This window comes from Azospirillum brasilense, assembly GCF_001315015.1.
GTDB classification, from domain to species: Bacteria; Pseudomonadota; Alphaproteobacteria; order Azospirillales; family Azospirillaceae; genus Azospirillum; species Azospirillum brasilense.
In genome coordinates, this window is the sequence record NZ_CP012918.1 from 1 (window position 1) to 206,714 (window position 206,714).

Annotated in this window: 175 protein-coding genes, 21 pseudogenes and 1 riboswitch; of the genes and pseudogenes, 93 read left to right on the plus strand and 103 right to left on the minus strand. The window is 65.8% G+C overall.

Translation table 11 applies throughout. From position 1 onward, the window contains the following. Window positions 1-22: 22 nt before the first annotated feature. The 4 genes from AMK58_RS31165 to AMK58_RS27835 form a co-directional block, all read right to left on the minus strand. Entirely contained in the window at window positions 23-745 is a 723-nt protein-coding gene (locus tag AMK58_RS31165; RefSeq protein ID WP_208869460.1) for a hypothetical protein, read from the minus strand. 504 nt (window positions 746-1,249) lie between these two features. Then, window positions 1,250-2,065: a CbbQ/NirQ/NorQ/GpvN family protein gene (locus tag AMK58_RS27825; RefSeq protein WP_059399742.1), complete on the minus strand. Its 816-nt coding sequence runs from the start codon at window positions 2,063-2,065 to the stop codon at window positions 1,250-1,252. Beyond that, window positions 2,065-3,414, minus strand: coding sequence for a cbb3-type cytochrome c oxidase subunit I (locus tag AMK58_RS27830; RefSeq protein WP_059399743.1), 1,350 nt, complete (start codon window positions 3,412-3,414; stop codon window positions 2,065-2,067). The genes AMK58_RS27825 and AMK58_RS27830 overlap by 1 nt, the downstream gene beginning before the upstream one ends. A gap of 14 nt (window positions 3,415-3,428) precedes the next feature. Next, a complete protein-coding gene (locus AMK58_RS27835; RefSeq protein WP_035680906.1) occupies window positions 3,429-3,881 on the minus strand; it encodes a c-type cytochrome in 453 nt (150 codons plus the stop codon). Window positions 3,882-4,377: 496 nt separating this feature from the next. Here AMK58_RS27835 and nirK point away from each other — a divergent pair, with 496 nt between their 5' ends. The 3 genes from nirK to AMK58_RS27850 all read left to right on the plus strand — a co-directional run bounded on the left by nirK (window position 4,378) and on the right by AMK58_RS27850 (window position 6,783). Beyond that, window positions 4,378-5,442 (plus strand): copper-containing nitrite reductase, encoded by a 1,065-nt coding sequence (nirK, locus tag AMK58_RS27840; protein WP_059399744.1) that lies wholly within the window; start codon window positions 4,378-4,380, stop codon window positions 5,440-5,442. A 145-nt stretch (window positions 5,443-5,587) separates the two neighbouring features. Beyond that, on the plus strand, window positions 5,588-6,214 hold the full coding sequence (locus tag AMK58_RS27845) for an FmdE family protein (RefSeq protein WP_035680911.1): 627 nt from the start codon (window positions 5,588-5,590) through the stop codon (window positions 6,212-6,214). Between the two features lie 23 nt (window positions 6,215-6,237). Then, the gene (locus AMK58_RS27850) at window positions 6,238-6,783 is read left to right on the plus strand and encodes a hemerythrin domain-containing protein (RefSeq protein WP_035680913.1); all 546 of its coding nucleotides are present in this window, start codon (window positions 6,238-6,240) and stop codon (window positions 6,781-6,783) included. Between the two features lie 70 nt (window positions 6,784-6,853). On the opposite strand, the gene AMK58_RS31020 is transcribed toward AMK58_RS27850, so the two are convergent. Together AMK58_RS31020 and AMK58_RS27855 are read right to left on the minus strand one after the other, a co-directional pair. Beyond that, complete coding sequence (locus tag AMK58_RS31020; RefSeq protein ID WP_167555948.1) at window positions 6,854-7,021, minus strand: hypothetical protein; 168 nt, start codon at window positions 7,019-7,021, stop codon at window positions 6,854-6,856. A 131-nt stretch (window positions 7,022-7,152) separates the two neighbouring features. Beyond that, a complete protein-coding gene (locus AMK58_RS27855; protein ID WP_035680916.1) occupies window positions 7,153-8,034 on the minus strand; it encodes a LysR family transcriptional regulator in 882 nt (293 codons plus the stop codon). A 364-nt stretch (window positions 8,035-8,398) separates the two neighbouring features. Here AMK58_RS27855 and ccoN point away from each other — a divergent pair, with 364 nt between their 5' ends. Beyond that, on the plus strand, window positions 8,399-9,808 hold the full coding sequence (gene ccoN / locus AMK58_RS27860) for a cytochrome-c oxidase, cbb3-type subunit I (RefSeq protein ID WP_236778391.1): 1,410 nt from the start codon (window positions 8,399-8,401) through the stop codon (window positions 9,806-9,808). A 70-nt stretch (window positions 9,809-9,878) separates the two neighbouring features. Then, on the plus strand, window positions 9,879-11,063 hold the full coding sequence (gene metB / locus AMK58_RS27865) for a cystathionine gamma-synthase (protein ID WP_035683404.1): 1,185 nt from the start codon (window positions 9,879-9,881) through the stop codon (window positions 11,061-11,063). Here the strand turns inward: metB and AMK58_RS27870 are convergent. Beyond that, window positions 11,039-11,386 carry a hypothetical protein gene (locus tag AMK58_RS27870; RefSeq protein WP_035683402.1) on the minus strand — a complete coding sequence of 116 codons (348 nt, stop codon included), beginning with the start codon at window positions 11,384-11,386 and terminating at the stop codon, window positions 11,039-11,041. The genes metB and AMK58_RS27870 overlap by 25 nt on opposite strands. A 227-nt stretch (window positions 11,387-11,613) precedes the next feature. Between AMK58_RS27870 and cobN the strand changes: the two genes are divergently transcribed. From cobN to AMK58_RS27910, 8 genes and pseudogenes are all read left to right on the plus strand, one after another. Further along, the gene (gene cobN / locus AMK58_RS27875) at window positions 11,614-15,534 is read left to right on the plus strand and encodes a cobaltochelatase subunit CobN (RefSeq protein WP_059399746.1); all 3,921 of its coding nucleotides are present in this window, start codon (window positions 11,614-11,616) and stop codon (window positions 15,532-15,534) included. Next, complete coding sequence (locus AMK58_RS27880) at window positions 15,531-16,019, plus strand: MotA/TolQ/ExbB proton channel family protein (RefSeq protein WP_059399747.1); 489 nt, start codon at window positions 15,531-15,533, stop codon at window positions 16,017-16,019. The genes cobN and AMK58_RS27880 overlap by 4 nt, the downstream gene beginning before the upstream one ends. Continuing rightward, window positions 16,019-16,345 (plus strand): DUF2149 domain-containing protein, encoded by a 327-nt coding sequence (locus tag AMK58_RS27885; protein ID WP_035683400.1) that lies wholly within the window; start codon window positions 16,019-16,021, stop codon window positions 16,343-16,345. Before AMK58_RS27880 ends, AMK58_RS27885 begins: the two co-directional genes overlap by 1 nt. Window positions 16,346-16,452: 107 nt before the next feature. Then, window positions 16,453-16,670: riboswitch (cobalamin riboswitch) on the plus strand. Between the two features lie 123 nt (window positions 16,671-16,793). Next, a pseudogene (locus AMK58_RS31605) lies at window positions 16,794-17,321 on the plus strand (ABC transporter ATP-binding protein); the annotation flags it as partial. A gap of 343 nt (window positions 17,322-17,664) precedes the next feature. After that, window positions 17,665-18,639, plus strand: coding sequence for an ABC transporter substrate-binding protein (locus tag AMK58_RS27895; protein WP_059399748.1), 975 nt, complete (start codon window positions 17,665-17,667; stop codon window positions 18,637-18,639). Beyond that, window positions 18,636-19,664: a FecCD family ABC transporter permease gene (locus tag AMK58_RS27900; protein WP_059399749.1), complete on the plus strand. Its 1,029-nt coding sequence runs from the start codon at window positions 18,636-18,638 to the stop codon at window positions 19,662-19,664. Before AMK58_RS27895 ends, AMK58_RS27900 begins: the two co-directional genes overlap by 4 nt. Before the next feature lie 14 nt (window positions 19,665-19,678). Then, on the plus strand, window positions 19,679-20,464 hold the full coding sequence (locus AMK58_RS27905; protein WP_059399750.1) for a (2Fe-2S) ferredoxin domain-containing protein: 786 nt from the start codon (window positions 19,679-19,681) through the stop codon (window positions 20,462-20,464). Between the two features lie 151 nt (window positions 20,465-20,615). Next, window positions 20,616-22,769, plus strand: a complete 2,154-nt coding sequence (locus tag AMK58_RS27910; protein WP_035683753.1) for a TonB-dependent receptor — start codon at window positions 20,616-20,618, stop codon at window positions 22,767-22,769. Between the two features lie 320 nt (window positions 22,770-23,089). On the opposite strand, the gene nikR is transcribed toward AMK58_RS27910, so the two are convergent. Continuing rightward, complete coding sequence (nikR, locus tag AMK58_RS27915) at window positions 23,090-23,572, minus strand: nickel-responsive transcriptional regulator NikR (protein ID WP_059399809.1); 483 nt, start codon at window positions 23,570-23,572, stop codon at window positions 23,090-23,092. Window positions 23,573-23,782: 210 nt separating this feature from the next. Here nikR and AMK58_RS27920 point away from each other — a divergent pair, with 210 nt between their 5' ends. Further along, window positions 23,783-24,268 (plus strand): ABC transporter substrate-binding protein, encoded by a 486-nt coding sequence (locus AMK58_RS27920; protein ID WP_059399751.1) that lies wholly within the window; start codon window positions 23,783-23,785, stop codon window positions 24,266-24,268. Here the strand turns inward: AMK58_RS27920 and AMK58_RS27925 are convergent. The 6 genes from AMK58_RS27925 to AMK58_RS31025 all read right to left on the minus strand — a co-directional run bounded on the left by AMK58_RS27925 (window position 24,239) and on the right by AMK58_RS31025 (window position 29,387). After that, window positions 24,239-25,639, minus strand: a complete 1,401-nt coding sequence (locus AMK58_RS27925; RefSeq protein ID WP_059399752.1) for an ISKra4 family transposase — start codon at window positions 25,637-25,639, stop codon at window positions 24,239-24,241. The two genes, AMK58_RS27920 and AMK58_RS27925, sit on opposite strands and share 30 nt — an antisense overlap. 334 nt (window positions 25,640-25,973) lie before the next feature. After that, complete coding sequence (locus AMK58_RS27930) at window positions 25,974-26,669, minus strand: plasmid pRiA4b ORF-3 family protein (RefSeq protein ID WP_059399753.1); 696 nt, start codon at window positions 26,667-26,669, stop codon at window positions 25,974-25,976. A gap of 53 nt (window positions 26,670-26,722) precedes the next feature. Next, window positions 26,723-27,157 (minus strand): helix-turn-helix domain-containing protein, encoded by a 435-nt coding sequence (locus AMK58_RS27935; protein WP_059399754.1) that lies wholly within the window; start codon window positions 27,155-27,157, stop codon window positions 26,723-26,725. A 60-nt stretch (window positions 27,158-27,217) separates the two neighbouring features. Continuing rightward, entirely contained in the window at window positions 27,218-27,649 is a 432-nt protein-coding gene (locus AMK58_RS27940; protein ID WP_051140123.1) for a hypothetical protein, read from the minus strand. A gap of 140 nt (window positions 27,650-27,789) precedes the next feature. Continuing rightward, a protein-coding gene (locus tag AMK58_RS27945; RefSeq protein WP_109111641.1) for an IS3 family transposase occupies window positions 27,790-28,928 on the minus strand; the annotation gives its coding sequence in 2 pieces (ribosomal slippage) (window positions 27,790-28,673 and window positions 28,673-28,928; 1,140 coding nt in all). Window positions 28,929-28,991: 63 nt separating this feature from the next. Further along, a complete protein-coding gene (locus AMK58_RS31025; RefSeq protein ID WP_035671909.1) occupies window positions 28,992-29,387 on the minus strand; it encodes a hypothetical protein in 396 nt (131 codons plus the stop codon). A 231-nt stretch (window positions 29,388-29,618) separates the two neighbouring features. Here AMK58_RS31025 and AMK58_RS30745 point away from each other — a divergent pair, with 231 nt between their 5' ends. The 3 genes from AMK58_RS30745 to AMK58_RS27975 all read left to right on the plus strand — a co-directional run bounded on the left by AMK58_RS30745 (window position 29,619) and on the right by AMK58_RS27975 (window position 32,399). After that, window positions 29,619-30,917: an SH3 domain-containing protein gene (locus tag AMK58_RS30745; protein WP_158283101.1), complete on the plus strand. Its 1,299-nt coding sequence runs from the start codon at window positions 29,619-29,621 to the stop codon at window positions 30,915-30,917. Further along, window positions 30,914-31,798, plus strand: coding sequence for a hypothetical protein (locus AMK58_RS27970; protein ID WP_146206565.1), 885 nt, complete (start codon window positions 30,914-30,916; stop codon window positions 31,796-31,798). The genes AMK58_RS30745 and AMK58_RS27970 overlap by 4 nt, the downstream gene beginning before the upstream one ends. A gap of 94 nt (window positions 31,799-31,892) precedes the next feature. Further along, window positions 31,893-32,399, plus strand: a complete 507-nt coding sequence (locus AMK58_RS27975; protein ID WP_146206564.1) for a hypothetical protein — start codon at window positions 31,893-31,895, stop codon at window positions 32,397-32,399. 444 nt (window positions 32,400-32,843) lie between these two features. On the opposite strand, the gene AMK58_RS27980 is transcribed toward AMK58_RS27975, so the two are convergent. The 3 genes from AMK58_RS27980 to AMK58_RS27990 are packed head-to-tail and all read right to left on the minus strand — an operon-like array spanning window position 32,844 to window position 36,308. After that, window positions 32,844-33,101 carry a tyrosine-type recombinase/integrase gene (locus AMK58_RS27980; protein ID WP_059399757.1) on the minus strand — a complete coding sequence of 86 codons (258 nt, stop codon included), beginning with the start codon at window positions 33,099-33,101 and terminating at the stop codon, window positions 32,844-32,846. Next, entirely contained in the window at window positions 33,055-34,161 is a 1,107-nt protein-coding gene (locus AMK58_RS31610) for a tyrosine-type recombinase/integrase (RefSeq protein ID WP_059399758.1), read from the minus strand. The genes AMK58_RS27980 and AMK58_RS31610 overlap by 47 nt, the downstream gene beginning before the upstream one ends. Window positions 34,162-34,220: 59 nt before the next feature. After that, window positions 34,221-36,308: a KAP family P-loop NTPase fold protein gene (locus AMK58_RS27990; protein WP_158283147.1), complete on the minus strand. Its 2,088-nt coding sequence runs from the start codon at window positions 36,306-36,308 to the stop codon at window positions 34,221-34,223. A gap of 158 nt (window positions 36,309-36,466) precedes the next feature. On the opposite strand from AMK58_RS27990, the gene AMK58_RS27995 reads away from it, so the two are divergent. From AMK58_RS27995 to AMK58_RS28005, 3 genes are read left to right on the plus strand one after another with little or no spacing between them, the layout of a single operon-like run. Then, a complete protein-coding gene (locus AMK58_RS27995) occupies window positions 36,467-38,167 on the plus strand; it encodes a Mu transposase C-terminal domain-containing protein (RefSeq protein ID WP_199228249.1) in 1,701 nt (566 codons plus the stop codon). After that, complete coding sequence (locus AMK58_RS28000) at window positions 38,164-39,090, plus strand: TniB family NTP-binding protein (RefSeq protein ID WP_174436159.1); 927 nt, start codon at window positions 38,164-38,166, stop codon at window positions 39,088-39,090. Before AMK58_RS27995 ends, AMK58_RS28000 begins: the two co-directional genes overlap by 4 nt. Before the next feature lie 3 nt (window positions 39,091-39,093). Then, window positions 39,094-40,542: a TniQ family protein gene (locus AMK58_RS28005; RefSeq protein WP_035684109.1), complete on the plus strand. Its 1,449-nt coding sequence runs from the start codon at window positions 39,094-39,096 to the stop codon at window positions 40,540-40,542. Between the two features lie 92 nt (window positions 40,543-40,634). On the opposite strand, the gene AMK58_RS28010 is transcribed toward AMK58_RS28005, so the two are convergent. The 6 genes from AMK58_RS28010 to AMK58_RS28035 form a co-directional block, all read right to left on the minus strand. Beyond that, the gene (locus AMK58_RS28010; RefSeq protein ID WP_156355545.1) at window positions 40,635-41,243 is read right to left on the minus strand and encodes a hypothetical protein; all 609 of its coding nucleotides are present in this window, start codon (window positions 41,241-41,243) and stop codon (window positions 40,635-40,637) included. A 201-nt stretch (window positions 41,244-41,444) separates the two neighbouring features. Then, a complete protein-coding gene (locus tag AMK58_RS28015) occupies window positions 41,445-42,248 on the minus strand; it encodes an enoyl-CoA hydratase/isomerase family protein (protein WP_035684117.1) in 804 nt (267 codons plus the stop codon). A 14-nt stretch (window positions 42,249-42,262) separates the two neighbouring features. Next, window positions 42,263-43,015, minus strand: coding sequence for an SDR family oxidoreductase (locus tag AMK58_RS28020; RefSeq protein ID WP_035684120.1), 753 nt, complete (start codon window positions 43,013-43,015; stop codon window positions 42,263-42,265). Between the two features lie 3 nt (window positions 43,016-43,018). Continuing rightward, window positions 43,019-44,170, minus strand: a complete 1,152-nt coding sequence (locus AMK58_RS28025) for a thiolase family protein (RefSeq protein ID WP_035684123.1) — start codon at window positions 44,168-44,170, stop codon at window positions 43,019-43,021. Beyond that, complete coding sequence (locus AMK58_RS28030; protein WP_035684127.1) at window positions 44,167-44,571, minus strand: Zn-ribbon domain-containing OB-fold protein; 405 nt, start codon at window positions 44,569-44,571, stop codon at window positions 44,167-44,169. Before AMK58_RS28030 ends, AMK58_RS28025 begins: the two co-directional genes overlap by 4 nt. Window positions 44,572-44,804: 233 nt before the next feature. Continuing rightward, window positions 44,805-45,641, minus strand: coding sequence for an oxidoreductase (locus tag AMK58_RS28035; RefSeq protein WP_059399760.1), 837 nt, complete (start codon window positions 45,639-45,641; stop codon window positions 44,805-44,807). A gap of 261 nt (window positions 45,642-45,902) precedes the next feature. Here AMK58_RS28035 and gcvA point away from each other — a divergent pair, with 261 nt between their 5' ends. Further along, window positions 45,903-46,787: a transcriptional regulator GcvA gene (gene gcvA / locus AMK58_RS28040; RefSeq protein ID WP_035684131.1), complete on the plus strand. Its 885-nt coding sequence runs from the start codon at window positions 45,903-45,905 to the stop codon at window positions 46,785-46,787. Between the two features lie 69 nt (window positions 46,788-46,856). On the opposite strand, the gene AMK58_RS28045 is transcribed toward gcvA, so the two are convergent. After that, a complete protein-coding gene (locus tag AMK58_RS28045; protein WP_081650398.1) occupies window positions 46,857-48,215 on the minus strand; it encodes an MFS transporter in 1,359 nt (452 codons plus the stop codon). Between the two features lie 292 nt (window positions 48,216-48,507). Here AMK58_RS28045 and AMK58_RS28050 point away from each other — a divergent pair, with 292 nt between their 5' ends. The 7 genes from AMK58_RS28050 (at window position 48,508) to AMK58_RS28080 (ending at window position 54,833) form a co-directional block, all read left to right on the plus strand. After that, a complete protein-coding gene (locus AMK58_RS28050) occupies window positions 48,508-49,398 on the plus strand; it encodes an NAD(P)-dependent oxidoreductase (protein ID WP_059399761.1) in 891 nt (296 codons plus the stop codon). 46 nt (window positions 49,399-49,444) lie between these two features. After that, complete coding sequence (locus AMK58_RS28055) at window positions 49,445-50,659, plus strand: CaiB/BaiF CoA transferase family protein (protein ID WP_035684134.1); 1,215 nt, start codon at window positions 49,445-49,447, stop codon at window positions 50,657-50,659. Between the two features lie 29 nt (window positions 50,660-50,688). Further along, window positions 50,689-52,125: an aldehyde dehydrogenase family protein gene (locus AMK58_RS28060; RefSeq protein WP_059399762.1), complete on the plus strand. Its 1,437-nt coding sequence runs from the start codon at window positions 50,689-50,691 to the stop codon at window positions 52,123-52,125. A 22-nt stretch (window positions 52,126-52,147) separates the two neighbouring features. Next, on the plus strand, window positions 52,148-52,567 hold the full coding sequence (locus AMK58_RS28065; protein WP_035684137.1) for a PaaI family thioesterase: 420 nt from the start codon (window positions 52,148-52,150) through the stop codon (window positions 52,565-52,567). Between the two features lie 75 nt (window positions 52,568-52,642). Then, the gene (locus AMK58_RS28070) at window positions 52,643-53,527 is read left to right on the plus strand and encodes a LysR family transcriptional regulator (protein WP_035684140.1); all 885 of its coding nucleotides are present in this window, start codon (window positions 52,643-52,645) and stop codon (window positions 53,525-53,527) included. Window positions 53,528-53,750: 223 nt separating this feature from the next. Then, window positions 53,751-54,170: a response regulator transcription factor gene (locus AMK58_RS28075; protein WP_146206586.1), complete on the plus strand. Its 420-nt coding sequence runs from the start codon at window positions 53,751-53,753 to the stop codon at window positions 54,168-54,170. A 183-nt stretch (window positions 54,171-54,353) separates the two neighbouring features. Next, entirely contained in the window at window positions 54,354-54,833 is a 480-nt protein-coding gene (locus AMK58_RS28080; protein WP_035684147.1) for a nuclear transport factor 2 family protein, read from the plus strand. 36 nt (window positions 54,834-54,869) lie between these two features. Here AMK58_RS28080 and AMK58_RS28085 read toward each other — a convergent pair whose 3' ends face one another. Next, window positions 54,870-55,808 (minus strand): LysR family transcriptional regulator, encoded by a 939-nt coding sequence (locus tag AMK58_RS28085; protein ID WP_081650400.1) that lies wholly within the window; start codon window positions 55,806-55,808, stop codon window positions 54,870-54,872. A 116-nt stretch (window positions 55,809-55,924) separates the two neighbouring features. Here AMK58_RS28085 and AMK58_RS28090 point away from each other — a divergent pair, with 116 nt between their 5' ends. After that, window positions 55,925-56,530, plus strand: a complete 606-nt coding sequence (locus tag AMK58_RS28090) for an FMN-dependent NADH-azoreductase (RefSeq protein WP_035684149.1) — start codon at window positions 55,925-55,927, stop codon at window positions 56,528-56,530. A gap of 147 nt (window positions 56,531-56,677) precedes the next feature. Here AMK58_RS28090 and AMK58_RS28095 read toward each other — a convergent pair whose 3' ends face one another. The 3 genes from AMK58_RS28095 to AMK58_RS28105 are packed head-to-tail and all read right to left on the minus strand — an operon-like array spanning window position 56,678 to window position 60,001. Beyond that, window positions 56,678-57,316 carry an Isoquinoline 1-oxidoreductase subunit gene (locus tag AMK58_RS28095; RefSeq protein WP_105217750.1) on the minus strand — a complete coding sequence of 213 codons (639 nt, stop codon included), beginning with the start codon at window positions 57,314-57,316 and terminating at the stop codon, window positions 56,678-56,680. 2 nt (window positions 57,317-57,318) lie between these two features. Beyond that, window positions 57,319-59,523 (minus strand): xanthine dehydrogenase family protein molybdopterin-binding subunit, encoded by a 2,205-nt coding sequence (locus AMK58_RS28100; RefSeq protein ID WP_059399764.1) that lies wholly within the window; start codon window positions 59,521-59,523, stop codon window positions 57,319-57,321. A gap of 1 nt (window position 59,524) precedes the next feature. Continuing rightward, window positions 59,525-60,001 carry a (2Fe-2S)-binding protein gene (locus tag AMK58_RS28105; RefSeq protein WP_059399765.1) on the minus strand — a complete coding sequence of 159 codons (477 nt, stop codon included), beginning with the start codon at window positions 59,999-60,001 and terminating at the stop codon, window positions 59,525-59,527. 367 nt (window positions 60,002-60,368) lie between these two features. Between AMK58_RS28105 and AMK58_RS28110 the strand changes: the two genes are divergently transcribed. Further along, on the plus strand, window positions 60,369-63,311 hold the full coding sequence (locus tag AMK58_RS28110; protein WP_035684158.1) for an ATP-binding protein: 2,943 nt from the start codon (window positions 60,369-60,371) through the stop codon (window positions 63,309-63,311). A gap of 88 nt (window positions 63,312-63,399) precedes the next feature. Here the strand turns inward: AMK58_RS28110 and AMK58_RS28115 are convergent, their stop codons facing one another. Continuing rightward, on the minus strand, window positions 63,400-64,203 hold the full coding sequence (locus tag AMK58_RS28115; RefSeq protein ID WP_059399766.1) for a site-specific integrase: 804 nt from the start codon (window positions 64,201-64,203) through the stop codon (window positions 63,400-63,402). A 437-nt stretch (window positions 64,204-64,640) separates the two neighbouring features. Between AMK58_RS28115 and AMK58_RS28120 the strand changes: the two genes are divergently transcribed. The 3 genes from AMK58_RS28120 to AMK58_RS28130 are packed head-to-tail and all read left to right on the plus strand — an operon-like array spanning window position 64,641 to window position 69,036. After that, the gene (locus AMK58_RS28120; RefSeq protein ID WP_081650200.1) at window positions 64,641-66,440 is read left to right on the plus strand and encodes a Mu transposase C-terminal domain-containing protein; all 1,800 of its coding nucleotides are present in this window, start codon (window positions 64,641-64,643) and stop codon (window positions 66,438-66,440) included. A 5-nt stretch (window positions 66,441-66,445) separates the two neighbouring features. Beyond that, on the plus strand, window positions 66,446-67,360 hold the full coding sequence (locus AMK58_RS28125; RefSeq protein ID WP_035673657.1) for a TniB family NTP-binding protein: 915 nt from the start codon (window positions 66,446-66,448) through the stop codon (window positions 67,358-67,360). A gap of 8 nt (window positions 67,361-67,368) precedes the next feature. After that, on the plus strand, window positions 67,369-69,036 hold the full coding sequence (locus tag AMK58_RS28130; protein ID WP_035673624.1) for a TniQ family protein: 1,668 nt from the start codon (window positions 67,369-67,371) through the stop codon (window positions 69,034-69,036). Between the two features lie 49 nt (window positions 69,037-69,085). Here AMK58_RS28130 and AMK58_RS28135 read toward each other — a convergent pair whose 3' ends face one another. From AMK58_RS28135 to AMK58_RS28145, 3 genes are all read right to left on the minus strand, one after another. Continuing rightward, a complete protein-coding gene (locus AMK58_RS28135; RefSeq protein ID WP_059399767.1) occupies window positions 69,086-69,463 on the minus strand; it encodes a hypothetical protein in 378 nt (125 codons plus the stop codon). After that, window positions 69,460-72,975 carry a CHAT domain-containing protein gene (locus AMK58_RS30750; RefSeq protein ID WP_059399768.1) on the minus strand — a complete coding sequence of 1,172 codons (3,516 nt, stop codon included), beginning with the start codon at window positions 72,973-72,975 and terminating at the stop codon, window positions 69,460-69,462. The genes AMK58_RS28135 and AMK58_RS30750 overlap by 4 nt, the downstream gene beginning before the upstream one ends. A 265-nt stretch (window positions 72,976-73,240) precedes the next feature. Further along, window positions 73,241-74,185, minus strand: a complete 945-nt coding sequence (locus AMK58_RS28145) for a recombinase family protein (protein ID WP_035683731.1) — start codon at window positions 74,183-74,185, stop codon at window positions 73,241-73,243. A 607-nt stretch (window positions 74,186-74,792) separates the two neighbouring features. Here AMK58_RS28145 and AMK58_RS28150 point away from each other — a divergent pair. Beyond that, window positions 74,793-75,023, plus strand: coding sequence for a hypothetical protein (locus tag AMK58_RS28150; protein ID WP_059399769.1), 231 nt, complete (start codon window positions 74,793-74,795; stop codon window positions 75,021-75,023). Window positions 75,024-75,136: 113 nt separating this feature from the next. On the opposite strand, the pseudogene AMK58_RS28155 reads toward AMK58_RS28150, so the two are convergent. From AMK58_RS28155 to arcD, 9 genes and pseudogenes are all read right to left on the minus strand, one after another. Further along, window positions 75,137-75,328, minus strand: a pseudogene (locus tag AMK58_RS28155) (IS6 family transposase); the annotation flags it as partial. 539 nt (window positions 75,329-75,867) lie between these two features. Then, window positions 75,868-76,410, minus strand: a complete 543-nt coding sequence (locus AMK58_RS28160; RefSeq protein ID WP_059399771.1) for a hypothetical protein — start codon at window positions 76,408-76,410, stop codon at window positions 75,868-75,870. 100 nt (window positions 76,411-76,510) lie between these two features. Then, window positions 76,511-77,533, minus strand: coding sequence for an alcohol dehydrogenase AdhP (gene adhP / locus AMK58_RS28165; RefSeq protein ID WP_035681146.1), 1,023 nt, complete (start codon window positions 77,531-77,533; stop codon window positions 76,511-76,513). Window positions 77,534-77,666: 133 nt separating this feature from the next. Beyond that, a complete protein-coding gene (locus tag AMK58_RS28170) occupies window positions 77,667-78,890 on the minus strand; it encodes a porin (RefSeq protein WP_059399772.1) in 1,224 nt (407 codons plus the stop codon). 129 nt (window positions 78,891-79,019) lie between these two features. Then, on the minus strand, window positions 79,020-80,525 hold the full coding sequence (locus tag AMK58_RS28175) for a Na+/H+ antiporter NhaC family protein (protein ID WP_051140355.1): 1,506 nt from the start codon (window positions 80,523-80,525) through the stop codon (window positions 79,020-79,022). A gap of 43 nt (window positions 80,526-80,568) precedes the next feature. Next, window positions 80,569-81,522: a carbamate kinase gene (gene arcC / locus AMK58_RS28180; protein WP_059399773.1), complete on the minus strand. Its 954-nt coding sequence runs from the start codon at window positions 81,520-81,522 to the stop codon at window positions 80,569-80,571. Between the two features lie 4 nt (window positions 81,523-81,526). Beyond that, window positions 81,527-82,531, minus strand: coding sequence for an ornithine carbamoyltransferase (locus AMK58_RS28185; protein ID WP_035675653.1), 1,005 nt, complete (start codon window positions 82,529-82,531; stop codon window positions 81,527-81,529). A 47-nt stretch (window positions 82,532-82,578) separates the two neighbouring features. Next, window positions 82,579-83,808 (minus strand): arginine deiminase, encoded by a 1,230-nt coding sequence (locus AMK58_RS28190; protein ID WP_035675654.1) that lies wholly within the window; start codon window positions 83,806-83,808, stop codon window positions 82,579-82,581. 72 nt (window positions 83,809-83,880) lie between these two features. Beyond that, complete coding sequence (gene arcD, locus AMK58_RS28195; protein ID WP_196813142.1) at window positions 83,881-85,371, minus strand: arginine-ornithine antiporter; 1,491 nt, start codon at window positions 85,369-85,371, stop codon at window positions 83,881-83,883. A 93-nt stretch (window positions 85,372-85,464) separates the two neighbouring features. Between arcD and AMK58_RS30755 the strand changes: the two genes are divergently transcribed. Next, window positions 85,465-85,737 carry a hypothetical protein gene (locus tag AMK58_RS30755; RefSeq protein WP_146206583.1) on the plus strand — a complete coding sequence of 91 codons (273 nt, stop codon included), beginning with the start codon at window positions 85,465-85,467 and terminating at the stop codon, window positions 85,735-85,737. A gap of 255 nt (window positions 85,738-85,992) precedes the next feature. Here the strand turns inward: AMK58_RS30755 and AMK58_RS32000 are convergent, their stop codons facing one another. Then, complete coding sequence (locus tag AMK58_RS32000; protein WP_051140356.1) at window positions 85,993-86,280, minus strand: hypothetical protein; 288 nt, start codon at window positions 86,278-86,280, stop codon at window positions 85,993-85,995. 908 nt (window positions 86,281-87,188) lie between these two features. Between AMK58_RS32000 and AMK58_RS28205 the strand changes: the two genes are divergently transcribed. Further along, the gene (locus AMK58_RS28205; RefSeq protein ID WP_059399774.1) at window positions 87,189-89,066 is read left to right on the plus strand and encodes a tetratricopeptide repeat protein; all 1,878 of its coding nucleotides are present in this window, start codon (window positions 87,189-87,191) and stop codon (window positions 89,064-89,066) included. Window positions 89,067-89,195: 129 nt separating this feature from the next. Next, window positions 89,196-89,498: a hypothetical protein gene (locus tag AMK58_RS28210; protein ID WP_059399775.1), complete on the plus strand. Its 303-nt coding sequence runs from the start codon at window positions 89,196-89,198 to the stop codon at window positions 89,496-89,498. Window positions 89,499-89,691: 193 nt separating this feature from the next. On the opposite strand, the gene AMK58_RS28215 is transcribed toward AMK58_RS28210, so the two are convergent. Both AMK58_RS28215 and ptsG read right to left on the minus strand, forming a co-directional pair. Next, window positions 89,692-90,954: an aminotransferase class V-fold PLP-dependent enzyme gene (locus tag AMK58_RS28215; protein ID WP_035674349.1), complete on the minus strand. Its 1,263-nt coding sequence runs from the start codon at window positions 90,952-90,954 to the stop codon at window positions 89,692-89,694. Window positions 90,955-91,435: 481 nt separating this feature from the next. Then, window positions 91,436-93,223 (minus strand): PTS glucose transporter subunit IIBC, encoded by a 1,788-nt coding sequence (gene ptsG, locus AMK58_RS28220; protein ID WP_035674346.1) that lies wholly within the window; start codon window positions 93,221-93,223, stop codon window positions 91,436-91,438. A gap of 236 nt (window positions 93,224-93,459) precedes the next feature. Between ptsG and ptsP the strand changes: the two genes are divergently transcribed. Beyond that, window positions 93,460-96,012 (plus strand): phosphoenolpyruvate--protein phosphotransferase, encoded by a 2,553-nt coding sequence (gene ptsP / locus AMK58_RS28225; RefSeq protein ID WP_109111668.1) that lies wholly within the window; start codon window positions 93,460-93,462, stop codon window positions 96,010-96,012. Between the two features lie 3 nt (window positions 96,013-96,015). Here the strand turns inward: ptsP and AMK58_RS28230 are convergent, their stop codons facing one another. The 5 genes and pseudogenes from AMK58_RS28230 to AMK58_RS30105 form a co-directional block, all read right to left on the minus strand. Continuing rightward, a complete protein-coding gene (locus AMK58_RS28230) occupies window positions 96,016-97,047 on the minus strand; it encodes an oxidoreductase (RefSeq protein ID WP_035674344.1) in 1,032 nt (343 codons plus the stop codon). Window positions 97,048-97,132: 85 nt separating this feature from the next. Beyond that, window positions 97,133-97,240: pseudogene (locus AMK58_RS32005) on the minus strand (glycogen/starch/alpha-glucan phosphorylase); the annotation flags it as partial. Between the two features lie 24 nt (window positions 97,241-97,264). Then, window positions 97,265-98,194 carry a 1-phosphofructokinase family hexose kinase gene (locus tag AMK58_RS28235; RefSeq protein WP_035674448.1) on the minus strand — a complete coding sequence of 310 codons (930 nt, stop codon included), beginning with the start codon at window positions 98,192-98,194 and terminating at the stop codon, window positions 97,265-97,267. A 249-nt stretch (window positions 98,195-98,443) separates the two neighbouring features. Further along, window positions 98,444-98,686: a hypothetical protein gene (locus AMK58_RS28240; RefSeq protein WP_035674342.1), complete on the minus strand. Its 243-nt coding sequence runs from the start codon at window positions 98,684-98,686 to the stop codon at window positions 98,444-98,446. 260 nt (window positions 98,687-98,946) lie between these two features. Then, on the minus strand, window positions 98,947-99,279 hold the full coding sequence (locus AMK58_RS30105) for a response regulator (RefSeq protein WP_081650214.1): 333 nt from the start codon (window positions 99,277-99,279) through the stop codon (window positions 98,947-98,949). A 227-nt stretch (window positions 99,280-99,506) separates the two neighbouring features. On the opposite strand from AMK58_RS30105, the pseudogene AMK58_RS28245 reads away from it, so the two are divergent. Beyond that, window positions 99,507-100,466 (plus strand): annotated as a pseudogene (locus tag AMK58_RS28245) (IS5 family transposase). A 138-nt stretch (window positions 100,467-100,604) separates the two neighbouring features. Here AMK58_RS28245 and AMK58_RS28250 read toward each other — a convergent pair. The 5 genes and pseudogenes from AMK58_RS28250 to AMK58_RS28265 form a co-directional block, all read right to left on the minus strand. Continuing rightward, window positions 100,605-102,038, minus strand: coding sequence for a S41 family peptidase (locus AMK58_RS28250; RefSeq protein ID WP_236778390.1), 1,434 nt, complete (start codon window positions 102,036-102,038; stop codon window positions 100,605-100,607). Window positions 102,039-102,800: 762 nt separating this feature from the next. Then, window positions 102,801-103,640 carry a hypothetical protein gene (locus tag AMK58_RS30765; protein WP_146206582.1) on the minus strand — a complete coding sequence of 280 codons (840 nt, stop codon included), beginning with the start codon at window positions 103,638-103,640 and terminating at the stop codon, window positions 102,801-102,803. Continuing rightward, window positions 103,637-104,539, minus strand: a complete 903-nt coding sequence (locus tag AMK58_RS28255) for a DUF2092 domain-containing protein (RefSeq protein WP_082413769.1) — start codon at window positions 104,537-104,539, stop codon at window positions 103,637-103,639. Before AMK58_RS28255 ends, AMK58_RS30765 begins: the two co-directional genes overlap by 4 nt. 13 nt (window positions 104,540-104,552) lie before the next feature. Then, window positions 104,553-105,265 (minus strand): annotated as a pseudogene (locus tag AMK58_RS30110) (SDR family oxidoreductase). A 140-nt stretch (window positions 105,266-105,405) separates the two neighbouring features. Continuing rightward, the gene (locus tag AMK58_RS28265) at window positions 105,406-105,888 is read right to left on the minus strand and encodes a hypothetical protein (protein WP_051140266.1); all 483 of its coding nucleotides are present in this window, start codon (window positions 105,886-105,888) and stop codon (window positions 105,406-105,408) included. 1,106 nt (window positions 105,889-106,994) lie between these two features. On the opposite strand from AMK58_RS28265, the gene AMK58_RS28270 reads away from it, so the two are divergent. The 6 genes from AMK58_RS28270 (at window position 106,995) to AMK58_RS28295 (ending at window position 111,199) form a co-directional block, all read left to right on the plus strand. Beyond that, entirely contained in the window at window positions 106,995-107,471 is a 477-nt protein-coding gene (locus AMK58_RS28270) for a hypothetical protein (RefSeq protein ID WP_059399777.1), read from the plus strand. 186 nt (window positions 107,472-107,657) lie between these two features. Further along, window positions 107,658-108,266 (plus strand): hypothetical protein, encoded by a 609-nt coding sequence (locus tag AMK58_RS28275; protein ID WP_051140265.1) that lies wholly within the window; start codon window positions 107,658-107,660, stop codon window positions 108,264-108,266. 75 nt (window positions 108,267-108,341) lie between these two features. Beyond that, window positions 108,342-109,004 carry a CoA transferase subunit A gene (locus tag AMK58_RS28280; RefSeq protein ID WP_035674337.1) on the plus strand — a complete coding sequence of 221 codons (663 nt, stop codon included), beginning with the start codon at window positions 108,342-108,344 and terminating at the stop codon, window positions 109,002-109,004. Then, a complete protein-coding gene (locus AMK58_RS28285; RefSeq protein WP_035674334.1) occupies window positions 108,997-109,662 on the plus strand; it encodes a 3-oxoacid CoA-transferase subunit B in 666 nt (221 codons plus the stop codon). The genes AMK58_RS28280 and AMK58_RS28285 overlap by 8 nt, the downstream gene beginning before the upstream one ends. Before the next feature lie 59 nt (window positions 109,663-109,721). Continuing rightward, on the plus strand, window positions 109,722-110,279 hold the full coding sequence (locus AMK58_RS28290; protein ID WP_059399778.1) for an OmpA family protein: 558 nt from the start codon (window positions 109,722-109,724) through the stop codon (window positions 110,277-110,279). A 500-nt stretch (window positions 110,280-110,779) separates the two neighbouring features. Then, window positions 110,780-111,199: a CBS domain-containing protein gene (locus AMK58_RS28295; protein ID WP_035674329.1), complete on the plus strand. Its 420-nt coding sequence runs from the start codon at window positions 110,780-110,782 to the stop codon at window positions 111,197-111,199. 318 nt (window positions 111,200-111,517) lie between these two features. Here the strand turns inward: AMK58_RS28295 and AMK58_RS28300 are convergent, their stop codons facing one another. From AMK58_RS28300 to AMK58_RS28315, 4 genes are all read right to left on the minus strand, one after another. Further along, window positions 111,518-112,429 carry a recombinase family protein gene (locus tag AMK58_RS28300; protein ID WP_035674327.1) on the minus strand — a complete coding sequence of 304 codons (912 nt, stop codon included), beginning with the start codon at window positions 112,427-112,429 and terminating at the stop codon, window positions 111,518-111,520. Between the two features lie 591 nt (window positions 112,430-113,020). Then, complete coding sequence (locus AMK58_RS30115; protein WP_081650211.1) at window positions 113,021-114,424, minus strand: TniQ family protein; 1,404 nt, start codon at window positions 114,422-114,424, stop codon at window positions 113,021-113,023. Continuing rightward, the gene (locus tag AMK58_RS28310) at window positions 114,424-115,296 is read right to left on the minus strand and encodes a TniB family NTP-binding protein (protein WP_035674321.1); all 873 of its coding nucleotides are present in this window, start codon (window positions 115,294-115,296) and stop codon (window positions 114,424-114,426) included. Before AMK58_RS28310 ends, AMK58_RS30115 begins: the two co-directional genes overlap by 1 nt. Continuing rightward, on the minus strand, window positions 115,293-116,975 hold the full coding sequence (locus AMK58_RS28315) for an integrase catalytic domain-containing protein (RefSeq protein WP_059399779.1): 1,683 nt from the start codon (window positions 116,973-116,975) through the stop codon (window positions 115,293-115,295). Before AMK58_RS28315 ends, AMK58_RS28310 begins: the two co-directional genes overlap by 4 nt. A gap of 178 nt (window positions 116,976-117,153) precedes the next feature. On the opposite strand from AMK58_RS28315, the gene AMK58_RS28320 reads away from it, so the two are divergent. Continuing rightward, complete coding sequence (locus AMK58_RS28320) at window positions 117,154-118,023, plus strand: helix-turn-helix domain-containing protein (protein WP_059399780.1); 870 nt, start codon at window positions 117,154-117,156, stop codon at window positions 118,021-118,023. A 51-nt stretch (window positions 118,024-118,074) separates the two neighbouring features. Here AMK58_RS28320 and AMK58_RS28325 read toward each other — a convergent pair whose 3' ends face one another. Next, the gene (locus tag AMK58_RS28325; protein ID WP_035683687.1) at window positions 118,075-118,965 is read right to left on the minus strand and encodes a formylglycine-generating enzyme family protein; all 891 of its coding nucleotides are present in this window, start codon (window positions 118,963-118,965) and stop codon (window positions 118,075-118,077) included. Between the two features lie 106 nt (window positions 118,966-119,071). Continuing rightward, window positions 119,072-121,516, minus strand: coding sequence for a formylglycine-generating enzyme family protein (locus AMK58_RS31620; protein WP_199228244.1), 2,445 nt, complete (start codon window positions 121,514-121,516; stop codon window positions 119,072-119,074). Between the two features lie 415 nt (window positions 121,517-121,931). On the opposite strand from AMK58_RS31620, the gene AMK58_RS28340 reads away from it, so the two are divergent. From AMK58_RS28340 to AMK58_RS30125, 3 genes are all read left to right on the plus strand, one after another. Next, window positions 121,932-122,231, plus strand: a complete 300-nt coding sequence (locus tag AMK58_RS28340) for a hypothetical protein (RefSeq protein WP_059399782.1) — start codon at window positions 121,932-121,934, stop codon at window positions 122,229-122,231. Continuing rightward, window positions 122,228-123,061: an IS21-like element helper ATPase IstB gene (gene istB / locus AMK58_RS28345; protein ID WP_059399783.1), complete on the plus strand. Its 834-nt coding sequence runs from the start codon at window positions 122,228-122,230 to the stop codon at window positions 123,059-123,061. Before AMK58_RS28340 ends, istB (AMK58_RS28345) begins: the two co-directional genes overlap by 4 nt. A 229-nt stretch (window positions 123,062-123,290) precedes the next feature. Continuing rightward, window positions 123,291-123,875, plus strand: a complete 585-nt coding sequence (locus tag AMK58_RS30125; protein ID WP_081650376.1) for a transposase family protein — start codon at window positions 123,291-123,293, stop codon at window positions 123,873-123,875. A 9-nt stretch (window positions 123,876-123,884) separates the two neighbouring features. Here AMK58_RS30125 and AMK58_RS28350 read toward each other — a convergent pair. Continuing rightward, window positions 123,885-124,354 (minus strand): annotated as a pseudogene (locus tag AMK58_RS28350) (IS6 family transposase); the annotation flags it as partial. A gap of 192 nt (window positions 124,355-124,546) precedes the next feature. On the opposite strand from AMK58_RS28350, the gene istA reads away from it, so the two are divergent. Further along, the gene (gene istA / locus AMK58_RS28355; RefSeq protein ID WP_059399784.1) at window positions 124,547-125,830 is read left to right on the plus strand and encodes an IS21 family transposase; all 1,284 of its coding nucleotides are present in this window, start codon (window positions 124,547-124,549) and stop codon (window positions 125,828-125,830) included. After that, a complete protein-coding gene (gene istB, locus AMK58_RS28360) occupies window positions 125,827-126,699 on the plus strand; it encodes an IS21-like element helper ATPase IstB (RefSeq protein WP_059399785.1) in 873 nt (290 codons plus the stop codon). Before istA ends, istB (AMK58_RS28360) begins: the two co-directional genes overlap by 4 nt. A 106-nt stretch (window positions 126,700-126,805) precedes the next feature. Here istB (AMK58_RS28360) and AMK58_RS32060 read toward each other — a convergent pair. Continuing rightward, window positions 126,806-127,027: pseudogene (locus AMK58_RS32060) on the minus strand (IS110 family transposase); the annotation flags it as partial. Between the two features lie 2,277 nt (window positions 127,028-129,304). Here AMK58_RS32060 and AMK58_RS31625 point away from each other — a divergent pair. The 3 genes and pseudogenes from AMK58_RS31625 to AMK58_RS28375 all read left to right on the plus strand — a co-directional run. After that, window positions 129,305-129,445: pseudogene (locus AMK58_RS31625) on the plus strand (IS6 family transposase); the annotation flags it as partial. A 140-nt stretch (window positions 129,446-129,585) separates the two neighbouring features. After that, entirely contained in the window at window positions 129,586-129,990 is a 405-nt protein-coding gene (locus tag AMK58_RS28370) for a BrnT family toxin (RefSeq protein ID WP_236778385.1), read from the plus strand. After that, window positions 129,983-130,360: a helix-turn-helix domain-containing protein gene (locus AMK58_RS28375; protein ID WP_051141032.1), complete on the plus strand. Its 378-nt coding sequence runs from the start codon at window positions 129,983-129,985 to the stop codon at window positions 130,358-130,360. Before AMK58_RS28370 ends, AMK58_RS28375 begins: the two co-directional genes overlap by 8 nt. Before the next feature lie 119 nt (window positions 130,361-130,479). Here the strand turns inward: AMK58_RS28375 and AMK58_RS28380 are convergent, their stop codons facing one another. Then, window positions 130,480-130,758, minus strand: coding sequence for a transposase (locus AMK58_RS28380; protein WP_081650366.1), 279 nt, complete (start codon window positions 130,756-130,758; stop codon window positions 130,480-130,482). Between the two features lie 30 nt (window positions 130,759-130,788). Beyond that, a complete protein-coding gene (locus AMK58_RS32010; protein ID WP_158283143.1) occupies window positions 130,789-130,893 on the minus strand; it encodes a hypothetical protein in 105 nt (34 codons plus the stop codon). Between the two features lie 115 nt (window positions 130,894-131,008). Here AMK58_RS32010 and AMK58_RS28385 point away from each other — a divergent pair. The 7 genes and pseudogenes from AMK58_RS28385 to tnpB all read left to right on the plus strand — a co-directional run. Then, window positions 131,009-131,701 (plus strand): annotated as a pseudogene (locus tag AMK58_RS28385) (IS6 family transposase); the annotation flags it as partial. Between the two features lie 449 nt (window positions 131,702-132,150). Further along, complete coding sequence (locus AMK58_RS28390; protein ID WP_059399787.1) at window positions 132,151-133,170, plus strand: replication initiation protein; 1,020 nt, start codon at window positions 132,151-132,153, stop codon at window positions 133,168-133,170. A gap of 43 nt (window positions 133,171-133,213) precedes the next feature. After that, entirely contained in the window at window positions 133,214-133,861 is a 648-nt protein-coding gene (locus AMK58_RS28395; protein WP_051141031.1) for a ParA family protein, read from the plus strand. Then, window positions 133,848-134,609, plus strand: a complete 762-nt coding sequence (locus tag AMK58_RS28400) for a hypothetical protein (protein ID WP_059399788.1) — start codon at window positions 133,848-133,850, stop codon at window positions 134,607-134,609. The genes AMK58_RS28395 and AMK58_RS28400 overlap by 14 nt, the downstream gene beginning before the upstream one ends. 49 nt (window positions 134,610-134,658) lie before the next feature. Then, a complete protein-coding gene (locus AMK58_RS28405) occupies window positions 134,659-135,537 on the plus strand; it encodes a hypothetical protein (protein WP_155903770.1) in 879 nt (292 codons plus the stop codon). Between the two features lie 285 nt (window positions 135,538-135,822). Then, entirely contained in the window at window positions 135,823-136,227 is a 405-nt protein-coding gene (gene tnpA, locus AMK58_RS28410) for an IS66-like element accessory protein TnpA (RefSeq protein WP_081650364.1), read from the plus strand. Window positions 136,228-136,244: 17 nt separating this feature from the next. Beyond that, window positions 136,245-136,379, plus strand: a pseudogene (gene tnpB, locus AMK58_RS32015) (IS66 family insertion sequence element accessory protein TnpB); the annotation flags it as partial. Between the two features lie 54 nt (window positions 136,380-136,433). Here the strand turns inward: tnpB and AMK58_RS31630 are convergent. Beyond that, window positions 136,434-136,763, minus strand: a pseudogene (locus tag AMK58_RS31630) (DDE-type integrase/transposase/recombinase); the annotation flags it as partial. A gap of 171 nt (window positions 136,764-136,934) precedes the next feature. Here AMK58_RS31630 and AMK58_RS31635 point away from each other — a divergent pair. The 9 genes and pseudogenes from AMK58_RS31635 to AMK58_RS28460 all read left to right on the plus strand — a co-directional run. Beyond that, window positions 136,935-137,321, plus strand: a pseudogene (locus AMK58_RS31635) (transposase); the annotation flags it as partial. A gap of 238 nt (window positions 137,322-137,559) precedes the next feature. After that, window positions 137,560-137,856: a hypothetical protein gene (locus AMK58_RS28425; RefSeq protein WP_051141027.1), complete on the plus strand. Its 297-nt coding sequence runs from the start codon at window positions 137,560-137,562 to the stop codon at window positions 137,854-137,856. Between the two features lie 253 nt (window positions 137,857-138,109). Beyond that, window positions 138,110-138,799: a response regulator gene (locus AMK58_RS28430; RefSeq protein WP_035683456.1), complete on the plus strand. Its 690-nt coding sequence runs from the start codon at window positions 138,110-138,112 to the stop codon at window positions 138,797-138,799. Window positions 138,800-138,837: 38 nt separating this feature from the next. Next, window positions 138,838-139,881, plus strand: coding sequence for an ATP-binding protein (locus AMK58_RS28435; RefSeq protein ID WP_236778386.1), 1,044 nt, complete (start codon window positions 138,838-138,840; stop codon window positions 139,879-139,881). A gap of 185 nt (window positions 139,882-140,066) precedes the next feature. Beyond that, on the plus strand, window positions 140,067-141,860 hold the full coding sequence (locus tag AMK58_RS28440) for an ABC transporter ATP-binding protein (protein ID WP_035683452.1): 1,794 nt from the start codon (window positions 140,067-140,069) through the stop codon (window positions 141,858-141,860). A gap of 198 nt (window positions 141,861-142,058) precedes the next feature. Beyond that, a complete protein-coding gene (locus AMK58_RS28445; protein ID WP_035683451.1) occupies window positions 142,059-143,213 on the plus strand; it encodes an efflux RND transporter periplasmic adaptor subunit in 1,155 nt (384 codons plus the stop codon). Between the two features lie 20 nt (window positions 143,214-143,233). Next, window positions 143,234-144,526, plus strand: a pseudogene (locus tag AMK58_RS28450) (efflux RND transporter permease subunit); the annotation flags it as partial. Between the two features lie 311 nt (window positions 144,527-144,837). Beyond that, window positions 144,838-145,383 carry a TetR/AcrR family transcriptional regulator gene (locus AMK58_RS28455; protein WP_059399813.1) on the plus strand — a complete coding sequence of 182 codons (546 nt, stop codon included), beginning with the start codon at window positions 144,838-144,840 and terminating at the stop codon, window positions 145,381-145,383. Window positions 145,384-145,443: 60 nt separating this feature from the next. Next, window positions 145,444-146,973, plus strand: a complete 1,530-nt coding sequence (locus tag AMK58_RS28460; RefSeq protein ID WP_082413771.1) for an MFS transporter — start codon at window positions 145,444-145,446, stop codon at window positions 146,971-146,973. Window positions 146,974-147,096: 123 nt separating this feature from the next. On the opposite strand, the gene AMK58_RS31745 is transcribed toward AMK58_RS28460, so the two are convergent. Beyond that, the gene (locus AMK58_RS31745) at window positions 147,097-147,228 is read right to left on the minus strand and encodes a hypothetical protein (protein ID WP_257722164.1); all 132 of its coding nucleotides are present in this window, start codon (window positions 147,226-147,228) and stop codon (window positions 147,097-147,099) included. 78 nt (window positions 147,229-147,306) lie between these two features. Between AMK58_RS31745 and AMK58_RS28465 the strand changes: the two are divergent. Next, window positions 147,307-148,275: pseudogene (locus tag AMK58_RS28465) on the plus strand (IS5 family transposase). A gap of 449 nt (window positions 148,276-148,724) precedes the next feature. Beyond that, the gene (locus tag AMK58_RS30780) at window positions 148,725-148,868 is read left to right on the plus strand and encodes a hypothetical protein (protein WP_155903768.1); all 144 of its coding nucleotides are present in this window, start codon (window positions 148,725-148,727) and stop codon (window positions 148,866-148,868) included. Between the two features lie 29 nt (window positions 148,869-148,897). Here the strand turns inward: AMK58_RS30780 and AMK58_RS28470 are convergent. Continuing rightward, window positions 148,898-149,701, minus strand: a pseudogene (locus tag AMK58_RS28470) (IS256 family transposase); the annotation flags it as partial. Between the two features lie 11 nt (window positions 149,702-149,712). Here AMK58_RS28470 and AMK58_RS28475 point away from each other — a divergent pair. The 8 genes and pseudogenes from AMK58_RS28475 to tcuB all read left to right on the plus strand — a co-directional run. Then, a pseudogene (locus tag AMK58_RS28475) lies at window positions 149,713-150,509 on the plus strand (IS110 family RNA-guided transposase); the annotation flags it as partial. Window positions 150,510-150,720: 211 nt separating this feature from the next. Continuing rightward, a complete protein-coding gene (locus AMK58_RS28480; protein ID WP_059399790.1) occupies window positions 150,721-152,361 on the plus strand; it encodes a cytochrome D1 domain-containing protein in 1,641 nt (546 codons plus the stop codon). Between the two features lie 83 nt (window positions 152,362-152,444). Continuing rightward, window positions 152,445-154,067, plus strand: coding sequence for a NapC/NirT family cytochrome c (locus AMK58_RS28485; RefSeq protein WP_059399791.1), 1,623 nt, complete (start codon window positions 152,445-152,447; stop codon window positions 154,065-154,067). Between the two features lie 89 nt (window positions 154,068-154,156). Continuing rightward, a complete protein-coding gene (locus AMK58_RS28490) occupies window positions 154,157-154,483 on the plus strand; it encodes a cupredoxin domain-containing protein (protein WP_059399792.1) in 327 nt (108 codons plus the stop codon). 102 nt (window positions 154,484-154,585) lie between these two features. Next, complete coding sequence (locus AMK58_RS28495; protein ID WP_059399793.1) at window positions 154,586-156,163, plus strand: cytochrome D1 domain-containing protein; 1,578 nt, start codon at window positions 154,586-154,588, stop codon at window positions 156,161-156,163. Window positions 156,164-156,556: 393 nt separating this feature from the next. Beyond that, window positions 156,557-156,757, plus strand: coding sequence for a hypothetical protein (locus AMK58_RS28500; protein WP_035675749.1), 201 nt, complete (start codon window positions 156,557-156,559; stop codon window positions 156,755-156,757). Between the two features lie 2 nt (window positions 156,758-156,759). Further along, window positions 156,760-158,106, plus strand: coding sequence for an FAD-dependent tricarballylate dehydrogenase TcuA (tcuA, locus tag AMK58_RS28505; protein WP_051140365.1), 1,347 nt, complete (start codon window positions 156,760-156,762; stop codon window positions 158,104-158,106). Continuing rightward, a complete protein-coding gene (gene tcuB, locus AMK58_RS28510) occupies window positions 158,093-159,187 on the plus strand; it encodes a tricarballylate utilization 4Fe-4S protein TcuB (RefSeq protein ID WP_059399795.1) in 1,095 nt (364 codons plus the stop codon). Before tcuA ends, tcuB begins: the two co-directional genes overlap by 14 nt. A gap of 148 nt (window positions 159,188-159,335) precedes the next feature. Here tcuB and AMK58_RS30140 read toward each other — a convergent pair. The 6 genes and pseudogenes from AMK58_RS30140 to AMK58_RS28535 form a co-directional block, all read right to left on the minus strand. Beyond that, window positions 159,336-159,554 (minus strand): annotated as a pseudogene (locus tag AMK58_RS30140) (NAD(P)-dependent alcohol dehydrogenase); the annotation flags it as partial. Between the two features lie 10 nt (window positions 159,555-159,564). Continuing rightward, entirely contained in the window at window positions 159,565-160,926 is a 1,362-nt protein-coding gene (locus AMK58_RS28515; protein ID WP_051140364.1) for a 4Fe-4S binding protein, read from the minus strand. Continuing rightward, entirely contained in the window at window positions 160,923-162,008 is a 1,086-nt protein-coding gene (locus AMK58_RS28520; protein ID WP_051140363.1) for an FTR1 family iron permease, read from the minus strand. The genes AMK58_RS28515 and AMK58_RS28520 overlap by 4 nt, the downstream gene beginning before the upstream one ends. Before the next feature lie 12 nt (window positions 162,009-162,020). Continuing rightward, window positions 162,021-163,091 carry an IS630 family transposase gene (locus AMK58_RS28525; protein WP_059399796.1) on the minus strand — a complete coding sequence of 357 codons (1,071 nt, stop codon included), beginning with the start codon at window positions 163,089-163,091 and terminating at the stop codon, window positions 162,021-162,023. 158 nt (window positions 163,092-163,249) lie between these two features. Beyond that, window positions 163,250-163,654, minus strand: coding sequence for a hypothetical protein (locus tag AMK58_RS28530; protein WP_059399797.1), 405 nt, complete (start codon window positions 163,652-163,654; stop codon window positions 163,250-163,252). A gap of 61 nt (window positions 163,655-163,715) precedes the next feature. Further along, on the minus strand, window positions 163,716-164,237 hold the full coding sequence (locus AMK58_RS28535; RefSeq protein ID WP_051141086.1) for an iron transporter: 522 nt from the start codon (window positions 164,235-164,237) through the stop codon (window positions 163,716-163,718). A gap of 493 nt (window positions 164,238-164,730) precedes the next feature. Here AMK58_RS28535 and AMK58_RS32065 point away from each other — a divergent pair. Continuing rightward, window positions 164,731-164,958, plus strand: a pseudogene (locus AMK58_RS32065) (hypothetical protein); the annotation flags it as partial. Window positions 164,959-165,021: 63 nt separating this feature from the next. Then, window positions 165,022-165,249, plus strand: a complete 228-nt coding sequence (locus AMK58_RS32070) for a DDE-type integrase/transposase/recombinase (protein WP_470215517.1) — start codon at window positions 165,022-165,024, stop codon at window positions 165,247-165,249. A 45-nt stretch (window positions 165,250-165,294) separates the two neighbouring features. Here AMK58_RS32070 and AMK58_RS28545 read toward each other — a convergent pair whose 3' ends face one another. From AMK58_RS28545 to AMK58_RS28605, 13 genes are all read right to left on the minus strand, one after another. Beyond that, entirely contained in the window at window positions 165,295-166,041 is a 747-nt protein-coding gene (locus AMK58_RS28545; protein ID WP_035683978.1) for a uroporphyrinogen-III synthase, read from the minus strand. Beyond that, window positions 166,038-166,961: a hydroxymethylbilane synthase gene (gene hemC, locus AMK58_RS28550; protein WP_035683980.1), complete on the minus strand. Its 924-nt coding sequence runs from the start codon at window positions 166,959-166,961 to the stop codon at window positions 166,038-166,040. Before hemC ends, AMK58_RS28545 begins: the two co-directional genes overlap by 4 nt. Before the next feature lie 90 nt (window positions 166,962-167,051). Further along, window positions 167,052-167,810: a CbiX/SirB N-terminal domain-containing protein gene (locus tag AMK58_RS28555; protein WP_059399798.1), complete on the minus strand. Its 759-nt coding sequence runs from the start codon at window positions 167,808-167,810 to the stop codon at window positions 167,052-167,054. Continuing rightward, window positions 167,807-168,985 carry a heme d1 biosynthesis radical SAM protein NirJ gene (gene nirJ, locus AMK58_RS28560; RefSeq protein WP_035683983.1) on the minus strand — a complete coding sequence of 393 codons (1,179 nt, stop codon included), beginning with the start codon at window positions 168,983-168,985 and terminating at the stop codon, window positions 167,807-167,809. Before nirJ ends, AMK58_RS28555 begins: the two co-directional genes overlap by 4 nt. 31 nt (window positions 168,986-169,016) lie before the next feature. Continuing rightward, window positions 169,017-169,514, minus strand: coding sequence for a siroheme decarboxylase subunit beta (gene ahbB, locus AMK58_RS28565; protein WP_035683985.1), 498 nt, complete (start codon window positions 169,512-169,514; stop codon window positions 169,017-169,019). Continuing rightward, window positions 169,511-169,975 carry an Lrp/AsnC family transcriptional regulator gene (locus AMK58_RS28570; protein ID WP_236778387.1) on the minus strand — a complete coding sequence of 155 codons (465 nt, stop codon included), beginning with the start codon at window positions 169,973-169,975 and terminating at the stop codon, window positions 169,511-169,513. Before AMK58_RS28570 ends, ahbB (AMK58_RS28565) begins: the two co-directional genes overlap by 4 nt. Then, window positions 169,975-170,493: a siroheme decarboxylase subunit beta gene (gene ahbB, locus AMK58_RS28575; protein WP_156355546.1), complete on the minus strand. Its 519-nt coding sequence runs from the start codon at window positions 170,491-170,493 to the stop codon at window positions 169,975-169,977. Before ahbB (AMK58_RS28575) ends, AMK58_RS28570 begins: the two co-directional genes overlap by 1 nt. Further along, window positions 170,484-170,939, minus strand: coding sequence for an AsnC family transcriptional regulator (locus AMK58_RS28580; protein WP_035683991.1), 456 nt, complete (start codon window positions 170,937-170,939; stop codon window positions 170,484-170,486). The genes ahbB (AMK58_RS28575) and AMK58_RS28580 overlap by 10 nt, the downstream gene beginning before the upstream one ends. 23 nt (window positions 170,940-170,962) lie before the next feature. After that, window positions 170,963-172,180 (minus strand): cytochrome D1 domain-containing protein, encoded by a 1,218-nt coding sequence (locus tag AMK58_RS28585; RefSeq protein WP_059399799.1) that lies wholly within the window; start codon window positions 172,178-172,180, stop codon window positions 170,963-170,965. Continuing rightward, window positions 172,173-172,502 (minus strand): c-type cytochrome, encoded by a 330-nt coding sequence (locus tag AMK58_RS28590; protein WP_247871765.1) that lies wholly within the window; start codon window positions 172,500-172,502, stop codon window positions 172,173-172,175. The genes AMK58_RS28585 and AMK58_RS28590 overlap by 8 nt, the downstream gene beginning before the upstream one ends. Beyond that, the gene (gene cobA / locus AMK58_RS28595; RefSeq protein ID WP_082413773.1) at window positions 172,495-173,292 is read right to left on the minus strand and encodes a uroporphyrinogen-III C-methyltransferase; all 798 of its coding nucleotides are present in this window, start codon (window positions 173,290-173,292) and stop codon (window positions 172,495-172,497) included. The genes AMK58_RS28590 and cobA overlap by 8 nt, the downstream gene beginning before the upstream one ends. A 59-nt stretch (window positions 173,293-173,351) precedes the next feature. After that, window positions 173,352-174,185, minus strand: coding sequence for a Crp/Fnr family transcriptional regulator (locus AMK58_RS28600; protein WP_081650391.1), 834 nt, complete (start codon window positions 174,183-174,185; stop codon window positions 173,352-173,354). Between the two features lie 48 nt (window positions 174,186-174,233). Continuing rightward, entirely contained in the window at window positions 174,234-174,941 is a 708-nt protein-coding gene (locus tag AMK58_RS28605; protein WP_051141089.1) for a Crp/Fnr family transcriptional regulator, read from the minus strand. Window positions 174,942-175,319: 378 nt separating this feature from the next. Here AMK58_RS28605 and AMK58_RS31645 point away from each other — a divergent pair, with 378 nt between their 5' ends. After that, window positions 175,320-177,695: a methyl-accepting chemotaxis protein gene (locus AMK58_RS31645; RefSeq protein WP_059399800.1), complete on the plus strand. Its 2,376-nt coding sequence runs from the start codon at window positions 175,320-175,322 to the stop codon at window positions 177,693-177,695. Between the two features lie 77 nt (window positions 177,696-177,772). Continuing rightward, window positions 177,773-178,258: pseudogene (locus AMK58_RS28615) on the plus strand (IS6 family transposase); the annotation flags it as partial. Between the two features lie 195 nt (window positions 178,259-178,453). Here AMK58_RS28615 and hemA read toward each other — a convergent pair. The 7 genes from hemA to AMK58_RS28650 form a co-directional block, all read right to left on the minus strand. Further along, the gene (hemA, locus tag AMK58_RS28620; protein ID WP_059399801.1) at window positions 178,454-179,668 is read right to left on the minus strand and encodes a 5-aminolevulinate synthase; all 1,215 of its coding nucleotides are present in this window, start codon (window positions 179,666-179,668) and stop codon (window positions 178,454-178,456) included. Between the two features lie 184 nt (window positions 179,669-179,852). Next, a complete protein-coding gene (locus tag AMK58_RS28625) occupies window positions 179,853-180,374 on the minus strand; it encodes a hemerythrin domain-containing protein (RefSeq protein WP_035684001.1) in 522 nt (173 codons plus the stop codon). 44 nt (window positions 180,375-180,418) lie between these two features. Then, window positions 180,419-181,696 (minus strand): hypothetical protein, encoded by a 1,278-nt coding sequence (locus AMK58_RS28630; RefSeq protein ID WP_146206614.1) that lies wholly within the window; start codon window positions 181,694-181,696, stop codon window positions 180,419-180,421. 116 nt (window positions 181,697-181,812) lie between these two features. Beyond that, complete coding sequence (locus AMK58_RS28635) at window positions 181,813-182,046, minus strand: DUF2249 domain-containing protein (RefSeq protein WP_035684003.1); 234 nt, start codon at window positions 182,044-182,046, stop codon at window positions 181,813-181,815. 416 nt (window positions 182,047-182,462) lie between these two features. Then, entirely contained in the window at window positions 182,463-183,815 is a 1,353-nt protein-coding gene (locus AMK58_RS28640; protein ID WP_059399802.1) for a cbb3-type cytochrome c oxidase subunit I, read from the minus strand. 16 nt (window positions 183,816-183,831) lie between these two features. Next, window positions 183,832-184,284 (minus strand): c-type cytochrome, encoded by a 453-nt coding sequence (locus AMK58_RS28645; protein WP_059399803.1) that lies wholly within the window; start codon window positions 184,282-184,284, stop codon window positions 183,832-183,834. A 319-nt stretch (window positions 184,285-184,603) separates the two neighbouring features. Continuing rightward, window positions 184,604-185,317 carry an IS6 family transposase gene (locus tag AMK58_RS28650; RefSeq protein ID WP_059399804.1) on the minus strand — a complete coding sequence of 238 codons (714 nt, stop codon included), beginning with the start codon at window positions 185,315-185,317 and terminating at the stop codon, window positions 184,604-184,606. A gap of 59 nt (window positions 185,318-185,376) precedes the next feature. Here AMK58_RS28650 and AMK58_RS30785 point away from each other — a divergent pair. Next, a pseudogene (locus AMK58_RS30785) lies at window positions 185,377-185,463 on the plus strand (IS5-like element ISMex42 family transposase); the annotation flags it as partial. A 6-nt stretch (window positions 185,464-185,469) separates the two neighbouring features. Here AMK58_RS30785 and AMK58_RS28655 read toward each other — a convergent pair. Further along, on the minus strand, window positions 185,470-187,626 hold the full coding sequence (locus AMK58_RS28655; RefSeq protein ID WP_035679914.1) for an acetate--CoA ligase family protein: 2,157 nt from the start codon (window positions 187,624-187,626) through the stop codon (window positions 185,470-185,472). Window positions 187,627-187,775: 149 nt separating this feature from the next. After that, complete coding sequence (gene frc, locus AMK58_RS28660) at window positions 187,776-189,053, minus strand: formyl-CoA transferase (protein WP_059399805.1); 1,278 nt, start codon at window positions 189,051-189,053, stop codon at window positions 187,776-187,778. 750 nt (window positions 189,054-189,803) lie between these two features. Here frc and AMK58_RS28665 point away from each other — a divergent pair. Beyond that, on the plus strand, window positions 189,804-190,457 hold the full coding sequence (locus tag AMK58_RS28665; RefSeq protein ID WP_196813291.1) for an SGNH/GDSL hydrolase family protein: 654 nt from the start codon (window positions 189,804-189,806) through the stop codon (window positions 190,455-190,457). Between the two features lie 52 nt (window positions 190,458-190,509). On the opposite strand, the gene AMK58_RS31060 is transcribed toward AMK58_RS28665, so the two are convergent. Next, window positions 190,510-190,665, minus strand: a complete 156-nt coding sequence (locus AMK58_RS31060; protein WP_167555949.1) for a hypothetical protein — start codon at window positions 190,663-190,665, stop codon at window positions 190,510-190,512. 1,017 nt (window positions 190,666-191,682) lie between these two features. Here AMK58_RS31060 and AMK58_RS30150 point away from each other — a divergent pair. Next, on the plus strand, window positions 191,683-194,877 hold the full coding sequence (locus tag AMK58_RS30150) for a PAS domain-containing protein (protein ID WP_082413775.1): 3,195 nt from the start codon (window positions 191,683-191,685) through the stop codon (window positions 194,875-194,877). 167 nt (window positions 194,878-195,044) lie between these two features. Next, window positions 195,045-195,285 (plus strand): annotated as a pseudogene (locus tag AMK58_RS31650) (HD-GYP domain-containing protein); the annotation flags it as partial. Between the two features lie 45 nt (window positions 195,286-195,330). On the opposite strand, the gene AMK58_RS28675 reads toward AMK58_RS31650, so the two are convergent. Continuing rightward, the gene (locus AMK58_RS28675) at window positions 195,331-196,593 is read right to left on the minus strand and encodes a sensor histidine kinase (RefSeq protein WP_059399806.1); all 1,263 of its coding nucleotides are present in this window, start codon (window positions 196,591-196,593) and stop codon (window positions 195,331-195,333) included. 240 nt (window positions 196,594-196,833) lie between these two features. On the opposite strand from AMK58_RS28675, the gene hmpA reads away from it, so the two are divergent. Both hmpA and AMK58_RS28685 read left to right on the plus strand, forming a co-directional pair. After that, entirely contained in the window at window positions 196,834-198,060 is a 1,227-nt protein-coding gene (gene hmpA, locus AMK58_RS28680; RefSeq protein WP_035683791.1) for an NO-inducible flavohemoprotein, read from the plus strand. A gap of 136 nt (window positions 198,061-198,196) precedes the next feature. Further along, the gene (locus tag AMK58_RS28685; RefSeq protein WP_035683801.1) at window positions 198,197-198,451 is read left to right on the plus strand and encodes a hypothetical protein; all 255 of its coding nucleotides are present in this window, start codon (window positions 198,197-198,199) and stop codon (window positions 198,449-198,451) included. Between the two features lie 157 nt (window positions 198,452-198,608). Here the strand turns inward: AMK58_RS28685 and AMK58_RS28690 are convergent, their stop codons facing one another. The 6 genes from AMK58_RS28690 to AMK58_RS28715 form a co-directional block, all read right to left on the minus strand. Beyond that, entirely contained in the window at window positions 198,609-198,887 is a 279-nt protein-coding gene (locus AMK58_RS28690) for a DUF6522 family protein (protein ID WP_035683793.1), read from the minus strand. A 138-nt stretch (window positions 198,888-199,025) separates the two neighbouring features. Beyond that, window positions 199,026-199,700 (minus strand): DUF4142 domain-containing protein, encoded by a 675-nt coding sequence (locus AMK58_RS28695; RefSeq protein ID WP_059399807.1) that lies wholly within the window; start codon window positions 199,698-199,700, stop codon window positions 199,026-199,028. A 23-nt stretch (window positions 199,701-199,723) separates the two neighbouring features. Continuing rightward, a complete protein-coding gene (locus tag AMK58_RS28700; protein ID WP_059399808.1) occupies window positions 199,724-201,637 on the minus strand; it encodes a nitric oxide reductase activation protein NorD in 1,914 nt (637 codons plus the stop codon). A 4-nt stretch (window positions 201,638-201,641) separates the two neighbouring features. Continuing rightward, window positions 201,642-202,457, minus strand: coding sequence for a CbbQ/NirQ/NorQ/GpvN family protein (locus AMK58_RS28705; RefSeq protein ID WP_059399742.1), 816 nt, complete (start codon window positions 202,455-202,457; stop codon window positions 201,642-201,644). Beyond that, complete coding sequence (locus tag AMK58_RS28710) at window positions 202,457-203,806, minus strand: cbb3-type cytochrome c oxidase subunit I (RefSeq protein ID WP_059399743.1); 1,350 nt, start codon at window positions 203,804-203,806, stop codon at window positions 202,457-202,459. Before AMK58_RS28710 ends, AMK58_RS28705 begins: the two co-directional genes overlap by 1 nt. 14 nt (window positions 203,807-203,820) lie before the next feature. Beyond that, on the minus strand, window positions 203,821-204,273 hold the full coding sequence (locus AMK58_RS28715; RefSeq protein WP_035680906.1) for a c-type cytochrome: 453 nt from the start codon (window positions 204,271-204,273) through the stop codon (window positions 203,821-203,823). Between the two features lie 682 nt (window positions 204,274-204,955). On the opposite strand from AMK58_RS28715, the gene AMK58_RS31655 reads away from it, so the two are divergent. From AMK58_RS31655 to AMK58_RS28725, 3 genes are all read left to right on the plus strand, one after another. Beyond that, window positions 204,956-205,411: a multicopper oxidase domain-containing protein gene (locus AMK58_RS31655; protein WP_236778388.1), complete on the plus strand. Its 456-nt coding sequence runs from the start codon at window positions 204,956-204,958 to the stop codon at window positions 205,409-205,411. 202 nt (window positions 205,412-205,613) lie between these two features. Then, on the plus strand, window positions 205,614-205,823 hold the full coding sequence (locus AMK58_RS31660) for a cupredoxin domain-containing protein (RefSeq protein ID WP_236778389.1): 210 nt from the start codon (window positions 205,614-205,616) through the stop codon (window positions 205,821-205,823). Window positions 205,824-205,969: 146 nt separating this feature from the next. Continuing rightward, the gene (locus tag AMK58_RS28725; protein ID WP_035680911.1) at window positions 205,970-206,596 is read left to right on the plus strand and encodes an FmdE family protein; all 627 of its coding nucleotides are present in this window, start codon (window positions 205,970-205,972) and stop codon (window positions 206,594-206,596) included. Window positions 206,597-206,714: the final 118 nt, after the last annotated feature.

Genomic DNA, 206,714 nt, shown 5'->3' on the forward strand with positions numbered 1-206,714 from the left:
TCACCGTCGGGCTGCCCGGTCATCATTTGGCGGCGCGGCCGCATCGCCTCGAACTGGCGGCGGACCAGGCGGATGCGGCGCAGCGCGTTGGTCGTCGGGCCGCCACTCCTCCCCCTCCAGCGCGGCCGGCTCGGCGATCACGCGGCAATGGTCGGGATGATAGAGACCGGGCGTTTCCAGTCCCACTCGTGATAGGTGATTTCCGGCCCGCAATGGCGCGACGTCGGCGTCCTCGGAGGCCAGATCGAGGTCGAGCTTGAGCTTGGTCGACGCCTTGCGCTCGTGCTGACCCACCGGAGATCTCGTCCAAGTCCTCCGCGGCCTTGCGCGCGCTTTCCTCGTCGTCGTCCTCAACCTTGCGATTGAGATTGACCATCTCCGCCAGCCCGAGAATCTTCTCGAAGCGGTTCAGCATCAGCGGGTCGTCGCGCCGGGTCTGGTCGTTCTCGCGGCGCTTGGCCCTGCGACGCTTGCCGTCGCCTTCGGCCCCGGCGCCGCCCTCCTCATCCGTCTCGGGGGAAGCGGCGCCCTCCGGTGGTGCGGACACCTCGCCCCACAGCGGCACCGGCAGGAAGGGCCGATAGCCGGAGGCGGCGCGGAAGCGGTCGAGCGGGACCGTCGCGTCGGTGACCGCGGCCAGCAGGTCCGGATCGGCTGGGCCGCCGCTACCGATGAGCGTTCCGACGAGTGCCTCTACGGCGGCCTCCTGTCCGGGCAGCCGCCGTTTGGGCCGGGCCGCGCGCATGGCTTGGCAGAGCCGGACGTGCAGCGGGCGCAGACCCGGCCATTCATCGAGCGCCCGTTGCGTGGCCCGACGGGCCGAACGCAGGCGGACGAGGTCGGCCTGCAGCGGGGTCGTCGGGCATCGCCGGAGGCGGTTCGGCCTGGACGAAAAAAATGGCGAGCCATTCGTAGAGCGCCGCGTTGTCCTCGCGGGAGGGGAAGACATCGACGCGGTCGGGAAGCTGGAGGGGTGACGCCGTCGTAGCGGGCGCGTTCCAGCTTTTCCGTCCCGAGACCGAGACGCTGCTTCAGGCCGAGACGATGCCCGGACGTTTCGGCGGAGGTGCCGGCGATGCGCACGGCGCCGGGGCCGCCGAGCGCCCGGAACAGCACGCCGAGGCGCGCGCGAACCTCGTCGAGGCGGACCGCGGCGTTGGGATGACGCGGGTAGGACGCGGCGTCACCGACCAGACGGTGCCACAGGGCTCCGACGAACTCCTCGGGTTCCCAAATCGAGGCCATGCGATCATCCCAGCGTGAGTTCGGCGACCCGAAGCAGCGCCTTTTTGACCTCCGGATCGTCGGTGAGCGGTTCGATCATCGACGCCAGGATCGCCTCGTCGCGAGGCATGCCGTCGCGGATCAAGGAGGCGCAATACACCAACAGCCGGGTCGACACTCCTTCCTCAAGATCCTGTCCCTTGAGCGCGCGCAGGGCGTTTCCCAGCCGCACCAGCGGAGCGACCCGGTCGGCGGACAGCCCGCTTTCCTGGACGACGATCCCGGTTTCGGCATCGGCCTTCGGGAAGCCGAACTCGATGGCGACGAAGCGCTGGCGCGTGCTGGGCTTCAGCGACTTCAGGATGTTCTGGTAGCCGGGGTTGTAGGAGACGACCAGCATGAACGCCGGCGGGGCCTCCAGCAATTCGCCGGTGCGCTCCAGGGGCAGCAGGCGGCGGTCGTCAGTCAGCGGGTGCAGCACCACGGTGACGTCCTTGCGCGCCTCGACCACCTCGTCGAGGTAGCAGATCGCGCCTTCGCGCACCGAGCGGGTCAACGGGCCGTCGGTCCAGACCGTGTCGCCGCCTTTGAGCAGGTAGCGGCCGGTCAGGTCGGCGGCGGTCAGGTCGTCGTGGCAGGACACCGTGTGGAGCGGACGCCCCAGCCTTGCGGCCATGTGCGCGACGAAGCGGGTCTTCCCGCAGCCGGTAGGCCCCTTGAGCAACAGCGGCAGACGGTTGCGGTGGGCATGCTCGAACAACGCCACCTCGTTGCCGGTGGGAGCGTAGAAGGGGACGGCGCCGCCCGCCGTCCCATGCTGGGAGGACGTCTCCTCCGCCATCACTCGGCCGGCGCGATGGAGGGCTGGGTGCGCGCGGGCACCCGCCCGCGCGCCGGTCCGAACACCGCATAGACGAACATGAGCACCGAGATGACCACGAAGATGCCGGAACCCAGGCGCATCCAGTAGAACAAGGCCAGCTGCTCCTGGACCTCCATGTAGGTCATGCCCAGCACGCGCTGCAGATGGACCTGCACGACGCCCGCGAAGGTCAGCGTGAAGGTCATGAAGGCCATGGCCGAGGTCATGATCCAGAAGCTCCACATGTTGAGCACCTGGTTGTAAGGCGCGCGGCCGCGCAGGCTCGGCAGGGCGTAGCTGATGATCGCGAGGTTCAGCATCACGTAGGCTCCGAAGAAGGCAAGGTGCCCGTGCGCCGCGGTGACCTGGGTGCCGTGGCTGTAGTAGTTGACCCAGGACAGCGTGTGCATGAAGCCCCACACGCCAGCACCGAAGAAGGCCATCACCGGGGTGCCGAGCGTCCACAGGAAAGCGGCCTTGTTCGGGTGGTCGCGCCGCCCCTTCCAGGCCATGGTGAAGGCGAACACGACCATGGCGAAGAAGGGCGCGACCTCCAGCGTGGAGAACAGCGAGCCGATCCACTGCCAATAACCCGGAGCACCAATCCAGTAGTAATGGTGGCCGGTGCCCAGCAGGCCGGAGAAGAGGGCGAGGCCGACGATGGCGTAGAGCCACTTCTCCACGACCTCGCGGTCGACGCCGGTCATCTTGATGACCAGGAAGGCGAGGACAGAGGCCATCACCAGTTCCCACACGCCCTCGACCCACAGATGGACGACGTACCACCAGTACAGCTTGTCCAGCGCGAGGTTGGTCGGGTTGTAGAAGGCGAACAGGAAGAAGACCGCGATTCCCCACAGCCCGAGCAGGAGGACGTTGGTGATCGCCGTCCTGCGGCCTTTGATCACGGTCAGCGAGACGTTGTAGAGGAAGATCAACGCCGCGACGACGATGCCGATCTTCACCCACAGCGGCTGTTCGAGGAACTCGCGCCCCTCGTGGATGCCCAGCGTGTAGCCGACCACCGCGCCCAGCGCGCCGACCATCAGGATGGCCAATTGGGCGTAGGCGAGCATCGGGCTCTCGATGTCGCGCTCCGCCTCCTCCGGGATCAGGTAATAGGCCGAGCCGAAAAAGCCGAGCAGGAGCCACACGATCAGCGCGTTGGTGTGGATCATGCGCAGGATGTTGAAGGGCAGGATCTCGGACAGGAAGTTCGGCAGGACGTAGACGGTCCCGGCGAGCGAGCCGACCAGCACCTGGACGACGAACAGGGCCATCGCGCAGGCGAAGTACCAATAGGCGATGCGTTGGGTCGCGTATTTCATGCCATGCCTCCCCTTCAGCCCGCTTGGTTCGGTGGCCAGCCTTGCGTGTCGATGCGGCTGGTCCATTCGAGGAAGTCGACGAGGTCGTTGAGTTCCGCGTCGGTCAGGTTGAACTGCGGCATCTGGCGGCGCCCCTCGACCCCGCTGGGCTGCGACTGCATCCAGGCGATCAGCGCCGTGCGCGCGCCTTCGGCGTCCTCCCGCCCGCCGTAGCGGACCCAGACGTTGCCGAGCTCCGGGGCGAAGTAGGCACCCTCACCAAGCAGCGAGTGGCAGTTGATGCAGGCGTTCCTCTCCCACACGTGCTTGCCGCGTGCGACGCTGTCGGACAGCGTGGCCTCGTCCGTGCTGGTCACTCGAATGTAGTAGTGGCTGTGAATCGTCAGGGCGACGAAGGTGACGAAGAAGAAGAGCGACCCGCCGTAGAAGATGTTGCGCGCCGCTGATTTCGTGAACCGCTCGGCCATCACCTCCCCCTGCTATCGTTACACGGTTAGGTTACGCGTCCAACACCAGTGGAAGCGCAAACAGGACCGTTGGGCCAGTGCGGAAAAGGATAGGATGGAACGACCGAGTGTCCTCGAACGCGGTTCTCGAAGCCGAAGGATGCTGCATGGCGCGGCAATCCTGTGCGGCGGCATTGTTCACGCCGTGAGCCGCGGCGGGATGTCGCAGGGGCGCCGGACCGATTCCATGCTCCCAGCGGGACGGACGATGAGCTGCTCAGTGACCTCATCAGCATCCGCCTTGTGATTTGTGGTTTTTCTCAGTCCTTTGCAGGCGATACACCCCTTCAACCCCCTCGCTCCAGAAAGCAACTTCTCGCAATTGCGAAAAAATCAGAATAAAAACGGAAGTGATCGGAGTGTTGCCCTTACCTAAAATTCTTGACGACCGTTAAGTAACAGGGCCGGGAAATCTGGGACGTTGGCTTCACAAGCAACACTCGCCCTGGATTGCATCATGAAAACCAAGACCTTCCTGGCCACCGTCAGCGCCGCCGCCCTCATCGCCCTGTCGGGGATCGGGGCCGCATCGGCCACCACGCTGTACGCCGAGCCGAAGGTCAAGGAGCCGGCGGTCGACATTGTCCAGGACCCCGCGGCGGTCTCGGCGCCGGAAGCGGCGGGCAAACGCGCGCCAAAGACCCACAACGTCGTGTTGACCACGACCGAGGTCGAAGCCAGGCTGGATGACGGCACGACCTACACTTACTGGACGTTCAACAACAAGGTCCCCGGCCCGATGGTCCGCGTCCGTGTCGGCGACACGGTGAACGTGTCCATGACGAACGCGCCCGGGTCGGTCATGAACCATTCCATTGATTTCCACGCGGCCACCGGTTTCCTCGGCGGCGGACAGATCACCCAGGCGGAGCCGGGCCAGACCAAGGAATTCTCGTTCAAGGCGATGGCCCCGGGTGTGTACGTCTATCATTGCGCCACGCCGATGGTCGCCCAGCACATCGCCAAGGGCATGTTCGGTCTGATCGTGGTCGAACCCGAAGACGGTCTGCCGAAGGTCGACAAGGAATTCTATGTGATGCAGCAGGAGATCTACGCCACCAAGGCGAAAAACCTGCCGGCGGCGGAAGACGACTACGACGGCTTGGTGAACGAGAAGCCTGGCTATCTGGTGTTCAACGGCGCCGTGGGTGGTCTGGTGAAGGACAAGCCATTGAAGGCCAGTGTGGGCGAAACCGTGCGCATCTGGTTCGGTGTCGGTGGACCGAACTTCACCTCGTCGTTCCATGTCATCGGTGAGATCTTTGATCGCGTCCACAACCTCGGTGCCCTCGACACGCCGCCGCTGAAAAACGTGCAGACGGTCTCGGTGGCGCCGGGCGGGGCGACGATGGTGGAGTTCAAGGTCGACTATCCGGGCAAGTACGCCTTGGTCGACCACGCTCTGAGCCGCGCCACCAAGGGGCTCATCGGCATTCTGGAAGTCGATGGCAAGGCGGACGACAGCATCATCCTCGACAAGAGCGGCGACTCCCGCAAGCAGCTCGGCGAGATGAAGCATTGATCCCACCCCGGTGGGATGCGCACAGGGAAGGTGGGGGTGAGACTCTGCCTTCCTCCGTTGGGCATTCCCGCTTGCCACCGGTGCTTGGCCGTTCCGTTTGCGCGAGGACAAAGAGGCCCTTTCATCATCGTGGGATGATCCGGTCATGACCTTACCATCCTTCTATGATGCGGCGCCGCGGCTCGTCGTGTTCGATCCGCTCAGCGCGTTCCTCGGCGCGGCCGAGGACGGCCTGATTCATTACGGCTATGCCGATGCCGTACGGCTGGCCGGCCATTCCTGCCCGACCGTCGCGGGCGCTTACCTGATGACCGTACGGTCCCTGGAGCGTCTGTATCCCGATGAGGTGCCCGAGCGCGGGACCGTCGCAGTGTCTGTTCGCGAGGCAGCCGACGACGGTGTGGCCGGCGTGATGGCAAGCGTCGCCACGCTGCTGACCGGAGCGACGGAAAACACCGGCTTCAAAGGCATCGCTGGACGCTTCGACCGCCGGAACCTCCTGACCTTCGGGGTCGGCATTCAAGGGACGATGGCCTTCGTCCGCACGGGCACGGGAGCGGGCGTGCAAGCGACGCTCGACAGCGGCGTCGTGCCGGTCGATCCGGCGATGTCCGGCCTTCTTCAGCGCCTGTTGTCCCACGCGGCATCCCCGGACGAAGCGGCACAGTTCCGCACCCTATGGCAGGAACGGGTCCGACGCATGCTGGTGGACCACGCCGACGATCCTCGGCTGGTCAGGCTTACCGCCTGGAATGGTCGACCCGACGCGTGACCTCCTTTCAAACGGCTTCGAACATGCACACCGACAGCCAGACCGGCCAACTCCTGCACGACGATCATCACCGGACCATCGACCTTCTGAACGCGTTCGAAGCCTATCTCGAACGCACCACGGAGGACGACATTCCACATCTGGACGCGGACGGTCGCGTTCTGCTCGCCACCATCGGCAAGGAACTGGGCCAGGACCTCGAACGGCATTTTATCCTGGAAGAGCAGTGGCTCTTCCCGCCCATCGCCGCCGCCGGCGCTTACGAGATGACGGCCGACCTCTCGACCGACCACGAAGCCCTGCGCCCGCTCGTCCGCCGCATCACCCGGCTGTGCGCCCTGGCTCTGCGTGAGGGGTTCGATGAGGAAAGCTGGCCGGTCTGCCGCCATTTCGGGCAGCAGCTGATCGAGGGCCTCGTCCTGCACATTCAAAAGGAAGAGACCGCACTGCTCAGTGCCGTTGACGCCGTGCTTACGCCGGCACAGGACGTCTCCCTTGCACGGGCTTACCGTTGTGGGGAAGAGGCGCTTGGCGGCGCGGATGAACGCGCATCATCGCCGCAGGTTTAGGGCGGGCATTCAGCGGCAGGTTCAGCGGCAGATCGGTCGCGGCCAACGTGCGCCGGTGTTCCGAACCGCATCAAGCCGGATTCATCGGCTCGGTGGGCGGGCCGGGGTTGTCCTTGGGTTCCGCCGGCGCGGCGGGCACGGGCTCGTCCTCCTGCTCGTCCGGAAGACGACCGAGGCAGGACCCGTCGGGGCGTGCGAAGGGCGACGAGGGCCGGGGTGCGGACCGCTGGGGCTTCATGGTGATTCCTCCCTTCCTGTCAGAACACCGTTCACGCCGCATCATCGCGACGGCGTGAAAGCCAGCCGGTGAGGCGGCATCCATTTGCGAGCATCAGCCCCGCGCGCGCCGACGCCGGCCGGAACGGGATTTTATTGGGCGTCGGCGCCTTGTTGAGAATTCCCTGTCGCTCCGTCAGAGCCAAGGATGGCCCGCAGGCCTTCGAACGCGGTTTTGAGAACGCTGACGTCAGGCTCCGCCGGGTGAACGGCGTAAATGGGCAAACTGAACGGGTGCGCCTCGGGAACCACTTCCCCCACCCCCTGGTCGAGCATGGGCTGGACCAAGCTCCGTGGGAAATGCCCGGTTCCCCCGCATTGCCTGACATAGTCCAGCCCGAGCGTGCCGACGCCGATCGACAAGGGTGTGGACAGAAGCTCCGGATTTCGCAAACGGATGCTGCGCTGGAACTCGTCGCTCCAGTCGATGAGGACGTAGTGGTCGCCACCGGCGCTCAGAGCGGGGGGAACCCTGACAAGGACCAAATCCTCCTCCAGCAGCAGGCGCACCGCGAGGCCCGGCACGGCGCGCGGCGAATAGAGGACCGCGAGATCGAGCGTCCCGTCGCGAAGGCGCTGGAGCAGATCGTCCGCCAACCCGACCTCGCACCGCAGGGCGATGTCTTCGGCATTCCGCCGCATCCAGGGAATCCAACGGTTCAGCATCCGATTCCACAGACCGGCCTCGCTGCCGATGCGCAGCAGGGCGCGATGCCCGATGGGAAGCGCGGCCTCCTGCCGGGCCTGCTCCCAAAGGCGGAGCATGGCGATGGCGTGACGCTGGAACCGGACCCCGGCCGCGGTGAGCATTGCGCCGTTCTTGTTGCGCACGAACAATTGGCAACCGAGCTGATCCTCCAAGTGCCGGATGCGCGTGCTGACCGTCGATTGCGTGACGTGCAGCCGCTCGGCCGCCGCGACGAAGCTTCCAGCCGTGGCCGCCTCAAGGAAAGTGCGGGCCGTTTCCATGTCCATGCGACGCCCCCACCGGAACTTGCATCGGCTATTCCGATGCAATCCATCGAATAAATTCGCTTTTGCTATGTGTAGGCGCGACCTAGGCTCTGCGCAACCGTGTTACGAGCCGTCGGGCAAGGCGCCTGTGATCCTCCCATTCCAAAACGGGACGGGAGTCCGCGCGCCCTGCGCTGGGCGGCCCTGACCGGCCATCGCCGACCGGGCCGCCATGACGTCGGCTGTCCGGCCGTTCCCGCCTTGCGACGTCGACAGGGTCTTGCGCATGACCGATCTCGCGATCAGCACCACGCTATCCATACCCGGGGCCGGACGGACGGACGGCGACGCGGCCTCGTACGACGCCGGAGACGCCGCGGTGCGGATGTTCATTCGGGCATCCCTGTTCTGGTGTGTGGCCGGGCTGGCAATGGGCTTGTGGGTTGCCCTTCTGCTGGTCGCTCCGACGCTCAATCTTGGACTGGAATGGACCAGCTTCGGCCGCGTCCGGCCGATCCACACCACTCTGATCGTTTATGCCTTCACCGGGAACGCGCTGATCGGCTCGTCGTTCTTTGTGGCGCAGCGGACCTGCCGAACCGCCCTGTGGGGAAGCCGGGAACTGCACCAGCTGCTGTTCGGGTGCTATCAGATCTTCGTCCTCCTGGCGGTGTCCGGCTACGTGATGGGCGCCACCCAGAGCAAGGAATACGCGGAGTTCGAGTGGTACACCGACCTGTTCCTGCTCGGTGTGTGGCTGCTCTACGCGACGATCCTGGTCCGGACGATCCTGCAGCGGCGGGAGAGGCACATCTACGTGGCTCTGTGGTTCTACCTGTCCTTCGTCATCGTCGTCGGCATGGTGCACACGCTGAACAATCTGGCCGTGCCCGTCTCCTTCACCGGAGCGAAGAGCTACCCGTTACTGTCCGGCGTGCAGGATGCCATGGTGCAGTGGTGGTTCGGGCACAATATCGTCGGCTTTTTCCTGACCGCCGGCGTCGTCGGCATGATGTATTATTTCGTGCCGAAACAGGCGGATCGGCCGGTCTATTCATACCGCCTGTCGATCGTGCACTTCTGGTCGCTGGTGTTCATCTACATCTGGGCCGGTCCGCACCACCTGCACTACACGGCTCTGCCGGACTGGGCGCAAACGCTGGGCATGACCTTTTCGATCATGCTGTGGATGCCGTCCTGGGGCGGCATGATCAACGGCATCATGACCCTGTCGGGTGCCTGGGACAAGCTGCGCACCGACCCGGTCCTGCGCTTTCTCGTGACGTCGGTGGCCTTCTACGGCATGTCGACCTTCGAGGGTCCGCTGATGGCCATCAAGCCGGTGAACGCCCTGTCGCACTACACCGACTGGACCGTCGGCCATGTGCATTCCGGGGCGCTCGGCTGGGTGGCTTTCATGGTGTTCGGCTCCCTCTACCACCTCGTCCCGCGGCTCTGGGGGCGGGAGCGCCTGTACTCCGTGGCGCTGGTCAGCCTGCATTTCTGGACGGCGAGCGTGGGCATTCTGCTCTACATCGCCGCTATGTGGGTGTCGGGCATTATGCAGGGTCTGATGTGGCGCGCCTACGACACCCTTGGCTTTCTTCAATATTCGTTCGTCGAGACGGTCACGGCCACTCACCCCTTCCATGTCATCCGCGCAGCCGGCGGCGCCCTGTTTCTCGCGGGGGCGCTCATGATGGTCTACAATCTGGTGCGCACCATGCGGGGCGATGTGGCGAGCAAGTCCGGACGGACAAGCCGCGCCGCGGACCTTCGGGCGGCGGCGCGCTGACGCGGCGCCATCGGGCAGGCCAGGAGCGGTCGAACAGCCGGACCACGGCACGCAGCAGAGGATGCCGAGCATGGACAATGAAAAATCCCCGCAGACGATCGCCGCCGCCAACGGCATCGGGAGCGACGCGCAGTACGGCGCGGTGACGCCGCCGATCCACCTGTCGACCACCTACCGGTTTCCCGGCTTTGAGAAGCCCGGACCATACGACTATTCGCGAACGGCCAACCCGACGCGCGATCTGCTCGCCGATACCCTCGCCCAATTGGAGGGCGGGGCCGGTGCGGTGGTCACGGCCACCGGCATGGCCGCCGTCAGCCTGCTGCTGGCGACGCTTGACCCTGGCGACCTGATAGTCGCTCCTCACGATTGCTACGGCGGAACCCATCGCCTGCTTTCGATGCGAGCGGCGAAGGGGCATTTCGACGTGGCGTTCGTCGATCTGAACGAGGCGGCAGGTTTCGCCGAGGCTCTTCGACGCGGCCCGGCCCTTATTCTGATCGAAACACCGAGCAATCCGCTGATGCGCATCACTGACATCGCCAAACTGGCCGAACAGGGCAAGGCGGCGGGAGCCAGGATCGCCGTCGACAACACCTTCCTTTCGCCCGCGCTCCAGCAACCCCTGGCGCTCGGGGCCGACTTCGTCATCCATTCAACGACCAAGTACCTCAACGGCCATTCCGACGTCGTGGGGGGAGCTGTCATCGCCGCGCACACGCAGGATCTGAACCACCTCAAGGAATGGGCGAACGCGATGGGCCTCACAGGGTCGCCCTTCGACGCGTACCTGACGTTGCGTGGCTTGAGAACGCTGTTCCCACGGCTGGAGTACCAGCAGCGCACCGCCTTTGCGGTGGCCGATTTTCTCGATCGTCATCCGTGCGTGGAGACCGTGCATTATCCAGGCCTGCCGTCTCACCCTGGCCACGCCATCGCGGAGCGCCAGCAGCGTGGTTTCGGCGCCATGCTGAGCTTCAACATCAAAGGCGGAGCGGACGGCGCACGCCGTTTCGTGGAGGCGGTGAAGGTGTTCACGCTCGCCGAGTCACTTGGCGGCATCGAAAGCCTCGTTGCCCACCCGGCGACGATGACGCACGCGAGCATGGAGATCGAGGCGCGGCGAGCGGCGGGCATTGACGACAGCCTGTTGCGCTTGTCCATCGGATTGGAAGGGGAACGAGACTTGCTCATGGATTTGGACCAAGCCCTGAGCTCGACTTTGCTCAATCACGCCGGAAAGCAAACGGCCTGAATGAGGCGGTTGAGCCCGGCGCCGAGGAGTTTCGCGCTCTCCCCGCCCAGCGTTGACAGCGAGAAAGTCGTCTCGCTCCAGAGCCGGAAGCGGACCGCGGCCAGGGCGTCACTGAAGGTCGGTTCGGCCTTGGCATACCATCCCGCGGCGCGTGGTCGGATGGCCATCTCCGCCGAAATTTCGTTGGCCCACAGCGTGACCAGAGAGAACAGCCCGAGCAGCGCCGGGGTGGTGCGGGCGATCGCCGGGTCCGACCATTGCCGTTGGGTCTCGACGCCGAGGTGACGGCGGACCTCGGCGAAGGTCACCGCGCGGCTGCGCACGGAATATGTCGGCAAACAGGCGCTTTATCCGTCCTCGGGGGCGGCGACGCGCCTGCCGGCCTACACGCTGCTGTCGCTCGACCTCAGCCACGACCTGACCGACAGCGTGATCTTGCGCGGCGGCGTGCAGAACCTGACCAACGAGCGCCTCGCCGAGGAATCGTCGCTCTTCACCTACGCGGAAGAGGGACGGCTCTACTGGGTCGGCCTGAACTACAGCTTCTGACATGACACGCCTCATCCATCTGCTGCTGGCGCTCTGCCTGCTCGGCGCCGGAACAGCGTCGGCGGGCGCAGCCGAAGACGGGCAGCCGCGTCCGCTGGTGCGGATCGTCACCAACGGCTTCGTCCTGCCCGGCAAGCTCGACCGCATCGCCCGTTTCGCCGACGAGGCCGGGGTGGCGCTGGACAGCGTCCGCGCCGACACCGCGCCCGGCGAACCGGCGGCGTGGCTCGCCGGGGCCGATCTGGTCATCCTCGACACGCCGCGTCCGGGCGATCTCGCCATGGTGCGGCAGCGGCTGGGCACCGCGCTGTCCGACACGGGCGTGCCCTGGGTTCAGGTCGGCGGCGGCCCGCCTGCCTTAGATCGCGTGGCGCCGGAACACGCGCGGCGGCTGATCGCCTACTACGCCAACGGCGGGGAGGCGAACCTGCGCCGGATGGCCGCCTACATCCGGGCGTGGCGCACGGGCGGGGAGGTCGGCGCCGTGGCTCCGGCGGAGACGCTGCCGAAGAGCGGCGTCTACCATCCGGCCGCTCCCGCCCCATTCGCGCGGACCGGGGATTATCTGGCCTGGGGCGCCGCCCGCTGGCCCGCCGATGCGCCGCGCGTCGCCTTCGCCATCCACGCGAGCAGCCTGTCGTCCATGCAGACGCAGGTGATCGACGCGCTGGTGGCGGGAACCGAGGCGCGCGGGCTGGTGCCGATGGTCATTTGGTTCGACGCCGCCGACCCGCAGGCTCTGCGCAGCCTGCTGGAGCCCGCCTCATCGGAGCAAGCCGGGGCGGCGGTGCTGGTCAACCTGCACCACATGCAGAACGGCCCCGCCCGCCGTGCCGAGTTCGAAGCGCTCGGCATTCCGGTCCTGCAAACGCTCGGGCACCGCGACGGCGGACCGGAGGCGTGGCGGAGCAATCCCGGAGGCATCGCCGCCCATCTGGTGGCGCCCTTCCTGGCGGCGCCGGAAGGCTGGGGGATGAGCGATCCGCTGGTGATCGAGGCGGTGGAGAACGGCGAGCCGGTGCCCATTCCGGAACAGGTGGCGGCCCTGCTCGACAAGGCGGCGGCGCTGGCCGCGTTGCGCCACACCGCCAACGCCGACAAACGGCTGGCGGTCATGGTGTGGAACTACCCGCCCGGTGAAAAGAACCTGTCGGCCTCCAACCTCAACGTTCCGCGCAGCCTGGAGCGGCTGACCGGCGCGCTCGCCACCGCCGGCTACGACGTGCCGCCGACCGCCGAGGTCCGGCTGATCGAGGCGGGGCAGGCGATGCTTGGCGGCCTCTACCGGCCGGAGACGCTCGACCGGCTGCTGGCCGACGGGTTGGCGGAGGGCTTTCCGGTCTCCCGCTACGCCGCGTGGTTCGCGGGCTTGCCCGAAGCGGTTCGCCACAGCGTCACGGAGCGATGGGGGCAGCCGGAGGATCATTGGGCGGTGCGCACCATCGACGGCGAGGCGCGCTTCGTCATCCCGCGCCTGCCTCTGGGCAAACTGACGCTGCTGCCTCAGCCGCCGCGCGCCGGGAAACCCGGCCACGCCCATCACGACGTCAAGGTGCCGCCGGACCATTACTATCTCGCCACCTATCTCTTCCTGCGGGACGCGGTGGAAGCCCACGCGCTGATCCATTTCGGCACCCACGGCACCCAGGAATGGACTCCGGGCAAGGATCGCGGCCTGTGGGCGCAGGATTTCCCACTGCTGGCGGTGGGGCTCCTGCCGGTCTTCTACCCCTACATCCAGGACAACATCGGCGAAGCAATCCAGGCCAGGCGGCGGGGCCGCGCCGTCACCGTCAGCCACCAGACCCCGGCCTTCGCGCCCGCGGGGCTGTACGACGAACTGCGCGATCTTCACGCGCTGGTCCACGAATACGGTCAGCTCGACGATGGCGCCACCCGCGACCGCACCGTCGAACGCATCCGTGCCGCCGCCATCGCCGCGGGAATCGCCGGTGATCTGGAATGGGACGAGGGGCGCATGGACGCCGATTTCCCCGGCCTCCTCGCCGTGCTCCACGACCATCTGCACGAGCTGGCCCGCCACGCCATGCCGCTCGGGCTGCACGGGTTCGGCGATCCGGCGGCCCCCGAGCATCGCCTCGCCACGGTGATGCAGCAGCTTGGCGAGCCTTTCTACCGCAGTCTCGGCCTCGACCCGCAGGAGGTTTTCGCCGGGGACTTCACCGCCCTCAAGGAAACGGAACCCTACCGCCTGCTGCACCGCCATCTGCGGGACGGCGTTCCGCTGGACGGCATCGCCGACCCGGAGCTGCGCGGCCTGCTGGAGAGGGCCGCTGCGCTCGACCGCCATCTGGCCGATCCGCAGGAGTTGGAGGCGCTGCTGACCGGGCTGTCCGGCGGCTTCGTGCGTGCCGGACCGGGCGGCGATCCGGTGCGCAACCCCGATGTGCCGAGCGGGCGCAACATCGCCGCCTTCGAGCCGGACAAGATCCCGACCCGCGCGGCCTACGAGGCCGGCGCCGACGCCTTGGCCAAGCTGATCGACAGCTACCGGGCCGAGCACGACGGAGCGGCGCCGGAAAAGATTGCCGTTTCGCTGTGGTCGTCGGAGGCGATGCGCCATCTCGGCGTTCTGGAAAGCCAGGTGCTCCACGCGCTGGGCCTGCGCCCGGTGTGGGACGGCGGGGGCCGGGTCACGGCGCTGGAGATCGTTCCCGCTGCCGAACTGGGGCGCCCACGCATCGACGTCGTGCTCCAGGTGACCAGCGTCTACCGCGACCAGTTCGACGGCTTCATGCGCCTGCTGGCCGGGGCCATCGACCGTCTGGCCCGTCTGGACGAGCCGGACAACGCCGTGGCGCGCCACAGCGCAGAGACAGCGCGGAGCCTGATCGGGCTGGGCGTGGCGCCCGAACGGGCGCAGAACCTGGCCGGGCTACGGCTGTTCGGCAACGAGCCGGGCGATTACGGCAGCGGCCTGCCGGATGCGGTGCTCGATTCCACCCATTGGAATCACGACACCGCGCTGGCCGACGCCTTCCTCGACCGGCTGCAATACGCCTACGGTGCGCGGGAGTGGGGCTTGCGGCTGCCCCCGGACGCCGGGAACCTCCTCGCCGAGAATCTGCGCGGCGTCCAGGCGGCGGTGCTCGCCCGCTCCTCGCGGCTGCACGGGGTGCTGTCCACCGACCATCCCTTCGAGTATCTCGGCGGGCTGGCGCTGGCGGTGCGGCGCCTCGACGGCGAAAGCCCGTCGCTCTACATCGCCGACCTGCGGGAGTCGCAGGCGCGCGTCACCGGAGCTGCCCGCTTTCTGGCCGACGAACTGCGCGTGCGGTACCTCAACCCGCACTGGATCGGCGCCATGCAGGCCGAGGGCTACGCCGGCACCACCGAGATCGTGAAGACGGTCAACAACCTGTGGGGCTGGCAGGTGACCGCGCCGGAGACGGTGCGGGCCGACCAGTGGCAGGCGGTCCACGACACCTACATCCGCGACCGCCGCAATCTCGGCCTCGACGGCTGGTTCGAGAAGCACAACCCCACGGCACAGGCGCAGGTGATCGAACGGATGGCCGAGGCGATCCGCAAGGGCTATTGGGACGCCGACGAGCAGACCCGCCGCGACCTGGCCGAACGCTGGCAGGCCCTGGTGCGCGACCACGGGGTGAGCACCGGGGCATCGGCAACGACGGCGTTCATGGAGGCCATGGCCGCCGGCTATGCCCCGGCACCTGAGCCGTCCGTTCCCACCCCTCCCGCCGAAGCCGCGGCGTCCGAAGCGGTTTCCGAAACCGTCCAGGGGCAGGTGATGACGCCGGTCCGGGCGGACGGCGGAAACGATCCGGCGGCGTGGCGCGTGTGGGCCGGGATGGCCTTTCTCTTCCTTTTCGTGCTGGGCGGAGCCGCCCGTCAGGCCGGCGTCAACCGCCGCCTCCCTTCTTCGAGGACTTTGACATGACCATCCTGGAAAGCGGGCTCTACGACATCGCCCGCCTGTTCCTGCTGCCCGTCCTGCTGCTGATCCTGGCGTCGCTGGCCTACAGCTTGTGGGCGCTGGGGGCCTTCGCGGTGGAGGCGTGGCAACGCCGCCGCGGCGTGCACCGCTCGCCGCTGATCGCGCACCGCCACCGCACGGGATGCGGCAGCGACGATCTGGAGCTGTGGATCATGAAGCGGCTGGAGTGGCTGCGGGTGGTGGCCCGCAGCGCGCCGATGCTGGGGCTGGTGGCGACGATGATCCCCATGGGGCCGGCCCTGCTGGCCCTGATCCGCAACGACGCCCAGGGCATCGGCGAGAACCTGACGGTGGCCTTCTCCGCGGTGATCCTGGCGCTGGTCGCGGCCAGCATCGCCTTCTTCATCCTGACCTTCCGCCGCCGCTGGCTGCTGGAGGATCTGCGGGCGGTCGAGCGGTCCCTGGCCGAAGCCGGAGGAGCCGGCTGATGCGCTTTCTCGACCATGACGACGCCGACGATCCGATCCTGTCGGTGGTCAACCTGATCGACCTGTTCCTGGTGGTCATCGGCATCCTGATGATCGTCATCGTGCGCAACCCGCTCAACCCGTTCTCATCCACCAAGGCCGTCATGGTGGAGAATCCCGGCGAAGTCGACATGCGCATCACGGTGAAGGATGGACAGGAACTGACCCGTTATGAATCGACCGGGGCCATCGGGGAGGGCAAGGGAATCCGGGCGGGAACGACCTACCGTCTGCCGGACGGCCGCTTGATCTACGTGCCCGAAACGGCCGCTCCGGGCACGCCGTGACCGGACCCCGTCATCGGGCCGGTGCACGCAGGCTTCCGTCATCGGCGAACCGGCTTTCTCCCAAAGTCTTTCGTTCACGAAGCTTGACCGACGTGCTGCGGTCGCCCATGAATGGTCCCGGTTCTGGTTCTTCCGGCGATCTTCGCCGGAAGCTAAGAGGGAACCCGGTGAGCCGCGTCCCGCGGCGAGGCCGGGGCTGCCCCCGCAACTGTGAGCGGTGAGCCGTTCCGTCGTTATCCGCCACTGGCGCCTCCGGCGCTGGGAAGGCCGGACGGAGCGGCGGCGACCCGCAAGCCAGGAGACCTGCCAGCACCACAACGAAACGTCCTCGGGCGGGGTGTCCCGGTGGAGCGCTTGCCGTGCGCGTGGCCGAAGTCCGTTCCGGATGCGGCGTGTGTTCCGCAAGACGTCCGCCTGCTCTCCCTGCCCGCAATCGCAGGAAGCAAGGATGGCGCAGCCGCCTGTTCAGACGACGCCTCTTCCGACCGCGCCCGCCTTGTCGGGATCACGGCTCGTCCGCGCGCAGTCCAGTCCGGCCATCGAGGTCGAGGGGCTGCACTGCCGTCTGGGCAATCGCACCGTGCTGTCGGACATCGGCTTTGCCGTTCCGGATGGTGCCTTCCTCGGCATCCTAGGGCCGAACGGGTCCGGCAAGACCACGCTGCTGCGCTGCCTCGCCGGGTTGCAGGCCCCTTCGGCGGGACGCATCCGCGTCGAGGGCGACGATCCGCAAACCTTGCGTCCGGCAAAGCTTGCCCGCCGGCTGGCGCTTCAGGCGCAGGATGCCGCCGCTGCGCTGGGCTTCACCGTGCGCGACGTGGTCGCCATGGGGCGGCTGGTCCATCGCCGCTCCGCGTTCGCCGGGGCCGGTGCCGACGACCGGGACATCGTCGAGGATGCGTTGTCCCGGCTGGATCTGCACGCCTTGGCAGAGCGGCCGGTCGAGCACCTGTCGGGTGGGGAGCGCCAGCGGGTCATGATCGCCCGCGCCCTGGCGCAGCGTCCGCGCATCCTTCTGCTCGACGAACCGACCAATCATCTGGACGTCCACCACCGCTTCGCCGTGCTCGACCTCGTGCGCGCGCTCGGCATCACGGTGGTGGCGACTCTGCACGACATTGAACTGGCGGCGCGCTGGTGCGACCGGGTCCTGCTGATGAAGGACGGGTGCATCCACGCCGACGCCGTGCCGGAGAAGGCCCTGACTCCAGAGCGATTGACCGCCGTCTACCGCGTCGCCGCCAAGGTGGACCGCCGCCCCGGCGACGGCCGTCTGCGCATCGACCTGTCCCCCTTAGCGACCGCGGATCGGTCCGCCCATGATCCCGTTTTGCCTCCGCGGCCTCGCCCCGATTCTCGCCCTGGCGACCGGGATCGGCGGCGCCCATGCCCAGGACCATCCGGTCGAGGTCGCCAACTGCTTCGAGACGGCCCGCTTCGCCGCACCTCCCAAGCGCCCGATGGTGCACGACACCAACATGACTCAGACCATGCTGGACCTCGGGCTGGCGGACCGGCTGGTCGCCGTCTCCGGAATCGAGGGGGCCGAGCACCGGCTGATCGCGCCGCCCGGCGTGGTGGAAGCTCTGCCCCGGCTGCCCGACCGGTCCCCGAGCCTGGAGGCGGTGCTGTCCGCCGATCCCGACTTCCTGTTCGCGGGCTGGAGCTACGGCTTCAGCGAGGCGCGCGGTCTTACCCCGGCCCGGCTGGCGGAGATGGGGGTCGCCACCTACACGCTGCGGGAAAGCTGCATCCGCATCGGTCCCCGCGAGCCGATCGGCATGGACACGCTCTACGCCGACCTGCTGGCGCTCGGAAACATCTTCGGCATCGCGGAGCGCGCCGAGGCCATGGTGGCCGATTTCCGCCGCCGCGTCGCCGCGGTGACCGACCGCACCGGCACGATCGCGGACCGGCCCCGCGTGATGTATTGCGACCACTGCCACACCGACGGCGCGCCGGTGTCGGTGGGGCGCGAGGGGATGACCAGCCTGCTGATGGAGCTGGCCGGCGGACGCAACATCTTCGACGACATTCCCAACAGCTACGTCCGGGTCAGTTGGGAGGAGATGGTGCGGCGCGACCCGCAATGGATCATCGTCAGCGACCACCGCGTCCCCGCCGAGGCCGCCATCCGCCACCTGACCGCCGCCCCGCAACTGGCCGACGTCGAGGCGGTGCGCAAGCGCCAATTCATCGTGCTGACCTACGCCGAGCAGACGCCCTCCACCCGCAACGTCGAAGCGCTGGAACGGATGGCGCGGACGCTCCACCCGGAGCGCTTCGCTCCATGAGCCGGTCACGCCTGCTGCACCTGTCCCTGGCGCTGGCCGCCGCTGTGGTCCTGTCCACGGTCGCCGCCGTCGGCTTCGGCGCCGCCGCCATTCCCATCCCCAAGGTCTGGGCGGTGATCGCGCACGAGCTGTGGCCGTCGCTGGCCCCGCCTGCCGACGCCAGCCGGGCCGAGCGCAACATCGTCTGGGAATTGCGTCTGCCGCGCGTGCTGCTGGGCGCCTTGGCGGGGGCCGGATTGGCGGCGGTGGGCGCCGTGCTCCAGGTCGTGACGCGCAACCCGCTGGCCGACCCCTACCTGTTCGGCGTATCGGCGGGCGCCTCGGTGGGGGCGGTGCTGGTGATCCTGTATGCCGGGACGGTCGCGGGGACCATCGGCCTGCCGGCTGCCGCCTTCCTGGGCGCGCTCGCCGCCATGCTGGCCGTCTTCGCGGCGGCGCGCGAGCGTGACGGGGTGGTGACCAGCGAGCGGCTGGTCCTGACCGGAGTCGCGGTCGCCTTCATCCTGAGCGCCGTCACCAACGCCCTGATCGTCACGGGGACGGATCGCGGCGCCGATTCCGCGCTGTTCTGGATGATGGGCGGCTTCGGCACCGCGCGCTGGAGCGTCCTGCCCATTCCCGCCGGGCTGACCGTCGCCGGGCTGGTGTGGCTGTGGCTGCGCGCCGAGACCATCAACACCCTGGCGCTGGGCGACGACGCGGCCCGCTCGCTCGGCACCGACCCGGACCGCCTGCGGCTGGAGCTGTTCGTGGTCACCGCGCTGATGACCGGCGCGCTGGTGTCGGCCTGCGGCGGCATCGGCTTCGTCGGGCTGGTCCTGCCCCACATCGCCCGGATGCTGGTGGGCGGCCATCTGCGGGCGCTGCTGCCGGTGGCGGCGCTGGGTGGCGCGCTGCTTCTCCTGTGGGTGGACGTCGCCGCCCGCAGCCTGTTCGCCCCGCGCGAGATTCCCGTCGGCGTCGTCACGGCGCTCGTCGGCGGCGCCTTCTTCCTGTGGCTCATGCGCCGCCGTCCGGCGGCGTGACGGAGGACTGTGCCGTGACCTCGCCCCAACCCGCGCCCGCGCGTGCCATCGTGCTCTACGGACGCGCGTCCTTCGACCATGGGCAGAATTTGAAGGCGCTCGCGGCGTCCCTTGCCGACCTCCACACTGCGCGCGACGCGACGGTGACGGTGAGGACCGCCTACGCCGACCTGTCCGGCCCCGCCCTGCCGGCGGTGCTTGCGGACCTGGAACGGGCGGGCGCGACCGAAGCGCTGGTGATCCCCAGCATGGTGCCCGCCGACCCCAGCCTGTCGGCGTGGTTGCCGGGCGCGCTCAGCCACTGGGCCGGCACGCAGGGCTCCCGAATGACGGTCCGTCTGGCGCCGCCGGTGGAAAGCGCGCTGGACCTGCCCGCCGCCCTCGACCGCATCGCCGCTGGTCCGGCGGAAGCGCTGGCCGACGTCCGCGAGACGGACCCCAGCCTGGGCAAGCCCGGCTGGTCGACCATCCCCGAGCATGGCCGGCAGCTCTTCGTCTGCGTCGGCGCACGCTGCCTGCACCGCGGAGCCGACGCGCTGTATCAGCGTCTGCGCGAGACGATGAAAGGTCACCGCGCCCTGAACGCCGGCCCGCACCGGGTGATGTGTGCGCGGACGAGTTGCCTCTACCCCTGCAACCGCGGCCCGTTGCTGGTCGTCCAGCCCGATGCGGTCTGGTACGGCGACCTGACGCCGGAGCGGATCGACCGCATCGTCCATGGCCATCTGCTGACCGGTCACCCGTCCACGGAGGATGTCCTGCATCGCAACCCGCCGCCGGAGGAGCCGGCCATGGGCTGACGCCGCCTGACCGTCCGCCCGCCTCCCGGTCGCTGACACCGCGCCGGTCCGGCCCGATCACCTGAATCCCCTTTCATCCGGCCACCGCGGAACGCGCCCGTTCCGCGGAACGCCGCCGCTCGTCCTGAAGCAACCCTGTCGGAGAGTATCCATGTCCGCGTTTCCCGCCCGCCTCGAACGCCTCCGCTCAAGGTCCCTGGCGCCATTGCTCCTGCTGTCGGCCTCCTTCGGTCCGGGCGCGGCCCTCGCGGAGGACGCCGAAGCGCCGGTGACGCTGCCTCCCGTCACCGTCACCGGTGAGCGTCCGGCCTCCGCCGGGCTTGCGCTCGACGTTCCAAACAGCGGGGGCAGCCGCTTAGGCCTTACCCCCCTGGAAACGCCGGCCAGCGTCGAGGTGATCTCCGGCCAGACCATCCGCGACCGTGGGCAGACCAGCGTGACCGAGGCCGTCACGCAGAACGCCACCGGCTTCACCTCGCTGGCGGCACCCGGCAACGGCGGCTCGTCGCTGGCGACGCGCGGCTTCTCCGGCCACGGCTCTGTGATGCAGCTCCACGACGGCACGCGGCTCTATGTCGGATCGGGCACCGTCACCTTCCCCTTCGACACCTGGTCGACGGAGCGCATCGAGGTGCTGCGCGGCCCGGCCTCCGTCCTCTACGGCGAGGGGGCGATCGGCGGCGTCGTCAACGTGGTGCCCAAGCGTCCGACCACCGATGTCCGCAACGAAGCCATGGTCGCCATCGGCACCGATGCCCAGCGCCGGGCCGCCTTCGGCAGCGGCGGGCCGCTGAGCGAGACGCTGTCCTACCGCCTCGACGTGAGCGGCAACCGGTCCAACGGCTGGGTCGACCGGGGTGACACGAAGAACCTCGCACTGTCCGGGGCGGTGACGTTCCGAGCCACGCCGGACGTCTCCGTCACCCTCTCCAACGATTACGGCGACCAGCAGCCGCAGGAGTATTTCGGGACGCCGCTCATCAATGGCGACCTCGACCGGGCGCTGCGGCACCGCAATTTCAACGTGGGCGACAGCGCGATCCGCTACCGTGACAACTGGACCCAGCTCAAGGCCGAATGGACGGTGTCCGACGCGCTCACCCTGCGCAACACCGCCTATCACCTGACCAGCCACCGGCATTGGAAGAACGTGGAGAGCTACGCCTGGAACGCCACAACACGGCGGGTCAACCGCAGCAGCTACATCGAGATCTATCATGACCAGCGGCAGGTCGGCGACCGCTTCGACGCGACGTGGCGCAGCCGCCTGTTCGGCATGAAGAACGAGCTGGTCGGCGGCTTCGACGTCAACCGCATCAACTTCCAGAACAGCAGCAACTCGCCCTATGGCGGGACCAGCAGCGTCGATCCCTTCGACCCGTCGCCCGGCCTGTTCGTCAACCTCGCCGGCACGAGGCCGCGGCTGCGGTCGAAGACCGACCAGTACGCGCTGTTCCTTGAGGATCGCCTGTCGGTGACCGACCAGCTGGCATTGGTCGGCGGGTTGCGTTACGACGCGCCGTCGATCCACCGCGAGGACCCCGTCGCCGGCACCAGCTTCGACAAGGATTTTCACGCCACCATTTGGCGGGCCGGCACGGTCTACGAGGTGGTTCCCGGCCTCGCCCTTTACGGACAGTACGCCACGGCGGTCGATCCGGTCGGCAACCTGATCTCGCTGTCACCGGCCCAGAAGGACTTCGATCTGTCCACCGGCCGTCAGATCGAGGTCGGCGTCAAGCAGTCCTTCCTGGAGGGACGCGGCGAATGGACACTCGCCGCCTACCACATCGTCAAGGATAAGCTGCTCACCACCGACCCCAATCAGCCGGGGGTCACCATCCAGGTCGGCCAGCAGTCGTCGCGGGGATTGGAGGCGTCGCTGTCGCTCGGCCTGTGGGAGGGGGTGCGGGTGGACGTGAACGGCGCGCTGCTGCGGGCGAAGTACGACGACTTCTCCCAGACGGTGTCGGGCCGTGCGGTGTCCTACGCCGGCAACGTGCCGACCGGCGTGCCGGAGCGCACTGCCAACGCCTGGGCGAGTTGGGCCTTCATGCCGGGCTGGGAAGCGCGGGCGGGCGTGCAATATGTCGGCAAGACCTACGCCGATGCCGCCAACACCACCGTCCGGCCCGCCTACACGGTGGTCAACGCCGGTCTGGACTACCGCCCGACCGCCAACACCAAGCTCAGCCTGCGCGCCTTCAACCTGTTCGACGAGGTCTACGCGGTGAGCGGCGGAACGACGAGCTGGGTGCTGGGCCGTCCGCGCTCCGCCGAATTGGCCTTCTCCATGACGTTCTGACGGTTTGACCGATCAATGGCGCTTTCTGCCACCTGCACGGTCCGGGGCGGCGAACCGTGCAGGGGGCGTCCTTTTCAACAACGCTTGGCGGTCATGTGGTCGCCCTGGGAGCCATGCTTGCCTATCGGTCATGACAATGTCCTTGAGGTGATGCAGTGGAAGGGCCCTCCGCCGTCACTTCAGATTGGACTACCGACTGTATCCTCGAATCCATCAACACCATCCTGTCCGCCCAGATCGCAGCCCGCCATGTTCCTCGCACCAAGGCCGCCATGGCGGTGTGCTTCAAATCGAAGGGACACCGACGATCCCGGCGCGGTTCACTCCGGCTCGTCGTCGTGCGGATGATGGTGATGGCCGGATGGGCCGGGCCGTCCGCTGGCGGTGGACTCCCCATCCTCATCCCGCACCGGAATGACGACCGCCCGACCGTGGCGCACGCCGCGTTCGGCGATCACCCGCTCCGCCATGCCGCGCACCGCCGCGCCGTCGCCCTTGAGAACCGAAACCTCCATGCAACTGCCATGGTCCAGATGGACATGCAGCGTGGTCAGCGACAGTTCGTGATGCTCATGGAAGGTGGTGACCAGCCGCTTCGACAAATCCCGTGCCGCGTGGTCGTAGACATAGACCAGCGCCGCCACACAGGGGCCAGTCTCACCCTCCGCCGATGCGGCCTCGGCCAGCCCACTGCGGGCAAGATCGCGGATCGCTTCCGACCGTCCCTGGTAGCCGCGCCGCTCCACCAGCCGGTCGATCTCGGCCAGCAGATCGTCGTCCAGCGTGATCGTCACCCGTTGCATGCCGCCTCCCACCATGCCGCCTGCGACGCAAAGTCCGCTCTTCGAAAGTATGACGAATCCCAATAGACATCATACAGAACCGGTCCTATCGTCGCCCGATCGACCATAGGGCCAGTCACGCCGGCCGTCCACCGGACAACCGGCGGGCGGGCACGCCCGCAGCGGCCATGCTGCGGGTCCCGGGTGGAGTCGGACGGAACGGGGAATGCGATGGCGAGGCTGCGGACGGGGCTTGTCAGGACGGCGGCGGCTATTTTCCTGACGGCGGTGGCGATGGCCGGAGGGCACGCGTCGGCCAGCCCCAAGGGCACGCTGACCTATTCCTGGACCGGAAACGTCGGGCCGCTCGACCCCCACCGCTACTCCCCCAACCAGATGTTCGCCCAGGCCATGGTCTATGAGCCGCTGGTGCGCTACCGCGAGGGCGGCGCCATCGAGCCCTGGCTCGCCACCGCCTGGACGGTGTCGCCGGACGGCCGGACCTATGATTTCACCCTGCGCGAGGGTGTCGTTTTCTCCGACGGTTCGCCCTTCGACGCGGCAGCGGTCAAGGCGAACTTCGACGCCGTCCTCGCCGACCGCGCCAGGCACGACTGGCTGGAGCTGATCGCGCAGATCCGCGAGGTCTCGGTGCTCGACGGGAGAGCATGCAGAAGTGTGGTACGGTCAGGCGGCGTTCATGGTGATCGGGGCTGAGGAGGCGTTGGCGGCCATGGCCGGGTACCACGCCGTGAAGGTCTCGCGCAGGGTGCCGTCGAGGGTCCGGGTGCGGATCTGCACCAGCCGATGGGCGCCGACCTTCGTCCATTGCATCTGCTGCTTTTTGGCGAAGCGCTTGTCGACCACGACGTTGACGGTGGATTCCACGAAGGCGGTGGAGATCGCCTCGTCATTGCGCCGACGCTCGCCGTAGTGCGGGATGATGGAGCGGTTGTTCCGGATGTAAGTGGCGAACTCGGTCGTTGCCTTGGCGAAACGGGCCAGGTTGGGGTAGCCGCTCTCCAACTCGGCGAGATCCTCGGCCAGATCCTCGATCCGGATCAACGCCTCGCGGGCGTCGCCGTGCCACAGCCGCCACTTGATGCGCTCCAGGCGGGTCTGGATCGCCTCCGCCTCCTCGGCGTTGTGATGCGCCAAGCCTTTGGCGTACTGCCCGAGCACCGTCAGTGGCATCGTAACGTGAAACCAGTCAAGGTAATGCTCGGTGCACGGGGCATAGCCGTCCACCAGGGTATGGAGATTGTCACCGCCGTCGGTCAGGAAGACCAGATCCTGGTTCATCTGCAGGCCCTGGCTGCGCAACACCTCGAAAATCCGCCGCCGGGGCCGGTCGTCGACCGTGTGGACGCCGCCGAAATAGCGCTCGCCCCGATCGGCGGGCACCGACTTGCCGACGATCACCTCAAAGCTGTTCTTCTTGTCGTCCCAGTTGCGGACATGGCCGCCATCGAGGCCGACGATGATCGGCCCCTCCGGGATCGGCAACTCCTTCCAGTCGGCCGGGCACCCGTCGATGAAACCGACCTGTTCGGCCCCGAGATCGGCGTCGCAGCGCTCGGCGACCTTGTGCAGGTGATTGCGGATGGTCGAGGCATTGGCCGTCGTGCCGATCGGCAGCACGTCCTTCAGCAGGTCGGCGGTCAGCCCATAGGATACCAGAGACGCCCACTTGCTCTCCAGGTAGAGCAATTCCGGGGCGGTGTGCTCGGTGATCAGCCCGGTCAGCGGGCTGAAGGTCTTGTTGGCGGCGCCATGGCAGCGGCACTGGACAAAGCGCGGGCTGGACACCCGGAGGACACCGAAGGCGGTGCGGTAAACAAGGGTGCCGTTTCCCTTGCTGCGCCGCCGTCGTCCGCAAACCGGACAGGCCCGATGGCGGACCACGTAGTCGGCGGCCTGTGCCGTGACCAGGCGGGTCTGGACGCCGGTCAGCAGGGTCTTGGCCTCGGCGAGCGACAGGCCGACCGCGGCCAGTTCCTCGGCCGTTCGGTCGAGATGGAGGACGGCCTCGTCGGTGAGGACGGTGCCGTCGTCACCGACGAGGCGAAGGTGGAGTTCGACGCGCATGACCGTCTTCCCTGGGGGTTTTCCAGAATGTCCAGAGAGGAAAACCAGCGGAGCCGAACGCCTCTCGGAAAGCTTCAGACTCGCGCGGCGTCGGCCTATTCTGCAAGCCGGTTTGTTCTTCCTTTTTATCGGAGCAAACTCATGGCGGGGTACATCGTTTCTCGGCCATGACGACATCGCCACCACCCGGATCTACGCCGACACCAGTGCGGCGACGCTGCGGTACAAGTTCGACCAGATCACCGCTCCCGGCGGCCGGGCGCTGGTGCAGGCCATCGCTGCCAGCCAGGGAGCGCCGGCCGCGGCCTTCGGCCGATTTGCGGAATGCTCCTCCTCAGAAGTGCTGGTGCATGAGAACATGATGCTCGTCCTGCCGGAATCGCTGGTTCACCGCGCGCCGGGAGAAATCGTCGGCGAGAAACGGTTGGCGGGCTTTGGCGCGATCCAGCGCTTCTTCCAATTCCCAGCGCGTGTCCGGGTCATCCCGAAGACCGGTCTGCGTGTCGAGCACCACCGCCTCGACCAGACGCGCGATCGTGGCGATGTCATCCAGAGCGTCGAAGCCGATGGCTTCCCGGCGCCGGTCCGCATAGCCTTCTGGTCCACCGCAGTCCTCCGGTGGACAGGCGTGGCCACCGGCGATGCAGACCGGGTAGAAGCGCCCCGGCTCGGGCTCCCGACGATCCTCGACCCGAACCTCATGCCGCCAGAGCGCGGTCATGTCGTAATCGTAGGTGAATTTGGCCCCCTTGCGGAACCGGAAGGCATCCAAGGGGACCCGTGGCGACGAGACGCCCAGTTCGAACGAGCCGTAATGGACGGCATGGATCCGGAACCGGTAGAGGTGAATCCCCTCCCAGCCCATGGCCACTTGAAGGACGCCGTGCAGTTCTTCAAGGGTGAACGCGGCCGGCACCAGAAGCCGTCGCCAGACCATCGGGCTGACGTCCAGGAGGCGGACCTTGACCTGAAGGATCGAACCGCTCGACGGCTCGGACGATGGGTTTTTGGCAGGAGGCCGACGGGGCATCAGGAGGTCCGTTTTCCAGAAGCTCCGACCCTACACCCCCCGAATCCGCCGATCTACCCGACCGCCCCACACTTCTGCATGCTCTCCTTGATCTTGAACAGCCCAGGACCGGCGCCGACGATGGTGTGATCGCGGCTCATCAAGTGGCGGCGCGCCTGATCGACGATTCCATCAGACACCGGTGCCTTGACGGACGCGGCGCGACGCATCCGCCCGCCACTCCATGCGGTCCAGCAAGCGTCGATGCGCAAGCGGCGCCTCCCGCCTGTTCGGCGCTCGACCTTAATGGTGCCGTCGTCTTCGAGGCTTTGCAGGAAACGCACGACCGGGGTTTCGCCGCAACCGACGACGTCCGCAAGCGTCGCCACACCGGGACAAGGTCGCTCGTCCCGGGCGACGGACCGTAGATAGTCCAGCAGCAGCGCCTTGTCGGCGGCGGACAGCACCCTGATCCTCGGTGTCGAGTGCCGTGCCGGTTGATCGTCCATGGTACGCCTCGCTTCTCATTCGTGGCTTGTCTTCGGTGGCGCGCCCCTGCGGCAGGGAAATCAGGCATCCGGCCGCGGCGTGGGCTCGCCATGACGTGCGGCAAGCCGGGCCAGGGCGCCAAGACAGATGGTCACCGCCGCGGCATGCGCCGCCTGCGCGACGGCATGCTCCGCGTCCGTGAACCCCTCTTCCGGTGCTGATCCGAAGTGGACGCGCGCCGCCTCGATGTCTGGACGCGGAGCTGCGCGCAATGCGGCGAACAGCGAGCGGACGGACTGGAGCATCTGCGCGCGGGTCATCCAGACGCCGGCCGAAGGCGTCGCGCGCAACGTCGCGGAGAAGGCCTGGGCTGATTCCATGATCGCTTGAAGAAGCGCACCGTCGCCGACGTCCGGCGCCCGCCCCACGCCGAGTTCATCAACCGCCGCCTGGATCTCGGCAGGCATGGCCCGGCCCATTTGAAGAAGGAAGCTGAGGATTTCGGCCACCACGGGATTGGCGTCCGGTGGATGACTCGCACCAGGGCCCGGAGCGTGCTCGTAAGGGACCTGGAAGGCGTTCGGGGATGCGTGAGATGGTCCCCGTTTCCCGGACAGATTTGCGGCTTTGCTAAGCTTGGTTCAGGTCCGTGTCATGCCGCCAATCTGATGGGGTCCGGTGTGCCCTGGTAGGCCTCCTCCGGGGTTCTGCCGCCGAGCGCGGAGTGCGGACGGTCCATGTTGTAGTAATGGATCCACCGGCCGATCCCGGCCCTCGCCTCGCTGCCGGTCTCGAAGGCGTGGAGGTAGACGCACTCGTATTTCATCGATCGCCACAGCCGCTCGATGAAGACGTTGTCCATCCACCGGCCGCGCCCGTCCATCGATACCCGGATGCCGGCCGCGGTCAAGAGGCCAGTGAAACGCGGACTGGTGAACTGGCTGCCCTGATCGGTGTTGAAGATGTCCGGTCGGCCGTGCCGCGCCATCGCCTCCTCCACCGCCTCGATGCAGAACTCGACGTCCATGGTGTTCGACAGCCGCCAGCTCAGGACCTTGCGCGTCGCCCAATCCATCACCGCCACCAGGTACAGGAAGCCCCGGCGCATCGGAAGGTAGGTGATGTCAGCGCACCAGACCTGGTTGGGTCGGTCGATGGTCAGGTCGCGCAGCAAGTACGGCCAAATCTTGTGCTCGGGGTGCCGCACCGTCGTCTTCGGACGCTGGTAGACCGCTCGCAGCCCCATCCGCGCCATCAGGCGGCGAACCCGCTTGCGGTTGACCTCATGGCCGTGCCGGCGCAGATGCCGGGTCATCTGCCGGCTGCCGTACCAGGGCGTTTCCAGGAACTGCTCGTCGATCCGCCGCATCACCTCCAGGTTTGCGGCCGGTTCGCCCTTGGCCGGCCCGTAGTAGCTGGACCGGCTGATGGAAACCAACGTGCACTGCCGGGTGATCGACAGGCTCAGATGCTCCGGTTTGATCAGCTCCCGCCTCCGGCCGACGCTCATCGTCCGGAGGCCTTGCGCAAAAAATCCCGCTCCACCACCAACTGCCCGATCATCGCGTGGAGCTTTTCCACCTCCCCCTGATGGCTGGTTTCGGCGGCTTCCGCCTTGCCGGAGAACACACCAGCCATCCCCTCCACCGCCTGCTTCTTCCACGCGTTGATCAGCGTCTGATGCACTCCGTGCTTGGACACCAACTGCGACACCGTCAACTCGCCTCGGATCGCCTCCAGTGCCACCTTCGCCTTGAACTCCGCCGAATACCGCTTCCGCTTCCCCGTCATCGGGTCCGTCCTTCTTCCTGGGCGAACCAAGCTTAGCGAACTGTCCGGGAAACGGGGACCATCTCAGTGGTCAGGGTTGAGGTTGACCAGCCGCGCCGTCTCACCGTCGAAATGAACATGTTTGAGATAGAACTGCTCCGTGTCATCCTCGCCCTCACACGCGGCGATGACGATCCTCCCCTCCAGGTCGAGCATCGCCATCCCGTCGGCCCAGGCGCCGGCAATGACCGAATGTCCGTCCAAGGCCTGTGGTTCGGCGCTGATGCCAACCTCGAACACGCAAGCATCGACCGGCAGACCGATGGCATCGTCGCTGTCCAATTCCGCGATATCGTCGGCTACACCGGGCGCCCCAAGGACAATCCGGGAACGCCAGATCACCCTCGTCAGGGCTTTCAATTCCGCACTTCCACGGGGAATGCGGATCGGCGCGACCGGCCGGTCCACCGTCTGCGACATGGCCGCGAGACTGACGACCGGAGCCTGAGGGTACCCTCGCTGCCATCAGGATCATGCTGCACCGCCTCGTCCACCCAAACCGCAGGCGCCTGCCTTCACCGGACTTCTGAAACGGTCTCTCACCGATCGCCTGCCCTCGCCAACTGGACAAAGTCCAGCTCAAAAACGGGTTGCCCATTGCGGCTTCGTCTGAGAAAATGCCCTGAAATTTCAGGCGATGGGATAGAGAAGATGTTGAAATCTTTCAATGCTCATCCGGTTTTCGCGGGCGCGATACTGTTGCTGGCGTCGGGGCCATTATGCGCCGGCGATCTTGTAACGATTATGGCTGGCGAAGTTCGTGACGGGCCGAGCGCAGCAGCGCGCAAAATTGAAACTTTGCCGGTCGGTACGCGCCTTATCGAAGTCTCTCGCTCAAACAATCAGGCGTGGGTCCAGGTCGCTCGCAATGGCAAGACCATCGGCTTCGTTGCCGTCGGACAAGTGCGAGCCGAGAATTCGGCCCGACAGTCCTCTGCTGCGGGCCTTGATGGCCTGTTGATCGGGGCGCAGGCTGAAGCCAATCAAGCCAAGGAGGCGCGGCTCCAGCAGGCCGAGCGAGATCGCTTGGCGGCCGAAGAGCGGCGGCGTCAGGAGGTGGAGGCGGAAGCTGCGAAAGAGGCGGCCTTCCGCGCGCGTCGTGCGCGATACAATGCGGAATTGGCTGAGATGCTGGCCGACAATGATGACGGCACCAACGATGGCAACCGCATCATGATGAATTCGCTCAATCGAATTCAGAGCAACACCCAGCGCTCCCTTCAACAGATCGAACAAAGCAACCGTTTGGCGCAACAGGCTGAGCGGCGGCAACAGCAATTGGAACAGGAGCGACGCCGGGACGACCAGGACAGAGCACGCCGTCAAGCCGACGCGAACATCGCAGCCCAACGTGCGCACTGCACAAGTTCCGGCGGTGCCTGGACATCGGAACGCTGCACCTTGACGCCTTCGGGTAGCCTGCGTTCTGGAATCGGGCGAGGCATCGGCACTGCGTCGCCGGTGCCTGATACGGCATCGACGGCAATCGCTGGCTATGTTCCTCCGCCGGCGCGCTATCAGTTGCCGAGCGCCCCGGCCCCCGTCGTTGCAAAACCGCCTGCAACGGCTCGCGAGCCTGAAAAAATCCAGATGATCGAGGCATTGGCCTATTGTTACGACCTCTCCAAATCTTCTGGAGGGGGCAAGACGGGCTGGATTTGCGACGGCCCAACCCAGAGGTTGTCTGTTTCCGAGCCCAGTCTTGCAAGGGCCTTGGAACTGTCGGGATGCCAGAGGCCCGACCCTTATAGCCGGGCAAACGGATACAAGGACGGCAACATCCATTTCTGCGAAATCGGGCTGCAGAGCTATCACGTCGACATCTCGAAGAAGTACCCGCTGACAAGCGGCATCCTGACAAGTCGGGAACGCTACACCTGCCTGAAAAACAACACGACCGGATGCGGACGGGGCAACGCCTTGGGTATCGTCCAGGGGGCCGGGTGGTGAGCGTGATGCATCTTGCCGTTCCTGGCTTTTTGGCCGCCGCATTGCTGGTCAATGCGCCGTCCTTCGCCCAGGCTCTCTCGTTCGACCAGCTTGCCGATCGGTTGCGCTCCGCCATCATCGCGGACAACCAACGCCAAGTGCTGAGCGTGATCGAACAGATCAAGGCAACGGGCCAGCCGGCGGGCAATGAGATTCTGTTCTTCGAGGGGCAGGCGCGTTATCGCACCGGCGACACGAGCAACGCCTTTCCGGTGCTGGTGCGATATGTGAACGCGGTCGGGCAGAACGGCGTGAATTATCCCGCCGCCATCCAGATGCTGGATGCGATGGAAGCGAAGAACGCTCCCTATCGCAACCAGATGGTTCAGATCATCGAAGGCCTGATCGCCGCCGAGAACGCCACGGGCGCGCGCCAGCGTTTGAGCGAGGCGCAGCAGCGTCTGCCGGGCGATCAAACGCTGGCGACGTTCGAGCCGCGCATCGCCAAACTGGAAGCCGATGCGCAGCGCCTTCGCCCGCGGCGGGAGCGTGATCTGGCGGTGCAGCAGGCGGCGCTGGAAACCTGCAAGGCGGACTTCCAGAGGACCAGCTCCATCGGCACCATCGTCGATGTGAAACTGGACTGGGCCTTTGCGGTCGTCCAGTTCTCCGGGGCCGTCGAACCTGGTCCAATGGAGGTTGTGACCGCGGATGGCCCGGTGATCACAGCGAAACCGGGTAAGGTGACCGGCCCCAATCAGCTATCGATTTCGGTCGGTAAGGAGATTGCACAGGTCCAGGTCGGTCAGACGGTGCGCCGCACCTATGTCGCGGGGGAAACTCCCGCCTGCGCCGATGCGGAACGGATGGTCAAGCAATTGCGGCAGCAACTTGGTCTCTGAGAGCCCGCTGTTGTGGCCCGGATGGAGCGCCTCATCACTGCCTTCAGGGCGCAGGAAACGTAAAAATCGGATAGTAACCGAGGCGGTGTGGACTTTGGAAGAAGTGGACGGTCTGGCAATGATTACAACCCATAAGCGGGCTAGCGGTTTAACCATCATCTGTGCCGTTCTTGGTTTGTCTGGGTGCGTTACCTCGCAGTCATCAATATCTGGAGAAATAACCAACATTCCCCCTGACAACCAGATGGTCGCGGCCCTTCCGGTTGACTCGGCAATCGAACTGGTGAACGCCGAAGCCACGAATTACCCGGTGGACGCCACTCGGTGCGAGGCAACAACCGAAGGATTGCACTTGCTTAAAGAATTATGGCGATCACGAACCTTGGTGGATTACAGCAGACTTGGTGTGGTCGCCTACGAGGATATGAAGGATGGGAAGCGCGAGTATTCCGTCTTTGTTGCGATGATTGACGATGTGGATACGAACTGCTTCGTCCTGAGAGTGCACCAGAACGGCGGTCATCGTGACCCGGCCATAGCCAAGCGCATGGAGCGAAGCGTTACAGCGCTCAAGTCCCTTGGAGTTCAATCAAAATATTAATTCCGAATTATTGGGGTGATTGGCACGGTCATGTCAAGGCACAATCTGGAGAAATTCTGTAAATGATACCGGATTTTGTTATGGCGGCCGCTGCCTGGATGCGGCACATCCTTGGCGCGTTCGGCCAACATCATCGCTATGAGTAGGCGATGGGGATCTTCGGGTGGTCGGGAGTCCGGGGTGACCAGCCACGCGCGCGGCGAGGCTGGTGTGATCGAACTGCCACTGGATTTCAGCCGGGGCTAACCTCGATCTACACCCACCGGGGTGGCCGATCGGCCATCACGGCACATCGTGACGGACGGGGATCGTCACGGCCGGCTGGAAGAAAGGAATGCTGGAGCGCGGCGGAGCTCACGTTTCTGCTGCGTTCTCACATCCCGGAGACTTTGCGCACTTTCGTGTCGTGGCCTCTACCCTGCAGGTCCCATCTTGAATGGGCAATCAGGTGTCAGCCGCTCCTCGCGCCCGACGCACCTGGGCCACGGCTCCCCGCGTCGCGCGCAGACGCTCCGTGTAGCGCGCCGGCATCTGTGGCGATTTCCAGCGTCCGGCCTGCATCAGCCCGGCAAGGTCGACGCCGGCGGCCAGCAGGTCCTGGGCGGCACCGACGCGCAGACTGTGCCCGGTGAAGCCGGCGGCGAGCGGGTCGGCGTTAGCGGCCCGTTCCGCCACCACCCGCCGCACCGCCGCCGGGCTCATCCGTTCGCCGTAGCCGCGCCGGGCGAGGCTGCGGAAGAGGAACGTTCCGGCCCCGGTGGGGGTGCCGGTGGCCGGATCGACCGCCGCCTCGATGGCGCCACGCCACGCGGCGAGCGCCGCCATCGCGTCGGCCGACAGCCAAGCCGGCGCCCTCGCCGGCCTGGTCGGTCTTGGAACGGCGGATCAGGATCGTCCCCTCGCCGGGCCCGGCCATGGGGTCGTCGGAATCGACGGGCTCCAGGTCTTCCCAGCGCAGCGCCACCAGCTCGTCGGCCCGGGCGAGGGTATCGCGCCCGACCAGCAGCAGCGCGCGGTCCCGAAGGTCGCGCAGCGGGAGCGCGGCGCTGTCGGCGGTGGATAGCCGGTCGAGGATGGCGGCCAGCTCGGCGTCGCCGAGCGGCCGGGCCTGCCGCTGGCGGGCGCCCTGCTCCTGGCGGTGCGCCTTGCGGGCGAGCTGGACCCGCCAGTGGTCACAGGGGTTGGCGGCGCCGGCGGCGCGGTGCAGGGTGGCGATCGAGCCGAGGTAGCGGGCGACCGTTGCCGGCCGGCGGCTGGCCCCCAGGTCGTCGACGAACGCCTGCACGGTTTCCGGCGCCGCCGGCAGCCAGGGCAGGGAGCGCGCCGCGCACCAAGCGGCGAACACCCGGGCGTCGGCGCGCAGCGCGCGCAGCGTCGCCGGGGCCATCGCGCGTTGCGCCAGGGCGAGATAGTCGTCCAGGCGCCCGAGGATGGCCTCGTCCGGTGGGACCGGCGCCGCCGCGACGGCCGTCCCGGTACCGGGCGCCGCGCAGGGATTGGCGAAGCCGGCGGCGGCGTGCCACCACACCAGGGAGCTGCGGTAACGGCGCAGCGTGCTAGCCTTGCGGCCAGCGGCGCGGGCGGCAGCAAGGAAGGCCTGCACGGTCGCCGGTGACGCCGGCAGCGCGACTTGGTTGGCCTGGGCGCACCAGCGCACGAAGGTCCGCCCGTCACCGAGCAGCGCCCGGCGCGTCGCCGGGGCCATGCGTCCGGCGATGGCGGCGCGCAGACGCTCGACATCGGCGGCGCTCAGCGTGGGCACATGTGCGAATGGGACCGCAATCGTCGGAGCGGTTGGAAGGATAGCGGCTTCGATTGCCATCAACGCGCGACCCAGTGGAGAGCCCGGGTCCGGGCCGTCCAGGCTTGCTTACACCAACCAGTATCGTTGTCTGCAATCGCCGTCAGACGATCCAGGAACAAGGCCGCATCCAGATAATGGTTCAAGCGGGCAAAAAGAAGATGGCCATATCCATAGAACAAGAGGGTGACGGCGCGGAGCGCATCATTGTCAGCCAAGATCTGTTCCGTCAAGCTCTTGCGACAGTCCTCGTTCCAGCGATTAAGGTTATTAGCAAGGAATAACGGCTCCGGTGTGCCGATCACCGATAGCAGGGTTCCGACCTGCTGATATGCTACCAAGGCGTCGACCAATCTACTGGACAGGCCCTCGACAGTCTCGGAAGGAAGCCACGCCCCGGCAACATCTTCTTTCTGTTCCCCATAAAGGCCATGCGAGGAGACATGACAGCGAAGCACCATTGCCACCGCATCCAGGTGGCCAGCTTCTATCAAAGAATTCAGAGTGCGCAGTCCGAGATCAAAAGGAACACGCCAACGCAAGACCGCGCAGCGCAGAAAACCGTCAAACCATTGGCATCGGGTATAGTTATCCCCAGTGCGGCAATAGTCGATCAAATCGATATCCCGTGGGACACGGCCGAGTACCCACAGGAGGCTTTCGACATTGGGGGTTGCAATGTCCCCATAAATGTCCCGCAACCGCTCAAGGAACGAGTCGAGGGTCTGTTCAGCGTGGCGAATCCGAAGCTGTGTCAGCATGGCCTCATCGCTGAGTGAAAGAAAAGCGATGATTTCTGAACGAGCTACCGCGCCAGGTAGCAGGCCGAGGCGCAGCACCGTCATCAGCGGCTGGCGCCGATGAAAGCCATCGACGGTTTCCGCCAACTCTGTATCCGATCCAAGCATCCGAGGAAATAGCAGGGTCAGCAGATTGGCCAGTGGCGTCGTGGGGGTAGCCCCTAAACGGGCCAACCGCTCGGCAACTGCTCTACTGCCTGCTTCCCGAAACGCCGTGAAACCTTGGTTGGACTCTTGGTGCTCCATGATACGACTCAGCACCAAGCTTGGTTGTTGCCGGATCGCATCAACCGTGGCTGGAGCCTTGGTCAACAGGATGCAATAGCCGAGCAGATCCAGCCAATCGACCTCGCCGGCGACCATTGGCGCCAGCACCGCGTACATGCCGCAGACCCGCCGACTGTCGCGCGGCGTGGTCAGAAGGCCGTCGATGGCGATGGCCAGGAGGCGCCTCCAGCGTGGATCGGAGTGCCAGCCATCCGGCAGGACACCGGCCGGCACCGCGCCTTCGAACTCCGCGGTGAAGAGGCCCCGCGTTTCGGAATCCACAGCGATGGGCAGGGGAATCTCCAGTTGCACGATCTTTTCCAGGTAGGCGCCACCCCGCTCTGCATTGCCGCCGCCGAGGGCCTCGACCACCCGGTCGCGGTCGTAGGCGAGGAGGTAGGAAATGCCAGGGAAGTCGGCGATGGCACGCACGAGCTGGGCGACGGCACGAACCTCGGGGTCCTCGACGCGATCGAGCTCGTCGATCAGCACGACGATCGGCACCTCTACGCCGGCAAGACTGGTGATGAGATCGGTACGCTGTGCGGCCAGGCTCTCGGGGTGATCGAGCGCGTCACCGACGGCCTTCAGCGCCTCGCGCAAGCCGGGAATGGGCAAACCGAGCCACGCCGTGGCGGGGGCGAGGTTGGCGGCGTACTTGGTCAGCCGACCGGTGAGCCGGGTCGCGACCTTACCAACTTGCGGGTTGTTGGTGCCGACCTCTTGGATCTGCCGGATCAGTTCGGCGAAGAACTGGGTGATGACGTCGTCGCGGCCGGACACCAGCCAGGGGTCGAAGCGCACCACCACCGCGGTTGGATGCCGCCGCGTGATCTCGGCAGCAAGCAGGTTGAGCAGGGAGGACTTGCCGCTGCCCCAAGGGCCGGTGAGGCCGACCACGACGCCGCTGGCCCGGGCGACCGTCCCGCCGTCGACGGCCTCCTCGCGGACCAGGGCGCGGGCGAGGCGCGACACGAAGCCGTCGCGCCCGAGGCGGTCGTCGGCGGGATCGGCGATCGGGCGGTCGGGGCGGTGGCTCACGGGGCGGCCTCGGGCGGGGAAAACGGCGCCGCCCACGCTAGCTGTCGGTTCTCCGGGATTGGTGGACTCAGGTTCAAGCAATTTCAAGCCGTCCGCGTTTCCAGGATCGGTGGAAAATAAACCAGGATCACCGGATTGATGTCCAGGATCACCGGACGATGTCGATACAGAACGTCGTCACGGTGGCGGTCATGCCGCAGAGCAAAGCCGATCATCAATCGGCCACTGACGAGGAATGGCACGAGGCGGAGCGCCGGGAGCGCGTCGTCCGGCCCCTGGCAGAGCGCCAGCGTTTGACGCGGGCGGAGGTTGCCGATGCCGCTGCCATATTGGGGCTTAAGCGGAGCCGCATCTACGCGCTTGTGGCGCTCTATCGCGAGAAACCGGTGACGAGCTCCCTGATTCCGCCCAAGCCGGGCCCGGCGCGCGGATTTCGCTTCCTGGCGCCGGAGATCGAGACTGTCATCGAGGCGGCAATCCGCGACTACTACATGACCCGCCAGCATCCGACGATGGCCGCGTTGCGGCGGCACATCGAGCACGAGTGCCAGGCACGGGGCCTTTCGACGCCATCAATCAAGGCCTTGCGAGTCCGCGTTGATCGGCAGGGCCGAAAGGCCCTGGTGAAAGCGCGGGAGGGGCCAAAAGCGGCTCGCGACGAGTTCCGCCCCGTCTTCGGAGAATACGTTTCGGATCACGCGCTTCACGTCGTCCAGATCGACCACACGCGGGTCGATGTGATCGTCGTCGATGAGATGTACCGCCTTCCCCTCGGGCGGCCTTGGCTGACGTTGATCATCGACATCGCGAGCCGAATGGTCGTCGGCTTCTATCTGACCTTGGAGGCGCCGTCGGCGATCTCCGTCGCCATGGCCATGCGGCAGGCCGTGCTGCCGAAGACAGACTGGCTGGCGGAACGCGGCGTGACGGCTCCCTGGCCAGTTGCGGGGCTCCCGGAGATCCTGCACATGGACAACGGCAAGGAGTTTCATTCGAAGGCCCTGGAGCGGGGCTGCCGGGAGTATGGCATCGAGCAACAGTACCGTCCGCCGGCGACGCCGCGCTTCGGAGGCCACATTGAGCGGCTGATCGGGACGATGATGGGCGCCGTCCATCTCCTGCCGGGAACCACCTTCTCGAACATTGACGAGAAGGGCGAGTACGACCCGGAGAAGACGGCGGTGATGACGCTGCCGGAGTTGGAAACGTGGCTGGCCATTCAAATCGTGGGGGTCTACCACGCCAGCATTCACAGCGGCCTTCAGCTTCCGCCGATGACGGCGTGGGAGGACGCCGTTGCCCGGCGGCCCACCCCGGTGCGTCATCCGGCCGACCCGGAGCGATTCCTGTTCGATTTCCTGCCGTTCGAGAAACGGAAGGTGACGCGGGAGGGCATCCGGATGTTCAACATCCACTACTGGGACAGCATTCTGAGCGTATGGGCCGGACAATCGGAATGCCGGATGCCGGTCAAGTACGACCCACGCGACTTGTCGCGGGTGTTTCTCCAAGCTCCGGATGGGAAGCACTGGCCGATCCGCTACCGCGATCTGCGCCGACCGCGCATCACACGGTGGGAGCACCTCGAGGCGACGCGGGTGCTGCGGGAACGGGGGCGCCGGTCAGTGGACGAGGCGATGATCTTCGATGCGGTCGAGGCCCAGCGGATACTGGTTGCCGAGGCCGCGGCACGAACCAAAGCCGCCCGACAAACGATGCAACGCACCGCATATGCACTCGCCGGATCTGAGACGGCGAGCATGGCGCCGGAGCACACGGAGCCGTCAGCCGCGCCCGCCGACGACGGCCCGCCGACGGATCGGCCCCTGTTGCCCTACGATGTGGAGGAGTGGTCATGAGCGAGGGGTTCGAACACCTTCATCCGGCCTATCGCGAATACGCGTGCCTGGCTGACCATGAACGCATCGAATGGATCCGGGCCGACCGCTGGATCAACCATCGGAAGGCGGAAGCGGCGCTCGGCAAGCTCGACGACCTGCTCACCTACCCGAAGCGGGACCGCATGCCGTGCCTGCTGCTGTTCGGCGACATCGGCATGGGGAAGACCAAGATCATCCGCAAGTTCGTGCGGGATCACCCAGCGGTCTTCAACGAGGGAACGGGGGTGACGACCATGCCGGTGGTCGCGTTCCAGATGCCGACGCAGCCGGATGAGGGGGATTTCTACGACGAGTTGCTGACCGCGCTCGGCGTGCCGCAGCGGCGATCGGGAACGGTGCGTGGCGCCCGCAACCTGTGCCGGCGTCTATTGGGTGAGATGAACGCCCGGATGCTGGTCATCGACGAGGTGCATGCCATGCTGGCCGGCACGTACCGTCAACAACGGATTTTCCTGAACACGCTGCGGTTCCTGACCAATGATCTGCGCATCCCCCTGGTCTGCGTCGGCACCGACGAGGCCCGGATGGCGTTGCTGACCGATCAGCAACTCGCCGACCGGTTCGATGCGTTGGAGCTGACGCACTGGCGGGACGATCAGGCATTCCGCGACCTGCTCGCCAGCCTTGCGGCAATTCTGCCGTTGCGGCAACGTTCGCCCCTCAGTAGCGCGTCTGTCAGCCGGCGCGTGCTGTCGATGACGGATGGGATCACGGTGCGCGTCTTCCGGCTGATCGAGACCGTGGCGATCGCGGCGATCCGGAGCGGTCGGGAGATGATCGATGAAGAGAGTTTCACCGCCGACGATCTGGTGCTTCCGCTGGTTTCCATGACCGTCAAGGCGCAACGCGGCTTGGGACGGAAGGCTTCGGCGGCGGTGTAGGCGATGACGGTCGGCTCCGTCATGGCGCCGACGGTGCTGCCGCTCGCCCCCCGGCCGATGGAGGACGAGCTGCTGTCGTCGTGGCTGTCGCGGGTCGCTTGCAGGTACGACCTGGACGGCGGCGCCTTGCGGGGTCTCCTGACCACGCCGGGCGGCGATGCGGAAGGCATGGCGAGTTTGCATGGTCTGGATTACCGGCCGGCCCGCGAGGAAATCACCGCGCTTGCCGTGGCCGCCCGGCTTCCAGTCGAACGTCTTTCGGCCCTTGCCCTGGCGAGGGCTCACCCGACTTGGCCGCGGCATTGGTTCGCCTGGGACTGGGGCGCCCTGGATCCGACCAACGGAACCGAGCGTTATGCCGACGCTCTGGCTCCGGGGTGGTGCGAGCTCTGCCTGAGCGAAGACCGGGCCACCGGCCGGCATGCGTACCTGCGTCGTCATTGGGCTCATGCGGCCGTCGGCTTTTGTCACCGACACCGCCTCCCGTTGCGGCATCTCTGCCCATTCTGTGGAACAGCCAGCCTCCTCCAGTTTGTGCCGTCCGATGGCGGAACCCGGCTGTACTGTGGGGATTGCGGCCGCCCGCTCGACGAGTATGCCACGGCGAGCCCCAAGGATGCTGCCACCGCCCGCCCGCTCGACGACGACCATCCGATCCACCACGCATGGGATGTGGTCATGGCCTTCGAGACGGATCTTTGCCGGGCGCTGGACTGCCGGATACCCACGTCTCGATGGATGGGGCCATCGCATCCGACGGCGTTCATCGCAGCAACCGAGGACCTGATAGTAGCACTGACGGTGGGTCAAGGCGGCTATCCTCGCCACCATGCGATCAACGCATTCGACAGCGCCGCCTTTCCTTCACCTGGACGGTTCAGATCAAATTTCGACTTGCAGTACTGGGCATGCTGCGTACCGCCTGCGCGACGCCGAAGTCTGCTGGCCGCGGTCGTGGCCCTTCTGTTGGAGGGGGAAACCGGCGCCTTGTTGTCGGAGACCTGCATCGGGTCGTACCGGTGGGTCGCCTCCCTGGATTGGCTGTGCCGCTGGGTTCGAGATGACCAGAGAGCTTGGCTGGTTGTACGAAGCGCGAGATGGCCGGAGCTTTTGCGGCAGCGGCTGGAAAAGATCGTTGGTGAGGCGTTTGTAATGCAGTCGGCTCACCGTGTCCGGGAAGCCTCCGTTCAGCGCCATAAGGGGAAAGCCCCACGTACGGGCAAGCCGTTTCCCGAAACGACACCGGAAAGCCCACCATCGAAGTCGCCTGCTCTCGGGCTGCCGGATGCCGCGCATTACCGGCGTTTGGCAGAAGAGATTCTCGCGAGCCCGGAGTGGTTGGCCGTGTGCCATGCTCCGCTGGCGGTGCGGAGAAGCACGTTGCATCGGTTGTCGGAAGCCGCCTTGGCGGCTTCTCGGACGCCCCGTGCCGTCAAGATAACTGGCGGCTGACTGTTCCCTGGCACGTGACGCGGTGTTCAACGCCAAGTCGCTTGTGAATGTGCGTCATACGGCGCCCGGCCAAGAGCAGGATCGCCGGCAGCTCAACTGGTTGGCCGCCGGACCTCGGCGGTGGTGCGGGCCACATCTGCCTCTAGTTGTGCGGAAGAGCGCCGGAGCGCGGCGCCGTAGCCGATCAGCAGCATGGCGCGGTTGCGCAGACCGAGCGGCCCGTCGGGCTGCGCCGCGAGCAGGCGCGGCAGGGCGTCGAGGAGGATCGGCGCGGCTTGGCGGATCGGGCGGTCGGCCTGGCCGCGGGCGAGGCCGTCGAGCACCAGGGCGATGCGCGGGTGCTTGAGGTCAACCGGAACCCCGGCGAGGCGGTGGGCGGTGGCGATGGCGGCGAGGTGAACGCGCAGCGTCGGCACGGTCAGCCGTTCGGCCGCCTTGACCAGATACATCCCGATGACATCGGCGTCGCCGGCCAGCGGGGCGAAGCCGAGGCGGTCGCACCACGCGCTGTAGGCCGTCCAGGCGGAGCGGTAGGCGCGCAGCGTGCCTTCCCCGCGCGTCCGCGTCGCCCAGACGGCGGCCTGCCGGGCGAGGTCCTGGATCTCGGTGGCCCGCGCCGGGTCCGCCGGGACCACAAGACGGCCGAACAGGCCGGTCTCCACAGCGACACCAGCGTCGACTTCGAACGGCTTGTCGACCACGGAGGCCTTCGTCTCGGAATTGGAGAGCCGGGCGCCGCAGTCAGAATGCGAACCGTCCGCCCAGGCGGGCATGGTCAGCGGCAGGTTAGCGTTTCGTCGCAGAAGCACATCCACCTGCCAGTCCATGACCGCGGCGGTCTGCTCATCACGACTGCACCGGAAACCGGAGAGATTACAAGTTTCCGGCACCATCCCAAACCATCAGCGGCCAATGTAAACCGGCTTACGTTTTTCGGCAAACGCCTGCCGCCCCTCGCGGCGGTCAGCCGTGTCGCGCAGCAGGCTCCAGGCCAGTTCCGTCAGTTGGAACGCCTGAAGACTTGGCAACGTCGTGGTTTGGCTGGCCAGCATCTTGATCATTTGAACCGCCAGCGGGCCATTGTCGGCGATACGGCGTGCGAGCGCATTGGTCTCGTTGGCAAAACGTTCCGCGGGCCAGACATCGCTGACAAGGCCGATGGCGAGCGCCCGTGACGCGTCGATGCGCTCGCCGGTCAGCAGCATCCGCATCGCGACGGCGCGAGGGATGGCCCGCATCAGGTTGGTCGCTCCGCCTCCTCCGGGCACGCTCGCCACCGCCACCTCGGGCAGACCGAAAGATGCCTTGCCCGATGCGACGACGAGGTCGCATTGCAGAGCCAGTTCCAATCCTCCGCCAAGGCAGTATCCGTCGACGGCTGCAATCAACGGCTTACGGATCTGCAGGCCGGAGAGGTCGAACAGGCGGATGTAGAGCCCGTTCTCGCCTGACTGTTCCAGATCCATGGGAAAGGCCTCGGCGACGCCCGCATCGCTGGTCGGAGCGGAAGTGAGATCGGCGCCGACACAAAAGGCCCGACCGCCCGCACCGGTGATCACTATGACGTTCACGGACGGATCGGACGAAAGGCCGGCCAGATGCCGCCGCAGCGCCCGCAGATGCTCCGGGTCGAGGGCGTTGAGCTTTTCGGCGCGGTCGATCGTGATTGTGCCAATCCGATCCTCGACGTTGCTGGTGATGGTCATGGCGCACCTCTCGTTCAGACGCTGGGGCTTGAGAGCGACCGGCCACCGCACACATAGAGAAGCTGGCCAGTGATGTAGGAATTCGTGCGCGCCGCGAAGAACAGAACCGCCTGGGCGATGTCCTCCGGTGTGCCGATCCGCTGCACGGGAACGCTCGTCTTCAAGCGTTCCTGCACATCATCCCTGAACGTGCGGAACAAGGGCGTGTCGACGATGCCCGGAGCGACGGCGTTTATGGTGACACCCTTTGCAGCGAACTCGATCGCCAGGCTGCGTGTGAGGCTGACCACACCGCCTTTGGCCGCCGAATAGTTCGCCTGACCGAAGCCGCCGAGCCAAGCGCGCGAGGAGATGTTGACGATCCGGCCATAGCCGCGTTCGACCATGCCGGGCAGGACCGCCTTGCAGGTGAGGAACTGCGATTTGAGATTGGTCGCCACCACGGCGTCCCAATCCTCTTCCTCCATGGCAAAAAGCCGCTTGTCACGGACGATGCCGGCATTGTTGACCAGCACGTCGATGCGGCCGAACTCCGCCGCGACCGCGGCGACGGCCTCTTCGACCTCGATGCGGCTGGTGACGTCCACGGCGACCGGGACTGCCCGCGCACCGCTGCTGTCGCGCAGTATGGCGGCCGCCTCGTCCAGTGCCGCCCGGTCACGGTCGAACAGAGCGACGTCGTAACCCCTGCTCGCCATGAGGCGGGCGATGCCGAAGCCGATGCCACGGGCTCCGCCCGTGACGACGACGATATCCCGCGCTTCCATGGCTCACACCCCCAGAATATGGACAGAGGACGCCGCATGGTCGACGCCGGCGATTCCGCCACCGGTGCATTGCGTCAGACCGATGCGGGCCCCTTCGACCTGACGCCCGTCGGCACAGCCCTGAAGCTGCCAGGCGATCTCCACCATCTGCGCGACGCCGGTGGCGCCCAGCGGATGACCCTTGGCGAGCAGGCCGCCGCTCGGATTGACGGGAACGCGGCCACCGAGCGCGGTGTCCCCACGCCGCAGCATATCGGCGCTCCCGCCCTTCTCGCAGAGGCCGAGCGCTTCGTAATAGAGAAGTTCGGCAATGGTGAAGGCGTCGTGCAGCTCGACGACACCGACGTCCCGCGGGCCGACGCCAGCCTCCTCGTAGGCGAGCCGCGCCGTGCGGGCGGTGATTTCCGCGTCAAGGATGTCGTCGCAGCCCTCTTCGAGATGGCCGGACTGGACGGCGGAGCCGAGAACACGCACCGGACGCCGGGAGGATGCCGGCTTCACCGTCGTCAGCACGAGGGCGGCGGCCCCATCGACCTGCGACGGGCAGCATTGCAGCAGCGTCAGCGGCTCCGCGACGGGGCGGGAATTCAGCACCTCCTCCACCGTGACCTCCTTGCGCTGCTGGGCGTAGGGGTTGCGAGCGCCGTGGGCGCGGTTCTTCACGGCGATGCGGGCGAGGATTTCCGGCGTCTCCCGGCGTTCATGAAGATAGCGGCTGCCGCGCATGGCATAGACCGTGGGCAGCGTCATGCCCTGTGCCGCGTAAAGCTCCGTCTTGTAGTCGTTGCGCTGGAGGGGGATGGTGCCGCCACCCAGCCGGGTCAGTTGCTCCACACCCCAGACGAGGACGGTGTCGTACAGGCCGAGGCGCAGCGCCTGACAGGCGAGATGGACGGCGGTGGCTCCGCTGGCGCAGGCGTTCTCCACGTTGTAGAGCGCCGGCCCCGTGATGCCGAGATCGCGCATCAGCACCTGCCCCAGCACCATGCCGCCATAGACGTTGGCGTTGTAGAAGGCCTGGATTCGATTCTGGTCCGCACCAGCGTCGGCAAGCGCCCCCAGCACGGCGGCCTGCGCCAGATCCTGCATGGATCGGGCGTCATGGCGCCCGAACGGTGTCATCGCCACCCCGGCAATGTAGACGTCGCGGCTCATGGAACGGCCTCCTCTGCGGGAACGAACACATAGCGGGCGTTGCCGTCCGCGGACTCGTCGATGACGGCTTCCAGCCGCGCTCCGATGGACGGGCGCACACCCTCCGGCAGGTCGAGCCGGCCGAAAACCCGGACCTCTTCCGGAAAATCCGCATAGACGAGAGCGAACGGAGCCTGGCCGGTCTTCGGGTTGGGGTGGATGACGGTGTGGCTGTAGAGCCGGGCATAGGACGACAAGGTGACCGGCTCGTAGCGCGGCGCGGCCGGCGACGCGGCCGGCACGCGCGGAAACACGCAGCGGCCCGTTTCCCGGTGGCGTGAGGCGGCCAGCCGGGGCGCGCCGTTGCTCCGGTCGAGCCAGGACGGCTCCGGATGCGGGTTCTCTCCGTTCGGCCCTTCCATGGGTCCTGCCCTTCCTTTGGATGCGCAGCGCAGCGCTGCGATGGTGAGAGGATAGGTGAGGAAAGCCCGGCATTCAGAACGACAATGCGGCAAGCATGGTTGAGCAAAACTCAACAGGAAGGCCGGTTGCCGACAGGCGGGCGGAACGACGAAAAGGACCGTGGTTGCCGGGAAAACCCGGCAGCCACGGTCCTTCGTTCAGAAGACGATATGCGCTTGCGATGCGGGAGGCGTTACCCGGCGGTCGCCGGCAAGTCGGTCGATAGCGAAAGCTCCCGCCACGCGTCAAGTTCCCTTGCGACCGTTGCGTTCTTGCGCTCGATGTGGGCCACCGTGTCGCTGCCTACCGCCAGCCGCACCGGCGGATTTTCGGCACCGGCGAGCGTGAGCATCGCCTTGGCGAACTTGGTGGGATCGCCGGGCTGGGCGTGGTTGGCGTCCGCCGCGAAACGGCGCATGGCTCCCACCGTCTCGGCGTAGTCGGCGATCTCAGCGCTCACCGCCAGCGATTGCCCGTCCAGGAAATCGGTGCGGAAGAAGCCCGGCTCCACGACGGTCGCCTTGACGCCGAGGGGGGCGAGTTCGGCGGCGAGCGCCTCGGTGATGCCTTCCACCGCAAACTTGGTGGAACCGTAGACGCCCCAGCCGACGAAGGCCCCGTAGCCGCCGATGGACGAGATGTTGATGACATGGCCCGAACGCTGGCGCCGCATGTGCGGCAGCACGGCCCGGGTTACGGCGAGAAGGCCGAAGACGTTGGTCGCGAAGATCTTCTCGACTTCGGGACCGCTCGACTCCTCGACCGCGCCGAGCAGGCCGTAACCGGCGTTGTTGACCAGCACGTCGATCCGACCGAAGCGTTCCACAGCCGCCGCGGCTGCGGCCTGGGCTTGAGCCTCGTCCGTCACGTCGAGCGCCACGGGGAGCAGGTTGGGATGATCGCCGATCCGCTCGGTGACCGCCTTCGGGTTGCGGGCGGTCGCGACGACCGCATCGCCGGCGGCGAGGGCTTCGGCAGCGATGAGCGAACCGAAACCGCGGGAAGCACCCGTGATGAACCACACGCGCATGGAGCGTCTCCTCTTTTCAGGAACAATGGAACGAAGGGTGGTCTTTTTGACGGAGCGGCCGGGGATGAATGCCCGTCCGTTTCTCCTGGCCCCGCCGGTCTAGCGTGGTGAGGAAAAGCTACGCCCCGGCGCCGACCCGAACAATCCGCCGCCTTTTTCACAGGCTGTTGCACGACGTTCAGCAATGGAGGGGGTGGAGCGCCGCGAACGGGTCCGAATTCACCGTTGACCAAAGCTCAACAGCGGATCAATCCTAATGCCATGGATCGGCTTCCCCCTCTCAACCCGTTGCGCGCCTTCGAAGCCGCCGGCCGGCTCAGGAGCATCCGCAAGGCTGCGGATGAACTGTCCGTCACGCCGGGTGCGGTGAGCCGTCAGGTGCAGAGCCTGGAAAGCCATCTCGGCACGCCGCTCTTCCGCCGGGAGCCGCGGGAAATCGTCCTGACGCCCGAAGGGGAGCAGTATCTGGCGGCGATCACGCTGCATTTCGACGGCATCCGCGAGGCCACCCGGAAGCTCACCGGCCAGACGACCATCGAGGTCGTCCGAATCCGCGCCTACACGACCTTCGCGGTCAAATGGCTGATTCCACGCCTATCGTCGTTCCATGCGGACAACAGGACCACAGAGGTGCGCCTCACGACTTCCGTGGAGGCGGTGGATTTCGACCGGGAAAACGTCGACGGCGCCATCCGGCTGGGGGACGGCAACTGGCCCGGCGTCGAGGTGGACCGGCTCATCGCGAACGAACTGGTGCCGTTGTGCAGCCCCGCCCTGCGGCGGCACGCGGGTTTGAAAAGGGTCGGCGACCTTGCGGGTCAGACGCTGCTTCACTCGCTGGTGCGGCTCGACGACTGGCGCTACTGGTTGGAAGCGGCGGGCGCCGAAGGCATCGATCCCTATGCCGGGCCGAAATACGCAAGTTCCACGCTCGCCTATCAGGCGGCCTTGGAAGGCCAAGGCGTCATGATCGCGCAGAAGGCGCTGTTCGCCGAGGATCTGCGTGCCCGCCGTCTGGTGCAGCCCTTCGGGCCGCCGCTCGACCGCGGGGAGTTCACCTATTACTTCATCTATCCCCGCAACCGGATGCGCAACCCGGCTTTCCGCCGGTTCCGGGAGTGGCTTTTGGCGCAAACCCGGACGTAAGCGTCGGCCAGGACGTGCCAAAGGGCGGCTGACGGGCATCCGCCAGCCGCCCCTCGGGGAGAGAACCGGTCAGGGCAGCGGCTTTCCCTTGGTTTCCGGCATGAGCGTGTAGACGATCCCGCCGATCACACTGATGGCCGCGAGGTAAATCCACACGAGGTGGCCGTATCCCCAGCCGCCCATGGCCGTGATCAGGTAGGGCGCGGTTCCGCCGAACAGCGTGACGGACAGGGCATAGGGCAGCGCGATGCCGGTGACCCGCACTTCGGTTGGAAATTGCTCGGCCATCGTGACGGCCCCGGCCCCGGCGAAGCCGGTCATGAGCACCATGGCGACCGTCTGGATCGCCACGAGTTCGGGAAAGCTGGTGGCCGGGGAGAGCAGAGCGAGGCTCGGCCAAGCGTAGAGGGCGGAGCTGAAGGCGAAGGCAATCAGCACCGGGCGCCGCCCGATCCGGTCGGCAAGCATGCCGACGAAGGGGATCAGGACGAGCGACACGGTGACCGAAACGATGCCCGCCAGGAGCGTCTGGCTCATCGGCAGGCCGGTGACGAGGTGCGCGTGGCTCGGGTAATTCACCATCCACACATAGTTGAGCAGATTGCCGGCCATGGCGATGCCGATGACGCGGAGGGCGTCGCGCGGATGCTTGCGGAACACGTCAACCATCGGGTGCCGTTGGACGCCCTCCGTGGCCGCTCGCTTCTTGAAGACCTCGGTCTCACCGACGGAGAGGCGAATCCACAGCGTGACCAGGCCCAGCAGGCCGGCAATGATGAAGGCGGCGCGCCATCCCCAGGACGACAGCCCCCCGTCGCTCCCGATGACCGTGAAGGAGAAGGCGAGCACGAAGGAGATCAGCGTGCCCGCGTTGATGGCGAACCATTGCCAGGACCCAGCGAAGGCCCGCCGGTCCGCGGGCGCGGATTCGATCAGGAAGGTGGAGGCGGAGCCGAATTCCCCACCGGCCGAGAATCCCTGCGTCAGGCGCGCCAGCACTAGGATGATCGGGGCGGCCAGACCGATCTGGTCGTAGGTTGGGCAGACGCCGATCACGAAGGACGCGCCCGACATGAGCAGGATGGACAGGGTCAGGCCCTTCTTGCGGCCGTGGCGGTCAGCAAAGGCGCCGAGGACCGCGCCGCCGACCGGCCTCATGATGAAGCCGACCGCGAAGATGGCGAAAACCGAAAGAAGGGCGGTGAAGGAGTTGCCCGCCGGAAAGAACTTGTTCGCGAGGATCGACGCGAAAATCGCATAGATCACCCAGTCCGTGTATTCGACGATCGTGCCCGCCGTTGCGGCGATGATCGCCTTCTTCTGAGCGGCGGTCAGCCGCCGGACGACGGCGTCGTCCGATGACGGATTGTCCGATGACGCGAAGATCGCTGCGGAATTCGGCGCACGCGCCGCCTCCAACCGTTCCATTTCCTTTTCCTCCCCAAGCGTTGCTGACGATGCGGCGACCAGCCGCGCCGATGGGGAGAGGGTGAATGTTCGGTTATCCAACAATAAGCGAGCTTTTCGCAGGGCGCTGTTGACCTCAGGTCAACAGAGGCTGTCGGTCTGGGCGCTTTCTCTTATCCGTTGCGCCCCATGTCGTTGAGTTCAGGTCAACGGACCGCGGCCGGAAACTCATTTGCTCGGCGAACCGTCGTGCCGCAGCGTGGTCGGCAATTCAAGGCGACCCGGCGGTCGCTTCAACAGACGGGAGGAAGGCATGGCGATCGGTTTCATCGGGCTTGGCGCAATGGGCGCCCCAATGGTGCGCCATCTCGCGAAGGCCGGCCAGGACCTGCACGTCTTCGACACCAACCCCGCCGCCCTTGAAGCCGCGGCGGCGCTCGGCGCGACGGTCTGCCCGTCGGCGGCGGCGGTCGGCCATGCGGCGGAGGCGGTGCTGGTCTGCCTTCCGACACCGGACATCGTCCGGCAGGTCGTGCTCGGCCCCGGCGGCGTGATCGAGGGGAGCAAGGTCCGGATCTGCGTGGACCACTCGACGACGGGGCCGAGCGCCGCCCGCGAGATCGCGGACCGGCTCGCGGGCCGTGGGATCACGGCCCTGGACGCACCGCTGGCCGGTGGGGTGTCCGGCGCGCAGGCCGGCACGCTGTCCGTCATGGTGTCCGGCGAGACCTGGGCCTACGAGGCGCTCGCCCCCGTCTTCCGCAGCTTCGGCCGCCACGTCGTCCATGTCGGCACGGGCGTCGGCCAGGGGCAGGCGCTGAAGCTGATCAACAACATGATCGTGGGCGCCAACCTCGTCGCGGCCAGCGAGGCGATCCTGTTCGGGGTCCGCTTCGGCCTGTCCGCCGACGCCATCCTCGACATGCTCAACGCCAGCACGGCGCGCAGCTTCGTCACGGAGAGCATCCTCGCGGACCGCATCCTCGACCGGCGTTTCGACTTCGGCTTCCGGCTCGAACTCATGCGCAAGGATCTGCGGCTGTGCGTGGCCGAGGCGGAGGCCGCCGGCGCGCCGATGCTGATCTGCGCGCTCGCCAAGCAACTCTACGAATTGGCCCACGCCCATGGCGGCGGACAGGACGACATGACGGTCGTCGTGAAGGAGCTGGAGCGCGCCGCTGGAGCGGAGATCGCCCGTTCCTGACGCCAGAGGCGGCCGCCGCCGTTCCCCGAATGAATGGAGTCACGCCATGATGCGTCATGCTCTCGACGGCCTGACCGTCCTCGATTTCACGCACATCGGTGCGGGTCCGACCTGCACGATGCTCCTGGCCGACATGGGCGCCCGCGTCATCAAGGTCGAGCCGCCGCAAGGCGAACTCGGCCGCCAACTCGGCCCGGCCTGGATCGGGGACGACAGCGCGCTGTACCACGCCTTCAACCGCAACAAACTGGGGCTGTCGCTCGACCTCAAGACCCCGCAGGGAGTCGAGGTCGCCCGGACCCTTGCCCGGACGGCGGACGTGCTGGTCGAGAGCATGCGGCCCGGCGTGATGCAGCGCATCGGCCTCGGCTACGACGTGCTTTCGGCGCACAACCCCGGTCTCGTCTACGCGTCGATCTCGGCCTACGGACAGGACGGTCCCTACGCCGAGCGCCCCGGTGTCGATGGGATCATCCAGGCCGACAGCGGCCTGATGAGCATCATCGGAACGCCCGCGAGCGAACCGTGCAAGGTCCAGGCGCCGGTGGTCGACGTGTTCACCGGCTACGTCGCGGCGCTCGGCATCCTGGCCAAGATGATGGAGCGCCGGCGCGACGGCAAGGGCGGCCAGCTCGACATCAACCTGCTGAACGCCGCCCTGGCACTCCAGCAGCCCTCCATTGCCGGCTACTTGGCGGACGGTGTGCTGCCGAAGCGCCAGGGCAGCGCCGCGCCCTATTCGGCCCCCAACGAGGCGTTTGAGACCGCTGACGGCTGGATCATGGTCGCGGCCTACAATGGCGGTCGCTGGGACCGGCTGTGCGAGGTGCTGGGGCGCGTCGACCTGATCCACGACCAGAGGTTCGAAACCTCCGCAACGCGGGTCGCCAATCGGGAGGCGATGCGCGACACGCTCGGGCCACTCTTCAAAGCGCAGCCGAGCGAACACTGGCTGGCCGTCTTGCGCAAGGTGGACGTCCTGTGCACACGGGTGGCCGACTACACAGACCTTGTCGGGCATCCACAGGTGGCGGCCAACGCCATGATCGCCGGGATGAGCCATCCTGCCTTGGGAACGATCCAGGTTCCCGGCTTCCCGATCAACAGTCGCGAGTCCAACGCGGTGCCGCACGCCCCCGCCCCCGCGCTCGGCGAGCATTCCGCCGACATCCTCGCGTCGTTCGGATTTTCCCGCGGCGCCATCGCGGAACTGCTCGACCGCAAGGTGATCGGCTCCCGGCACCCGCGGACGGCCCCATGACAAGAACAGATTATGGGAGGACAGAAGCCATGCTTGCGACCGTCGACAGCCACATTGCGGGACGCTCCGCGCCACCGCTGAAGGGCGCCTATCTCGACAAGTTCGATCCGCGCACCGGCGCCCGGATGCAGCGGGTCGCCGACAGCACGCCCGAGGATCTCGACCGGGCCGTCGCTGCGGCGTCGGACGCACTGGCCGCGTGGCGCGACATGCGGCCGTCCGAACGCGGCCGCATCCTGGTCGAGACCGCGCGCGCAATCCGCCGCAACGAAGAGCGGCTCGGCGCCATCGAATCCCGCGAGACCGGCAAGCCGGGCATCGAGATGGCCCAGCTCATCGACCTGACCGCCCAGTATTTCGAGTTCTACGGCGGCATCGTCAACGTGATGGACGGCGAGGTGATCAATGTCGGGCCCGGACATCACGTCTACACCCGCCGCGATCCGTTCGGCGTGATCGGCGTGATCCTGCCCTGGAACGCCCCGCTTCATCAGGCGGCACGGGCGATCGCGCCGGCGCTGGCGACGGGCAACACGGTCGCCGCCAAGCCGTCCGAGCACACGTCGGGTTCGCTGGTCGAGTTGGCCCGCATCGCGGTCGAGGAAGGCGGGTTGCCGCCCGGCGTGCTCAACGTGATCGTGGGTAAGGGCAGCGTGATCGGCCCGGCGATGGCCAACCATCCGGAGGTGCGCAAGATCTCCTTCACGGGCAGCGTGCGTGTCGGCCAGGAACTCGGCCGCATCGCGGCGGACCGCGTTCTTCCGCTCACGCTCGAACTCGGCGGCAAGTCGGCGAACATCGTCTTCGACGACGCCGACCTCGACGCCGCAGCCATCGGCTCGACGCGCGCCTTCACCTGGAACAGCGGGCAGTGGTGCGCGGCGGGCACGCGCCTTCTGGTGCAGGAGAGCATCCATGGCCGCTTCGTGGACAAGCTGCTGACGGCCGTGGCCGAACTGCGCGTTGGTCCCGAGCATGGCGCGACGTCCGGTCCCATCACCACCCACGCGCAGTTCCTGAAGATCCAGAGCTACTTCGAGGCCGCGGCGCGCGACGGGCTGACGCCCGCCATCGGTGGCCGCGTGGCCAACGATCCCCGCCTGGGCGGCGGGTGGTACATCGAACCCACGGTCTACACCGGCGTCACCAATGACATGACCGTCGCGCGCGAGGAGATCTTCGGCCCGGTGGTGTGCGTCATTCCGTTCAAGGACGAGGGCGACGCGGTGCGCATTGCGAACGAGTCCGACTTCGGGCTGGCGGCAGGAATTTGGAGCCGGGATGTCGGGCGCGTCCACCGCGTTGCCGCACGGCTCGAAGCCGGGCGCATCGTCGTCAACGACTATAGCGGCGGCTTCGTCCAGACGCCCTGCGGCGGCTTCAAGCACAGCGGCTATGGGCGTGAGCAGGGCATCGACGCCCTGTCGCACTACACCCAGCTGAAGTCGGTCATCATCAAGCTGTAGGTGGCGGATTTTGGAAGGCGTCATGAATCTCGATCATCACAACAATGCATTCCTCACCATGATCGGCCTCACGCTCTCGCGATGGGAGCCGGGCATGGCGGAGTTCGACCTTGTGGTCGATCATCGCCACACCAACCGACAGGGCATCCTGCAAGGAGGAGTTCTTGCGACCATGCTTGATGCCGCCTGCGGCTATGCCGGCCTCCATGACGGGACCGGCGTGGCCGAGGGTGTGGCCGAGGGTGTGGGCGAGGGTCAAGCTGTGACGCTGTCCTTGATGGTGAACTATCTGGCGCGTGTGGAGGGTGGTCGCTTGCGCGCCGTCGGGACGGTCACGGGGGGCGGAAGGCGCATCTATTTCGCAAACGGAGTGGTCCATGCCGGCGACGGTTCGGTCGTTGCGACGGCGCAGGGAAGCTTCAAGCGGATGGCGCCGCGTTGATCTCTGATCCGTGGTGTCGGCCACCTGCCTCGGCTAGAGTCGGGTTGGTCATGACGCTGATGAACGGATTTGGGAATGCGCGCGTCCGAACTGTCTGAGCTGGCAGCCTTCGTCTCCGTGGCCAAGACACGGAATTTCCGGCTTGCCGGCCTGGAACGCGGAGTCACCGCATCGGCGATCAGCCATGCGGTGACGAGCTTGGAGGAACGCGTCGGGGTCCGCTTGCTGAACCGCACGACGCGCAGCGTGTCGTTGACCGACGCAGGCGATCTCCTGAACGCGCGGCTGGCTCCGGCGTTTCTGGAGATCCGTGATGCCGTAGACAGCCTCAACCAGTTTCGCGATGCTCCCTTCGGAACGGTGCGCATCAACGTGCCGCACTCCATCGGACGATTCGTCCTCGGCAAGGTCATCGGCCCCCTGATCCGGAACAATCCCGCGCTCCGTCTCGAAGTCATTGCGACGGACCGGATGGTGGACATCGTCAACGACGGGTTCGACGCGGGCATCCGGCTGGGCGGAACGATTTCGCAGGACATGGTCGGTGTAAAGCTGCGACCGCGCCTGCGCCTCGTCGTCGTGGGATCACCCGAGTATTTTGAAACTCGTCCCCTCCCGCAGTTGCCGCAGGATCTGCGGCAGCACACCTGCATCCAGAATGTGTACCCGAGCGGCATCTCCTATCCCTGGGAATTTGAAAAGGATGGTGAGCGCGTTGTCTTCGAACCGAGCGGGCCGCTGGCGCTCGACGACAACGAACTGATGATCGAGGCTGTGTTGGGCGGTGTATGCCTGGGCTATGTCTGGGAAGGCTACGCGCGCCCTCATATTGAGGCGGGTCGATTGATCCAATGTCTGGATGATTGGTGCGCATCGGAGGATTGGCTTTACCTGTACTATCCCAACCGGCGCCATGTATCGGCGGCGATGCGCGCTCTGATCGAGGCGATCAAAGCTTGATCCCCCGGTCCGACGGGGGTATCGCAACAATCACCACTGCTGAATCCAGCTCATCAAGGAAAAAAGAAATCTCCGGATTATGACTCCGGCGTGAACGGCGTACAACCGCTTTCAGGCACAGCGTGCCGTATCAATCGCGGAACAGACGCCGGCTCGACTGCGTGGGTTCTTGCAGCAAGAGATTTGGCGTAATTCCGACTCAGCAGGCGGAATGACAATGCCCATGCTAAGCGAAGTCAGAGTCTTGATTGCCGAGGCTAATCCTGCCATTGCGTCGGGCCTCCGCCTGATGCTTGAGCAGTGGGGTGTGGGAGGGTGCGAAGCGGTTTCCACGCGCACCGAGTTGGCCGCGGCGCTGAGCGAGGCCACACCCGACGTTGTTCTGTTCAACATCGACTTGATGAGCGATTTGAACGAGATCGAAAGCCTGTTGCGTCGGCACCCGATCGGCGCCATCGGCTTGGCGGCACATTTTCTTACGTCAGATTGGCTGATGCAGGACAAGGTGCCGATTCTCGAAATGCCGTTCGGCCTCGACAAGCTGCGGTCGGCAATTTTGTCGGCAGCACGAGGAACCGGTAAGGGCATCGTTCAGACGGGGAGCGGGGAGGTACGACGGCCGGCAACAGCATCGCAACGATGAAACGCCTGTTCCCACCTCGGCACACTGAACACCTCTTAACATTACGCAACAACGCTTCACGGCCCAAAGCGCTCAGCATGTTGCACGCTGCTCTGCCAACGCTCGGATCGATCATTTTTTGAAGGAGGCGTGACCGTGCAAACACGGCAACGGAAAAGGAAATGGACCCTTGCTCCCTTAGCGTTGTGTGTGCCGCTGGCGTTCGGAAGCACCCTTTCGGTTCCGGCGGTTGCGGCGGAGCAGACGCCCGACAGCGTGGAGGTGCGCAATCGGGCGACGGTTACCAAAGGCTTCGAGGCGTGGCGGGACGGTACGGGAAGCCCCTACGACCTGCTTGACGAGAACGCCGACTGGACCATCGTCGGTGCATCCTTGGTTGCGCGCACCTACACGGGCCGAGAGGACTTCCTCAGCAACGTGATCCGGCCCTTCGGTGCCCGCATGGCCAGCCGTTTCGTTCCTGAAATCCGGAATCTCTATGCTGACGGCGACACGGTGATCGTGCATTTCGATGCGGAAGGAACGGCCCGCGATGGCCAGCCGTATCGCAACAGTTACGCGTGGTTCCTTACGCTGCGGAACGACCGGATCATCAAAGCGACCGCGTTCTTCGACAGCATCGCGTTCAACGATTTCTGGCAGCGCGTGACGCCGACGCAGTAGCAGAGCGGCTGTCCTGCCCACCGCGTGGCAGGCGCATCAATTCCCGCGTGGCGGACCTTCCTCCTGCGGAGACGGCGAACCGACGCATGAAGCGTGTTCGCCGCCGAAGCGCGCGACAAGCGTATCGATCAATATCCGGACCTTTCCCAAAACATGGGGGCCGGGAGGTCGCAAAACGTAGAGACCATGTTCTGGCATGTCGTAATCGAGAAGGAGCGCTTCGAGCCTTCCGCTCGCGATGAACTCCGACACGAGGAACAACGGAACGGCGGCGATCCCAAGCCCCGCAAGCGCCCACTGCACGATGGCATCCCCGCTGTCGGTCCGTAGGCGCCCTTCCGGGCGAACCGACAGCCAATTTTTACCGGAGCGGAACCGCCACTCCGTCTGTACCGCGCCGCTGTAGATCAGACATTCATGGGCGGCAAGGTCAGGCGGCGCGTCCGGTCGGCCGTGTCGCCCGATATACTCCGGGCTGGCGACCAGCACGGCTCGGACCGGCGCGATTCGGCGCGCCACGAGGCTGGAATCGCGCAGCGTGCCAATGCGGACCGCGGCATCGAAACGCTCGCCAATCAGGTCGGCAATCCGGTCGCTGTAGGACACATCCATGGCGAGCCTGGGGTGGAGCCGGGCCAAGTCCGCCAGGACTGGAGCCATGTGATGGACGAAAGCCACGGGCACGGAAAGGCGCAACCGCCCGATCATCCCACCCCCTCGTTGGGCGACGGAGTCACGCGCGTCCTCCAAGTCCGCCAGAATCCGCTCGCACCGCGCTTTGAATTCGAGACCGGCATCGGTCGGGCTGATGCCGCGCGTGGTGCGGCTGAGAAGGCGGGTGCCGAGTTCGGCTTCGAGCCGCGCCATCCGCCGGCTGAGGATCGACTTTGAAATGCCCAGACGATGCGCTGCCCGGTTGAAGCCGCCGCTGTCGACGATCTCGACGAAGCTCTTCAGGTCCGCGAACTCTGGCATGCCGGTGTTCCCAATCAGGCAACAGTCTGGGCGCATTTAAGGCCATTCTGGCCCGCCAGGTGAACCGCTAACTTGGACCGGTCGCCATCGTCGGATGGCTCAAGAGGTCCAAATCCATGTCCACAGTTCTCGTCCTTACCAGCAGCGTCCTTGGCGAAGCGTCCGTCTCGAACCGCCTCGTCGAAGAGGTCGTTGCACGTCTACGCTCGCAAGAACCCGATCTTCACGTCATCGCCCGGGATCTTGGCCGCAATCCGCTTCCCCACCTGACCATTGATGCCGCCGTCGCGCTGCGGGGCGGTGATCCGGCCAACGCCGATCAGGCGGAAGCCCGCGCACTTTCGGACAATCTCGTTGCCGAACTCAAAGCGGCCGAGACGGTGATCATCGGTGCGCCGATGTACAACTTCGGCATTCCGTCGACACTGAAATCATGGTTCGACCATGTGCTGCGCGCCGGCGTCACGTTCCAGTATTCCGCCAGCGGCGCGGCGGGGCTGCTCACGGAAAAGCGGGCAATCGTCATCGAGAGCCGGGGTGGTCTGTACAGCGAAGGCCCGGCGCAGGCGATGGACGCACAGGAGCCGCATCTTCGAGCCTTGCTTGGGTTCATGGGCATCACCGACGTCACATTCATCCGCGCGGAACGGCTGGCTTTGGGGGCGGAAGCTCACGAACAGGCCATCGGTGCCGCGCGGGCGCGGATCGTGCAGGCCGTATAGCAAACGCCAACGCGGCGCCAGAAGGGTTGGACCGGCGGGCGGCTGTGGCGGGCTTCGACGGTACACTGCTGACCACCGCGACAGTGGTCGCCCTCCGCCTGCATCTGTTTGAGCGGCACTGAGCTGGCATCCCTGCAGCGAACCGGATCAGGGCGGGCACTCTGCGCCGGTCTCGATCCAGGCGGCGATCAACGCGCCGAAGGCGGCCTGCGTGCCTGGTGCCGGACGGCGGCCTTCGCCGGGATGCCAAGCCCAGGCGACGAGATGATCCTCGGCCAAGTGCGTGTGGATCTGGGCAAGGCTGCGGCCGCCGTTGCGGGCCGGGTCCTTCAACTGCTGGCAGATCCCGCCGAGGGTCAGCCCCTGCCACGCCATGCTGGCCGGCGCCAAAAGCCATGGCGTGGCGCCAGGAACGGAGCCGATGCGGCTGCCGACCAGGGTGGTGTTCTCCGTCCGGTGGCAGGAGTTGCAGTTCAATCCGGGCTGACCGAACCCGGACTCCCCGGCCTGCATGAACGGAGCGTGCGGGCGCATCGCATCGCCCTGGGTCGGCTGGCGGTCGGCCGGGTGGCAGTTCATGCAGCGGGGATCGGTGAGAACCTTGGCCGCTTCCGTGAAGAGCGCGCGCGAGCGGGACGCGGGATCTCCGGTCGGGACGATCTCGGCGGGGCTTTTCAAGCCGCGCCCGAGGTCAGCGGTATCCGCTCGGGTGGAGCCGATGGCAGAGGCCAGGGCCAGGGCGCTCACGGTCACGGCGGGAAGGATGAGACGGGCGATACGTCGCATGGTCATGCCCTCCTCAGCCGGCTGCCGTCGATCGGCAAATTGCGGAGCCTTTGTCCGGTCGCGGCGAAGATCGCGTTCATCACCGCCGGGGCTACGGGCGGCGTGCCCAGTTCGCCGACGCCGCCCGGTGTCTCAGTGCTCTGCACGACATGGACGTCGATCCGGGGGCACTCGTTGATGCGCAGAACCGGCGAGTCATCGAAATTGCCCTCGACGATGGCGCCGTCGGCCACGGTTAGACGGCCATAGAGCACCGCGCTCAGGCCGTAGACGATGCCGCTCTCCACCTGCTGCTTGAGGATCACCGGATTGATGACCTGCCCACAATCGACGGCGCAGACCATGCGGTCGATCCGGACGGTACCGCCCGGTGTCACCTGAACGTCGGCGACCAAGGCGGCGAAGCTTCCGAAGTCAGCGATTACCGCCACGCCGCGTCCGCGCCCCGGTTCGAGTGGCGTTCCCCAGCCGGCCCGCTCCGCGGCGAGGTCGAGCACCGCGCGCAACCGCGGTAGGCCGGTGAGCAGGCGCCGCCGATAGATCACAGGGTCCTGGCCGGCAAGATGGGCCGCCTCGTCGATGCCGCATTCGATGGCTGGGGCGTTGCGGGTCGGGCCGACGCCGCGCCAGTTGCCGGTCAACATGCCCTCCGGCGCTTCGTGACGGACGTACTCGACGCGCTTGTTGGGGATATCATAGGGTCCCTCGGCGCCGCCAACGATGTCGAGATCGATGCCGTCCTTGAAGAAGGCCGGCAAGAAGCGCGCCATGATCGCCGGTCCGACGACGCGGTGGCGCCACGACACCGGCAGCCCGTCGGGGCCGAGCGTGAGGTGCAGCCGACTGAGGTTCAGATAGCGGAAGGAGTCGTGACGGATGTCCTCCTCACGGCTCCATACCACCTGCACGGGCCCGTCGACCTGCTGGGCCACGCGGGTTGCCAGGGTGATGCCATCATAATCGAGGCGCCGGCCGAAGCCGCCGCCGAGCAGGTGATTGTGGACCACCACCTTCTCCACAGGTAGGCCAGTGACCGCCGCCGCCGCTTGGCGGGCCCGCCCGGCCACCTGGGTCCCAACCCAGACGTCGCAGGAGTCTTTGCGCACATGCACGGTGCAGTTCATCGGCTCCATCGCCGAATGGGCGAGGATGGGCAACCGGTACAGGGTGTCAAGGCCGCGGGCCTGTGCCGCCTCCGCCGCGGCCACGTCGCCGGCCTCATGGGCGACCAGAGCCTCTCCCGCCATGGCGGCGTCGGCGCGCCGCTCCAATTCCTCGGTGGTCAGGCCGCCGTTCGGCCCGGCATTCCAGGTGATGCGCAGCGCCGCCAGCCCCTTGCGGGCCGATCCGGTGTGGTCGGCGACCACGGCGACGGCATCGCTCAACCGGACCACCTGCCGGACCCCCTTGATGGCGAGCGCCGCACTGTCGTCCACCGCCTTCAGCGTGCCCCCAAAGGTCGGGCAGATGGCCAAAGCCGCGAACTTGACCCCCGGTGGGTGGGCGTCGAGCCCGAAACGGGCGGTTCCGTCCACCTTCTCCGGCGAGTCGATGCGGGGCAGCGCTTTGCCGATCAGGGTGAAGGCCGAGGCCGGCTTGAGCATCATGGTTTCCGGAAGCGGTTCCCGCGCGGCGGCGGCGGCCAGTGTGCCGTAGGGAGCGCTGCGTCCGCTCTCGGGGTGGCGCACGACCCCGGCTTCGGCCTTGCAGGAGTCGGCGGACACGCCCCATTGCCGCGCCGCCGCAGCGACCAGCATCGTCCGTGCCGCCGCCCCGGCCTGGCGCATGGGTGTCCAGAAACCGCGGATGGTGACCGAACCACCGGTGATCTGGTCGCCAAGCAAAGGGTGGGCGTAGCGCGCCGGGTCGGCCGGCGCCGGCACGGCCCGGACCTGGTCCAGCGGTACCTCCAACTCCTCGGCGATCAGCGTTGCGATCGCAGCGTAGACGCCTTGCCCCATCTCGGCCGATGGCACGATCACCTCGATCGCCCCGACTGGCGGAATGCGGATGAAGGGAGTGAGGGTGGCATCGCCAACCGTCGCCGCTTCGGCCGCTGTTCCACCTTCATTCTGTGCGGCGACCCCGGCGGGGCGCAGCCCGATCACCAGGGCGCCCCCCACAGCGGCGGCGGAGATGAGGAAGCCCCGGCGGGAAAGCGGGCTGGCGGGAGGCGAGGACAGTGTGTTCCGGTTAGCCATGGCCATGTCACAGATTCTCCTCGCTGACGATGACGCCGGAGGCGCGCTTGATGGCAGCACGGATGCGCGGGTAGGTCCCGCAACGGCAGATGTTCCCGGACATCACCGCATTGATGTCCTCGTCGTTGGGCTGTGGGTTGACGGCCAGCAAGGCCGCCGCCGCCATGATCTGCCCGGACTGGCAATAGCCGCATTGAACCACCTCTTCGGCCAGCCAAGCGCGCTGGACGCGCGCGCCTTCGTCGGTCCTGCCGACCGCCTCGATGGTGGTGATGGTGGAGGAGGAGGCATCCGCAACGGTGGTGACGCAGGACCGCACCGCCTGCCCGTCGAGATGGACGGTGCAGGCGCCGCACATGGCGATGCCGCAGCCGAACTTTGTGCCGGTCAGACCGAGAACGTCGCGCAGCACCCATAACAGGGGAATGTCTCCATCCACATCGACCGTGTGCGTCATACCATTGACGTTAAGGGTGTGGGGCATGGTCGGAGGCTCCCTTGCGATGCGCTGTTGTTGCGATGTTCGGCCGTGCTTGCGATGTCCTGGTGCGGTGGCTGCCCGGCGGTCGGTCAGGCAGAGACAGGTCGGTTTGCGGTCTCAACCTTAGGCAGCCGGAACTGAGCAGACCGACTTAAATGGTGTGAAAATGTGTGAGGCGCGCCGATGGGGGGCGCGCTATCACAAAGGTGAGGCTGACTTTACAAAGGTGAAGTTGCCGTTTTGGTCCCGTACGATATGATTTTGCACCACCGCCGGAGGGCGAGGGCGGCCGGAGAGCGCCGGGGGTACCATGGGGGATTTCGGCGGGAGCCGGTGTGACGTGGAACCATGTCCGGCTGCTGGATCACAGTTGGCACGCAACGCGCACGTTCCGGGGGCACCCGCGATTTCCCTGGGCCGCGCCATCCAGGCTCCCAGTCACGCCGTTGACCTGGGCGAGATCGTCTTCGGCCCTTATCGGCTGTTGCCGCAGGCCCGCAAGCTCTACCGTGGCGATACGATGGTGCGCATCGGCAGCCGGGCCATGGATCTGCTGATCCTGCTGGCCACACGGGCGGGAAGGACCCTGACCAGCGAAGAACTGATGACCGCCGTCTGGCCCGGCATCCACGTCGAGCGCAACACACTGCGGGTCCAGATTGCCGCACTGCGCAAATTGCTCGGCGTCGAGCCGTCTTGTCTGGACTGCATCGTCACCGTAACGGGGCGCGGTTACGCGTTTGCCGTGCCATCGGTGTCCACCACTCCGCTCCGCCCGCTCTCCACCGCGCCGGAGGAGCAGGATCTGTCGCCGCCCCAACCGGCGCTTCCGCTGACGCGGCTGATCGGCCGTGACGCGCTGGTCACCGAGGTCGGACGACAAATCGGCGCTCATCGGCTGGTCACGCTGGTCGGGCCGGGCGGCGCCGGCAAGACGGCAGTGGCAATGCGGGTCGCCACCTTGGTGGCGGGCAGAGGGGAGGAAGTGGTTCCCGTCGATCTGTCGCCGCTGCCGGACGGTGAGCTGCTGGCCGCCGCCGTGGCCGGTCGGCTCGGTTTGCCGGGCAATAGCCTGAACCCCACGGCGACGATCCTGCGCTACCTGTCGGACCGGCGCACCTTTCTGCTGCTCGACACCTGCGAACATCTCGTCGCTACGGCGGCGCGCTTCGTCGAGGCGGTTCTGGCGGTGGCACCGGGGGTCCGCATTCTTGCCACCAGCCGTGAGGCGCTGCGTGTTGCGGAGGAACAGATTCATCCGGTGCATGGCCTACCGTCGCCGATCGCCGGCCAAGTGGCACCGGCCGACGCGCTAACCTTCCCGGCGGTGCGGCTGTTCATCGAACGCGCCGGCGCGGCCTCCGCCGGTTTGCGCTTCGGTGCGGCGGAGGCGCCCATCCTGGCGGACATCTGCCGGCGCTTGGACGGGCTGCCGCTGGCCATCGAACTGGCTGCGGCTCTGGTTCCCCATTTCGGTGTCGCTGGTCTTCTGCAGGCACTTTCCGATCGCTTCGCGCTGCTCACCAGCGGTTACCGCACGGCGCTCCCCCGCCACCAGACCTTGTTGGCGACGGTGGAGTGGAGCTATCGCCTGCTTGACGAGGCGGAGCGGAGGGTCTTTCGTTGCTTCAGCGTGCTCCGCGGCGCCGTCGCCTGGGATGACGCGATTGCCGTCCTTTCCTTCGACGCCGCCGACGCCGCCCTCGTGAAAGGTCTGCTCCAGCGGCTGGCTTCGAAATCGCTGATCGAGGTGACGCCCGACGGGCTTGGCGTCCGCTGTCGTATGCTCGACACCAACCGGGACTTCGCCTGGGCGGAGTTGGTCGCCAACGGCGAACAGGATGCCGCGATGGCACGGCATGCCGAGCATTGGACGATGCGGTTGGAGAACTGGACGCCGGAGCCGGCGGACAGCGCTTCACAACGGACAAGCTGGGAGGCGATGCTCGCCAACGTCCGTTCGGCGTTGCGCTGGTGCTGGTCGACGGAGGAGGGGCTACCGCTTGGCGTGCGCCTTACCCTCGCCGCCGTGCCGCTGTGGACCAACCTGTCGCTGATCGCCGAAACCATCGAGGCCGTCGGGCACGCACTCGACGCCATCCCGTCGGGTGATCCCACGCGGCGGCGCGACGTGATGCGGCTTCACGCCGCGCTGGGCGGCGCTCTGATGAACATCGACGGAGCCGGCGAGCGCGTGCAAGCAGCCTGGAGTACGGTGCTGGTCATCGCCGAGGAGCTGGGCGACCGCGAGGCACGGCTGAAGGCGCTGTGGGGGCTGTGGATCGACCGGCGCAATCAGGGTGACGCCCGTGGAGCGCTGACGATCGCCCAAACCTATGCGCGCCTGTCCAGCGGTGTCGACGATCCGTTGTTCGCCATCCTCGGCGATCGGATGCTTGGCGTCTCACACTTCTTTGTCGGACGGTTCGCGACGGCGCGCGGCAGCATCGAACGCATGCTCGCGCGCAGCGGAACCATTCCCCGTTCGGCGCAGATCGCCGCCTTCCAGTTCGACCAGTCGGTCGCCGCCCGCTGCTTCGAGGCGCAAATCCTGTGGCTGCAGGGCTTCCCCGAACAGGCGCGTGCCGTCAGCCGGCGCAACGTCGAGGATGCGGTGTCCAGTGACCATGCCGGCAGCATCAGCTATGCCCTTTCGGAGGCGGCCTGCCCGATCGCTCTGCGCAACGGCAACCTCGAAGAGTTGGATGGCTTCGCTGGCCTTTTGATGGCCCGCACCAAGGGCGCCGGCTTGGCCATCTGGCACACTCTCGGCCGCTGCTACGAGAGCTTCCTCCTGATCGGTCACGGCCGGCGTGACATCGGCCTGCGTCAACTGGCTGAGGTCTTGGCCGAGTTGCGCCACATCCGACATGGACCGCTTCTGACGCATATGCTTGGGGAGTATGCGGCGATCCTGATCGACGCCGGCCGCCCTGTTGAGGCCGAGCGGGCCCTGCGCGAGGCCTTCGGCCGCCTGCGCCGGAATGGCGAAGGGTGGTGCGCGGCCGATTTGAAACGGGTGCGTGGTGAACTGGCAGCCCGGAATGGCAACCCGGTGGAGGCGCGGCGCTGGTTTGAACGCGCATTGGCAGAGAGCCGACGGCAGGGCGCCCTTGCCTGGGAATTGCGTGCCGCGACGAGCTTCGCCCGGTTCCTCCGCGATCAAGGTGACATGGCCGAAGCGACCACGACGTTGTCCAACGTGCTCGGGCGGTATGGCGAAGGCTGGGGGACGCAGGATCTACGCCGGGCTCGCTCCCTGTACGACGAGGTAACGGTTTGTTCTTCGATCGCGGCGATTAGATCCGTGTAGACGGCACATGGTCCTTGTTCCCGACGACAATGATGCAACGCACGGTGAGAGCACATCTAATCCGGGAAATGGGGACCAAATTTCCCGCTCAGGAGCCGCCCTCGCCCCATGAGCGGAAGAGTTTTTCGGTGACGTTGTTGCGCCAGCGGTCGCGCGAGCGCAGGTAGCGCCGCGCCACCTCGGTGGACTTGTGACGGGTCTGGCGCATGATGTCGTGCAGCTGGGCCTCCTCCTCGGCGGCGGCGGTGGCGAGGCCGGCGCGCAGGGAATGGCCGGAGAAGCGCTCCGGCTCGGGCAGCCCGGCCCGGACGGCGCTCTCCTTGACCAGCCGGGCCACCGCCTTGTCGGACAGCGGCTTGCCGGTGACCGCGCCGTTCTTCAGCACGCCGCAGAACAGCGGGTCCTCGGGGCGCAGGGCGCAGCGCACAGCGAGCCAGGCGTCGAGGGCGCGCAGGGCGCAGAGGTCCGGGTCGGCGGCCGCCCAGATGGCCACCGCGTCGCCGCGCCCGCGCTGGTCCGTCTTGGAGCGGCGCACCGTTACCTCGACGCCGCGGTCGGGATGGCGGGTGACGTCGGCGACGCGCAGCGCCACCAGTTCGGAGCGCCGGAGCGCGGCGCCGTAGCCGATCAGCAGCATGGCGCGGTTGCGCAGGCCGAGCGGCCCGTCGGGCTGCGCCGCGAGCAGGCGCGGCAAGGCGTCGAGGAGGATCGGCGCGGCTTGGCGGATCGGGCGGTCGGCCTGGCTGCGGGCGAGACCGTCGAGCACCAGGGCGATGCGCGGATGCTTGAGATCGACCGGAACTCCGGCGAGGCGGTGGGCGGTGGCGATGGCGGCGAGGTGAACCCGCAGCGTCGGCACGGTCAGCCGTTCGGCTGCCTTGACCAGGTACATCCCGATGATCTCGGCGTCGCCGGTCAGCGGGGCGAAGCCGAGACGGTCGCACCACGCGCTGTAGGCCGTCCAGGCGGAGCGGTAGGCACGCAGCGTGCCCTCCCCGCGCGCCCGCGTCGCCCAGACGGCGGCCTGCCGGGCGAGGTCCTGGATCTCCGCGGCGCGCGCCGGGTCGGCCGGGACGACGAGGCGGCCGAAGATCCCGGTCTCGACGGCGACGCCGGCGTCCGGTTCCGGCCAGGCGGCGCCCGGCCTGTCCAGGAAGAGGCGGGGGATCGGATCGTCCGGCGTGTCGTGCGGCTGTCAATTTCCGGTTACCCAGAGATCGGCGGCCGAGAATTTCAGCGCCTCACGGTCTCACCGTAAGGCGAGTTTTTCTGGTAGCCGTGAGAATCTACTTATTGACCGTGAGATCAATTGGCAGCACGGTTTCAGGCATGGCGCCCCGGAACACTCCGGACATCCAGACAATCCCTCAGGAAATCTGGGAGGCCGCACGGACCGTTGAGCAGGTCGTCCGGCCCCTCGCCGACCTTGTTCGGCCCCCTCGGTCGGTCATGGAAGAAGCGGCGGCCACCCTGGGGGTTAGCCGTGCCACCATTTACCGGATGGTGGCACGCTACCGTGCCGATCCACGCACATCCTCACTCATCGTCAGCCGCGGTGGTCGTCCCGCAGGCCTCCGCCTGATTCCTTCCGAGGTCGAATCCATCATCGACCACCGCATCAATACTTCGTACCTCACGAAGCAGAAGCCGCGGCTGGCGGCCCTTCACAAGGAGATCCAAGCCGCCTGCCATGAGAAGAGATTGCCGGCGCCCTCCTACAACACGGTCGCATCTCGTGTTAGAGAACTCAACGCCCGTCAGGTTCTAGCGAAACGTGAAGGCGGCAAGGTCGCGCGCGACAAGTTTGGCTTGGTCACCACCGCGTTCGTGGCGGAAGGACCGAACAGCGTCTGGCAAATCGACCATACCCTGGTCGACCTGATTGTTCTGGACGAATATTTCCGGGAGCCGGTAGGTCGACCCTGGGTGACGTTCATCATCGATGTGGCCACCCGGATGGTGGCGGGCTTCTATCTGACGCTCGACCCGCCGTCGACGACATCCGTCGCCCTGGCCCTGACTCATGCCGTGCTGCCCAAGGATGAGTGGCTCCGGACCCGGAGCATCGACGGCGCATGGCCAATCTGCGGGCTTCCGCAGGCCTTGCATATGGACAACGCCAAGGAGTTCCACTCCAAGGACATCAAGCGCGGCTGCGAGGAGTACGGTATCGCCACGCAGTACCGGCCGGTGCGGACCCCGCATTTCGGCGGCCACATCGAGCGGCTGATCGGCACCATGATGGGGGCCGTCCACCTGCTGCCCGGCACGACCCATTCGAACGCGCAGGAGCGGGGCGAGTACCGTTCCGCAGAGCACTCGGCCATGACGATGCGGGAATTGGAGGCCTATCTGGCACGGGAGATCGTCGGGACGTACCACAACACGGTTCATTCCTCGCTGTCGATGCCACCGAACAAGAAGTGGCGAGACACCGTGGCGTCGATGCCCGGCCAAGCACCACGCCTGCCGAAGGACCATCGCCAGTTCGTTCTGGACTTCCTACCGTCCAAGCCACGTCGTGTCCTGCGCGACGGCATCCATCTCTTCAACATCGTCTACTTCGACCGGGTCCTCGCCACCTGGCTGACCAGCGACAACCGCGACATCGAGGTGAAGTACGATCCGCGCAACATCTCGCGCGTCTACATCCGGGATGACGAAGGCCGGTACTTTGACATTCCCTATCGCAACACCTCCTACCCGCCGATCACCCTCGCCGAACACCGCAGAGCCGTCAGACGGCTGCGGGACGAGGGGCGCCGCGCCATCGACGAGGACCTCCTGTTCCAGACCATCGCGCAGCAACGCAGCCTGATCGCGGACGCCGTCACCAAGACCAAGGCCCGGCGGGAAGAACTTGGCAAGGCGCCCGCCAACGCGGGCAAAGCGACCAAGGCCGCCCGTCGCTCCATTGAGCACACCGTCACTTCCATCGCCGGCACGCGCGCTCCAGCACGCGGCAAGGAACCGGTCACACCGCCCACACAAAGCCTTTCAGCGCCGGAGCCGCCGGGCTGCCGCGGTGATGTTGGCGGGACGCGGAAAGCTCCTTCGCCCTCGCTTCCCGAGCCGACCGCTCCGGTTCAGGCGACCGACGACCATTTCGATATCGAGGTGTGGCCGTGAGCAGCATGTTCGAGCACATCCATCCGGCCTTCCGGGACAAGGCGATGGCCAGCGACGAGGAGCGCATTGCGCTGATCCGGTCCGACCGCTGGATCGGCCATCCCGTCGCCAACGCGGCGCTCCAGAAACTGGAGGAAATGCTCTCGGACCCGGTGCGCACGCGTATGGACAGCCTGCTGATCACGGGCGAATCCGGTATGGGCAAGACCATGATCATCGAGAAGTTCCTGCGCAAGCATCCCCAACGCGAGGATCGGGTCAGCGGCACCCTCAAGATGCCGATCGTTTCCATTCAGATGGCCCCGACCCCCGGGGAAAAGCGGCTCTACGTCCAAATCCTCGATGCGTTGAACGCCTACACGCCCAGCCGCATGGACAAGGACCACGCCGCGATGCTGTGCATCCGCCTGATGAGGGAGATGGGCGTGCGGATGCTGTTCATGGACGAAGCCCACAACCTCCTGTGCGGGACGGTCCAGCAGGGCGCCGAGGCGCGCAACACGATCAAGTTCCTCAGCAACGGCTTGCGGATTCCGATCGTCTGCGCCGGCACACCGGAAGCCGCGCGCGCCATCCGTCAGGACGTGCAATTGGCCAACCGCATGCACGAGATCACGCTGAACCGCTGGCGCGACGACGAGAACCTCCAGCGCCTGCTGAACAGCATCATGCTTTCCATGCCGCTGCGCCGGCCGTCCCCGGTCAACGAGCCCAGGATCCGCAAGCTGATCCTGGCCATGAGCGAAGGCATCACCGTGCGCCTGTTCCGCCTTCTGGAAGCCGCAGCGGTCCAGGCGATCCGCTCGCAGCAGGAACACATCGACTTCGACCTTCTCGACACCGGGTTGAACACCCTTCCCCTGGTCAGCATGTCTTCCGGGGAGGCAGCGGGCGATCCCTTCGCCGAGTTCTACAGGTGACAGGCGGCATGACCAACCGTGCAACCGTCTTCTGGCGGCTTCCCGTGCCGTTGTGGCCCAGCCAGGACGAGGGGATTTGGTCGTGGATTTTTCGCCTCGCGTGCTTCTACGCCATGCCCGTCGACGATTTCCTCGACTGGATCGGCATGGCCGGGAAAAGCAAGAGGGCGGCCATTCTCTACGGCGAGCCATCCGACGCCCTCGTGGCGTGCCTGTCGACCGTAAGCGGCCTGCCGGCCGAAAGCATCAGGGCAATGGGCTTTCGCGATCCCTGCGAATGGAAAGGGGATGCCGCCCGGAATGGCCACCGCTACTGCCTGCACTGTCTCAAACGCGACCGGGACCTTGGCCGGCACGACGCCCTCCGTCGGTCCTGGAGTCTGAACCGGGTGACGTTCTGCCACATCCACCGGTCGCCGCTCGTCGACCGTTGCCTGGACTGCGGCATGCCGTCAGGCGCCTTCGTCTACGACGACGGCATGATGCGACTGGCGTGCGGCGTCTGCCGCAAGGTGGTCGACACGACCCGCATCCCGGACGATGACATCCTGTTTGTGCAAAGTCTGGAAATTCCGCAGGACGAGGAGCCCAGGCCGATTGCCCGTCGGATCATGCAAGCCGTCTGGATGTTCGAGGAGGCGATGCTGGGGGTCTTGACCGACGGCATCGCGCCCGGCGGTCCATTCCCGCAGACGGCGGGCCAGTTCAAGAGCGCGCTCTCCTACACCGCACAGGCGTTCGATTCGATCGGCTGCTTGGAGCCGCCCCTTACGACGGTGCCATATTTTGCCGCCACAACGACGGATGGCGGCTTGGCGGCGCGGCGCGCTTGCCATGTCCTTGAGATGAGTGTGCTGACCAACGGCACCGCCTTGCCCGCACTGTATCCGGGCTGCCGGTCATGGACCGGGCGCAGGGCCCGTTTCCGGGCTTTTTGCAACCTCGGCGGCCTGTACCACATGGCCAGCGGCTTCGTCCGCGGGGATTTAAGGGCGTATGCGGACGATCTCGATCCGACCCTCAAGCAGGAACTCATGCTGGCGATCACCAGCCGGCAGGCGGGCCTCGGGTGGTGCGGTCCGTTTGAAGCCGATCGGCCGTACTTTCTGGAAGACTGCGCGAGGCGGCGGCCATCCGATCAGGAACCCGGAGCCGGGAGGACGATGCACGAAGCGACGCCGCACGATGGCTTGGCATCCGCTTCCGCGTGCGACGGGCCGAAGGTCCGTGATGAGGGGGAGTCCGCCCGGAGCGCCGATGATACGCCGCCGTCCGCGGCCCGAGCGCGTCCTCCTGGGGCCGTGCCCCGTCCGACCGTACGGTTGGCCGGAAACGACACCGTCAAGAGGACGCCGGCGCTGCCGGAGCCCGTCACAAGCGACGACGGCGACCAGACCGCCTCCCATCGGGTCGAAGCGGCGCGCGTGTCCGCGGTCCCACCTCCGGCAAGTCCGCCGGGCCGGGCTTCGGCGGGCGGCGCCGGCCTTGCGATTCCACGCTACGACCGGCAGGCGCTCCAGACGATCATCAAAGCCGAGGTTCGCAAGCGGCCCGCAGCGTTCCGCACGGTGGCGGACCGGCGCCGGGAGGTGCAGCGCATCGCCAGAGCCATCGTCGATGGCACGCTCCCGGCAGGCCCGGACCTGAAGGCTGCGGGGGGCGGCGATCAGGCATGACGTGGACCTTGTGAGGCCGGTTCCTCGACCATACACGCGGCCTGGGGGCTCAGTCGGTGTCGGACGGCCGCTCCAGCCGGTCGAGCACGGCGTCACGCCCGGCGGTGGTGAGATCGAGCGGAGGCGTGGTGCCGGACGCGAGGCTGACGCGGTCGTCGGGCGCCGCCGTCCCGCGCAGCCGGGTGAGCAGTTGGTCGATCCGCTCGCCCAGCCGGGCGCGGGCGGCGAGGTCGAGCGTGGCGACGATGGCGCCGGGCACCGCCAGCACCAGAGCGGCGATGGCGACCGGGTCGCCGCGCGTGGCCTCCCGGTCCTCCGGCGGCGTCCGCCGTTCCGGCACGGCGCCGAGCGCCTCGGCGAAGAAGGACTCCAGCTCGGCGGCGAGCGCCTCGGCGTTGGGGCCGGCGATGTGGATGGTCGTGGTCATGACTTGGCCTTTCGAATTGCCGCCTGGATGGCGCGGACGTGCTCGACGCCCTGGTCGTGCTGGATTTTGGCGAAGGCGGCGGCGGCCTCGTCGAGCACACGGAGCGCCTCGTCGGTCCGGCCGGCCATTGCCAGAACTTGGCCGAACAGCGCCCCGACCGCCCCGATGGCGTCAACACGCTCAAGCTGATCGAAAAGGGCAAAGCTCTCGGTCAATTCCTCTATGATCGTCTCGACTTCCCTCTTTTCCAGCCTGCCGCGTAAACGGATCTCGGCGCAGGAGAAGCGAATATGGGCTAGGCTATCAATATCCTGCATGCGCTGTGCGACCGGCAGGCGCTCCTCCAGATGAATGCGCAACGCCTCATCAAATTCGCCGCGCCGCGCCAGGATGTTGGCGATTTTGCCCAGCGTCACGGCGCGCCCTTTCACATCGTCCATACGATCAGTAATGGGGACAACTTCCTCACGCAAGATGCGCAGGGCCTCCTCGGTCTCGCCGCGATTCGCGAGTATTTCGGCGATTTGACCAAGGGTCACTGCCCGTGAATGCACGTCACTCAACTGCTCATAGACTGGTAGTTCCTTCTCACGCCGGATGCGCAGGGCTTCGTCGGTTTCGCCGCGCGTGGTCAAGATGTCGGCGATCCGGCCCAGGGTCACCGCCTGCGCATGAACTTCGCCCAGTCGCTCGTAGACCGGCAGCTGTTCCTCGCGGCGGATGCGCAGGGCTTCATCGGTTTCGCCGCGCGTGGTCAAGATGTCGGCGATCCGGCCCAGGGTCACCGCGCGCGCGCGCATGTCGCCCAGCCGCTCAAAGACCGGCAATTCCTCCTCGCGGCGGATGCGCAGTGCCTCCTTGGTCTCGCCGCGCCCTTCGAGGATGTCGGCGATCTGGCTCAGGGTCACCGCCCGCGAGTACACGTCATCCAACGCCTCGAACCGTTGCACGGCGTCGCGAAGCAACACTTCGGCCTCACCGATGCGCCCGACTTGGATCAGGCGCGAGGCTTGGTCGCTCAACACCATGGCGTCAGCCCGTGGATCGGTGCCGGACAGCGACACCGCCCGCGCCAGCAGGGCGTCCTGGTCGCCGCCTTGGCCGAGCCGCTCGGCGCATTGCACGCCGAGCCGCAGGAGGTGAAGGTCGGGGGCGGCCCCTGCGCGGTCCAGGAGGTCCAGCGCTTGCGAGACCAGCTGCCACGCCGCCTCGGTCATGTGGGCCCGATGAAACAGAAACAGGCCGCCCATGAGTGCCGCCGCGTTCAGGATTTCCGGCGGACCGCCGGCGAGCAGGGCCAGCCGGGCGAGTTCGACGGCGCGCGGATGGACGGGCAGGTCGCCGTCCTCGTCGGTCCAGGCGGCGTGCAGCGGCCCGACCACCGCCGCCGCGAGATGGGCCCGATCCGCCTCCGACAGCGCCGCCGCCAGTGGGCGGGCCAGCGGGTTGACCGCGCTGTCCATGCCGGCCCCGCCGTAGCGGTCGAGCAGCCCCAGGCCCTGGAGCCGGTCCACCGCCGGTTCCGGCGCGGCGATCCCGGCGGCGCGCCCCGCCGCCTCCAGCACGGCGCGCGGCACCGGCAGCTCGAACAGCGTCGCCGCGGCGAGTTGCCGGGCCTCGGTCGGGGTCAGCATGGCGCGGAACGCCTCGAGCGACAGGCGCCGGAAGAACTCATGGGCGGTGCTCTCCTCCGCCGGCACCGCGCCGCTGTCCAGATAGCCTTGCACCGCCGCCACCGCCCGCTCCGCCGCGGCGACGCCGGCCGCGCGGTCAGCGAGTTCCAGCAGCGGGCGGGTCAGGATCTCCTGCAAACCCGGATTGCCGCCCGCCACCGCCTTGATCCGGCCCTCCAGCCGGTCCAGGTCGGGATCGTCGCCGGCGGCGCGCTCCTTCCCGCGCAGCCGGGCGGCGGCCCGCATCTGCTTGGCGCGCTCCGCCGCCTGCATCGGCGGCAGGCCGACGACCGCCAGAGAGGCCGCCAAATCCGTTCCGCGCGCGTCGGTCAGCGCGAAGGTGTAGCGGCTGGTGATCAGCAGCCGCGACTTGGTGGCCCGACCGGCGTCGCGGAAGGCGCCGACGACGGACGCCATGACGGCGGCATCCTCCGGCGTGCGGAATGGGGTAGCCGGCTCGTCCGGCTTCGGCTCGGCGAGGCGGCGTTCCAGGTCGTCCACGATCAGCAGGAGCGGCCGCGTTCCCGCATGGCCGCTGAACGGCCCCTTCAGCAGCCCCTGAAGCACCAGCTTCAGGGCAGCAGGGTCACGCAGAACATCCTGCTCGTGGGCAGCCAGTGTGGGCTTCTGCTCCCCCTCGGGCAGGGCATCGACCAGTGCCAGCAACACCGCGTGGGCGTCGTAGCGTTCGAACACCACGGCCACCCTGTGGGTGTCCAGCCGGCTGGCGATGCGCTCGGCCAGGCTCGACTTGCCGAGGTTGCCCATGCCCTGGACCAGCACGCCGGCCTTCCCCTCCGCCCAGGCCCGCAACGCCGCCTGGATGGGGCGGCGCCGGCCAACGAACTGTTCGGGGGTGGCCACCGGCACCCGTTCCCTGGCCTTGTCGAGATAGGCCTTGTCGCGCCGCTCGCGGAAAGGACGGGTCGGCAGCGCCGGGTCGCACAGCGCCCCGCCGCCGCGCGGTCCGAGCCAGACCCGCGCCAGATGCCAGTGGGCGCCGCGCTGCGGGTCGGCCCGGTGATCCTGCAAGACGCCGAGCCGAGCCGCGGCGGCGGCGTGGGCGACGCTCCGCCCGCCGGCCAGTTCGCCGTAGAACAGCGCGGCGAAGCGGGTGGCCTCGAGGTCGTGGACCGACCCGTCCCATCCCAGCGCGTTGGGCACCCCGGCCTGGATCAGCGCCTGGACGAAGGAGCCCGCGCCGCCATCCGCCTGCTCGGCGGTCCGGCAGGCTGACAGGAAGACCAAGTGCGGCCGGCGCGCGTCGTCGCCCAGGGCGGCGCACAGCTTACCGGGGTCCACCCGGTCGAGTCGGCCCTCCGGCGTCTCCAGGGCCAGGTAGGGCCCCTGGCGGTCCACCTCGCCGTGCCCGGTGAGGTGAAGCACGTCCCAGCGGGCGGTCTGCCTCAGGCGCAGGCGCAGTCCATCCAGGCTGCCGCTTTCCTCGACCGCGAGATGGGCGCCCAGGCCGCGCGTGGCGTCGAGGAAGGCGATCTCCTCCTGTTCGTAATCGAGGGCGTCCTGCCCCTCGACCTCGGCCGCCATGAACAGCGCGGCGATGTCGCCGTGGACGGGGGGCTCGGCCGCACCCGCCTCGCCCAGTCGCCGGGCGACCAGGAAGAGGCGCACCGCATCCTCCGCCAGCAGGAAGCCGCCGGGGGCCAGCACCTCCCACGGAACGTCGAGGAGGGCAGCTTCGCGCTCATCCGGCCGGTCGGGGGCGAGGATGTCCAGCACGACCGGTCCATTGCCGTTCCTCAGGCACCCGTCCAGCCAGCCATTCCCCTGGTTCAGGAAATCGGCGATGGCCCGGCCGATGGCCGGCAGGCGCTCCGTCATCCGCGCCCGAACCGCCTCGTCGTAAGACTTGGCCCACCCCTTCAGGAGACCGATGCCTGCCGGTCCAAGAGGTTTAAGGACCGTGCCACCTCCGGCGGAAGCGTTTGTGCAAAGAAGATCGTCGCCGCGAAGCGCAATGCGCAAGTGTGTCACGACCCTCTGTCCTCATTACGGGAATTTCCATCAAGGAATGTAACTTAATAGATTTTTCTCAGGCAGAGAACATCTTTTGAGGGAAGCCTGCCGGCAGCCCAGTCCGCCACCGTTAGCGTTCCGAATCCGGTGCGCCGTCGAGCAGCCCGGCGTCCCGCGCTTGGTCGAGGAGGGCCTTGACGCTCGACGGCGCCCAGGTTTTGGCCCCGGTCGCGGTGAGCACGCCCTGACGCTCCAGTTGCCGGCCGATCCGGGCCAGCGTGGGCTTTTGTCCGGCCTCGGCGGCGTTGTGGATGGTTGCGACCAGCTCCACCAGACGCCTGGCCCGCGCCGCCGCCTTCGGGGAGCGCCGGGGTGCGGCCTTCAGCAACTCGGGTTCGGCCAAGCCGTCGGCGACCAGCCGGCGGACGGCGCGGATCAGCGCGTCCCGCGTCCAGGGCGCCGGGTTGTCGCCCGGGCGTTTCTTCAGGGCGCCGTTGAGGACGTCGACCACACGGTCCCAGGGCTGGTGCGGCCGAAGGCGGCGGACGATGGGCAGGAACTCGCCGGCGCCCCCGGCGACCCGCTCGCTCCGGCGGTCGTCACGGGCGCGGGCAACGCGACGACGGGCCAGAGGGTCCCCGGAAACCAAACCGGGGTTGCCGGGACGCTTGCCGACGGCCTTTGCGGCGCGCACCCCGGCCTTGGTCCGCTCCCGGATCAGCGAGCGCTCGAACTCCGCCACGGCGCCAAGGATCTGAAGGGTGAACTTGCCCTGTGGGCTTCCGGTGTCGATGGGATCGCCCAACGATTTGAAGGCCGCGCCCTTGCGGTCCAGAGCGTCGATGACGTCGAGCAGGTGGGCGAGCGAGCGGGCCAGGCGGTCAATGCGCACGACGACCAGGGTGTCACCCTTCCTCACCCGGGTCAGCACGGCCTTGAGCTGGGGGCGCTCCCGGTCGGCACCGGACGCATTCTCGCGGAAGATCTCGCCGCAGCCGTATTTCTTGAGGTCGAGGATTTGCGCCTCGGTTGACTGGTCGTCCGTGGAAACTCGCGCGTATCCAATGAGCGCCATGCTGGGTTCCTTCCGCTTGCCGACCGGAGTATCGCAAGGCCGGGAGGAATTTCAAGCGTTGCGCAGGTCAGCAATCATCCGGTTGAAAGCCAACGGAAAGAATTTGGCGCGAGTTTACGATGGGCAAGCGTCATCCCACCGTCTCCTGCGAGACCGTGCCCGGGAAGAGCTTTCTCAAGGTTTCCTGAAAAACTGAACCCCGTGGGAAATGGGGAATATCGACCGTTCTCAGCGTCTAGTGAGAGAACGGGAGTGTTTCCGACGCATTCTCAAGCTTTACTGAAATTGACAGCCGAGTCCAGTGATCCCGGAAGCCCGACACTAGCCGAAGCGGCGGCCACCGGCAAGGCTCCCTGATAAACACCCGATAGCTCTTTTTATCGGTGGTTTATCAGGACCGGCCAGCCCGCGAACTCCGACGGAGAGAAACCAAAGGCCTCTCAGCTTCGCTCTTGCTCTCCAACCTTCTGGTTTCTATCGTCTCTCAGCGCCCCTGATAAAGACACACTGTCCCCCATCCGCCCGGATCACCGATGCCGCGCCTCCTCCCCCGCCCCGCCACCGCCGCCCGCCGGGACCCGCCGCGCCGTCCCTCCGGAGGAGGGCGGTGAGCCGGTGGCGCCCCGACGACGACGCCCTGCCGCCCCGCCGCGCCTGGGACGATGACGACGCCGAGGAGGACATGGACTGGCGGCCGCCGGTCGACGAGGAGTCGACGCCCGCGCCGCTGAGCGGAGCAACGCCGCCGCTGGTCGCCCCGGTCGCCGCCGCCACGGCGGCGCTGGTCCGCCTCGACGAGCGCCTCGCCCGCTCGCCGCCCGCTGTTGCTTTCTTCTGAAAATTTTCTTTGAAAAATCTGAGCGCCAAAGACATTGTTTTCTCAACACCAAAGCGACCCTCTCCCTCCGGAATCAATGGTTTAATCAGAGTTTTTTAAGGAAAGTTTCTAATAGCAAACTCACGACCGACCTTCAGCCCCCACTGGCGCACCGTCTCGTGGCTGACGGTGATGCCGCGCGCCGCCAGCAGCTCCTCGACCATCCGCAGACTGAGCGGAAAGCGGAAGTACAGCCAATCCGCCGTCGCAATGATCTCGGCTGGATAGCGAAAGCTGGCGTAGCGGGGATCGGGACGTGTCGTCATGCCATCCCATACCCCGCCTCCGTCGACCCGGGCAACTGAGTGATCAACAAGTTGACAGTGCCTGCGCCAGTACCTGTGGTTCGAACAGGCCGCTATGTCGCCCCATGAGGGTGACATGCTCAAAGTGCAGCCGATCCTCCGACGGCTCGTCGACGCCGCCTGCTACGCGCCGTAATCCCAATCACCCCGTACCGCTGCTGGATTTATGAACCGGCTCCTAGCCGAGACGGCAATTTTGTAATGCGCAAAGTCGAACTATCGCAGAAGAGGAACAACCATCGGTTTGTTCTCGAGAGAACGAACATCACTATTATAGCCAAAAATTAGATATCCAGCAATGGCTATCAATCCCACGGCAGCAGTGATCTTTATTGCCAGGATGACGAGGCATTTGTATTGGGCTCTTTCCATTGGCTTCCTGCGGCTGTGCATCATGTTCATTATCCTGAGAGAGCTGGATATTTTTTGCGACGCGAGGAGCCCGAACGTTCTCAACTTTTCTTGATCTGCGAACGCCGAAGTCCGTTCGGTCCATGCCGTTAACGCCGACCACCCAACCTACCGCCACCCAACCTACCGCCACCCACCCTGCCTCCACCAAAGCTGCCGCGATCAAACGAGCCGGTCCGGGCTCCTGCACCACTGCGATCCAGGCCACCGCCGGATCCTGCCGGGAAACGCGATGGCCCGGCCGCGGCAGGCGTCACGGAACGGAGCGTCCCATCGCGGACGCGGGTCTGCATGCTTGAAACCACCTGTTGTCGCTTCTCCGCATCCAAGCCGCTCCATGCTTGTTGCACGCGCGCACGCTCGTCGGTGCTGAGAGCGTTCCACCGGTCACGAATCTGCTGCTTCTCCTCGGGTGAGAGCGTATCCCATTTCTGCTTGAGCGCGGCCTTCTGCTCGTCGGTCAACCCGGCGAGGAAGTCCACGTCACCCTCATCATAGTAGTAGACCCAATCGTCATCATAGAACGGGTAGCCCCAAGGGTCGTTCACATAAGCAACGCTCCCCGATCCGGCACAGCCGGCCAGGACGACGACCCCCAGTGCTCCCGCCAGAAACCCGCGTCGCGACCACATGCCGATCGCTCCCTTGTTTGCAGGTTGAAACAACGTAAGTCTTGGTCGAAATCACGGGCGTGCTGCCGATCGCATGGATTGGCTGTCATTTGGTGATTTTTTACATCCGCATGACCACCCGCCCGTCAATCTCGTTGTTGCGCATCCGGCTGAACACGTCGTTGATGTTGTCCAAGTGCTCGACCGAATAGTGAACCTTCACCTTGCCGTCGCCGGCGAACTGGAGGCATTCGGCGAGGTCCAACCGTGTACCGACGATCGATCCGCGGATCGTCTTCCGCATCAGAACCGTGCTGAAGATGTCCAGTTCGAACGATCCGGGCGGCAGGCCGACGAGGGCCATGGTGCCGCGCTTGGCGAGCATGCCGAGAGCCTGGTTGAAGGCATGTCGGGACACGGCGGTGACGAGCACGCCCTGGGCGCCACCGCACAAAGCCTTGACCTCGGCGACCGGATCGGTCGTCTTCGCGTTGATCGCGGCGTCCGCGCCCATGGCACGGGCGAGCGCCAGCTTTTCGTCGGAAATGTCGACGGCGATCACGTCGAGCCCCATGGCCTTCGCGTACTGCACGGCGATGTGGCCGAGCCCGCCGATGCCGGAGATCACAACCGTGTCGCCGGGCTTGGTGTCGGTTTCCTTCAGGCCCTTGTAAACGGTTACGCCGGCGCACAGGATCGGGGCGGCCATTTCCCAGTCAAGCCTGTCCGGCAGGTGCCCGACATAGTTGGGGTCCGCGAGCGTGTACTCCGCGAAGCCGCCGTTGACGGAATAGCCGGTGTTCTGCTGCAGGTCGCACAAGGTTTCCCAACCGGCGAGACACTGCCGGCAGTGCCCGCAGGCCGTGTGCAGCCAGGGAACGCCGACCCGGTCGCCCTCCTTCACCGCGGTTACGCCGGCGCCCACCGCGGCAACGGTGCCGACGCCCTCATGGCCTGGAATGAAGGGCGGGTTCGGCTTCACCGGCCAGTCGCCGTCGGCCGCGTGCAGGTCGGTGTGGCAGACACCCGAGGCTTCGATCTTGACCAGGATCTGGCCCGGACCGACCTCCGGCACCGGAACCTCTTCGATCGACAGCGGCATTTTGAATTGGCGGACCACAGCCGCTTTCATCATTTTTGCCATGATTCCCTCTCTTGCCGTGGCTTTCATATGGATGTTGAGCGTATCCCGTATGGTGGCGACGCCGTTGCCGGACATTTCGGCGCTTTTCGGTTCAACGCTCCACGCTGGATCAGATTTTCCGCTCCTTCGAAGGTCAGAACGCCAGAACCGTGCGAAGCACAATGACGTGAGCCTTGTCATCCGGCGAGCCCGTGGCCGCGGTCTCGGGGCGATCGCTGTTGGCGAGCACATAGTCGTATTGGGCGTTCACGGTCAGGCCCGAAGCAACGGTGTAACCGGCACCAACCTCGTAGACCTTCACCCGCCGGCTGCCCGGGTCGACCATGGAGCCGGGGTCGACGCCGTACTTGTAATTCGCACCCACGACGATGGCTCCGGCGGTGTACTGAACACCCGCGGTCCAGTTGTACATATCATCCGCGAAGAAACCCGGACGCTTGTTCTGGCCCGATTTGCCGAAGCTGGTGTAACTGCCGCCGACGGCGAAGCCGGCATAACCGACTTGGGCACCAAGCTGCCAAGCGTTCAGGTCGCGGAAGGAGTCCGCGGCCACCGTGCTGTCCGAGGACGTGCCCCAGAAATAGCCGGCACTGGCCTTGACGTCGAAGCCGAAGACGTTGCCGTCATAGTTCGCGCCAACCTCGACCAGATCGGTGAAGGAGTTGGTGACGCCCTGGTTGGCGATGGCGGAAGACGCTTTCGACCGGTTGACGTCCTGATTGAAGGAGTCGTTGCGCGGGGTGTAGCTGGCACCGAACTGCACGCCGGCAAAGCGCGGGGAGAAGTAGACGATCTTCGTTGCGTTGGCGTCCGGTGTCAGCGACGGCCACAGGATGCTGGCGGCGTTCACGGCTTCGGCAACCCCACCGAGCACGTCGGCTCCCTGATACCGTCCATTCGCCGGGTTGATGGACTGTCCGGCCGTCGTCGGGCCGACCCAGTTCGTCACCTGATCGAGATCGATGATGCTGGTCGGCAGATAGTCGCCCGGCGTCGAGATGAAGGTCTCATCGTTGAAGGAGTTGGACACGCCGAGGCGCACCTCGCCAAGCCTGCCCTGTGCGAAGATGAAGGCACGGTCGGCGTTGACGCCGGTGTCGGAACCGGCGGCGCGGATGCGGATGCGCCCGCCATACTCCAGGCCGTTGTCCGCTTTGGCGACCGGCGTGATGTGCACGCGGAAGCGGTTGCGAAACTCGGTGGAACGCAGACCGGAGTCAAGGTCCTGATTGACGAAGCCGGCTTCGAAGAAGGCATCGCCACCGATTTTTATCTCGTACTTGGCCTGGGCATTGGTTTCCCCGGCGCCCATTGCCAGTACAGCGGCAGCGCAGCCTGCCAGAAAACAGCGGTTCATGATTGTCCCCTCCATCCTGGCAGTGATCACTTCACGCGTTGAGCCAAAAGACGGAACCACTGCCAACCCGCGCCAAGCAGACGTGGCGACCACGACCGGGATCGGACGACACCATCATGCGAAGGCTCGTCAGCCTTGCAGCGGCGGTGCGTCGCCCGGAGGCGTTTCGATAGTCGTTCTCCACACCCGCAGACCGGAGACAGCGAAGAGAATCGTCACCAAGGGATTGAGAATGTTGAAGAAGCAATACATGGCGAAGCCGGTCGCCGACACGCCGAGCGCTGCCGCCATGTAGGCTCCGCAACTGTTCCAGGGGATCAGCGGTGAGGTCACCGTCGCCGAATCGCCGACGACGCGCGAGAGCAGCACGGGAGCAAGACCCCTCTTCGCAAATTCCGCCTTGAACAACCGGCCCGGCAGGGCGATCGAAATATACTGGTCCGAGGTGACGATGTTGGCGCCGATGCAGGTCGCGACCACGGTTGCCACGAGCCCGCCGACGGACCTCATCCGATGGATCACCGGGTCGATCAAGCGATTGAGGAGCCCGGCATGCTCCACCGTCGCGCCGAACGACAGCGCGGTGATAATCAGCCATACCGTGTTCATCATGCTGGACATGCCGCCCCGCGTCAGGATGACGTCGAGGGACTCGTTGCCGCTGTGCGCGACGTAGCCGTTGGCGAGCGCCATCCACACCCCCTTCAGCATGGCGACGGCGGCCGGCAGCTCCGGTGCGGCGGCGAAGGCGACGACGCGCGTCGGCTCCAGGACGACCGCCAGAAACCCGCCCGCCAGAGCGCCGAAGAAGATCGTGATGAAGGGCGGAAACCGGGCGATCGACAGGCCGAGGACCAGGAGCAGGGGCGTGAAGGCCCAGAGCGACACCGTGAAGTGGCTTTCGATGCCGGACATCATGGCGGTCGCGTCGAAATCGCCGGGCGCCCCCAGCATGCCGAAGAGAAGGATGGCGACGAGCAGCGCCGGAACCGAGGTGAACAGCGATTCCCGGATGTGCTCGTAAATCCCGGACCCCGTCACCGCGGTCGCCAGATTGGCGGTGTCGGACAGCGGGGAGGCCTTGTCGCCGAAATAGGCGCCGGAGATCACCGCGCCGGCCGTGATTTCCGGCGACAGGTTCATGCTGGCCGCCACCCCCATCAGGCCGATGCCGATGGTGCCCGCCACAGTCCAGGAGCTTCCGATGCTGAAGCCGACCAGAGCGCAGATGATTGCAGTCGTCGCGTAGAAATAGTGGGGACTGAGGATCTGGAGGCCGTAATAGACCATCGCCACGATGGTGCCGCTGAGCGCCCAGGTCCCGATCAGCGCGCCCACCGCCAGCAGGATCATGATGGCCGCGAGCCCGGTCGCGATGCCGTCGACCACGGCTTGGCGCACCCCGTCCCAGGGCATCCCGTTCTTGTAGGCGATCCCCGCCGCGATGATCCCGGAGAACAGCAGCGCCACCTGGTTCGGCCCGGCGGAGGCATCCTTGCCGAACAGGAGGTAGGACAACGCGAGCAGGGCGATGAGGGCGATCATCGGAAGCAAGGCGTCAAGCAGGGTGGGCCGGCGCGCCTCCCGCTTTTCTCCAGCCGCTGTTGGGATATGGTTCGAGACGTGGTTCGCCATGGTCGCAGCCCCCTTTTCCGGATCGCCGCCCCAATCAGGCCGCCTACCCGTGCCAACTTGTCGTCGTGAAGGCGTTGTCAATCAGCGTGCCCTTCTCGCCGCGCACGATCGCCGGAATGTCGGCGAGCGCCCCGATCGCCGCGGTTCGCCCCGTCGCCGTCGCGAACCGGCAGGCGGCGTCCACCTTCGGCCCCATGGACCCGGCCGGGAACGTGTGCCGGCCCATCGCCTCGGGGCTCGCGCGGTGGATGGCCCGCGCGTCCGGCGTTCCCCAGCCGAGGAACACGGCCTCGGCGTCGGTCGCCATGATGAGGAGGTCGGCACCCAACTCGCGCGCCAGCAGCTCCGAGCAAAGGTCCTTGTCGATCACCGCCTCGACGCCGACCAGCGTGCGTTCCTTGCCCGGCTGGTGCAAGGCCGGCTGGTACATGGTGGGTATCCCGCCGCCGCCGGCGCAGATCACGATGGTTCCCTGATCCAGCAGCCAGCGGATCGGCCGGATCTCGAAGATGCGCTTGGGGGCCGGCGACGGCACGACCCGCCGCCAGGACGCGCCGTCCGGCTTGAACACCCACCCCTTCTCGGCCGCGATGCGCTCGGCCTCGGCAGCCCCATAGACCGGCCCGACGAACTTGGTCGGGTCGTTGAAGGCCGGGTCGTCGCCGTCGACCTCCACCATGGTCAGCAGCGTGGCGAAAGGCACTTCAAACGGCAGCAGGTTGCCCAGCTCCTGCTCGATCATATAGCCGATCATGCCCTCGGTCTCGGCCCCCAGGACGTCCAGCGGATAAGCCTCGTCCGGCCGGTAGGCGGCGCCCTGAAGCGCCAGAAGCCCGACCTGTGGCCCGTTTCCGTGGCTGATCACGAGCTGATGCTCCCGGGCGACGGGGGCCATGGCCTCAGCGGCGATGCGGATGTTGCGGCGCTGAACGTCGGCGGTCATCGGCTCGCCGCGTTTCAACAGAGCGTTGCCCCCCAAAGCGACGACGACGCGCATGACCTCATTCCCCCAGCGTGGCGACGAGAAGCGCCTTGATCGTGTGCATGCGGTTCTCCGCCTGTTCGAAGGCGATGTTCGCCTCCGATTCAAAGACCTCGTTGGTCACCTCGAGCCCATTGGGCATCCCGTAGTCCTCGGCGATCTGCCGGCCGAGCGTCGTCTCGCTGTCGTGGAAGGCCGGCAGGCAGTGCATGAACTTGACCTGAGGGTTGCCGCTTGCCGCCATCAGTTCCGGGTTGACCTGATAGGGCTTCAGCAGCGCGATCCGCTCCCGCCAGACGTCCTTGGGCTCGCCCATCGAAACCCAGACGTCGGTGTGGATGAAATCGACCCCGGCCACCGCTTCGGCGGTGTCGCTGGTGATGGTCAGCCGTGCGCCGGACGCCGCCGCGAGCCGGTGGGCGATGGCGGTGTACTCCTCCGACGGCCACAGGCTCTGCGGTCCGCAGATGCGTACGTTCATGCCCATCAGGCAGCCGACGATCATCAGCGAATGGCCCATGTTGGACCGGGTGTCGCCGACATAGGCGTACGTGATGTCGGTGATCGGCTTGTCGCTGTGCTCGCGCATCGTCATGACGTCGGCGAGCATCTGGGTCGGGTGGTATTCGTCGGTGAGGCCGTTGTAGACCGGTACACCCGCGTACTTCGCCAGCTGCTCCACGCCGCCCTGCGCGGCGCCGCGGTACTCGATGGCGTCGTACATCCGGCCGAGGACGCGCGCGGTGTCCTTGAAGGACTCCTTGTGGCCGATCTGCGAGCCGGCGGGATCGAGGTAGGTGACGTTGGCGCCCTGGTCGTGGCAGGCGACCTCGAAGGCGCAGCGGGTCCGCGTCGACGTCTTTTCGAAGATCAGGCAGATCTCCTTGCCGCGCAGGTGCTGCTGCTCGGTCCTGGCGTACTTCGCACGCTTGAGGTCGCGCGCGAGGTCGAGCACATAGCGGAACTCCCGCGGCGTGTAATCCTGGACGGTGAGCAGCGACCGGTTGCGCAGATTGAAGCTCATCTTTTCCTCCTGGGGTTCCCTCCGGGTTCGTTGTCCGCGGCGGGTCGTCAGTAGGCGGGTTCCCGCCAGATCGGGCAGGTCATGCAGTGGCCGCCGCCCCGTCCCCGGCCGAGTTCCGCCCCGCGGACGGTGATGACCTCGACGCCGGCCTTGCGCAGCAGCGTGTTAGTGTAGGTGTTGCGGTCGTAGGCCACGACCACGCCGGGTTCGAGGGCGACGACGTTGTTGCCGTCGTCCCACTGCTCGCGCTCCGCCTCGTAGGCGTTTCCGCCGGTTCCGACGACGCGGAGCCTGGAGTAGCCCAGCGCGTCGGCCACGACCTCCAGCAGCGGCCTCGCCTCGGGCCGCACCTCGAAGCGCCCTTCGTCGTCCAGGGGATAGGCGCTGTAGCAACGGATCTGGTCGACGACCTCCCGGAAGACCGTCACCAGATCGCGGTCACAGAACGAGAACACCGTGTCCAAATGCATGGCCGCGCGGCTTTTCGGCATCAGGCAGGCGATGACCCGGGATGCCGCGTTGTTGCGGAACAGCGCGCGGGTCACTTGGCCGACCGCCTGGCGGTTGGTGCGCTCCCCCATGCCGATGAGGACGATGCCCTTGCCGATCGGCATCACGTCGCCGCCCTCCAAGGAGGCGCCGGTGAAGTCCTCATCGGAGTCGCCCCACCAGATCGTGAAGCCGCCGTCCCGGAAGCGGGGGTGGAACTTGTAGACCGCACGCTGCAGCAGCGTCTCCGGCTTGCGGGCGGGCCAGAACATCGGGTTGCAGGTCACGCCGCTGTAAATCCAGCAGGACGGGTCCCGCTGGAACAGCGTGTTGGGGATCGGCGGCAGCACGAAATCGGTGCCGCCGAACGCCTCGTTCAGCAGCACGCTCACGGTGTTGTCCGGCAGGTCCGATATGGCGATACCACCGATGAGATGGACGGCGAGTTCCCTGGACGGCATCTCGTCCAGCCAGGGGCGCATGACCTCCACGGCGGCGACCCCGACGGTGTTGGCGGTGACGCGGCGGTCGAGCACGAACCTGCGCGCCTGCGGATCGTCGAGCGTTTGCGCCAGCAGATCGTGCAGGTCCAGCACCTCGACCCCGCGCTCCTCCATCTTCAGCACGAGGTCGTGGTGGTCCTTCTGCGCCTCGTGCACCCAGATGACGTCGTCGAACAGAAGGTCGTGGCAGTTGCCGGGGGTGAGACGCTGGTGCGCCAGCGACGGCCGGCAAACCAGGACGGTCCGCAGCTTGCCGACTTCCGAATGCACGCCGACTTCAGACATGACGCATCTCCCTGCTTCGATGGCCCGGAATTCCGCACACGGGCCTTGTTGTCGTGTGCCATCACGCGGCCATCACAGTGGGCTGATCCTGCCGGTCCACATGAGCCAGGCGGCGAGCACGGCGAGGATGACGATGACCGCCGCGATGGCCACCTCAACGCCCGTGAAGGCGCGCTCCCCGTGCTCGCTTCGGGCCCGGACATAGATCAGGATTCCGGGTGCGAAGAGGACCGCGCACATCAGCAGGTACTGAAGGCCGGCCGCGTAAACGAGCCACAGGCCGTAGGCCGTCGCCAAGGCACCGACCAGGATGCCCTTCGTCCGTGATTCGGCACCGTAGCCCTCGCCGGTCAAGGCCAGTTTCAACGCGTAGGCACCGGACAGGACGTAGGGGGGGAGAATCGCGACCGAGGCGATGAAGTAGAAGAACTGGTACGCGCTGCGCGAAAAGAAGCTGAGCGCGAGGAAGAGCTGGATCAGGAGATTGGTCGCCCAGAGCGCGTTCACGGGCGACCCGTTGGCGTTCTCCGCGGCGAACCATTTCGGGAAAGTCCCGTCGCGGCCGCAGGTGTAGGGAATCTCCGCACACAGCAGCGTCCAGGAGAGGAAGGCGCCGCCGACCGAGATCACCAAGCCGATGTTGATCAGGGCGGCGCCCCACGGGCCGACGAGGGACTCGAACACGCCCGCCATGGACGGCACCTTGAGGTCGGCGAGTTCGGGTTGCCGCAGGACGCCCGTCGCCAGCAGCGAGACCAGCACGTAGATTCCCAGCGCGCCGACGAAGCCGATCACGGTCGCCCGTCCGACGTCGGAGCGGCGGGCCGCGCGGGCGGAATAGACGCTGGCGCCCTCGATGCCGATGAACACCCACAGAGTCACCAGCATGGTGCTCTTCACCTGCTCCATGACCGAACCGAGGCCGCCCGTACCGGACCCGGCGCCGGTTCCCCAGAAATCCACCGTGAAGCGATCCCAATGGAAGCCGACGATGGCCACCAGGACGAACAGGAACAGCGGCACCAGCTTGGCGATCGAGGTGACGACGTTCACGAAGGCCGCCTGTTTGATGCCACTGAGCACGAGCGCGTGGATCAGCCACAGGCACAGCGACGCGCCGACGATGGAAGGCAGGTTGTTGCCGTCGCCGAAGATGGGGAAGAAGTGGGACAGGGCCGAGAAGATGGCCACCGCATAGGCCACGTTTCCAAGAAAGGCGCTCAGCCAATAGCCCCAGGCGCTGTTGAAGCCGACGAACGGTCCGAAGCCGGCCTTGGCATAGGCGTAGGGGCCTGCGTTCAGGTTCGGTTTGCGCACGGCCAGGTTTTGGTACACGAAGGCGAGCATCATCATGCCGATGCCGGTGATCATCCAGCCGATCAGGATGGCGCCGGGCGACGCACCTTTGGACATGTCCGATGGAAGATTGAAAACGCCGCCGCCGATCATCGAGCCGACAACGAGCGCAACGAGTGGGAGCAAGGTCAGCTTGTCCGACTTCTGGGTCTGCGCCACGCCAGCGTTTTTCACCGACACGAGATCGTTCACGTCAGCCGTCGTCATCGCCGTCTCTCCGCTGTCCTCGTCTCCCTACCGTCAGGATTGGCTCCAATGAGGCGGGGCTCTTCTGCTCCAGTGTCTACGGGTCACAATCCGTTGGATGGCCTTGAACCGTTGGATGGCCTTGAAGGGATGGTGGCCAGGAACGGTAAGTCCCAAATTCAATCATTCGGCGAGCCGTTACATAAGTTCGATACGGTTTCCACGTCACCTCAACATCGCTTGGCCGCTACCGAGGACGCTGATGGAACAGAAGAAATTGTTATCGCTCTTTTGATAGAGCGCGTTACGGTATCCCAACCAACAATTTCAATGGCTTTAGAGAGAAAGCTCGCGCATGAAGCTGTTTGTTTTGCAGATGCGAAATAAACTTGACCGCTCGTTCCCCGCTTAGGATTGGGCGATTTTACTTTTCGCTGATCACCAAGCTACGATGAAACAGTCACATCGGCAGAACGCACATAGGATGAATCCAGGCTGGCTTTGTCACGCGCGGAAAGTCCAGAGCCTTCAACGGAGGTACGTCGCTACTGCCGCAACCTGCCAGACGACCATCGCCTGCGCCCGAGCGATGCGCAAGGTACGGCGGGAGATCAGATGAGGCTGGACATTGAAGCACGGTTTTCAGAACCCAACGAGGCGAACCGCGACAACAAAGATGCAGGCTGCGGAGAGCAGTGCATCGACGATGGCCCCCGACCCGTCATGGCGGCGATCCAGGCGTCTGTTGGCGAGCAACCAAACATTGGCGTGCTCAACGACACAGCGGACTTGGCCGAGGCCGGAGCCGTGCGGCTGGCCGATCTTGCGGATGATCGGTTGGATGCCGTCACGCAGGCAGAGCCAGCGGTTGTCGGCGCTGTCGCATCCGACGTCGGCGTAGAGGCGGGCGATGCTGGCGCAGACCACCATGGCAACCGGAGCAGGTCGGGGAAGAGTCTGGCATCGTGAACGTTCGCCGCGGAGGGCAACGCCGCCAGCGGAAGCCCATCCGTAGAGACGACCACGTGATACTTGGTATGAACCGCGCCGGGATTCCCGGAGGCCGGCGCGGTTTACAGCCAATTGCTAGTTTGGGCTGGGTTTCGGTTGCGGCAGGCGTAAGTTGCCGACGATGGCCGGCCCGAACTTTCTCACCCACTGATGCACCGTCTCGAAGGACGCATTGACTCAGGGTTCCGCTCGAAGTTCTTCGACACTCCGGTAACTCAAGATGAATCAAAAACACATCCAGATCGCATGCAGAATGATCAAAAGTAGGAATTGGTGGTGGGCATACAAGAGTGGAGGCATCCTGCGCGGTTATCGGCATGACCGACAGGCCGTTACGAGGGATGTAGCGATGCCCATAATAGCTAAATGGATCGGCATCGCGTGCCATACAAATAGGTGGCATCTGTCACTCTATTCGAAGTAATGTGACTAGTTCGTGGTAGGAATTCATTATGCCGTTAGCGATCATTCCATTCACCATTCTCTCTGGCTAAACTGACTACAGTCATTGTTCAGGTAAAATTTAGAAAATTATTGCGTTCTATTAGCGATCTAATTTCTCTATATGTCAAAATAATTTAACGCTGCTTTGTGTCGTGCGTCTCGAGATCATGACGTCTACTGCTTCCAGCGCTTGGCCCCAGCGCCTGGCTAATGTAGAGCGTCCCGGCATGGACAGCATGGTGTAGCAACCCCTTGCCCTGTGGGCACAGCTGCCGGATGGACTTAGAGTGCCGATCAAAACCTCCCATGGGCCAAGCTAAATCAATGGCTTAGGGCTTGGAAACCGAGGTTTTGATCCGCACTTTTGACGGAAGGAGAGAGCCGTGCTTCCCACCTCCGACGAACCACAGAGCACCGATTTACCCGCGTCCACCATCACGGCACCGCTCATCGATGCGGCGCTGGCGCGCGTGCTGGCCAGCCGCAGCCTGCGCGGTTCCGCCCGTGGCCGCCGCTTTCTGCAGTTCATCGTGCAGGAGGCCCTGGCCGGGCGCGCCAATCGCATCAAGGCCTACACCATCGCCATGGACGTGTTCGACCGCGACGCCAGCTTCGACCCGCTGCTCGATCCGGTGGTCCGCATCCAGGCGGGCCGTCTTCGCCGCGCCTTGGAACACTATTATCTGACCGAAGGCGCCGCCGACCCTCTGCGCATCGCCATTCCCAAAGGCGGCTACGTTCCCCGGTTCTCCCTGGTGCCGGTCACTGCCGGAGCCGACCTTCCAGACGAAGCCTCCGGCCCGGCGCCGGTGCCAACCCGTGACGGGCTGGACCCACCCCGCGCGCCGCTGTTCCTCGGACGCCCTATCAACCATCCGCTCCGCTGGCTGGCCGTCGCGGCCACAGTCGTGCTTCTGGCCGTGGTCGGCCTGGGGCTCTTCGCCGGGTGGCGCGGCATCGCCCCCGACCCGTCGAAGAACGCCCTGGAGCGCGCCGCGGAGCCGGCCACGACACAACGAGCGGTGCGCGGCCCGGCCCTGTTGGTTCTGCCGTTCACCAACGGCTCCGGCAATCCGACGCTCGACCTCGTCGCCGACGGCATCACCGAGGATCTCGTCACGGCGCTTATCCGCTTCGATGATTTTCTGGTCTTCGGTGCCGACACCAGCTTCCGCTACCCTTCGGCGCCGGCCCTGCGCGAGGCCGTGCCGACCACCCGCGTCGACTATTTGCTGAAGGGCAGCGTCGCTCAAACCGGTGATTACATCCAGGTCACGGCCACGCTGATCGCGGCCAAGGATCACCGCTACCTGTGGTCGGACAGTTTCCGTCGCGCCGTCACGCCGACCAGGCTGTTGGATCTGCGCCACGACATCGCCGTCCAGGTCGCCCGCACCCTGGCGCAATCGGACGGCGTGATCGAACGCGAGGAGGCGCGGTTGAACGAACAGCACGCGCCACAGGACCTGTCGTCCTACGCCTGCCTTCTGCGCACCCGTCAATATTGGCGCCAGCTCAGCGCCGCCCTCCATGCCGAGGTGCGGGATTGTCTTGAACGGACGACCAGGAACGACCCCGGCTACCCGGAAGCCTGGGCGGCGCTCGCCATGGTCACCATCGACGAAGCCCGGCTCGGCTTCAACACCGGTCCGGCGCCCAGCAATCCGGTCGATGACGGGCTGCAACTGGCCGAGCGCGCGGTGTCGCTGGCTCCGGACAGCGCGTTTTCCCATCAGGCACTCGGGCTTGCCTGGTGGATGCGCCGCGAGCCGCAGCGCAGCATCGCCGCGTACGAACGGGCGCTCGCGCTCAACCCGAACGACAGCGCGATCCTCGCCGACCTGGGGCGTTGCTACAGCCTGACCGGTGACTGGGAGCGCGGAATTCCGCTGATCCGCGAGGCCTTCACGCGCAACCCGGCGCAGCCGAGCTGGTACCGCATCGTGATCGCCACCTATCATTACGTGAACGGCCGCTACGACGAGGCGCTCGAGGAGATGCGGCGGGCCAATCTGGGGCGCGAGGTCATTCTCGGCCATGTCGCGCTGGCGATGATACACGGCCAGACCGGAAACCGGGCCGAGGCGGCGAAGGCGGTCTCCGAGATCCTGCGGCTCGACCCGAATTTCCCGGTCAAGGCGATCCCTGAATTCGAACGCCGCAACATCCACCCGAACATCATCGTCCGGATCGTTGACGGCTTGCGCAAGGCCGGTCTTGCCATTCCACCGCCGCAGATGGCCGACGGCGAAAGGCTCTGAGAGCCGTGATGCAACGGGGCGTTACTGTAGCATTCCCGAAAGCGGCCCCATGCTACTTCTGAAACGACGCCGGCTTGCGGCCCGATACCGGAGAAGCGGAACATCCCAATTCGAAAGGGGAGATCGGCCATGGCCGCGACGGCGCGAATGGCGTTCATGTTGATGGTGACTCTGGCGGCGCTCGCGCACATCGTGACGACCGCGGCGGCGGCTTCCGCGGAAAATGCACGCGACGCCAGGATCTTCGAACTGCTCGACGACAATCAGGACGGCAGTGTCTCCATGACGGAATTCAAAAACAACCAAATGCTGGTGTTCTATATTCTGGATCGCAACAAGGATCTCGCCTTGACAGTCGGTGAAACCCATCTGCCTGCCGACGTCTTCGCGAGCATCGCTGGAAATGACGGCAAGCAAGATCGACACTCTTGAGTTTCTCGATGTCGTCGATTCGGCCTTCAAATAGGCCGACACCAATCAAGACGGACTTCTTGATCGGCAGGAATTCGTCGCGCTGCTGGGTCGTGTCCGGAACCTCTTCAATAGACAGTGGTTCCAGAACTGGTGCACCACGGCCGCCTTCATCGTTCTCGCCATTGCCCCCTCCCTTGCCCCTGGTTCGGCATCAGACCTTGACCAAATCCCGCATGGAAGCGACGCCCTTGACGGCCCGAAGGATATGCGCCCGGGTGTTGTAGATGTGCGGGCAGAGCCGCAATCCCCCAGAGGTTGACGCGGCGATGCCGAACTGCGTGTACATGGCGTCGGCGACGGCCTTCTGGTTTGCCTTCGGAACCTCGATGACCACCACCCCACCGCTCATTGCCGGGCTCTCCGGCGTCACCAGGGTCGCGCCGGCGTCCTTCAACCCCTCCTTCAGGAGACTGGCGAGTTCCGTGACGCGGGCCTGGATCCGCTCGGGCCGGATCTGTTCGTGCAGATCGGCGGTCTCGCCGAGGGCCGCGACCGCGGCATCGTCGCGCTGCCCGAGGGTTTCGAACTTGAGCGCGTTCTCAAGCTCGAGTTCGACCTTGATATCGCCGGTGTAGCCGATGGTGTTGGGCCAGATTTCCGGGGCGCGTCCGTTGCGGACATAGAGGATGCCAATCTCCTTCGGGCCCATGAACCACTTGTGGGCACTGGCGGCGAGCGAGTCGCAGCCGATGTCGTGGACGTCGAGCGCCGCCACCCCCCAGCTCTGCGCGCCGTCAACATGGCAGTAAATGCCCCTGTCACGAGCCATCGTGGCGAGTTTCTTTGCCGGCAGCTTGAGCCCGCTGACGTTGGAAACCTCGGTAAAGCTGAGCACTTTGGTGCGGTCGGAACACGCCTTGGCAAACAGTTCCACCACCTGCTCATCACTTTCCGGCACCCGTGGCACCGACACTCGGATGACCTTCAAACCGAAACGCTTGGCCCGGATATCCCACGCCTCGTTGTTGGTGACGTGGTTCTGTTCCCAGATGACGATCTCGTCTCCTGCCCGGAAATCGAGACCGTTGGTAATGACGCTGTTGCCTTCAGAGGTGTTGCGCACGAGCGCCACCTCTTCCGGGGCGGCACCGATCTGTGCCGCCACTTTGGCCCGCGATGCCTTCAGCGTGTCGTTGAACTGCGCCCGATTGTTGAAGGATACATCGTAATCGACGACCCTCGACAACGTCGCGACCTTGTCCGCGACGGATTGAAAGGTTGGGCACAAGTTGGCGCAGTTCATCGGAACCGCACTCTCCGGAAAGATGAACTGGCGGCGCACGAGCTCCCAGTAATCCTCGCCACTCGGTGTCTGCGCCCGTGCAGTGTTCTGGATGGCGCCATAGGTGCCGGCGAAGGCCGCTACGGCGCCGGCCTGTTGGAGAACAGACCTGCGGGTGACTGAAAGCGGCATGACCTCCTCCCGTTGGTTCTTTGGGCCGCCAACCACTTTGATTTGATGCTGCCGAAGTTGTTGAACTGGCGGTGCCGCGGATGCGGAGCGTGGACGACCCTCTCAAGGCTTCGCTGCTCTGGTTTATCCGTGCCGCGCACGCGCACGCCCGACATCAGCATTGCGCAAACGCACTAAGCACGAGGGCGGCAAGACGGCGATAGACCTTCCGCCATGTTCACCCTGACACCTCAGCAACAGTTTTGAATATTCATATAACAAACATATTGTATAATGAATTAGGGCGAGGGGTGTATGTACTTCAAGTGTTGCGAAAGAATGCACCCACCTCTTTTGGCTGGTGCTGCCCACATCTTTGCGCATGGGCTTTCATCAACGTTGGTGGAGTCATGCCCGTGTGATATCCACTGCGCGGTTCAGCATGGGTGCTTGCTGCGCATGAGTGCCTGCGTGACGCTTCGCTCCCGACAAACCTTGGATGTCATTCGGCGGCTTTCTGCGGGACGGTGCCCGCAGGCAGCGCGGCGGCGAGCCTCGTCGCGTCGTTGCCGACAATGAGGTCCAGCCCCATCGCCCAAGGGACGACGGCACGCACACCGGCCTGCTTCAGCGCGGCCATGTCGGCCTTGCCCGCGTCGGCAAGTTCCACGCGCAGCCGGGTGACCGCAAAAGGTGCAAGGGCTTGGATGTTGGCGGCCCCACCGAGGGCGTCGCGCAGCAGATCCTCCCGAATCTTAGGCATGTCTGCCCTCGACGACCGGGAGGGTGGGGGCGCTCCGGCCATGGCGGCGGACACGGGTGCGGCCGGTTCGGCAGCCACGTCGGCGCCGGAGGATTCCAGATACTCCTGCATTTCCGTTTTCAGGTTCTCGGAGAGCGGGCCGAACACCGCTTGGACACTGTCGCCGACCCGCAGCACGCCCGAAGCCCCCATGTTTTTCAGCTTTGCTTCGTCGACCCGCGCCGGTTCCCGGACCACCACCCGCAGCCGGGTGATGCAGGCATCGAGCGTGCCGATGTTTCCTCGCCCGCCGAACGCGAGCACCAAGTCCCGTGCTCGTTCAGTGCCGGAACCGGTGGTGGCGTCGGCCGCAGCCGCGGCCTCGCGGCCGGGGGTTTTCAAATCCAGCCAGCGGATCGCGCCCCGGAAGACGGTGTAGTAGATGGCCGCGTAGATCGGCCCGAAGATCAGCACCAGCCACCATTTCTGTGAATTGGGGTTGAACACATTGAAAATGACAAAGTCAATTCCGCCCTGGGAAAAGGTGAAACCCATGTGCGCGCCCAGCGAGTTCATCAGAAACTGCGAGGTGGCGGCGAGCACCGCGTGGATCAGGTAGAGCACCGGCGCGAGGAAGAGGAAGGAGAACTCGATCGGTTCGGTGATGCCGGTGAGAAAGGAGGTCAGCGCGGCGGAGATCATGATGCCGCCGACGCGAGCCCGGTTTTCCGGCAGCGCCGCGTGCCAGATGGCGATGGCCGCGGCCGGCAGGCCGAACATCTTGAACAGAAAGGCGCCGGACAGGATGCCGGCGGTCGGATCGCCGGCGAAGTAACGGTTGATGTCACCGTGCACGATCTCCCCCGTCGCCGTCTGGAATGAACCGATCTCGAAGAAGAAGGGGACGTTCCAGATGTGGTGCAGGCCGAAGGGGATCAGCAGCCGCTCGACGAAGCCGTAGATGGTGGCGGCGGTGCGCGGGTCGCTGACCGCGGCCCAATGGGAGAAAGCGTTGATGCCGTTCTGGATCGGCGGCCAGACCACCGACAGCGCCACGCCCAGCAGGATGGCGGCGAGCGCCGTGATGATCGGCACGAAGCGCTTGCCGGCGAAGAAGCCGAGATAGGTGGGCAGCGTGATCTTGTAGTAGCGGTTGAACATGGCCGCCGCCAGCCCGCCGGCCAGGATGCCACCGAACACGCCGGTCTCCATGGCTTTGATGCCCATGATGGTCTTCGGCTCCATGCCCCACAGGCCGGTCATCACCCCCAGCGTGGCGAGCATCACCAGATAGCCGATGGTGGCGGCAATGGCCGAGACCCCGTCGTTCTGGGTGAAGCCCAGTGCCACGCCGATGGCGAAGATCAGCGGCAGGTTGCTGAAGATGACATCGCCGGAGCTTTTCATCAGAAGCGACAGCAGCGGCGGCATCCAGTCGAAATCAGCGGCGCCGATCCCCAACAGCAGGCCCGCCACCGGCAGGACCGCGACCGGCAACATGAGGGACTTGCCGATGGCTTGGAGAAAGGCGAAGGGATTCAGAGTCATCGCTGCCTCCAGAGGACGTTTGACGCCCGTTCGGGGTTGGCGCGGACGGTGTAGCCTTATCCATAAAGCACGGCACGACCTGTCTCTTTTTGGAAAGCCACCTGTCGTGGTGACGACGTACTCTCACGGCACCGTCCTTGACTTCCCCGCCGAGCCATTCCACTTCGCCACAACAAGAGCGGGATAAGATAATCCAGCCTGAAGGGAACAGGCTCCGCAAAAAGGGGGGACGCATCGTGACCAGTGTCCGTCTTGTCGCACCGCTGGCCGGCTGGGCCATGCCTCTGGAGGACGTGCCCGATCCGGCCTTCGCACAGCATCTGGTCGGCGACGGGATGGCCATCGATCCCACCGCGGACGAACTGCGCGCGCCGTGCGACGGGGTCGTGCTGGCGGTCCACCGCGCCCGCCACGCCTGCACCCTGCGCACGGCGAGCGGTGCGGAGATCCTGCTGCATGTCGGTGTGGACACGGTGGGGCTGGGTGGCGAGGGTTTCACCGTGCATGTACGGGACGGTCAGAGCGTGCGGGCCGGCGACCGGCTGCTCTCCTTCGACATGGACCTGCTCGGCCGGCGGGCGCGCAGCCTCGTCAGCATGATGGTGGTGGTCAACGGTGAGGGATACAGCGTGGACGGTCGCCGCACCGACCGGGAGGTGGCGGTCGGCGAACCGGTGATGGAAGTCCACGGCGGGGACATGGCCACAGGCGCGCCGGAGGATGCCGGGGATGGCGCCGGGACGGAGCGGCGTGCCGTGCGCCTGCGCATCGCGCATGGGCTGCACGCCCGGCCGGCGGCGGCTCTCGCCAACGCCGCGAAGGCACATGCCGGCCCGGTGTCCATCCTGTCCGGCGGGCGAACCGCCAACGCCAAGAGCGTGGTGGCGCTGATGGGGCTGGGCACCGCTCTCGGCGACGAGCTGACCATCACCGCGTCCGGTCCAGGGGCGGCGTCCATTGTGGCCTCCCTGGCGGCATTGATCGACCAGGGACTTGGCGATCCGGTGGTCACGCTCGCCGCGGCTCCCGTTGCGCCCGTATCCGCCACAGCCCCGCCACCCGCCGAGGCGGGAGACATCGCCCCACCCTTCGTCGCCGGAGCGGAGATTCTCCTGAAAGGCACCATTGCGGTCCCCGGCATCGCCGTCGGTTCGGCGGTGCGGTTGTTCCGCACGGCGGTTCCCATCGTCGAAGAGGGCCGCGGCCCGGCGGTGGAGGAACGGCGTCTGCGCGATGCCTTGGCCGGCGTGGCTGCGCGCCTCGCAACCGCCGCGGCCCGGAGACCGGAACACGCCGCCATCTTCGAGGCGCACCGCACGCTCATCGACGACCCGGAACTGCTGGAAGAGGCGTTGACCCAGATGAGCGCGGGCAAGAGCGCAGAGTCGGGCTGGAGCGCCACCATGCGCCGCCATGCTGAGGCGCTCTCCCGCATGGCCGACCCGCGCATGGCCGAGCGCGCCGCCGACATGCGTGATCTGGAACAGCAGGTGCTGGAGGTGCTGGCCGGGCGGGCTCCGCGCCTGCGGCTGGCCGACATGGTGGAAGGCGCCATCGTGCTGGCCGACGAATTCCTGCCGTCCGATCTCGCCGATGTGCCTCCCGGCCGGCTGGGAGCGTTGTGCATGGCGCAGGGCGGCCCGACCTCGCACGCCGTGATCCTGGCGGCCTCGCTTGGGCTTCCGACGGTGGTCGCGCTTGGGGTCCAGGCCCGCCGGGTGCCGGACGGGGCGCCGGTCATCCTGGATGGGAACCGGGGCGAATTGCGGGTCTTCCCACCGCCCGAGGTCATGACGGCGACACGCGATGCCGTCACACTCCGCGCGGCCCACCGCGCCGAGAATCGGAAGTCGGCGGCGCTGGAGTGCGTGACGGCGGATGGCGCGCGCATCGAGGTCTTCGCCAACCTGGGCCGCGCTGCCGACGCCGCTGGTGCTGTGGCTGAGGGGGCCGAGGGATGCGGTCTGCTGCGCACGGAATTCCTGTTCCTCGAACGGCAGTCGGCGCCGACCGAGGATGAGCAGGCCGCCCAATACCAGGAGGTGGCCGATGCACTCGGCGGCCGACCGCTGGTGATCCGCACGCTGGACGTGGGCGGCGACAAGCCGTTGCCCTATCTGCCGCTTCCCAAGGAAGAGAACCCCGTGCTCGGGCTGCGCGGGGTGCGCGTCGGCCTGCGCCAGCCAGAGCTGCTGCGCAGCCAGATCCGCGCCATTCTGCGCGTCACCCCGGCCGGGGCGTGCCGCATCATGGTGCCGATGATCGCCTCGCCGGAGGAGTTGCGGACGGTCCGGACGATGATCGACGAGGAGCGCGCAGCCCTGCACCGGGCGGAACCCATCGCGGTCGGCGCCATGATCGAGGTGCCGGCGGCGGCGCTGACCGCCGACCGCATCAGCGCGGTGGCCGATTTCCTGTCGGTCGGGACGAACGACCTGACGCAGTACGCGCTGGCGATGGATCGCGGCAACCCGCATGTGGCCGCGCAGCTCGATGCGCTGCACCCCGGCGTGCTGCGCCTGATCCGGCTGGCAGTGACCGGAGCGGGCCGGTTCGGCCGGCCGGTGGCGGTGTGCGGTGGCTCCGCCTCCGACCCGATGGCCGCGCCACTGCTGCTGGGGCTCGGCGTGACGGAGCTGTCGGCGACCCCGGCGGTGATCGCCGACCTGAAGGCGTTCATCCGCACGCTGCGGCTCGACGATTGCCGCGCGGTCGCCGAGGCGGCACTGGAGAAGGACTCGGCGGACGAGGTGCGGCGGCTGGTGACGGAGCGCTGGCCGGAGCTGTGACCCTCATATCACCGCAACGGTCCGCCGCTCGGCAGCGCTGCGGATGGCGGCGTCCAGAACCAGCATGACGTTGCGGGCTTCGTGCGCCGTCACCGGCGGTGGCGCGCTGTCACGCAGGCTGGCGGCGATGCCCGCGTAATAGGCTTCGTAACGTCCCGGCACGGTTTCGACCACCCGCTCCGAACCATCCGCGAGCCAAAGAATACCGGGCTCCGCCGCGGCCACCCCCCAACCCGGCTGCCCCGGCCTCCGCCCTTCCTTCAGCGCCGCCTCCTGCGGGTCGAGCCCGTGCTTGACGAAGCTCCCGCCGTCGCCGTGCAGGGTGAAGGCGGGCCCCGGCCGGTACACGAGGTTCGCGGCGTGCAACACCGCCCGCAGGTTGCCGTAATCGAGGACCAGATGGAAGCAGTCGTCCACCCGCGCATCGGGTCGCTGGCGGGCGATGTCGGCGGTCACCGCACGCGGCAGCCCGAACAGGACCAGTGACTGATCAACCAGATGCGGCCCGAGATCGTAGAGCAGGCCGGAACCCCTCCGCTCCTCCTCCCGCCAGCCCTGCTTGATGGCGGGACGGAAGCGGTCGAAATGAGCCTCGTAATGGGCAAGGCGCCCAAGCGCATTTCGTTCAAGAAGCTGCTGTACGGTGAGGAAGCCGTCGTCCCAGCGGCGATTGTGAAAAACGCTGAGCAGACGGCCCCGCTCTTCAGCCAGCATAACCAGCGCGTCGGCCTCGGTCAGGGTCGGGGTGAAGGGCTTGTCGACCACCACATGTTTGCCGGCCAGCAGCGCCGCACGCGCGAAAGGCACATGGCTGGTGTTGGGGGAGGCGACGACGACCAGCTCAATGGCTGGATCGCCCAGCATCTCCTCGACACTGGCTACAGCGCGCACGTTCGGAAAGGCCGCCGCCAATTGCTCTGTGCGGCTTGTCACCACGGCCGCCAAGCGCAGCCTCGGTTCCGCCGCGATCAATGGGGCGTGGAAGATCGCTCCCGCATGCCCGTACCCAATGAGCCCAACGCGGATCCCGTTCATGGCACCCTCTCTGTGTGCCGCCCACCTTTGGACGTGGTTTGGACGGCATCGTCGCATCCGTTCGCACCCTAGGGAAGAACCGCATCAGCTCGAAGACCGCCCGGCTCGGATGGGTGTCGTTGAACTGGATGGCGCCCTTACCGGGCAGCTCCCGCCAGTCGGTGTGGCTCCGGCAAAAGCGCCGCACGAGATCCGGCGTCGCCGCATGGGCCGGCTGTCAGCCTTCGGTGCGCAGGCGCTGATACAGTGCTTCCACATCCGAGCGCCGGCACAGTTGCGTCCCCGGCGTCATCGCCGTTGCCGTTCCGGCCGCCACCGCCAAAGCGAGGGCATCGCGCGCGTCCCGACCCTGGGTGAAAGCGAACGTCATGGCGCCCACGAAACTATCACCCGCTCCAACCGCGCTCTTCACCGCCACTTCCGGTGCGCGGAGGCGGACGGTGCCCGCTGCGGTGGCCAGCAAGGCCCCTTCGTGCCCGAGCGTGACAGCCAGAACCTCCACACGACCGGAGCCGACGAGTTCTCTGGCCGTCTCATCGAGGGCCTGCGGCTCCCGCAAGGGACGGCCAACGAACTGCTCCAGTTCACCGATGCTGGGCTTGGCGAGGAAAACGCCGTGGCGCAGCGCCTCCCGCAGAGCATCCCCTGAACTGTCGATGACGAGTCGGGCGCCCCTGTCGGCAACGATGCGCGCAACCCTCACGTAGAGGTCGGCCGGCACCCCGCGCGGCAGGCTGCCGCTGGCGACGAGGTAGTCGAACTGAAGGACCTCCAGATCGTCCAGGCAGGAACGCCATTCTGCCTCGCTCACCGGTGGCCCTTCCGTCGTGAATCGGAACTCCTCCCGGCTCGACCGCTCGAAGACCACTTGGTTGACGCGGATCGCTCCGCCGATGGGAATGCGCCAATGACGCACACCGGCGGTGCGCACCAAGCCGTCGAAGACGCTGCCCGTCACCCCACCGGACAGATAGACCGCGATGGAGCGGCCCCCCAGTTCGTTGATCACGCGCGCCGCGTTGATGCCGCCGCCACCGGGATCGATGCGTTGGTCCGTGGTCCGGATCTTGCGGACCGAACGGACTGTATCGGCTTGGCAAGACACATCGATGCTGGGGTTAAGCGTCAAGGTGACAATGGGCTTCATGGCACGCGCCTCCCCGAGCTGCTTTGGCACTTTACGGTGCACTTCCTTGGGAGGAAACCGCATGCGCCCTCTTGCGTACAGAGGTGCACGCGTCGTCGTACGGAATTTCCGGTGCCGTCAAAGTTCGTGCCACACCTGGACGGCTGTGTTCGGTGCGGTGCGAATGAAAACATGGTTGGTCGGCCAGACGGTGGGCCTGCCGGACATCCCGGCGGGCGAACTGAATTGAGGCGTGGCCGAGGCTCGGCCTCAGCCCTGAAGTGCAGCCCAAGCATCCCACCCGTCCTGGCTGAGCCGCCATTTCCCCGGCCCGTCGCCAGGATTGATCAGTCCCAGATCGTAGCACTCAGCGATCAGCCACTCCAGAGAGCCACCCGGCTCCGCCACACAAACGTCACCGCTGCCGGGATCAGCGGTCAGTAGGAGCAGGATCTGGTCCTGGGACAGGTAACCGCGGACGGCAGACAGGCTGCTGTACTGGAGCTTAGGCATAAGCCAACCTCCGGTGAAAACGTGAGGATGGTGTGCTCTTCGCTTTCGTTCTGTAACTGACCATGAACCTCCTCAGCTGCCCGGTCTGTCGGGCTATAACACTCGGGATTTCTGCAAAGGTCTCCATTTCAGTGCTTTCCTCAAACGTGACAGAGAAAACACGAGTAGGGGTGAGCGTCACTTCAGTGCACACGCCAGCCTGCAATAGCCATCAGCACAGAAAACATCGTACTTGCAGAAAGCAGCTTTAATAAATAGGTTCATCCCATTTGTTTAGCAACAGTACGGCAACGATCGTCAGAATTTCCGGTTATCGCGATCACTGGTATAGTAAGATCGCGTTGCGCCAAGAACTTTGATATGTGCAAAATATTACTGATATCGCCCTCCACATACGACAGTGAAAGGTCGACAATTGCGGCGTTTGGAATAAAATTATGGGAAATTATCTTATATTCTGCCTCTTTGACTGTGCTGACGGCAAGCACTCGGAATCCCCAGTATTCTAGAATAATACGAAGAGATTCACATACCTGCGTATGCGGCTCAATGACAAGAATGAAATAATCTTGAGGTGTCGAGATGGACTCCATATCGCCAACATCTCTCAAGTGTAAGGAGGCATGGCCTAACTTTCTTTTATTTACCCCTCGTTGAATAGTCCATACCCAAAGAAAATTGTGGTCTTTTGGGCATGCTCATTTAGAAAACCGATATAGGGTCTTTTTATACTGTAGCGTGGTGCATGGATGCCGGTCTGACAAGGGCAGAGGGATCTGCGGTCGCTCTCGGGTTCCTTCTTTGCTCCCCCAGCCGACCAATGCCTTTCAAACACCACGTTGCGCATCGCCGTCGGTTTCCCCGCGCCACATACCGTGTGACGAACGGGGCAGCGTATGAGGCCGGTCTGCGGCAGCGTGGCAGCCTGACCATTTGGTTCAGTGAGGACGCCGTTTAGGCCTGGCGCGCCGCCCCACGCACCACCCGCGGCGGGCAGCCGCGCTATTCGGCCGTGGCGATCGAGACGACGCTGAGGCTGCGAGCGCTCTTCCACTTGGCTTTCCGCCAGACCGAAGGGCTGATCGGCTCGCTGATGCGGCTGCTCCAGCTCGACCTGCCGGTCCCGGACCACACCACCCTGAGCCGGCGCGCCCACACCCTGGCGGTGGTGCCTCGGCCGCTGAACAGCGGTCCACTGTACCTGCTGGTCAACAGCAACGGGCTGAAGCTCAGCGGTCCGGGCGAGTGGCTGGTGGAGAAGCATGGCTTCAAGAAGCGGCGCTCCTGGCGCAAATTCCACATCGGGGTCGATGCCCGAACCGGCCAGATCGCGGCTGTGGAGGTAACCGCCTCCGACAGCGACGGCTCCTCGCAAGTTGGCCCCTTGCTCGATCAGGTAACCGCCTCAGTCGAGGGGCTGATCGGAGACGGGGCCTACGATCGAACCGAGGTCTATGCGGCCGTGGCGGCCCGCTACCCGGAGGCGGCGGTGATCGCCCCACCTCGCGCCGATGCCGTGCTCAGCGCCACGGCCGCGACCGCCCCGCGTGACCGGCACATTCAGACGATTGCGGAAACCGGGCGCATGAGTTGGCAGCGGACCTCAGGCTACAACGAGCGGGCCAAGGCAGAAGCCGCGATCGCCCGCTAAAAGCAGGTCATTGGCGATCGCCTCCGCGCGCACAGCGACGAGGGCCGCCGCACCGAGACCGTGGTGGCCTGCAACTTGCTCAACCGCATGTTCGGCTTGGCACGCCCGACCTATGCCCGCGTCGCATGACGATCCCGGGGAAAAAAGCCCACTCCATCTTCGCTCTCGTCTGTGCACCACACTGTCGTGGCGTGATAAAGCAACGTTTTACAGCGCAACGACGGTTCCACTCACCGCTGGGAGGCGGTGAGGCCGGACGCAACGCGTTCATTTCGTCGTGGCTCTTTCGAATCGGTTCGTGCGGATGGCGGCAACGGCACAGTGCAGCGGGCGATCCACTCCGGACTGGACTGGGCGTCTGGCCACCTCGGGACATAGTTCAGCCATGGTCCAGGTTCGTGGCGGTGGTGGTGCAACGGCATCGGGATCGCAGGTTGCCGGGTCGGGATGCGTCTCCACCGAGGCTGCGGCCCTGATCCAGGTGCCGGACGGTGGTGGACGTCCAGCCGGGCTGACCGTGACGTTCGGCACAATGCCGAAGCATTCCACGGGGCCACCGGATGGCCGGAAATAGCGCGCCGTGGTCAGCAGAAGGCCATCACCACCGGCCAGCTGAAAGATCGTCTGGACCGAGCCTTTGCCGTAGCTGCGCTCACCGAACAGCAGCGCCCGGTGGCGGTCCTGCAACGCCCCGGCGACGACCTCCGCCGCGGACGTCGTGCCGCTGTCGATCAGCACTGCCAATGGCAGGTCCCGCGCCACGTCGTCGTCCGTGCCCCCAGAATAATGCTGCACGTCCGACACACGGCCCCGGGTGGACACGATATCCACCGCTCCGAGGAAGGCATCGGCGACCCTCACGCCTTGTTCGAACAGGCCACCGGGGTTATCCCGCAGATCCAGCACGAGGCCGGCCAGTTCGCTGTCAGTCTGGCCCTTCATCGCGTCGAACGCTTCGTGGACGAGGCGGCTGGTTTGCTCGTTGAAGTGGGTGATCCGGATGTAAGCGACGCCATCCTCTAGTCGGTGAAGGACTGGCTCAGAACGGACGATGGTCCGTGTTACGGACACGAGCAAGGGAACATCGTTGCCTGGGCGCCGCAGCAGCAACGTCACGCTGCCGCCGGACGGGCCACGCACGGTCATCACCGCCTCGTGCAGGCTCAACCCATTCACCTCGCGGTCATCGATCCGAGCGATCAGGTCGCCAGCCCGCACCCCGGCGCGGGCCGCGGGTGTGTTTACGTCGGCGCTGACGACGCGGAGCAGGCCACTCCTATCATCCGGTGTGACCACCATTCCCAAGCCCGGAAACTCGCCGTGCATCTGATCGCGAATGTCGCGGACGTGCTCGGTATCGAGAAGGCCCGAATATGGGTCGAGAGAGGCCAGCATGGCCTCGATGGCGCTCTCGGTCAGAGCCCGTTCGCCGGCGGTCCGATCGTCCTGCTGCTTCTTCCGCAGTCCTGCCACCGCCGTGTCGACCAACCGCTCTGGATCGGCAGGCTTCAGATGCGACGATAGCACGTGCTGCAGCACATCGGCGAAGAGGACGTAGTTGGGGTCGGACGTCGTGGGAGGCAGGGCACTTGGTCGCATCGTGGCAAAGGCGACCCTATACCTCTCGAGCGCAGCGTCAGTGCGATCACGCTCGGTGGGAAGCATCGCGCACGCGGCTTCGAAGCCCATCGCCAGCAGCAAAAAGGGCGTCACCAGCCTCAGAGCCCGACATCTTGATTGCCGTGGCGATGCCCGGCGTGCGGCGTGGAGGGCCGGGGAGTCTCGACGGTGTTCGATCATGGTTCGATCATGGAAAGCGGACCATTTTGCTCGGTGTCGCCAATGCGCGGCCGCCAGTGTTCCGGAGGCCGTGGCCCGGAGTTTTGGGGAGATCCTGAGGGGGGATCCTGAGTGCCGCGCGTGTTGGCGACGGTGAGACCGGGTCCGGCAGTGAACCGTACGGGGGCATTGAACCGCACGGGCCGTCCGTTTCAGAAGTAGCAAGAGGGTTGGCGGCCGGCGCTACGGTAACGCTGTGATACGGTAACACGGCGTCCATTCCTGCACACTATGCGCTGGGCCAAGCGCTTCGTGTCACGTCCGGAGACGGAGGACAAGCCATAGGCCGATGATGACGGCTCTATAGCCGTCGTGTTGAAAATCGCCACCGCGGACCGGCCGCCATCGGCCGGAGGGCTGCTGATCCACGCTGCGCGGCCTGCCTCCAGATCCTGCCGCAAAACAGGAAATGGGAGCGTGGAAGGACATCTCCGCCAGGGCAAAGGCCTCATTGGCGCCACCCCGGCCATCGGCGACGGCCATATGAAGATCGGCGGTGGCATTCTCGGGTTGGGCTAGAAAGCGGTTGGCCAGAAGCACGCCGGCCAGAAGCACCGCGGCTTCGGACCGTCCGTCTGGTCATTCCGATGCCTCCGAAAACGGCAGCGTTACGAGCCTTTGGCCCTAGTAGCCGGGCGGTGGTGCCACGGTGACATAGGACACAGTTCCATTGATGTAGGTGCGGTTGTACCAGGTGCCGCCGCAGCCGTAATAGCTCACGCTCCCCGCGGTCACGACCGTCGGCGCGCACGGGAGCACGGTCACATTGGTCGGTGCCGCCGTCGCTGCCCCGGCGATGTAGCCGGCCGTCGCTCCAATCGCCGCACCGGCGAAAGCCCAACCCCAATCGTCGTCCCAATCATCGTAATAGTGGTGATGGTCCCAATTGTTCGCTATGTTCTGCGCTGCATAGGATCGGGCTTCGGTGCGTTCAGTCTGCCCCTGTTGGCGGGCTTCGGTGCGCTCCGTCTGTCCTTCCTGACGCTGCGCCTGCCGCTCCGTCCGTTCCTGCTGGTTGGTTGCGCGCGTGTCCGCTCGCGTCTGGGCGCGTGCCTGCTGCGTCTCGTTGCGCTGCGCGGACCGCTCGGTAACGCCCCCTTGGCGGGAGGCGGTCTGCGCCGTGGCGCTCCGCTGCGAGGACCGCTCGGTCGCCCCGGCCTGACGAGCCCCCGCCGCTGCGCCGCCGACACCACCCGCCGATCTCTGGGCGGAAAAACCGCCGCCCGATGCGACCCCGGGGCGGGCATAGCCTCCGCCCGCGGAAGGTCGTTGCGCAGAAAAGCTGCCGCTCGCCGCTGGGCCGGATCGGGAAAAGCCGCCGCCTCCTGCTCCACGAGAAAAGCCGCCGCCTCCGCCTCGGCCGCCACCGCGGGCCCCACGCGCCACGGCGTCCGCGACGGAGGCGACGACCAGAAGAAAGGCTGTGCCAATGGCGAGAACAGATCGTGTGTAGCCCACCGTCATTTTGCCGCCTCCCCTGCGCTGCTGGAACGTTCCGGCTTATCGTTGAACGGGGTGTCCGTCGCCGGTGCGTGGTCGCCCGCGGCCTTGCGGACGCGCACCAGGAAGGGAATGCGCTGCGTCCCTTCCGGTGGTTGGAAGGCAAGCTGCGCCGGCGACAAGTCGGGGTTCAAGACCCAGTCCGTGAGGTCGGCGCGGTACTGCGGCTCGCCCTCGTCGTTCTTGTAGGTGATGGTGATCCGCTGCGGCAGCGGCGGGCCTTCGGCGGCGACCCAGACCTGGAAGTCCACCTCCTCGGTCTGCCCGGCCACATGGTCCGTCGGCACTGGCGTCAGCGTGTCCCGCTCCACATAGTCCAGCGCCTGGATGCGCTGATCCAGCTCCGCCGGCAGCGTCGTGACCAACAGCAGCGCCAGCGGCAGCCTGACCTGGAGGTTCTGGACGAGGTAACGCACCGCGTCGTCCACGCTGCCGGGCCGGTCCAACTGGCCGTAGACGTTCTGTCCGGGATCGAACACGGTCAGCGCCTTGCCGTCGAAGGTCACCTGACGCCGTATCCCGTCGCTCTGCTGGGACTCCACCCGCAGGGCGTCGGGACGGTTCAGCGTCACGGTGCGGCGTTCGCCGAACTCGATCTTCTCCCCCGTGTCCTGCACCACGTCGTAGTTGGACCGGATCGTCACGCTGAAGCCCTTGGCCTGGGCCAGCGTATCGGCCATCCGTTTCAGGATGTCCATGGTGTGCTGGTCGATGACCGGTTCATCATCCGCGTCCGGCTCCTCGGCCTGGACGGCCTCGTCCAGGGGGGGAGCGCCAGCGGGCGGCTCTCCGGCCGCCAGCACGGGGCCGGCCAGAAGGAGCAGGCAAAGAAGCGGACCAGACAAGCGCAGGAGCGTTCTCATGGGACACCACCGATCAGTCGATGACGTTGTAGCCGCCGTCGATGTAGACGACTTGGCCAGTGATCGGATGCGCCGCGTCGCTGGCCAGGAATGCGGCGCTGGGCTCGATCTCGTCCACGGTGACGAGCCGGTGGGTGGGCGCGCACCCCGCGGTGCGCCGCAGCAACTCGTCGAAACGGTCGAATCATGTTGTAGTGCTCAACCACCTGCTCCGCCCCGTAGAAACTGACTGTCAGCAGGCAGCCGCCATTCGGCATGAGCGGCTCGGCTAGCTTCGCCATGCGGATGAAGGAATGGCAGGACACCTCCATTGCCAGCGAAAAATCCCACCTTGGTGCAGTCGACCACACGCACATGCAAATCTTCCTGCGGCGCGAAGGCGATGGAGTGCAGAAGGAAATCCAGCCGGCCCCAGCGGTCCCGAATAGCCTCGAACACGCGCTCCAGATCGCCATCCCGACACACGTCACAGAGCAGGATGAGGCCGGCGCCGAGCCGCTCAGCAAGTGGGTGCACGTGCGGCTCGGCCTTTTCGTTCAGGTAGGTAATCTCGAGGTCCGCACCGAGCTCTCGAAACGCCATGGCACAGCCGGAGGCGATGCTCTGGTCGTTGGCGATTCCGGCCACGAGACCGCGTTTGCCGTCGAGCGTGAGTTTTGTGTGAAGGGTTTCGTCTACACCGGTTGACAGGCGTAAGCTTCGCGTCGATGGGTCAACGTGCGACATCCGCGAATCCCCTGCGTGCCGCGATGCTACGTACCGCGTACGCCTCTGTTCGGCCCGTGCTGCTGCGAAGTTTGCTGATCGGCGTCCGCGCGAGCGGTCCTTTGAGACACCGCCCGTGCGGTCACGGTCGTGAATCACCGCTACTGCGAGCTTGATCCCGACATGGCGGCCGGAGGCCCCTCTAGCGCGATCGCGATGCCCGACGGCGCGAGCGTAAGTTGGAGCCCCTGGTTTTTCGATGTCGCCCGGATGACGACACCGTGCTGGTTTTCCATCGCGGCCCCCGCGGCACCACCAGCGACCGTTGCGCCCACGGCGGCGGCCATGTAATTGCCCGGGAAATCCTCAACCTTCTTGAGATTGTAGACGTTGCCGGTGGCCTCCACCGACGAGGCACCAACATTGACGACGCTGAAGCCATTCGCCGTGAACGGATAGTCTTTTCCCTGGAAGTGGAGAACGCCGTGTCCCCAGCTGTAGCCGACGCCAAGCGCGACACTGCCTCCGGAAAAGTCGATGGTCGCGTCCGGTTTTTCAGATTGCGCTCCGCTGGACGGCGACGTGTTGGAGGGCTGCTGCGCTGACGCGCCACTGCCGAGAAGCAACAGTGTTGCGGCGAACACGGTGACTGCGATCCTTGGCCTAAGCACTGGTCATTCTCCCGCGTTGGATGGTCGAGCTCGGAATCCGGTGCGCCTGCCCCATCGATGCGCAGAACCCCGAGTCGAGCAGCACCGCAGGCAATCCGCATCAGGCGGCACAATCACTGGTCCCTACGAAGGCGTTTCTGGAGATGGGTGGATCAGGGCAGGCTTGGCACGGTCACCGCGGCAACCACGGCGGCTGAAACCATACCCGCCCGTAATGCCCATCGGTTGGGCGGATGGTCACGGTCGTCATGATGGTCCGCTCCTGATGATCGGCCCTGAAGTGCTAATAGAAGCCATTGAGCCTCAACCACAAGAGCTGTTGAAAGTAGCAACCGGCCCTCTACGCACGTGTTACGGTAACCTCCACAGCGCCTGTGGGGTGTTGCAATAAATTGACTGAGGACTCTGGAAAATGAAACAGGGCAGATACCGTAACAGGATACGGTAAAAGTGATGATATTCAAACTACAACCGTATAAGGTCAGAAATCTATCTATTGGCAATTACCTTAATATATCTTATTGATATCTATTTTATTGTTAATAATTTCGACCAGGCGCCGCTGTTGAGTGTACGACAACACGTCACTGAGTGGCTCGGCGCGCGCCGTTTGTTGGTTTGGTGGATTGCCTGCATATCATTGCGCAACATCGACTCTCGTGCATTGAGCACCGGTACGGTATGTTGATCAATACCGGCATCATGCTCACCGCAACCAAGTGCTGAAGCCCGATTCTCACGCCGCGTTGATGGTTGCCACAAGGATGGCTTGCTGGCGGGAAAAGTGCCAGGAAAGTACCTCCATTACGAATTCTTCGGCGACGGCTCTGGACAGTGAGAGACGCTCGGCATTGCCATGGCCGTGGATGCGTCGTTGGGGCTGCTCTCCCGTGTCTCTCATCCAGCGACCGAGACAACGCGATCCCAAGGAGGAAATCATGCCATTGCGCCCAGCTTGGCTTAGAATTTACGCAGCGGCCATTGTCGGCGGCACCGGCTTGGTGTCGGTGGCCATATCGACTCCGGTGGTGGCGCAATCACGCCCCGTCCTATCAAACGTGGTACCCGCGGACGCGGCCGTGACGATCCACGCCAAGATCAAGGCGATTGACCCAGCCAAGCGGCACGTCATGCTCGAGGAACGTACGGGCAAGCCGGTCACCGTCTTGGCCGCTCCCGATGTCCGGCTTGAGATGCTGAAGGTCGGCGACACCGTAAATGTGGATTATTACCGCTCCGTGGCCTTCGTGATCTCGCTGCCCGGCAGCCCCGTACCGGAGGATGCGATCAAGCAGGCGATCACGCGGCCGGTCGAGGCGCCGGGCGGCGTTGGAATCCAGGTGACGCGGGTCAGCGGGCTGGTGGTCGGTATCGATGTGGAAGCGCACAGCCTTGATCTCGTTAACCCGCAGGGAGGTGAGATCTATACCATCAACGTGACCGATCCCGAGCGTCAAGCAGCGCTTCCCGCGCTGAAGGTCGGCGACACCATCACCGCCACTGTCAGCGAGGCCCTGGCCGTTGCCATCACCCCGGCACCGAAGAGCCTATTCTAACGCTGGACTGTACGCGCACCGACACGGCTGGAGCAACGGGGAGTGCGCGACCACTCCGAGACTGCTGCTGCTGATCGGTCGTCGCGCTCGGCGACGCCGAGCCTTGCACCCTCGCCCGGAACCTGCTGGCACCTCGGGGCACCCTAGTTGCGGCCATTCTTTTCTGAAAGGCAGTGTGAAACAGCCATGCGACGCATCTTCCTAATTCAGGTCACAGCCGCCTTGGCCCTCGTGGCAACGGCGGCCACCGCGCAAGCCCCGTGGGATCGCGCCCCCGCCGATGCCCGAACGACAGCGCTGACCGACACGGACCGGCCGCAGGTCACTTTGGTGGAAAGCGTCCGACTGACGGCGGTCGTCACCGCCGTTGACAAACCGTCCCGCACCGTGACGTTGCGCCATGCCGATGGTGGTCTGGAGGAGGTTACCGCGGGCCCTGATGTCAGGAACTTCGATCAGATTGCCGTCGGCGATACGGTACGCGCCGAATACAACCAGTCGACCAGTATCTTCGCCCGACCGCCGCAGTCCGGAGCCTCCTCGGCCGAAGGCCAGTCCATCAGCCGCGCGGCTCCTGGTGAGAAGCCCGGTGGAACCGCCGCTGTGAACCAGGAAGCCACGGGCACGGTCGAGGATATCGACCAGGACCGACGGGTTGTCACGGTGCGTGGTCCGCAAGGCCGCACCCAAAAGGTCTTGGTCGCACCAGATGTTCAGGGCTTGGAGAACGTCCGGCAGGGCGACGAGGTCGTGATCCGACACACGGCAGCCCTGACCATCGTCGTCGAGAAATAGCGCCGATGACCAGTCTCCCGGTTTTTCCGATCCCGGCACGCCCAAGGCGCAGCGCTCATTGCAAGGTGGCGAGACATGAAGAAGGTGATCGGACTGGCTGCAGCCGTCGAGATGATTCCGGATGGCGCCGCGCTCATGATCGGCGGATTCATGGGGGCCGGCACACCGCCGCGCCTCATCGACGAACTGGTCCGCCAAGGGCGGCGGGACCTGACCGTCATTGCCAACGACACCGCGCGTCCCGGCGTCGGAATTGGCAAGCTCGTGGCGGCAAAGCTGGTGCACCGGATGATCACCAGCCACATCGGCACGAACCCCGAGACGCAACGCCAGATGATCGCCGGCGAGATCGAAGTCGAGCTGGTGCCGCAGGGTACGTTGGCCGAGCGCATACGAGCTGCCGGTTTCGGACTGGGCGGTGTTCTGACGCCGACCGGTGTCGGAACCACGGTCGCGGAAGGCAAGAAGACCGTGACGGTGAACGGCAACGTGTTTCTGCTGGAACTCCCGCTGAACGCCGATTTTGCCCTGATCAATGCCAAGCGCGCCGACTATTACGGGAACTTGGAATACTCGCTCACCGCGCGCAACTTCAACCCGGCCATGGCCATGGCGGCCGCCACGGTGATCGCGGAGGCCGAGGACATCGTGCCCGTCGGGGTCATCTCACCCGACGCCGTCGGCACGCCTCATGTCCTGGTCAGCCACCTTATCGGCAAGGAGCGCGGCCATGGATGAGAAGGAACTGATCGCCAAGCGCGTGGCGCTTGAGCTGAAGGATGGGGACTTGGCCAACCTCGGCATCGGCTTGCCCACCTTGGTGGCGCGGCATCTGCCGGCCGGCGTGCGGGTGTTCTTTCAATCGGAAAATGGGATCATTGGCATGCAGCCTCTGCCCGAAGAGGGCTTCGCCTGGAGCGATCTGACCGACGCTGGCGGCAGCCCGATCGGCGCGGTACCGGGAGCCGCGGCGTTCGACAGTGCGCTTTCCTTTGGTCTGATCCGCGGCGGCCACCTGGACGTGACGGTGCTGGGTGGTCTGCAGGTCGATGAAGAGGGGCATCTCGCCAACTGGACGGTGCCCGGCAAAATGGTGCCCGGAATGGGCGGCGCTATGGACTTGGTGACCGGCGCCAAGCGGGTGATCGTGGCGATGACCCACACCGCCAAGGGCGCGCCCAAGATCGTCAAGCGCTGCACGCTGCCGTTGACCGCCGTGCGCCGGGTCAGCTTGGTCGTTACCGACTTGGCCGTGATCGAGCCGACGAACGGCGGGCTTGTGCTGCGGGAGGTTGCTCCCGGCGTCACTCCAGAGCAGGTGCTGAACGCCACGGAGGCGAGCCTGATCATTCCCACGGAGGTTCCGACGATGCGCTTGGCGGCCAGCCCCACCTGACACACTTGGGTTCCACGTCGACTTTCTTCCCAATGCTCGATCCGCGAAAGGTCCTCACCATGTTGAAGGTTCCGCTGTGGTCCGGCCTGACAACCGCATTGGCGCTGTCGTCCTTGATGCTAAGTGGATGCGTTTCCCAAAGCGCTTACGATCAGCTGAGATCGCAAAACCAGCAGCTGCAATCGCAAAACCAGCAACTCCAACAACAGGTTGCCACTCAGCAGAACCATATCGTCCGGCTGCAGGGGGCCATTGCCTACACCGTGAACTCCGATCTGCTCTTCCGGCCGGGCAGCTGGCAAATGACGAAGAGGGGAGAAGAGATCATTGCGGGCTATGCAAAGAGGCTGGCCGCGACGCAGCAGAACAAGCTGCTGGTGAACGGCTACACCGATGACGCGCCGATTGGTCCGGCGCTGCAGCGGCAGGGCATCACCACAAATCAGGAACTGTCGCAGAAGCGCGCGGAAGCGGTGATGCAGTATCTCATCTCGCAGGGCGTGAATCCGGATATGATTGCGGCGAAGGGATATGGCGATGCCAACCCGGTCGCCTCGAACGAGACGGTGCAAGGTCGGGCAAGAAACCGTCGGGTGGAAATAACGGTCGCGAGTTGAGCCGCACTCGCTAACCGTCATGAAGGATCAAGTGCCTTATGTAGACGGCCCTCTGCTTGCAAGCCGAAAAGGGGTACTGTCAACTTCACGGTCGGTTGGCGACCTGAGGGTCTGAACAACCTGCGTTCTGGATGGTTCTTCCGATCCCGGCACGCCCGGGCTCGCGCCTTTACCATGTGGCGCGAGGCGGTCGGTCTTGCCCCGACCGCCTGAGCGGAACCGAAATCCGGTTGTTTAGACCCCAAGTTCATCAACCTCAAGCGAAGTTGACAGCGCTGCGACGATCTCTCCGGTCGAAGCGACCGCCGACCGGTACCAGCCCATCGAACTCATGGACGAGGCCCAGCCAGCTGGCGGCGTGAAATCGACCGCTGTCAGCGTTGCCCGAAACTACAGTCGTCATGAGCGGTTGAACTGAGTGCAGAACAGGAGATTGGGCTGCTATTAGCAGCGGCTCGGTTCAAAGCGAGCATCGCATCAACACTTCCCAGGAGATCGCCATGCAGATCCGAGAAATCATGACTCGCGATGTCGAAATCGCGTCTCCCGACGACACGATCCAGAAGGCCGCCCAGATGATGAAGGACGTCGACACGGGAATGCTGCCAGTGGGCGAGAATGATCAACTGGTTGGGATGATCACCGACCGGGATATCACCATCCGCGCCACCGCCGAGGGCAAGGGAGTGGACTGTAAGGTGCGCGACGTGATGACGGGCGGGGTCTGCTACGTCTTTGAGGATGAGACCACTGAGGACGCCTCGCGGAACATGAGCAATCTCCAAGTTCGCCGCCTGCCCGTGGTCAATCGCGATAAGCGGCTGGTCGGTATCGTCTCGCTCGGCGACCTTGCCGTAGAGAACCGCGCCGCGGACGAAGCTCAAGGGGCACTCTCGAATGTCTCCAAACCGACGCGTTGATTGGCATGCCGGAAGAGAAGATCAACACCAACGGTATACTGGAGGTGCGTGACGGCTCGGGCGCCAAATGCGGCTTGCTTCACTCTCCAGCGATGGCTTCCGCTTCCGAAGAGAGGCCGGATGAAGGCGATCCGGGTTGGTCATCCCGGATCGCCTGATGTTCTCAGAGAGGGATGCGGATACACTTTGGCGCATAAAGCGCGGTTTCCAGAACCCAACACAGTGAACCGCACCGGGTTTCTCGGAGGCCATGGGCGTTGAGACACAACGTAACAATGGCGCTCCCACCAGCTCACAGCGTGGGCGACTGACCAACCGCTACGCGGATTCCGCTTCCCGCACCAGCCCCTGCTCCTTGGCCCGGTCCAGCAGGTTCTTCACCGACGACCGACTCCAGCGCAGACCTCCACGTGGCGTGCGCTGCCCCATGCCCTGCAGTCGGCGCGCGATGCCATCGAGCGTGATGCCGGGTTCGGCCCGCGCCAGCCCCGCCACCATCAGCACGAGGTCGTCGCTGTCGACCCGCTTGGGCGCCGGGTCGAGGACGTCCTGACGGACCAAGCCCACTGCAGCCAGCCGGCGCACGGCGCGGATCAGGCTGTTGGGCGTCCAGGGCTTACGGTCCCACGGCCTGGTCCGCCCCTGCCCCTTCAGCGCCCGCACGACTTGATCCCATGGCGTCGTCGGCCGCAAGGCTTCGACGGTCGGCAGGAACTCCTGGGCGTGCGCGACGACCAGTTCGTCGCGGGCGGTCTCGCGGCCCTGCCGGGCCTTTTCCAAGGCCGCAGGGTCCCGTCGGCGCAGGCCAGGATTGCCGGGTTCCTTGCCCTTGGCCACCGCGGCCCTGAGCCCGGCAATCGAGCGTTCGCGGATCAGGGCCCGTTCCAACTCGGCCGCGGCGCCGAGAACCTGCAGGGCGAAGCGTCCCTGCGGGCTGGTGGTGTCGATCGGATCGCCCAGCGACTTGAAGGCAATGCCGCGCTGACCCAGGCCGTCGATCACCTCCAGAAGATGGAAGAGCGAGCGCGCCAGCCGGTCGATGCGCGCCACCACCAGCGTGTCGCCCCGCTTCAGACTGGCGAGCGCCTTGGCCAGCACCGGGCGGTCGCGGTCGCCGCCGGAGGCGTGCTCCTCGAAGATGACCGAGCAGCCGGCCTGTTTGAGGGCGAGGAGCTGCGAGTCCGTGGACTGCTCCTCGGTGGAGACGCGGGCGTAGGCGACGAGGGCCATGGGGACTCCTGGGCGGTTCGGGCGGGAAAACGCCCGCCGGCCCCCCTTTGTACAGAAAATCAGTTGGTCTTATCCACCCAGATGAACATGGAGGCATGGTCTGGAACGGCGAAAACGGCACCGCCCGCCGCCCGCCGCCCGCCCGGCCGGTCCCAGCGCGCGATAAAACGCCAGTGAGCGCCGGCTGGTCGGAGGCCGCGGAAGGCGACGAAAGTCGCACGAAACCAGCTGCGGAATGGATCTGGCGGCGGTGACAGCGGCTCTCGTTCGAAAAGGACCACTGACAGATCAACGACATAGCAGCGAGCCAAAGGCCAACCGAGGACGCTTTTCGCATGAACTGCCCGCATTTCGCACGATCCGGTCTGCAAAACGGGGGCAGGCAGGGTGTCGAAGCCCTAGGAATCCGGCTTTTCGCACGAACCACCCGACAACGACAGACAACGACAGGAGCTTTGGATAACGGCGATTATCCAAATCATCGGCGGCGGAGCTCCGAGGCGAGTCGGCAGTTACGGAAGCAAAAGAAGGCTTCGGTATCATTTTCTGGCGCGCCGAGCGATGGCGGAGGCGCCTGCCCATGCCCGACGGTCAGGCGTCCGTCGCGGCGCCGATGCCGAAGCTCCACAGCGGGACAGAGCCCGTGCGCTCCCAACCGGCCCGCTCGTAATCGGCGTGGTTGGAATAATGGACCTCCGCTTCGAGCCGCCTTACCCCGCGGCGGGCGGCCAGATGAACACATCCCTCCAGAAGAACGGGGAGGAAGGCCGCCTCGGCGGCGGGCTCGACAAAGATCTCCACGAGCCGCTCCGTCCACACCATCGCCACCCCGACAACGCGGCCGCCGTCCATCCCCAAGACCACGGGCTGTTTGGTGTCAAGGAAACTCCGCCACCGGAAAGCGACGAGATCCTGCAGGAGTTCGCGGTGATCGCCCCCCTTTCCAGACAGCGGATCCGCGTCCAGGACCTCCAGCAGCTCCCGACAGAACTGCCGAAGCGCCGGGATGTCGGCGGCGGTGGCCGGCCGGACGCACGGTACGGAGGCGCCGAGACGGGTGGCCGGTGACAAAAGAAGCAATGGCTCCCCTGGGCTCGCCATGCTCCGCGTCGTTCCTTCGCGGAACCCTCTCTGATGCAGCCGATGCAGCAGTAGGGCCCTCAGGCGACCATGAGAGAACGCGTTCACCCGCTTTTGGATGGTGGTCCAGTCCTCAAGATGCCCCGCAGGTCCGGCCGCCGCGTTCGTTGGCTGAGCATCCCGATCGGACCGGGCGGCCTCCAAGGCGCTCATGTCGGCATCCAGTGCGGACAACGCACGCGCCGCCGATGTGACGGTCCGCTCCAGTCCGATCTCCTTCGCCAACTCCGTGATGACCTCGATGAGGGCTTGCGTGAGGACCGCTTGCGGCAACGCCGGATCCATGCGCTCCTGCCGCAGATCGGATCGGCACGTTGCACAGCGCCACAGAGGGCGCCGGAGCCGCCCGCCGAGCACGGACAGCGGAGACCGGCACGTCGGGCAGCACGGATTGAGCCAAACCTGATGCTCTGTGCAGACCCGGAACAAGGTTCCCCGCCATTGCCAGCGGACATAGGGGATGGGGTCCGCCGCCCAGCAGCCGGGACAAAAGCGTGGGCTGCGCAGCGCTCCCGTCCACATCGCAGAGGCGGTTGGAGAAAAGCGCTGCGCCTGCTCGAACCACGGAACGGGGATTCCAGTGCGTTGCGCGAGAAGCATGAAGGTTCGACGCGGCAGTCCGTTGTCGAGGTCGGCCGGATGGCGACCGAAGACCCCACGAAACTCAAAAAGAAGGGCTTGCGGCCCCACCGCGCTTGCCCAGGCATAACGGCTGAACCAGCTGCTGAGGAGCTCACCCTCGATGGGGGCCGGCTCGGACGCCCAATGGTGCGCCCCCTGACTGGGCCGGCCCCGTTCGAGCGGCTCGCAGGAATACACCTCGCCGTGCCCGATGGTCGGCAAGCGGCCCGCCATCAGGAAAGCCCGCGCAATTCGTCCGGTGAGAATCGCTTCGAAGGCGGCTCCAGCTTCAGGGAGTCAAAGAGGGCCAAGGTGATCTGTTCCTCGCCGACCCGGACCGCCGCCACAGCCGCCGCAGCGATATTCTGCACGATGTCCCCGATCAGGCCTTCCGACACCTGGAAGATCCGCTTGGCCAGGGCCTCATCGGTCAGCTCGGACTTTTGGCGCAACGGCAGGGCGCGCACCAAACTGTTCAGCAGGCGGGCGTAATCAGCGTCGTACTGCCACCGCGGCAAGGACCGGTTGGTCAGCCGCGTACGCAGTTCGCCATCGTTGTGGATCGCTTCCGCCAACGACCGGTCGCCGATCAGCACCGGTGACATGTCCCAGCGATGGCCCATGACCCGCAGAAGCGTGTGGAACTCCTTCGCGGCGCTGCCCCGGAAGCCATGATGCGCATCGTCGAAGATGAAGACCCGCGGTTCGTACTCATCGAGCAGGGCCTCCAACTGGTGGCGCCGCCCCTCGATCGTCCGTTGCGTCGGATCGGGCACCCGTCCCATCGCCCGGATCATGCCGGTCAGGAACTCCTGCCGCGATGCGTCGGTCGGCAGCTGATAATAATGCGAGGCACGAACCTGCACGGTTTCCATGCTGAGGAACTTGTCGGCGACCATCGTCTTGCCGTTGCGAAACGGCCCGCACACGACCACGCCGGTTGTCCGGGTGGATTTCGGGCGCTCCCGCACCTGGGTCAGCGCGTCGAGGGCGCGCACCGCCGCGGGGTAGCCGATCCATCGGTTCGCTTCGATTGCGGCGCAACGCTCCGCGGTCCCCAGCGTTTCCAACTGCCGGCGTGCCTCATCGCTGAGATGGTCGGTCATGCATTCCCCCAGGGTTCCACATCGAAACAGTCGTCGACCACCGGCAAGCGGCCCAGTCCATCGCCGGACGTCTTGAGGCGATTGAGCGCCATCTCTGATGCGTGGGGCTTGGGGGCATCGCCAGCGACGCGCGCCGCCACCGCCTCACTGGCGGCCTTCCGGCTGACGCGCGGTTTGCGCCCGGTTCCCGCCGTCGGCGTCAGGGCCGCGTCGACCATCTCGCGTGACTTTCCCCGCTCCATCCAACTGGTTTCGGCTTCAGCCCGCTCTCGTTCCTTCTGCGCCTCCCACTCCCAAGCCGTCAGGGGCGTGAGCAAGCCGTCAGCCCGCGGCACCGCGACCCACGACTCCCACGACGGATGCCGTACGTAGATGTGGCTGACATCGTTGCGGTTGACCTTGATGCGCAGCGATTCCCGGCCGCGGTTGGCGTAAAGCTCGGCCAGTCGGGGATCCTCGTCCTCCCAGTAGGTGAGACCAAAGGCCGGAATCCCCTTGCTGGACAGGCGGCATGCTCGTTCCGGCAGGAAAGCGAGCTGCACCGCCTCCCAGTCGACGGTCAGAAGATGCTCGGGAATCCGGCAAGCGTGTTTGCCCCATTCGAGGTCGGGGCGCTTCCGGGTCTTCTCGTCCATCTCTCCGTTGCAGATGCGGAACGCGGTGATGGCGACCGCCGTCTCGATCTGCTCGTAGGTGAGGCAGGCGCGTTCCTTGGCCGGGTAATCGCCGCGGTCGGCGACAGAACGGCCTGTTTGTCCTCGGCCCTTGCGGAGCTGCTGATTGATCGAACCCTGGAGACGTTCGACGACGCCTCGGATGTGCGGTTCGCCGCGCCGTGGCTCCACCACGACGCGCAGGTCCTCCAGGCTCCGATTGTCCTGGAGAGACTTGTACCAAGCCGCCCGGTCCGAAATGATCCGCTCCGGCCGGCCGAAGACATCCGTGGCCTCGATGCCGAATTTCTGGAAGTAAGCTCCTTTCGGCCGAATGGCGTGCTGAATGCACAAGCCGATGGCCTCCCGGTTGGCCGAGCGCGGCCACAGCCAGAACCCCAGGATCATGTGAGTCAGCACATCGACCAGCACGATGACCCAGAGCCGCCTCAGGAGGTTGCCCTCATCGTCGACGGCAAGGACGTCGATCTCCGTCTCGTCGATCTGGCAGACCTGAAGCGGATAATCGGGCACCAGCGCGCCGCCACGCCGCCGATGTTTCCGCGCCGCAGTCCGATCGCCGCGGCGGCGCGCAACCTCTTCGGCGGTCCAATGCTTCCAAAGGCGGCTCTTCACCGTGTTGAACGAGACCGGCTTGAGCCCAGCTTGCTCCAACCGGCCGTTGATCACGATCATCGCCTCGTTCAGGGAACACCCTTCGGGGGTGAGGTGCTTTTGGTCGAGGATCGTTTTGACGATGCCCTCGGTCTCCGGTGGCAGCCTCGGGCCGCGGCCGGAATCGTCCCGCAACAGGTCGCGGACCAGGCGGCGCTGGCCGTACTTGCGGAGGTAGCTGCGGATCGTCTGCGGCGTCCGCTTCAGCCGGGCGGCCAGATCGTCGATGGCGGCGGCACGCGCCTCGCTGTGCGGCGGAAAGCGATCAAGGATACGGTCGAGCTGTGTGGCGAGGCGCGCGGCCTCGGACCAGCGTGGGTCGCCCGGTGGGTCGTCGGATCGCTGCCCCATACCCTGCCGGCCCTCCCGCGAAAGCGTTCGGCTGCAAGAAAGTTCTGAGTCGCAAGAAAGGTCTGAGCCACAAACGTCGCACGGAACCCGTTGATCTGTCGCTACGACCTTGGTGAGGGGCCACGAAAATTCTCAGGAGAAAGCGACACCCGCGCTGCGCGCCGGCTGGCAAGCCCGGATGGTGCTCGAGGACGCCGCCGCCGCCGTCCGCCTCGATCACGGGCCGGCGGTCAATCCCCGCGTCCTGCGCGACCACGACCTCGGGATCGCCACCGGCCCGTCCAACCCCGACGTTGCCCGGGCCGCCCTGGTGCTCGCCCTGCTGCGCCATCTGCTGCGCCGGTCGCCGCGCCACCTCTTCCGCCCGGCCCGGCTGCTCGCCGGCGCCGGCCACCGCCGCCCGGCCGCGGCCACCCGGATACCCGGTCCCGGCCGGCTGCCCGCCTGGACCGGGCTTTTCGTCCCCGACCGTGCGGCGATCCACGACGCCCTGGTCGAGGCGCTCGACCCGGTGTGGCTCGGGGAGCTGGAGCACCAGCCGCCGCTGGTCGCCGCCGCCCGCTTCGTCGGGCACTGGCACCGCTGCGGCGCCGCCGCCCTGCTCGGCGGCACGCCCGGCCGCCAGCTCGCCGCGGCCTGGCTGGTCCGCGCCGGCCTGCTCGAGGCGCCGCTGCCGCTGATGAGCGTCGGCTGGCTCGGCGCCCGCGCCGCCTACACCCCGGACGACCCGGCGCTCTGGCCGGGCCGTTTCGCCGAGGCGGTGACACGGGCGGCGGAGCGCGGCCTGCAACTGCACCGCAACCTGGACTCTTGGCGCGACCGCCTGCAGGAGGCCGCGGGAGAAGCCCGCCGGGCCTCGGCGTTGCCGCGCGCGGTCGAGGTGCTGGTGGCGCGGCCGGGGGTGTCCGCCACCGCCCTCGCCGCCGCCCTCGGCGTCACCCCGCGCGCCGCCCAGACGCTGCTCGACGGCCTGCGCCGCCGCGGCCTGGTGGCCGACCTCACCGGACGCCAAGCCTTCCGCGTCTGGACCGCGCCGGAACGCCTGTGACCGCGCCCGACAGTAATCGGGCCCCATTGCCGACCTCCCGCCGGCTGGTGCTCACGCCGGACCGGAGGCACAGCGAAAGCCGTTAAAGCCGATGCTGCTGGCCGGGTCGCTCCGGCGGCGGATCGCGGCGCGAACGAGCCGTGCGTCGTCGATCCAGGAACCACCGCGACGAACGCGCCCAGCACCGGAAGTTTCCGGCCCGCGCGGGTCGGTGACCGCGTCAGCCGTGTAGTCCCGCCAGCCGTCCGCGCACCATTCCCAGACATTGCCCAGCGTGTCGTATAGCCCCCAGGGGTTGGGCGACTTGCGGCCCACCGGATGCGTCCCCACCCGTGTGTGGGGATGTTGCTTCTCCGGCCAACGGGAGCTGTCATAGCCATCGTCCAGGTCGCCCCCCCCCCCGCCGCTGTTTCCGCCATACCAGGCGATCGCATCGAGCGCCGGAGCGTTGTTCTCTCCTTCGATCGCGATGGCCCCGCTGTACAATGCCATCTCGGTCCCGGCGCGACAGGCGTATTCCCATTGCGCTTCCGTCGGCAGCGTCAGCGACAAGCCGGGGATTCGGCCATTCAGGCGTTCTAGAAAGTCCTGAGCGTCGTCCCAGCTTGTGGTTTCTACGGGGCGGTCTGGCGATCTAAAGCGGCTGCGGTTGTGCCACATGACCGTGTCCCAAAGCTGTTGGGTGCACGGGGTATCGAACAGCCAGAAACCATGGGTCAGTGTCACCGTGTGCCGCGGCCCTTCGTCAGCCCACCGCCCCGGCTCATCCTCCGGCGAGCCCATCCGGAAGGTTCCCGGCGGAATCCAGCGCATTCGCTGGGTGGCGTCACCCACGGTGAGGGTCACGAAGACGCCATAACGGTCCTGCCCCCACCCACTCGCCCAATCCGGCGGGTGGCCCTTAGCCAACGGGTGTCTGTTGGGAGCTTTGCCAAGGTTCATGGCTCAAACCTCCAAATCTGTGCCCACCTGTCCCACAGCACCCAAGGGCTCTGCCAGCCAGGGCGGCTACCGGGATCGCCCGGCACTGCTTCCCGTCATCTCGAACTCACACCGAACCGGAGGCGCAACGAAAACCGATGTCGAAGCTGCGACCGTCCGAGTGGTATCGGCTGCGGACCGCGGCACGGACGCTCCGCGCAACGTCGATCCAGGAACCTCCGCGAAGGATACACCCGGCGCCAGCCACTTCGGCCTCGTGCGGATCAATGACCGCTCCGATCGTATAGTCCCTCCATCCGCCTGCGCACCACTCCCAGACATTCCCGTGCATCTCGTGCAGCCCCCACGGATTCGGCGGTAGGCTGCCCACCGGAGCCGTCCGTCTCCGATATCGGCCCCGCGGTCCATCCCGATAAGGATGGTTCCCATCGTAATTCACCTGATCCGGCGTAACCGTCTCGCCGAAGCTGAAAGGCGACACGGCTCCTGCCCGACAGGCGTATTCCCACTGCGCCTCGGTCGGTAGCTCCAGCGACAGGCCGGAAAGGTGCCGATTGATGCGCTTCAAAAAGCCCTGGACGTCGGTCCAATTCACCTGTTCCACAGGACAGCGTCCATCATCCCGAAAACGGCTCGGGTTTTCGCCCATCACAGCGTGCCACAGCGCCTGGGAGCAGGCCGTGTCGAACAGCCAAAAGCCTCTGCTCAGCGTGACTTCATGTTGTGGCCCTTCATTGTTGGACCGTTCCGCTTCGTCCTCCGGTGAGCCCATCAGAAAGCGGCCCGGCGCTATCCAGCGCAGCCGCTGCACCACCGGATCGCCGCCCCGCAGCGGCGGCACCGCGAAGTCGGCCCACAGGCCGAAACGGTCGCGGCCTACAGCGTCTGCCCAGGAGGGACGGGTCAGGCGCTCCAGGCGGACTTCTTCCTGGTCGGTGACGATCCGGACTGCGGGGGCCATGGGAAGCGGGCATCGCCCCCCGGACTCCATCTTCAGGACCGCGGCGCCCGCCGTCCCTTGCGCACCCCGGCGCTCCGCCAGCCGGGGCCATGCCGGGGCCGCCGGCTCCGCTCCACCGTCCCGGCTGGCCGGACTTGAGACACAGCGAAAGCCGATGCCGACGAGGCGGCCGTCGGGGGGGCTCCGGAGGCGGATTGCGGCACGGACGTACCGAGCGTCGCCGATCCAGGAACCGTCGCGAAGGACACGCCCGGCGTCATCCGTTTCCGGTCCGCGCGGGTCGGTGACCGCCTCCCCTATGTAGTCCCGCCAACCGTCCGCGCACCATTCCCAGACATTCCCATGCATCTCGTGCAGGCCCCACGGGTTCGGCGGCAGGCTGCCCACCGGGACCGTCCGTTGCCGAAACCGTCCCTTCGGTCCGTCCCGATAGGAACGGCTTCCATCGTAATTTACCTGATCCGACGTGATCGTTTCGCCGAAACTGAACGGTGCCGCCGTCCCGGCCCGGCAGGCGTATTCCCACTGCGCCTCTGTCGGCAGGTCCAGCGACAGGCCGGGAAGGAGACGGTTGATCCGTTTGAGAAACTTTTGGACATCGTTCCAAGGGACATTTTCTGCCGGGCAGCGCTCGTCGTTCTGAAAGCGACTCGAATTCTTGCCCATCACCACTCGCCAGAGCGCCTGGGAACAGGCCGTGTCGAACAGCCAGAAGCCACGCGACAGTGTCACCGCGTGCTGTGGACCTTCATCTTCGAACCGTTCCGCCTCGCCCTCCGGCGATCCCATCCGAAAGCTGCCCGGCGGTATCCAGCGCATTCTCTGAATCACACTCTTGACGCGGAACGTGACCCAGGCGCCGAAATCGTCCAATCCCCAATCCTCCGCCCAAGAGGGCGGAATGCTGGTCTTCCAGAAGGCGTCGCGGTCCTCTTCTGGGCGTACGGGATCATCCTCGCCGACAACCATCACCCCGTTGATCGTCTGGACGCTCACCAAAAGGCTGCCCGGAGAGTCCTTGTTTGGATCGGGTAGGTCTGCCACGATCCCATCGCCCCGCTGCCGCAGATCGATCCGCCGCCGGGCCGCGCCGGGCCGGGCCGGAATGACGCGCGGATCCAAACCGCCGGACTGGAGCGGCAGCGCTTCCCCGTCATCCAACTCGTCTTGATGGGCTAAAAATTTCAGGCGCTCGAACGCCTCGCCAACCCTGGGATCGCCGTGAAGGGACGACGGCACCCGCCGCAACAAGCGGCCGACGGCCATCATCGCGTCCGCGCGCGCCGCCGGATCGTTGAAGGCCAACGCGCGCCGGCTGAAACCGTCGAAACGCGCTGCCGCCGCGTCCAGATCGGCGATGTCCGGCAAATGACGCCGGGAATCCGGCGACAGGCTCAGGATCTCCTCGAACCAGACGTCCGCCGATAGCTTGCCCCGCCATTGGCGCAGGATGGCCAGGACGCTCCGTTGCACCGCGTCGCTTTCGGCGGCGAAGCCCTGGCGCAGGCCCGGCGTCATGTCGGGGTCCAGGGTCGCTGCGACGCTGGACGGGCTGGCGATCGCCGGATGTTGCCAGACGGCGGCCTCCAACTCCGCGCCGCTTCCGGGCATGGCGGTTCGGCGGATATGGCGCAGCAGACCGGGCTCGACGCGCGCCGCCGACGGCTGCGGTCGTCGATGACCTGGATCGACGCCCCCCAACGGCGCCGTCGGCGGCGAGGCAGCGGGTCGAGAAGCTGGGCGTTCGCGATGCGCCGCACCACCGTGTCGAGATCGATCGCCCGCCCGGCGATGCGCTCCGTCATGCCGGCGCGCAGCCAGGGCAGCAGGCGGTTGCGCGGACAAAGCGACGGCCAGGGAGGCGCGGCGGCCGGCCGGTTGCGCCAGATTTCGGCGCTGCGGTCATCCGCCCCGGCGTTCCCGCTCCGCCCCGTGGCCTCGTCCTCACCCTTCCGGTAGGTCCGCGAAACCGGGCGCCAGAACGGGACGTCTGGGGTTTCGGCGGGTGCGGGTTCCCCGCCGCGCCTACGCCCGCGTCTTCGAGGCGCTGCTGGCCGCCGGCAGCGAGCGCCAAGCCTGCACCATCACCGTCGGCCTGCTGTCGCTCGCCCATGAACGCGGCTGCGAGGCCGAACTGGCCCACCGGCTCGACGCCGACCTGGACGCCGGCCGGCTGCCCGATCTGCCGGGCTTGCGCGAGCGCTTCCAGCCCACCGCCCCGGCCATCACCGACGTCGTGGTCGAGTTGGTGCCGCTGAGCCTCTACGACGAGTTGGGCACCGTCCGCGCGGGAGCCACCGCATGAGCCCGTCCGATCCCATCGACGCCGCCCGCCTGTCGCTGGCGCTGGGCGACCTGCGCCTGCCCGCGATCAAGCTGATCTGGCCGGAGTTCGCCGTCCGTGCCGACAAGGAGGGCTGGCCGGCCGCCCGCTTCCTTGCCGCGCTGACCGAGCATGAAATGGCCGAACGGGCCCGGCGCCGCATCGAACGTCACCTCGACGAGGCCCGCCTGCCGCCGGGCAAGACGCTGGAGACCTTCGAGTTCGGCGCCCTGCCGATGGTCAGCAAGGCCCAGGTCATGGCGCTCACCGCCGAGGACAGCTGGCTGGAAAAGGGCGCCAACCTGATCCTGTTCGGGCCGCCCGGCGGCGGCAAAAGCCATCTCGCCGCCGCCATCGGCTACGCGTTGGTGGAAAACGGCTGGCGCGTCCTGTTCGCCCGGACCACCGACCTCGTGCAGAAGCTGCAGATCGCCCGCCGCGACCTTGCTTTGGAATCGGCGATCGCCAAGCTCGACAAGTACCACCTCCTGATCCTCGACGACTTCGCCTACGTCAACAAGGACCAGGCCGAAACCAGCGTCATCTTCGAGTTGATCGGAACCCGCTACGAGCGCCGCTCGCTGTTGATAACGGCCAACCAGCCGTTCGGCGAGTGGGGGCGGATCTTTCCCAATCAGGCCATGACCCTGGCTGCCATCGACCGGCTCGTTCACCACGCCACCATCTTCGAGATGAACGTCGAAAGCTATCGGCGGCGAGCCGCCCTGGAGCGCAAACGCGGACCGGGACGCCCGCCCTCCCGCGCGACAATCAACGCCAACCAGATTGACGCGCCACGACAGGAGGCTTGAAAACCGACGCCGCGCGCGACAATCATCCTTCAGCCGCGACCCCAGCTTTTCTCATCCTGATCGGGTTCTTCCGCACTTCTGGTGCAAGACATCCGCCAGTAGATTTGATTTTCGAACAACAACTCCATGCAGCGGCCTAGTTTACTCACCATGCTGCGGATGGAGATGCCATCTCGTCACAGCATGCTCATATAGATGGACGTCGCACTCTCCAGCCTCCGGGTAGCCGTTGCTTTTCGATCCCCACGCCGTTCTTCCAGCTGGTCTCTCTGTTGTTCAGTTTCTCCCAACCGTGGATCGCATTGTTCTCGTCGCTAAGCCGACGGCAAGGGAGGCCGTCTGCCCGTTGTGCGGCCACGTGTCCGCTCGCGTTCACAGCACCTACGTGCGCCGGCTCGCCGATCTGCCCTGGCAGGGCAAACGCGCGGAACTCCAGGTTTTTGCACGTCGGTTCCGCTGTTCGGTCATCACGTGCCGGCGCCGCATCTTCACCGAGCGCCTGCCGGATGTTGCCCTGCCCAAGGCCCGACGCACGCCCCGTCTGGCCCAGGCGCAACGGGACATCGGCTTGGCTGCGGGGGGCGAGCCCGGATCGCGTTTGGCGCGCCGCCTCGCCATGCCGGTCAGCGGCGACACGCTGCTGCGCCTGATCCGCGCTGCTCCGACCGCAGCGTACCCGCCGCCGCGCGTGGTCGGTGTGGACGAATGGGCGTGGCGACGCGGTCTGCGCTACGGCAGCGCATCCTCACCTCCTTCATGGAGGTGCTCCTCTACTGCGATCTTAATGCTGCGAGCAAGCTGGCGCGAGCCCTGACGAAACCGAGCGGAAGAACGCCTCGGCGGCAGCCTGGTCGCGGGTGGCGCTGAGATAGACGTCGACCAAGTTGCCGTCGCTGTCGATGGCGCGGTACAGGTACTGCCACTGGCCGGCGACCTTCAGGTACGTCTCGTCGACATACCAGCTCCGGCCGACGTTGCCCCGACGACGCTGGCGTAGGGCGTCCGTGAGCACGGGGGCCAGCTTGGCTTCCCATTCGCGCACTGCCTCATGAGAGAAGACCAGTCCGCGCAACAGTAGGATCTCCGCCAGATCGCGCAGGCTGAGCTTGAGGCGCAAGCACCAGAGGACGATCAGGAAGACGATGTCCGTGGGCAGCTGCAGCCGGTTCAGCGTTGTGCCCGTGCGTTCGTTGAACTGGCGCCCGCACCCCCGGCAGCGGAACCGCCGATGGCCGTGCGCGGTCCGGTCCGGAGTTCGGTGGTCGCGGTCGACGAGCGGTGCGGGCAGTGCATCGGTCACCTCGTGCAGAGAGGTGACCCTCTACGTTCATCCTGCCGTTTGTTAGTGCCGGTTGAATACTCCCCAGAAGTGGCGGCTGAAAAATCCCCAGGCTGACGCAACGGCATGGCTCCGGGGCGTACGCCCCGGAGCCATGCGGCTGTCGCTCGCCCATGATCCCCTCCATCGACGGAGGGAGGGCGCGCGTGGTCAGACTTGGGGAACTCGTCATGATTCTCGATCTCGCCCGCCAGGGCATGTCGGTGTCGGCGATCGCGCGCCGCACCGGCCATGACCGCAAGACCATCCGCAAATACATCGCCAAGGGGCTGGAACCGCCGGCCTACAAGCCCCGGCCACCACGGCCGACGCTGGTCAGCCCCTTCGAGACCTACCTGCGCGAACGCCTGCAGGCCTACCCCGAACTCAGCACCAAGCGGCTGCTGCGCGAAATCCGCGAGCGCGGCTATGAAGGCGGCTATACGATCCTGAAGGCGGTGGTGCGCACCATTCGCTCCAAACCCGCCCCGGCCTTCGAGCGCCGCTTCGAAACCCCGCCCGGCAAGCAGGCCCAGGTCGACTTCGCCTTCTTCAAGACCACCTTCACCGACGAGCCCGAGGCTGAACGGGTCGTCTGGCTCTTCTCCATGGTGCTCGGCCACAGCCGCATGATGTGGGCCCGCTTCGTCGCCCGCCAGGACCTGCCGACCGTTCTGCGCTGCCACATCGCCGCCTTTGAAGCCTTCGGCGGCGTGCCCGGGCAGATCCTCTACGACCGCATGAAGACCGCCGTGCTCGGCGAGGCCGAAGACCCGGACCAGCCGGGCCGGGGCATCGCCTACAACGCCAAGCTCCTCGACTTGGCCGCCCACTACGGCTTCCTGCCCAAGGCCTGCAAGCCTTACCGCGCCAAGACCAAGGGCAAGGTCGAGCGGCCCTTCCGCTATGTGCGCGAGGACTTCTTCCTGGCCCGCACCTTCCGCAACCTCGACGACCTGAACGCCCAGTTCACCCAGTGGCTGGACCAGGTAGCCAATGTCCGCCTGCACGCCACCACCCAGCGCGTCGTCGTCGAGCATTTCGCCGAGGAGCGCCTCCACCTCAAACCGCTGCCGGCCGGCCCCTTCAACAGCGTGCTGGCCCTGGAACGCCGCGTCACCCGCGACGGCATGGTGTCGGTCGGCGGCAACCTCTACTCCGTGCCGGATTGCACCCGCCGGCGGACGGTGGAGGTGCAGGTCACCGCCGACACCGTCACCATCCTGGAGGACGGCATAGCCGTCGCATCCCACCCGGCGCTGGAAGGACGAGGCCAGCGGCTCATCGCCGCCGGGCACCGCACCCAGCCCCCTCCGCCCAACAGCCAGACACCCCGGGATGGCGCCGCCGCTGCGCCGCAGCCGCCGGGCGACAGCGTCACGCCGCGCTCGCTGAGCATCTACGACGCCATCGGCCGCCGCCTCGCCGGCCAGCCGGAGCGCGTCCAATGAGCGCCGCAACCCTGGACGGCGGCCCGGCCACTCTCGACCGCATCCGCCAGTATCTGGTCGGGCTGAAGATGCCGCGCGCGCTCGAGGCACTGGAGCACATCCTGCGCCGCCTGGAGCGCGGCGAGATCTCCGCCCTGGAGGCCATCGACGCCCTGCTCGGCGAGGAGCTGACCTTGCGCGAAGGGCGCCGCGTCAAGGCGGCGCTGAAGATCGGCCGGCTGACCACCATTAAGACGCTGACCGGCTTCGACTTCTCCTTCCAGCCCTCGCTCGACCGCGACCGCATCATGACCCTGGCGCAGCTCGACTTCGTCGACCGGCACGAGGTGGTCCACTTCCTCGGCCAGCCCGGCTGCGGCAAGACGCATCTGGCGATCGCGCTGGGGGTTGAGGCGGTCAAGGCTGGGCGCTCGGTCTACTTCGCCACCCTGGCCGACATCGTCGGTTCGCTGGCCAAGGCCGAGCGGGAGGGAACCCTGCGTGAGCGCCTGCGCTTCCTGTGCCGGCCGCAGCTGCTGATCGTCGACGAGATCGGCTATCTGCCGGTCATCGCCGGCGGCGGCAACCTGTTCTTCCAGCTCGTGAACGCCCGTTACGAGCGCGGCGCTATGATCCTGACCTCCAACCGCGGCTTTTCCGAATGGGGCGACGTCTTCGGCGGCACCGTCGTCGCCTCGGCGCTGCTGGATCGCCTGCTTCACCACGCCGTCGTCGTCCAGATCGAAGGCGCCAGTTACCGCTTGCGCCGCCACGCCGAGTTGATCCCGGAAAACACCCGAATCCGCCCGATCACCACCCCGCCACCGGCGCCGCGTCGCCGGGGCCGACCACCGAAAGCGAGGCCCGCCGACCCCGAAACCAATCCATGAGCACACGAACCGTCTGGGGATTTTTCGCCCGCCCGAACTGAGGAAATTTCAATCCGGCCTTTACACCGTTTCGATCAAGCTGACGCGAAAGCTGCCGGAACCGCGCGGTAAGCTGACGATACAGGCCGTACCCGCACGGGCCCGCCTCATAGCAGAAGCTCAGGCGATACCCGTCCCGGGCGAGCCGCCCGACCAGCTTTTCGATCACCTCGGCCCGGTTCGCCACCGTGCCGAACGAGCGGACCTCGCCGCCGCGTGTTCCTTCGGCCACGGCCACGGACACCGTCGCCTTATGCACATCCAGACCCACGAGAATGGTAGAGTTCATCCGCCCGTCCCCCATGTCTGAGGCTCGGCGCCGGACCGCCCGGCGCAATCCTCGATGGGGACATGCCGTGGGACGGGCCGCTACTCGCCTTTCGGCCGGCAAACATATGGTCTAGCGGCGCCGCCATCCACTTTCGGCTATACGCCTACGCGCGCCATCCGCGCAACTCCTTTTCGCTCCCGTTGTCCGCCTGCACCGTCCGTTCCGTTGTCCGCTCGTGGTCCACCAGTTGCGGTGCCGTTGTCGGCCCGTTGCCTGATCCGTAGCCCGCTCCGTTGTCCGCCAACCGTCTCCCGCGTGTCCGCCTGTTGTCCGCTCCGTGTCCTGTTGTCACCCGTTGTCCGCTCGTTGTCCGTCCGTAGCCACGCCGTCGCGTCCACGTGGTCCGCTCCGTTGTCCGCCGCGTTGTCCTGTTGTCCGCCTCTGTCCTGGAGCGTCATATCCTCCTCATCCCCATCCATCGACCGCCCACCCGCCGCCCCACTTCGCACCCACTTTCGCTACCACCACGTGCAGCCACCCCACCCCAGAAATCCACGCGCGCGGCGCCTTCGGCGCCGCGTTTCTGGCGTCCACACCACGCCTCCAGCCAGGCTCCAGCCTCTCACCCACCTCGCGCCACACCACCGTCCTCACGCCGCGACCACACCGCTTCGGCGACGCGTAGCGTCAACGCGCACAAGCGCAGGCAAATCAACGCCTTCGCACCGTTCACATCGTCACAGCCACCACATCCGCGGCCTAGCGGCGCCATCGCTTGATGTCGCTCGCATCAAGCCTCAGTTCGGCGTCCTGTCAGCCAGTTGCGCACCAGATCGCGTCTCTCGGACATCGCACAGCGCTTGGAGCCAGCGCGTCAGATCACGGCTCACAGGCAGCGCGGCAGCGTTTGAAAGGGCGCGGATCGCGGAGGAACAGCCACGGCTTACGGGCAGCGCGCCAGCAGGCGCAAAGCGGCCGTTTCGGTAGCGCTCTCGCTATTCGGAGTTGCACGGAAGCGGCAACGAGGCGGAAGGTGGCAGCCTACAGCATTGGTCATCACACCTGTGCATCAATATGCATGGGATTTCATGACATTCGGCTGGCTCCGTAGCCTTCGAACACCTTTTTCCTTTTTGTTACAAGGATTCGCACGCGAGCTGACGACTGTGTAGAAAGGCTCTCCTCAATGCCGACGCCGTCGCATTGACTAGGCGGACGTGAGCTTGCCAAAAACGACGTGTGGAGACGGCCAGCCAAGCCGTCGCGAAAGGGCGCAAGCCATTGAAAACGCTCGAGACAAGCAGACATTTGCCCGGAAAGTCCGTGCAAATTGATGCACAGGTGTGATGACCAATGCCGTAGGCTGCCACCTTCCGCCTCGTTGCCGCTTCCGCGCAACTCCGAATAGCGAGAGCGCTGCCGAAACGACCGCTTTGCGCCTGCTGGCGCGCTGCCCGTTAGCCGTGCCTTGGCCGTGCTGCGCCAGCCGTCTGCTGGCGTGCTGTTTGTATTCCTTGAGCGCCTTGTGACCCCGCGTTGACACTGCGACGTGCGCCGTGCTGGAGCGTGTGCCGTGGCGGCGGAGATGCTCGAAAATGCCATGCAGACCAGGGCGTTGCCGTCGCTGGCTGCATCTGGCGCCTGTGAGTGCAGGCTGTGCCATCTCGATGCGGCGGAGGCGCGATCGACGACGTGAGAGCGATGCTTGGCTGAGGTCGTGCGCGATGGCTGAAAGCGTTGGTGTTTCTGCATGTCTGCGCGGTGGCGTGTGTCTGGCTCAAGGTCGTGAGGGAGTCCGTCCAGCGGCGCGGCTGGCGCTGGGCTGGAGGCGTGGCTTGGACACGAATACGCGGCGCCGAAGGCGCCGCGCGTGTGGATTTTCGAGATGGGGCAGCTGCACGTGGGGGTGGAGAAAGTGGCGGCGTCGCAGGCGACGAGCGGGGTTTGGGGCTGCGGTTGGCGGACGTGAAGCGGCCAACGTTCGAGGCGTCGCAACGGGGCCGCAACGCAGCAGCACCTTGAGCGCAACGGGCGCGGCAGTGGGCCGCAGGAGCGCAGCAACAGGCGCACACGAGCCGCAACCAGCATCGCAACAACGCCGCGTTCAGACTGTGCAACGCGCCGCACCAACGAACGCAGGGGCGCGGCAACGGGACGCAAAGGCGCAGCACAGAGCGTAGTGCAGGGCACCGTCAACTTGTTGACCACCCGGTTGCCGGGACGGGCCGTGCGGGGTATGGGAGGCATGACGACGCTCCCGATCCCCGCTACGCCGGCTACCGGTATCCCGCCGAGATCATCGCGACGGCGGTGTGGCTGTACTTTCGCTTCCCGCTCAGCCTGCGGATGGTGGAGGAACTCCTGGCGGCACGCGGCATCACGGTGAGCCATGAGACGGTGCGCCAGTGGGCCCGGAAGTTCGGCCCTGAGATCGCCACCCGGCCAGCGTTTCCTGGCCATTCACGACCCGATCGCCAACCTCTTCCATCTCCGCCGCGACCACCGCCCCGTCGCCGACTATCGGAAGGCCCGCGCCCAGGCGTTCCAGGTCTGGGCCGAGGCCGCCGGCGCACCGCTTGCGGCATAAGCAGCCGACCCCGCCATCCGCCGTGTCCTCGCTCGGCCCGGATGCCGGCAAGTTGACGGTGCCGTCTGGACTAGCCGCACGTTCCCCCTGGACATCACTGCGGCCCAGCCGTATATTCCATCTCGTGATCACGCACCGTTGGGACCCCGTCAAAGCCGCCCTGAACCTTGCCAACCACGGGGTGCCGTTCGAACTGGCGGAAGTCCTGTTTACCGGCCCGGTGCAGGAAGTGACGGACATCCGCCGCGATTACGGCGAAGTCCGTATTCAGGCCTATGGCCGCATCAACGGCCGCCTGTTTCAATGCGTGTACACGTGGAGGGACGATGGGCGCACCCGCTGGATCATTTCCTTTCGCAAAGCCAACAAACGCGAGGAACGCCGCTATGGCTGACACGACCAAGCTTTCACCGGCGGCCCAGGCCGCCCTGGCGGCGGTGGACTGGAAAGCCATTGATGCGATGACCGACGACGACATTGCGCGCCAGATCGCCGCCAACCCCGACGCGGTGGACCTCGGCGACGCGCCACCGGGAGCGCTGCGCGTGGTGCACCCGCCCGGCGGCGTGGCCGTGCGGGCGCTCCGCGCCAAGCTCGATATGACACAGGCCGAGTTCGCCGCCTGCTTCGGGTTCTCGGTCGGTGCGGTGCGCGATTGGGAACAGGGGCGCAAGCAACCCGACGCGCAAGCCCGCGTGCTGTTGCGGCTGATCGACCAAGCCCCCGATATGGTGGCCGACGCGGTGCGTGCTGTCGCCGCCTGACCGTCCTTCCCTGCCCTGCTGACCAAGCTGCCTTCGGGCGGCGCTTTTGCCCAAGCTGGCAGGTGGGGAAACGGAGCGTCGCAGCCCAGCTCTCCAGACACAGTATCTGTTTGTAGGCGTCAGGCGCTGCTGTCCTGGGCAATCAGCCGCCGCAGACGCCTGGACAGGATGGAAACGAAGGCGATCTCGATGAAAGCGATGAGGTGGGTCGTGGTCCGCTCGACGATGACATTCAATCGGCGGTAGCGCGCGGTCCAGCCGAACGAGCGTTCCACGACCCAAGCGATTTCGGTGGGGATGCACACCCCATTGCGGCCGCGGGCGATCGGCTGGATCGCGATCCCGAGGGCCGCGCCGGCTTTGGCCAAGCGCTCGCCGCGATAGCCGAGATCGCCGATGGCCGGTCCCCGGAAGCCGCGGCCAGCGAGTTAGCGCAGAACCGGCACGATCCCTTTGGTGTCATGCACGTTGGCCGGTGAGGCATCGATCGCCAGCGGGATCCCGTATTTCTCGACGGCGATGTGGACCTTCACACCCTGGAGTTTCTTCCCGCCATCAATGCCGCGGGCAAAGCAGCTCGGCGCCGAGCGACAGACATTGTCACGGCAACGGTGGCGGCCCGCCGGTCATGACGGTTATCCTCGCCGGATGTCGCCGCTCTCGTATGCCCGCCACCAGTTCCCGCCCGCCGTGATCCAGCACGCAATCTGGCTATATCTGCGGTTCACGCTGAGCTACCGGGACGTCGAGGAACTGCTGGCTGAACGCGGCATCGACGTGTCCTACGAGACGGTCCGCCGCTGGGTCGTGAAGTTCGGGCCGGCCATCGCCGGCAACCTGCGGCGTCTCCGGCGAAGGCCCAGCCCACGCTGGCATTTGGACGAGATGGTGATCAGGGTCAGCGGCCGGCTCATGTACTTGTGGCGGGCCGTCGATGACGAAGGCGAGGTGTTGGAGGTGCTCGTCCAGCGCCGGCGCGACAAGGCTGCGGCCTTGAAGTTGATGCGCAAGCTGCTGAAGAAGCGTGGCTTCGCCCCCACCCAGGTCACCACCGACAAGCTCCGCTCCTACGGGGCCGCCTTCCGCGACCTCGGTCTGACGGCCCGTCATGAGCAAGGGCGGCGAACCAACAACCGAGCCGAAGTCTCGCACCAGCCGGTGCGGCGACAAGAGCGCAAGATGCAGCGGTTCAAATCGCCGGGGTCCGCCCAGCGATTCGTCTCGATGCACGCCGCCGCCTACAACACCTTCAACCTACAGCGCCACTTGGTTTCCCGCCGCACCCTGCGCACCGTCCGGGCGCAGGCGATGACTGATTGGCAGGCCGCGATCGCCGCAGCGCGAACCCGTCGGGGCTCAGGGCTTCCGGTGCGTTGGTTCAGTTCACGTGACACAGCCCCGGAGCCGACAAGATGTCCGAATTCCCGAGTCGGCGTCGAGTCGCTGATGTTAGCCGCAACGCGGGATCCCCCGACCATATGTCCGAAAAAGGTTCTTTCCTGGATTCCTTGATTCCTAAGAGATTCCTAGAGGCCGGATTCCCTTGTAATTCCAAGGGCCTACAAGGCAGGTTCGGACGTTTGGTCGGGTGATTCGGACATCCCGCCAGCCTCTATCGGACAGATGGACAGCCATTACCGGACATCTCGTCAGGGAAATTGGCGATTTCCGGACGTTTCGACAGGTCGTCCGAGCATTTTCGGACGTCTGGCCAGAGACAGCGCATTTTCGGACATTTTGACAGACATTTCGGACTTGCCGAATCGAGCGTGTCCGATGAAGATAGGGGCATGACCGCGAACAGCCCGGTAAAATACCCCAGCCAGTTCCCCAAATCGACTGGTGCGGTGGAAATCAGCGAGCCCGAAGGGAGTTTGACCCTGGCGGACCGGCGGCTGTTCAACCATTTGCTCGCCGCCGCCTACCGGGATCTAGGGAAGGTCGACGGGCACACTGTTAAGATGTCCGAAATACGCGCCTTCGCGGCGGCGGCCCGCGACGGAATCGAGGACACCAGCAATCGGCGCATCAAGGCCAGCATCACCCGTCTCCAACAGACCATGGTCCAGTTCAATTATCTGGATTCGGCACGCGGCGAGGTCTGGCGCTCGTCGCAGCTGCTCGGCGAGTGCGAGCTGGTCGAGCGGACCGGGGAGTTGACCTACAGCTTCCCGCGGGGCCTAGCCGAGCGGCTGATCGAGCCGGCGTTGTACTCGTACATTTCGCTCAAGGTCGTCTACCAGTTCGAGTCCAAATACGCGCTGATCCTGTATGAGATCCTGAAGCGCTACGCGGACCGCAACGCCGAAGCGCCGTTCTGGCCTGTCAGGACGTCCGAATTGCGCGACCTGTTCGGCTGCCGGGACAAGCTGAAGGACTGGAAGGACTTCAACGTCCGTGCCATTCAGCCGGCGATCGAGGAGATCAACGATCTGGCCGAGTTCCGCGTGCGCATGTCGGAGCGGCGCGAGGGGCGCGGCCGGGGCGGCGGCAAGGTCGTCGAGGTGACGTTCTGGATCGACCGTAAGGACGCAACGGCAGCAGCAGCGACGGCGCGCGAACTGGACAAGGCGCGCGTTCAGCGGCGCGGCGAGCGGAGGATCAAAGCCGAGGAGCAGGAGGAGGCCCGCGTGGTTCGCCTCGCCTTGGCCTGGATGCAGGGGGCCGACATTCAGACCCGCATGCGGTGGGTCAAGCACGCCGAGGCGGCGGGCGTCACGTTGCCGAAGGGGGCGACTGCTCCCGAGAACTTAGCCAAATGGGTCCCGGCTGTCGCGGCGGCCATCGCCGAATGCGAGAGCCTTCGCTGACACCTGGGCCTTCGATTCTCTCGCCACGAAAGGGGAGACCAGCATGCCCACCATTGCGATCGCCACCACAAAGGGTGGCGCCGGAAAGACCACGCTCACGATGTGCCTGGCCGACTATCTGCGGCGGGCCGGCGCGTCGGTGCTGTGCTTGGACACCGACCCCAACAAGAACCTGTCCGCCTGGGCGAACCTGTCCGGCGAGGTCGAGTGCCGGGGCGTCGGCGAGGATGACGTGATCAGCGCCGTGGACGAGGCGAGCGCCACCGTGGACTTCGTGCTCATCGACGTTGCAGGCGCGCAGGCGAAGGCGCTGGTCTACGCCATCGGCGCGGCCGATCTGGTGCTGATCCCAGTCCAGGCCGACAACAAGGATCTCGGCGAGGCCCTGCGCACCCACGGCCATGTGACGAACGCCATCGCTATGGCGCGGAAACACAACCCCGCCGCCTCGATCGCGCACGCCGCGGTGATGATGCGCGTCAACCCGCAAGCGAAGGTCACCAGCCACACCCGCGGGCAGCTCGTCTCTCTCGGCGTTCCCGTGCTCGCGGCCCAACTCCCGCAGCGCGCCGCCTACCAGGGCGCCAGCTACACCGGGTCGCCGCTCGACGACATGGCGATCCGTGACGATGTGACGGAGGTTGTCCGGGAAGCTCTCGCGATGCTGGAGGGCCCGAATGCCGCCGCGTAAGAGCAAGGAAGCCGGAATCGACTTCGAGGTGGTAAAGAAGGCGTCGCGGAAGAAGGAGTTGCCTCCGGTTTCCAAGGCCTACCTGGAAACCGCGCTCGCCCCGCTGGCGTCGCAGATGCCAAGCCAAGCCGTCGCCCCTCTGCCGGTGTCCGGCGAGGTGCTGCCGCCGGAGCGCGACGAAGCGCCGGTCATCCCGCCGAAATTTTTCAACGTTGAACAATTCGAGGAGCTGGCCGTCGACGCGTGGCAGCGCGGCAAGGCCGAAGCCGTGCGCCTCGGAAAGATCATCCGCGTTGGCCTGAACAGCTTCGAGCATGGCGCGGTGATGCAGGCCCTCGACCGCGTCGCCGCCCTGGTCGGTGAGCATCCCTCGAAACTCCGTCGCCTCATGCGCGTCGCCGAGGTCATCGACCGCAGGCTTCTGCCCGGCAGTCCGGAAGCGTGGGAGGGGGAGCCGGCGAAGGCTGATGCGGCGCAGCGCCTGCTGAAAAAGTTGTCCGCGCTCGGTGATGAGGCCGTCGACAAGGCCGTGGCGGAGGGCATCTTGAGCCCGACCGCCACTGTGAAGGCGATGGACGCGTACGCGAAGGCGTTGCGTCCGGCCGCGAAGGCGCCGGAGACGGACGGCGATGGTGCGCCCGATGCTGCCGACCGCGCGGAGCTTGCTCGCCTGGAGGCCGAGCGGGCGCAACTGGACGAGCGCATCGCCGCTCTTCGCGTCAAGCTTGGAGTGTCCGCTGGCGGCTGACGCGGAATGGGCGGGCGTCATTGAGGCGCCCCCGCACATGAAGAGGCCGATGATGGAAGCGAGACGGTCGAGCGACATCGGGTTGAGGCGTGGGCGGATCCTTCCGAATCTGCCCCAATCGCAACAGCTTGACCTGATCGCCGACGGCCTGCCGGTCCTGATGAAAAGCGCTCAAGATCTGCTGTCCGCGTCAAAGAGGCTGGGCGAGCGCGGTCGGGTGGCGATCATGTTGGAAAGCCACGCGACCGAGGAACTGGCCAAGGCGCTCATCTTGGTCGATATCGTGCGTTGCCCGCCCAAGCTGAGGCCGTCGCGCATTGCGACGATGATGGGGTGGTTCTATGACCACCTCGCCCGGCTCATCTATGTGGACGCGCAAAGCTGGAAGCCGACCAGCGTCACGCAGCTGCAAAGCTATGTCGACGACCACAGGAAGTCGCATTATCTCGAGGGCAGCGTCGGGGAGTACATTTTCCCGAACTGGACAATCTACATGCGGGAGAGTCTTCTTTACGCCGATCTCATCACGCATGAAGACGGCGTGCCGATGTGGAACGATCCAGTCATTCCGCCGAGTGCGTTTGGGTTTGGGGAGCCGTCAGCATGGCGAATCTGCCAAGCGCTCCAAGATATGGGCGCGTTCACTAGGCATGGGCTGGATGTGATGTCATCCGCTTGGCGGTGCACCGAGTTCGCTGGCCCGCAAAGCTGGAGTGACACAAAGCACCTGACGCGCAAGATGCTGGAGGCTCTTGAAAGTGCCGGCCTCATCAGCGAACGAGCGACGTCGGAGCAGGTTGGAACGCTGCTCCATAACTGGCAGATGCCAATGTACAACATCGATTTCGAGAAGATCGATGTGCCGCTCAACGAGCTGCAGGCGGACCGGGACGCCAATCTCTGGTCTGAGTACGGCGACTGGCCTTGAGATACTGCGCCCGCTCTAGGGGCGGCGATGGCGCGCCGCCCCTAGACCCAATACCGTATCTTTAAGGGGTCCCTGCCAGTAGAAGGCCGCAGATGCTGGTCTGCGGAGGGCAATGGCATGGCACGGACGGTGGCGGGCTTGCCGCGAGGGGTGCGGTCCTGGCCGACACCGAGCGCGAAAGCGTGCGCCACCGTTCCCTGCCGGGTAAGCGGTGTTCTGGCCCCACCTTCCGGCGGGATCAAGGCGGAGCGAATCTCCCGGATCGCATGATCGGGAGAACGGTTTGTGTCTACGCTCGACCTTACGCTTGACCAGGAGCCCGTGCGGGTGCGTCGCATGGAGGTGATCACGGGCGATGTGGGGCGCCGGACTTGGTCGCCGGAGGAGAAGGCGCGGATCCTGGCCGAGGCGGCGGTGCCTGGGGCCGTGATCTCCGAAGTGGCCCGGCATCACGGATTGCGGCCCCAGCAGGTGTTCGGCTGGCGCCGGGAAGCGCGTACCGCCAACCGTGTCCAGGAAGAGGGCATGGTGTTCGCGCCGGTGGTGCTGGACACCACGCCGCCGCCAGTCGCACCGAAGGAACTCCCGGCCATCGAGGTGCGGATCGGCGATACGGTGGTGCGCGTGCCGGCCGGCATGGACGGCGCCACCGTCAAGACGGTGCTGCGCGCGGTGAGGGCGTCGCGGTGATCGGCATTGAGGGCGCGGTGCGGGTTCTGGTCGCCGCCAAGCCGGTCGACTTCCGCAAGGGTATGGATGGGTTGGCCGCCTTGGTGCAGCAGCAACTGGGGGCGGATCCCTTCAGCGGGGTCGTCTACGTCTTCCGCTCCAAGCGAGCCGACCGGTTCCGTTGCAAAGTTTGCCATTGGGCGTGGAGAGCCACGGAGGCCACGTTTTCAGCCGGCGATCCCGAACAAGCGAGCGACGAAGGTCGTCTGAGCGGGCATGTTGTTGGCCGGGATGGCGGCGACCTGCCCCTTGCGCACCATCGCCAGGATCTCGTAGCCGGCGATCGTCCGGCGCGCGGTGTGGAAGTTCTGGAAGCCGAGCCCTGGCCGGACGAGCCGCTTTATGCGGCGGTGATCCTGTTCAACGATATTATTCAGATACTTCACCTGGCGCAGTTTGGTGAACCGCCACAGCTCACCGGCCTTCTTCATCGCCTTGGTCGCGCTCGGATAGGCGGCGTTCTTGTCGACCGTGAGGGTGCGCGGGTTCACCGTGTGCGCCAGCTCATCGCCGCCGCCAAGCAGACCGTCGCCGCCCAGAGCGGCGATGTCTACCGGGTACGGATCCGGCATGCCTGCGAGGATCTGGCGCTCTGGCGCGCCCGGCTTCTCACCATCGACACGATGATCGAGACGTTGCTCGAAGACCATCAGGTCGCCCGTCTGCTGACCTCCATCGAAGGGATCGGCACGACGACGGCGGCACGGTTGGTGGCCGAACTCGACGATCCCGCACGGTTTCGCTCGCCGGAAGCGTTGGCCTCCTACATCGGGCTGGTGCCGGCCCTCAAACACTCTGGCAAGCAGACGCCGAAGCGGGCGGGGCTGTCGCCGATCGGCAAGGCGGCCTTGCGGCGGGCGCTGTGGATGCCGACAGTTCACGCGGTGCGCGCCAGCCCCTGGCTGCGCGTCTTCTATGAGGGCCTGCGCGTCCGCGGCAAGCCGGGCAAGGTCGCGCTGATCGCCGCGATGCGCAAGCTGATGGTCGCCATCTGGACCGTCGCCAAACAGCGGCGCACCTGGTCGCCCTCACCCCCTCAGGAGACGACCGCCTGAATCCCAGCGGTCGGTCGGAACGACCGACCCATGCCGAACCATCGCCGGGCCGGACGGCGCGGGTCAAGGCCGCAGCCGCCGTAGGCGGGGGCGCGTCAGCGCCCGCCTTGACCTGGGGCGGCCGGTCTGGCCCCCGACCCGCGTTTCCGCTTCACAAACGCCACGGTATCTATGGCGTGCCCCCTACGACGGGGAACCCATTTACCAGACCATCGCGCAACGTGATGCCGGAGCGGCGGTGGTCATCCCGCCGCGCGCCACGGCGGTGTCGAGCGCCATGGCCGAGACGGCTCCGACGCAGCGCGACCGCCACCTTCAGCGGATCGCCGCGACCGGCCGGATGGGCTGGCAGCGCGAGACCAAGTATGGCCGCCGCGCCAAAGGGGAAACGGCCATGGCGCGCTACAAGGGCATTCTCGGCGGTCACCTCCACGCCCGGACTTTGCCCGCTCAGCAGACGGAGGCCATGATCGCCGTCACCGCCCTCAACCGCATGCTCGACGCGGGGCGCCCCACGTCCGTGCGCAAGCGGTAGCCGGAGATGAAGAGGGCCAAGAGACCGGGCACCCGCCTCCCTGCACCAACGCTCACGGCTGGAGAACGCCGCCGCTCTCTACCGTGCCCTGGGCGGTTGTCCTTCGACATCTGGATGAGCCCGGTCCAGGGGTGTGCGGGCATGGGCGTGCGGACAGGGGGGATGTCCTCACGATCTCCACGGAACGTCCATAAAGCGGCGCTATCATGAGCCTTGCCGGCAATCGAAGAGTGGCCGGAATTTGGAGAGTGGAATGAGCGTGCTGGCTTTGGTTGTGGAGGATGAGCCCGACGTCGCGCGGATCATCACGGGGTATCTTGATCGTGAAGGGCTGCGCACCGTCCGTGCGGAGAACGGACAGATCGCGCTGGATCTGCATCAGCAGCTCCGGCCTGACATCGTGCTCCTCGACGTCAAGATCCCCAAGCTCGACGGCTACGAGGTTCTGGCGGCCATTCGGCGTCGCGGGGATACGCCGGTGATCATGATCACGGCGCTCGACGAGGATCTCGACAAGCTTCAGGCCCTGCGGATCGGTGCTGACGACTACATCGTCAAGCCGTTCAACCCGCTGGAGGTGGTCGCCAGGGTCAAGGCCGTTCTGCGTCGGGCGATGGGCCGGAGCGACACCGCGGTGCTGCGGGTCGGTCCGCTGGAAATCGACCTGACGGCTTACGCCGTCGCCGTTGAAGGCGCCGACGGCCGGACCCGCATCGACTTCACGGCGACGGAGTTCCGCATCCTCTCGCATATGGCGCGGCAGCCCACGCGTGTTTTCAGCCGCGCCGACCTGATCGACGCCTGCCTGCCGGAAGGCAACACGCTGGAGCGGACGATCGATACGCACGCCAGCAACATCCGGCGCAAGCTTCACGCCGCCGGAGCCGAGGATTTCTTCGAGAGCATCAGGGGCGTCGGCTATCGGCTGTCGTTTGTTCCATGAAATCGGCCAAGTCAATGAACCGGCAGCTGGTTGCGTCCATGGCGGCCGTGACCGGGGTGGCGCTCATCATCATGTGCGCCGGCTCCTTCCTGTTTTACGAGCTCGTCTTCTTCCGGTTCTGGGCACCCGAGGGGTTGGAGGGCGTTCCCGAACCGGACAGCTACTGGCCGACGACGCCGGAGTGGACCGCCTTCCTCGTGCTGTGGGCCATTGGATTAGGAGGGGCGATCATTGCGGCGATGCGCTTCGCCCGCCGGCTCATCCATCCCCTGGATGCGGTCGCGACGGCGGCCCGCCGGATTGCCGCGGGCGATCTCGGTGCGCGGGCCATGCCGACGAAGGCGTCGTTTGCCGAAACCCGCCAGTTGATCGAGGATTTCAACCACATGGCCGGACAGTTGAGCCGGGCCGAAACGGAAATGCGGGCGTGGCACGCCGCGATCGCTCACGAGCTGCGTACGCCCTTGACCATTCTGCGTGGCCAGATACAGGGGTACGTCGATGGCGTCTTCATTCCTGACCCGCCGTCGCTTCAGGTCCTTCTTGTCCAGGTTGAAGGGCTGAGCCGGATCGTCGACGATTTGAAGATTCTGACGCTGGCGCAGAACGGGCGTCTCGAGTTGAGGCTCGAAACGATTGATCTTGCCGGTGAAGTCGCCTCCGTGGTGGCGATCACCAAGCCGATGCTTCAGCAGGCCGGCGTGTCGATCCATGCGGATCTGGGGTCCGTGATGGTCCACGGCGACGGTGCGCGCATCCGTCAGGTCCTGACGGCGCTGCTCGAAAACGTCCGGCGCTACGCCGCGCCCTGCGAGGTGCGCATCGAAACCAGGGCGACGCGCGATCATGCCATTTTGCGGGTCTGCGACCATGGCCCCGGCCTGCCGGACGGCGCGGAGAAGCTGATTTTCGATCCCTTCTGGCGGAGCGACGCGTCCCGTTCGCGGGAGAGCGGCGGCAGCGGTTTGGGCTTGGCGGTGGTGCAGGCCATCGCCCAGGCGCATGGCGGCGTCGCGGTGGCGATGGCGTCGGAACCGCAAGGTGTGACGTTCGAGATTCGGCTGCCGAAAATCGCACCATAAGCCGCAAGCATGCTGTCCAGCCATCGGCGGGTCCGACGTCGGACGACCTGCCGGTGCCCGCGCGCGCCGCCTTCGGTCAAGCATTAGCGGTCTGAGCAGACGTTGCGACGGCGCTCCTCGTTGCAGCGGCCATCCTCGTTCGCCTCAGCACCACGCGAAACCTATAGTTCGATCCGAGATGACACATGGTAAATAGCAGCCAGGACTTCGAGGACTGCTCTTATGACGAGCTTGCGACGAAGCATGTTTCCGTGCGTCGCGTGCTCGGTCTGTTCAAGGCCTATTCCACCCGCCTGATCATGATGCTCATCCTGATCGTTGCGTCATCCGCTTTGGGCATGGCCTCGCCTTTTCTGTTGCGCGCCATCATTGATGATGCGTTGCCGAACGGCGATCTTGGGTTTTTGGCACTTCTCGCTGGCAGCCTGATCGTTCTCGCCTGTCTTGGGACCGTGATCGGTGTCCTTCAGGTGGCGATCACGTCAAGGGTTGGGCAGGCGATCATGCATGACTTGCGGGTGCGCGTTTACGCGCATCTGCAATCCCTGTCCCTCGGGTTCTTCATGACGACGCGGACGGGCGAGGTGCAGTCCCGCATCGCCAGCGACATCGGCGGTCTGCAGGCGCTCGTCACCCACACCGCAAGCGAGCTGACGCGCAACGTCAGCACGGTGGTGATGACGATAATCGCTATGCTGGCGCTGGAATGGCGACTGGCGCTGTTCTCATTTCTGGTTCTGCCGGCCGCGATCTGGATCAGCCATCGTGTCGGGAAGGTGCGGGAGGAGATCACCTACGAGCAGCAGCTTCGGATCGCCGATATGTCGTCGATGGTGCAGGAATCCCTGTCGATCTCCGGCATCATCCTCGCACGCACGATGGGCCGCACCGACCATCTGACACGGCGGTTCGTCCGCACCTCCGAGGGGGTGGCGGCGCTTGAGGTGCGATCCCACACCGCCGGTCAGTGGCAATGGGCGGTGATCGACTTGGTGCTGCAGGCTTTGCCGGCGTCGACTTTGCTGCTCGGCAGCATTCTGATGAGCCAGGGGACAGCGGCAGTGACCATCGGCACGATGGTCGCCATGGTCGCCTTGCAGGAGCAATTGCTCTGGCCGTTGGAGGAGGTTCTGAGGTCCGGCGTTGAGATCAGAACGACGCGTGCCTTGTTTGCGCGCATCTTCGATTATCTCGACCGGCCGGTCGAGACCCGTGAACGGCCCGGCCCAACCGTTCTTGATCGGAAGAGCATCCGTGGCGCGATCCGCCTCCATAAGGTTAGCTTCGCTTACGACGGGTCTCAGCGGCCGACAATCGACGATGTCTCGATCGACATTCCTGCCGGATCTCATGTGGCGATCGTGGGCGCGACCGGATCGGGAAAGACGACGCTCGGCTACCTTCTTGCCCGGCTCTACGATGTGGATGCGGGCTCGATCTGTTACGACGGCGTCGACGTTCGCGATCTGAGTTTCCAGTCGTTGACGGACATGCTCGGGGTGGTCCCCCAGGAACCGTACCTGCTCAACGCGAGCATCGCCGACAATTTGCGTTTCGCCAGACCGGATGCCTCGGATGAGGATCTGATTGCAGCCGCCAAAGTCGCTCAGGTCCACGAAATGATCTCGGCGCTTCCCAACGGCTACGACACGCTGGTCGGCGAACGCGGCTATCGTTTTTCCGGCGGCGAGAAGCAGCGCATCGCACTGGCGCGTACGCTCCTCCGGCGTCCCCGTGTGTTGCTGATGGATGAAGCGACCAGCGCGCTCGACCCCGTGACGGAGCGGGCGATGTCGCAGGCGCTTGAAACGATGGACAGGGAGTGCACCACGATCACCATCGCCCACCGTCTCTCCACAGTCCGGCATGCCGACCGGATCTTTGTGATGGATCATGGGCAGCTCGTCGAGCAAGGCAGGCATGATGAGTTGCTTGCACTCGGCGGCGTCTATGCCGAAATGGTCCGCTCGGCTCTCTAACTGGTCTCATGGATTGTTGAGGCCTGGATCATGCAGCGAGTGGTTGGGTTCGGGCGCAGGCGTCATGGGCATCGCGGCGGCTCGCAACAATTTTTCCCTCTCCATCAAATCTCCACACGACCTCGAACGAAACGCAATCGGGTGCCGTCAGAGTGCCGGCGTTATTGCCGATAGCGGCCTGCGCCTGAAGGAAAGTGGATGAGGATCGACCAGTTGCGCCGTCATGGTGGCGCCTGTACCCTGGTGGCGGTGATGTTGATGGGGTGTGAGCAATCCGAACCGGTCGCGGACAATCCGGCCCCGCAGGTTTCCGTTCTCACCGTTGCGCCATCCCGGCTGGAGCTGACCGACGATCTGCCGGGTCGCGTCGCCGCGTTGCGGGTTGCCGAGATCCGACCGCAGGTCAGCGGCATTGTGCTGCGCCGAAGCTTCGAGCAGGGCAGCGAGGTGGCCGCCGGCCAGCCGCTGTTCCAGATCGACCCGGCGCCGTTCAAGTCCGAGGTGGACATGGCCGCCGCCGCTTTGCAGCGGGCAACGGTGGGGCTGGAGCGTGCCAGGGTGCAGGTGGCGAGGCTGCAGCCGCTCCTCAAGGCCGATGCCGTCAGCCGCCAAGTCTACGATGACGCGGTGTTCCAGCGCGACCAGGCCGTGGCCGACGTGGCGCAGGCCCGCGCGACCCTGGCCCGCCGCGAACTCGACCTGAAATTCGCCACGATGGAGGCGCCGATCCCGGGACGCATCGACCAGGCGCTGGTGACCGAGGGGGCGCTGGTCGGCGGCAGCGACGGCAACCCGATGGCGCGCATCCAGCAGATGGATCAGGTCTATGTGGATGTGCGTCAGCCGGCGTCCTCGCTCGCTCCCCTGCGCAAGGCCATGGCCCTGCGGAAAGCGGACTCCGGGAATGGTCTGCCGGTCGCCATTCTGCGCGGCGACGGCGAACCGTACGAGGCGACCGGGCGCGTGCTGTTCTCGGGCATCTCCGTCGATCCCGGCACGGGCGACGTGCTGCTCCGCATCCTCGTCGACAACCCGCGGCGCGACCTGCTCCCGGGCATGTTCGTTCGTGCGCGGGTGCCGCGCACGAGCTACGCCGATGCCCTGACCCTTCCTCAGCAGGCGGTTGTGCGCGTCGGCGGCCAGCCGCAGGTGTGGACGCTCGACGGGAACGATCAGGCCTCCCTCAAGCCGGTGGAACTCGGCGAACTGGTGGACCGCCGCTATCGCGTCCGCGCCGGCCTCGAAGCCGGGCAGAGGATCGTGGTCGAGGGCATGGAGCGCCTGTCCGAGAGCGTCCCGGTGAGCGCGCGTGACTGGTCGGTTTCCAAACCGACCGCCACCACCATGCGCTGAGCGGACAGGACGATCCCAACATGCCTCACTTCTTTATCGAACGCCCGGTGTTCGCCTGGGTCATCGCCCTGTTCATCATCCTGTTCGGTGTGATCGCCATTCCACAGCTGCCGATCGCCCGTTACCCATCGGTGGCGCCGCCGACCGTCAGCATCTTGGCAACCTACCCTGGGGCCAGCCCGCAGACGATGAACGACGGTGTGATCAGCCTCATCGAGCGCGAGCTGTCGAGCGTCAAGAACCTGCTCTACTTCGAATCGGCGTCGGATGCCTCCGGATCGGCGACCGTCACCGCCACCTTCACGCCCGGCACCGACCCGGACATGGCCCAGGTCGATGTGCAGAACAAGCTCAAGTCCATTGAGCCGCGGCTGCCGCAGGTGGTGCGCCAGAATGGCCTGACCGTGGAGTCCGCGTCGTCGGGCTTCCTGATGATCGTCGGGTTGAAGTCCGATGACGGCCGTTTCGATGAAACCGCGCTCAGCGACTACATGGCGCGCAACATCGTCGAGGAGCTGCGACGCATCGACGGCGTCGGTCGGGTGCAGTTGTTCGGCTCCGAGCAGGCGATGCGCGTCTGGGTCGATCCAGCCAAGCTGATGGCCCATGGCCTGTCCATGAGCGACCTGACGGCGGCGATCAGCCAGCAGAACGTCCAGATCGCTCCCGGCAGCGTCGGTGCGTCGCCGACGCCGCCGGGCCAGACCGTGACCGTTCCGCTCACGATCCAGGGACAGCTGACCACACCGGAGGAATTCGCCGGCGTCGTGCTCCGTGCGGCCTCCGACGGCTCGAAGGTGACGCTCGGCGACGTCGCGCGCGTCGAACTCGGGGCCCAGTCGTACAGCTTCCTCAACCGGGAGAACGGAAAGGCCACCACCGCCGCGTCCGTGCAGCTCACGCCCGGCGGCAACGCGGTGAGAACCGCCGAGGCCGTGCAGGCCCGCCTGGAAGAGCTGAGCAGGACCCTGCCCAAGGGCATGAGCCATTCGATTCCCTTCAACACCGCTCCCTTCGTGAAGGTGTCGATCGAGAAGGTCATACAGACGCTGGCCGAGGCGATGCTGCTGGTTTTCCTGGTGATGTACCTGTTCCTCCAGAACGTGCGCTGCACGCTCATCCCGGCCATCGTCGCGCCGATCGCGCTGCTCGGCACCTTCGCCGTGATGCTGGCCGCGGGCTTCTCGATCAACGTCCTGACCATGTTCGGGATGGTGCTCGCCATCGGCATCATCGTCGACGACGCCATCGTCGTGGTCGAGAACGTCGAGCGCATCATGGCCCGGGAAGGGCTGGCGCCGAAATTCCCAACGCCAGCTCTACATGGCGCGACAGGCCTTGCTGGACCTGCGCCGCGACGCGTTGGGCAACGCGGTTGCGCTCTACAAGGCACTGGGCGGCGCGATGGACGACGACGAGCCCGTCACTCCGTCCCTTGGCACCGCGTCACCATCGAACCGTCCCTGACAAGTCTGTGGCCGTGCATGAAACACCCGAAACGAAAAGCACCCGACGGCTGACGGGAAGGGTGGAGGGTGGCCATGCCTGAACGGCTTGCCCGCAAGGGCCCTTTGCAATATCAATCCATCCGTATGGATTGATATTTGGTTTGGGGGAGATTTTCGTGGGACGTCTGCCGACGATCGACCGGAACAGGGTCCTCGACATTGCCGAAAGCCTCGTGCTGACGGCGGGCACCGGCGGCTTGACGATGGATGCCGTTGCCAAGGCCGCCGGCGTCTCGAAAGGCGGCGTGCAGTCGCGCTTCGGCAGCAAGGACGAGCTGATCGCCGCGATGATCGAACGCTGGGCGTGCGAGTACGACGCCCAGATCACCGCCGCCGTCGGACCGGCGCCGACGCCTGTCGAGGCGGTGCGCGGTCACGTCGAAGCCACCATGGCGATGGACGCCGCCGGCCACGCCCGGGCCGCCGGCATGATGGCGGCGTTGATCGAGGCCAAACGGCACATCGACAGCACCAAGGCTTGGTACGATGAGCGGTTCGGCGGGCTGGCCCCCTGTTCCACGGAAGGGCGCCGGGCCAGGATCGCGCTTCTGGCCACCGAAGGGGCCTTTCTCCTGCGCGCCTTCGGCTTCATGGACTTCCGCGACGAGGACTGGAGCGGCCTCGAGCGCGACCTGCGCGCGCTTCTCGACGAGGGGCTCTGAGGGAAGGCCTGAGTCTTTCCCGCCGGTACGCCACGCTCATAACCATCAAGGACTCTTCCCATGTTCCCCGGCACGCGATGGCTGATCCTGGCCACCGTTTCCAGCGCCCTGTTCCTGATCGTCGTCGACATGACGGTGCTCTACACCGCCTTGCCGACGCTCACCCGTGAACTGGGGGCCACCGCCTCCCAGAAGCTCTGGATCGTGAACGCCTACCCCCTGGTGATGGCGGGGCTGTTGTCCGGGTTGGGCACGCTGGGTGACCGGGTCGGGCACAAGCTGATGTTCACGGCCGGCCTCCTCGTGTTCGGCGCGGCGTCGTTCGGCGCTGCCTTCGCGCCTTCGCCGGCAACCCTGATCGCCGCGCGGACGGTGCTGGCGGTCGGCGCGGCGATGATGATGCCGGCGACGCTGTCCTTGATCCGCCTCACCTTCACGGACGCGGAGGAGCGGTCGCTCGCCATCGGCATCTGGGCCGCCGTCGCCTCCGGCGGTGCTGCGGCCGGTCCGGTGATGGGAGGGGCGCTGCTGGAGCATTTCTGGTGGGGCTCGGTCTTCCTGATCAACGTGCCGGTGGTTGTGGCCGCGCTCGCCGCCAGCACCCTTCTGCTGACCAACCGCCCCGGAGACGCCGGGCGTCCCTGGGACCTGATCGGTTCGGTTCAGGTCATGGTCGGCCTCAGCGGCCTGATCTATGCGCTGAAGGAAACCGCCAAGCGTGACCCCTCGTGGGGAATGGCCGTGCTGACGCTGCTCGTCGGTCTGCTCGCCATGGCGCAGTTTGTGCGACGACAGCGCCGCAGCCGCTTTCCCCTGATCGACTTTTCACTCTTCGCCGACCTACGCTTTTCCGCGGGCGTGGCCACCGCCCTGGCCGCGGCCGCGGCGCTGATCGGGGTGGAGCTGGTGTTCAGCCAACGTCTCCAGCTTGTGCTGGGGCTTTTGCCTTTCGAGGCCGGACTGCTGATCCTGCCGATCCCGCTGGCCGCTCTGGTCGCGGCACCGCTGACCGGGGCGGCGCTGTCGCGGCTTGGATCCGCGCGCGTGCTTTGGGGCGCACTCCTGGTGACCGGCTTGGCTCTGCTGGCTTTCCTCGCCAGCCACGACGGTCCGGCCAGACTGTGGATCGCGGCCCTCACGGTAATGGGGCTTGGGAGCGGCGCCGCGATGACGGCGGCGTCCTCGGCCATCATGCTCTCGGCCCCCGAGGACCGGGCCGGAATGGCGGCGTCGGTCGAGGAGGTTTCCTATGAGCTGGGAGGAACGCTCGGCATCGCGCTGCTGGGCAGCCTGATGTCGCTGCTTTACACGCGGGCCATGTTCGTGCCGCCGGGTATTGCGATTGCTCCCGAGGCGCGCGACAGTATTGATGAGGCCCTTGCTCTATCGGAAGAACTGGTTCCATCCCAGGCCGAGCAGGTGATCAGCGTGGCCCGGGTGGCCTTCGACCAAGCCTTCACTGGTGTCGTCGGCACAGCCGCCCTGATGCTGATTGCCGTCGCCTTCGTCGTGCGTCGCATGCTTGCCGATCAGGAAGGGGCGAAAGACAACGGTTCTTCGAAGCGACGGGTTGATGGCTGCCGAGGTTGATGCGTCTGGCGGGCGGCATCCGCGCTTCCCATCAGGCGATCTCGTTGCCACCGGTTGTAAACGGCGCGTCGACCCAACCCGCGCTTCCAAGATCCAGGCAGAGTTGGAGGCGGCACCGTCTGCCTAAGCCGAGCCGGGAAACCCGGCGCGGTTCAGTTGTGGATGTCTGATGCCTGCGGCCACTCTCTCCAGCAGCTTGAAGACGGAGAACAGCGTCACCACGGTCAACGCCTTGATCGTTTCGCCGATGGTCAACACGCCCGCCGCGTTGTTGCACGGATGGATCTGGTGGGATAGGTCGTGGGCCGATCTTCGTCAGCCGGATTTCCCGCGATGCCGCACAAGGCGAACGCCGCTCGTCGCCATCACATTCCTCGGCCGCGGCGCACAGTGACGAATTGGGCCGAGTACGACGTGGCCCTGCGCCAGCGTGGCAGCCTCACGCTCTGGGTCACTGACGAAGTGATCGAGCACTGGAAAGCGGCGCCGCGCCAAACGCCCGGTCGACAGGCGAGCTATTCGGACCTGACAATCACGACAGCGCTGATGCTGAGGGCGGTGTTCCGGCTGGCGTTGCGGCAGACCGAGGGGCTGCTCGCCTCCATCCTCCAGTTGCTCGGGCTGGAACTGCCGGTTCCGGATCACTCCACCATCGCGCGCCGAACCCGGACGGTGACGCTGCCGTCAGTGCCGCGCTCGAGCGGCGAGCCCATTCATCTGCTGGTGGACAGCACCGGGCTGAAGCTGTGTGGGCCGGGCGAATGGCTGTTTAAGAAGCACGGCACGAAGCGGCGGCGTTCCTGGCGCGCCCTGCACCTCGGGATGGACGCGGGCAGCGGCCGGATCGTTGCGGCCACGCTGACCGAGCGCGGCATCGATGATGCCTCGCAGGTCGCCCCCTTGCTCGATCAGGTCGCCGAGCCCGTCGCCTCGGTGACCGGCGACGGCGCCTACGACTGAACCGGGGTCTATGCGGCGGTCCACGAGCGCCATCCCGAGGCCGCGGTGGTGGCGCCGCCACGCCGCGATGCCGTGCTCAGCAACACGGCCGAAACCGCGCCGACCCAACGCGACCGCCACATCCAGATGATCGCTGAGACCGGGCGGATGACGTGGCAGCGGACCAGCGGCTATAACAAGAGGGCCGGCGTGGAGAGCCAAATGGCGCGCTGGAAGGGCGTCCTCGGCGAGGGGCTGCGCTTCCATTCTGATCAGGCGCAGGCCACGGAAGTCGCCGTTGGCGTCCTGGTCCTCAAACGCATGCTCGACCTCGGACGCCCGAACTCCGTCCGCATCGCCTAAGCAAAACGGGGGCTGGGGCAGTCTCTGGCGCTCCTCTCCTCGCTGCAACACTCCGTCGGACGCCCAAACTCCGTCCGCGTTGCCTGATCATCAACAGGACTGGGGCGATCTCTTGCCCGCTCGCCTCGCTGCATCACGCCGGTCAGCATCCAAATCCTACGGCCGTTCAACGGACACCGATACACCGCCAACCTCCATGGATTTCCCCAGTGAGCTTTATAGGCTATCTTAAATTTTGCCCAACTTGACCGCAGTCAACGTTTTTACCAATGCAAGCACTCTATGTTTTCGGAGCTTCAGGATAGGCAAACCTGATCATGCTGCGTTCCTCTCTCCCGTAGCATGTCCCCAGGCCGGCACTCTTTTCCAGAGTGCCGGCCTCCTCCCCCGCCGGTCCAAAGCTCAGCAGCAACACGCGCAGAGCAAACTGCGCCATTGGAGGAAAGCCCATGTCGTTCACGAATTTTGCTCTCGGTCTTGTCTTTGCCGGCGCCGCCATCGTCATGCTTTTCACCATCTGGGTGGGGCTGATCCTCGGCCACCATGCCGCTTGGCGTTGGATGGCCCACAAACTCGGATTCTCCAACAACTGAGCTATGCGGGGAAATGGGGCACGGTCCGATCAGGCGGCGCTCTGTGACGCGGCTTGTGTGGCCTCGATGCCGTTGCGGAACGTGACGCCCTCAATGACCTTGGGCAACAGGTTTTCGCCTTGGAGGCGGCGCCAGGTTTTGGCTGCGGCGGTGATCAGCTTGAAGACCATCAGCTTGGCGGCTTCCTGCGACAGCGTCCCCTTGGCGCGGATGGTCCCGTGGCGGACGGTGGCGAAGACACTCTCAATGGGATTCGTGGTCCGAATATGCTCCCAGTGCTCGGCAGGGAGGTCGTAGAAGGCGAGCAACGCCTCGCGGTCCTTGGTCAGGCATTCGACCGCCTTGCTGTGTTTGGCCGCATACTCCTTGGCAAAGGTCGCCAAGGCGGCTTCCGCCGTCTCGCCGTCCGGCGCCATCCAGATCTCGCGGAGGTCCTGCTTGATCGTCGGCTGGACGGACTTGGCGACCTTGTTCAGCACGTTGGCGGTCTTGTGCACCCAGCAGTGCTGGTGCCGGGTGGTCGGGAAGACTTCCTCCAGCGCCTTCCAGAAGCCGAGCGCGCCGTCGGCCATCACCAGTTCCGGAGGGATGCTCAGACCGCGGGCCTGGAGGTAGGCACCATCTGCCCCGATGTGGACGTAGCGCCGCGCCGACAGGTCGCGCTTTTGCCAGCGTGTGTAGTCGGCCGCCCAATCCTCCTTCAGCCGGACGATCACGGATGGCGACAGGTTCGGGGCGTCCTTGCCGAGCAAGTCGCTGTGCGTGTCGTGGAAATCGCCGGGGGAGACGCCGCCCAGGTACAACACCGGCAACAGGGCATCCAGGCTTCTGGATGCGCCGCAAGGAGCATGTGCGGCCCTACGTCAAAGCGCAGAAGAACGACGACCGTGACGCCGAGGCGATCGCCGAAGCGGCCACCCGGCCGACGATGCGCTTCGTGCCGGTGAAGAGCGCCGTTCAGGCGGATATGCAAGCCCTCCACCGAGCGCGCGAGCGGCTGGCATCGGACGCACGGCGCTGATCAACCATGTCCGCGCCTTGCTGCTGGAACGCGGGCAGGCTATTCCGCAGGGGCGCCGCAAGGCGGCGGAGCGGGTGGCCGCCCTCCTCGACGGCGACAGCTCCAGCCTGAGCCCCCGCATCCGGGACCTGCTGGCCGAACTGCAGGCGGAATGGCAGGCGCTGGACGAACGGATCGCCGCCTTCGATGCCGAGTTCGCCGCCACGGCCCGGCAGGAGGAAGCGGCGCGGCGCTTGGCCACCGTTCCGGAAATCGGCCCGATCAACGCCACGGCTCTGGCCGCTGCAGTGGGCGACGTCTGCGCGTTCGAGCACGGTCGCGATCTTGCGGCGTGGCTGGGGCTGGTTCCCCGTCAGGTTAGCACCGGCGGCAAGACACGGTTGCGCGGGATCTCCAAGCGCGGCAACCGCTATCTGCGCAAGAATCTGATTCATGACGCCCGCGCCGTTCTGCCCCATCTGGCCGAAAGCGCCACACCGATTGGCCGTTGGGTGAAGGGACTGTTGGCCGGGGTCCACAAGAATACGGTGGTGGTGGCGCTGGCCAACAAGCTGGCGCGGATCGCCTGGGCGGTGCTGGTGCATGGAACGACCTATGAGGCGCGTCATGCGACCGTCTGAACGCTTCCTTCAGCGCACCGGATATCCGTGAACGATGATCCGCCGAACGCCTCGGCAAAAACGAGGCCTTTGGGATAAGAAAGGACTTGTCGTTCGTCAATTGCCCGTTCCTGAGCCGTTGTATTGCGCTATTGACCATCGTCAAGGTTTTGCACGAAGTGACTCGCTTAAGACATTACACCGTAATGGAATACTGTTCTGGAGTATAATTATGCGGAGGATCACTCCGGCCTTGTGGGCTGCGTCCGTGGCAATACCGGCGTTGCTCGCGCTGTCGCCGGTTTCTGCCTCGGCCCAGTCGGCCGATCCGTCTTTGGCTAAAGACGCGAAGGAAGCGAGCGCGAAGATATACTTCGAGCGGTGCGCCGGTTGCCACGGCGTGCTTCGCAAGGGAGCCACCGGCAAGAACCTTGAACCGGACGCGACCAAGAAACTCGGCCAGGCACGGCTGGAGAAAATCCTGGCGTTCGGCACCGAAGGTGGCATGCCGAATTTCGAAGACATTCTGTCCAAGGATGAGATCAAGAGCCTCGCCACTTACATCCAGATGACTCCCGACTCCCCGCCGGAGTGGGGTATGACGGAGATGAAGAACTCCTGGAAGGTCGCCATCCCGCCGGAGAAGCGCCCGACCAAGAAGATGAACAACGTCAACCTGGACAACGTGTTCTCGGTGACGTTGCGCGACGCCGGTGAGGTCGCCCTCATCGACGGCGACAGCAAGAAGATCTGGAACATTGTCAAGACCGGCTACGCGGTCCACATCTCGCGCCTGTCGGCGTCGGGGCGCTACGTCTACGTGATCGGGCGCGACGGCAAGCTCGACATGATCGATCTGTGGATGGAGAAGCCGGAGGTCGTCGCGACCATCAAGACCGGTCTCGACGCCCGCTCGGTCGACACCTCCAAGTTCAAGGGCTTCGAGGACAAGTACGCGATTGCCGGGTCCTACTGGCCGCCGCAGTACGTCATCATGGACGGCCAGACGCTCGAGCCGCTGAAGATCGTCTCGACCCGCGGCAACACCATCGACGGCGACTACCATCCGGAGCCGCGCGTCGCCTCGATCGTCTCCTCGATGATCAAGCCCGAATGGGTGGTGAACGTGAAGGAGACGGGCATGATCAAGCTCGTCGACTACACCGACATCAAGAACTTGAAGGAAACGACGATCGAGTCCGCCAAGTTCCTGCACGACGGCGGCTGGGACGCGTCCAAGCGCTACTTCCTGGTGGCCGCCAACGCCTCGGACAAAGTCGCGGTGGTCGATACCAAGGAAGGCAAGCTGGCCGCGCTGGTCACCACCAAGGCCAAGCCGCACCCGGGCCGCGGCGCCAACTTCGTTCATCCGAAGTTTGGCCCGGTCTGGGCGACCTCGCATCTGGGCTCTGACGTCATCACGCTGATCGGCACTGATCCGGACAAGCATCCGGAGAGCGCCTGGAAGGTGGTGGCCGAGCTGAAGAACCATGGCGCGGGCTCGCTGTTCGTGAAAACCCACCCGAAGTCCAAGAACCTGTGGGCCGACGCGCCGCTGAACCCGGAGCAGGAGGTCCTGGAGTCGGTGACGGTCTTCGACATCAACAACCTGGACAAGGGGCCGGAGGTCATCAATGTCGCGAAGATGGCCGGCCTGCCCGAGACGAAGGCGCTGAAGCGCGTCGTGCACGGCGAGTACAACGCCGCCGGCGACGAGATCTGGTTCTCCATCTGGGCCGGCAAGACCGACCCGTCGGCGATCGTCGTGATCGATGACAAGACGCGCAAGATGAAGTCGGTGATCAAAGATCCGAAGCTGATCACGCCGACCGGCAAGTTCAACGTGCTGAACACGCAGCACGACATCTACTGAGCTTGCTGATCTTTTGACAGCGAAGGGCGGGAAAACGGCTAGTTTCCCCCCTTCTTCTTTAATCGGTAAGAATGGGTGACGACATGGCGATGGAAGCCCTCTGGTCACGCCTCAGGCGCGTGCGGGTTCTCGGCGCGACGCTGATCGGCGCGGCCGCGATCTTCGTGTCGGGCATCGTGTTCTGGGGCGGATTCAACACCGCCATGGAAGCCACGAACCAGATGGAGTTCTGCATCTCGTGTCACGAGATGAAGGACAACGTGTATGCCGAGTACAAGCAGACCATCCATTACGAAAACCGCACCGGCGTGCGCGCGACCTGCCCGGACTGCCACGTGCCGAAGGACTGGGTGCATAAGGTCCAACGCAAGATCCAGGCCTCCAACGAGGTTCTGCACTGGCTGCTCGGCAGCGTGAACACGCCGGAGAAGTTCGACGCCAAGCGTCTGGAACTGGCCAAGCACGAATGGGCGCGCTTCAAGGCCAACAACTCGCTCGAATGCCGCAACTGCCATTCCTTCGAGGGCATGAGCGCGGAGAAGCAGAAGCCGCGCGCCAGGAAGCAGCACGAGATGGCCAAGGCCGACGGCATGACCTGTATCGACTGCCACAAGGGCATCGCCCACAAGCCGGTGCATCATCTGCTGGAGGAAGAAGAGGAAAGCAAGCCGAAGGTCGCCCAGGCTCCGGCTCCGGTTGCTGCTCCCGCCCCCGCGGCCGCACCGGCTGCCCCGGCCGCGGTCGTCCCTGTGTCCGCCCCAGCTCCGGCACCGGTCCAGATCCAGGCCGCCGCTTCGGCGGGCGATGCGCCGGCAATCGACTGGTCCGCGGTGCCCGAGCGCGTGGTGACGCTGTTCTACCCGGGCCAGACCTCCTACGAATGGATACAGAACGGCCCCGATCACGGCGGCGCCCGCGCCTACAAGAAGGGCGAGGAGTGCATCGGCTGCCACGAGGGTGAGCAGGCCGACATGGGCAAGAAGATGGCGTCCGGCCAGAAGGCGGAGACGACGCCGATCCCCGGCAAGCCGGGTTCGATCCCGCTGACCGTCCAGGCGGCGCACGACGGCACGAACCTGATGATGCGCTTCCGCTGGCCGGCCGGCCCGCACACCCCGGCGCCCTTCGTCGAGGGCGGCAAGATGGACCCGCAGAACGCGGCGAAGCTCGCCCTGATCCTCGACCAGGGCTTGGTCGAAGACGCCAGCCGTTCCGGCTGCTGGAGCACCTGTCACCACGACGCCCGGACCATGCCCGACGCGGCCGGACAGGAGGTGACCAAGTACCTGCCGCAGACGCGCAGCGCGATCTCCATCAAGGAAAGCCCGCGCGGCGGCTGGGATAAGCGCAAGCCGGCCGAGGAACTGGCGGAGCTGATGAAGCAGGGCGTGTTCCTCGATCTGATCCGCTGGAAGTCCGGAACCAACACGGTGGAAGACGGCTACGTCTCTGCCGAGCGCGTGATGGAAGGCGGGCAGGGCGCCACCGCCACCGGAACGCTGGCCGACGGGGTCTGGACGGTGACGCTGGTGCGCAAGCTGACGTCGGACAAGCCGGGCGACATCTCGATCGAGCCGGGCAAGCTTTACACCGTCGGCTTCGCCATCCACGACGACCACACCAACGCCCGCTTCCACCATGTTTCAGTCAACTACAAGCTTGGCCTTGACAGCGCGGAGGCCGCCATCAACGTCATGAAGAAGTAACGTCCCGAACCCAAGCAAACCCAGGACGGGGCGGTGCCTTCGGTGCTGCCCCGTCGCCGTGTCCGCAACCAGGCAATCAGAGTCCGTCCATGATCCGCGCCTTCGCGGTGGGCGCCGCCGCGCTCATCCTCGCTCCCCTCCTTCTTGCCGGTCCGACGGTGGCCGACGAGGTCGTCGTTCGCATCGAAAAGAACCGGTTCGATCCGGCGCGTGTCGCCGTGCGCCCCGGCGACACCGTCGTGTGGTTGAACGCCGAAAAGCGGACCAGCCACGACGTGGTGTTCGCGGACGGCGTGGCCTCGGAGCGGCTGATGCCCGAGGAGCGCTTCGCCCGGCGTTTCGACGCGCCCGGAATCCACCCCTACCGCTGCACCCCGCATCCCGACATGCGGGGCGAGGTCGTGGTCGAGCCGTAACCCGGCCGGTTGCGGGATTGACGATCGTCAAGGTCCGCGGACGGCGGGTTGCCGATCCTGCGCGGCGGGCGCCGTCCGGACGCCCGGAGTCTGGAGAGCCCGATGATCCGCCCCCTTCCCGCCGCCCTCTCGGTTGCCATTGCCGCCGTTCTGTTGGCCTGCGCCGCGCCGTCGCCTGCCCGGGCCGACGGCCCGAACCCTGAGCGTCTGTTCGCCGAGCATTGCGCCGCCTGCCACGGCGGCGACCGTCTGGGGGCTATCGGTCCCGCGCTGCTGCCTGAGAATCTGGGCCGGCTGAAGCCGGCGGAGGCCGAGCGCATCATCCGCCACGGCCGGCCGGCGACCCAAATGCCGGGCTTCCCTGCGGAGACCCTGTCGGACGAAGCGGTGCGGGTTCTGGCCGCCTATGTCTTCACCCCATTGCCCGAGGTACCGGCCTGGGGCATGGAAGAGATCGCCGCCAGCCGCGTCGTCCACAAGGACCCGGCGACGCTTCCGGAAAAACCGCGGCACGGGGCCGACCCGCTCAACCTCTTCACAGTGGTGGAGGCGGGTGATCATCACGTCAGCATCGTGGACGGCGACCGCTTTACCGTGCTCGACCGGTTTGAAAGCCGTTTCGCGCTTCACGGCGGGGCGAAATACTCGCCCGACGGCCGGTTCGTGTATCTCGCCTCCCGCGACGGCTGGGTGTCGAAATACGACCTGCATTCCCTGAGCCTAGTGGCCGAGGTGCGCGCTGGCGTGAACACCCGCAACGTGGCGGTGTCGTCGGACGGCCGCTTCCTGATGGTCGGAAACACGCTGCCGCACACGCTGGTCGCGCTTGACGCGCGGGACCTGACGCCGATCAAGGTCATTCCCGTGACGGACGGCAAGGGAAAGAGTTCGCGCGTGTCGGCGGTCTACAGCATGCCGCCGCGGAATTCCTTCGTCGCCGCGCTGAAGGATCTGCAGGAGGTGTGGGAACTTCCGTGGGACGACCGCCCGGTTTATGCCGGCCTCGTCCATTCCCACGAACCCGGCCGGGAAGAAGCGGTGTCCTTGCCCGGCCCGTTTCCGGTGCGCAAGCTGAAGGTCAACGAATTCGTGGACGATTTCTTCTTCGACCAGCCTTACGATCAGTTGATGGCGACCTCGCGTGACGGCAAGAAGGGCATTGTCGTCCACATGGACGTCGGCCGCCAAATCGCTGAGCTGGATCTGCCGGGCATGCCGCACCTCGGTTCGGGCATCAACTTCGTCCATGAGGGACGGCCGGTCATGGCCACCCCCCACTTCAAGGACCCGGTGATCAGCGTCATCGACACGGTGGACTGGAAGACCGTGAAGCGCATTCCCATGCCCGGCCCCGGCTTCTTCCTGCGCGGTCATGAAAACACGCCCTACGCCTGGGCCGACGCCTACATGGGCAAGGACCGCGATACGATCCCGATCATTGACACCCGCAGTCTGGAAATCGTGAACACACTGCGACCGGCGCCGGGCAAGCTCACCGCGCATGTGGAGTTCACGCGCGATGGTCGTTACGCGCTGGTGTCGGTCATGGAAGACGAAGGGGCCATCGTCGTCTACGACGCCGCCACGTTCGCGGAGGTCAAGCGCCTGCCCATGCGCAAGCCGATCGGAAAGTACAACGTCTGGAACAAGATCAACTTTTCCAGCGGGACCAGCCACTGACGGACCATGGCCGCGTCGGTTCCGATCGCCTCCGCCGCCACATTCTGCACGTGGAGTGGAATCACGGAACAAACGGACGTCGACCATTGGAGGTTCGGTGTGCAATTTTCGCCCTCTTGACGACAGTCAAGATGAAAACGGGCAAATTGCTTTCTCATGGGTTCCGTTGCAAAGTTTGACGGCAGGTGCGGAGAGCCGCGGAAGCCGCGTCTTCAGGCGGCCATCCCGAAGAGGTTTGCGATGAATTCGCCGAAAGGGCCAAGGTGTCAGGGCAGCGCCTTAAAGACACTGTATTGGGGCTAAGACGTCCCCTTCTTGCCCGAAGTCAAGCTCAAGAGCGTCGGAATTCGTTCTATTCGACCGCCTCTTGCTGCATAGGAAATGGGCCGTTCCATGGAATCGCACTCCGACCTCCTGGTTGACCTTGTTGCCTTGGCAGACGAGGGTCTCGATGGGTTCTGGAATATTGACCCGCCGGTCTTGGCCAGCGGCGGAGCCGAGTGGAATGCCGGAGGCAACGGCGGTACGAACCGGGCCGGCATTGCCGGCCACGGCCTAGCCACAGTTGCCTCCAAGAAAGTTGTGGAGGCCTGACGGTGCGTCGTCCGGCATGCCCGTCCGGCGGCGGCGCTTACGATGTCGTCGTGATCGGTGGTGGGGCTGCAGCACTCTGCGCGGCCCTGGCAGCCCGGCAACGAGGAGTATCGGTCCTGCTGGTTGAGCATGCCTCACCCGCATTGCGCGGCGGCAATGCCCGACACGGTCGCAATCTCCGCATCGCCCACGACCGCCCAACGCGCTGGCTGCCCGAACGCTATTCCGAGGGCGAGTTCCTGTCGGAGCTGCGCCAAGCTACCGGTGGGGAGATGGACGAAGCCGTCGCGCATGTTCTGGTCCGCGGCTCGACCACCATCGTCGACTGGCTGGCCGACTGGGGTGTGCGATTTCAGGCAGTCCTGCACGGACAGCCCAACCACTCGCGGCGGACTGCGTTCTTCCTTGGCGGTGGCAAGGCGCTCGTGAACGCGCTGTACGCGGCGGCGGAGCGGTTGGGGATCAAGATCCTCTATGACGCCGAAGTGAACGATCTGCCTGTTGCCGACGCTCCCTCGCGCATGATCGAGGTCATCCGTGCCGGTCAGTCCATCCATGTGCGGGCGCGGGCGGTGGTCGCCGCCTGCGGCGGCTTCCAGGCCAACATCGAGTGGCTGCGCGGTATCTGGGGGACCGCCGCCGATGGCTTCGTGATCCGGGGCACGCCCTACGCGCGGGGACAGGTTTTGCGCAGCCTGCTGGACCAAGGTACCGCCCCGGTCGGCGACCCGAAGCGGCTCCACATGGTCGCGGTAGATGCGCGCTCGCCGACATTCGACGGTGGCATCGTCACGCGGCTGGACTGCGTGCCCTATGGCATCGTCGTCGACGGAACCGGCCGGCGTTTCCGGGGCGAGGATGCAGATCTCGGGCGGACACGCTACGCAATTTGGGGGGGACTGCTGGCGCGCTGCCCGGGGCAGATCGCCTACTCGATCTTCGATGCCGATGCCCAAAATGCCTTCGCCTCCTCAGTCTACCCGCCGGTTCGGGCGGACACGGTTGCCGGCTTGGCTGCGGCGCTGGAAATTCCCGGAGACGCCCTCGCCGCCGCCATCTGTGACGCCAACAAGCGCACGGGACCGGACGCGCGACCAGTGCGGGCGCCGCCCTTCGGCGCCTACCCGCTGAGACCCGGGATCACCTTTTCCTATCTTGGGGTCCGCGTGGACACAAGCGGGCGGGTCCATCTGGCGTGCGGTCGCGCGACCCGGGGTCTCTTTGCCGCCGGCATGATTATGGCGCCCAACGTGCTGGGAAAAGGCTATCTTGCCGGTGTCGCTTTGACGATCAGCGCGGTGTCCGGCCGCATCGCTGGAGAGGAGGCGGCAGCCCATGCTCGATCATAATGGTGACACGCGCGAGACGGCCCGTAGGGCGTTGGAGATCTGTAACTCCTGCCGCTACTGTGACGGGTATTGCGCCATGTTTCTGTCCATGGAACGCCGGTGCGCCTTCAGCGATGGCGATCTGACCCATCTCGCGAACCTCTGCCACAACTGTCGGAACTGCTACTACGCCTGCCAGTACGCACCGCCGCACCCGTTCGCCGTAAACGTGCCGGCCAGCCTCGCGCGGGTCCGCTGGCAATCCTACGAGGAGCACGCTTGGCCATCCGCGTTGCGCGGCCTGTTCCGGAGCAACTGCCGCACGATCGCATGGCTGTCGCTGTTCATTGTGGGGCTCACGGTGGCGCTCACGGTGGGGATCGTACCGGCGGAGGCGCTGTTCCGCCCGCACCACGGGCCAGGCGCCTTCTACGCGGTCATCCCCTGGGGCGCGATGGCGGGCTTGGCGGGAACGACGCTCGGCTGGTCCGTTCTTGCTCTGGCGATGGGGGCACGTAGCTTCTGGCGGGCAACGGGGGGCGGCACGCCCCGAGCCCTCGGCCGGGCCCTCGGCGATGCCCTGGCGTTGCGCAACCTAGGCGGCGGGGGGATCGGCTGCGCCGAAGGGGAGAACGGCTTCTCGCCGTGGCGCCGTCGCTTCCACCACGCCCTGTTCTACGGTATCGGTCTGTGCGCCGCCGCGACCGCGGTTGCCACGGTCTACGACCATGTGTTCGGCTGGGAGGCGCCCTATTCGCGCTTCAGCGTGCCGGTTGTGCTGGGCAGCCTCGGCGGCCTCGGCATGGTCATCGGTGCCATCGGCCTCCTGCACCTCAAGGATCGGGCAGACCGCGCGCCGACCGCGGTGGAGTTGCAAGGAGCGGACCGGGCGTTCCTCCATCTGCTGTGGCTCACGGCCACCAGCGGGCTGGCGCTTATGGCCCTCCGGGGGACCGCCGCCATGGGCCTGCTGCTCGCCGTCCATCTCGGAACCGTGCTGGCCGTCTTCGTCGCGCTGCCCTACAGCCGCTTCGTGCATTCGGTGTATCGCGTATCCGCCCTGGTGCACGCCGCGATGGAAGGCGGGCGCGTCGAACGCTGACCTCGCCCACGGCTTGAATCCGCCTTTGCTGCCGCGATCGGAATTACGCACCAGCCCGGCGCCGGAGGGGCCGTCCACACATGGTGTCTTCGACGTCCAACGCTTTTCACCGGTATTTGGGAAAAGGGCCGTCCACTACATCACTTCAGTACTCAGCTTGGCACCCGTCTATGGTGTTACCGAATTTCCATACGCCGATCGGCTTCCAGCCATGCCGTGTCCCCACTCCATCCTGTGAGTGACAGCCATCCAGCGAGGCGTAACTGTGCCCGCTGGGCGTGACGGCCCCGGCAATGATCCGCTCCCTTTCGCGACAGCCGATCACGGCGGAACCGAGTTTCTCGATGATCCCAACCGGCTCGTGCCCGAAGCCGCTTTCAAGGCCCGAAGATTGCCGGCCACCAAGATAAGGCGACCGCAAACGTCCCGATCAGGCCGGGAACCAGCGCGAGGAGGCGGGCGCCCCGGCCCAAACCCTGAAACGCCAGAATCATCCAGCCCAGCCACAGGCTCCACAGAATCCCACCGGCGAACAGCACGCCCTTCGCCGCACCCGCCAGATCGCCCAGCGGTTCGAACAACGCGCCGCCCAGGCCGACCACCAGCGACACCATCGCAACCGGTGCATACTGGTAGCCCAATTCCACGAACCGCTTACGGAAGGACGCCAACGGGTCCGACAGCCCACCCAGCCACGCCGCCATGGCGGTCAGCGCTCCCAGCGCCACCGCCATGGCCGTCATCACCAGCAGCATGAAGCCGACGATCAGGAAGAAGTCGAGCCAGACGAACACCTCGCGGCGTTCGGGATGGACGCTCATCAGCCACCAGGGGCCGGGTTTGCTGATCCAGAACATCTCTCGCTCGACGGCCCAGATGCCGATGGCTTGGCGCAGCTGCTGGTATTCCGGAAGCACCAGCCACAGGAAGCCGCCGAGCGCGATGCCGGTGCCCAGAAACAGAAACCACACTTCCGCCGCGTTGGGATTGTGGTGCCGGATCCGTTCGATCTCTGCGCCCGGTGTGCGCAGACGCAGCTCCAGGCTACCCTTGGTCTGCGGGTTCACGCAGCGGAAGCATTGGATGCAGTGGCGGCTCTCCTCCTTGCGGGGGAGGTCGATCATGGTCGGGCACACGCCCTTCTCGGTCCAGGCGTCGCCGCCATCCCGCTTGACCTTGGGCGCGAACTGCACCGCACCGATGCGCGAGAACACGCCCAACAGCAGGCCGATCGGGCAGACGTGGCGGCACCAGGCGCGCTTCCTGCGGCCATAGAGCCAGCCCAGAAGGACGGCAGCCAGCATGGTCCCGCCAAACACTTCCAGCGCCGCCTCGGGATGGTCGCGCACCCCGACCGTTTGGCCGAGGATGGTGATGATGAGAAAGCTGACGACGGGCGTACCCTCCCATTTCAGCCAACCGGGAACCGCCCGCTTCGGCCCGTACTTGTTGGCCCATTCCGCCGCCGCTCCCATCGGGCACAGCAGGCCGCACCAGGACCGGCCGGTGACGATCACGGACAAAAACACCAACGGGAACCACAGCCCCCAGAGCGCGTAGTTGGCAGAGGTGACCCAGTGGTTCAGCGGCGTTGCATTGCCCGGCGGGTCGGGCAGGAAAACCGGCACGACGATCACGGCGATAAACGCGACCGCCGTGGCGGCATGAAGCCAGACTAGGCGGTCGCGGTGCCGGAAGGCGAAAGCTTCGATGACCCGTGTGGCGCGGTTCACGATCATGCCGCCGCCCTCCTTCGCGCGACGTGCCACGCCAGCGCCGCCAGCATCGGCAGCGACAGCACTATTTGCGCCGCGACCGTCTCGACCGTCTCGACCGTCGGAAACAGCCCCAACCACGCGACGTGTGGCAAGCCGTCGAGCGGGGTGATAGGCACCAGGCGGCCCTCCTGCAACTCCACCAGCACGCCCTTTCCAGCGAAAGAAATGGCCAGGGTGAACAGCAGGGCGGCTGTGGCGGTGAAGAACCATTTGAGCGGGAGCCGGAAGGACAGCCCCCGCATCGCCCAGTACAGCAGCGCCACCACCGCCGCCGCCGCCACGAAGCCGGCGGCCACCGCCAACGTTTCACCCGGTGCCGACAGAATCAGCGCTTGGTAGAAGAGCACTGTCTCCGCCCCCTCGCGGAACACGGTGAGGAAGGCGACGAGCCCGAGCGCCCACACCCGGCCACCGGAGGCTGCGGCGTCGACCTTGGCCTTCATACAGGCCTGCCAGTGTGCGCTCTCGCGCTTCGACAGCAGCCAGAAGCTGACGTGGAACAGCACCAACGCAGCAACCAGCATGACGACACCCTCCAGCACCTCTTGCCCCTGGCCGGAAATGTGGAGCGCCTGCGACAGCAGCCAGGCGGTGGCGAGGCTGGCCGCCAGCGCCCAGCCGGCGCCGCGCCAGACCACCTTCACGCCGTCTCCCTGGCCCGAGCGGTGCAGGCCGGCGACCAGAGCGGCGATGACGAGCATGGCCTCGACCCCCTCGCGCAGGAGGATCAGGAAGGACTGGACAAAGGCGGCGACCGGTCCCGTCCCAGCCAGCAACCGCGCGGCGGTCACGGCTTGGAGGCGGTCGCGCAGAGTGTGCCACGTGCCCTCGATCTTGTTCTTGGGGAGGCCCTGGCCAGCCCTGCCGATGATTTGGCCGAACAGGGCCTCCAGCTCGGTCTTGGTGTCTGGTGACACCGCGCCAATCGCCTGTTCCAATCCCGAGGCCTCGAAGACGTCGAAGTACAGGTCGGAGAAGCCGTCACCGAGGGCGGTACCGTTGGCCGGGTCGTAAGTGGCGACCAGAGCGTCGCCCCTGGCCACTAGTGCACTGACTCATTCAGAAGGTGCAGGCAGCCTGTCGAGTTTTGCGAAGATGCCGTCGGCGGGCTTGGTCCAGACGAAGGGCTTGGCCGCCTTGTTATGCGCGCGGATGTAGCGGGCGATGGCGTCCTGGAGATCGGCCACGGACTTGAAGACGCCGCGTCGGATGCTTCGGCGGGTGATGATCGAGAAGAAGCCCTCGACGGCGTTGATCCAGGAGGCGGACTTGGGCGTGAAATGGAACACCCAGCGGGGATGATCAGCCAGCCAAGCCAGCACCTTCGGGTGCGTGTGGGTGGCGTAGTTGTCGACGATGGCGTGGATCACCTTGCCCGCCGGGACAGCGCGCTCCACGGCAGCGAGGAACTTGATGAACTCCTTGTGGGTGTGCTTGGGCATGCAGCGCCCGACCACGGTACCGTCCAGCGTGTTCAGCGCGGCGAACAGCGTGGTGGTGCCGTTGCGCTTGTAGTCGTGCGTCATCGTCCCGCACTTGCCGGGCTTCAGCGGCAAGCCGGGCTGGGTGCGGTCGAGCGCCTGGATCTGGCTCTTCTCGTCGATGGACAGCACCACGGCGTGGCAGGGCGGGTCCATGTAGAGGCCGACAATGTCCTCGACCTTGGCCGCGAAGGCCGGATCGCTGGAGCGCTTGAAGGTGCGCAGGCGATGCGGCTGAAGGCGGTTGGCCTCCCAGATGCGTTGCACGGCGCGCAGGCTGATGCCGACCGTTTTGGCCATCGCCCGGCCCGTCCAGTGGGTGACGGCGCCAGGCGGTTCCGAACAGGTCAGCGCCAGCACCTTGGCCACCGTCGTGGTGGGCAGCGGTGCCCGGCCGGGCTTGCGCGTCTTGTCGCGCAGCAAGCCATCGACGCCTTGTTCGGCATAGCGCACCTGCCAGCGCCATACCGCTGGGCGGCTGACACCAGCCCGGCGCGCCACCTCCTGCACGGGCAGCCGCTCGGCCGAGAGCACGATGATGTTCGCCCGCTGGACATGCTTGAGCGGGCGGTTGCGGTCGCTGAGGAGCGCGGCCAAGCGCGCGCGATCCTCTGCTCCGACGATGACACTGACGGTCTGGGCCATGCCGACAGAATCGCACGTCGGCGGCTCGTTGTGAATCCTATGTCTGTGTCAGTGCACTAGTTCGCGCGCCACCGCCGGCATGTCGACGTTCGCAACCTCGGCAGCCATGGCCGGAAGGGCGACAAGAATCAGTCCAAGCGCGAGCAGCAAGCGGCGGATCATTGGTTCACCGCGAACACATGGGCGGGCACGTTCGCGGCGTCCAGCGCCTTACCGTCCTCGGCGAGGCCGGACTGGAGGGCGGCGGCCAAGTCCCTGATCCCGCCGAGCGTTCCCTTGGCGATCAGCTTTCTAAGGTCGCCGAACTGCTTCTCCCGATCAAAGGCGTGCTTGGAGCCGACTTCCTTGCGTAGCGCGGCCTCCATCTTCTCGCTCTCGAACAGGCCGAAATATGCCTCGGTCACGGTCTTCCTGGCTTCATCGGGCTTGCCGTCGCGGGCAAGCGCCTCGGCTCTGGCGATCTCGGCCGAGATGGCGGAGGCCAATTGGCTCCAATGGTCGCCGGCGTGGGCCGGGACGGCCGCTAGCAGGATGGCCCCGACGAGGAGCAAGTACCTGGTCATGGCTGATGATCCTTGTGGCGGGAATGGGTGCGGCCTTAGCCGCGGCGCCCCCAAGCGGCGGTCAGTAGCCGCCCTTCTTGCCGGTGCTGCCGACGTAGGTGAAGTCCCATTCCACCGTAAAGGGCGCCCACCACTTGCCGACCCCGGTTTCCTTGTCGGTGTGGCGCAGGAACCCGTGAGCTCCCGGCTTGATGGTGTAGGCCACGTGGTACTTGCCGGCACCGTCCATCTTGACGTTGTCGCCGTAATGCGGCCCGTCGGAGGCGACCATCGGCATCAGCTTGCCGGACCTCTTGAAGGATGACCCTGTCTTAGTCAGAACGTAGTCGATGTCGAGGTACGGAATCCACTCCCCCTCGCCGAAGCCGGTGTTGTTGCCATTGAGACCCTTGATGTCCGCTTCGATGTGGACGTCGGTGCCGGCATGTTGGGTGTGCGACGGCTCCATAGTAACGGCTTGGAGGTAGACGGCGGCGATCTCCATCCCGTTCTTTTCGACCGGCTCGCCGATCGGCTGCTCGCCGGCCAGTACTGGCGTAGTAAACAGGGTGGCCAGGGCCGCGGCGGCAAACAACGTCTTCATTCGGATCTCCTATTGCACGGCGATGCGAAGGCCCCCGTCCGCTTTGCAGAATTTCCCAACCGGACAGTGGGGTTGCGCGTTTCGAATCAGAGGGCCACCACTTTAGTCACAACCATGAGAATAATAGTCATTCTCATTATTTGGAATTTGTGCCCGATCCATCGGCTTGGTCGTGTTGGGCAAGCCGATGGGTCGGGCAAATGGAATGCCGCGGAACGCGCTCGTCGCTGGGTCTTGAAGCAAACTTCTCGGGCGCGCTGGAAAGGCACAAATTTACTGCTAAAAATGACGCCCGCCGGCCTTCGCCGATGGGCGCCTGGAGACAGTAACGGGCAGTGTCTTCCTCTAGTGGTGAAGCAACCTCTGGAGCGATTGAGTGCTAATTTTTCCCTGTGGCAGCCACGAAATCCTTGACGATGGTCAAATCCAACAGGCTTTGCCGCGCCGGCGGGTTTCGTCAGCTTTCGCGCCAGTTTGATCATTGCGGCGGGAATGTGGGCGCCAGCTCAACGAGCACACGGGCTCGGCGCTGAACCTGCTGCAGGCGCCTACGGACGTTGTCTTCCTGATCGTGCTCTGGAGGCTGCGCCTGAAGCTGGACTTGCGGGACTTGGCCGAAATCCTGCTGCTGCGAGGCTTGGTGTTTTCTCATGAGGCGGTGCGCGAGTGGGAGGCCAATATCGCCCCCCTGCTCACCGATGCCCTGCGCCAGAGCCGGAGACGATCACCTCCGACAGGTACGCCGCCTATCCCCCGGCCCTCGCGGAGATGTTCGGGGGATGCCATCGGGCACCGCACTTCGAAGTTCCATAACGAGCGTTTGGAGCAAGATCACCGCGGGGTGAAAGGGCGCACACGGCCGATGCGCGGCTTCCAGCAGCCGAACAGCGCCCACCGCTTCCGCCGCGCTCTTGATGAAGTGTGCAACGTTCTGCGACCGGCGACCAAGCGCGAGCAGCACGCCCCGCGCCCACTCGCCAGTCTCGGTGCGAGAGCCGACGGAACCGGCTGAACGACCACAAAGCCGAATTTCCAGAAACCATGTTGCTCAATCGGATCAAACAGTCCCTACGGCTGGCAAAAGGTCTAAAAGACTTGTCAGATTAGGTTGGGCGGCGATTCTCTCGGTGCGCCAAGGCACTGTCCGCCCGTCCGGCAGGACGGTCACGGCGGCCGCCACGGCCCTGCTCAGCGCGATCAGGTCGAGGGTGCGGCAGCGCTCCAGCAGTCCGGCGGCCGCAACCAAATCCACGAACGATCGCGCTGTGCGTGGTGACATCGCCACCACACCGGCAATACGACCGTCCGCGATGGCCAGCGTTGTCATGGCGGACAAAGTGGTTGCCGGCACCGCCTCATAAAGGATCTCCTTGCGGACCGTGAAACCGTCCGTGGCCGCCACCCCGACGAGATCCCCCGCAACGGCATTCGCCGCCGCGTAGAACAGGGCGCCGCGTGTAGGATCACAGCGTCGCCGGACCAACGCCGCCAACGCCGCCACATCGCCCTCGGCGCTTTCGACCGCAGCGAAGCCGGCTCGGCGCGCCGCCGCCGCGCTGGCGTTTCCGACCGTGAAGGCCCGCAATGTTCGGTTACGGCTGACGCGTGCGAACGCCCGCACACCGTTGACGCTGGTAAACAACAGCGCCTGGACATCGTCCAGCACCGGTTCCCGGTCGACAAGCCAGCAGATGGACAACAGCGGTTCGGTCATGACCCTATAACCGCGCTGGCTGAGGAGCCCCCGCAGCGGCTCCGCGTCATCCACAGGTCGCGTGAGGAGGATGGTCGGCGGCTGACTCACAAGCAAAGGAACCGTTCCGGCAGCAGGGCAGCGATCTCCATTCCCGCTTCGGTTCCGAGCAGCGCCGCGTCGGTGCGGTGCCCGGCGCTCTCCTTCCGGAACACGATCCGCCCGTCCGGAGACGACACCTTGCCGGTCAGGGTCAACCGGTCGCCCTCCAGGCAGGCCAGCGCCGCGATCGGGGTCCGGCAGGAACCGTCGAGCGCGGCCAGAAAAGCGCGTTCCGCCGTGACCCGCCACGCCGTATCGGCGCAGTCGAGCGGCGCCACGAGGGCTCGGGTCGCCGCGTCGTCCGTCCGGATTTCGACGCCGATGGCCCCTTGCGCCACCGCCGGAAGCATTTCCTCAGTCTCCAGGATGCGCGTGACCCGATCCGTCAGGCCGAGGCGCCGGATTCCGGCCAGCGCCAGAAGCGTGGCATCAACCTCGCCCGCGGCAAGCTTGGCGAGCCGTGTCTGCACGTTGCCGCGCAACGGCACCACGCGGAGGTCGGGACGCCGCTCCAGGATCTGCGCCTGACGCCGCAGCCCGGCCGTTCCAACCACGGAGCCCGCTGGCAGATCGTCCAGTCCCTGCCCCTCACGGGCAAAGAAGGCGTCGCGCGGGTCTTCACGCGGAAGCAGCGCGGCGATCTCCATGCCATCGGGCAGGCGGGTCGGAACGTCCTTCATCGAATGGACCGCCAAGTCGATCCGGCCCTCCTGGAGAGCCTCCTCGATCTCCTTGGTGAACAGCCCCTTGCCCCCTGCCGCCATCAGCGTTCGGTCGAGTATCCGGTCGCCGGTGGTGGTGATCACCACGATCTCGATGGCGTCGGGCTCCGCAAGATGCGGATGCGCCCGGGCAAGCCGATTCCGCGCCTCATGGGCCTGTGCGAGAGCCAGCGGGCTTCCGCGCGCACCAATCCGAACCGGTGGCATGTTCCGAAACTCCTTGTGCCGATTGTTGCCCGGACGCGTCCGGATGCCCGTTATCGTTATCGGTCCGCCCGTTCTTTCACTTGATGACGGTCAAACCGGAGAGGCGCGGAGAACCACCAGCGCCTCCGCCTCGATCAGGTCGGGGATCGCGGGGTGTCGGCCGACGGCCGGGGTCATCCACAGGCGCCGGCCTGCGGCCTCCGTTCCGTCGAGAGACGCGCCGCCCTTCCGCAGCATGGCCGGCAGGTCACTTTCCTCGTGATGCCCGCCGGAGATGAAGAAGGGAACAACGACCACCCGCTCGGCCGCGGTCGCAAGCGGCCAATGGAAGGCGAAGGGCGCCTCGCTCAGAAAGACCGTTTCGACACCGCCGTAACACGCCAGCCGGGCAAGGCCGGCGGCCACGCTCCGCGTTGCGTCGCGCGAGGCGGTTCCGACCGAACTGCCGTGCCCGGCGACCAGCACCGTGATGTCCTGGGCAGCGAGTCCCTGCTCGTTCAGGACGAAGCCCACCAGATCGCGGGCGATCCCGACCATGCCGGGAAGCGTGCCGAGCGGTGGCAGGAGCGTCCAGCGGCGGTCCTCGCCGACCTCGGCCAGCAGGCTGGGAAGCACCTGACGCATCAGCCGCCCCTGGCAGGCGAGGAGCGGAGCGACGAGCACGCGCGGCGACCGCATCGTCGCCAGGGCCTCTGCCAGAGACGGCGACTGCCGCGAGAAGGAGACCGCGACCTCCGCGAAACGGCCACGCGCGCGCAGCGCGGCGGCGACGCTCTCGGCGATGGCGCCGCCCGTGCCGTCGAGTGTGCCGTGGGCGAACAGCAGAAGGCCGGTGTCGCCCGCGCTCATTGCGGCGCTCCCGTCTTCGGTACGGTGGTGACCTCGGTGTCGGTGAGGTAGCAGCCCGGATCTTCGGCCCAGGTATCGCCGGACGTCTTCTCGGCGCGTATCCGGGTGTTGCCGTTGCAGATGGCGAGATGCGCGCAGGTGGCGCAGCGACCTTTCACCGGGCGCGGCCGCGTCTTTAGTACCGCCATCAGCGGGTCGCCGAGGTCGTTCCAGATCGCCCCGAAGGAGCGGGCGCGCACGTTGCCCAGCGTGTGGTGGCCCCACATGGTGTCGGGGTGCACGTCGCCCTGCGTGTCGATGTTGGCGACCCCCACGCCCGAGGCATTGCCGCCCCAGCGGCGCAGCCGCGCCAGCAGGTCCGGCACGCGCTCGGGGAAGGTGCGTTGCGCCCACCACAGCAGGTAAACGCCATCGGCGTCGTTGTTCCCCGTGACAATCTCGCGCTTGCGGCCGGACTTGGCGTCGGCCAGCGCCAGATCGAACAACTGGTCCATGACGGCGCGCGTCGTCGTCTTCAGCGCGTCGGCGCGCCGGTTGACGTCGCCTCGGCCGGCGTAGTTCAGATGCGACAAGTAGAACTTGTCGATGAATTCCCGGTCCATCAGGTCGAGCAGCGCCGGCAGGTCACGCGCCGTGGTCTCGGTCAGCGTCAGGCGGATGCCGACCCGGAGTTCGGCGTCGTGGCACAGCCGGATTCCGCGCAGCGCCTCCTCGAAGGCCCCTTTCCGGCGACGGAAGCGGTCGTGCGTCTCGGACACGCCGTCCAGGCTGATGCCGACATAATCGTAGCCGACCTCGGCAACCTCGCCGATGCGGCGCTCGTCGATCAGCGTGCCGTTGGTGGACAGGCCGACATAGAACCCCATCGCCTTGGCGCGTTGGGCGATCCGCGGCAGGTCCGGGCGCATCATCGGCTCGCCGCCCGACAGGATCAGCACGCGCACGCCCGAGACGTAAAGGTCGTCCAGAACCGCGAGGCACTCCTCGGTGGTCAGCTCGCCTGGAAATTCGTGGTCGGCCGAGAAGGAATAGCAGTGCAGGCAGCTCAGGTTGCAGCGCCGCACCAAATTCCAGATCACCACCGGCCCTCCACCCGCCGCGACGGGCGGGCGGCGCCGGGTGCCGGGCTCGGGCGGCGTTACGAGGTCGCGCATGAATTGGCTCAGGCGGAACATGCTGTGTGTCTCCTTCGCCGGGAGGCGGACCTCAGGCGGTCAGACGAAACCCGGTTTTCTTCAGAATGCGGGTGCTGTAGAGCACCGTATGGCTACGGCATTGGTCGCCCAGCAGCACCGCCATGTCGGCAACCCGCGCCTCGACCTCGTCCCGTGTTTTGGCGTGGACCATGGCGAACAGCGTGAAAGGCCAAGCCGGCGGCCGGGCCGGCCGGCGGTAGCAGTGGCTGACCCAGGGCAGGCCCGCGAAGCGCCGCCCGGCGTCGTCCACCGCATCCTCCGGCACCTCCCAGACGCTCATCCCGTTGGCCGTGTAGCCGAGGCGGTAGTGGTTGGGCACCGCCGCGATCCGGCGAACGATCCCGGCCTCAAGCAGGCGGCGGAAGCGCTCCAGCACCTCATCCACCGGCAGGCCGAGCTGGTCGGCGACCGCGTCGAAGGGCATGGCACCGGCCGGCAGCCCTCCCTGCGTGGCGAGGATGAGCCGGCGGTCGGATTCGTCCAGCACGACGGGAGCGGCGGCGGTCATGCCCGAAACCTCAGGTCCAGGGTGTATTCGGCGAGCTTGGGGAAGTCGTGAACCGGCAGCGCCGTCGCCTCCTGGATCGCGTCCAGCACCGCGCGCACGCGCTCCGGCGCCTCGGTCGCCACCACGAACCACATGTTCAGCGCGTGCTGGCGGGCGTAGTTGTGCGCGACCTCCGGAAAGGCGTTGACGATGGCGGCGATGCGGTCGAAATCGTCCTCGGGCACAGCAAGAGCGGCCAGCGTCAGTCCGCCGCCCAGCCGTTCGGCGTCGAACATCGGGCCGAAGCGGCTGAGCACGCCGCCGTCCACCAGGGCGCGCACGCGGTCCGCAACCTCCGTCTCCGTCAGGCCAAGGTCGGCGGCGATGCCGGCGAAGGGCCGGCGTTCGACCGGGATGCCATCCTGTAGCCGGTTGACCAGCGCACGATCGATCTCTTCCAGCGCGGCGACAGAAATTCCCATCACTCGCCTCCCCGGGATTCGTTCGTAGGTGCGGCGGCGCGCCGGCCGTAGCATGCGGCGGTCTGCTTGAAGCGGCGCACCGTGAACAGAAGTTGCCGGTCCACGTCTTCCAGCCCGCATCGGGCGGCGATGGCGTCCACGCGCGCGGTGACCTCGTCCCGGCTGCGTCCGTGGATCATGGTGTAGAGCGCATACGGCCACAGCGGCGGGCGCGGCGTCCGGCGGTAGCAGAGCGAAACGCCGCCGCAGCGCGTGATCCTCCGGCCGACCTCGTCGACGGCCTCGGCCGGGACATCCCAGACCACCATGGCGTTGGCGGTGTAGCCGAGCGTCTGGTGGTCCACGATCACGCCGAACCGGCCGACCGCCCCGACTTCGTCGAGGTGGCGCAGCACGGCCAGCACGTCCTCCTCGCCGATCCCCAGATCGTCGGCGATGGCGGCGTAGGGTCGGGGCACCAGCGGCAGGCCGCGGCGAAGCCGGTCCAGCACCCGGCCGGCGTGCTCGATCATTCCCATAAGGCGAATCCCAGGTCGAGGTGGTAGCCCGCCTCCATGGGCAGGTCGAGGACATGGAGGCCGGTCTCGGCCTCGATCCGTTCTAACACGCGGTCCACACGCTCCCGCGTCGGGGCCGTCACGACGAACCACAGGTTCAGGCGGTCTTCGCGCTGGTAGTTGTGGTTCACCTCCTCGATTCCGCTGACCAGGGCGGCGACCGGCTCCAGCCTGTCCGAAGGCACCGCCATGGCGGCCAGAGTGCTGGCGCCCACGGTGTTGGGCCGGACGGTCAGTCCGATGCGCGCGATGGCGCCCCGCTCCTTCAGCCGGGCGAGCCGCTCCAGCACCTCCGCCTCGCCGCAGCCGAGCGCTTCGGCGATCCGGGCGTAGGGCTGCGGGTCGAGGGGAAAGTCGCGCTGGAACCTGTCGAGAAGCTGGCGGTCAAGCGTGTCGGGGATTTCCATAACAGATGTTTGCCGCGCCGCGGTCATAGGCCGATCCTGTGCGCGCGGGACGTGAAGAAGATGCCGCTGGGCTTGTCGGCCGGAAGCGTGCCGACCTCCTTGAGGCTGCCGGTGTCGTAGACCTTGACCGTATCGAGGTCGCGCACGGACACCCACACCTGTTCGCCCCGCGGCGTGAACTCCAGATGGAGGACCCCCTTGCCCGGCGTCAGCGTGGAGACGACGGCCAGCGACGGCACGTCCAGGACCTGGACCAGATGGTTGTCCGGAAGGGCGAAGTTGACCCAGATCTGCCGGCCGTCGGGGCGCGCCATGACGAACACGGGCTGGCCGGCGACCGGGATACGGCCGACCTCGCGCCAGGTCGCCGCATCGACGACCAGAACCTCATGCCGACCGATCGCCGGCAGGAAGACCTTGCCGTCGGCGAAGCCCCAGCCTTCCAGATGCGGCATTTTGTAAACGGGCAGCGGCTGTTCGCCCCGGCCATAGCCGTCGAGCATGCGGCGCACCCCCCGATCCGGATTCCACAGGTCGAGCACGGCCAGCCCGTCCTCCCCGAACAGGCCGGCGATGTAGTGGCGGCCGTCCGGCGTGACCAGCGCATCGTAGGGCTGGCGGCCGATGCCGGTGTATTTGCGGACGACGGGGGAGGACCGCGTGGAAAGATCGGCGATCCAGATCTCGCCCGCGTCGTAAAGGCTGAAGACGAAGCGGTTGCCGGGCGCGTCCTCCAGCCCCACCACCTTGGAACGCGGGCGGCTTGCCCCCTCGGCCGCAGGCGGTCCGTATTCGGCGGGGATGTCGGCGACTGGATCGAGGGTGTCGGCGTCGAAGACGCGAACGCCGCCCGGCTCGTAATTCGCGACGGCCACCAGCCGCCCGTCCTCGGAGATGGCCCCGCCGATGCTGTTGCCGGCCTGCTGAACGCGCTTGACCACCGTGGCGGTCAGCAGATCCACCTTGCTGAGCCCGCCATCACGCCCGAAGACATAGGCGTAACGTGCGTCGCGTGAGAACACGGCCGAGGCGTGGCTGAGGTCGCCCAACCCTTCCACCGCGGCCAGCCGCTGCCTCGTGCTGTTCTCCACCACCATGACGCGGCCCGCCGCGCGTTCGACGACGATGCCGAGGTCCCCAGTCCCGCGCAGTTCGGCAGCGCCCGCCGGAAACCAGCTCATCAGAACGGCCAGAGCGGTGCCGGCAAGCCACCGGCGCAACGGCGAACGGGAGTCAGTCATGCAATCCTCCCCGGCGGAGCCGGTCAATCATCCAGAGCGCCTCGTCCCGGGTCAGCAGGGGGGACCAGGGCGGCATGGGGGTTCCGGGGATACCGTCCAGGATCACTTGGGCCAGCGCTTCGAGATCTTTTCCGGCCAACGCTTTCGGCAGCAGCGGCGCGCCGAGGCCGCCCTTCATGGTCAGCCCGTGGCAGGACCCGCAATCGTGCGTCAGCAGAAGGCCCAACTCGGCGCGTCGTGCCGCGTCCGGTTCCCCCGCCTGCGCCGCTGCCGCGAGAAGCAGGCCGGCGCCGGCAAGCAAGACCATGGCGGCGCTACGCACGGACTGCCTCAGACATGTCGGGCAGGCCATCGGGCACTGGCCCGGCGGCGGTCCGCCAGGCGAGTTCCGGAGCGAGCGACACCACCTGCCCGATGATGGTCAGGCAGGGCGACGGCAGGTCCCGCTCCGCCGCACGTTCCGCCAGATCGGCCAGCGTGGCGATGCAGAGCGCCTGGGCATCAGTCGTGCCGCTCGACACGATGGCGGCCGGCGTCGTCGGCGGGAGGCCCGCGGCGATCAGCTTTTGCTGGATCTCCGGCAGGTTCATCAGCGCCATGTAGAAGACGAGCGTCGTCTGCGGGTCGGCCAGGCTCGCCCAGTTGAGATTCAACTCCTCGTCGCTTCGGCAATGGCCGGTGACGAAGCGCACGCCGGTGGCGAGCCCGCGATGGGTCAGCGGAATCCCGGCGTAGGCGCCACACCCGCAGGCGGCCGTGACGCCCGGCACGATCTCGAAGGGAATGCCGGCCTCGGCGACCGCCAGGGCTTCCTCGCTGCCGCGCCCGAACACATAGGGATCGCCCCCTTTCAGGCGCACCACCCGCCGCCCGTCGAGCGCCAAACGCACGAGAAGCTCGTTGATCGCTTCCTGCGGAACGGCATGGCGCTTGGGCGCCTTGCCCACGAAGATCCGCTCGGCACGGCGCGGAACGAGGTTCATCACGCCCTCGCCGACCAGACGATCGTAAACGACCGTGTCGGCTTGCTCGATCAGGCGGCGCGCCTTGACGGTGAGCAGATCGGGATCGCCCGGACCAGCCCCCACCAGATAAACCCGACCAAGCACCATGGATGATTCCACCGGCTGTGAGACCACGGGAGATTTCCCTCTGAGATGCAGTTTCGCTGTCAAGTGGCGGTCGCATCCTTGACTTTGGTTAGGTTGCGACGCGCCCGGACGGGGATGTCGCGCGGAGTCTCGGCGGGCCGCTCGTCGGTGTAGAACGCGCGCAGCTTTCCAATATCGGCGACTTCCACCGTACGGCCCTTCGAACTGACGCCGAGGTCGCGCAGACGGGCGAGCGCGCGCGAGAGGCTTTCCGGCTCCATGCCGAGACGGTTGGCGATCACCACCTTTTTCAAGGGCAGATCGATCACCGCCGCCCCGTCCTCCTCGGGAACCAGGGTAAGCAGGAAGCCGGCCAGTCTGCGGATCGGTGTCAGCTCCTTCAGCACACGCAGTTCGTTGTCGAGGCGGCGGTTCCATCGGAACAGTGCCGCCAGGATGCGGCGCCCCAACTCCGGATTCTGCTTCAGGCAGGCCAAAAAGGTCTTGGAGCGCACCCGCACCAGGTCTGATTCTTCGATGGTTGCCGCGCTGACCGGATAATTGCCGCTGGCGAACATCGCCGCTTCCGCAAAGGTGGTCACGGGGTGGATGATTTCGACGATGCTCTCCTTGCCGTCCTCCGTCAGAGCGAACAGCTTTACCCGTCCACGAAGCAGGATGTAGAAGGCGTCCGCCGTGCTGCCGGCGTCGAACAGCGGCGTGCGCGGCGGATGGATGCCGATCGACGCGCCGGACAGGAGATGGAGAATCTGATCGTGCGGCAACCCCTCGAACATGGGCAAACCATGGAGCGAGTTCGGTTCCAGTCGCCGGCGCCGGCAGGCCCGGCTACGACATCGTGCGCCCGGCAGGCCGGCATCTCGGACCGCGCACATCTTCACGCTGCAAACCATGGCACCCACTCTCCACGTTGCTCTTTCCGGTCCGACCGCCGCGCCGCGTCAGCCAGGGAACTCGTCTTCCAGTTCGGCGCAGAATCGCGCCAATTCTGAAAGGCTGTCGATGCGCACCACCTCGTCGCGCCCGGTGGTCAGGCCGACCCCGCGCAGCTTGGCGAATGCCCGCGACAGGCTTTCCGGCTGCATGCCCAGCCGTTCGGCCAGGACTTGCTTCTCGCAAGGCAGCAGGATTTTCTGTGGACCCGCCGCGCCGGGCCGCGCCTGCGCCTTCGCAAGCCCCAGCAGGTAACTCGCCAGACGCTGCGTCGTGGACAGCAGCTTGATCTCCGTGATCTCGTGAATGGTGCCGCGCAGCCGCGCGGACGTTACGGCCAACAGGCCGAGCATCATGTCGAAGCGCGTTTCAAGATGATCTCGAAAGCTGTCGGCTGGAACGATCAGGGCACCGCCCTCGGTCAACGCCTGGGCACCCGCCGGTTGCACCCCACCTTCCAGCACGGCCTCCAGGCCAACCGGCTCGCCCTTGCCGTAGATTTCCGGAACAAGCCCATCGGCCGGGCGATCCAGCACGACGCTGCCCGCGAGCACGATGAGGAACCGCTCGGCCGGCTCGTTCGCCAACAGCAGGGTGTCGCCCGCGGCGAAAGTCCGGCCTTCGCCGTAGGCGACCAGCCTTTGGCTCTCCTCCTTGGGGAGATGTGCGAGGATCGGCGTATTCGCCACGAGGTGAGCGATGTTCAGGTCCATCATGTCCTGGCCCTTGACCTTGCGCCAATGCGCAGTGCTTACCGGAAGCGTGCCGAAGCGCGATCTTCAGGCAAGTTACCCAGTGCTGGAAGTTTCGCTCTTGACGGAGATCAAGGGTGTTTGCGTCCTTTTGGGCAGCAAGGGCACATTATTCCATTAGTTTTTTGTGATAAAATCAGGCGCGAGGCATGCCGGGTACCGATCCGCTCGACCGCCATGTCCTTTTCGTTGCCGGACTCCCCGCGAAACGTGCAAGAGGCCGAGCGCTTGACCGAAGTCAAGGTTGAGCGGCCTGTCTGCAGTCAACTCGTAAGTGAAACTGTGCCGTGCCGGAATGGCGAACGGACCCCCATCGGTTCATCGGCCGGGCGGAGAGAGCTTATGTCCATCAAACTGAAAATCCTGCTGCCAGTGGGCCTGCTGGGCGCGTTGCTGATCATAGCGAGCGCCTATCGAGCCATGGTGTCGTGGGAAGCTCTCACCGTGGCGCGGCATGCGGCTTCGGTAAACGTCACCGCCGACAGGCTGTACATCGCCGCCGCCGCCTGGGCGGTCGAACGTGGCTCCACCGCCGTAGCGCTCGGCGATCCACAGCGCCCGAACCCCGTCATTCGCGCCAAGCGTCTGGAGGGGAACCAGGCTTTCGAAGAGGCGATCGGCGCCATCGACCGGTTGCCGCGCACCCCTCGAATCGACGTCGCCGTCAAGCAACTGGCCCGGACCGGGCGTCTCGCCGACGAGGCTCGCACCGAGGTCGATGCCGCGCTACGAAACGGCTTGGCCTCGGAGGGGCTTAGGCAGACGTGGATTCCCACCGTTACGGCTCTCATCATGGCCGGCCAGGATCTTCGGGCGGCGTTGGAAGTCACGGTGTCCACGGGCGTCGTGGCCCCCGTGGTCCAGGCTTTCGAGCTGAAGGCCGCGCTCTGGCGGGCGGCTGAATTCGCCGGACGCGAGCGCGCCACTCTGGCGGCGGTCATCTCCGGCGGAAAGCCGCTGAGCCTTAGGGAATTGGAGGTCGTACTCACGGCCCGCGGCGAGGTCGAAGGCTCGCTCGCCAGAGTCGCCGAGGCGAAGGACGCCTTCGGCCCGGCCTTCGCCGACGCCTACGGCGCGATCATGCGCGTGTATCTCGACAAGATCGACCCGCTCCGCATGGCGGTATTCCAGTCCAGCGGCACCGCGCAGCCATACACGGTGACGGGCGACGATTGGTTCGCCGCGGCGACCCACGGGATCGACACCATCTTTGCGGCGCAGCGCGCGGCCTCCGCGGCGGCGAAAGTGGTTCTCGATGGCACCGTCGAGACGGCGTTCAATAGTGTTCTGCTCAGCATCGCCACACTCGCGGCGGTGCTGCTGGCGACCACGATGGCCGGATGGACGGCCGCCGCCGGCGTGGCCCGGCCGTTGCGGGCAATGACGGAAAGCATGCGGGCGCTGGCGGATGGGCGCCTGGACACCGAAATCGTCGGAGGAGACCGGCACGACGAAGTCGGCGACATGGCCGCCGCCATGGACGTGTTCAAGGCCCAGGCAATCGAGAACGCCCACCTGCGCGCGGAGCAGGAGCGCGAGAGGGCCGCCTCCGAAGCGGCGAAGATCGCGGCGTTGCACAGGATGGCCGAGACGGTGGAGCGGGAGACGAGGGTCGCCGTCGATAGCGTGGCTGAGCGGACGCACCGGATGGATGCCAACGCACAGGCAATGGCGGATTCGGCGGGACGCATGTCATCGAATTCCCAGGCCGTCGCCACGGCCGCCGCGCAGGCATTGACCAACGCGCAGACAGTGGCCGCCGCCACGGAAGAACTCACCGGTGCGATCCGGGAAATCGGCGCCCAGGTTTCGCACGCGACCGAGGTCACCAAGCGCGCGGTCGAAAAGGGACGCAGCACGCAAAACACCATCAGCTCCCTGTCCGAGGCGGTGGCGAAGATCGGGGACGTCAGCAAGCTCATTTCCGACATCGCCTCGCAGACGAACCTGTTGGCGCTGAACGCGACCATCGAAGCGGCGCGCGCGGGAGAAGCGGGCAAGGGATTCGCCGTGGTGGCGAACGAGGTGAAACACTTGGCCAATCAGACCGCCAAGGCAACCGAGGACATCGCGGCGCAGATCGCCGCCGTCCAGTCGGTCACACAGGACGCGGTTCATGCGGTGCAGGACATTGGAGGCACCGTCCTGGAAATCGAGGCGGTCTCCGGGGCGGTCGCGGCGGCGATGGAAGAGCAGAGCGCAGCCACGTCGGAGATCAGCCGGAACGTCGTCGAAACCACGGTCGCGGCACAGGATGTCTCGTGCAAGATCGCTGAGGTCTCGGACGAGGTGCGGGCGACTGGAAGCCGTGCCGGCGACGTGCGGAACGTCGCGAGCGATGTGGCGCTGAGCATCGAAGAACTGCGCAACGTGCTGGTGCGGGTGGTCAGGACGTCCATGAGCGAGGTGGATCGGCGCCACAAGCCGCGCCATCTCGTTCACGCCCCCTGCCGGGTGGAAATCGAGGGGCACAAGAGCGTGGCTTTGTTGGGTGACATCTCCGAAGGTGGAGCCATGCTGAAGGGAATCGCGGCTGCGGGCGCTGGCTCTATCGGAATCCTTCGGATCGACGGCATTCCGATGGCCCTGAAGTTCGTCGTCCGGAGCGTCGGAAAGGACGATCAGGCGCATCTCGCATTCGATCTTGAGCCTGAGCAGCGGGATCGGCTGTCCCAGGCCATCCGTGACCTGCTCCGCTCCAAAGGGGCAGAGGACTGACTTCCGCGCTCGGTTCTGTTGCAGCGTTTGCGTCCGGGAGGCGATCGGTTAAAACCCAGCCCTTTTCGGCGGCTGAGGTGATCCTGTGGGCGGTGCGTTGGTACCTGCAATTCCCGATCAGCGACCGTGATCTCGAGCAGATGCCGGCCGACCGCGGCGTGACCGTCGATCACACGACCCTCGAGCGCTGGGTCGAGGCTTATGCGCCGGACCTAGACCAGCGCCTACGCCCGCATCTGCGCATGACCACGGGCTCCCGGCGCGTGTATGAGACCTACGTGAAGGTGAAGGGCCGGTGGGTGTGCCTGTACCGCGCTGTCGATGCGCGGGGACAGATGATCGACTTCCTGCTCCGCGCCAGGCGCGATGCCGCCGTTGCCCGACGCTTCCTCCGCAAGGCGCGGAAGCAGGCGCATACGGTCAACCCGCGCACCCTTACGGTTGACAAGAACGCCGCCTACCCGAGTGCGAGCAAGACGATGATGAAGAACGGCGAGCTATGGCGGTTCACCAAGCTGCGACAAGTCAAGTACCTCAATAACATTGTTGAACAGGATCACCGTGACGGAACCGTGTGAAGTCCCTCAAGGCAGGCATGAAGGAAGGACGCCGGCGAGCAGCCGAGGTCGCTGACATAAAGACATTTTTACTAGCAGGGGGCTGGCGCGGATTCCTATCCTTCCGTACGGGATAGCAACCCCGCCCTTTTCCTCTCCCACCAGATGCGGGAGAGGGATTTTTTAACGGAAAACAGGCATTTACGCCGCCAGACGCAGGTCCAGGCGGCTCCACACGTCGAGCAGGGCGTCGACGAGCCGCGCCATCTCGGCGTCGCTGTGCAGCGGGGTGGGGGTGAAGCGCAGACGCTCGCCGCCGCGCGGCACGGTCGGGTAGTTGATCGGCTGGACGTAGATGTCGTGCCGTTCCATCAGCTCGTCCGAGGCGCGCTTGCAGCGGTGGGCGTCGCCGACCATCACCGGGACGATGTGGCTGGCCGACGGCATCACCGGCAGGCCGGCCTCGGCCATCAGGCGCTTCAGCGTCGCCGCGCGCTCCTGGTGCTGGTCGCGCTCCGTCTGGCTCTGCTTCAGATAGCGGATGCTGGCCAGCGCCCCGGCGGCCAGGACCGGCGACAGGGAGGTGGAGAAGATGAAGCCGGCGGCGAAGCTGCGGATGCAGTCGACCAGCGCGGTGGAGCCGGTGATGTAGCCGCCCTGGACGCCGAAGGCCTTGCCCAGCGTGCCCTCGATGATGGTCAGCCGGTCCATGGCGCCGTCGCGCTCCGCCACGCCGCCGCCGCGCGGGCCGTACATGCCGACCGCGTGCACCTCGTCCAGATAGGTCATGGCGCCGTGCTTGTCGGCGACGTCGCACAGGTCATGGATCGGGGCGACGTCGCCGTCCATGGAATAGACGCTCTCGAAAGCCACGACCTTCGGGCGGTCCGGGGCGATCTGCGACAGCAGCTCGTCCAGATGCTTGGGGTCGTTGTGGCGGAAGATGTGCTTCTCGGCGCCGCTGTTGCGGATGCCGGTGATCATCGAATTGTGGTTCAGCGCGTCGGACAGGATCACGCAGTTCGGCAGCAGCTTGCCCAGCGTCCCCAGCGTCGCGTCGTTGGACACGTAGCCGGAGGTGAACAGCAGAGCCGCCTCCTTCCGGTGGAGGTCGGCCAGCTCGCGCTCCAGCAGCACGTGGTAGATGTTGGTGCCGGAGATGTTGCGCGTGCCGCCGGCGCCCGCACCCACGCCGTCGATGGCGTCGTGCATCGCCTTCAGGACGACCGGATTCTGGCCCATGCCCAGATAGTCGTTGGAGCACCACACCGTGACCTCCCGCTCCTTCCCGGCGGCGTCGCGGAAGGTGGCTTTCGGAAAGTTCCCCGCTTGCCGTTCGAGGTTGGCGAACACCCGGTAGCGGCCATCCTGCTTCAGGCTGACGATCTGGGTGCGGAAAAAACTCTCGTAATCCATCGCGCGTTTCCGTTTACGGTGATCCGGGATTGGAGGCGGTCGGACGGCCAGGATCGGCCGCCGGCTATGGCTCAACGGGAGGATGAAAGGATTGCCGCTGACATGTTACCCGGCATTGACCGATATCAAGGGGGCAATCGGACAGACAGCTTTCCTGTCCTGCGTCGGCGAACATAACCGACAATCAGGATGGAGTGTCTTCCAGTGCGCGGAAGGCGGCAGCAAGGCGAGCATCCTCATCGGCGTCTACCAATGAAGCAATGGCAGCAAGCAGGCCCATCTCCTCTTTTTGGATATGGCTGGCTTCACGCTCGATGAGTTCTTCTGCTCGTTCACGGAGCTGCCTCCACCCACAGTCCGACATCGTCGAAGCAGCCAAGGCTTCGCCCATCAGTCGGGCGACGTCCTCAGCGACTGGCAAGATGGCACGGTGCTCGGCTTTCAGAAGATTGGTCATGCAGGATTGGCCCAAGTCCACCAGACGCGGGAAAAGATGCTCTTCCTCGAACCCAAAGTGCCGTCCCATTTCACGCTCAAGTATCGAGCGCGTGTCAGAAAAAATCGCGCGGATATTGGGACTGGCCAGATCGGGGACCTTCTTGATGCTGTGCTGCGACAGCAGAGTATCCAATCTCCGAAGCATTTCGATCGTTGCCATGTGGTCGTCGTGCAGAAGTTGACCGGTTTGCGATGCTAAGTGGAGCATGATTGCGGTTGTCTCTGTCTATATTGGAGAGAAGAGAGTGGGATCTATTCCCCCTGCCGGCAGGCGCCGGCGCGGTGAAACAGAATGACGGCGAAGAAACCGAAAGCGATGGCGGCGATCAGGCCCCCACCGGCAGCCAAACGAACCAACACCTCACTTCCGAGCACGGTCGCCGACGCCAGCAGGGCGACCGCGCTCAGATGCGACATGGCATGGACCTTCAACGGCGTTTCGGCCGTCAGCGCCGAGACCAAAGGAACGCGGGCGCCGGGTACGCTGAGGTGAGCCTGCGCCAAGGTTGGCATGATGCGCTGAAGGAAGCCGAACAGTGTGGTCAACAGCCACCCCGGCACCAACAACACGCCAAGCAGGGCTGGCGGCAGCGGCGCTCCGAGGCTCAACGCCAGAGCCAAAACCAGGGAGGCGATCAGGAATCCCCAGCCTACGCGGATCAGGACAAAAGACGTTCCCAGCCTGCGCCGCATCCGCCGCTTCAGCACCCCGGCCATGGCGTGGACGTGGAGGAGGCCCGCCGCCAATCCCACAATGGCGGCAAGCGGCAATGCGAAGCGCACGCCGGCGACGCCGCCCGCCAACACAAGCATCAAGCCGGACGCCGCCAAGCCCAGGACCCAGCGGCCGAGACGGACATCGGGAGCGTGCGCCAGCGCCAGCATCGGCACCAGAATGGTGCTGAAGCCCATTACCAACATGCCCATGAAGCCGTATCCGGCCAAAGCCATGTGAACCATGGCGACAGAGGGGTGATTGGGGAGGAGGCCGTGATCGAAATCGGACAGTAGGACGAGGCCCAACAGCACCACCGCCACCAGCGACACCAGGGCGAGCTGCACGTGGCGGCGCACCAACGGCATATCAGCGGTTCCCCGAAGGTTGTCCACCGTCAGAGCGACGAACACGGCGAGGCCGCTGCTCAGCAGGACTGCTCCGGCGTGCGTCAGGGTGCGCTCGCCCACAGTCAGACCGCTGGCAAACAGCGCCACACCCGGCACGAACAACCAGAAACTGGCTTGCGACCATCTCACAGAGCGCACCGGGCGGGCCGTGGCCATCGGCAGCAACTGGTAAGCGGCACCGAGCGCCGTGGTTGCCAGGACACCCAGCGTCAGCAGATGCAGGGCGGCCAGAACCGGCCCCTTGCCGCCGAGATATCCGGTCACCGGATCGTCGCCGAGCGCCAATGCCAGCCAGGCGGCCGCATTGAAGAGAATCGCTGATCCGAAGAAGCGAAACGGCACGGAGGGCGGCAGCAGACGATCCGGCGCCCCGGCGGCCATGGTGGGAGAAAAAGACATCGGCATGGTCCTGATCCCGGAAATCCGCATGGCAACGGATGCGCTCGTTATCCCGGATCATCGTCGATGCCGCGCAAAACCCCTTGACGATCATCAAGAGTGCCGACGCTTGCTGCAAATTTTCAATCGTTCGATAAAGGGAAAAGGCGCAGGCGCTTCTCTTCCGTCTCCGCATCGAGCCTTTCCCACGTCCAGCCGCGCTCGGCCAATTCCGGATACAGCAACAGCGGGTCGCGCTTTAGCCGCACGTCGAACGGCTCCCCGTTCCCGGAATCGATACGCTCCAGGATACGGAGAAGAGGCTCCGGTGGCTGCAGGTCGCGAAGATCGAGCGTGACACAATCGGAAGGAGGCATGATGACCGGTTCAAAGATGCTGGTATTGTTGGGAAGTTCGCCGGCCGCCGGGTTTCACGTTCCGACGTGCCTTCCGCAGCCCGACACGACACAGCCATGGCACCGCATCGAAACCCTCCCGCAGAGCCAACCCGCACAGACGGGCGAAGCGACGGGCGAGAGAGGGCGCAGGGTCTCATGATCGGCGGCAAGATCAGTGACCAGCTCATAAGCTCCTGCGACCGCGATGAGGGGAAAGGGCCTGGTGCTCTGCCGCATCCGGAACGGGAAGACGCTTGTCCTTCCAGCGTTCCAGATGGGTTTCCAGTTCGTTTAGAAGATCAATGAGCCGGTGATGGTCTTCGTGCAGGAGTTGGCCGGTTCGGCTTTCGGTATGCATGGCGACGCTCACCGGAGAGGAGAGGGTTTGACGTGTTTTACTCTGCAGGCTGGACGGCCCCGCGGATCCCCGTGGTCTTCCGGGCCGCGGGCACCGGACCCAGCAGGGCGTAGAGGTAGAGGACGGCGCCGATGAACACCGCGGCACCGGCGGCCAGACGCACCCAGTAGAAGGGGGCGATCTCCGCCTGGACGGTCATGTAGTCCATGCCCATCACGCGCTGGAGGTGGACCTGCACGACCCCGGCGAAGGTCAGGGCGAAGGTCATCACCGCCATGCCGCCGGTCATCAGCCAGAAGCTGGCCTTGTTGAGGGTCTGGTGGTAGGGCGCGACGCCGCGCAGATGCGGCATGGCGTAGCTGAAGATGGCGAGGTTGATCATCACATAGGCGCCGAAGAAGGCGAGATGCCCGTGCGCCGCCGTCACCTGCGTGCCGTGGGTGTAGTAGTTGACCCAGGACAGCGTGTGCAGGAAGCCCCAGACGCCCGCCCCGAAGAAGGCCGTCACCGCGCAGCCGACCGACCACAGCAGGGCGGCCTTGTTCGGGTGATCGCGCCCGCCCTTCAGCACCATCTTCACCGCGAAGACGACCATGAAGAAGAAGGGGGCGACCTCCAGCGTCGAGAACAGCGAACCGATCCACTGCCAGTAGCCCGGCGTGCCGATCCAATAGTAATGGTGACCGGTGCCCAGCAGGCCGGAGAAGAGGGCCAGCCCGACGATGGCGTAGAGCCACTTCTCGACGATCTCGCGGTCGACGCCGGTCATCTTGATCATCAGGAAGGCGAGGATCGAGGCCATCACCAGCTCCCACACGCCCTCGACCCAGAGATGGACGACGTACCACCAGTACATCTTGTCCAGCGCGAGGTTGGTCGGGTTGTAGAAGGAGAACAGGAAGAACAGAGCGATGCCCCACAGCCCCATCACCAGGATGTTGGTGATGACCGTGCGCCGGCCCTTCAGCACCGTCATGGAGATGTTGTAGAGGAACATCAGCGCGACGACGACGATCGCGACCTTGATCCACGTCGGCTGCTCCAGGAACTCCCGCCCCTCGTGGATGCGGAAGACGTAGCCGACGACGGCGGCCAGCGCGCCGAACATGAACAGGCCGAACTGGATGTAGGCCAGCTTCGGGCTGTGCAGCTCGCGCTCCGCCTCTTCCGGGATCAGGTAGTAGGCGGCGCCGAAGAAGCCCATCAGAAGCCACACGATCAGCGCGTTCGTGTGGATCATCCGCAGGATGTTGAAGGGAAGCAGTTCCGACAGGACGTTGGGCAGCACATAGACCGTGCCGGCCAGCAGGCCGACCAGGAGCTGAACGCCGAACAGGGCCAGCGCACCGTAGAAGTAGGGCAGCGCGACCTTTTGGGATTCGTATTTCATGGCCTTTCGTCCTTCGTCAGCCGGAAATCTTGGGCGGCCAGTTCTGGGTGTTGATGCGGCTGGTCCACTCCAGGAAGGCGGCGAGGTCGTTGACCTCCTGCTCCGTCAGGTGGAACTGCGGCATCTGGCGGCGGCCCTCGATGCCGCTGGGCTGGGCGGCCATCCAGCCGGCCAACGCGGCGCGCGCGCCCTCCGGGTCCTTGTCGCCGCCGTAGCGGATCCAGACATTGCCCAACTCCGGCGCGAAATAGGCGCCCTCGCCCAGCAGCGTGTGGCAATTGATGCAGGAATTCTTCTCCCACACATGCTTGCCGCGGGCGACGCTGTCGGTCAGCCCCTTGCTGTCGGTGCCGGTGTTGACGACGTAGATGTGACTTGCCGCCGTCAGCGAGACGAAGGCGACGAAGAAGAAGAGCGATCCTCCGTAAAAGATGTTCCGGGCGGCCGCTTTGGTGAAGCGTTCCGTCATGCGTTCGTCTCTCCTGGATCGGCCCCGGTCCAGATGACGGATTGTTCCCGTGAGCCTGTGAATCGGCGGTTACGCCGCCATCCGGCACAAAAGGTGACGAGATCGCTCGGGCTATCCTTGATTGTGGTCAAGCAATGCCACGGATCGGCCTCGGGCTCTGTTGCAAAGTTGGCCGGCAGGCAGCGGAATGGCTGGACGCTGTTGGGAGCCAAGCCGTGTCGGACTTCAAGGGACGCCACTTGGAGGGTGAGATTGGGTACTGTCAACTTCACGGCCGGTTGACGAGCTGAGGGTCTGAACAACCTGCGTTCTGGATGGTTCAGGCGGTCAGGGCGAGGCCGGTCACCTCGCGCCAGATGGTGAAGGCGCGCGCTCGGGTGTCACGGTACTCGGTGGCGGAGATCAGATGGCGGCGGAGCTGGAAATGGTTGTGGATCGGGCTGTGGGTGGAGAGGAACCTCTGGGCATGCCGGGCGGATTTGAACCTCTTCATGTGCCGCTCGCGCCGTCGCGTTGGCTGATGTGACACTTCGCAGGCGTTGTTCAGGTAGCGGCTTTGCCGATGCTCGCTGCCGAGCTTCAAGTCCTTCTTCGCTGCCGCGTAGGATTTCAGCTTGTCGGTCACCAGCACTCGCGGCGTGCGGCCCTGCTTTTTCAGCAATTTGCAGAGCAGGCGCTTGGCCGCCTTGGCATCACGCCGGCTCTGCACCAGCACATCGAGCACGAAGCCATCGCGGTCGACGGCCCGCCAGAGATACTGCTTCTTGCCAGCGATGGTCAGGACCACCTCGTCGAGGTGCCACTTGTCGCCGCGCTGGGGAGCACGTCGGCGCAGTTGGTCGGCGATGTCGCGGCCGAACTTCAGGCCCCACTGCCGCACCGTTTCATAACTGACGAGGATGCCGCGCGCTGCCAGCATCTCCTCGACCATCCGCAGGCTCAGGGGAAAGCGGAAGTACAGCCAGACCGCCGTCGCGATGACCTCGGCGGGGTAGCGGTAACCAGTATAGCGGTGGTCGGCGCGGGTCGTCATGCCGCTCCATATCCCGCCTTCGCCCGATCCCGCAACCCGTCCAACGCCAAATTGACGGTGCCATTGCCACCCGCTACGAGAAAACTGCCAACTCCTTCACGGGCGTCCTTTGCCTCGCCGCCGCCCTCGATTGGATCAAGCGCTAACAGGCCCTAAACCAGCCCGGCCGCGCGAGCCCACTTGTACTTGGCACCCAGCACCGCGACCGGCGTCTCGGTCGTGTAGGGGTAAGCCACGACGCCATGGTCATACAGGTGGTTCGCGGCCTCCTCCACCTGGACGTCGCCGGCCAGCGAAGCGACGATGGGCTTCTCGATGCCCTGCGCCTTCATCTCCTCCTTCACCTCGATGACGAGCTTGGCAAACACCATTGGCGGCGTGATGATCGTGTGCCAGTAGCCCAGGATCAACGCGTGTATGCGGTCGTCCTCCAGGCCAAGCCGGATGGTGTTCTGGTAGGTCGACGGCGGTTCCCCACCCGTAATGTCCACCGGGTTGCCGGCGGCGCCGAAAGGCGGGATGAATTTGCGGAAGGCGGCGTCGAGGTCCGGCGGCATCGCCATCAACGACAGGCCGTTGTCCACGCAGGCGTCCGACAACAGCACACCCGATCCGCCGGCGCCTGTGATGATCACGACGTTCTCGCCCTTCGGCGTCGGCAACACCGGGATTCCACGGGCGAATTGCAGCAGGTCCTGCAGACTGCGCGCCCGGACCACGCCCGACTGCCGCAGCACGTCTTCGTAAATCCTGTCGTTGCCGGCAAGCGCGCCCGTGTGGGAACTGGCCGCCCGTGCGCCAAGGGCCGTGCGCCCGGCTTTCAGCACGACCACCGGCTTCTTCTTCGAAACCTGCTTGGCGGCCTCCGCGAAGGCCCGGCCGTCCTTCAGGTCCTCGCAGTGCATGGCGACGACCTGGGTGTTGTCGTCCTGTTCGAAGAAGTACAGCAGGTCGTCCTCATCGATGTCCGACTTGTTGCCGAGCCCGACGATCGCCGAAACGCCCATCTTGGCGGAGCGGCTGAAGCCGATGATTGCCATGCCGATGCCGCCGGACTGCGACGACAGCGCCGCCTTGCCCTTCACGTCGTACGGCGTGCAGAAGGTGGCGCACAGGTTTGCCGGCGTGTAGTAGAAACCGTAGATGTTCGGCCCCATCAGCCGCACGTCATGCTTGCGCGCGATGGCGACGATCTCCTCCTGCCCTTCGACGTTGCCGGTCTCGGCGAAGCCCGAAGGGATCAGCACGGCACCGGGGATTTTCTTCTCGCCGACTTCGCCCAACGCCTGGGCGACGAACTTGGCCGGAATGGCGAACACCGCCACGTCGATGTCGCCCGGCACGTCCTTGACGCTTTTGTAGGCCCTGTAGCCGAGGATGGCGTCGGCCTTCGGATGGATCGGATAGATCTGGCCCTTGTAGCCGCCGTTGATGAGGTTCTTCATCACCGAGTTGCCGATCTTCCCATCTTCGGCCGAGGCGCCGATGACGGCCACCGCCTCGGGCTTCATGATCCGGTTCATCTGCCGGACAATCTGCTCCTGCGACGGGCGGTAGCGCGGCGTCCTGGCCGCGAAATCCAAGACCACGCGCACGTCGGCGGCGGTGGCTCCGTTCTCGCGCGCGAAGACCGGGTTGAGGTCGAGTTCGACGATCTCCGGCACCTCGTCGACGAGGCGCGAGACGTTGACGATCACCTCGGCGAGCGCTTCGTGGTCGACCGCCTTGCCGCCACGCACGCCTTTCAGCATCTCCGCGGCCTGGATGCCGTCAAGCATCGAGAGGGCTTCCTCGCGACTGACCGGGGCGAGGCGGAAGGTGATGTCCTTCAGCACCTCGACCAGCACGCCACCGAGGCCGAAGGCCACCAGCTTGCCGAAACTCGGGTCCGTGATGGAACCGACGATGACCTCCACGCCGCTCTGCAGCATCTGCTGGACCTGCACACCGATCAAGCCCGCCCCGGGATCATGGGCGCGGGCGTTCTCCATGATGGTCCTGAAGCCTTGTCGGACGGCGTCGGCGTTCTGGAGACCAACCAGGACGCCGCGGGCTTCAGTCTTGTGCAGGATCTGCGGCGACACGATTTTCATCACCACCGGGAAACCCATACCCTCGGCGAGGGTGACGGCTTCCTCGGCGCTCGTCGCCAAGCCTTCCTTCGGCACTGGAATGCCGTACACATCGCAGAGTTGCTTGGCTTCCGGCGCGGTCAGCGCATTGCGGCCCTCGGCCTTGGCGGTGTCGAGAAGGCGGCGGACGACATCCGTTGGACGCTCGGTGTGGAGCGGATCGATGACTGTGGTCATGGCCTTTCCTCCTTTGCAAACTGGTCGGCTCACGTCTTGAAGGTGAGCTTGGATGGATTTTCGGGGGCGGCGGCCTCCTGCAACGCGTCGCCGGCGATGCGCTGATGGGCCATTGCGTTTGTCCTTTTCGGGGAGGACCGCCGCCTGTCCTACTCGGTGGTCAGCGGTCTGCGCGCGGCACCCAGAGCGCCGCTGTCGCGAACCTCGCCGATGCGGCGTTCGTCGAAGCCGAGCACCTCGCGCAGGATCTCGTCGGTGTGTTCGCCCAGAAGCGGCGACCGCGTGACCTCGGTCGGGCTGTCCGACAGCTTGATCGGGTTGCCGACCGTCAGGTACTTGCCGCGCGTCGGGTGGTCCACCTCGACGATGGTGCCGGTCTCGCGCAGCGACTGATCCTCCGCCAGCTCCTTCATCGACAGGATGGGGCCGCAGGGGATGTCGTACTTGTTCAGGATCTCCATGACCTCGAACTTCGTCTTGGTCATGGTCCACTCTTCGACGGTCGCGAAGATGTCCTTCAGGCGCGGCAGGCGCGCGGCGGGCGTCGCGTAGTCCGGATCGGTGACCCACTCCGGCTTGCCGATGACGTCGCAGATCTTCGCCCAGACCGGCGCCTGGGTGATGAAGTAGATGTAGGCGTTGGGATCGGTCTCCCAGCCCTTGCACTTCAGGATCCAGCCCGGCTGGCCGCCGCCCGAGGCGTTGCCGGCGCGCGGCACGGTATCGCCGAACTCGCCGTTCGGGTACTGCGGGTACTCTTTCAGCGGGCCGCGCTCCAGCCGCTGCTGGTCGCGCAGCTTGACGCGGCAGAGGTTCAGCACGGCGTCCTGCATGGCCGCCAGCACCTTCTGGCCGCGCCCGGTCTGGGTGCGCTGGTAGAGCGCCGTCACGATGCCCAGCGCCAGATGCAGGCCGGTGCCGCTGTCGCCGATCTGGGCGCCGGTGACCATCGGCGGGCCGTCGTCGAAGCCGGTCGTCGAGGCCGAGCCGCCGGCGCACTGCGCGACGTTCTCATAGACCTTGCAGTCCTCGTAGGGACCGGGGCCGAAGCCCTTGACCGAGGCGACGATGATGCGGGGGTTCAGCTCCTGGATGCGCTCCCAGGTCAGGCCCATGCGCTCGAGCACGCCGGGGGCGAAATTCTCGACCATCACGTCGCAGATGCGCACCAGATCCTCCAGGACGCGCTTGCCGTCCGGGTTCTTGGTGTCCAGCGTGATGGACCGCTTGTTGTGGTTCAGCATGGTGAAGTAGAGGCTGTCGGCCTCGGGCACGTCGCGCAGCTGGCCGCGCGTGATGTCGCCCTCGCCCGGACGCTCGACCTTGATGACGTCGGCGCCGAACCACGCCAGAAGCTGCGTGCAGGTCGGACCCGACTGAACGTGGGTAAAGTCCAGAACCCGCACGCCTTCAAGTGCCTTGCCCATGCCGTCTCTCCCTGTTGAGCCGCAGGCATGCGGAGCCTGGCGGCGTGACCAAACCGTTCGCCATTGAAACGAGCAGGAGTGGAGGATGCAGGCCGTTGATCCCCGCGGGCCTCTGAATGGCTACCGAAGCCAGCCCTTTATTTCCAATATTCGCTGATTACCTTCTTTCGTTCTGGCATATTGTTTGCCGCACTGTGTTGTGTACTCCTGGACAAAACCCTGCCTGACCAATTCGCAGAGTGCCGGCCTCACGGCGGCCGGCTTCAAGCTTGCCGCTTTCGTGATGGCCAGCAGCGAGACCGGAGGTGTCGTGGCCTCGGGACCTGGCATGGCGCGCAGCGTGTTGAGCATGGTCCAATTGACGGAAGTTGGAGAGATCACACACGCCTCCCTTGGTGCGCTGGGGATCGCTGCCTTTCGCAGTCCATGTTGCAATCGGCTCTGGCATGCCAGATCCAATACACCCAGGCTAAAACCTCAAGTTCACTTGAGGTCAAGAAGAATTTTGGGGCAGTGAATCGGTCCGATTGGGCCTGATGTGCACCCCCGTCTCCCAAAGCCCCCGTTTCGGCGTTGATGTGCATTTGGGCTCGAGCCGCACTCAGGCACCCTGGCACGACGGTAAGCGCCTTCAGCGCCAGCGTGGGTCAAGCGACCAGAGGGCACAGGAAGATGGAGAGAGCTCCGCTTTGAAATGGGAGGAAAAGCCGTTGTTCGCTGTTGCGGCAATGGCACTGAGGGAGACGCTGCATGGTTTCATCCGCATCGATGCCGCATATCGTCCTGCTGGGCGATTCGATCTTCGACAACTCCGCCTATGTCGGAGGCGGACCGGACGTGACGGCACAGCTTCGTTTGCGTCTGCCGTCGGGCTGCCGTGCGACGTTACGAGAAGAAGACGGTGCCGTGACCAGCAGCGTCGTTCGGCAAATCCAGCAATGTCCTCCTGACGCGACTCATCTCATCGTGTGTGTGGGTGGCAACGATGCGTTGCGCCACTCCGGTCTGCTGGATGAAGGAGCGCGATCTGTTGCCGCGGTGGTCAACAGGCTGGGCGAGATCCGGGAGCGGTTCGAGGGCGACTATGGGACAATGCTCGACGCCGTCTTGGCCTCGCGCTTGCCGACGGCAGTCTGCACGATCTACGACGCGCGCTACCCCGACCCGCTTCGGCAACGATTGGTCATTACCGGCCTGACCATCTTCAACGACGTCATCACCCGTGAGGCATTTATACGGGGCTTGCCGCTCATCGACTTGCGCCTGATCTGCGACAAGGCGGAGGACTACGCAAATCCCATTGAGCCGTCTGTTCAGGGTGGTGCGAAGATCGCCGCTGCCATCGCCGCTTTGACCACCTCCCACAACTGGCCACAAGGACGATCGGCGGTGTTTGCGTTCTGACGAGGACAACCACCATCCCTCCTGACGTTGCCACCTCGAAAGTGGACACAGTTTACTGAGTAAAGAATAGCCACGCTACCGTGCCGACTGAAGCCAGCGCGGCGAGCACTGCGCCGCTTCGCGTCATGACACCCTGGCGATACAACAGCACAACCATGCCGATTAGCAGCGGCGAGACGATCAGCAGTCCGATTTGGGCTTCATTCATTGGCACTGTCTCTTCCGTTGGATCAGTTGGTGGTTCGGGCGCGATATGAATGCTGCGAGTGTGGAGAACGGGTAGCCTTGATCGTCGTCAAAAGCAGCTGGACTTCATCGGATTCGGTCGCACATCGGATAGTGGGCACGCGGGACCGCGGTATCGGCGCCGTCAGGTGATCGCGACGAACAGGGCCTGGATGAAGGCCGACGGGGCCGGAATGTTTTTGATGGGAACGGCGGCGACCTGCCCGTAACGGACTATGGCGACGATCTGTTCGCCGGCGATGGTTTGCCGAGCGGTGTGATAGCTCTTGAGTCCGAGCCCTGGCCGGACCACCGCTTGGTGCCTATGGTCTGATCATACGACGCTCTTTCGCGGGAACCACCCGATGCGCTGGAGTTGAATGGGCGCCTTCACAGGCAGCTCCTCATGACGAGCGGTTCGCGGCGGGGCGATGGTCAGCGTTGCAGCCGAAGAGGTAGCAATCATGAGGTCACTCATCTGAAAACGCGAATCACGCTGAATCGTTCGCCACCATCCTGGTTATCTTGCGCAAAATTTGTTCAATATTACTTCTACGAGGCTCGGCACGATGGTCGATTTTCCGCCAAGCATAGCGCTCGATGGGTGCCGGACCGCTTACTTATGCCTCCGTCAGGCTCAGTATGCATGCTCCGACGAGGCTGCCCAAAAAGAAGGCATTCTGTGTTTTTCCTCTATGGCGAAGAATTACGCCGAGATGGTGCTGCGCCATGGAAATATAATCCAGCGCTGGGAAGCAAAACAATTGCTCAAAAAAGTTCTGCGAGCCTGCAGGAGTGAAAATTGATTTTCACAGGAAGGGGTTTTTCCGGATGGAGTGCGGGAAAGCAGTAGAGGCGGTTTATGATAGGACTGACAGCTCTGCCTCAAGGCATACGCCGATGCCTATCCTTTAGGCGGCCGCATTTTTATCTAATCACATACCGGTGTATTTTTGTATAATGCTCCAGGGAAGAAAAGGGCGGCCCTTGGAGACAGGAATTGCTGAAGTCCTTACAGAAGCGAGCGCCTCGTAAAAAAGCCAACCGCCTGCTGCCATTCCTCCTGCTCATCGCTGCTCCGTTGCTGGCGTTCGAGCTCTTTCCGATCATGCAGCTTCATACGGCCCGTGAGGCCGAGCTTCGACAGGATGCCAGCTACTTTCTCGACCTTGTGGACGCGGAACAAAGACGGATCATACAGGACATCCATCACATCCTGTTCGCTCTTACCGAAGCGGGGGTGGGGAGTATGGACGCCACGGCCTGCCAGGAGGTCATGTCCCGGATCAGGGCCAAGTATCCGAGCTACATGGCAATGGAAATTTCCGACGCGAACGGTGCCGTATGGTGCTCGACAGACTCCATGACGGTGGGGCGGGTGATTGCAGGTCGGCTCCTCCAGGATGCGGCGCGCACCGATGGCATCGTCACAGGCCAGTCCATGCTATCGCCGATCACGGGACAACCCGCCATTCCCTTCGCCCGTGCCCACCGCCGGGAGGATGGAGATTATCATGGAGTGATTGCGGCACTTCTCGACGCCGCTTGGCTGCGGGAGTCCCTCACGCAGGACTCCTTGCCGGACAATACCTGTCTCCTTGTCGCCGACCGTGACGGAACGGTTCTCGCAACCATCCCTAACGCACCGGAACTGGCCGGCCGCTTGTTGCCTGAACCGTTCGGTCATTTGTTGCGCGAGGCGAACAAAGGTGTGGTTGAATTGGCGGGGATGGACGGTCGGCCACGGGTGTTTGCCTATTCACCGGCAACGTCGGGTGCCCAGGGCTTGTATCTGCATGTCGGGCTCGACAAGGCAACGGCGATGCGTCCCATTCACACCGCAACCTTCTGGACCGTGGCCGTCTTTCTTGGGCTGCTCCTGACCACGGGCCTCGGCGCCCTGTGGGGTGTACGCCGTTTCCTGAGAGTGCGCGAAGAGGCCCAACACTCCGCCCGCAAAGTCAGCGTGTTGCTGGCCAACACCGTGGATGGCGTCATCGAGTTCGATCGGGACTGGCGATTCCTCAAACTCAACGACATGGCCAGGACCCTGGTCGCTCAAGGCCGCGACCTGCTCGGCATGCGGCTGTGGGACGCTTTTCCCGAACTCGCCGAAGGCCAACTGGCGGATGAGTTGCGCAGGGCCATGACCGAACGGGTTCCGGTGGACGTCGAATTCCGCGGTCCGCAGACCGGCCGCTGGTTCTGGCTCCGAGCGTTTCCCACCCCGAGGGGCCTGACCGTCCATCTGTTGGACATTTCCCGACGGACGATGGCCGAAGAGGAACTTCGGGCAAGCAACGAACGCCTCAGCTTGGCCCTGCAGTCGGCTCAGGCCGGCAGTTTCGACTGGGATTTGCGCACTGGGCGCGGGCACTGGTCGGAGGGCAGTTATCACCTGTTCGGCTTGGACCCGGAGAGCGATGCTCCCTGCTTGGAGTCCTGGCTCCGTACAGTGAAACCGGACGATGTCGAAACCATCACGGCCGCGGCTCAGGCGCAGCTCTTCGGTGAGCGGAAGCCCTATCTCGTACTGGAATACCGCATCATGCTCCCGGATGGGGCGGTCCGATGGGTGTTATCCACCGGACGTGTCCACTACGACACGGACGGCAAGCCGTTGCGCATGAGCGGCCTGAACATCGACATCACCGAGCGCAAGTCCGTGGAGGCGGCCTTGCAGCGGAGCGAACGTAATCTCGCCATTGCCTTGAACGCCGCAAACGCCGGTCTGTGGGATCTCGATCTCCGCACTGGCGTCGTGACCTGGTCGGACGGCATGTACCGTCTGTTGGGTGTCGATCCGACGACGTTCCACCCCAGTGAACCCGCGTTCTACGACCTGGTTGTTGCGGACGATCACCCGGTGTTGCGGCAGGCCGTGCAGGACGTGCTCGAAGGCCGGCGGCCGGTTTACCAGGCGGAGTTTCGCATTTCGCATCCGGGAAAGGGGGTCTGCTGGTTACTGGGAGTGGGGCGGGCGGAACATGATGGCAGCGGTCGTCCAATCCGCCTGAGCGGCATGAACATGGACGTCTCCGAGCGTCGGGCAATGGAGCAGGCTCTACGGGATGCCAAGACCCTGGCCGATGAAGCCAACCAGTCCAAGTCCAGATTTCTGGCCGCCGCCAGCCACGATTTGCGGCAACCGCTCCAGTCGGCTTTGCTGTTCGCCGGCGTTTTGCAGTCTCATGCCCTCGAGGACCGGGGCCGCCGCTCGTTAATGGCCCTGGAGCGTGCCTTGGACACGTTGAAGGCCCTGCTCGACAGCCTGCTCGACGTTTCTCGCTTGGATGTCGGAACGATTGTGCCTCAGGTCCGTGACATGCCGCTTGCGTCGCTGCTGGATGAGATGCGAGCCGCTTATTCACCGATCGCGGCGAGCAAGGGTCTGGAACTCCATGTCACCGACCCCGGACCAACTCTGGCGGTGCGAAGCGATCCGGTGCTGCTCGGTCGCATATTGCGCAATCTGGTCGAGAATGCTTTGCGCTACACCCCTGAAGGCTATGTGCGGGTCGTCTGCGACATCGCTCCCGACCGCGTGAGCATCCAGGTTCACGACAGTGGAATCGGCATATCCGCCGAGCAGATGGGTCGGGTGTTCGAAGAGTTCCATCAGGTCAACAACCCGGAACGCGACCGGAGCCAAGGGTTGGGTCTGGGGCTTGCCATCGTGCAGCGGCTCTCCCAACTGCTTGATCACCCGGTGACCGTACGCTCCGAACCGGGGCGTGGATCGACCTTTGCGGTCGATGTCCCCCTTGCGAGCGCCGCGGGGACAAGTCCGCCCCGGCCCAAGCCGGTTGTAACGGCCGACGGGCAACGGCGTTTGGCTGTTCTGATCGATGACGACGTGATCGTGCTCTCCGGGTTGCGGACATTGTTCATGGAGTGGGGCTACGAGGTCGTCATCGCCGGGTCCGCGGCGCAGGCTCTCGAAGGTCTGCGAGACATGCCGCGTGCGCCGGACCTTGTCGTCGCGGATTATCGACTGCGAGGAGGCGAAGTCGGAACGGACGCCGTCGCCTCCATCCGCGCACAGGCTGGCCATCCGATACCCGGCATCATTCTGACCGGGGATATGGGGTCTGACAGCGAACGCCACGCCACGGCCCTCGGTGTGGCATTCCTCCGCAAACCCGTCGCCTCCAATCAACTCCTTGCCGCTGTGCAGGAGTTTCTCGGCAGTTGATCCAACCTTGTCGCTGAGTTGGTTCGATCCGCATCGGGTTTGGAAAAGGCCGTCCTGCTCGTATCACGCCGTTGTGGAAACGCCTTCGCTTTGTGCACGGCAAGGGCATGCCCATTGATCATGCCGCCAAGCGCGTTCTGGGAGCATCCCAACGGCCTTTCCGCGTGGCCATTCCACTGGAAGCGCGCATTGTCGCGGTCGCCGACGTGTTCGACGCGCTCACGTCGGAACGTCCCTACAAGGGAGCGTGGACGAACGAGGCCGCGGCGGCTTTCCTCTGGAAGCAGGCGGCCCGGAAGTTTCAATCCGGACTGCGTCGCGGCTCTCCTTGCAGACATGAGCGCCATCGCGGCCATCCCGCAGCATTTCTGCGATACCCCTTCGAGCGGGTTAGTGGCTGGCCGCTGACGCTGGTCACGGTGCCCCCTCGGGCAAGGGCTCTCGCTCGCCCGCCTATGGACGTGCGACAGAACCAGCCACTGGCAGGGCGACGCTGATCGTTGTTCCCGCCCCTGGACGGGATTCCACCGTGATCGGATAGCCGAGGTGATCCGCCAGCGTCTTCACGATGGACAGGCCAAGGCCCAGGCCAACGACCTCATCTCCGGCTTCGATGCGGTAGAACTCTTCGAAAATGTCGGCCAGGGAACTCTCCGGGATGCCTCGGCCGGTATCGGAGACGTCGACCCATACCTTGCCGCCGGCAGTGCGGCAAACAATTCGGATTTCCCCGCGGTCGGTGTACTTGATGGCGTTGTCGATAAGGTTGTGGAGAATGCGCGACGCAAGCAGCCGGTCCGTGCGCACCGTCACCCCTCTGCCACTCCCTTCCATGCGCCAGTCGAGCCCCTTGGCTGCGGCGGCCAGTTGGAACGTCGCTGTGGCGTGCGTCATCAGATCGTCCAACGGGACGTCTTCGATCCGGACGGCGATCGTGCCGTCGTCCATCCCCACCAGATCCTGCACGCCATCCATCAGTCGCTTCACCACGCCCAGGCAGTGCTTCATCGTCGACACGTAGATTTCCCCGCGGTCTGTGACCCGGGACGACAGGGCGTGGGTGGCGAGGGTCAGGGCATGGACCGGTTGGCGCAGGTCATGGTTCAACGTCGCAAGGAGCCGGGTGCGCGCCGTGTTGGCCCGCGCCAGTTCCTTGGCCTGCGTCCGTGCGGCTTCGGCCGCCTCCTGCAACGATTCAAGCAGGCGGACGTTGGACAGCGCCAGGGCCGCCGATCGGGCGATCGCCAACAGGAGGGTGACGGTGCCCGTGTCGGGCGTGTGCCGCGCTGCCCAATAGGCACCAATGGCGGCGATGGGCTCTGGCGCGCCGACCGGCACCATCACGAGGCTGCGCACGAAGGTGGGGCGATAGGCTTCGTGTGGAATGCGCGGATCGGCGTAGATGTCCGGAATGACCGCCGGTTGCCCGGTCAGCATGGCCCAGCCCGAGATGCACGTGCCCATGGGAAACCGCTGCCCCTTCCACAGCGGGCTGATCGCGTTCTCCTCAACGTAATGGCACAGGTCGCCATCGCGCAGCACGATGGTGACGCCGTCGGCGCCGGTCAGGCGGCGCGCGGCCGCCCGGAGGATGGAGACCACGGCCGGCAGGTCATGGGCAAAGAACAGGCGTTCGTTGAGATCGACGAGCGCCGTCAGACGGTCGGCATCGCGCAGGGCGGACGGTTGCAGGGCATCGGTATCGGCAGCGGGCATCAGCCACGGTTCCCAGGCGGTTCGTTACGCCAACAGTCCTTGGCGTGAAGAAGCGGACGAGCGCTTCGTACCCCGAAATATAGCGCATGGAAGCCGCTTCCGCAGCAGGAACTCCAGCGCCGTTGACGACCTATGCCTGGGCAATCGTAACCTTTTGAGGTCGGTCCGGTTCCGGGGAATTTGCCGGAACCGGTTGAATTGGCGGAGGGTTGAATCGCCATTGCAGCACGGAGACAATTCATGGCGGAGGCTCTCAGCAACCGAACCATCGACATCGTCAAGGCCACGGTTCCCGTCCTGGAGAAAGGCGGCACCGCGGTCACCGACCGCATGTATCAGCGATTGTTCCGCACCCCGGAAATCCGCGACCTGTTCAATCAATCTCATCATGGCGAGACCGGGTCGCAGTCCAAGGCGCTGACGGCGGCAATCATCGCCTATGGCCGCAACATCGACAACCTGGGTGTGCTGGCCTCGCGGGTGGAGCGGATCACGCAGAAGCATGTCGGGCTGAACATCCTGCCCGAACATTACCCCTATGTCGCCGATGCCCTGCTCGGCGCAATCAAGGACGTGCTGGGCGGCGCCGCGACCGACGAGGTCCTCGACGCCTGGGGCGAGGCCTATTGGTTTCTGGCGGACGTGCTCAAAGCGCGGGAGGCCAGCGTCTACGCCGGGCTCGCCACGGCGCCGGGCGGATGGAACGGCTGGCGCGACTTCACGGTGGAGAGCGTGACGCCGGAGAGCGACATCATCCGCTCCTTCATCCTGGTTCCGGCGGACGGGCGCGGTGTGATCCGCCACCGCCCCGGTCAGTATCTGACCTTTGCGCTGGATATGCCGGGAGCCGGTGTGCTGAAGCGCAACTATTCCATCTCCTCCGCTCCGGATTCCCGGTCCTACCGCATCAGCGTCAAGCGGGAGGAGGGCTCGGGCAGGCCGGCGGGGCTGGCCTCCGACTGGCTGCACGATCACGTCAAGCCGGGCACGGTGCTGAAGGTGGCGCCTCCGGCCGGCGAATTCTTCCTCGACGAGGCTTCCGCCGGGCCGGTCGTTCTGCTGAGCGGCGGCGTCGGGCTGACCCCGATGATGAGCATGCTGGAGAGCATTGTCGGTTCCGGCGATGGCCGGCCGACCTGGTACATCCACGGCGCCGAGAACGGCCGCGTTCATGCGATGCGCGATCATTCCCGGGCACTGGCCGCTCAGGCTCGCAACATCACGCTGCGCACCTATTACAACGCCCCTGACCCGGCCGACGTTCAGGGGCGCGACTACGATGAGCGAGGTTTCATCAGCATGGATTGGATCGTGGCCAACACCCCGACGCAGGAGGCGGCCTACTATCTGTGTGGCCCTCGACCGTTCCTGCGCGCTATGGTCGGCGGCCTCGCCGGCCGGGGTGTGCCATTGGGCAGCATCCATTACGAGTTCTTTGGCCCAGCGGACGAACTGCTTGCCGTATGAGGTTTCAGGGCGTGCGCCGATTCAGTTCAGGGGGACCGCCAAGGGCGCGGCGCATGCTGCCTTCCAATTGCCACCATGCGCCTTTGCTCTGCAGGGAGTCACTGTAATGCCTCGAAATCCACGGCGCTCCGCTTTCTTGCAGAAGCATAATCTGGTGTCATTCCTATTGACCCATCTGGCGATTGGGGTCGTGGCCGGCGTTGTCGTTTGCCTCGGCCTTCTCGCGCTGGATGTCGCCAGTCTCCGTACACTGCTCCTTGGCTCCGACTACTGGCTGATCGGTTTCATCCTGCTCTTCGGCTCGGTTTGCGGAACGTTTGGCGGTGTGGCGATGGCTGTCGCCGTGATGAATCTGGGCGACTGGTCCGATCACCCGGATCGGGATTACTGACCCAACCCTGGCATCGTCAGGGGACGACCGCCGTGAAGCCGGCGACGATCGGGTTGCCGTGTGGGGTTGAACAGAGGTCCTTGATCGACGGACCCGTCGTCCGGGCTCACGCCGCTCACATGGCCGCGCTCTTCGCGCCCTCCCATCCACCTCGACCTCATGCAACATGAAGTGCATGGCCCTGCGCGTCCAGAACCAGCACCGATTGCCGTGCCCGGTAGCAGAAGGTCACCCGCCTCCGACCATGGTCCACACCCGTTCCCTGTTCATGAACCTGATGGACCATGCCCTTCTTCAGTTCTTCCATGAAGGCGCCCGGTTCGAGGCCGAGGAGCGACCCCACGATCGCGGCGTCAAACACGAGATCCCCAGCTCCGTCCACCTCGGCAACCTGGGTTCCGAGCAGCGCTGCCGGCTGTGGTTGCGTTTCCGTCATGTCCGCCTCGCTTGTCCTTGGAATGATGACCGGAGGGGATCATGACATGAGGCGTTGTCGCCGTCTTTGCCCAGGGGCAAACGCACGAAAACTGCCCGGTCACCGGCGGCGCACCGTTCGCCATGGCGGCCGCCGGCCTCAACGGGCCTTGGTCGGATCGCCATACTGGACCGGCTGGCCCGTGGCCGGAGCGCTGATCCCGAAGCGGCCGGCCATCTGCCGCAGGGCGTCGCGGTCCTTCTGGATGGACACCAGACTGGTGATCGCGAAGGTGGCAAGCTCGCGGTCCGGCGTGTTCGACGCCTCGGTCTGGTAGAGGTCGACGATGCGGTCATGAATGCGAAGCTGCGCCTCAATGTAGCCCTTGGCGAAGGCATCGCCCGACGCCCCGGACAGCGCCTTGACGGCGTCCGGCGTCATGCCCTCCTGGGCGTTCGCCGGGTTGGTCACCGCCCCAGCGGCACCGAAGGCGTCAGCGCGCTCCGGCTTCAGCTGGTCAGCCGGCGGCAGGGGGCGGGCCGAAGAAAGCCGCTTCAGGGACTCGCCCAAAGTGGTGTGGGTCTCCGCAATTCCTTTGGCTAGAGTCTTGAACGCCTCGTCCGGCCCCTTCTCCGCCGCAAGACGCCCGAGCTCCGCCTGCCTCTGGCTGGCCGCGGCCGCCTCCTTGAGGAAATGCGCATCCTCGACGGGCAGGGACTGCCCCGGTTGCGGCGGCAGGCGGGGCGTAGTGTCCGGCCGGATGTTGACCTGCGCCCAGGGAGAGCCGGACACCAGGACGGCTCCGAGGATGGCGGCAAGGATGATCCTGAGCATGATGCCTCCTGTTTCTTGAGCGTTCAGCCGGTCAGCTGGCGGTAGATGGCGGGCAGCGCCGCGGGCAGGCGGGCGGCGTGCGGGAAGATGGCGTAGGCGCCGGGGCCGAAGATGTAGGGCAGGTAATCGCGCCCCTTCTCGTCCACCGTGACGCCGAACAGCCGCAATCCGGCACGGCGCGCCTCCTGCACCGCCACGCGCGTGTCCTCGATGGCGTAGCGGCCCTCGTAATGGTCCGTGTCGTTCGGTTTGCCGTCCGTCAGCACCAGCAGAAGCCGGTGTGTGTGCGGGCGGTCCTTGAGAAGGGCCGTCGCGTGGCGCAGCGCCGCTCCCATACGTGTGTAGCTGCCCGGCTTGAGCGCCTGGATGCGGCGCACGACGCGGGCGTCCAACCGCTCCTCGAAGTCCTTTACGGTGCGCATGTCCACCCGGTGGCGCCGGTGCGAGGTGAAGGTGAGGATGGCGTGCTCGTCGCCGCAGGCGGTCAGCCCGTGCGTCAACGCCAGCAGAGCCTCCTTCTCGACGTCGAGCACGCGCCGATCCTCGATGCAGCTGTCGGTGGACAGCGAGACGTCGACCAGCACGCACACCGACAGGTCGCGGGCGACGTTGCGCACCGCCGTGTAGACCCGATCCGATCCGATGCCGCCTGCGCACCGGTCGGCGACCGAGCGGACCAGAGCCGACAGGTCGAGGTCATCACCGTCGGGCTGCCCGGTCATCATTTGGCGGCGCGGCCGCATCGCCTCGAACTGGCGGCGGACCAGGCGGATGCGGCGCAGCGCGTTGTCGTCGGGCCGCCACTCCTCCCCCTCCAGCGCGGCCGGCTCGGCGATCACGCGGCAATGGTCGGGATGATAGAGACGGCGTTTCCAGTCCCACTCGTGATAGGTGATTTCCGCCCGCAATGGCGCGACGTCGGCGTCCTCGGAGGCCAGATCGAGGTCGAGCTTGAGCTTGGTCGACGCCTTGCGCTCGTGCTGACCCACCGAGATCTCGTCCAAGTCCTCCGCGGCCTTGCGCGCGCTTTCCTCGTCGTCGTCCTCAACCTTGCGATTGAGATTGACCATCTCCGCCAGCCCGAGAATCTTCTCGAAGCGGTTCAGCATCAGCGGGTCGTCGCGCCGGGTCTGGTCGTTCTCGCGGCGCTTGGCCCTGCGACGCTTGCCGTCGCCTTCGGCCCCGGCGCCGCCCTCCTCATCCGTCTCGGGGGAAGCGGCGCCCTCCGGTGGTGCGGACACCTCGCCCCACAGCGGCACCGGCAGGAAGGGCCGATAGCCGGAGGCGGCGCGGAAGCGGTCGAGCGGGACCGTCGCGTCGGTGACCGCGGCCAGCAGGTCCGGATCGGCTGGGCCGCCGCTACCGATGAGCGTTCCGACGAGTGCCTCTACGGCGGCCTCCTGTCCGGGCAGCCGCCGTTTGGGCCGGGCCGCGCGCATGGCTTGGCAGAGCCGGACGTGCAGCGGGCGCAGACCCGGCCATTCATCGAGCGCCCGTTGCGTGGCCCGACGGGCCGAACGCAGGCGGACGAGGTCGGCCTGCAGCGGGTCGTCGGGCATCGCCGGAGGCGGTTCGGCCTGGACGAAAAAAATGGCGAGCCATTCGTAGAGCGCCGCGTTGTCCTCGCGGGAGGGGAAGACATCGACGCGGTCGGGAAGCTGGAGGGTGACGCCGTCGTAGCGGGCGCGTTCCAGCTTTTCCGTCCCGAGACCGAGACGCTGCTTCAGGCCGAGACGATGCCCGGACGTTTCGGCGGAGGTGCCGGCGATGCGCACGGCGCCGGGGCCGCCGAGCGCCCGGAACAGCACGCCGAGGCGCGCGCGAACCTCGTCGAGGCGGACCGCGGCGTTGGGATGACGCGGGTAGGACGCGGCGTCACCGACCAGACGGTGCCACAGGGCTCCGACGAACTCCTCGGGTTCCCAAATCGAGGCCATGCGATCATCCCAGCGTGAGTTCGGCGACCCGAAGCAGCGCCTTTTTGACCTCCGGATCGTCGGTGAGCGGTTCGATCATCGACGCCAGGATCGCCTCGTCGCGAGGCATGCCGTCGCGGATCAAGGAGGCGCAATACACCAACAGCCGGGTCGACACTCCTTCCTCAAGATCCTGTCCCTTGAGCGCGCGCAGGGCGTTTCCCAGCCGCACCAGCGGAGCGACCCGGTCGGCGGACAGCCCGCTTTCCTGGACGACGATCCCGGTTTCGGCATCGGCCTTCGGGAAGCCGAACTCGATGGCGACGAAGCGCTGGCGCGTGCTGGGCTTCAGCGACTTCAGGATGTTCTGGTAGCCGGGGTTGTAGGAGACGACCAGCATGAACGCCGGCGGGGCCTCCAGCAATTCGCCGGTGCGCTCCAGGGGCAGCAGGCGGCGGTCGTCAGTCAGCGGGTGCAGCACCACGGTGACGTCCTTGCGCGCCTCGACCACCTCGTCGAGGTAGCAGATCGCGCCTTCGCGCACCGAGCGGGTCAACGGGCCGTCGGTCCAGACCGTGTCGCCGCCTTTGAGCAGGTAGCGGCCGGTCAGGTCGGCGGCGGTCAGGTCGTCGTGGCAGGACACCGTGTGGAGCGGACGCCCCAGCCTTGCGGCCATGTGCGCGACGAAGCGGGTCTTCCCGCAGCCGGTAGGCCCCTTGAGCAACAGCGGCAGACGGTTGCGGTGGGCATGCTCGAACAACGCCACCTCGTTGCCGGTGGGAGCGTAGAAGGGGACGGCGCCGCCCGCCGTCCCATGCTGGGAGGACGTCTCCTCCGCCATCACTCGGCCGGCGCGATGGAGGGCTGGGTGCGCGCGGGCACCCGCCCGCGCGCCGGTCCGAACACCGCATAGACGAACATGAGCACCGAGATGACCACGAAGATGCCGGAACCCAGGCGCATCCAGTAGAACAAGGCCAGCTGCTCCTGGACCTCCATGTAGGTCATGCCCAGCACGCGCTGCAGATGGACCTGCACGACGCCCGCGAAGGTCAGCGTGAAGGTCATGAAGGCCATGGCCGAGGTCATGATCCAGAAGCTCCACATGTTGAGCACCTGGTTGTAAGGCGCGCGGCCGCGCAGGCTCGGCAGGGCGTAGCTGATGATCGCGAGGTTCAGCATCACGTAGGCTCCGAAGAAGGCAAGGTGCCCGTGCGCCGCGGTGACCTGGGTGCCGTGGCTGTAGTAGTTGACCCAGGACAGCGTGTGCATGAAGCCCCACACGCCAGCACCGAAGAAGGCCATCACCGGGGTGCCGAGCGTCCACAGGAAAGCGGCCTTGTTCGGGTGGTCGCGCCGCCCCTTCCAGGCCATGGTGAAGGCGAACACGACCATGGCGAAGAAGGGCGCGACCTCCAGCGTGGAGAACAGCGAGCCGATCCACTGCCAATAACCCGGAGCACCAATCCAGTAGTAATGGTGGCCGGTGCCCAGCAGGCCGGAGAAGAGGGCGAGGCCGACGATGGCGTAGAGCCACTTCTCCACGACCTCGCGGTCGACGCCGGTCATCTTGATGACCAGGAAGGCGAGGACAGAGGCCATCACCAGTTCCCACACGCCCTCGACCCACAGATGGACGACGTACCACCAGTACAGCTTGTCCAGCGCGAGGTTGGTCGGGTTGTAGAAGGCGAACAGGAAGAAGACCGCGATTCCCCACAGCCCGAGCAGGAGGACGTTGGTGATCGCCGTCCTGCGGCCTTTGATCACGGTCAGCGAGACGTTGTAGAGGAAGATCAACGCCGCGACGACGATGCCGATCTTCACCCACAGCGGCTGTTCGAGGAACTCGCGCCCCTCGTGGATGCCCAGCGTGTAGCCGACCACCGCGCCCAGCGCGCCGACCATCAGGATGGCCAATTGGGCGTAGGCGAGCATCGGGCTCTCGATGTCGCGCTCCGCCTCCTCCGGGATCAGGTAATAGGCCGAGCCGAAAAAGCCGAGCAGGAGCCACACGATCAGCGCGTTGGTGTGGATCATGCGCAGGATGTTGAAGGGCAGGATCTCGGACAGGAAGTTCGGCAGGACGTAGACGGTCCCGGCGAGCGAGCCGACCAGCACCTGGACGACGAACAGGGCCATCGCGCAGGCGAAGTACCAATAGGCGATGCGTTGGGTCGCGTATTTCATGCCATGCCTCCCCTTCAGCCCGCTTGGTTCGGTGGCCAGCCTTGCGTGTCGATGCGGCTGGTCCATTCGAGGAAGTCGACGAGGTCGTTGAGTTCCGCGTCGGTCAGGTTGAACTGCGGCATCTGGCGGCGCCCCTCGACCCCGCTGGGCTGCGACTGCATCCAGGCGATCAGCGCCGTGCGCGCGCCTTCGGCGTCCTCCCGCCCGCCGTAGCGGACCCAGACGTTGCCGAGCTCCGGGGCGAAGTAGGCACCCTCACCAAGCAGCGAGTGGCAGTTGATGCAGGCGTTCCTCTCCCACACGTGCTTGCCGCGTGCGACGCTGTCGGACAGCGTGGCCTCGTCCGTGCTGGTCACTCGAATGTAGTAGTGGCTGTGAATCGTCAGGGCGACGAAGGTGACGAAGAAGAAGAGCGACCCGCCGTAGAAGATGTTGCGCGCCGCTGATTTCGTGAACCGCTCGGCCATCACCTCCCCCTGCTATCGTTACACGGTTAGGTTACGCGTCCAACACCAGTGGAAGCGCAAACAGGACCGTTGGGCCAGTGCGGAAAAGGATAGGATGGAACGACCGAGTGTCCTCGAACGCGGTTCTCGAAGCCGAAGGATGCTGCATGGCGCGGCAATCCTGTGCGGCGGCATTGTTCACGCCGTGAGCCGCGGCGGGATGTCGCAGGGGCGCCGGACCGATTCCATGCTCCAGCGGGACGGACGATGAGCTGCTCAGTGACCTCATCAGCATCCGCTTGTGATTGTGGTTTTCTCAGTCCTTTGCAGGCGATACACCCCTTCACCCCTCGCTCCAGAAAGCAACTTCTCGCAATTGCGAAAAATCAGAATAAAAACGGAAGTGATCGGAGTGTTGCCCTTACCTAAAATTCTTGACGACCGTTAAGTAACAGGGCCGGGAAATCTGGGACGTTGGCTTCACAAGCAACACTCGCCCTGGATTGCATCATGAAAACCAAGACCTTCCTGGCCACCGTCAGCGCCGCCGCCCTCATCGCCCTGTCGGGGATCGGGCCGCATCGGCCACCACGCTGTACGCCGAGCCGAAGGTCAAGGAGCCGGCGGTCGACATTGTCCAGGACCCGCGGCGGTCTCGGCGCCGGAAGCGGCGGGCAAACGCGCGCCAAAGACCCACAACGTCGTGTTGACCACGACCGAGGTCGAAGCCAGGCTGGATGACGGCACGACCTACACTTACTGGACGTTCAACAACAAGGTCCCCGGCCCGATGGTCCGCGTCCGTGTCGGCGACACGGTGAACGTGTCCATGACGAACGCGCCCGGGTCGGTCATGAACCATTCCATTGATTTCCACGCGGCCACCGGTTTCCTCGGCGGCGGACAGATCACCCAGGCGGAGCCGGGCCAGACCAAGGAATTCTCGTTCAAGGCGATGGCCCCGGGTGTGTACGTCTATCATTGCGCCACGCCGATGGTCGCCCAGCACATCGCCAAGGGCATGTTCGGTCTGATCGTGGTCGAACCCGAAGACGGTCTGCCGAAGGTCGACAAGGAATTCTATGTGATGCAGCAGGAGATCTACGCCACCAAGGCGAAAACCTGCCGGCGGCGGAAGACGACTACGACGGCTTGGTGAACGAGAAGCCCTGGCTATCTGGTGTTCAACGGCGCCGTGGGTGGTCTGGTGAAGGACAAGCCATTGAAGGCCAGTGTGGGCGAAACCGTGCGCATCTGGTTCGGTGTCGGTGGACCGAACTTCACCTCGTCGTTCCATGTCATCGGTGAGATCTTGATCGGTCCACAACCTCGGTGCCCTCGACACGCCGCCGCTGAAAAACGTGCAGACGGTCTCGGTGGCGCCGGGCGGGGCGACGATGGTGGAGTTCAAGGTCGACTATCCGGGCAAGTACGCCTTGGTCGACCACGCTCTGAGCCGCGCCACCAAGGGGCTCATCGGCATTCTGGAAGTCGATGGCAAGGCGGACGACAGCATCATCCTCGACAAGAGCGGCGACTCCCGCAAGCAGCTCGGCGAGATGAAGCATTGATCCCACCCGGTGGGATGCGCACAGGGGAAGGTGGGGGTGAGACCCTTGCCTTCCTCCGTTGGGCATTCCCGCTTGCCACCGGTGCTTGGCCGTTCCGTTTGCGCGAGGACAAAGAGGCCCTTTCATCATCGTGGGATGATCCGGTCATGACCTTACCATCCTTCTATGATGCGGCGCCGCGGCTCGTCGTGTTCGATCCGCTCAGCGCGTTCCTCGGCGCGGCCGAGGACGGCCTGATTCATTACGGCTATGCCGATGCCGTACGGCTGGCCGGCCATTCCTGCCCGACCGTCGCGGGCGCTTACCTGATGACCGTACGGTCCCTGGAGCGTCTGTATCCCGATGAGGTGCCCGAGCGCGGGACCGTCGCAGTGTCTGTTCGCGAGGCAGCCGACGACGGTGTGGCCGGCGTGATGGCAAGCGTCGCCACGCTGCTGACCGGAGCGACGGAAAACACCGGCTTCAAAGGCATCGCTGGACGCTTCGACCGCCGGAACCTCCTGACCTTCGGGGTCGGCATTCAAGGGACGATGGCCTTCGTCCGCACGGGCACGGGAGCGGGCGTGCAAGCGACGCTCGACAGCGGCGTCGTGCCGGTCGATCCGGCGATGTCCGGCCTTCTTCAGCGCCTGTTGTCCCACGCGGCATCCCCGGACGAAGCGGCACAGTTCCGCACCCTATGGCAGGAACGGGTCCGACGCATGCTGGTGGACCACGCCGACGATCCTCGGCTGGTCAGGCTTACCGCCTGGAATGGTCGACCCGACGCGTGACCTCCTTTCAAACGGCTTCGAACATGCACACCGACAGCCAGACCGGCCAACTCCTGCACGACGATCATCACCGGACCATCGACCTTCTGAACGCGTTCGAAGCCTATCTCGAACGCAC

What these genes read in the sequence shown, in the direction of transcription:
- AMK58_RS31165 (WP_208869460.1), bottom strand. Translation starts at nt 745, where the DNA reads ATGCGCGCGGCCCGGCCCAAACGGCGGCTGCCCGGACAGGAGGCCGCC.
- AMK58_RS27825 (WP_059399742.1), bottom strand. Translation starts at nt 2,065, where the DNA reads ATGGCGGAGGAGACGTCCTCCCAGCATGGGACGGCGGGCGGCGCCGTC.
- AMK58_RS27830 (WP_059399743.1), bottom strand. Translation starts at nt 3,414, where the DNA reads ATGAAATACGCGACCCAACGCATCGCCTATTGGTACTTCGCCTGCGCG.
- AMK58_RS27835 (WP_035680906.1), bottom strand. Translation starts at nt 3,881, where the DNA reads ATGGCCGAGCGGTTCACGAAATCAGCGGCGCGCAACATCTTCTACGGC.
- nirK (WP_059399744.1), top strand. Translation starts at nt 4,378, where the DNA reads ATGAAAACCAAGACCTTCCTGGCCACCGTCAGCGCCGCCGCCCTCATC.
- AMK58_RS27845 (WP_035680911.1), top strand. Translation starts at nt 5,588, where the DNA reads ATGACCTTACCATCCTTCTATGATGCGGCGCCGCGGCTCGTCGTGTTC.
- AMK58_RS27850 (WP_035680913.1), top strand. Translation starts at nt 6,238, where the DNA reads ATGCACACCGACAGCCAGACCGGCCAACTCCTGCACGACGATCATCAC.
- AMK58_RS31020 (WP_167555948.1), bottom strand. Translation starts at nt 7,021, where the DNA reads ATGAAGCCCCAGCGGTCCGCACCCCGGCCCTCGTCGCCCTTCGCACGC.
- AMK58_RS27855 (WP_035680916.1), bottom strand. Translation starts at nt 8,034, where the DNA reads ATGGACATGGAAACGGCCCGCACTTTCCTTGAGGCGGCCACGGCTGGA.
- ccoN (WP_236778391.1), top strand. Translation starts at nt 8,399, where the DNA reads ATGTTCATTCGGGCATCCCTGTTCTGGTGTGTGGCCGGGCTGGCAATG.
- metB (WP_035683404.1), top strand. Translation starts at nt 9,879, where the DNA reads ATGGACAATGAAAAATCCCCGCAGACGATCGCCGCCGCCAACGGCATC.
- cobN (WP_059399746.1), top strand. Translation starts at nt 11,614, where the DNA reads ATGACACGCCTCATCCATCTGCTGCTGGCGCTCTGCCTGCTCGGCGCC.
- AMK58_RS27880 (WP_059399747.1), top strand. Translation starts at nt 15,531, where the DNA reads ATGACCATCCTGGAAAGCGGGCTCTACGACATCGCCCGCCTGTTCCTG.
- AMK58_RS27885 (WP_035683400.1), top strand. Translation starts at nt 16,019, where the DNA reads ATGCGCTTTCTCGACCATGACGACGCCGACGATCCGATCCTGTCGGTG.
- AMK58_RS27895 (WP_059399748.1), top strand. Translation starts at nt 17,665, where the DNA reads ATGATCCCGTTTTGCCTCCGCGGCCTCGCCCCGATTCTCGCCCTGGCG.
- AMK58_RS27900 (WP_059399749.1), top strand. Translation starts at nt 18,636, where the DNA reads ATGAGCCGGTCACGCCTGCTGCACCTGTCCCTGGCGCTGGCCGCCGCT.
- AMK58_RS27910 (WP_035683753.1), top strand. Translation starts at nt 20,616, where the DNA reads ATGTCCGCGTTTCCCGCCCGCCTCGAACGCCTCCGCTCAAGGTCCCTG.
- nikR (WP_059399809.1), bottom strand. Translation starts at nt 23,572, where the DNA reads ATGCAACGGGTGACGATCACGCTGGACGACGATCTGCTGGCCGAGATC.
- AMK58_RS27920 (WP_059399751.1), top strand. Translation starts at nt 23,783, where the DNA reads ATGGCGAGGCTGCGGACGGGGCTTGTCAGGACGGCGGCGGCTATTTTC.
- AMK58_RS27925 (WP_059399752.1), bottom strand. Translation starts at nt 25,639, where the DNA reads ATGCGCGTCGAACTCCACCTTCGCCTCGTCGGTGACGACGGCACCGTC.
- AMK58_RS27930 (WP_059399753.1), bottom strand. Translation starts at nt 26,669, where the DNA reads ATGCCCCGTCGGCCTCCTGCCAAAAACCCATCGTCCGAGCCGTCGAGC.
- AMK58_RS27935 (WP_059399754.1), bottom strand. Translation starts at nt 27,157, where the DNA reads ATGGACGATCAACCGGCACGGCACTCGACACCGAGGATCAGGGTGCTG.
- AMK58_RS31025 (WP_035671909.1), bottom strand. Translation starts at nt 29,387, where the DNA reads ATGTCGCAGACGGTGGACCGGCCGGTCGCGCCGATCCGCATTCCCCGT.
- AMK58_RS30745 (WP_158283101.1), top strand. Translation starts at nt 29,619, where the DNA reads ATGTTGAAATCTTTCAATGCTCATCCGGTTTTCGCGGGCGCGATACTG.
- AMK58_RS27980 (WP_059399757.1), bottom strand. Translation starts at nt 33,101, where the DNA reads ATGAGCCCGGCGGCGGTGCGGCGGGTGGTGGCGGAACGGGCCGCTAAC.
- AMK58_RS27995 (WP_199228249.1), top strand. Translation starts at nt 36,467, where the DNA reads ATGTCGATACAGAACGTCGTCACGGTGGCGGTCATGCCGCAGAGCAAA.
- AMK58_RS28000 (WP_174436159.1), top strand. Translation starts at nt 38,164, where the DNA reads ATGAGCGAGGGGTTCGAACACCTTCATCCGGCCTATCGCGAATACGCG.
- AMK58_RS28005 (WP_035684109.1), top strand. Translation starts at nt 39,094, where the DNA reads ATGACGGTCGGCTCCGTCATGGCGCCGACGGTGCTGCCGCTCGCCCCC.
- AMK58_RS28015 (WP_035684117.1), bottom strand. Translation starts at nt 42,248, where the DNA reads ATGACCATCACCAGCAACGTCGAGGATCGGATTGGCACAATCACGATC.
- AMK58_RS28020 (WP_035684120.1), bottom strand. Translation starts at nt 43,015, where the DNA reads ATGGAAGCGCGGGATATCGTCGTCGTCACGGGCGGAGCCCGTGGCATC.
- AMK58_RS28025 (WP_035684123.1), bottom strand. Translation starts at nt 44,170, where the DNA reads ATGAGCCGCGACGTCTACATTGCCGGGGTGGCGATGACACCGTTCGGG.
- AMK58_RS28030 (WP_035684127.1), bottom strand. Translation starts at nt 44,571, where the DNA reads ATGGAAGGGCCGAACGGAGAGAACCCGCATCCGGAGCCGTCCTGGCTC.
- AMK58_RS28035 (WP_059399760.1), bottom strand. Translation starts at nt 45,641, where the DNA reads ATGCGCGTGTGGTTCATCACGGGTGCTTCCCGCGGTTTCGGTTCGCTC.
- gcvA (WP_035684131.1), top strand. Translation starts at nt 45,903, where the DNA reads ATGGATCGGCTTCCCCCTCTCAACCCGTTGCGCGCCTTCGAAGCCGCC.
- AMK58_RS28045 (WP_081650398.1), bottom strand. Translation starts at nt 48,215, where the DNA reads ATGGAACGGTTGGAGGCGGCGCGTGCGCCGAATTCCGCAGCGATCTTC.
- AMK58_RS28050 (WP_059399761.1), top strand. Translation starts at nt 48,508, where the DNA reads ATGGCGATCGGTTTCATCGGGCTTGGCGCAATGGGCGCCCCAATGGTG.
- AMK58_RS28055 (WP_035684134.1), top strand. Translation starts at nt 49,445, where the DNA reads ATGATGCGTCATGCTCTCGACGGCCTGACCGTCCTCGATTTCACGCAC.
- AMK58_RS28060 (WP_059399762.1), top strand. Translation starts at nt 50,689, where the DNA reads ATGCTTGCGACCGTCGACAGCCACATTGCGGGACGCTCCGCGCCACCG.
- AMK58_RS28065 (WP_035684137.1), top strand. Translation starts at nt 52,148, where the DNA reads ATGAATCTCGATCATCACAACAATGCATTCCTCACCATGATCGGCCTC.
- AMK58_RS28070 (WP_035684140.1), top strand. Translation starts at nt 52,643, where the DNA reads ATGCGCGCGTCCGAACTGTCTGAGCTGGCAGCCTTCGTCTCCGTGGCC.
- AMK58_RS28075 (WP_146206586.1), top strand. Translation starts at nt 53,751, where the DNA reads ATGCTAAGCGAAGTCAGAGTCTTGATTGCCGAGGCTAATCCTGCCATT.
- AMK58_RS28085 (WP_081650400.1), bottom strand. Translation starts at nt 55,808, where the DNA reads ATGCCAGAGTTCGCGGACCTGAAGAGCTTCGTCGAGATCGTCGACAGC.
- AMK58_RS28090 (WP_035684149.1), top strand. Translation starts at nt 55,925, where the DNA reads ATGTCCACAGTTCTCGTCCTTACCAGCAGCGTCCTTGGCGAAGCGTCC.
- AMK58_RS28095 (WP_105217750.1), bottom strand. Translation starts at nt 57,316, where the DNA reads ATGCGACGTATCGCCCGTCTCATCCTTCCCGCCGTGACCGTGAGCGCC.
- AMK58_RS28100 (WP_059399764.1), bottom strand. Translation starts at nt 59,523, where the DNA reads ATGGCCATGGCTAACCGGAACACACTGTCCTCGCCTCCCGCCAGCCCG.
- AMK58_RS28105 (WP_059399765.1), bottom strand. Translation starts at nt 60,001, where the DNA reads ATGCCCCACACCCTTAACGTCAATGGTATGACGCACACGGTCGATGTG.
- AMK58_RS28115 (WP_059399766.1), bottom strand. Translation starts at nt 64,203, where the DNA reads ATGTACCTGGTCAAGGCAGCCGAACGGCTGACCGTGCCGACGCTGCGG.
- AMK58_RS28120 (WP_081650200.1), top strand. Translation starts at nt 64,641, where the DNA reads ATGGCGCCCCGGAACACTCCGGACATCCAGACAATCCCTCAGGAAATC.
- AMK58_RS28125 (WP_035673657.1), top strand. Translation starts at nt 66,446, where the DNA reads ATGTTCGAGCACATCCATCCGGCCTTCCGGGACAAGGCGATGGCCAGC.
- AMK58_RS28130 (WP_035673624.1), top strand. Translation starts at nt 67,369, where the DNA reads ATGACCAACCGTGCAACCGTCTTCTGGCGGCTTCCCGTGCCGTTGTGG.
- AMK58_RS28135 (WP_059399767.1), bottom strand. Translation starts at nt 69,463, where the DNA reads ATGACCACGACCATCCACATCGCCGGCCCCAACGCCGAGGCGCTCGCC.
- AMK58_RS30750 (WP_059399768.1), bottom strand. Translation starts at nt 72,975, where the DNA reads ATGACGGAGCGCCTGCCGGCCATCGGCCGGGCCATCGCCGATTTCCTG.
- AMK58_RS28145 (WP_035683731.1), bottom strand. Translation starts at nt 74,185, where the DNA reads ATGGCGCTCATTGGATACGCGCGAGTTTCCACGGACGACCAGTCAACC.
- AMK58_RS28160 (WP_059399771.1), bottom strand. Translation starts at nt 76,410, where the DNA reads ATGTGGTCGCGACGCGGGTTTCTGGCGGGAGCACTGGGGGTCGTCGTC.
- adhP (WP_035681146.1), bottom strand. Translation starts at nt 77,533, where the DNA reads ATGGCAAAAATGATGAAAGCGGCTGTGGTCCGCCAATTCAAAATGCCG.
- AMK58_RS28170 (WP_059399772.1), bottom strand. Translation starts at nt 78,890, where the DNA reads ATGAACCGCTGTTTTCTGGCAGGCTGCGCTGCCGCTGTACTGGCAATG.
- AMK58_RS28175 (WP_051140355.1), bottom strand. Translation starts at nt 80,525, where the DNA reads ATGGCGAACCACGTCTCGAACCATATCCCAACAGCGGCTGGAGAAAAG.
- arcC (WP_059399773.1), bottom strand. Translation starts at nt 81,522, where the DNA reads ATGCGCGTCGTCGTCGCTTTGGGGGGCAACGCTCTGTTGAAACGCGGC.
- AMK58_RS28185 (WP_035675653.1), bottom strand. Translation starts at nt 82,531, where the DNA reads ATGAGCTTCAATCTGCGCAACCGGTCGCTGCTCACCGTCCAGGATTAC.
- AMK58_RS28190 (WP_035675654.1), bottom strand. Translation starts at nt 83,808, where the DNA reads ATGTCTGAAGTCGGCGTGCATTCGGAAGTCGGCAAGCTGCGGACCGTC.
- arcD (WP_196813142.1), bottom strand. Translation starts at nt 85,371, where the DNA reads ATGACGACGGCTGACGTGAACGATCTCGTGTCGGTGAAAAACGCTGGC.
- AMK58_RS32000 (WP_051140356.1), bottom strand. Translation starts at nt 86,280, where the DNA reads ATGGTGGTCTGCGCCAGCATCGCCCGCCTCTACGCCGACGTCGGATGC.
- AMK58_RS28210 (WP_059399775.1), top strand. Translation starts at nt 89,196, where the DNA reads ATGGCCGCGACGGCGCGAATGGCGTTCATGTTGATGGTGACTCTGGCG.
- AMK58_RS28215 (WP_035674349.1), bottom strand. Translation starts at nt 90,954, where the DNA reads ATGCCGCTTTCAGTCACCCGCAGGTCTGTTCTCCAACAGGCCGGCGCC.
- ptsG (WP_035674346.1), bottom strand. Translation starts at nt 93,223, where the DNA reads ATGACTCTGAATCCCTTCGCCTTTCTCCAAGCCATCGGCAAGTCCCTC.
- AMK58_RS28230 (WP_035674344.1), bottom strand. Translation starts at nt 97,047, where the DNA reads ATGAACGGGATCCGCGTTGGGCTCATTGGGTACGGGCATGCGGGAGCG.
- AMK58_RS28235 (WP_035674448.1), bottom strand. Translation starts at nt 98,194, where the DNA reads ATGAAGCCCATTGTCACCTTGACGCTTAACCCCAGCATCGATGTGTCT.
- AMK58_RS28240 (WP_035674342.1), bottom strand. Translation starts at nt 98,686, where the DNA reads ATGCCTAAGCTCCAGTACAGCAGCCTGTCTGCCGTCCGCGGTTACCTG.
- AMK58_RS30105 (WP_081650214.1), bottom strand. Translation starts at nt 99,279, where the DNA reads ATGGAGTCCATCTCGACACCTCAAGATTATTTCATTCTTGTCATTGAG.
- AMK58_RS30765 (WP_146206582.1), bottom strand. Translation starts at nt 103,640, where the DNA reads ATGACGGTGGGCTACACACGATCTGTTCTCGCCATTGGCACAGCCTTT.
- AMK58_RS28255 (WP_082413769.1), bottom strand. Translation starts at nt 104,539, where the DNA reads ATGAGAACGCTCCTGCGCTTGTCTGGTCCGCTTCTTTGCCTGCTCCTT.
- AMK58_RS28275 (WP_051140265.1), top strand. Translation starts at nt 107,658, where the DNA reads ATGCGACGCATCTTCCTAATTCAGGTCACAGCCGCCTTGGCCCTCGTG.
- AMK58_RS28280 (WP_035674337.1), top strand. Translation starts at nt 108,342, where the DNA reads ATGAAGAAGGTGATCGGACTGGCTGCAGCCGTCGAGATGATTCCGGAT.
- AMK58_RS28285 (WP_035674334.1), top strand. Translation starts at nt 108,997, where the DNA reads ATGGATGAGAAGGAACTGATCGCCAAGCGCGTGGCGCTTGAGCTGAAG.
- AMK58_RS28290 (WP_059399778.1), top strand. Translation starts at nt 109,722, where the DNA reads ATGTTGAAGGTTCCGCTGTGGTCCGGCCTGACAACCGCATTGGCGCTG.
- AMK58_RS28295 (WP_035674329.1), top strand. Translation starts at nt 110,780, where the DNA reads ATGCAGATCCGAGAAATCATGACTCGCGATGTCGAAATCGCGTCTCCC.
- AMK58_RS28300 (WP_035674327.1), bottom strand. Translation starts at nt 112,429, where the DNA reads ATGGCCCTCGTCGCCTACGCCCGCGTCTCCACCGAGGAGCAGTCCACG.
- AMK58_RS30115 (WP_081650211.1), bottom strand. Translation starts at nt 114,424, where the DNA reads ATGGCGGGCCGCTTGCCGACCATCGGGCACGGCGAGGTGTATTCCTGC.
- AMK58_RS28310 (WP_035674321.1), bottom strand. Translation starts at nt 115,296, where the DNA reads ATGACCGACCATCTCAGCGATGAGGCACGCCGGCAGTTGGAAACGCTG.
- AMK58_RS28315 (WP_059399779.1), bottom strand. Translation starts at nt 116,975, where the DNA reads ATGGGGCAGCGATCCGACGACCCACCGGGCGACCCACGCTGGTCCGAG.
- AMK58_RS28320 (WP_059399780.1), top strand. Translation starts at nt 117,154, where the DNA reads ATGGTGCTCGAGGACGCCGCCGCCGCCGTCCGCCTCGATCACGGGCCG.
- AMK58_RS28325 (WP_035683687.1), bottom strand. Translation starts at nt 118,965, where the DNA reads ATGAACCTTGGCAAAGCTCCCAACAGACACCCGTTGGCTAAGGGCCAC.
- istB (WP_059399783.1), top strand. Translation starts at nt 122,228, where the DNA reads ATGAGCCCGTCCGATCCCATCGACGCCGCCCGCCTGTCGCTGGCGCTG.
- istB (WP_059399785.1), top strand. Translation starts at nt 125,827, where the DNA reads ATGAGCGCCGCAACCCTGGACGGCGGCCCGGCCACTCTCGACCGCATC.
- AMK58_RS28375 (WP_051141032.1), top strand. Translation starts at nt 129,983, where the DNA reads ATGGCTGACACGACCAAGCTTTCACCGGCGGCCCAGGCCGCCCTGGCG.
- AMK58_RS28390 (WP_059399787.1), top strand. Translation starts at nt 132,151, where the DNA reads ATGACCGCGAACAGCCCGGTAAAATACCCCAGCCAGTTCCCCAAATCG.
- AMK58_RS28395 (WP_051141031.1), top strand. Translation starts at nt 133,214, where the DNA reads ATGCCCACCATTGCGATCGCCACCACAAAGGGTGGCGCCGGAAAGACC.
- AMK58_RS28400 (WP_059399788.1), top strand. Translation starts at nt 133,848, where the DNA reads ATGCCGCCGCGTAAGAGCAAGGAAGCCGGAATCGACTTCGAGGTGGTA.
- AMK58_RS28405 (WP_155903770.1), top strand. Translation starts at nt 134,659, where the DNA reads ATGATGGAAGCGAGACGGTCGAGCGACATCGGGTTGAGGCGTGGGCGG.
- AMK58_RS28430 (WP_035683456.1), top strand. Translation starts at nt 138,110, where the DNA reads ATGAGCGTGCTGGCTTTGGTTGTGGAGGATGAGCCCGACGTCGCGCGG.
- AMK58_RS28435 (WP_236778386.1), top strand. Translation starts at nt 138,838, where the DNA reads ATGGCGGCCGTGACCGGGGTGGCGCTCATCATCATGTGCGCCGGCTCC.
- AMK58_RS28440 (WP_035683452.1), top strand. Translation starts at nt 140,067, where the DNA reads ATGGTAAATAGCAGCCAGGACTTCGAGGACTGCTCTTATGACGAGCTT.
- AMK58_RS28445 (WP_035683451.1), top strand. Translation starts at nt 142,059, where the DNA reads ATGAGGATCGACCAGTTGCGCCGTCATGGTGGCGCCTGTACCCTGGTG.
- AMK58_RS28460 (WP_082413771.1), top strand. Translation starts at nt 145,444, where the DNA reads ATGTTCCCCGGCACGCGATGGCTGATCCTGGCCACCGTTTCCAGCGCC.
- AMK58_RS30780 (WP_155903768.1), top strand. Translation starts at nt 148,725, where the DNA reads ATGTCGTTCACGAATTTTGCTCTCGGTCTTGTCTTTGCCGGCGCCGCC.
- AMK58_RS28480 (WP_059399790.1), top strand. Translation starts at nt 150,721, where the DNA reads ATGCGGAGGATCACTCCGGCCTTGTGGGCTGCGTCCGTGGCAATACCG.
- AMK58_RS28485 (WP_059399791.1), top strand. Translation starts at nt 152,445, where the DNA reads ATGGCGATGGAAGCCCTCTGGTCACGCCTCAGGCGCGTGCGGGTTCTC.
- AMK58_RS28490 (WP_059399792.1), top strand. Translation starts at nt 154,157, where the DNA reads ATGATCCGCGCCTTCGCGGTGGGCGCCGCCGCGCTCATCCTCGCTCCC.
- AMK58_RS28495 (WP_059399793.1), top strand. Translation starts at nt 154,586, where the DNA reads ATGATCCGCCCCCTTCCCGCCGCCCTCTCGGTTGCCATTGCCGCCGTT.
- AMK58_RS28500 (WP_035675749.1), top strand. Translation starts at nt 156,557, where the DNA reads ATGGAATCGCACTCCGACCTCCTGGTTGACCTTGTTGCCTTGGCAGAC.
- tcuB (WP_059399795.1), top strand. Translation starts at nt 158,093, where the DNA reads ATGCTCGATCATAATGGTGACACGCGCGAGACGGCCCGTAGGGCGTTG.
- AMK58_RS28515 (WP_051140364.1), bottom strand. Translation starts at nt 160,926, where the DNA reads ATGATCGTGAACCGCGCCACACGGGTCATCGAAGCTTTCGCCTTCCGG.
- AMK58_RS28525 (WP_059399796.1), bottom strand. Translation starts at nt 163,091, where the DNA reads ATGGCCCAGACCGTCAGTGTCATCGTCGGAGCAGAGGATCGCGCGCGC.
- AMK58_RS28530 (WP_059399797.1), bottom strand. Translation starts at nt 163,654, where the DNA reads ATGACCAGGTACTTGCTCCTCGTCGGGGCCATCCTGCTAGCGGCCGTC.
- AMK58_RS28535 (WP_051141086.1), bottom strand. Translation starts at nt 164,237, where the DNA reads ATGAAGACGTTGTTTGCCGCCGCGGCCCTGGCCACCCTGTTTACTACG.
- hemC (WP_035683980.1), bottom strand. Translation starts at nt 166,961, where the DNA reads ATGCCACCGGTTCGGATTGGTGCGCGCGGAAGCCCGCTGGCTCTCGCA.
- AMK58_RS28555 (WP_059399798.1), bottom strand. Translation starts at nt 167,810, where the DNA reads ATGAGCGCGGGCGACACCGGCCTTCTGCTGTTCGCCCACGGCACACTC.
- nirJ (WP_035683983.1), bottom strand. Translation starts at nt 168,985, where the DNA reads ATGTTCCGCCTGAGCCAATTCATGCGCGACCTCGTAACGCCGCCCGAG.
- ahbB (WP_035683985.1), bottom strand. Translation starts at nt 169,514, where the DNA reads ATGACCGCCGCCGCTCCCGTCGTGCTGGACGAATCCGACCGCCGGCTC.
- AMK58_RS28570 (WP_236778387.1), bottom strand. Translation starts at nt 169,975, where the DNA reads ATGGGAATTTCTGTCGCCGCGCTGGAAGAGATCGATCGTGCGCTGGTC.
- ahbB (WP_156355546.1), bottom strand. Translation starts at nt 170,493, where the DNA reads ATGGGAATGATCGAGCACGCCGGCCGGGTGCTGGACCGGCTTCGCCGC.
- AMK58_RS28580 (WP_035683991.1), bottom strand. Translation starts at nt 170,939, where the DNA reads ATGGAAATCCCCGACACGCTTGACCGCCAGCTTCTCGACAGGTTCCAG.
- AMK58_RS28585 (WP_059399799.1), bottom strand. Translation starts at nt 172,180, where the DNA reads ATGACTGACTCCCGTTCGCCGTTGCGCCGGTGGCTTGCCGGCACCGCT.
- cobA (WP_082413773.1), bottom strand. Translation starts at nt 173,292, where the DNA reads ATGGTGCTTGGTCGGGTTTATCTGGTGGGGGCTGGTCCGGGCGATCCC.
- AMK58_RS28600 (WP_081650391.1), bottom strand. Translation starts at nt 174,185, where the DNA reads ATGGTTTGCAGCGTGAAGATGTGCGCGGTCCGAGATGCCGGCCTGCCG.
- AMK58_RS28605 (WP_051141089.1), bottom strand. Translation starts at nt 174,941, where the DNA reads ATGATGGACCTGAACATCGCTCACCTCGTGGCGAATACGCCGATCCTC.
- AMK58_RS31645 (WP_059399800.1), top strand. Translation starts at nt 175,320, where the DNA reads ATGTCCATCAAACTGAAAATCCTGCTGCCAGTGGGCCTGCTGGGCGCG.
- hemA (WP_059399801.1), bottom strand. Translation starts at nt 179,668, where the DNA reads ATGGATTACGAGAGTTTTTTCCGCACCCAGATCGTCAGCCTGAAGCAG.
- AMK58_RS28625 (WP_035684001.1), bottom strand. Translation starts at nt 180,374, where the DNA reads ATGCTCCACTTAGCATCGCAAACCGGTCAACTTCTGCACGACGACCAC.
- AMK58_RS28630 (WP_146206614.1), bottom strand. Translation starts at nt 181,696, where the DNA reads ATGCCGATGTCTTTTTCTCCCACCATGGCCGCCGGGGCGCCGGATCGT.
- AMK58_RS28635 (WP_035684003.1), bottom strand. Translation starts at nt 182,046, where the DNA reads ATGCCTCCTTCCGATTGTGTCACGCTCGATCTTCGCGACCTGCAGCCA.
- AMK58_RS28640 (WP_059399802.1), bottom strand. Translation starts at nt 183,815, where the DNA reads ATGAAATACGAATCCCAAAAGGTCGCGCTGCCCTACTTCTACGGTGCG.
- AMK58_RS28645 (WP_059399803.1), bottom strand. Translation starts at nt 184,284, where the DNA reads ATGACGGAACGCTTCACCAAAGCGGCCGCCCGGAACATCTTTTACGGA.
- AMK58_RS28650 (WP_059399804.1), bottom strand. Translation starts at nt 185,317, where the DNA reads ATGACGACCCGCGCCGACCACCGCTATACTGGTTACCGCTACCCCGCC.
- AMK58_RS28655 (WP_035679914.1), bottom strand. Translation starts at nt 187,626, where the DNA reads ATGACCACAGTCATCGATCCGCTCCACACCGAGCGTCCAACGGATGTC.
- frc (WP_059399805.1), bottom strand. Translation starts at nt 189,053, where the DNA reads ATGGGCAAGGCACTTGAAGGCGTGCGGGTTCTGGACTTTACCCACGTT.
- AMK58_RS28665 (WP_196813291.1), top strand. Translation starts at nt 189,804, where the DNA reads ATGGTTTCATCCGCATCGATGCCGCATATCGTCCTGCTGGGCGATTCG.
- AMK58_RS31060 (WP_167555949.1), bottom strand. Translation starts at nt 190,665, where the DNA reads ATGAATGAAGCCCAAATCGGACTGCTGATCGTCTCGCCGCTGCTAATC.
- AMK58_RS28675 (WP_059399806.1), bottom strand. Translation starts at nt 196,593, where the DNA reads ATGCCCGCTGCCGATACCGATGCCCTGCAACCGTCCGCCCTGCGCGAT.
- hmpA (WP_035683791.1), top strand. Translation starts at nt 196,834, where the DNA reads ATGGCGGAGGCTCTCAGCAACCGAACCATCGACATCGTCAAGGCCACG.
- AMK58_RS28690 (WP_035683793.1), bottom strand. Translation starts at nt 198,887, where the DNA reads ATGACGGAAACGCAACCACAGCCGGCAGCGCTGCTCGGAACCCAGGTT.
- AMK58_RS28695 (WP_059399807.1), bottom strand. Translation starts at nt 199,700, where the DNA reads ATGCTCAGGATCATCCTTGCCGCCATCCTCGGAGCCGTCCTGGTGTCC.
- AMK58_RS28700 (WP_059399808.1), bottom strand. Translation starts at nt 201,637, where the DNA reads ATGGCCTCGATTTGGGAACCCGAGGAGTTCGTCGGAGCCCTGTGGCAC.
- AMK58_RS28705 (WP_059399742.1), bottom strand. Translation starts at nt 202,457, where the DNA reads ATGGCGGAGGAGACGTCCTCCCAGCATGGGACGGCGGGCGGCGCCGTC.
- AMK58_RS28710 (WP_059399743.1), bottom strand. Translation starts at nt 203,806, where the DNA reads ATGAAATACGCGACCCAACGCATCGCCTATTGGTACTTCGCCTGCGCG.
- AMK58_RS28715 (WP_035680906.1), bottom strand. Translation starts at nt 204,273, where the DNA reads ATGGCCGAGCGGTTCACGAAATCAGCGGCGCGCAACATCTTCTACGGC.
- AMK58_RS28725 (WP_035680911.1), top strand. Translation starts at nt 205,970, where the DNA reads ATGACCTTACCATCCTTCTATGATGCGGCGCCGCGGCTCGTCGTGTTC.